The following is a 221,885-nucleotide window of genomic DNA, read 5'->3' as shown; positions in this document are numbered from 1 at the left end:
CAACCGACGGCGGGAGCCCGAACGGGCCCATCGTCGCCGTCCACGACCCGCACGTCGACGACGCCTCGATCGAACTGACAGATACCGGGGCCGCTTCGATCGAGTTGGTGGACCTCGAAACGGCGACGACAGACGCAGACGCCGTCGTAATCACGACTGATCACGACGAGTTCGCCGAACTCGATCCGCGCACGCTCCGCGATCGGATGTCGACACCGAACGTGGTCGATACGAAAGGAATACTACAGCTCCAGCGGTGGCGCGACGCCGGATTCTCCACCCGGCGAATCTAATTGCCGATCTCGTTCCCGGTCGCGAGCTTTTCGAGGGCGGTCTTCGTACGGGTCGATCCCCGGTCGCGAGTCAGTTCGGTGTACTCGCCCGTACGGTCTGATCACCGGTCACGGTGACGAAGCACTCGGCGATCCGGAAGGATACCGAGAGATCCATCGAGTCGGTACGGTGTGCCTGATCGACGAGGTGTGCCAGTGACTCCACGTCAATTACGTCGTAGAGCCGCTCGTCGATCCGTTCCGGCTCGGTACCTCGTTCGTCCGCGACAGCCTCGATGATGTCCCAGCAGAGGTTGTCAGCCGTATCCAGTGTCATGTGCCCAATTATACCCAACGGTCGTTAGGGCATCCCGCTTGTGTCGACGTGTATGGCATGTCAACTGAGGCGGCACTACGTATGTAGTGTCATGACAAGAAGTATCATGAACTCGCCGCGAACCAACGGTCAGTTATTCGACGCCGTCGACGTCAGGTAGGGAGAGCATACCCGCCGGATCCCCTCCTCGAAGTCTATTTCGGGCTCCCACCCCGTCGCCTCGCGTATCTTCGAGCAGTCCGCGCAGGTGTGCTCGACGTACACTTCCTCGGGAATCGGGTTCTCGACGTACTCGGGCTCCACGTCCGTCCCCAACACGTCGTTGATCTGGCTCACGACCGTGTTGAACGAGTACGCGTCTCCGGTTCCCAGATTGTACACGCCATCGAGCTCGTGTGTCGCGGCGTCGACCAGCCCGCGGACGATGTCGTCGACGTGGGTGAAATCGCGCGTCTGCGTTCCGTCGCCGTACAGCTCCGGCGCTCGGTCGTGTGCGACGTCGTCCGCGAATTGGGCGATCACGTTCGCGTACTCCCCTTTGTGCCCCTCGGCACCGCCGTATCCCTGGTACACGGAAAAGAACCGCATTCCGGCCATCGACATGTCGTAGTGGTTGGAGAAGTATTCGGCGTACCGCTCCCGTGAGAGCTTCGAGGCCTCGTACCCGGTGTTCACGGAGACCGGCATATCCTCCGGACTCGGTTCCGTCTGGCTGCCGTAGATCGACGACGTCGACGCGTAGACAACGGTGTCACAGCCGTCCTGACGCGCCTGTTCGACGACGTTCACGAAGCCGTCGACGTTGACCGCTGCACCGCCCACCGGATCGTCTTCGTGCATCGCGTACGAGGACAGCGCGGCGAGGTGAAACACGACGTCGACGTCGGTCGGGAGGTCGTCGTCGAGGACGTCGCAGTTCTCGTAGCGGACCTCGTCGGCGAGGTTCGCTTCCGTTCCGAGATAGCCGTTGTCGACGGCGATCACCTCGTTGTCCGTCGCCAGCGTGTTCGCGAGGTTCGACCCGATGAATCCAGCACCACCCGTGACAAGCACGCGCTCGTTTCGCATATGAACCTCCAACCGACTGCGGTCACAATGCTATACGGTCCATAATCACGCGAGACGATCGGGAGTGAGATCCGCTCTCGACAAGAGGAGGGATTCGACCCGTCGATCGCTCTGCAGGCAGCGAGTTCACGAGCGTCAAGGAGGCTCACGGTTCGCCTCGCTATCGGCGATGCGGTCTCGAATCGCGCCGGTTACCGCCGCGGCGAGGCGGGCGTCGCGGTGCCGCTCACCGAACGCCTCGCGAGCGCTTGCGGCCGCCTCCGTGTCGACGCCGAACGACACCCCGTCGTACTCGACGTCCCACAACACCAGCGGTGCGGACGGTGCCGGACCGACGCCGAATTGGCCCGAGATCGGCTCCGGGGCGAGGAGCCGCTCGATCCGTTCGACGTCGGTCGTGCCGCGGCCGACGGCTCGGGCCGCAGCGACGAGTCGTCGAACGAGCGCGCGCGGAAAGCCGTCGGCCGCGATCTCGACGACGAGGAGGTCACCCTCGCGGGTCGCCGTCGCGGTCAGATCGCGGACGGTTCCCGTCTCGTCGCTCGTCAGGTTGTGGAAGTCGTGTTCACCGGAGAACCGAGTGAGCGCGGCCCGAACGCGATCGTCGTCGACGGCGTAGCCCCGGTCCGCCACGCCGTCCGCGGCACCGCCCCCCGGTGCGTACAGGTGGTACCGGTACGTGCGACGAGTCGCGTCGTGTGTCGCGTGAAAGCCGTCCCGGACGTCCGCAGCGGCCCACACGCGGATCGATCCGGGGAGCTGTCCGTTAAACGCTCGGGGGGTGAGCCACTCCGGCGCCTCGAACGCGACCGTCTGTGCGACCGCGGAGACGCCGGCATCGGTTCGTCCGGCGGCGGCGTAGCCGGGGGGCGTCGCGTGGGTCGGTCCGTCACCGCGGTCGAGCAGTCCGTGGGCCGCGAGGGCCCGGAGGAGCGTCCCTTCGACGGTCTCGGCGTGCGGCTGACGCTGAAAGCCCGCGTACTCGCGGCCGTCGTACGCGACCCGATACGCGCGGGTTCGCGCCTGTCCGGTTGCTGTCGCGTCGGAAACGGGGGTCACGCCTCGCTGTCGCTTCGGTCGTCGTCGCGGTCATCACTCCGATCACCGGTCCGATCATCGGCCGTCTCACGGTCGGCCATCGGCACGGTGACCACCGGCACCGGCGAGACGCGAACGATCTTCTCCGTGACGCTCCCGAGGAGCACCCGCCGAAGCCCGGTCCGGGTGTGGCTCGGCATCACGACGATGTCGGCGCCGACGTCCTCGATCGCGTTCCGGATCACGTCGAGCGGCTCGCCCCGAACGACGTTGCCCACGACCTCGATTCCAGCGGCCTCGAGTTCGGTGGTCACGTCTTCGACGCGCCTCTCTGCCGCCGATTCGACTCGCTCGGCGAACGCCCCCGCTTGCGGGCCACGGAGCATCTGTGACATGGTGTCGATCGCGGACACGACGTACACCGTGGCGCCGTACCGCTCGGCGAGGCTCTTCGCGTGCGGGATCGCGTCGTTCGCGCTGCTGCCCGGCGCGACGGGGAGGAGAATGGCGTCGTACATGCGTGAGAGTGCTCTCCCCGGGTGGAAAACGGTACCGGCCGTGACGGCTGTGATACGGGCGCGACAGGCAGGACTGATCGGTTGCGGTGCTACAGACCGAGCGGATCGAGCGGGTCGACCCCGAGATCCGCGTGTCCGACCGCTTTAGATCCGAGACAGATGCCGAGGACCGCCATCACACCGGGCAGCTCCGGCGGCGCGGGGATCGGCACGCGGAGGAACGCGAACAGCGGCCCCACCGTGACGCCGACGACGGTCGCGGCGACGGTGAGGGTCACGTGGAACTCATACCGACCGGTCGGCGTCCGCGGCTGACACGGCCGACGTTCCCGGATGGGTAGGGTTTTCCGACGGGGGCTCCTTCTTCTCGGTATGTCACGAGACGTTTCCAATCCCGACAACCCGCAGGTGACGCTCCACACGAACCACGGCGATGTCGTCGTCGAACTGTTCGCCGACCGCGCACCGAAGACGGTCGAGAACTTCCTCGGACTGGCCCGACACGACCCCGCGGCGGACGCCGACCCCGCGCGCGACACGACCACGTGGGCGGACCCCGAAACGGACGAGGTGCGCGGCGACTCCCTGTACGAGGGTAACGTCTTCCACCGCGTCATCGAGGGCTTCATGATCCAGGGCGGCGACCCGCAGCAGAACGGTCGCGGCGGCCCCGGCTATCAGTTTGACGACGAGTTCCACGACGACCTCACCCACGACGGCCCGGGAATCCTCTCGATGGCGAACTCCGGTCCGAACACGAACGGCTCGCAGTTCTTCGTCACGCTCGACGCGACCCCGCACCTCGACGGCAAACACGCCGTCTTCGGGCAGGTAATCGACGGGATGGACGTCGTCGAGGAGATCGGCTCCGTGCCGACCGACCGCCGTGACGAGCCGCGCGACACCGTCGAGATCGAGCGCGTCACGGTCGACGAGTAACGACGCGAAAACGCAGCTGCGTCTTTCTGCCGTCGGAGGTATTCGCTAGCGGCTTTGGTGTAACCCTCAGAGGAGGACACGCTTCGGCCCGGTTTCGGTCAGTACGGCCCTAGCATCGATCACGGGAGTTGGTGGCGCAGTGCAGCGGCAGCGAAACCGTATATAACGGCGACACGGTGGGGCGCCTCGGACGGGGAACTCGTCGAGACGTGTCTGGTGGATGCCGAGAGAGAGCACCGTCTGAGATAGCTCGTCACCGGATAATGTACCCTGTCTGTCACCGATCTCTGAATTCCACCGTGTAGCCGTTGTTGCGAAGTGCTTCGACAAGCGCATCATCGGGCTCGATTTTGAATTCGTGGAACGAGTTGGTTGGGCTATCTGCCGAATACAGCTCTGAGTCGATATTCTCTGGAATCTCGTTCTGATGGGTGTCCTCTTGAACAACAACCGGTTGACTTGGAACTCGTTTGGAACTGGTATTCTCTGTCATTTGGATATCTATTCTGTTATAACTATTCGGCTATTTGTATTCCGATTCTCGTTTCCGTTAGGGTGGCTGTTCGGTGATATCGCGTCCGCCGACACGATACCGTGTTGTCACGGGTCTATTTTCAGAGCAACTGTGGAGAGTGCGGCCCCTCTCAAGTACAGGCTTGCACCTCTATCTGGTCGGCTCTGCTGGAATCCTTTCTGGTTGACGCTTTCCAGTATGAAAGAGCCAGCCGCTGAAAAGCGCGCATCGCTCACGGACTTTGAAATCTACTACGCGGAACTTCTTTCTCGCCGTAAAACGACGACCAATATATGGTCTCCCGGGAAACGTCGGTGAATAGTTGATGAGTTTGCTAACCGCGTACAGCGGACTGCTCATCCGTATGGGTCTCTACTTGCTCGTCTTCTGGCCCATCGTCGGATACTATGTATACGCTGATTCGAAGACGCGAGAATTACCGAATCCACGGCTTCGTGGTATTGTCTTGGGGTTCCTGGGAATAGTAGGGTTACTCATCCACTTCGGCCTCGTACAGCGCCGAGAGTGATTTCTTCCAAGTCTCAGATGGTCCACGCCACTGGTAATTCGCTACCTGCTTCCACTGTATTGAGCGCAGTTAGGTCAAAACATATCGCCTGTTAAGCATTCTAACAGATCTGCTGAACCCTATTGAATGATTGGTCCAGTAGTAAGAATCGTGAATGGGTTGGGGCGGATTCGAACCGCCGACCTGCTCCGTGTGAAGGAGCCGTCATAACCTGGCTAGACCACCAACCCGCTCGTATCGAGGTACCTGACCTCGGGACTTAAGAGTTACTTTGTGGGGAGGATTGATGCACTGACCGAACCAACAGACTCCCCATGACCCACGCGCTCGGGTTCCTCGAACGCCTTCGCCAACACGCTGCAAGCGTACTCCATCTCCCGTTGTCAGCGCTCGGACTCTACGCGGAGCGCGAGACACCTGACGATCAGTACGCGTTCACGCTCCAGGAGCCGTATCCGCACGTCGAGGCGCGACTCCACCGGCTCGGGTTCGTTCGCAACCTCGTCTCCTCGTTGAAATTTCGCGCGTGCGACTCACTTTCGGAAGCCACCGCCGCGAGCTGGGTCCGCTACCCCGACGGCGCGCTCGCGAGCGACGACCAGCTCCACCTCGGACTGTTCGTTGGCGCAGATCGTACGACGACCGACGTGTACGCCCACTGGGAGCCGTCGTGGATCCGTCACCCGATTCGGCACTACCGGGCGAATGAAGTTAACGCCGAGATGGGTGTCGAACGCGCCCGTGCGCTGTTCGAACGCGAGGGGATCGAATACGTCGTGGTTCCTGCCGCCGAGCGACTGTCCGCGGGAACGGAGTTCGCCTCGACGAACGGAGACGAGTCGCCACCGACCGAGTGAGACCGTCTCTTACTGTTCGGCGGCGTCGTGGCCGCGGTACGCTTTCACGCGCTCACGGGCCGAGGCGACCGCTTCGCGAGCCTCACCCTCGGCGCGCTCTTCCAGGGCTTTCAGATCGGCCTGGAGCTTGTCCAACCGCGAGGGCTCCGGCTCCTCGTCCTCGTCGGCACCGACGAGCGCTTTGACGCGAGCCTCCAGCGGCTCCAGCTCCTCTTTAACGCCCGCCTTCGCGTGTTCTGCCGCGCGACCGAGGTAGTACCGCGCATCTTCGAAGTGTTTACTCATATCTGTCCTTTAGTGAAGGACGAATATATTCTTTGTGGCTGTATTCACGCGACAGAATCGAGCGCTCGGCGCAGCGGTCGGACGAGAACACCGGAAACGTGGCACGGGCGACTCAGTACGTCGGCGACTCCTCCGGCTCGCCGTCCCGGGCGTTCGCTACCCGACCCAGGGTGAACAACAGATCCGAGAGCCGATTGAGGTAGGTGACGACGGCCTTGTTGATCGGCTCTGACCGGGTGAGTTCCACGACCCGCCGCTCGGCGCGCCGGGTCACCGTCCGGGCGTGGTGGAGGCGCGCCCCGGACTCGCCGCCGCCGGGGAGAATAAACGACTGCAGCGGCTCCAGTTCGCCGTCGAACTCGTCGATTCGGTCTTCGAGAACCTCGACGTGGCTCGGGTCGACGCTCGGGTCGTCCGGGTCCGGATCGGGGTTCGCGAGGTCCGCCTGCACCACGTGCAGGTGATTCTGTACCGTCTCCAACAGCTCGTCGAGGTCGTCGTGGCCCGTCGGGCGAACCGTTCCGATTAGCGCGTTCGCCTCGTCGACGGTCCCGTACGCCTCGATCCGCGGGCTCGACTTCGACACGCGACTCATGTCGCGGAGATCGGTGTTCCCCTCGTCGCCGCGTCCGGTGTAGATCGTCACGCGAGACTCCGTTCGACGTACTCCAGAATGTTCGCGCTCTCGGCCATCGTCACGCCGCGGTCCTCGTCGACGAGCACCGGGACGCCGCGCTGGCCGCTGACTCGTTTCACTTCGTTGCGGTCGGAGTGGAGCGCGTCGACCCACTCGGTCTCGTACGCCACGCCGACCTCGTCGAGCGCGTCGGACACGTTCTCACACCACGGACACCCGTCGAGGGCGTACAGTCGAATAGACATACCCGACTGATCGGCCCGCGGCGGCAAGAATGTAGGTGTCTCGGGTTACAGTTGGGGGGTGTCGTCGATAACTACAGCTCGTGGAACTCCGTTATCGCCGTTCGGAACGCCTCCGGGACGGGACGGGGCTCGCCGGAGTCGGGGTCGATGGTCACCAGCGTCGCCGTCGCCTCCGCGACGGTCGTTTCGTCGCCCGCGGTCTCGCCGGATTCGTCGGCATCGGTCCCGCCCGCTCCCACTCGGATCTCGTGGGACATCGAGACGCTGGAACGGCCGACTGCGTCGACGTCGACAGTCGCGGTGACGGTTCCGTCGGTCAATTCGACCGGGCGACGGAAGTCGAGTGACAGCGACGCCAACACCGTCGACACGCGCGCGAGGTCCGCGTCGAGGACGTCGCGATAGTACTCCGATCGGGCCTGCTCGACGTAGGTGGCGTACACGGCGTTGTTGACGTGACCCATCGCGTCGATGTCGCGGAACCGCACGTCGATCTCCGTTGTGTACGTGCTCATGACGGTCACTCACCGTGGCGGGATATGTAGGCGTCGGGACAGCGGCGACGCGGCGGGACGGCCGCACGGCGACACAGCCGCGACGCAGAAGGCCACCCGTATCGAGCGATTGCCCGCCTGCGTCCCGTCAGTACAGCAGTTCGTCGTCGTTCTCGATCATATACAGCGACCGCGCCGCGATGTTGACCGCGTGGTCGCCGACGCGCTCGAGGTCGCGAATCGTCAACAGCAACCGTGAGACGTTCTGCATCGTCGATTCGATGTCGGCGTCCTCGCGGAGCTCGTCGCGCTCGATGAGGTCACGCACGACGAGGTCGCTGGCCGCTTCGCAGGCCGCGTCAACCTCGTCGTCCGCTTCGGCGACCGCGAAGCACTTGTCCGGGTCGGACTCCGCGTACGCGTCCATCGCCTGATCGAGCATCGCGAGCGTGTCGTCGCCGATTCGCTGGACATCGACGTCGGGGAACACCTCCTGCGTCGCTTGCTTCGCGTATTCGCCGAGATTCGTCGCGAGGTCCGCGATGCGTTCGAGATCGGTGATGATCTTAAACGAGGCCGCGATGAATCGCAGGTCGCCCGCGACCGGCTGCTGAAGCGCGATGAGGTCCGTACACCGTCCTTCGAGTTCGAGGTAGAGATCGTTGATCTCGGCGTCGCCGGTGATGACCGCATCGCCCAACTCGCTGTCCTGTCGCTCCAAGGCATCGAGGCCCATGCGGAGGCGCTCCGCGACGAGTTCGCTCATGTAGAGCACGTCGTCGCGGAGATCCTCCAGTTTCGTCTGGTACTGTTCGCGTGGCATCGTGTTGGCGTACCTGCCTCACCGGACGTATAAAAACACGTCGCCGACCGATCGTCCACTCGTAGGTCGGTTACGGCGGACAGACCGAACCGAACGGAACACTGTTGTGTTGAGTAGCCGACGCCTCGCGCTGCTCGACGCGGATGCCGGCCTCTAACGGATCAGAACGAAAGTAGAAGTGGGTTGGGGCAGATTTGAACTGCCGGCCTCCTCCATGTCAAGGAGGTGTCATAACCGGACTAGACTACCAACCCGAGTGGGCTTTCTGACGCATTTTGTCGTATTCCGGGGATACAATTGAACCTTTCGAAACGAGAATCGTGTCGCGGTCCCGTCGCCCAAATCCTCGCGCCTGTCGACACGATGAAACGGACCCCGGAACGGGTCGGATCCCAGAACGGGTCGGACCCCGGAACGGCTCCGAAACAAGCCGAGTGCGACGCGTCTTTCGACCCCTTTTAGTCCCGGAGCGGCCACCGGTCGACATGGTCGACCTCTCCGCCCGCACCGCTCGCTTGGACGAGTATCTCGACGACTGCGGGCTCGAAGCCGTCTGGTTCGCCAAGCCGAACGGGTTCGCGTGGCTCACCGGCGGCGACAACGTCGTCGACGCTGACGCGGAGCTGGGAGTTGCCGCGGTCGGCTACGACGGCGATGTCCGGGTGATCACGGACAATATCGAAGCCGACCGTCTCGCCGACGAAGCGCTTCCGGACCGGGTCGACGTCGAGTCCTTCCCGTGGTACACCGACTCGCTCGCCGACGCGGTCGCGGAGCGCTCACCCGCGCCCGCCGCCGCCGACTTCGATGTTCCCGGCTTCGAGCGCGTCGACGGGAGCCAACTGCGCCAACCGCTCACCGCAGACGATGTCGAACGATACCGCGAACTCGGGCGTGAGGCCGCCGCCGCGGTCGAGACGGTCTGCCGCAACCTCGAACCCGACGACCCCGAGTACGAGGTCGCCGCGGGGATCGACATCTCGCTCGCCTCCCGCGGCGTCGACACCCCGGTAGTGCTCGTCGGCGGCGCCGAGCGGGCGCAGAAGTACCGCCACTACGTCCCGAGCGACGCGCGACTCGGCGACTACGCCCTCGTCTCCGTCACCGCCGAGCGCGCCGGACTCTATGCCTCTCTCACTCGAACGGTAGCCTTCGACGCCCCCGACTGGCTGGAAGAGCGACACCGCGCGGCCGCCCGCGTCGAGGCCACCGCGCTCGCCGCGACGGAGGCGGCGGCTGCGGGTGAGCTAACGGGCGCCGCTGGCCCGGACACCGCTGGCGACGTGTTCGACGCGATTCGCGAGGCGTACGCGACTGCGGGGTTCACGGACGAGTGGCGGCATCACCATCAGGGCGGTGCCGCCGGGTTCGCCGGTCGCGAGTGGATCGCCGCGCCGGAGAGCGACGAGCCGGTCCGGTGGCCGATGGGCTACGCGTGGAACCCCACCGTGCGAGGCACGAAAAGCGAGGACACGCACCTCGTCGCTCCGGACCGTACCGAGACGCTCACGAAGACCGGCCAGTGGCCGACTCACGAGGTCGAGCCGGTCGACGTGGGCGACGTCTCGACTGAGGCTCGCGAACTGACGGCGCCGGTCATCCGGTAAGTCGCTCGGAAGCGATAGGGCGGGAAAACCGACGGCTCAGTAGACGTACTCGCTCTCGTCGATGCCGACGTATCCCTTCTTGACGCGTCGCTTGTTCCACTTGTAGCCGAGCAGGAGCTTCGCGGACTCCCAGCCGGAGCGGTACGGCTGCGAGAGCAGTCCGTCGCTCGTCTCCGCCGCGAGCATCGCGTCGGCCGCGCCGATGATCCGGTTCCAGTCGTCCGGGTCGTAGTCCCCGACCATGTCCGCCATCGTCACGTTGCGGACGATCTCGTCGCCGATCGCTTCCTTCCAGCGACGGTTGTACGGCGCCAGATCGCCTGTGGCGGCGAGCTCCCCGGCGATCGCGCCCGTGCGGACCGCGACGTGATCGCCGCCCTCGTGAAACGCCGATGTCGTTCCCATCGCGCCGCCGACGACCGCGATACCGGCGTCGGTGGGGGAGTCGATTGGACGTGTAGAGGAGATCGGATACGTCTCCGTCCCGTTTCGCTTGCCCGCGTCCTCCACGATGGGGAAATCCGTCTCGATGTCGTACTCGTCGCCGTACTGCCACTCCAACAGCCGACGGACGTACTCGCCGCCCCGCGGGATCGACTCGTCGTCCGCGTCGAGGAGGGCGTACGCGTCCCGGTCGAACTCGTCGATGTCGAGCCCGATCGGCATCGTCAGCCCGATGCGACAGACGCGGTCGTTGTTCGGGAAGATCCACGGGTAAGCGGTCTCGCCGGGCATCACGCCCCACCAGAAGACGAGCGCGTCGTTCACCTCCTCGTACACCGCCTCGGGGACGCGCCGATACTCTTGATAGGCGATGTGATTGGCCGTCCGCGAGGCGAGCCGCTCGGAGGCGGAGGCGTCAGCGGGCAGGTACTCGTCGAGCACGCGGTTCGTGACGGTGCGCTGCGGACCGTCAGCGAGGACGACGAAGTCGGCTCCGATGGTCTCTCCGGAGGCGAGATTAAGCACGTGTCGGGGACCGTCCGCGTCGGAATCGTCCGCGTCGGGGTCGGTCGCGCCAGAGTCGACCGAGAGATCCGTGTCGATGCCGCGGACGGATTCGCCCACGCGGTACTCGGCACCGGCGTCCTCGGCGCGATCGCGAAGCCAGTCGTCGAAGCGAGCGCGGTGGAAGGTGTACCCGAATTTGTCGTACGAGGACTCGATTCCGGTCGACGTGAGCGTTGCAGCCGCCTCGGGGCCACGGAACTCCGCGCGATTCAGCTCCCGCTGAACGACCCCGTCGTCGAACTCGTCGGGGTGGATCCCCATGATGTCGACCCAGTAGTCGAGGATGCCCGCGGCGTCCGTCGAGTCGGGCCCGAGTCGGTCGCGGTCCGCGCGCGGGACGCCCTTTTCGAGGACCACAGCGTCGGCGCCGTCCGTCGCGGCCGCGTGCGCTGCCGACGACCCGGCGGGGCCGCCGCCGACGATCGCGACGTCTACGCGTTCCATATCCCGTGAGGTGACCCTCCGGCTATTAAATTCACGGTCCCGGACCGACGCGTCGCTGTGTGAACAAACGATCAGGAACATTTATTATCAGTTTCGGAGGCGGAGAGACACGTTTATAGCCGATGCCGGAATTCCTCCGATACCAATGGCACGCGAGACATGGGCGACCCGGGTAGGGTTCATCCTCGCTGCGGTCGGCAGCGCGGTTGGGCTCGGGAACATCTGGCGGTTCCCGTTCATCACCGGACAGGAAGGCGGCGCCGCGTTCCTGTTCGTCTACCTGCTGTTCGTCGCGCTGATCGGCTTCCCGGCGATTCTCGTCGAGTTCGTGATCGGACGATACACCAACCTGAACCCGGTCGGTGCGATACGGGAGCTCGGAAGCGGGGTGTGGAACTACCTCGGCTGGCTGTTCGTCGTCACCGGCTTCGTCATCCTCTCGTACTACAGCGTCGTCGCCGGGTGGTTCCTCCGGTACACGCTCCGTGGAGTCACGGAGGGGTACGCGCTCGCCGGACCCGAGGAGGCCGGAGCGCTGTTCGGTGCCGTCTCGACTGGACTGGACTCCCTCCTCTTCCACGCCGTCTTCATGGCGCTGGTCATCGTCATCATCGCCGCGGGCGTCCGGAGCGGCATCGAGGTCGGCGTGAAGCTGATGGTGCCGGCCATCATCGCCCTGCTTCTGGGGCTCGCCGCCTACGGGCTCACCCTCGACGCGTCGGGCGCGGCGTACAGCTACTACCTCTCGCCGGACTTCGGCGTTATCGCCGAGAACTGGAGGAGCATCCTCCCGGCCGCGGCCGGGCAGGCCTTCTTCACGCTCTCGCTCGGCATGGGCGTGATGATCACCTACGCCTCCTACCTCGGTGAAGACCGCAACCTCGCTGCCGACGCGGGTGCGATCGTCACGCTCGACACGCTCATCGCCGTCATCGTCGGCTTCGTCGTCTTCCCGTTCCTCTTCGCGGCCGGAATCGAGCCCGGCTCCGGGGGCGCCGGCGAGATATTCGTGAGTCTCACCACCGCGTTCTCGACGATTCCCGGCGGCCGAATACTCGGGATCGTCTTCTTCGGGATGGTCGGTATCGCCGCGCTCTCGTCGGCGATCAGCATCCTCGAAGTGCTCGTCTCGTACCTGATAGACGAGTTCGGCGTCGCCCGCGTGCCGGCGTCGGCGGCGCTCGGCGTCGCCGTCTTCCTGCTCGGCGTTCCGGTCACCGTCGACCTGATATTCTTGGACCTGTTCGACAAGTTGGCGGACGGGGTCCTGCTGGTGTTGGGGTCGCTCCTCCTCGCGCTGTTCGTGGGGTGGGTAGTTCCCGATATCGCCCGCGAAGAGCTCTCGAAAGGGATCGGTCGCCTCGGCACGCTCGGCGACGCGTGGGTCTGGATCGTTCGCGTCCCCATCGTGATCGTCGTGCTCGTCTCGCTGTACCTCGGCGTCGTCGATTACGTCGACTTCCTCACCGGCGACTTCGCCGAGTGGCTGGCGGCGCGGTAGGGTCTCGTACCGGGACTCTGCGTTTCGTTATCGCCGCAGAACCGTCGAGTAGTCGGCGATGACGCCGTCGACGCCGGCGGCTTCCAACCGAGCCGCCTGATGCCACGTCGCGACGGTCCAGACGTTCACGTCGCGTCCGGCGTCGTGGGCCGCAGCGAGCAGGTCGTCGTCGCCGAACCGCTCGGCGTCGAAGAACGGGGAACCTCGAATCATCGCTACCGGCGGGTGGACCGCCGCCGCCTCGTGTTGGCGGGCGACTGCGAGGACGTCGTCGACCGACTCCCACCCGATCGGCGCGACCGGCCGATCCGAGGTCTCGCTGACCGCCGCGAGCGCCCCCTCGCAGAACGACGAGAAGAGGAACGCGTGGTCGTGCTCCCCGGTGACAGACAGAACGCGCTCGACGAACGGCCGCCACGCCGCGGTGCGCTCCGCGAGTGCCGCCTCGGTGAGCTTCTCGCCGGGACGAAGGTCGCCTCGTCCCGGGTTCTTGAGTTCGACGTTGACGCCGACATCGGACGGAACCGCGTCCAGCACGTCGCACAAGCGCGGCACCGTCTCGCCGCTGTCGAGCACTTCGGCGTCCGTGACCGCGGCGGTGTCCGTCTCCCAGACGACTCCCGTCGCGTCGGTGAGCCCGGCGTCCGGGTCCACGAATCCGCCCGTAGTGGTCGCACCGCCCAGCCGATCGTCGTGGAAGACGACCACGTCGCCGTCGGCGGTCGGCTGCACGTCTATCTCGACGGCGTCGGCGCGGCGGGATCTCGTCCCCGATCGGGAGGAGTCAGTGCGTGCGGCCGCCTCCATGGCTGCAACCGTGTTCTCCGGATTCTCACCGGCGAATCCGCGGTGGGCGATCAGAGTCGGACCGTCGTCGGGGGCGAAGCCGAAATCAGGTGCGGGCACGATCAGTACACCACCAGCGAGAGGTATAACTGGCCGACTCCGGCGAGGATCATCACCGCGCCAGCGACCCGTTTCAGCGTTCCGGCGTGCGCCATTACCCGATTCGCGTTGCTGACCAGTCCGACGCCCGTCGCGACGGTCGTCGCGGTCATCAACGCGGCGACGACGCCGGCGTAGGTGACCAGAACGACCGCCGCGGCGTCCGTCGGAAGCGCCAGTGCGCGGGCGACGACCGCGAGGAAGATGGGCGCGACACAGCCCGCGCCCGCGAGCGCGTATCCCGCGCCGAACAGCCCGAATCCGAACACGCTCGACCGACGCTTCGGGAGCGACAGCGACAGCGACGGGGCCCAGTCGAGGACGACGAGCAGCCCGAAGACGACGAGTAGCCCGCCGACGAGCGTCTCGAAGACGGTGATGTTCGACAGCGTCGAGTGGCCGATCCGCACCGTCGCCCCCGCGAGGACCGCGAACGTCGCGAGCACGCCCAGTCCGGCGGCGATTCCTCGGATCCCGGCCCCGGACACAGAGGCGCGCTCCGCGTCGACCGAGTTCACGTAGAAGCCGACGTAGCCGGGCAACAGGGGATACGCGCACGGCGAGAAGAACGTCGCCACGCCCGCGGCGAGCGCGAACGGGACGTTCGTCGCGAGCGCAGTACCAGTCATCGTTCGTTAGTCACCGCCAAGCGCCCGCTCGATGCCGTCGACGAACTCGTCGGCGGTGTGGGTCCCGGACGTCGCCCAACGGACCCGCCCGGAGGCGTCCATGGCACGTGCGCTCGGGTAGCCGCCTATCGGAAATCGCGCGGCGAGTTCGGCCGAGACGTCGGCCGCGACGAGCCAGTCGCCGTCGTTGTCGGCCCACCAGTCCCGTACCTCTTGCTCCGTGACCGAGCCACCGACATCCTCGGTCGTTACCGAAACGAACGTCACTCGATCACCGATCCGTTCGTTGGCCTCGGCGAGCGCGGGCATCTGTTCGACGCAGGGGTCACACCAAGTGGCGAAGAAGTCGACGAAGGTCGGCTCACCCGGGGCCGGGAGAGTCACCTCGCCGTCCCTGCTTCCGGGTGCGTCGATGGTGCGGATCGTCAGCGGCTCAACCGACTCAGACCCGTCGCCGCCGTCAAGCACGGCAGGGAGGTTCCCCGTCGCGACCGCGGCCGCCCCACCGAGCGCGCCCGCGCTGGCGACTCCGGCGAGGAGGTCGCGGCGCCTCATGCGGTGACCACCCGTTCGAGGTCGGAGACTATCCGTTCGATATCCGTCATCGGGCCGCGGGGATACGCTCGCTCGACGATCCCGTCTTTGTTCGCGAGCAGGATCAGCCCGAAGTGCGGGAACTGGTACTCGAGGTTCTCGAAGTCGTCGGCGTCTCGCTTCTCGATCACGAGCCCGAAGTGCTCGTCCATCAGCTCCTGGCCCTCCTCGTACGTCTCCGGGCGGAGGAAGTGCCAGTTTCCGGCGTCGAGGTCGACACCCTGTTGCCCGGCGTACTCGCGGAGCACGTCCGCCGTGTCCACCTCCGGGTCGAAGGTGAGCGGAAGGAACGCGACCTCGTCCGCGTACCCCTCCTCGGCGGCGACCGCCTGCGCACGGCGAAGGCGGAGGATGAGCGCCGGACACACGCCGTCGGGGCAGTTCGTATAAAAGGAAGTCCACAGCACGGCCCGCTCGCCCTCGAAGCCGCCGATCGAGATCTCTTCCCCGGCGATCGGGTCGGGCACGGTGAAATTCGGCATCTCGTCGCCGTACGTGGGGTGTGAGGACTCGCTCAGGTCCTGCTCCGGCGGCCCGAGAACCGTTCCCTCAGCGCCGGAGCCCCCGATCCCGTCGAGACAGCCGGCTGTCGCCGTGAGGGCGGCGACGCCGGTCGCGGCGCCGAGCGAGCGGAGGTAGGTGCGGCGGTCCATATGTATGCCTCGTACTACGCGTTCGCAGATAAATGAACTTCGCGACCGGGCGCGAGGAGCCCAGCGGCCGGTTCGGTCACTGGCTGGTCAGACGCCAGTCCGGTCGCCGGAACCGGTCGCGGCGCGCCACCGGGAACCGTCGTGGTACCACGACCCTCGCAAGGGTTATCCCCAAACGGGCGGTACGTTTGGTTGCAATGGCAAACGGTAAGGTTGATTTCTTCAACGACACTGGCGGCTACGGTTTCATCTCGACTGACGACGGCGACCTCGACGACGACGAAGACGTGTTCTTCCACATGGAAGACGTCGGCGGCCCGGACCTCGAGGAGGGTCAAGAAGTGGAATTCGACATCGAGTCGTCCCCCAAGGGACCCCGAGCGACGAACCTGACGCGTAACTAACGATTCTACCGCGGACACTGCGTCCGCACGCAATACCGGATCTCGGGCGTCGATCGACGTGACCGACGCCCATCTCCGTTCTTTCACACTTATCACGCTCCGACTAGCGACAGCTGGTCTGTGACGAGCGGCGCGGACCGACCCGCCTCCGACACAAGCGACCGTTTAAATACGAACGCGAGCGAAGCCTCTCCAGTGAGCGATTCCATCCCGACCGGCTGCGGACCGGTCGACGACCTGCTCGGCGGCGGGTTCGAGCGCGGCGTCGTGACGCAGGTGTACGGACCGCCGGCCGCTGGCAAGACGAACCTCGCGCTCGCCGCGGCGGTCGAGGTCGCGGCGGCGGGCGACCGCGCGCTGTACATCGACACCGAGGGACTCTCGATCGACCGGTTCGAGCAGATGGCGGCGGGACGGGTCGACCGAGGTGACACCGACGACACCGTCGAGGAGATCGCCTCGCGGCTAGTGATCTCGGAGGCGTACGACTTCGACGACCAGCGCGAGGCGGTCCGCGACGCCGAGGAGCTCGCGGGCGAGGTCGAGCTGATCGTGGTGGACTCCGCGACCGGCTTCTACCGGCTGGAGCGGGCCGGGGACACAGAGGGCGGACAGTCGCTGCGGAAGGTCGCCAAGCAGGTGACGCATCTCCTCTCGCTGGCGCGCAGACACGATCTCGCCGTCGTGATCACGAACCAGGTGTTCACCGACCCCGACAGCGACCGCGACCGAGCGCTCGGCGGCAACACCCTCAACCACTGGACCGGTGCCATCCTCCGCGTCGACCGGTTCCGCGGCGGCAACCGTCGAGCGACCTTGGAGAAACACCGGTCGAAGCCCGCCGGTGACACCGCAACGTTCCGGATCGTGGCCGACGGACTCGACGAGGGCGCGGACGCGTAGCGAAGCACGCGACAGACACTTTCCCGTGGATAGCATTGGAGATCTCGTCCCAGTGGGGGGATCCTGTTGGGGATCTGCCTGAGCCCAGTGAAGACGAACGCAGAACGACGGAGACGAACAGACCCATCGACTCCGATCGAAACGGAGAGACGCAGAAGCGACCGAGACGGCGGCTTCTCTCGGCCTACAGCTGGCCGAGCTTACGGAGCAGCTGGCCGCGGTACTCCTCGTCGGCGTTGACGCCCTTGATTTCGAGGACGTTCCGCTCCAGCTTGTCGAGCGCGACGTGGAAGGCGTGTTCGGCGCCGTACCCCTCACCCGACCCGCCGACCTGTCCTTCGTTGGTTCGGAGGCGGATCTGACACTGGATCAGGGGCGTACCGCGGAGCTTCTCCTTGTGCGCGTGGAGGCGAACGTGCGCGTGGATGACGTGCATGTCCGCGTACTTCTCCGCGACCTGCTCGATGGATTCGACGATGTGGGCGCGGGAGGTCGTGTCGAGGAGGTCGACGTTGGTGATCTGGACGTCCATCGACTCCTGCTCGGTGAACGTGAGCGCGCGGAGCACGTCGGTCTTCGTCACCATCCCGGCGACGCTCTCGACGCCCCCGGGAGTGACGACGAGCCCGGAGACGTCGTTGTCGAACATCCGCTGGACGACTTCTTGGGCGGTCTCGTCGGCGGTCGCGGTGACGACCGGACTCGACATGATGTCGTAGACGGGGATGTCGAGCATCCGGTCGATGTCGCCCGCGCGGTCGCCGCTCCCCTGTCGTTCCTGGTCGCGGACGACGAACTCGACGATGTCGTTGGTGGTGACGACGCCGACGAGCCGACCGTCCTCGTTGAGGACCGGTAGCCGCGAGATGCCGTTCTCGCGGAGACGGTTGATGGCGCGACCGACGCTCTCTTTCTCGTTGATGCCGATCACGTCTTCCGTCGCGACCTGTCCGACCGTGATCGCGTCGAGGCTGTCGAGAACCGCCTCGAGGATCTGGTCGACGGTGACGATGCCGTACAGTTTCTCTCCCTCGTAGACGGGTGCGATCTTCACGTCGCCCTCGACGAGGAGCCGAGCCGTCTCGCGAACGTCCTCGTGACGGTCGACCGACGGCGCCGGCTTCATGACCACGGACACCTTGGTGTCGTCTTCCATTCGCGACCGCATAAGCTGTTTCTCACCGACTACGCCGGCGTACTCGCCGTCTTCCATGACGATGATCCCCTTCGGGTTCTCCCGCTCGAAGATGGACCGGACCTTCGCGAGTCGCTCGTCGGCGTCTACTTCGACGTATTCCGGCACCGCAATATCAACAATGTTCATGGTCCAGTCTCTAGGTTGGTCACGCCGGGTATTGAAAGTGCGGGAGTTATGGCAGACTGTGGAAGGGTGTTCCGGCGGCCACGATGTACGCGTTTACGAGGCAGGCTACGCCCGTTTACGGGGCAGGCTACGCTCGTTTACGGGGCAGGCTACGCTCGTTTCGGGGTCTCGCTGGGGCCACCCGCGATCCACTACTGCCCAGTGAAAGCTTTTTGCCGGTTACCAACCGATTAACAGCCATGTACGACGCCGTCGTCTTCGACAACGACGGGGTGCTCGTCGGACGGACCTCGTTTGACACCCTCAGGGAGGCCGCTTGGGACGCCTTCGTGAGCCTCGGCGTCGACGACCCGGATCTGGCCCACGTCGACGACGTCGCCGTCGGCGTCGATCCGGCGACCCTCGCCGACATCTGCGAGCGCTACGGGATAGATCCGACCGAGTTCTGGCGAGTCCGCGACGAGACCGCGACGGCCGCGCAGGTCGCCGCCGCGCGGAAGGGCCAGAAGACGCCGTACGACGACGTCGACGCGCTCCGCCACCTCGACGCGTCGCTCGGCGTCGTCTCCTCGAACCAGCAGGCCACCGTCGACGCGGTGCTCGATCACTTCGGCCTCGCCGGACAGTTCGCAGTTGCGTACGGCCGCGAGCCCTCGATCGCGAGCCTCTCGCGCAAGAAGCCCTCTCCCTATTACATCGAGCGCGCACTGGAGGACTTAGGGGCGGAGACGGCCGTGTTCGTCGGTGACAACGAGTCCGACGTCCACGCCGCCGACAACGCCGGCATCGACTCGGCGTTCGTCCGGCGTCCGCATCGCCGGTCCGCCGAGCTGTCCTGTCAACCGACTTATGAGATAGACGATCTCCACGACCTCGTGAGTATCTGTCGACGAGCGCCGGCCGACGCGGAAGGTTCGATCTGACGGTCTCGCTGTTTCGCCGCTCCGGGACGAGAACGTCTCTCGTCGCTGTGGGCCGAGAGCTACCGAACGAGTTCGGTTTCCGGCGCGTCGACCACCGTGCGGGAGACCGCCTCGTCGTCCGCAGCGCCGCGGAGTTCGACCCCCCGAAGCCGGAGCGCGAGCGCGGCGTCGGCCCGCGCCGTCCCGTCGCGCGGGCGCAGCGTCAGCGACTTCGTGTCGCCGTCCGACTCGTCTCGATACGTGACGACGACCGTGCCGTCCTCGAAGGTCGCGTGCTCGACGTCTCGCAGCGGAATCCCGTCTATCCGGCGGCGAACCGCGGAGACGACGCCGGTTCCGAGGACCGTGACGAGACCGAAGAGGCCGAGGAACAGCCCGACTGTCGCCCCGTCGTTCCACGACCACTCCATCGCGACGGTGATCAGCGCCATGAGCGCCGCGGTGGCGGGCCAGCCCGCGCGGCGAACGACCGGCGGAAACCGCCCAGCCGCGAGCGCCGCGGCGCTCCCGGTGAACGTCCCAACGACACCGTAGTGAACGCGGAGCTCGCTCGGCGCGACGCGGACCGAACCGGAGGCCGTCCGGAACGCCCACGTGTGCTCGTCGGTCATCGGCGGTCCGTCGGGGGAGAGTGCCTCCGTCGGAACGACGAGACGCTCGGAGGGCGGGCCGGTGCGAGTCGGTCGCTGGCGGGTGCCGAAGCGGACATGGAGGGTCATCTGAGCGTTCGCGGGACACGTATAAAAATACCGTCACGATGTAAGAACCCGAAGAGTCACTCGGAACACCGCACGGTTTTACCCCCGTCGGATCGAGGGCAGAACATGGATCTTCCGTCCGTCGGTCTCGGGACGATGGGAATCGACGACCCCGAGCCGATCGCGACCGCGCTCGGCGTCGGCTACCGCCACCTCGACACCGCGCGGATCTACGACAACGAGGGGGTCGTCGGCGACGGACTCGCCGCCGGTCTGGACGAGTACGACGTGTCGCGTGAGGACGTGACCGTCGCCACGAAGCTCTGGATCGACGACCTCGGCGCCGACGACGTGCGGCCGACGGCCCGCGAGAGCGCCGACCTGCTCGGCGTCGAGACGCTCGATCTCCTCTACGTCCACCGGCCGCGCGGCGCGTACGACCCGGAGACGACGCTGCCGGCGCTGGATCGGCTCGTCGTCGACGGCCTCGTGGACCGAGTCGGCGTCTCGAACTTCGCGATCGACGACCTCGACCGGGCGCTCGACGTCCTCGACGCGCCGCTCGCGGCCCACCAGACCGAGTTGCATCCGCTGTTTTATAAACCGGAGCTCCTCGATCACGCTCGCGAACACGGGTACACGGTGGTCGCGTACTCGCCGCTCGCCGGCGGACGCGTGGGAGAGATCGACGCCGTGGTAGACGCGGCCGAAGCCCACGACACGACGCCCGAGGCGGTCGCGATCGCGTGGGCGACCGCGAAAGAGTCGGTCGTGACGATCCCGAAGGCGTCGAGCGAGCGCCACCTCCGCGCGAACCTCGCGGCCGCCGATCTAGAGCTTTCTCCCGCGGAGACCGCCGCGATCGACGCGGTCGAACGCGAGGAGGAGCTGTTCCCGGAGTAGTTGACGACGGCGTGGCTCGCGTGGCTGGCGTGGCCAGCGTGGTTCGCGTGGCCGACGCTGCCAGCGCAGCCGACGAGGCCCAGCCGAATAACTGATCCAGTATCATGTACAGATAACCGCGTTTTTACTCTGAGATAACCACGATCCCGCGTCATTTTTATGTCGGCTCCGTCTCGGATGAGACATGACGGAGACCACTGAGGGAACGGAGATCATCGACGGCGACGCCGTCGCGGCCGACGTGCGAGAATCGGTCTCGGCGCACGTCGACACGCTGGAAAACGCCGGCGTGACGCCCGGACTCGCCACCGTGCTGATGAGCGACGACCCCGCGAGCGAGACGTACGTCTCGATGAAACAGCGCGACTGCGAGGAGGTCGGTATCGAGGGCATTCACGTCGAAATCGACGCCGACGCCCCCGCCGCGGAGCTGTACGACGCCATCGACGAGCTGAACGCCCGCGAGGACGTCCACGGGATCTTAGTGCAGCTGCCGGTTCCGGACCACGTCGACAAGCGAAGCGTGCTTCGGCAGATCGCGCCGGAGAAGGACGTCGACGGGTTCCACCCGGAGAACGTCGGGCGATTGGTCGCCGGCGACGCCCGGTTTAAACCCTGCACGCCCCACGGCGTCCAGAAGTTACTGGCGGCGTACGACGTGGAGACCGAGGGCGCGGACGCGGTCGTCGTCGGCCGCTCGGACATCGTCGGGAAGCCGATGGCGAACCTGCTCATTCAAAAGGGGCCGCTCGGCAACGCGACGACGACGGTCTGTCACTCGCGGACCACAGACCTCGCGGGGAAGCTCGCCGACGCCGACATCGTCATCGCCGCGGTCGGGATCCCGGAGTTCATCGACGGCTCGGCCCTAAAGCCGGGCGCGACCGTGATCGACGTGGGGATCAACCGCGTCGAGGCGGACACCGAAAAGGGGTACGAGCTGGTCGGCGACGTCGAGTACGAGTCGGCGAAAGGCGTCGCGGGCGCGATCACCCCCGTCCCCGGCGGCGTCGGCCCGATGACGCGCGCGATGCTCCTTTATAACACGGTGAAGGCGGCCGGACTCCTGCACGACGTCGACCTCGATCTCGACTGACCGGGATCGGCCGTGAGCCGAATCGGCGATTCGATATGACAGATCGGCGAGCGGTCGCCGAGCAAGGCCCGAGTACGAGCCGCTCAGTCGTCGCCGAGGATGACGCGGTGGGTCATCGCTTCGGGGTCGAGCACCTCGTCGGCCTCCTCCTCGGTGAGGTACCCCTCTTCGACGGCGACTTCCCGGACGCTCTTGTTTTCTTTCAGCGCCTGCTTCGCGACCTTCGACGCCTTGTCGTAGCCGATCGCGGGGTTCAGCGCGGTCGCGAGCGCCATCGACTGCTCGACGCGGGTCTCGCAGTACTCCTCGTTGGCCTCGAGCTTCGCGACGAAGCGCTCGCCGAAGGCCGTGGAGACGTTCGCGAGCAGCTCGGCGGATTCGAGGAAGTTGTGCGCGAGAACCGGCTTATATAGGTTCAGGTCGAGCTCGCCGCGGGCGCCGCCCGCCGCGACCGCGGCGTCGTTGCCGACGACCTGCTTGTGGACCTGGTTGACGGACTCGGCGACGACCGGGTTGATCTTGCCGGGCATGATCGAGGAGCCGGGCTGGTTCTCCGGCTGTTCGATCTCCCCCAGCCCGTTTCGGGGGCCGGACGCGAGCAGACGCAGGTCGTTCGCCATCTTGTTGAGACTGCCCGCGACGGTGCGGAGCGCCCCGTGCGCCTCCGCCATCGCGTCGTGGGCGGCCTGCGCCTCGAAGTGGTTGTCGGCCTCGCGGAACTCCGTCCCGGTCTCGTCGGAGATGTACTCCGCGGCGAGCTCCGGGAACTCGGGGTGGGTGTTGAGCCCGGTCCCGACCGCGGTGCCGCCCAGCGCGAGCTCGCGGAGGTTCGACTGCACGGCCGTGACGCGTTCGATCCCCTTCGCGGCCTGCGTTCGGTAGCCGCTGAACTCCTGACCGAGTCGGATCGGCGTCGCGTCTTGGAGGTGCGTGCGACCGGTCTTGACGACGCCGTCGAACTCGGTCTCCTTCGCTTCCAACTCGTCGCGGAGGGTTTCGAGCGCCGGGACGAGGTCCTTCTCGACCGCTTCGAGCGCGGCGACGTGCATCGCCGTCGGGATCACGTCGTTCGACGACTGCCCGTAGTTGACGTGGTCGTTCGGGTGGACGACCCGATCGCCGATCTCCGCGCCCGCGATCTCCGCGGCGCGGTTCGCGATCACCTCGTTGGCGTTCATGTTCGAGGAGGTGCCGGAGCCGGTCTGGAACACGTCGACCGGGAACTGGTCGTCGTGCTCGCCGGCGATCACCTCGTCCGCGGCAGCGACGATCGCCTCCGCGGTGTCGTCCTCGATCAGCCCGAGTTCTCGGTTCGCCTGCGCGGCTCCCTTCTTCACCACGCCGAGCGCGCGGATGAACCGACGGCTCATCGGGATCCCCGAGATCGGGAAGTTCTCGACGGCGCGCTGGGTCTGTGCGCCCCAGTACGCGTCCGCCGGCACCTGCATCTCGCCGAGGCTGTCCTCTTCAGTGCGGTAGTCGTCACCCATGATCGACGCTTCCCCGCGAGGGCGAATAAAAGGTATCGAATGCGTACCGCTTCGCCGGAACAGGCGCGAGCGGGTGAGCGACCGCTCACTCCCGGTTCGCGACCCATCCCGCGAGTCCGACGAACGCGAGCGTCATCCCGAGGAACACGACTAATACCCACCCGAAGCCCGAGGCGAACGCCTCTCCACGGAGGAACTGTACGCCGAGAAACACGGCGGCGACGAGTGCGACGACCGGCCACGACGCGTCCTTCAGTTTCGCCAGTAGGGCGGGAGAGAGACGCATCGTCCGCTGTTTGCGGAGGAGCGGGATTAAATTTCGCTTCCGATCAGTACGCGATCAGTGCGACTGCGGCGACAGCGGCAACGATCCCGGCCACGTCGCTGACGGCCAGCGAATCGCCGAGGAGGACGACGCCGAGGACGGCGGCGACGACGAAGTACATCGCCGTGATCGTCGTCGCGATCCCGGCGGCACCCGCCTGCAGCGCGGCGTAGTACGCGACGGCACCGATCCCGGAGGCGACGCCCGCGAGCGCGGCGATACCGATCGCCGTCGGATCGCTCCCCAACATCGGAGTTCCCTGATAGAGGATGTATAGTCCGGCGACGCCGATCGCGACCGTGTAGGACACGACCATCGCGGCCTCCGGTGCCATCGACCGCGTCGCGACGTCCGCGAACAGCGCCCAGAACCCCCACGCGATCGCGCCGATCAGCGCGAGCGTGACGACGTGGTTCACGGTGTCAGTCCCCCAGTCACGCTCCCGGCCTCTCGTGGTTCATGGTATCCGCCTCACTCCCCGTCGACCGGGAACAGCCCCGCCTCGCGGAGCTCGTCGTCGAGGGTCCCGTCGCCGTGCTCGACGTACTCTTGTGGCGTGTACGTCTTGATTTCGAGCGCGTGGACGGACCGAGTCATGTGGTCGCCGACCGCGTCGTACACGCGCTGGTGCTGGTTCACGAGCGACTCACCCTCGAAGGCGGGGGAGACGACCCACGCCGCGAAGTGCGCGTCTTCGTCCTCGTCGTCGTGGATCCGCGGCGCCGTCACGCGGGCGACGGCGTCGGGGATCTCCGTCTCAATGAGTTCCGCGATATCCGTCGGGTCGATGGTCATACGCCGAGTGAGGGGCGGGTCGGCAAAAAGCGCCCGCATGTGTTCGGAAGCGCGTCACGACCGGTCTTGGCGTCGCTCCGATCGCGACCGATCGAACGCGGCGTCGCTCAGGCTACGACCGACCGGCCTCGAAGACGAGCCCGTAGTGGAACGGCGGGAGGTCGACCTCGCGCGCGAGCCGCAGGTCGCTCGCGTCCTCGACCGCCTTCCGGGTCTCCCCGGCAGAGAGCCGGAGATCGGTGGGTGGCCCCCGCGGCTCGCCGCCAATCGTCGTCTCCTCGCGCGGGCGGGCGCGCCAGTTCACGACGACGAACCGGCCGTCGGCGGAGAGCGCGTCGGCGACCCCCGAGACGAATCTCTCCCGGTCGTCGATCCCGTGGAACGCGTTCGCGAGAAGCGCGAAATCGACGGGCTCGGGCAGGTGGGCAGCGAGCTCGCGGGCGTCGCCGCGGACGGTGACGACGTTGCCGATCGCCTGTGCGGCGGCGAGCGTGTCGAGCTCTGCGAGGAGCGATTCGTCGAGATCGATCGCGTAGACCGTCGCCGGGTCGACGATCCGCGCGGCGGGTAGCGCGAAGTACCCGTTGCCGCATCCGATCTCTGCGACCCGATCGCCGGACGAGAGCCCGAGGCGGCGGAGCGTCGCTCCCGGTGTGGGCCAGATGCGGCCCCACCAGTCCCAGTCCGGTTGGCCCGTGTTCTGGAAGCGGTCGTCGTCCATACGACGAGGTAGCGATCGGCCGAACCTACGCGTTGCGATCGACCGCCGAGTGCGAACACGTTTGTCGTCGGAGACGATAGAGCCGTCTGAGATGGAGCGTCGAGACGACCTGCGGCGTGCGGCCGACGCCCTCACGGGTTCCGTCGTCGTCTGCGGGCTCGGCGCGTACGCCGAGGCGCTCGACGCGAACGACCTCCCGAACGCCCGGCTCGTCATGGCGCCCGACCTGACTGAGGAGGCGGCGAGCGGCGGGCTAACGAGAAACGCGTCGCGTGAGACCGTCGCACCCGCAGCCGTCGTAGTCGCCGTCGACCCCGCGGTAGGCCTGACCCTCGACAGCGACACCTGTCGAACGCTCGCCGACCTCGCCGGTCTGGACGCGTTCACCGTCGCGGTCGTTCCGGGGTGCGCAGCGACGCAGGCCGACCTGTCCGCGGTCGCCGATCGCGTCGACGCCGTGCTGCTCGCGGGCGGAGACGAGAGTGACGAGCCGACCGCGACGGACCCGGTTATCACCGCCGTCGTCGATTTCCTCGCTATCGTACAGGCGCCCGGATTCGTCAATCTCGATTTGACCGACGCGCAGACAGTCCTCTCGACCGGAGTCTCCGCGCTGGGGACCGGAACCGCCTCCCGCGACGATCCGGCGGGGGCGGTCGACGCGGCGTTCGCGGGGCTGCCCGAGAGCGTCGACCCGACCGCGGCGAGCGCGGTGCTCGTCGACGTCGTCGTCGATCCGGTCACCAGCATCGCCGCCGCGACAGATGCCGTCGGCGCCGTCCGCGGGCGGATCGGTGAGGCGGCGAACGTGATCTGGGGCGGCGCGGTCGACGAATCCGCCGCCAACGAGCTCCGCATTCGACTCGTCGTCGCCGACGTGCGGCACAGCCCGTCGCTCGCCGCCGGCGACGCGTGCCCGCGCTGCGAGGCGCGGCTCTCGGCGTACACGTTTGGGGCGCGAGAGACGCTCTCGTGTGACGCCTGCGGCTACTCCGACATCGCCGTTCGGCGGGAGTGACCGGGGCGCGGGTGAGAGCAGGGGGCGTAGCTACAGCGCGATCTCCGTCCCCTCGTCGCGCGCGACGGCGGCTTCGTACACTGCCGCACCGGCCGCCGCGTCCAGGACCGCAGAGCCGACGCTGACGACGCTGACGATCGCGTCGGGAGACCGGCGCTCGTAGCCCCCGCTCGCGAGATCGCCGAGCGGCACGAGGTCGTTCGCGCCGAGGTCGACATCCGAAAAGTCCCCGGTCTCGACGACCTCCGACGGCACGTCCGCGAACACGGTCTCGGACCGGGCGAGCACGGCGGGAGCGAGCTCCCGCATCTCCGGCGTGAACGCCCCGACCGCGACGACGACCGCCCCGTCGGCGAGCGCGTCCGGCGGGAACACCGGCTGCGTGGCGGTCGTCGCGGTGACGACCACGTCGGCTTCGGAGACCGCGTCGGTCGGCGTGTCGACGGCTCGCGCGGGGATTCCCTCGTCGGAGAGGTCGGCCGCGCACGCCGCCTTCGAGTCGCTCGGCGAGTAGATCCGCACGTCCGCGAGCGCGGCGACCGTCGCGACGGCGCGCGTCTGCCAGCGGGCCTGCGCGCCGGCGCCGATGACCCCGAGCGTGAGCCGATCGGGAGCCAGTTCGCGGGCCGCGAGCGCGCCGATACACCCCGTCCGGGCGTTCGTGACGGCGGTACCGGCCATGAACGCGTCGGGGACGCCGGTTCGGGCGTCGGTGAGAACGATCTGCGCGTTGACGGTCGGGAGCCCGCGGGCCGCGTTCCCCTCGTGGACGCCGACGAGTTTCGTCGCGTACCGCTCGGCGCCGTGGACGTACGCGGGCATCGCGATCCCGGTCCCGAGCGGCGAGTCGCCGTCGAGACCGGCCCCCACCGGAAAGTGCGGTCGGTCCGGTCGCTCGACCGCGCCCGCCGCCTGCCTGACGAGCGCGTCGCCGACGACGTCGACGAGCGACGCCAGATCGAGGCTGCGCTCGACGGCCGCCTCGTCGAGTACGAGTACCATATCCGACCGGACAGTCGCGTCCGGGACTTATTAGCTGTCGGGGCGATGGGGCCGCATGGACGTGATCGTCGTCGGGGGCGGAATCGTCGGCCTGTCGGCGGCTCACGCGGCCGCCGAGCGCGGCGCAGATGTGACCCTCCTCGAAAAGGGGTCGCTCGGCGGCGGGAGCACGGCACGGGCGGCAGGCGGGATCCGCTCGCAGTTCTCGACCCGCGTGAACGTCGAACTGTCGCTCGCCAGCAAGGTCGTCTGGGACGACTTCGCGGATACGTTCGGGGTCGATATCGGGCTGCGCAAGAACGGCTATCTCCTGCTCGCCCGGACCGAGGCCACCGCCGACCGGTTCCGCGAGAGCGTTCGGGTCCAGCGCAATTGCGGCGCGGAGACCGAGTACCTCACGCCCGCCGAGGCCGCCGACCGGTGTCCGGGAATCGACCCCGACCCGTTCGTCGCGGCGACGTACAACGCCGACGACGGCGTCGCGGACCCGAACCTCGCCGTGCAGGGATACGCCGCGGCCGCCCGCGACCTGGGTGTCGACCTCAGGACGGGCGTCGCCGTCACCGACGTCCACCGCGAGGGAGACCGAGTCGTCGGCGTGGAGGCGCGGACGGACGCGGGCGCCGAGCGGCGCGAGACGGAGGCGGGCACCGAGCGGCACGAAGCGGACGCCGTGGTCAACGCGGCCGGCGCGTGGGCCCCGCGGGTCGGTGCGCTCGCGGGCGTCGATCTCCCGATCGTACCCCGACGGCGCCAGATCGCGGTCGTCGAGCCGTCGTCGCCGATCCCCGAGTCGTCGCCGCTCACGATCGACCTCGACACGGGGTCGTACTTCCGGCCGGAGCGAGACGAGATCGCTCTCGTCGGGGGTCACTTCGCGGAGGGCCGTGACACCGAGGAACCGGCCGATCCCGACGCGTTCGACGAGGGGATGGACATCGACTGGGCGGCCGCGGCCGTCGAGCGCGCGGCCGACTACGCCGCGTACTTCGGACCGGACACGCGGATCAGGCGCGGCTGGGCGGGGCTGTACGCGGTCACGCCCGACCACCACCCGATTATCGAGACGTCGCGACCCGGGCTCGTGACGGCCGCCGGGTTCTCCGGGCACGGATTCCAACACGCGCCTGCGACCGGACAGGTCGTCGCCGACCTCCTGTTCGACGGGCGGTCCTCGCCCGTCGATATCTCGGGGCTCGACCGCGGGCGGTTCGAGCGAGGCGAGTCGCTCGCGGAGCGGAACGTCGCCTGAGCGGTCCGGCTGTTCCGACGTCGCGGCCGGTTGAGTCCTACTCGCGAATACCCCCGTCGCTTTTGAGGGCTCGCGTCTACCCTCCACGTGATACCCGTGTCATCCGAGTGCCCGCGCTGCGGCTCGGCGCTGTCCACCTTCGCGCTCGCCGGAGCGACGGCGGTCGCCTGCGACGACTGCGGCTACGCCGGCGTCGAGGCCGACCACTCCGGCGAGCCGCGACTCGTCGAGAGCTGGGAAGACGCGTTCGCGCGGTTCCAAGAGGCCCGCGACTGACGGCCCGCGACTGACGGACCACAACTGACCCATGCCCACGCTCGACATCACTGACGGCCACCGAGACCGGATCGAATCGCTTCGCGAGGCGCTGGCGGCGGCCCACGCTGGCCCCTACGCCTCCGTCGATACGGAGGACGCGCTCGCGTACCTCTTGGACCTCGCCGACGCCGTCGACGACCCCGAACTGGCCGCCGATCCCGCGGTTCTCGCGCCCGACCCGGTCGAGCCCGCAGACGCCGAGGCTGACGGTGCGGCCGCCGCCGCGGGCGCGGACGCAGTCCCGGCATTCGACCGAGACGCCGCCCGCGAGCGGCTCGGCGCGCGAAACCGTCGGCACGGCGACCCCGACGACGCCGACGAGATGGACCTGTACGCGATCGCCGCCGCGTTCGACGTCTCCGGCCGGAGCGACATGACGAAAGCGGAGCTGATCGACGCTATCCTCGACGCGGCCGAAGCGCTGGCGGACGACCCGTTTTCGCTGGTCGATGTCGATCTCGCGGCCGCGAGCGAAATCGACGCCGACGGCGACGACACTGAAAAGGGCGACAGCGACGACACTGAAAAGGGAGAGAGCGACGACACTGAAAAGGGCGACAGCGACGACACTGAAAAGGGAGAGAGCGACGACACAGAAGAGAGCGACGACGCCGGTTCCAGCCAACTCGACGCCATGATGAGCCTGCTCGACACTCACGACGACAAGTGGCGCGAGGGGGAGGGCGACGCGCGGTACGAGGTGGTGCTACCTGACGGCGACGTCGAAACGGCCCGCACGAAGGACGACGTGCGGGCGCTGCTGTTCAAGAACTACTGACCGAGATGGGCCTTCTCACCAGACTCAGCGCGTGGCTTGCGGACCTGTTCGGCGGCGGGAACGGCGAGGAGTCGCCCGACGCGTCTGCGAAAGGTGACGCAGATCGCGGCGAAGGCGACCGCACCGGAGCCGCCGAGGGGCCGTCGTCGGGGCTGGACCCGAACGCGACGACGGAGGTCCGAACCGATACGACCGACGACGCCGTCGACGCGCTCCGCGACCTCCGTCAGGCACGGAACACGGCGTCGGGGTCTAACGACGGATCGACGGCGACCGCCGACCACAGTTCCGCCGCCGACGGCGACCACACTCCCGACGACGACGCCGACCCCGACCGGTCCTGATCTGCCGTCTCACGAAGCGTTAGGTGCCCCGAGTCGAACACCGATCCATGAGTGACGACTCGGACGACCCCGAGACGACAGACGATATCGACGGCGACGAGCCGATCGACGAGACCGGATCCGAGACCGACGACTCCGATGCTTCCCACACCGATCACGAGTACGTCGACCGAGCGATCGAGCTGGCGGCGGAGTCGGTCGAGGCGGGGAACACGCCGTTCGGCGCGGTCATCGTCGTCGACGGCGAGATCGTCGGCGAGGGGCACAACGAGACGCGAACGAACGACGACATCGCCGCGCACCCGGAGATGACGCTCGCGCGGTGGGCGGCCCGAGAATTGTCCCCCGAGGAGCGCGCCGACTGCACGATGTACGCCAGCACGGAGCCGTGTCCGATGTGCGCCACCGCGATCCACTACGCCGGGCTCGACCGGGTCGTCTTCGGGGTCGACGGCGCGACCCTCGACCGACTCACCGGCGACGTGGTCACGATCCCCTGCGAAGAGGTCGTTCGGCGCGCCGGCGGCGAGACGACCGTCGAGGGACCGATCGCGACGGACGCCGCGATGGCGCTTCACCGGTCGTTTTATGAGGGATAGCGCGGCGATGTCCCCGTCTACGCACCGTCGATGACGGCCGCATCTCCCACCATCGTCGTCGTCGGTGCCGCGGCGATAGACGAGTGGTACGCCGTCACCAACATCCCCGAACCGGACGGCGGCGCGTACGCCAGCGAAGTGACGACCGCCGCCGGCGGCGTGGGGGCGAACGTCGCCGTCGCGCTCGACGGGCTCGGCCGAGACGTCGGGCTCGTCAGTCGCGTCGGCGACGACGCGTACGGCCGACGCGCCCGCGAGAGCCTCGATTCCACCGGTGTCGACACCGCGCGCGTCCGCGTCGGTGACGACCCCACGACGCGCTCGGTCATCCTGCGCGACCCGGACGGGGAACGCGCCATCGTCACCGCCGGGGAGAGCTTCCGAAAGCTCCGGCTCGACGCGGCGGATCGCGAGGCTATCGCGGCCGCGGACGTCGTCTTTCTCACGGCCTACACGCCCGACGAGGTCTCGCGAGCGGTGCTCCGGACGGTCGAGTCGGCCGCGGCTGACGATGAGGCGAGTGACACGACGAGCGGTCCGCCTCGCCTCGTCTTCGACCTCTCGGGATCGATCGAGGAGCTGATCGGTCGCGGCACCGAGCCGGAGACGATCCACCGACTGCTCCATCGCGCGGATCTCTTCGTCGCGGGCGACGTGGCGGCCGCCGCCTACTTCGGCGGCCGGGAAGCGGCGGTTCGGCGGATCGCCGCGGCGCAGGCGACCCGAGAGGGTTCGCCGGACGCCCGCACGAGCAACGGCCGGTCGGGCGACGGCTGGCCGCGCGCCGTCCTCACCCACGGCGCCGACGGAGTAACCGTGGTCACCGACGGAGAACGGCGCTCGTTCGACGCGTTCGAGGTCGACGCCGTCGACGCGACGGGCGCGGGGGACGCCTTCGTCGCGGGGCTGATCGATCAGTGGATCGCGGCGGCGGAACCGGTCGCACCGGGCGTTCGATTCGCGGCCGCGGTCGCGGCGATCAACTGTCAGTCCCGGTTCACACAGCCCGGGCTCCCGACGCGCGCGGAGGTCGAGGCGTTCCTCGGTGAACGCGGAGATCGCGGTGACTCTGGCTTCGATTCAGACCGACGCGACGGCCGGTAGCCCGGCTATCGGACCTCGTCCGCCCGCGCCACCAACTCGGCGACGCGCTCCGGGTCGACCGGGGCGGTCGTCTCGCCGCCCTCCTTCAGCGCCGTGCCGACGATGACGCCGTCGGCGGTCGTCAGCACGTCCGCGACCGTGTCGGCGCGAACGCCGCTCCCGACGAGCACCGGCGTGTCGAGCCCGTGAGTCTCTCGCTCGGCGACGACCGCCTCCAGCGCCTCGTTGTCCATCGCCTCGCCCGTCCCTCGCCCCGAAGCGATCACCGCGTCGGCGAGCCCTCGTTCGGCCGTGTCGGCGAACGACTCCGCGGTGTAGCCCGCCGCCGTCAGCGGCGCGGAGTGTTTCACATCCGTGTCGGCGAAGACGCCCGCGTCGACGCCGAGTCGCTTCCGGAGTCTGAGCGTCTCGTGGGCCGCGCCCTCGACTATCCCCTGGTCCGTGACGCGCGCGCCGGTGTAGACGTTCACGCGGACGTAGTCGGCCCCGACCGCGGCGGCGACGGACAGCGCCGCCTCGGCGTCGTTCCGCAGGACGTTGATCCCGATCGGGAGGTCGGTCTCCGCGGCGACCGCGGTCGCGGCGCGGGTGACGCCCGCGACGACCGACTTCGGTACGTCGTCGGGATAGAAGGGCGCGTCGCCGAAGTTCTCGATCACGATCCCGTCGACGCCGCCGCGGTCGAGCGCGCGGGCGTCGCTCGCCGCTCGATCGACCGCCGCCTCCATCGCGCGCTCCCCGTCCGCGGGGGCTTTCGGTGCGCCCGGCAGCGGCGGGAGGTGTACCATGCCGATCACCGGCGCGTCAGTGCCGAACGTGGCCTCGAAATCCATGTACGGAGTCGGAGGTGGGCTCACGGTATAAGAGTCCCCGAAGCGTCCCCACAGGGTTTTGTCGGTCGCCGCCGAATCTACCGGCGACAGTCCATGAGCCTCAACGTCGACGCCGACCGAGCCGGCGAACGGTCCGGCGAGGTGACGCTCGTCTTCTCGCTGGGCGCGGCGCGGACGCTCGCCGACCCCGCGGGCGTCTTCGCCGACGCCCGCGAGTGGAGTCGGTACGTCGGGGTCGTCGCCAACGAGGCCGACGACGTCGCCTCGTTCCTCCGGAGACACGGGCTGGAAAACGACTACGCGCTCCGCAAGTGGGACAAGTGGGGCACGCTCGGAGACATCCACGCGGAGGCCGGTACGCCCAGACACGTCTTCGTCGGAACGACCGGATCGGACCGACGGCTCGCGACCGCCATCGGCTTCGAGTTCCTGACGATCCGCGAGGCGGCCGAGAAGGCTGGCTGGGAGCTCTCCGATCCGAGGGGCGTCAACGCGGACGACGATCGCGGGCTCCTCGACCGACTTCGACGGGCGGTGACAGACCGCCTCTGACCGAAATCCCTTCCCACCCCTTATGAGTGGTAGCGCCGCCAGAAACCCCCGTGATCCCCTTTAGCGATGTCGCGCGGGCCGCGTACTGTCCGAGACAGCTCTACTACGATCGCCGCGAGGACGATCGCTCGATCCCGGACGCGGCGCAGGCCCGGATCGATCTCGCCTTCCGGTACCCCGCGCTCGCCGACGCGCCCGATCGAACCCTCAGACGCCTTCCGATCCGCCGCTCGCCAGCGGCCTACCGCCGGAATCTCGCGCGGCTCCGCGAGCGCGACGACTACGACGGACTCGTCGACCCCGAGCGCGAGCGAGCGTTCCTGTCGGGGAAGGACTGTCACGGAATTGTTTATAAAATCCTCGCGGGTGAGGAGACGGAGCCGCCGGTTCCAACGGTCGTCTCCCCGGGTGAGCCGCCGGACTGCGGGGTGTGGGAGTCGCAGTCGGTCAGGGCGGTCGCCGTCGCCAAGGCGCTCGCGTGGGAACGCGAACGCGAGGTGCCGCGGGCCGTGGTCGAGTACCCGAGTGTCGGCGCGGTCCGTACAATCCGGCTCACCACCCGGCGGAAGGCGGCGTACCGCCGGGCGCTGCGCGCCACCCGCGCGATCGACGGCCCGCCGTCCCGCGTCGACGACGACCGGTGTGGCTCCTGTGAGTACCGCGATCGATGCGGAACGGCACGCCGGTCGATCCGGTCGCTTCTGGGGTGAGAACGGCGATTCGACTGTCGAGACGACCCAAAGTATATGCTCTCGAAAAGCGGACCTGTACGCTGTGACTGTTCCCGGTACAGAGTCGTTACAGCTGTACGTGGTTCGAAACGAAGTCGATCCGGAGCACGAGTACCACTGTGACGCGGTGGCGGCGCGGTTTCCGACCGCAACGGAGATAGACTTCGTCGCGGGCGAGCGCGTCCCCCTCGACGACGCGGACGGGGTCATCCTGACCGGTAGCACGGCTGGCGTCTACGAGTCCGAAAGCCGCCCGTGGATCGCCGAGCAAGAGGAGCTCGTCCGCGAGCTCGTCGCTCGGGAAATCCCGACTCTCGGCGTCTGTTTCGGACATCAAGTGGCCAATACGGCGCTCGGCGGGAGCGTCGAGGAAATCGGAACGACCGCGACGCTCGTCGAGGCGACCTTCGCGGACGACCCGCTGTTCGACGGCGTCGACCCGGTCGTGGTCTCGCTCCACGGCGACGCCGTGACCGAACCGGGAGCCGACATGGAGGTCATCGCGTCAGCCGATCACACTCACGTGTTCGGGACCGCTCACGGGACCGCACCGCTGTGGACCGTGCAGTTCCACCCGGAGATTACGGCCGCACACCGCGACAGACTCGTCGCCGACTTCGATTGGGAGACGGACCGCCTCTCGTTCGAGGACGTCACCGCGGGACGGGTCTTCGAGAACTTTGTCGAACTCGCCGGTGGAATTTCGGAATAGCGGACGCCGGGGGAGCCGAACGAGACGGACCTACGGCGAAAACGAGGTATCACACTCGCCACAGGTGAAGCGGAACCGTCCCCCGTCGGTGAGCTCGGTCGCGTGCGGGTGCTCCTCGCCGCAGTCGCGACACTCGATCAGCGTCTCGATCTGCTCCCAGTCGTGGCGCGCGCCGGGCGCGCCGAACGCCCACGCGACGACCTCGCTATCCGCGTCCTCGCGTACGAATCCGGACTGGAACTCGCCCGGCGCGAAGCGGATCAGCTCGCCCGCGCTCACGTCGACGCGCTCGCGTTCGCGGCCGACCTCGAATGTGGCGGTCCCCGAGAGCACGTAGAATATCTCCTCTTGGTCGCCGTGGGCGTGGAGCCCGCCCGCGAACGCGTCGCCGGGCGCGAGCTCGAAGTAGTTCATCGCGACGTGCTCGGTGCCGAGCGCCCGCGAGACCGGTTTTCGGAGGTCGTGGACGCCCATCGGGTTCGTGACGACGTCGACGTCGTCGATCGCGACCTTCTGCATGGTCACCGCTCTCTCGCCCCGGTCAAAGCTGTCACGATCACTCCACTTATCTGTGTGTGACACGTCGACACGGGCACGAATGACACGAGACGATCGTGATCGTTCGGAGGATAGAGGAAGTCGCCTCACGGCGGCTGGCCGCGAAATTCTCCGGCGATAGCGACTCCGGGGCACGACCGCCCCGTGGCGGCACCGGCCCAGAACACACCGACGAGCCGACGGACTCCCTTTTGACTCACACACCACTCACCACACTCGACGAGGTACAGCTGTTAGACACGACCTTACGCGACGGCGAGCAGATGCCCGGCGTCTCGCTCACCCCCGCGGAGAAGGTCGGCATCGCCCGCGAGCTCGACGCCGCCGGGATGCACTTCGTCGAGGCCGGTTCGGCCTGCACCTCCGAGGGCGAGCGCGAGGCCATCCGCCGCGTCGCGAGCGAGGGCCTCGACGCGACCGTGACGAGCTTCGCTCGCGGCGTCAAAAGAGACATCGACCACGCGCTCGACTGCGGCGTCGACGGGATCAACCTCGTCGTCCCGGCCTCTGACAAACACGTCGAGACGAAGGTCGGATCGACTCGTGACGAGGTCGTAGAGAAGACCACAGAGCTCGTCGAGTACGCGACCGACCACGGGCTGTGGGTCGAGGTGCTCGGCGAGGATGGCTCGCGAGCCGACCTCGACTACCTCGAACGGCTGCTCGGTGCGGGTCTCGACGCCGGCGCGGACCGGATCTGCTACTGCGATACGGTCGGGGCCGCGAGCCCCGAGCGCACCGCCGACGTCGTCTCCCGACTCGCCGACCTCGGACCGACGAGCCTTCACACCCACGACGACCTCGGGTTCGGCGTCGCGAACGTCCACGCCGGGCTGCGAGCGGGCGCTGACACGGTTCACGGAACGGTGATGGGCGTCGGCGAGCGCGCCGGCAACGTCGCCTTAGAGGAGGTCGCCATCGCGCTCGCGCGGTCGTACGACGTCGACACCGTCGAACTGGAGCGGCTCTACCGGCTCTGCCGGACCGTTTCGGAGGCGACGGGCGTCGCGCTTCCCCCGAACAAGGCGGTCTGCGGCGCGAACGCCTTCGCGCACGAGTCCGGGATCCACACCGACGGCACGCTGAAGGACGGGACGATGTACGAGCCGTACCCGCCGGAGACGGTGGGGCGGGAACGGCGGCTCGTCCTCGGGAAACACGCCGGGCGCGCGGGCGTCCAGGCGGCGCTCGCGGAACACGACGTCGCCGTCGACGACGACGAGCTGCGCGAGGTCGTGAGCCGCGTCAAGGACCTCGGCGACCGCGGGAAGCGCGTCACCGACGCCGACCTACTCGCGATCACGGAGGACGTACAGGGGCGCGAGCGCGACCGCCACGTCGATCTCGTGGACCTCTCGGCCACCTCCGGCGGGAACCTCCCGACCGCCTCGGTCAGGCTCCGCGTCGGCGACGAGGAGCGCGTCGCGGCCGGAACGGGAGCCGGACCCGTCGACGCCGGGCTCGAAGCGGTCCGGGCCGCGCTGGCGGGCAACGACACCGGGACCGGCGGCGCGGGGGCAGACGACGACGCGTCCGGCGGCGTCTCCTTCGAGCTCGACTCCTACCACGTCGACGCGATCACGGGCGGCACTGACGCCGTCGTCACCGTTGAGGTCGATCTGTCGCGGGGAGACCGGTCCGTCTCGGTCTCGTCGACGGACGCCGACATCACCCGCGCCAGCGTCGTCGCGATGGTCGACGGCCTCGATCGGCTCCTCTCGGCCGCCGCCGAGGATGGGTCCGTCGCGGACGTAGCCTCGGCGGCGGCCGAGAGGTGGCTGCCGGAACGACGAGCGAGGACTGGGCGCGAGTGATCCGGTTCCGCAAAGCGCGAACGCGGCCCTACCGCTTCTCGCCGCGCAGCCACACGTAGTCACAGGCGTCGAGTCGGAACGCCACGCCGCCCTCGGCGACGTGATAGTCGCCGTCGCCGACGATTCGCTCGACAGTGTCGGGGTCGGCGTCGAAGCCGACCACCTCTTCGCGGTAATCGTCGGCGAGGTTGTGCGCGCAGAGGAGGACGGTCTCCGCCTCGTCGCTTCCGGTCTCCTCGCTGTCCGCGCCGCCGTCGTAGTCGAACCGATGGACGCGCGTCTCCTTGTGATCGGCACCGAGTGCGCGGTAGTCACCGCGAGCGATCTCGGGACACGCCGCTCGCGCAGCCACGAGTTCTTCGACCCGCGAGAGCAGCGAGTCGGGGTCGTCGCGTTGGGCGGCGACGTTGACGCGGTTGTACGCGTACTCTCCCTCGTCGATGACGGGATTGTAACACTCCTCGGGGGCGGCGGTCGAGAAGCCGGCGTTCAGCGAGTCGTCCCACTGCATCGGCGTGCGGACGGCCTCGCGCTCGCGGAGGTCGAGGTCCGCGCCCATCCCGATCTCGTCGCCGGACTGGAGGGCGACGGACCCCGGCAGGGCGAACAGCAGGCTGTGTGCGAGCGCGATGCGGTCGGCGTCGCCGTCGTACAGGTCTGCGAGCCGCAGACGGTGCCCCCGCTCGAAGATCCACGAGTCGCCGTCGGCGTCGCCGAAGTACTCGCGGGCGTGCTCGAACGCCTCCTCGGGGAGCTTCAGGAGGTTCCACTCGTCGTGGTTGCGCAGGAAGTTCACCCACGTCCCGATTCCGTCGATATCTGGGAGAATCTCCTCAGCGCGCTGGAGCGGCCACGTGTCTTTCACGCCCACCGCGTAGGTGAGGTGAGCGTTCATCACGAAGTTGAACTGGAGGTGGAACGCCTCGCCGTCGCCGAAGTAGTAGTCGAGGTGTTGGGGCTCGTCGTCCGCCTCGGCGATGAGGACGGCGTCCGCTTTCTCGGCCTCGACGACTCGGCGCATCTCTTTGAACAACTCGATGGAGTCGCCCAGATCGGTCTCGTCGAGCGTCGTCGCGTGGTGCCCTTTGGGCATGAGCATCGGATGGGCGGCGTCGATCCGGAAGCCGTCGACGCCGTGGTCGAGCCAGAAGCGAAGCACGTCGTACAGCTCCTCGCGGACCACGGGGTTCGCGACGTTGAGGTCGGGCTGATGGCCGTAGAACTGGTGGAAGTAGTGTTTCCCCGCGACCTCGTCGTACGACCAGACGCCGTCCTCGTACTCGGGGAAGATGTTGCCGCGCTGGTGGGCGTCCTCGAGGTGGCTCGTCCACAGGTAGTAGTCGTGGTACTCGGACTCTGGGTCCTCACGAGCGCGCTGGAACCACTCGTGTTCGTCCGAGGTGTGGTTGAACACGAGATCGGTGAGCACGCGGATCCCGCGGTCGTGAGCACCCTCGGCGAATTCGCGGAAGTCGTCGAGGGTGCCGAGCCGCTCGTCGACGCCGTAGTAATCGGCCACGTCGTAGCCGTTGTCGCGCAGGGGGCTCGGATAGAAGGGGCGGACCCACAGCGCATCGACGCCGAGCTCGTCGAGGTACTCGAGCTTGGCGGCCGCACCGCGGAAATCCCCCCAACCGTCACCGTCGCTGTCGTTGAACGTCTTGACGTCGAGCGAGTAGATCGTCGCGTCCTCGTGCCAGTCCGAGTGGCTCATGGGTCGGCGTACGGAGCCGGGGGTCTGGTTTCTTGTGGTTCGGTTCGGTGCCACGCGCAGCTGACGGCGGCGCGACCGCCCGCGTCTGACGGGGTTTTTATTCGATGACGTTCCATTGTCGCCCGTGAGCGTCGTCGTCGCGGTCAAACCCTCGGCCCGGAAACGCAACGCGAAGGTGGGTCGGCTCGTCTTCGAGGACGGCCCTCGTCACGCGTTCGAGAGCCGGGTGGCCGCCGAGCGCTGGGCGGACGACCTCTCGACCGGCGACGGCCACGTCTGGGTCGCGAGCGCACACCCCCGCGACGGTGACGATGCGGACCTATACCTCGTCTCGCGCGCGACGAACGCGAAGCTGGAGGCGGCCTACGACAAGCGTCGTCGCCGAATGCGGGGCGGTGACAGCCCGACTCAGGAGTTACTCGGGAGCCAGCCGTAGCGGTTCCTCGGTCGACTGAGGCGGTGTGTGTCGCCGGAACAGAACACGCCGCTACTCGGCCGGAACCTCGACGATCGCGTCTTCGTATCCCGCGACCGCCTCCATCACGGCCGATCGGTCGTCACCGTCGACATCGAACGCGGCCAGCGCGTCGTCGAGGTGCGTCGCGATCGCACCGAACTCCGAGCCGGTGATTCCCATTCCGTCGTGAGCGGTATCCATATCGTCGCCGTCGTACTCGACGGGCCCCCCGGCGACGGCGCTCAGGAACCGCGTCTGGTGAGCCCGCTGTGCCGCCATGTCGACGTCCTCGAAGTGGTGTGCGACCCTGCCGTCTTCGAGGACCCGGTCGTAGAACTCGTCGACGACCGCGCCGATCGCCTCGCGTCCGCCCAGCCGCTCGTAGAGCGTGTGCTCGTTCACGGTCGGATCTGCCGACGACTGATAAAGACCCTTGCTCCCGCTCCCACTAACTCGGGTTTCGAACCGAACACGTTCGCGTGTGTTGTCGTGAGTCGTGATGGTCTCGATATCGAGGTCAACGGCGGACGGCGCTGCGGCGAGTCGTCGTGCCGTGACGCGGCACCGCTAGCGGGGCGGAAACGAGAGAGAAGCGCCGAGGCGGAGATTTGAACTCCGGTGTCCGAATGGACAGTAGATTTCGAATCTACCGCCTTGGCCAGGCTAGGCTACCTCGGCTCGTCTCCTCGTTGGCCGGTTCCGCTGTTATGCGTTTCGATCGTCGCCGGTGCTACTCCGCGTCTCGCTCCGCGAGCAGCTCGGTCGCCGTGAGCAGCGACTCCAGCTCGATGTCGTGTTCGGCGAGCAGCTCCGCGGCGCCCTCCTCGCGGTCGACGACGACGAGCACGCGGTTCACCGTTGCGCCCGCCTCTCGAAGCGCCTCCACGGCGTCGACGGCGGACTGGCCGGTCGTCGCGATGTCCTCCAACACGACGACCTCCTCCCCGTCGTCGAGCCGTCCCTCGATGCGGTTGCCGGTGCCGTACTCCTTCGCCTGCTTGCGGGCGATGACGTACGGGCGGCCGAGCTCAGTAGCGGTCACGGCCACGAGCGGAACCGCGCCGAGCGCGACGCCCGCGAGCTTCACGTCAGTCGCAGCGAGCCGGTCGGCGAACGCCTCGGCGACCAGCGCCAGCGCGTCCGGGTCGGTCTCGAACAGGTACTTGTCCACGTAGTAGTCGCTCGTGCCACCGTGTGAGAGCTCGAACTCGCCGAATCTGACGGCGTCGGCCGCTCGAAGCGCGGAGATAAGCTCGCGTCGTCGCTCGTCGTCGGTCATACCGTTTCAGGGTGTCCCGGCGATTATAAACGGGTCGGAACACCGTCGAGGAGGATCGCTTCACCGCCGGGGATCAGTCCGCCGAGGATGATCGGACCGAACGCGACGCGGTCGCCCGCGGAAGGTACAAACGGCTGGTCCCCCAAGAGTGTCGTATGTCATCACCGCTCGCGGACGAGCCGGTCGAGCCGGCTGAGGAAGGCGACGAACCGCTCACCGACGACGAGTACGCCACCTACCTCGAGAAACTGGGAGACGCGTGGGAGGTCGTCGACGACCACCACCTCGAAGCGACCTACGAGTTCGATGATTTCGCGGACGCGCTGGCGTTCACGAACGATATCGGAGAGCTCGCGGAAGCGGAGTGGCACCATCCCGACATCTACCTCTCGTGGGGAGAAGTGGGCGTCGAGATGTGGAGCCACGACATCGGCGGGCTCCACGAATCCGACTTCGTGATGGCCGCGCGGATGGACCGCATCTACGGCGAGTACGACGACTGAGAGATCAACCAATAGGGCGATCGACCGACAAAAGCGATCGACCGACAAAAGCGATCGGCGGTTCACGCCCGTCTATCGGGAGGTTCGCTGGCACGGCAACGAACGCATTTAAAACCCTCCCGACGAAAGTGAGGGCAATGAGCGAGAACGTCTTCCTGGTCCCTATCGACCCGGAGAATTTCGACCGAACGGTCCGGTCTGCGGTCGACCTCACCGAGTACGACGACTGCCCAGAGCCGCTCGCCGACCTCGATGAGGCCCGTCTGTGGGCCGTCGACGATGACAGCGGCAACGGCTCGATCTTCGAGCGGATGTCCGAGGGCGATCTCCTGCTGTTTTACCACGACGACGAGTACCTCGCGACCGGTCGCGTTGGAACGAGCTTCGAGGACGCGGACCGGTGGGTCTCCAGCACGTTCTGGACCGCGTTCCCGACGACCCGCGTGTACACGATCACCGACTTCGCTGCCGTCTCGGCCCCGAAGCGCGCGGTCAACACCATCTTCGACTACTCGGCGTCGTACACCCCCGGCTTCATGCGCGTCGCCGACTCCCGAGTCAACGCCGACCTCTCCTCCATCGAGTCCGCACTGGACCATTACACGAAGCGGAACGCCCCTGACGCGTAGTCGAGATACCGCTCCGCAACTCGGCGTCCCCCGACCCGCCGTCGGCCAACTTTCGATTCCCGATTTCTCCCGTTACAGCGCCGCGACCAGCGCCTCGTACGCGGCGTTGTACCGATCCGCCACGCGGGTCGGATCGGTCCGCTCGTCGCTGGCGAGCGCTGGCAACGCGACCGTCGAAAGCGGCTCGATCATCTCGGTCACGGTGCCCGTGTGCTCCTCTAACGCCCCCTCTCGCGGGCTCCCCGAGGCGACCGCACGGGCCTTCGCGTAGCGATCGCCCGCATATATCTGGGCGCGGCCCGGATCGACGACCGCGACCGCGTCCGGTTCGACCGGCCCCTCCCGCGGTAGCGGGTCGGCGATGTCCGCGTACGACTCCACGACGACTGGAGTCCGTGTGGCCGCGATATGCTCCGCGAGCCGGTCGAACGCCGAGAGGTGATCGACGGCCATCGCTTCGTTCAATCCCTCAACACCGTCGACGCGGACGGCGTCCCGGAGCGGGAGGCGGTCCGCGAGACCGTCGGATATCAGTCCCTCCGCCTCGGCTGCGCCATTCACGACGAATCGATCGCCGTCCGGCGTGGTGACGCGGTCACAGAGAAACGTCCGGTCGGTGTCGCCCAGGAGTCCAGTCCGTCCGGGTGTCGGCCGCCAGAGGCGGTGGACGGGGTTGACCGACTCCGGAGTGACTACCTCCGCCCGATTGCGACAGTCGTCGACCCGGTCGCTTCCCCGTTCGTCCGCTCTGCGATCGCTCTCGTGACTGTCTTCTCCGGGGGCCGACTCGGAGAGCGAGCGCGTACTCGCAGCCGCGAGCCGCCGAGCGTCCTTCCCGTACAGTCGGCCCGAGTCGGTCGCGATCCGGTAGTCGTCGTGGTCGAACCAGTAGTCGTTTCCGGCGAGGGGCTTGACGCCGATCGCGTCTCCCCTGTTCGCTGCGAGGGAGGCGACGAGGCCCGTCGAGAACGTCGTTTTTCCCGCGTCCACGCGGTCGCCGCCTGCGACGAGCAGAACCGGCGGGTCGTCGGAGCGCGTCTCTGTCACGCCTGACCGGAGGCGTCCCCGCTCGCTTCGTCGCCGTCGGCATCGTCGCCGTCGAGCGCGTGCTCTGCGACGCCGTAGTAGCCGGGGCCGTCCTCCGTCAGCGGTTCCGCGATCACCATGTCCTCGGCGTGGACCATCACCCACGGGATCGCCCAGTCGATCAGGACGGCTTCGGTGTCGGGATCGACCTCGGCGTCCGGCTCTATCCCCTGCAGTAACCGAGCAATCTCCGGAATAGTGTACAGCTGATCCGGCTCGAACAGCTCCGCGGGCTCGTAGAAATCACACGGGAATATCTCGTCGAACGCTGACTTCGGTTCGGGCATGGGCGACGCTACGGGGTCGGCTCCGTAAACGCTGCCGATGCGACGCGGATTCCGCGGTGCGTACAGACCGCTCTGGAGGGACGCGAGTCGACGGTCGCGCGGCTCGACGACGGTGGCGGCGTTCAAAAGAAATCGGGATTCGACGCGCGGTCCTCTCGGACGGCTGACGGGCTTACTCGAAGAGCTCGACGGCCTGCTCGTAGCGGGTCGCGGGCTCGTTCCAGTCGACGACCTCGAAGAAGTTGTCGACGAACTCGCCGCGGGCCGGACCGTAGTCGTGGTAGTACGAGTGCTCCCACACGTCCAGCGCCAGAATCGGGTGACCGCCCCAGATCGCGCCCTGGTCGTGCTTGTCGACCACGACGTTCCGCAGCTGATTCGAGAACGTGTCGTACACTAAGAGCGCCCAGCCGCTCGCCGCGGACGCCGCCGCCTCGAACTCGCCCTTCCACGCCTCGTAGGACCCGAAGTCCTCCGCGATCCGGTCCGCGAGCGCGCCTTCGGGCTCGTCGCCGCCCGCCGCGCTCATGTTCTGCCAGAACAGGTCGTGGAGGATGTGGCCCGACGAGTTGTGGGTCACGCTGCGAAGCGCGCCGCCCGACGAAGCGAAGTCGTGGGACTCACGGTTCTCCTCGAGCGTCTCCTCGGCCGCGTTCCACCCGTTCACGTAGCTCTGATGATGCGTGTCGTGGTGCCATTCGAGCACCTGCTCGGAGATGTGCGGTTCCAGCGCGTCGTAATCGTACGGCAGCGGATCGAGTTCGTGGCTCATCGTTGTATCACCTGTCAGGAACATGTACCGGAAACCTGTTAAAGATAATGCGCGTCATGATACCACACATCATTGGATGCAAGTGGTCTCGGAAGATCCGAGCGTGAGCGGTGGGATTGTAGTTCATCGAAGAATGATCGCAAACGACGAATGACGAGAGTCGCTACGGCTGCCGAATAGACGTAATTGAAATTGGTTTCTCCGGATCGCGTCGCGACTCAGTCACCGCGCTCTCTGATTCTAACCCTCGCACGAGACGCACGCGGCGCGAAGTGCGCCGCGTGCTCACGGTGGGACTGGGATTTGAACCCAGGAAGCCGTGAGGCTACCGGTTTTCAAGACCGGCGCAATGGGCCGCTCTGCCATCCCACCACGCGTAGTGCATCGAAGTCGTCCGACTAAGGGGTGTCGGTGTCGGCCGGTGCGCCGCGCACCGGTCCGCCTCTCGTGAGCTCACTCGAAGACGGCCACGAGGTCGCCCTCGTCGACCGGATCGGGAACCGCCGACTCGATGTCGTCCGAGTCCGGATTCACGGGCTCATCGAGCGCGACCCGCGCCGCTCCCGTCTCGTCGAGCGCGTACGCGACCGCGCTGTATCCGACATCGGCCTCCCACATCCCGCCGTCGCCGGCACCGGCGGTCGCGCCGCCGCTGTACCGCAGGAAGACGACCCACCCGTCTCCGGCCCGTTCGAGGAGCTCGATCCGATCGGTAGTGTAGCCGATCCGGAGGATGTGACCCGACCCGCCTCGGTCACAGAGGATTCGGTGCGTCAGATACGCCTCCTCGAACGCCGCGACCCACTCGATGACGTCGTTCTCGCGGAACCCGCTCGGAGCGTCCGGGTACGGGATCGTCGCGGCCGTCTCGTACTCCCGGGTCTCGTCGCCGACGGTGACCTCGACCGTCTCGGACTCGACCGTGCACTGCGGGCGGTCGACCTCGCCGTCGAACCGCTCGGCGACCGCGACGTCCGCCTGTTCGGCGGGGAGGGTTCGCGAACACCCGGCGAGGCCGGTCGTCGCGAGCGCCGTGAGCGCGGTAATGAGTGAGCGTCGCTGCATCGAGGATCTGTCTGTCCGTCGGCGATAAATACCTGATCGAGGAACAAACCGTCGTTTTAGTTCCGGACCACGCGCTCCTCGCCGTCCTCGACGACCACGTCCAGCCCGTGCTCGTGGACGAACGCAGCGGTGTAGTCGGGGACGACGCGCTGCGCGGCGAACCGCGCGCGGAGGAGCGGGATCGCGTCGAACAGGTCGTCACCGTCGATCATCGACGGCGACGGCTCGACGAACTCGACGTCGAGGCCGGCGTCTCGGCCGCGCGCGGCGAGCGTCGGCAGGCTCGGGGCCTCGAACGCGCCGTCGAAGTCGATCGGCTCGGTGAATCCGGCGTAGTACGTCCGCCCGCGGGTGGAGGGACCGAGGACGACCCCGTTCGTCCGCAGCTTCATCGCGGCCGAGTCGATGATGGTGCGCGAGAGCAGCGGCGCCTGCGGCGTGACGACCGCGACCGAGTCGGCATTCTCTTCGCGGAGCAGGTGCGTGACGGTGTTGCCCGCGCGCGCGCCGAACGACGACCCGACCTGTTGTTCGAACCGGACGTCGCCGGTGCCGCCGAGGGTGTCGGCGACGAGCGTACGCAGTTCGGCCTCGGGGCTGGTCTCGGTGCGGTGTTCAGCGGGAAGGTCGTCGTCGACCGGGTAGTTGACGAGGAGCTCTCCGCCGGAGCGGTCCACTGCGAGCACGGCATCGCGGAACAGCGCCTCGTACAGGTCGGTGGCTTCGGCGGTCGACAGCGGCGTCGACGCCGCGAGCCCGGTCGCGACGAGCCCCTCGCGGGGCGGCTTCGCCAGCAGAGCGACGACGGTCATACGCGAACGAGTCGCGGGAGCGCCTTCAACTACGCGGTAGCGCGGAGCCCGCGTCTGCAATCGCCGCTTCGACGACGGATCGCCGCTTCGACGACGGATCGCCGCTTCGACGACGGATCGCCGCTTCGACGACGGATCGCCGCTTCGACGACGGATCGCCGCTTCGACGACGGATCGCCGCTTCGACGACGGATCGTTCAGGAGAAGTCGCGTCGCATCGCGATTTCGAACCACGGGCACAGTCGGAGCTGGCGGTACAGCGCCGGGTGTTCGTGGAGGTGCTCGTAATCGGCCCACAGCATGCCGCCGATCTCCGCTTCGTCAGGGTCGAGCGAGGTGTCGTCAAGGGTGACCTTCAGCACCGAACAGACCTCCCATTCGACGCCCTCGTTCGGGTAGTACCGCTTGTACTCGAACTTGTCCGTCACGCGGAGGTCGTCGTACTGATCGGGCGTGATCCCCAACTCCTCTTCGAGACGCTGCTCGGTGGCGTCTTCCTGCGACTGCCCCTCGACCGGATGTGAGGCGACCGTCCCGTCCCAGTGGCCGTCCCACAGCCGCTTCGTGGGCGCGCGCTGCGCCAGCAGGATCCGACCCTCCGTGTCGAAGACGAGGCAGGTGAACGCGCGGTGGCGGACGCCGTCGCCGGTATGCGCGTCGAGTCGGTTCACCGTTCCCTCCTCGTTGTCCTCCGGATCGACTGCAATCACGTCCTGCAGGGCGTTTTCGTGGTCCGTGTCGGTTTCGGTCCCCCCAGTGGAATCGGAGACGGCCGCGTCCTCGGAGCTCATGCGAGATAGGTCGTTCACCAGGGCTAATAAGCGTTCGATACGCCGCTTCGATCGCCGCCCGCCGACGAGACGAGCGCCCCGCACCGGCGAGAGGCCTGTCCGCTGGCGGACGCGGTTCGACGCGCTTAACCGCGTGCCGCGGCTACTTCGCGCGGATGAGTGACCCGGCGCTCGACGTAGTCGAGTTCGTGTTGACGACGCACCTCTACACCGAGAACCGCGACCTCGACGAGAATGACCTTCCGCCGCGCTTCCGGCAGGTGTTCTGGTCGGCCGACGCCACGGAGGAGGCTCCGGGCGGCGTCGAGCGACCGCTCAAGGCGACCAGCGAGACGACCCGTACCGCGACGGGCGTCGAGCACCCGTGGGACGCCGTTTCGGACCTGCTGTTCACCCAGCGTACCGAGTTCTCCGGCGAGATCACCCTGACGCAGCCCGCGATGGCGCTGGAGTGGTACCGCGACCACGCGGACGACGAACGGATCGGCACCAACCCGACGATCGTCGCCGCGCTGGAGGCCGCGGACGACCTCGACTCCCCCGTCACCCACGAGGCGGCGCGAGACGACGTCCGGCCGATCCAGGCGGACCGCGTCTGGATCGACGCGCTCCTCGAACAGTACTTCGACGAGGAGGAGGACGCCGAGATGCTCGACCTCGTCAACGTCCGCGCGCCGGAAGAGATCGAGACGACGCTCGCCGACCTCGTGCTGACCGGCGACCAAGAGGGAGAGATCCAGAAGATCGTGAAGGCGATCGAACACCGCGAGTACCTCGCCAGCATCGGTCTCCGCGAGATCGGCAAGCTCCTGTTCGTCGGTCCGCCGGGGACCGGGAAGACCACCGTCTCCCGAGCGCTGGCGCATCAGCTCGGCATTCCGCTCGTCGAGGTGAAGATGTCGATGATCACGAGCCAGTACCTCGGCGAGACGGCCAAAAACGTCGAGAAGACGTTCGAGGTCGCCAAGCGGCTCTCCCCGTGTATCCTCTTCATCGACGAGTTCGACTCGGTCGCGAAGACCCGGCGGTCGGACGAGCACGCCGCGCTCAAGCGAGCGGTCAACACCCTGCTCAAATCGATCGACGAGGTGTCGCTGGTGCGCGACGAGGTGCTGCTCATCGGCGCGACGAACCACCCGGACCAGCTCGACGCGGCCGCGTGGCGGCGCTTCGACGAGATCGTCAACTTCCCCAAGCCCGACCGCGACATGCGCGCGGACATCCTCCGGGTCGTCACCCGGCAGATGCAGATCGCCGACTTCGACCCCGAGGAGGTCGCCGACCGGACGACGGGGCTCACGGGCTCCGACCTCCGGATGGTCCTCCGCGAGGCGGTCCTCGGCGCGCTCACGGAAGACCGGATGACGATCACGCAGGAGGACGTGATGGCGGCCGTCGAGGACTTCGAGGAGCGCGACAACCTGAAGAACATGGACATGATCGACGGCGAGGGCGCGGAGGTGCTCGGCGAGACGGACCCGGACGGACAGGACCATACCCACGACGAGGAGTCGGGCGACGAGGGTGCCGCCCACGACCACGGCGCACACAGCCACTCGCACGACTGAGTCGCTATCTCTCGGCCTTTTGCGGACTTGAGAGATGATTCAGTCGATCCCGGTCGCCGTCAATACAGAGACAGCGGCGATTGATACCGGGAGTGAGCGTTGCAAAATCGGTTAAGCGGCTGTTTATCAGTCGGGCCGGGTGTCGCTGTCGGCTGTTCGTGCGTCGTTGACGACGGAACGACGGTGAAGTCCTCCAAAGCCCCAACCGCGACTGCCCCCTTGAGTCCCACCCGACCGTACCGTACAGCACCTCACGCCGCCCCAGCCTCATCGGTCGCCCTACGCGTCGCTACGGGCGACCGATTCCCTCGCGGACTGTCTCGCGGCCGCCGCCGGCGGCCGCTCGCAGGCGCGCCACCGCACCGATCGCTATAAGCAGTTGTGGCCGTCCCTGACGGCTATTTGAGTGCCGCCGTGCCACCAACAGACCGCCAACGCACTCCGGCCATCGATCAAGAAGCGGTCCCGTTGACCGGAAGGTTCGGCCTACAGTGTCTGGAAAACACTCCAACAGAGCCACCGCCCCCTAGTCGTGGAACACGCCGTGCGCGATATCGAATTCGCTGGCGGCAGTCTCCCCCGAAACGGGTCCCCTCTCGTTCGACGTCGGTCGGACTCCTTCCTACTCTTTCTGGCGCTGTTGCCGTCGATTGAGGGCGTTCATGATCGGGCTTGCACTCGTCCCGTGCAGGATGATCGACAGCAGGACGACGAATCCGACGAATGCCCAGAGCTGTTCTGCCGCGACGAGGAGTTCTATCTCCTGAAACGACGACTCCGCCAAGGCGTGGGAGAGATAATAGAACGATCCGATACCTCGAATACCGAAGAACCCGATCACGGCCCGCTCCGGCCACGAGGCAGCCGTCCCGATAAAGCTGAGAATCCCGGCTACCGGCCGAACTACCAGCAGGAGGAGCATCCCAACCAGTGCGTCCATCCACGTCACGTGTCCTAATAACCCCCCGGCGATAGCCCCTCCGAACAGTACGAGAACCGTCGCCATTAGCAGCCGTTCGACGACGACGGCGAAATCGTGAAGCTCCACGTAGTAGTCGTGTTCCCACTCGAAGTGTCTGAGCGTCAGTGCTCCCACGAAGACGGCAATGAAGCCGTACCCCCCCAGTAGTTCGGTCACGCTGTACGCGATTAGCGTCGTGGCCAGCGCTTCGATCCCTGCCATTACCTCTTGACCGTCCCCCATGATCTCGGCGACGGTCTCAGTCGTGGGTAACCGAAACAGAAACCGGCCCATGAGACGTCCGAATACATAGCCGAGAACGGCTCCCGCCGCGATCTTATAGAGGACGTCAACGAGAACCCAGTCGACCAGCCACGACCAGGACGCTCCCTCTACGAGCGCCGCCCCGGCTGCCGCGATAGCCAGGTTCGTAAGCGGAAAGGCTAAGCCGTCGTTGAAACCGGCCTCCGAGGTGAGTGAAAACCGAACCGTCCCCCACCGCTGTTCCGGGTCCTGCCCTTCTTCGAGGTCCGTCAGCGGCTCGCTCGCCCCGACGTCTGACGCGAGCACCGGATCGGTCGGCGCGATCACGGCCCCGAGTAAGATGGCTGTGGCTGGCAACAGACCGAGGATCCCCCACGCAAGGAGTGCCATTACCCCGGCAGTGAGCGGGAGCGCAATGAGGATCAGCCGCCACGCCGCGGACCACGTCTTCGGGGAAAACGGGCGGTCGATCTTCAACCCGGCTCCCATGAGTGAAATTATCACGACCAGTTCTGTGAGCCGTTCAGTCACGTGAGAGCTCTCGATCGGGTCAAGCGATGGAGTACCGGGAATAATCGCGAACAAGAGGAACCCGAATGCGACGTATATGATCGGAAACGACAGTGGGCGGTGTTTGAGCAGCCGCGGCAGAATGGCTGCCCCCAAGATCGCGACGCCGACGATCAGTAGTCCGATTTCGTAGGCGGCCATCCGCCCGGTATTGGTATACCGACTACGAAAGTATCGGTTGCTTACCCCGGCTCCCACACATTGACGACTCCGTCCGGTCCGGACCCGCCGACTCCGACCGGCCGCAAACACACGCGTTGCGTTTCGTTCGACGATAGATTGGTGGCGACCATCTGTTGGCACTGATCGCAGCGCTCGTGTCGCACGCTTCGCTCCCACCGCCGACCAAGCCGACTTAGGCGAACGTGTCGACGACCGTTCCGGTGTCCTCACCGGTGGTGTAGTAGTAGCCGTCGTCCTCCGAGAGGCTCCCCCAGTCCGCCCAGCTCCCCTCGTAGTTGCGTACATCGTCCCAGCCGAGCTGATCGAGGACGAACCAGCCGACCGACGCCCGGATGGCGGTCTGGCAGTAGGCGACCGCCGTCTCGTCGGACGAGAGCCCGGCGTCGTCGATCCACAGCGTCTCCAGCTCTTCGGGGGAGCGGAGCCGCCCGGCCTCGTCGTCGATGCTCTGGACGAAGTTGAGGTTGGTCGCGCCGGTGACGTGGCCGAACCGGTCGAGGTCGCCGCGCTCGTCGGCGCCCCAGTACTCCTCGGGCGAGCGCATGTCGAGGATCGGGATCGCGGCGCCGTCCTCGTCGACGTTGTCGGCGACGAACTCTCGGGTTGCCACCACACCGGTGTCGAGTTCGGGCTCGTACGTGGCCTCCCGCGTCTCGGGCGCCTCCGAGACGGTCTCGCCGCCAGCGGCGTCCCAGACGGCGTACCCGCCGTCGAGCAGGCTGACCTGCCCCTCGTGTCCAAGCGCGTTGAGGGTGTAGATCGCGTACGTCTCCCAGAGATTCGACTCGGCGCCGTACACGACGACGTCGTCGCCGCGCTCGATGCCCGCCTCCGAGAGCGTCCACGCGATTACCTCGGGGGAGACCTCGAATCCGTCCGGGGTCTCCTCGGCGTAGCTGTCCAGCATCTCCGAGTCGGGGAAGTGATACGAACCGGGGATCCGTCCCTCGCCGAACGCCTCGTCGTCGCGGACGTCGAGGAGGTGTACGTCGTCGAGGTTCGACTCGAGCCACTGGCCGTCGACGACGCCGTCGAACGCCGCCGCCGCGGGGGTCGTGTACGCCGCCGGGGGCTCGTCGTCCGTCGCGCCGAGGCAGCCGGCCGTCGCTGCGAGCGCCGCGCCGGTCGAAGCCAACACCGATCGTCTGGAGGTCCGTATCTGTCGGTCCGTCATCCGAGTCTGCGTTGACTCGCGGCCCGCATAACCGTGTTACTGAGGGCCGATTTTACCCTCGACTCCGACGACAGGCGGTCTCGCGTCGCCAGCACCGGAGACATTTGCGAGATCGGTGGCCGAGAGGACCGTCCCGCCCCGTTCCTCACCTTCGGACGCCGACCACCGTGTAGCCGAAGCCCCGTTCGACGACTCGCGGATCGAAGCCGGCGTCCGCGAGCGACGCGGCGAGGGCTCTCGGAGAATGGAACCGCGACGCCATGCCGAACGCGTGTTCGCCGGCGACGAGGAGGCGTCCGAGCGGATGTTCGGGATCGAACTCCCGGACGACGAGTACGCCGCCGGGCGCGAGCACCCGTGCGGCCTCCCGAAGCGCGGCGGCGTGATCGGGAAGGTGATGGAACGCGTCCACGATCGTGATCGCGTCGACGCTCGCGTCCCGGAACGGGAGCCGCCCGGCGTCCCCGGCGACCCCGGAGAGACCTCGTACCCCGCGCGCCCGGGAGAGCATTCCGACGGACGCGTCGACGACGGTGATGTCGGGACCGGTCAGCGCCGCCGCCGCTCGGCCGGACCCTCCGCCGACGTCGAGCAGTCGGTCGATAGAGCGGGTCGCGTGGTCGAGCCCGGCGGCCAGTTTCTCGCCGCTCGCCGGCGGCATGACGCGGTCGTACAGCGGGGCCACCCGATCGAAGAACCGAACGTCGCCGACGCCGTGCATGGCCGCACTCGGTGGCGAGGACACTTAAATAGCGTCGCGGAACCGCCCACCGCATTTATATCCCGGCCACGTACCGTACCCCATGGAGTTCGCGCTCGTCGGCGAACCGGGGGCCGGGGCAACGCTCCGACTCGATTACCGGGCGTTCGCCTACGCCGGGAAATTCGTCGTGGGAGACACCGGTAAGGCGGTCCTCCGGGCCGACGACGGCCCGACGGCAGTGCCGGGGTGGGAACCGGACGAGCCGCTCCCATCGACCGTCGACGCGGACGCGTTCGCCGACGACGTGCTCGCCGCCGTCTCCTTCTCACCGGACCGAACGGACCCCGACTGCTGCCGGCTCCGGTACGTTACGGTCCACACGGCGCGGCGCGGCGAGGGGCTCGGTCCGCGGCTCGTCGAGCAGACCGTCTCGCGTCTCGCAGAGAGCGGGTACGACCGGGTCCGGATCGCGGTCAACAACCCGTTCGCGTACGTCGCTCTTTATAAATGCGGCTTCGCGTACACCGGCGACAGGACCGGGATAGCCGAGTTGGAGCTGGAGCGACCGGCGGCCGAACCAGCCGCTTCGGCGGATCGAGCCGCCGCCTACCGGACGGGTCTGCGGGTGTTTCTCGACGAGGCGCGTGCCGGCGAGCGCGACCTTGACCCCGCGGAGCGGCGGTTCATCGCGGCACGGCTCGGCACCGGCTCGCCGCCGACCGGCTGAGGGGTCAGTTCAGCGCCCAGATCCCGTAGTTGAGCGCGGTCGCAAAGCATATCCACAGGAGGTAGGGGACCACGAGCAGCGCGGCTCGTCGGTCGACGCGGTCGAACGCGACTATCGTCGCGACGACGAGGGGGAGAAGCAGTCCCAAGACGACGAGACCCAGGTCCGCGCGTTCGAGCCCCCAAAAGACGGGTGACCACGCGATGTTAACGACGAGCTGAACGCCGAACAGCGCGAGCGCGACACGGACCGCTCCGCGCGAGGCCTCCCCGTTCCTGCCAGCGAGGTACACGAGCGCCGCGGCCGCGCCGATCAGGGCGTACAGGACCGGCCAGACGACGCCGAAGGCCCAGTTCGGCGGGTAGTACGACGGCAGTTCGAGCCCGGCGAACCACGCGCTCTCGGTCGCGGTGAAGGGGACGCCGAGCGCGCCGAGGAGGTTGACGGCGACTGCGGCGGCGAGGACGAGGAGGGCGTCTCGTCGATCGAACCGGCGAGTGTGTGACGGGGTCTCCATACCCCGTGTTCGTCAGCTGTACCCTTAAGTACCTCTCAGATCACGTCGTAGTCCTCGCGGAACGTCTCCAGCGTCGCCGCGAGCACGCCGATGACGATAGGGCCGACGAAGAGGCCGGTGAACCCGATCGAGTAGACGCCGCCGAACACGCCGAGAAGGATGATCGCCGGGTTCAGATGCGCCGAGTGATCGATGACGATGGGCCGGGCGTAGTTGTCCACCATCGAGACGATCACGACCCCGTAGACGGCGAGGAGAATCCCGGCAGTCATCTCGTCGATAACGACGAGATAGGCGGCGGCCGGTCCCCAGACCAGGAACGCCCCGATGAGCGGCAGCAGCGCGAGGACGGCCATCACGAACGTCCAGAAGACGACGTTCGGAATCCCGGCGACCCAGAGTCCGACCCCCGCGATGAGCGCCTGCAGCACCGCGACCGAGATGTGGCCGATCACGACCCCGCGAGTGGTCGCGTCGACCTTCGCGAGGAGGTCGTCGGTGACATCCGGCGGGAGCGGGGTCGTCGTTCGGAGCCACCGCAGGAACGCCGGCCCGTCGAGCAGCGTGTAGTACACGAGAAACAGCGCCAGCGCCAGCCCGAGAGACACGCGGAGCGTGCTCGTGAGGATCCCGCTGATCCCGCCGAACAGCGTGTCGAGCAACAGCTCCCCGGCCGTCGCGAGCAGGGTGTCGATCTGGAACTCCTCACCGGTCAGTTCGGCGATGCGAGCCTCGATCGCACCGACGTCGAGGTCGCTCTCTCCGGCCGCGAGCGCGGTGAGGTCCCTGATAAAAACCAGAAAGATGTACGCCAACGGAAGGATCACCGCGACGAGCGACGCGACGATCAGCGCGAGCGCCGAGACCATATTTCCGAGCCGTCTAGAGACGTGATCGCGAAGGCCGCGGGAGAGCTGGCGGTGAAAGGGGTAGAGGACGTACGCGAGAATCGCCGACGCGATCACGTACTCGATGAACGGGAGAATGATGAAGAGCGTCAACAGCGAGACGGCGCCGATGAGCAGGAGGAGGAACGATTGCCCGCGATTCATGCCCGATATTTTCAGCCGCAGTATATAAACGTGGGCCGCGGGCGAGGTAGAACTGCGGGCCGACGCGGACGCCTCAGACTCGCGCTTCGTCCTCGTCGAGGCCGGGAGCGGCCGTCGGATCGACTTCCTCCGGCTCGTTCGTGTCGCCCCCGACGACCGTCTCCCCGTCGTCCGTCTCGACGTACACGTCGTCGGCGAAGCCAGCGAGCGCGTTCTCGTACTCCGGCGTCTCCAGCTTCTCGGGCGTCGCGGGCGCGTCGACCACGCCCTCGGCGGGCCGGAAGTCGCCCAGCGGGTCGTCGATCGTAATCGCGTGTGCGGTGAAAAAGGCCTCGTACCGCCGGTAGTGCTCTTCCAGCTCGCCGCCCGGAATCTCCATCATTTCCGTCCAACCGTGGTTGAAGAAGTCGAAGTTGGCCTGGACGTGCGTGATCTCGCGGGCCTCCGCCTCCGCGAATCCGGCTTCGAGGGCCGCGACGTACGTGTCCATCGTCGCGTCGAAGAAGCTATCGAGGTGGTCGCGGCGTTCCTCACGTCGGTCCTCATCGGCCTTGTTGAGGAAGATGCTCGTATGTAGGTCGACGAGCTTGTCGTTCGCGACGTCGCCGATGACCGGCGTCGTCAACGCCTTTTTCGCGGCCCAGTGACGGATGTTTTGCCGTATCTTCATGCGATCCGTTGGGCTGCGAGACCCTTGAATGTGTGGCGTTTCGCTGCTGTACGGCCGACGTGCGAGACGTACGGTCGGAGCCGGCACCGTTCGACCGCTCTCGTCAATGTCGGACTGCACCCGCTCTCGTTGATATGGCCCAAATCACTAGAAAATCCGGTGTAGAGTGCTACTCGACGGTGTTTCTCGGGTGTCAGCGCGGATGACAACCCACATTAACCCCGAATCCGAACGGCCGATCATGAGCGATTCGTACGTGATCATCGGTGACGGTATCGCGGGCGCGTCAGCGGCGGAGACGCTCCGCGAAGAGGAACCCGACGCCGAGATCACGGTTCTCACCGACGAGGGGGAGTCCCTCTACAACCGGATCCTGATAAAGGAGTACGCGAAGGGGAAGCTCCCTGAAGCACCGATCTCGATACACCAAGAGGAGTGGTACGACGAGCACGACGTCGACCTGCGGCTCAACACCGTTGTCGTCGATATCGACGTCGAGAGCGACACCATCGAAACACACGAGGGAGAGACGTTCGAATACGACTCCCTGCTCCTCGCCATCGGCGGGACGCCCCAGCAGCTCCCCGTCGGCAACGCTGACGCGGACGGGATCCACCACTTCTGGACGTTCCAAGACGCCCGCAAGATCAAAGCGAGCGTCGAGGACGCCGATCAGGCCGTCATCGTCGGTGCCGGACTCTTGGGTATCGACTTCGCCGCCATCTGCGGCGCGCAGGACGTCGACGCCAAGTACCTGATGCGCGGGGACTGCTGGTGGCGCTACGCCCTCTCCAAGGAGGGCGCCGAGATCATGCACGACGCGATGCGCGAGCGCGGGGTCGAGCCCGTCTTCGACTCCGGCGTCGATCACTTCGAAGTCGACGACGACGGCCACGTCGAGGCGGCAGTCGACCCGAACGGGGAGCGCTACGAATGTGACTTCGCCGGCGTCGCCATCGGGTTGAACTTCAACACCGAACTCGTCGAAGACACGTCGCTAGAAACGAACGACGGCATCGTCGTCGACGAGTTCATGCGGACGAACGTGGACAACGTGTACGCCGCTGGCGACATCACCACGTTCAACGATCTCGTGCTCGGCGAGCAGGCGAAGAACGGCTCGTGGGGATCGGCCAAAGAGCAGGGGACAATTGCCGCGCGAAACATGATCGATTACGGTAGCGAGGCGTTCGAGTGGGTCTCCTCGTACTCGATCACGCACTTCGACTTCCCGTTCCTCTCCTTCGGCCACCCGACGCTCGGTGACGATTCCGTCGAGGCGACCACCGGCGACAACGAGTGGCGGCGCGTCGCGCTGAAAGACGGGAAAGTCGTGGGTGGCGTGCTGATCGGCGACCTCTCCCCGCAGTCTGCGTTCAAACAGCTGATGCGCGAAGGCCGGGACGTGAGTGATCAGACCGACCTCCTCATGGAGCCCGGCTTCTCGGTCGACGACCTCGCCGCACGGACCGAGCAGTAGCACAGCCGCGGAACGGATGACCCTCGGGAGGGGTGTTTGTTCGGCGGAACTTCACCCGGATCTGCTCGACACGGTCACAGTTTGCCGCACGCTGCAGTCAGCACCTTTTCACGCTCTGACGGTGAATTGAGACACAGATGTCTCGCAGCCCCGTTGATGGCAATCCGACACGCTCGGCGAGCGGATTCTACGCGTCGCTGGTTGAGGGGTATGCGGACCCGGTCATCTCCGTCGATGCGGACGGTGCCGTGCTGTACGCGAACCCGGCGGCCGAAGCCATGCTCGGGTACGACACGGAGGCGCTCTCCGGTCGGTCGCTGGCGACGTTGCTTCCGGACGAGCGGGCGAACGGGCGGTTGCACCCTCTCCGTGATCGGTTGTCCACGCCGGATCGACTGACGGACGCCGGTAACGTCACCGTCCCGTTCGAGGCGGTAGACGGGGAGACGAAGCTCTTCGCTGCCCGATTTCACGACCACGAGGTCGATGGGACCCGCGTGTACACCGGGACCTTTCGCGGATTGCGGCGGAACGACCGTCGCCGAACTGCTGAGGAAGGCGACCGATCCGAAAGCGCAGGCGACCGATCCGACGAGGAGGACGCTCACGACCTGCGCACGTTCCGAAACCTAGTCGAACACGCCGGTCACGCCATCTACGTCACCGATACCGACGGAACGATCGAGTACGTCAACCCGGCGTTCACGGAGCACACCGGCTACACGGCCGAGGACGCAATCGGGGACACACCCGCGATTCTCAAGTCTGGTGAGATGCCGGAGGAGTACTACGACCTCCTGTGGGAGACGGTCACGGCCGGTGAGGTGTGGGAAGAGGAGATCGTGGACCGCCGCAAGGACGGTAGTCTGTATCACGCCCACCAGACAATCGCGCCGGTGCTCGATACCTCTGGAACGGTCTCGCAGTTCGTCGCTATCCAGACGGACGTGACGGAGCGGAAGCAGACAGAAGGCCGACTGAAACAGTACCGTGACATCGTCGAACGACTCGATGATCCGATCCTGCTGCAGGATCGGGATGGGACCTTCGAACTGCTCAACGACGCCGTGAGCGAGTTCGCTGGCCTTCCGCGTGAACGACTGTACGGGGGCGACGAATCGATCTTCATGGATGAAGAGACGACGGCCGAGATCGACGAACGCCGCCGTGAGGTCCTCGAACGCGAGGAAGTCAGCGAGTATACGGTCTCTCCGGAGTTCCCCCAGAGCGACAAGGAGGCGACGTTCAGCACCCGCCGATATCCGTACTACGACGCGGAAGGTGAGCTACGGGGGACCTTCGCGATCTGCCGCGATATCACCGCGCTAAAAGCACGGGAAGCGACGCTCGAACAGTATGAACGGGCAATAAACGGCGCCACAGACCTGATCGCGGCAGTCAACCGCGACGGACAGTTTCTGTTCGCGAATCCGCAGTACCGGGCGTATCACGATATCGACGATGAGGACCTTCAGGGGCTCACGCTCGCGGACGTTATCGACGGGGGACAGTATCCGGACACGAGGCGATACATGCAGCGGGCACTTCGGGGTCAGACAGTGGAGTACCGGACGACTCGTACGCACCCTTCCCGTGGAACGCGTACGTTCGACGTGCGGTACTACCCGCTAGAGAATCCAGACGAGGGGGGTACTCACGGCGTCGTCGGGGTGCTCCGTGACGTGACGGACCGCGAGAACCGCGCTCGGCAGCTCAGCGTCGTCGACCGTGTACTCCAGCACAACCTCCGGAACGCGCTCACGGTGATCCGCGGGCGGGCCGAACAGCTCGTCGAGCACGACCCGTACCGTTCCGGGGGAATCGATATCGCGGACGCGGCCTCGTACATCGTCGATCGCGCCGACGACCTGTTGACGACGAGCGAGAAGGCCCACCACATCACCGAGATGCTCGGCGATTCGCCCGAGACCGAGCCCATCGACCTCGCCCGAGTCGTAGCGAGACACGCCGCAGCGATGGACGAAGAGTATCCACGAGCGACGCTCGTCGTCTCGACTCCAGACGGTACCTCCGTAACCGGCTCGGCGACGGAGTGGATCGACCGCGCGTTCGACGAACTGCTTCGCAACGCGATCGAACACCACGACCGAGACCGGCCTACTGTCGAGGTCACGGTCCGGTCGACTGCGGACGAGGTGCACGTCACCGTCGCCGACGACGGTCCGGGTATGACCGAGATGAACCGTGACGTGTTGGAGACCGGTCGCGCGGTCGACGCGCTGTATCACGGTAGCGGGCTCGGTCTCTGGTTAGTGTACTGGGTGATCCAGCAGTCCGGTGGGTCGGCGAGTGTGGCCGAGCGGGAGCCACGCGGCACAGCAGTGACGATTACGCTCCCGAAAGCGACTGAGAACAGGTGACTACAGCACCACAGAAACCGCCGCAATATTTATCATAGATAATAATGTATGTTACCATATGCCACTCAGAGAAACGGGTAGACAAATGCGGCTCCGACGCACCGGACGGATCCCGGCCGACGCGCGGGTCCGTCACTACGACGAACTCAAGGAGGACACGCAGGTCGCCGTGAGGGAGCTCGCCGGGCGACCGCGAACCTCCCCGGAGACGGGCGACCTCGACGACGGCGACGTGGTGAAGTTCACCGACTACTACGAAGTTCGTGCTCGCTGATCGGCGCGATCGGTGCGCTTTTTGATCGATCCCCGCACCTTTTGACCAAATCCACCGAACGGCCTCGAGTCGGCGGGTCTCGAAGCGAAGTTGTTTTCGCTCGGCGGGCGAAACGTGAGCCATGGACAGTGGCGGATCTAGCGACATGACGTTGGCGTTCGAGTTGGAGGCGCTGAAGACGCTCGCAGACCCCAACGACGTGTTCAACAACGCTCGACAGTGGACGGAGTACGTCGGCGTCGTCAGCGAGAAGCCGACCTACGTCGTCACGAACTTCACCCGGAAGCACCGCGTGCGCCAGGACTTCTTCTCTGGGCCTCGCGGGGTCGAGGAGAGCCTAGAGAACATCGCCAAGCAGTTCGACACCGAGCGACACGTGTTCGTCGGCGTCGACGAGGACGACGAGGCCGTCGCCGAGACGACCGGTTGGGAGTTCCTCCACGTCGAGGACGCGGCCGAGGCTGCGGGGTGGACTCTCGCGAGCGCCGACTCGGACGCGGAGCCCGCCGAGGAGCCCGCTCGCGACGACTGGCCGTAACCAACTCGGTCACGCGATTTTGTCAGGCTCCGACGGCTGGTGTTTTGAGCCCCCCGTCCGAACGTCGCGTCATGAGCGACGCCGCCGAGCATGACCACGAGGAGACCGACCACACCGACCGCGACCACACCGACTACGACCGCGACCACACCGATCACGACCACCATCACCACGACCCCGACTCGGTCGCGATTGCGGTCGTAACGGTGTCCTCGTCGCGGTCGCTCGACGACGGTGACACGTCCGGTGAGTACATCGTATCGGCGTTCGAGGTGGCTGGCCACGAGGTCGTCGTCCGCGAACTCGTCCCGGACGAGTACGACAGCGTTCAGGGGACCGTCGACCGGCTCGCTCGCCGGAAGGACACCGACGCGGTCGTCACCACCGGCGGCACGGGAGTGACCCCGGACGACGTGACACCGGAAGCGGTGCGGGGACTGTTCGCCAAGCGTCTCCCCGGGTTCGGTGAGCTGTTTCGTCAGCTTTCCTACCAGGAGATCGGCACCCGCACGATCGGTTCCCGAGCGACCGCCGGGATCGTCTCCGAGACGCCGGTGTTCTGCCTTCCCGGCTCCGAGAACGCCGTCCGACTTGGCGTCGACGAGGTGATCCTCCCAGAGATCGGCCATCTCGTCGGATTGGCGAGCCGCGGAGCGGATGACGACGACGCGAACGAGAGCTAAAGAGAGACGGACGCACCCCGCGGTGACGACGCAGCCGCCGGGATACACGCACTCAGGCGTGAGGCGTTGGTACCGACACGAGGAAGTTCCGGATAAGGTCGTGGCCGGCGGCAGTCAACACGCTCTCCGGGTGGAACTGCACCGCCTCGATCGGGTGCTCGCGGTGGCGGATACCCATCACGATCGGCTCGCCGTCGTGGTCCGTCGTCGCGGTCACCTCGAAGACGTCGGGAACGTCCGTGGCCGCGAGCGAGTGGTAGCGTCCCGCTCGGAACCCCTGGTCCAGTCCGGCGAACACGCCCTCGCCGTCGTGGTCGACGGGGAACGCCTTCCCGTGGATCGGCTCCGGCGCGTGTCCCACCGTCCCGCCGTACTCGTACACCGCCGCTTCGAGGCCGAGACAGACGCCGAGCGTCGGAACGGTCGGCGAGAGCTCCCGCAACACGTCCATCGTCACTCCCACGTCGCGGTCGTTCTTCGGGTGGCCCGGGCCGGGGCTGACGAGTATCGCGTCGGGGTCGGCGTCCGCCACATCGGCGAGTGCTGCGGTGTTTTTCAACACCGTGACCTCGATCGGCTCGTCGCCGACCCGCTGGTCCGAGACGTACTCGACGAGGTTGTACGTGAACGAGTCGAAGTTGTCGATCACGACGACGTTCATTCGTCGACCTCCGTGCCTGCGGCGAGCGGGTCGCCGCCGGCTTCTCCGTTCTGCGCTCCCTCCCGGACTCGGTCGATCGCTGTCAACACCCCGTCCATCTTCTGTTCGGTCTCCTCGTACTCGGCGGCCGGATCGGAATCCGCGACGAGACCGGCGCCAGCGCGAACGGTCACGGCGGTGTCGCCGTCGGGGAGGTCCGCGAGCGTCGCGGTCCGGATCACGATCGCGAAGTCGGCGTCGCCGGTCCACGAGTAGTAGCCGACGCCGCCCCCGTACGCCTCTCGGGGAGTCGGTTCGAGGTCCTCGATGATCTCCATCGCGCGCACCTTCGGCGCGCCGGTGAGGGTTCCCGCGGGGAACGTCGCTCGGGTCGCATCGAACGAGTCGGCGTCGGCGGCGAGCGTCCCCGTCACGGTCGACTCGATGTGCTGGACGTGGCTGTACTTCAGCACGTTCATGAACTCCTCGACGCGGATCGACCCCGGCTCGCTCACGCGTCGCACGTCGTTGCGCGCGAGGTCGACCAGCATCGTGTGCTCGGCGCGCTCCTTGTCGTCCGCGAGCATCTCACCGGCGAGTCGCCGGTCTTCGACCGGGCTCGTCCCGCGGGGGCAGGTACCGGCGATCGGGTTCGAGACGATCCGATCGCCTTGCACCGAGACGAGCGTCTCCGGGCTCGCCCCGACGATGCTCCGGTCATCGTGGCGGAGGACGTACATGTACGGCGAGGGGTTCACCTCGCGGAGCGCCGCGTACAGCCCCAGCGAGTCCACTTCGCCGCGAAGCTCGCGACTCCGCGAGATCACTCCCTGGTAGATGTCGCCGTCGAGAACGTGTCGCTTCGCGGTTCGAACCGCCTCCTCGTACGCCTCCCGCGGCTCGGCGGATTCTTCATCGACCCGGATCCCACCGGGGTCTGGCGGAGACGCGTCCGCGAGTGCAGCGCCGACCCGTTCGGTCTCGGCGACGAGGTCGTCGTACACGTCACCGGGATCGTCGTCGACGCCGATCACGGGGGTGAAGACGAGTTCGGCGGTTCCCTCCTTCTCGTCGAAGACGACCGTCCGGGTCGTCAGGGCGAACTCGGCGTCGGGGAACGCCGTCTCCGGCCGGTCGACGCCCACTTCCTCCAACCAGAGGTCGTAGACGGCCTCGTACGCGAGGAAGCCGACGAACCCGCCGGAGAGAATCTGCCGATCGGTGTCGGGGAACCCGCGCAGGCTTACCTCGGGGAACGCCGCACGAATCCGGTCGATGACGTCGCCGGCGCCGGGACCGAACGCCTCGTCGCCGTCGGGAGAGTCTCCCTCGCCCACGAACTCGGCGGCCGGGCCGAGTCGAGTCACGTCGGTCCGGTCGGGGTGAACGGAGACGATCGCTTCCGGATCGTAGCCGACGAACGAGTAGCGCGCGTGCTTGTCGGCCTTTCCGCCCGCGGTGAACGCCCCGTCGGGATCGCTGGAAGCGACCTTCTCGCCGGATTCCAGCAGGAACCCGTACGGCCCCTCGCCGACCAGCGTCGCGTACGCGGTGAGGGGGGCGACGTCGGCGTCGAGCGACGCCGACGCGCGGACGACGACCGGCTTCTCGGCGTCGGCGGCGAGATCGATGAACTCGGCCTTCGAGCGGTTCAACGCCGCATGGTCCTCGGTCATGCCAGCTCCATCTCCCGGCCCGCGTTCGCGACGAACCGGGCCACCGCGTTGTGGTCCTTTCGCCCGTCGGTCAGCTCGACGCCGGACGCGACATCGACAGCGAACGGGTCCGCGACGCGGACCGCCTCGGCGACCGTGTCGGCCGTGAGCCCGCCTGCGAGGACGACCGGCGACGTCAGTTTCGCGGCCAACTCTCCCGTCTTCGCCCAGTCGTGTGTCTCACCGGTGCCGCCCGCGCCCGACTCGTCGGTCGAGTCGATCACCAGCGCGTCGGCGACGGCGTCGAACTCCTCGGCACGAGCCGGGTCGGACGCGTCGACCGCGAGCAACACCTTCCGTTCGGTCTCCGCCCGGATGTACCGGATCTCGTCCGGCGTCCACTCCCCGTGCAGTTGGAGCGCGTCAGGACCGATCGTGCGGACGAGTTCGACGGCGCGCTCGGCGGAGTCGGGCATCGTGACGAGCGTCGCCGTGACGAAGGGGGGCACGTCCACGAGCAACTCGGCCGCGGTCGCGGCGTCGACCTCCCGCGGTGAGTCGATCGGGACCTCGGCGACGACGCCGACCGCGTCTGCCCCGGCGTCGACCGCGGCCCGGACGTCGGCCTTGCGCGTGAGTCCGCAGATCTTCACCCGCGCCATCAGTCGTCGTCCTCCGTACCGGAGGCGGTCGTCTCCGCAGCCCCGCGCTCCCCCGCCTCGCCTCCCGTTCGCTTCAATTCGTCTCCGTCGCCACAGAGCGCCGCGAATTTGGCCGCGGCCGCGCCCGAATCGATGGCCTCGGCCGCGCGTTCGACCCCTGCGGCGAGCGACTCCGCCTCGCCGGCGACGTATATCGCCGCGCCGGCGTTCGCCAAGATCAGATCGCGCTTCGGACCGGTCACCGAGCCGTCGACGATCCCGCGGAGGTCGGCCGCGTTCTCCTCGGGCGTCCCGCCCGCCACCGCCTCGATCGGCGCGCCGTCCAGCCCGAGGTCGGCAGGGGTGAGCGTGAACTCGGTCACCGTGTCGCCGTCGACCTCGGCGACGACGGTTTCGTCGTGGATCCCGATCTCGTCCATCCCCGCGCCGTGGACGACGAGCGCCCGCTCGACGGACATGTGCGCGAGCGACCGCGCGACGACGGGAACGAGGTCGGGGTCGTACACGCCGAGCACCTGCGCGTCGGCGCCGGCGGGGTTGGTGAGCGGGCCGAGCACGTTGAAGATCGTTCGCATGCCGAGCTCTTTGCGAGGACCGATGACCGCCTTCATCGCGGGGTGGAACACGGGCGCGAGCATGAACCCGATTCCGTCCGCTTCGATGGCCGCCTCGACGGCCGGGGGCTCGGCCTCGATATCGGCGCCAGCGACTTCCAAGACGTCAGCGCTGCCCGACGAGGAGGAGACGGAGTAGTTGCCGTGCTTAGCGATCGGGACGCCGGCGCCGGCCGCGACGATCGCCGCGGTCGTCGACACGTTGATCGTGTCGTAGTCGTCGCCGCCGGTGCCACAGGTGTCGACGAGCGGCTCCCGGTCGGGCTCGATCGTCCGCGCGGCGTCGCGCATCCCCTGCGCGAATCCGGCGATCTCCGCCTCCGTCTCGCCTTTCGCCCGGAGCGCCGCGAGGAGTGCGCCGATCTGCGCCTCCGTCGCCTCTTCGAAGACGAGGCGCGCGGCCTCTCGTGCCTCCTCGACCGTCAGATCCGTCCCGTCCGTCACGCGTTCGACCGTGTCGTTGATATCCATAGTATCCACCAATGTATTACTTCGTGTTGTGATGTACAAGTGTGTACACTAAGTTAACGCTGTCGCCGACGCGATGCCGCGTCACACGATATCGACGAGACTCGCGGTTCCCCGATTACTCCGTACGGAGCTCGGTCGATCCGTCCGCCTCGACGACAACAACCGGGACTTCGGCGTCGTCGACGACGGTGTCGGTCGTCGAGCCGAACACGAAGCGGCCGACGGTCCCCGTGGTCGGCGCGCCGACGACGACGAGGTCGTAGTACGGCGACTGCTCGACTATCGCCCCGGCGGCAGTCCGGTCCTCCACGAGCCAGCTGTCCACGCGGTCGAAGTCGCCGAGCCGGTCACGGGCCGAACTGAGCAGCGATTCGCCGGCGACCGTGTACTCGTCGGACGACACCTCGCCCAAGGCGGACGGGCTCGTTCGCCCGGCCGTATCCGCACTGTCGCCCGGGTCGCTCGATCCGGACGGCGCCTCGGCGTTTTCGGAGTCCGGCCGGTCGTCGGCGATGGCGGCGTCCGACGGGACGACGTGAAACAGTTCGAGCCACGCGTCGGTCGCGTCAGCCACGCGCCTCGCGAGGTCGACTGTCGCACCGGAGTGCGGTCCGGGACCGACGGCGACGAGGATCGACGACACCCGGTCCGGACGGGTGGCCCGCTCGCCGCCTTCCAGCGTCGCGTGAGCCACGGTCGGCGTCGTCGCGGCCGCGTCGGAGACCGCGGACTCGATAACGGCGTCACCGACCGCGGCGGCGTCCGGAGCGCGTCCGAGCGATCCGTTACGCTCGGACTCCGTGGACCCGCCAGCGTCGTTCGCGTCGTCGGCATCGGTCCGGTTCATACGGGTCCGTCAGACGCACGTCTGATAAATCCTGCCGATTCCTCGGTGAGAGGAGGTGAGTCACCGGAAGCGGTGAGTCGTCAGAAGAAGCGCGTCCTCGCGGTAGCAGCATCGTCTGCTCACCGTAGAACCACGGTCTGGCTGCGGCTCTCGGCGACGGTCTCTGGTTCCCGTATCGACTGTGAAAGAACAGCGTATCGGCCGCGTCGGCCGAGCAGCGCTTAGATGACGCGGTTCTGCAGGTAGTCGAGGTGTTTCGCGTTGTAGACGATCTTGACCTCGTCGGTCGCCGGGCTCCCGATACAGGTGAGACGAACGTTCTTCTCTTCGACTTCCTCGTCGGAGAGAATCTGCTGCATGTCCATCTCGATGTCGCCTTCCTTCACGATGGCCGCGCAGTTCGCACACGCGCCAGCGCGGCAGGAGAAGGGCCAGTCGTAGCCCTGCGCCTCGGCGGATTCGAGGATGTATTCGCCTTGGTTGACTTCGAGACTGCCGTAGTCCTCGGCGTCGAGATCGGCGTCCGCGGCCGCCTCGAAGAGGTCGTCGTCGTCCATCGACCAACTGTGGTCGTCGAGCACTTCGTAGTTAAGGTATTCTACTGTGGGCATCACGTGGCGGTTTGATGCCCACCTCATTAGGCTTTGCTGTTCAGCATAATTCGAGTTGGAGCCTCCGACATCAAGTCGTCCGGGACCGAAGGTCCCGCTGATCATCCGAACGGGCCTGTGGCCCGTGAGGAGAGAGCGAGTGTAGCGAGCGAGTAGGTCGGAGAGGAAACCGACAACGGACGACGCAACCGCACGACGGTAGGTACCCGACTCCCGAGCTTATAACAACCGTCAAGTAGTAATCTGAAATATGGAGGTGCGTCGAACTGCGCCGGTCAAACTCGTCGTTCCCGATGAGCGGCGCGACGACCTCCATGAATCTGCGCGACAGTTCCTCTACTGTGCGAATCGTGCTGCCGAGTTCTGTTGGGACGACGACTCCTACACGAACTGTATCACCGCGAACTCAACTGCGCGAGGCGCACTCTACGCGGAGCTACGGGAGGAAACTGACCTCACTGCCAACCTCGTTCAAGAGGCCATCCGACGCGCCGTCCAAGCGACGAAAGGGTGCGTCGAACGGTGGAAACAGGGCAAGCGTGTGAGCCAACCGGAGTTCACCTCGTGGAGCATGGTCTACGATAAGCGGAGCGCCACATTCTACCGGAACAACGTCTCACTCTCAACCGTTAACGGGCGTGTTGAGTGCGATTTTGAACTCTCGTCGGACAGCCCAACGCCCTATGAACAGTACGTTCTTTCGGAAGACTACGAGTTGCGGGCGAGTACACTACAATACGACGAGGTGGCAGATGAGTTCTACTTCCACATTACGACCCGGAAGTATGATGACGACGAGTCCGAGGTTTCGGCAGATACCGGGCACCAAACAGTCCTCGGTATCGACCTCGGCGTCAACAGCCTCGCAGTAGCTTCGACCGGCACGTTCTGGCAGGGAGACGACTACGACCACTGGTGCCGCGAGTTCGAGAAGCGGCGTGGTGAGATGCAACAGCGCGGCACGCAAGCCGCACACAACGCCCTACTTCGCCTCGGAAAGCGCGAAGAAGCGCGGCGCAAGCAGTACATCCACACGGTTGCCAATGAGATCGTTTCGGAAGCCGTCGAACACGACTGCGACGTGATCGCGTTCGAGGAGTTAACCGACATCCGCGAGCGGCTTCCGCACGCGAAATGGCACCACGTTTGGGCGTTCCGACGCCTGTACGAGTACGTTTCCTACAAAGCACCAGAACGTGGTGTCTCCGTGGAGCAAGTCGAGCCGAATCATACGTCCCGGCGCTGTTCTCGGACGGATTGTGGGTTCACGCACGACGGCAACCGCCACGGAGAACACTTCGAGTGCCAGAAATGCGGCTATGGGGTGAACGCGGATTACAACGCGGCGAAGAACATCGGGCTACGGTATGCCCGAAAGCGGGCACACAGACTCCGTTCCTCGCCCAAGTCGGGGAGCGGAGACGCGCCAGTAGACGTGCGTGTGAATGGTGGGATGTTGAACGGTGAGAGTCACCAGCCTATTGCTGGCGACTGATTACCGGGAGTCCACATCAAAGCCCCATCACCAGAAATCTCTGATTGCTGGTTAGCAGTCAGAAGCTCCGCTTCTGACGACACCCTCAAGGACCGAGGCGCAGAGCGCCGAGGGAGTAGGGTAGGGTAGGGTAGGGTAGGGTAGGGTAGTTTACTGCCCTTTGGTGTCCGAATGGGTAGTTCATCGACGCCCGAACACGTTCGTTCACCCGCTGCCCGTGCCGTGACAACTCGTTATTAGGTGTGATACCCTATGGGTAACAATCAATACCGAACGCCACCGAGTACGCTTCGATGAAGGAGTCCGTCGTCGCCGACTTCGTCGGTCGCGTTCACGCCGATGCGGTCGAGAGCACTGACCCCGTGACGGGCCGGATCCTGCTAAGTCAGCGCCGTCTCGTGCTCGCGACGGACGGCGCGAAAGTCACCGTTCCGCTCTCCGCGGTGTTCGATATCGTCGTCGGCACCGTTCCCGGAGATCTTCAATCGTTTTTCAGCGACAGCGTCACGATCGCCTACGACCAGGACGGCTCCAGACGCGTGGCGCTCGTCGAAGGCGAGCCCGACGACATGGAGAAGTTCACACGGATCCTGTTCAAATCGCTGCTCCGAAACGTCACCGTCACCGTGCGCCACCCCGCAAAGGTCGGGGGACGCGTCACCGACGCGACCGACCACAAGGCGACCGTGTCCCTCTCACCGGGTTCGATCGGGTTTACCAACTGCCCGGAGCCGTTTCGGGTGACGCTCTCGACCGTTATCGACTACGAGCGGACAGACCGTACCCTCGGCGGGACGAAACGCCCCTCCCTCGTCTTTCGCCACGTCCCCGACACCCAGACGGTCACGTCGATTGCAACCGTCCCGAACAGGCGGACGCTGAACGTGTTGGGCCGGTACATCAAGCTCGAATATGGCGAGGCGATGGCGGACGTGGAGGCGTTCGACCCGACCGAGGAGCAGCTCGAAGTCCTCGTGTCGATCTATTCGGCGGGCGGTGAGGCCGACGTCGCCGACGTCGTCACCGGCGATGTCACTCAGACCTCCATGGTGCTCGATCAGCTCAGGGAAGCGGATCTCGTCGTCGACGGGGAATCGGGGGCGGTACTCACTCGGAAGGGCCAGATGGTCGTCACCTCGTACCTCGAATCGGTCAACTCGTGACCGTGATGGGCGTGTCGTCGCGATCGGTCGCTCTTCGCTCGTCCGCTACCACCCTCCGAGCGAGACCGCCGGTGGGGGGAAGTTTCATGCCGATGGACGTGTAGGTGTTTCACATGCCAGACGACCGCCACGGGCGCTCGACACCGCTCGACGCCGTGGTTCGCAAACGGGGAATCGACGCGCCGGGGAGCCCGGATCCCGGCCTCGCGACGTCAGCTACCGAGGCTGGCCCGCGGGTCGCGCGCGTTCCGGAGCCGCACGTCCACGACACGTTCTCCGTGGACGGGATCGACACGAAACGACGCGAAACGTTGCTGGAGGCCGTGCTCTGCGATCACGACGGCATCAGCGCCGCCTCGGCGACGCAGCGAAACGGGACGGTAGGCGTCCACCACGACCCCTCCGTGAGCCGGGACGACCTCCGGGAGACGCTATCGACGTGCGGGCTCGTCGTCGCGCCCGGCGACGACGCGTTCGTCACGCGCCGCGCGTCGCAGTTCGCGTCGGCCCGCGTCGCGGTCGCGGTCCTGTTCGGGCTGATGGTCGCGACGCCGTACATCGGCGTGCTCTACCCGACTCGCGTCGAGGGACTGTTCTACGACCCGGTGACCGTCGCGTACCTCCAGTCGATCCTCGATTCGGCGGTCGCGACGCACTTCTACGTCAACCTCGCGGCGCTCTCGGGGATCGCCTTCCTCGTCGCCTGCGGTCCGATCATCCGCCGCGCGGTCGACGCGGCGATCGACGGGCGACTCACGAACGAGGTGGCCTTCGTCGGCGGCGTCACCGCCGTCTTCGGCTACAGTACGCTCGCCGCCTTCACCGGATTCGGCGGAAGCGTCCACTACGACCTCGTCGCCTACGCGGTCGTCGGTGCGACGCTGTGGACCCGTTTCGGTGCCGACGATCCCGCCACCGTTCCGACCGGCGACGCGGCCCCCGAAACGCTGGAGGCGACGGACGCGACCACACCCTCGGCTCGCGACGACGACGAGCCGATCGCGATGACGGACGGCGGGCGCTGAACGAGGAGGTACCTCACCTCTTCGCATCGGTTTTCATTGTTCCCGTCTCTCCTCGTCGCTTCGTTCGTCGCGGTCTCTCATTCTCGAACCGCGCGACGCGCTCACGATTCAGCCGCGCCGTCACCGCACGACCGACAGCCACTCCTCCGCGACGCGGGGGAACGCGAGGACGCTCCCGGCCGCCACGGTTCCCGCCCAACCGAGCCCGACGACGAGGCCCGCGAACTCGCCACCGAGCGCAGTCGTCGCCTCGTGAACGGCGAGCCCGCCGAATATCGCCAGCGCGAGCGAGGCGTTGAAATACGGCACACGGAGCGCGACGAGCCACGGCGAGAGGGTCACCCACCCAGGAGTCGCGGTCCCGACGGGGTGAACGGCGCCGATTCGAATGAGCGTCGCGACGACGACCGCGGTAGTCCACGCGACCAGCGCCGTCGCCTTCGCGTCGAACCACCCTGTCGTCGGATACTCCATCACCGCGAGAAGCACGGGCAGCGAGACGATCGAGAGCTCGGAGAACACGCGCGTCACGTCGTGGAGAAACAGGCCGACACCACGCTTTTCGACTCGGGTCAGCTGTCCCCACCCGTACCAAGTTCGTCGGTCTCCGGACTCGGCGGCGGCCGTCTCACGTCCCGGCGGGCCGCGTCGGCTCACGGGTCGACTCCCCCGGATCCGTCGGCTCGAGGGTCTTTACGCGCGTTCCGCTCGGTGATTTCGGTCCCGGTCTCGTCGACGGAGACGACGCCGTCGATGGCGACCGGGTCGCCGACGGCGATCGTCGACTCCCACGACCGCTCGGGGACGACGGTGTTGACCATCAGCCGGAAGTCGTGATCGAACCGATCGCTTCCGGTCCACTCGGGGAGCGTCTCGCGCCGCCGCTGGATAAACGTCTCGCGGAACGCGGGCAGCTCCGCGCCCGTCTCGGGATCCCGTGAGGGAACCACGCAGCGTTGACACGGGTTGACACCGATCAGTTCGACGCCCGGCTCGGAACCGATCGCGAACCGAACGCCCTCGCCGTGGTTGCCGAAGAGCCGATCCTCCCAGAACGCCGGACAGTCGTCGAGGACCACGTTCGGCCGGAGACGCCGGCGCATCTCCGTCGCGTCCGCGACGCCCTCGAACCACGAGGCGACGGTCTCCAGCGTCCCGGCGGAGACGACGGTGGGGCCGGGCGCGGCCCGGTCGTCGGGGAAGCCGCCGTCCGGCTCTCGGACGAGGTCGACGTCGTAGCCGAGGAACTCCCCGACCCACGCCGCGAGGGCGTCGCCCGCCGCCGGAAGCTCGAACCGCCGCTCGTCGGCTCTGACGTCCGGGTCGGACCGGGCGGGTCGCTTGAGCGTCACCGCGGTCGGGGTCGCGTCCGCCGCTTCGGAGCGCTCGTAGCGTGCGCGGAGTCGGTGGACCGCCGGTTCGCTCTTTCCGTTGACGTAGCCGCCACCGCCGCCGACCGACGCCGCGTGGGGGTCGACCCCGGCCTCGACGAGGGCGTACGAGCGATCGCCGCGGAGCGCGCCGCGCGGACCGACTGCCGCTCGGCCGACCGCGACACCGTCGAGAGATTTTATCGGATACGCGACGAGCTGGGCGAGACGTGGCATACACGCATTTCGGCGGGAGGTCGCAAAAATACTGGGCTGACGCGAGGCGAATCGGGCCGTCGCTACTCGTCGTCGGTAGTGTCGGAGTCGCCGGAAGCCGTATCCGCATCTCCGTCGGCGTCAGCGTCCTCGTCGGCGTCAGCGTCCTCGTCGGCCTGAGCCGTGTCGGCAGTCTCGTCGTCGTCCGCGCCTTCGTCTGGGTCGTCTTCGGACGCCGTCACGAGTCCCGCTGCCGCGAACGCCTCGTCGACCTCCTCGGTCGGAACGGTCCGGTAGCCGTCGGCTTCGGTGATCGTAGCGACCGCGACGTCTCCGGGTTCGAACTCGTCGTCGTGTTCGGCGAGCGCCGCGAGCCCGAGTTCGATCCCGCCGGTGAGCGAGAGGTCGTCCGACCATTCCGCTTCGAGGTGCTCCTGAATGTCCTTCCGACCGCCGCCGATGACGGTCGCCTTCCACTCGTTCGGCGTGCCGGAGGGGTCGGCCGCGAACAGTCGCGGCTCGCCGTTCTCGACGCCGCCGATGAGGAGCGCGGCGCCGTAGGGGCGCGTCCCGCCGCGCTGGGTGTTCTCTTGGATGTGGTCGGTGATGAACTTCGTCAGCGTCTCGACGCCGACGGGCTCGCCGTACCGGAGGCGGTTCCCCTGCGACTGGCGCCGCGCGAGGTCGATCAGCTGCCGGGCGTCGGCGACGTGGCCCGCGCTCGCGGTGCCGACGTGGTCGTCGAGCTTGTGCAGCTTCTCGATGCTCTCGGCTTCCATCAGCGTCGACGACGGGCGCGACATCGCGACGAAGACGACGCCGTCGGCCGTTCGGACGCCGACGCTCGGCGCGCCGCGCGAGACCGCCTCGCGGGCGTATTCGACCTGATAGATCCGACCGTCCGGCGAGAACAGCGACGTGCCGCGGTCGTACGCCTGCTGGTCGTTCCCGCCCATCATCGTCGATCACCCGCTCGCGCGGTGTCCCGTTCGCTCATTACCGATAATTACGGCGGACGGTTGAAAAACCCTCCTTAACCGGTACGTGCTCCCACAACCCGAAACGGGGCTCTCGTGTTCACCGCCTACCGATCACCGACGACGACGCATATATGTCGATCGGTCCCCTAACTGGGATGACATTGTGACCTCCACTCGAACGACAGCCGTACTGGTGGCCCTGCTTGCGCTCTTCGGGGCTGTCGGTGCGGCCACGGCGGTGCCCGACGCCCGGATCACGGTCGACGAGGTCGACCTGAGTGCGACCGAACCGGCGGTCGGTGAGCGGACGGCGGTGAATCTGACCGTCTCGAACTCCGCGGGCGCCCCGGCCGCCGCGGACATCACCGCGGTTCGCCTCCTCGACGCCGACGGCGAGACACTGGATGAGGCGACGGCGCTCGGCGCGCTATCGGCGGGCGACTCGCTCGACGCCGAGCTGTGGACCCGGTTCGACGAGCCGGGCGAGAAGCGGCTCACCGTCGAGGTCGTCGCCGAGGAGTCAACGACCGAGGAGACCGTGACCGTCGCGCGCGACCTCGTCGTCGACGCGCAGCCTGCCGAGGTCGCGCTCGACCTGCGCACCCGCGCGCTCTCACCCGCAGACCTCCGGAGCGACGACGAGAGCGAGGGGACCGGCGTGAGCCTCGGCGGCATCGAAGGGATCTTCGGCGGCGGTGGCGGCGGGCTCGACACCGGCGACGACGCCGATGAGGCGGCCCGAGTCGCCGATTCCCCGGTCGCAGTGACAGTCGTCAACACAGGGACCGCTACCGCCGACCGCGTGAGCCTCACCGTCGTCGGCACGGGGGTCGGCGAAGACGCTGACGACGGCCCCACCACTGAGGGCGTTGACGCCGGGCCGTTCGTCGTCGAAGACGTCGCGCCCGGTGAAGAGCGACAGGTCATCGTCGACCTCGGACCGCTCGACCGGCAGGAGTCCGTGACGGTCACGGCGGCGTTCCGTTCTGGAACAGATGCGCAGGACGGCGTCGGCGCGGAGCGGATCGCCTCGTCGACGCTCGACTACCCGCCGCGCGAGGCGGCCCCGGTCGTGACCGACGCGGCGGTACAGTCCGGCGCTGACGGCGAGTTTGTCGTCGACGCCAACCTCGGTAACGTCGGAACCGGTGAGATGCGGGGCGTCGTCGTCTCGATCGGGGACGCGCCCGGCGTCTCGCCGACGCCGGCGGGCGAGTCGTACTTCGTCGGCAGCCTCGGGCCGAGCGACTTCGTCGGCTTCGACCTGCGAACGACGGCGAACGCGTCCGTCGCGGACGAGGTCCCGATCCGAATCGAGTACACGGAGCGCGGGGTCCGCGACACCGAGACGGCGACCGTGGCGCTGCCGGGCGCGGACGGGACCGCTGGCGAGTCCGACTCCGCGGGGACGTTCGGGAGCGTCGGGAGCGTCGGGAGCGCCGGAACGCTCGCCGTCGTCGGGCTCGTCGGTGTCGCCGGGCTCGCGGTCGTTGGCGGGGTGGTCCGCCGCCGTGACGTATAGCGTCGAACTCCGCGACGTGGTGAAGCGGTACCCCGGCGGCGGCGCCGAGCCGGTCGTCGCGCTCGACCACGTCGACTTCGCGGTCGAGCCGGGGGAGTTCGTCGCGGTCGTCGGACCCAGCGGCTCCGGGAAGTCGACCCTGCTCAACGTGCTCGGACTGCTCGACGACCCGACGTCTGGCGAGCGGCTGCTCGCCGGGACCGACGTGACGAGCCTCTCCGTGGCCGAGCGCACCGCGGCCCGAAAGGAGTCCATCGGCTTCGTCTTCCAGGACTTTCACCTGCTTCCGACGCTGACGGCGGTGGAGAACGTCGCGCTGCCGACCGCGTTCGACCCGGGCGACGCGTCCGACCGGGCGGCCGACCTGCTGGCCCGATTCGGCCTCGGAGACCGGCTCGATCACCTGCCCACGGAGCTTTCCGGCGGCCAGAAACAGCGGGTCGCCATCGCGCGATCACTGATAAATGAGCCCGAGATACTGCTCGCGGACGAGCCGACCGGGAACCTCGACACCGAGACGGGGGAGTCGATCCTCGCCGAGTTCGAGCGCGTCAAGGCGGAGGGCGTCGCGGTGATCGCGGTCACCCACGACGAGCTCGTGGAGACGTACGCGAACCGCGTCGTTGATCTCACGGACGGCGTCCTCACGGGCGGTGTTCCGGCGGGTTGCGTCCCGAACAGTGGCGCCCGAGACCACGCCACCCCGGACGATGACGTCCCGGACCACGGCACCCTAGACGACGGTGGCGAGAACATCTCTGCCGCGAGGAACCGATGAGCGACGACCGCGACCTCGTCGGTTGGCTCCGCGGGTGGCGACCCGCCGTGGCGATGGCGTCGCGGAACCTCCGCCGCAATCGGGTACGAACGGCCCTCGCCGTGCTCGGCGTGTGTATCGGCGTCCTCGCGGTCGCGGCGCTGGGGATCTTCGGTAACGTGCTGGCGCTCGGCGCGGACGACGCCATCGGCGACATCGGCACGCAGGTCGTGGTGACGCCGAACGCCGACGCCGGCGTCGAGTCGCTCTCCGACGCGGACGTGGCGGCGATTCGACGAGCCGTGGGCGAGCCCGCGGTCGTTCCCCTGTACACGGACAACGCGCTCGTCGGGAGCGCGGGATCACAGACGTTCGCGACCGTGTACGGCGTCGAGGAACCGGGGCTGGCGTTCGAGGCCGCGGAGGGACGGCTCCCGGACCGGCACAGACAGGGGGCGATCGTCGGCGCGGGGCTCGCGGAGACGCTCGGCGTCGGCGCGGGCGACACCGTCGAGATCGCGGGCTCGCAGGTCAGGGTCGTCGCCGTGCTCGTCGAGAGTCAGACGTTCAGCCCGGTCGCCCCGGACGACGCCGTCTTCCTCCCCGAATCGGCGTTCTCGGCCGACGGGTACACCCAGGTGCTCGTCGTCGCCGACTCCGGGCAGGCCGCGCGGGTCGCCGCCGACGACATCCGCGTGGAGGTGAACGCCCGCGAGGAGCGCGTCGACCTCTTCGAGCTGGCCGCGATCGTCGACGAGATCAACGACTTCTTCGAGCTCCTCGGTACCTTCCTGCTCGGGCTCGGCGCCATCTCGCTCGTGGTCGCCGGCGTCTCGATCCTCAACGTCATGCTGATGAGCACGGTCGAGCGGAGACAGGAGATCGGCGTGATGCGCGCCGTCGGCGTGACGCGGCGGGACGTGTTGCGCGTGCTCCTCGCGGAGGCCGGGCTCATCGGCGCGGCGGGCGCGGCGGCAGGAACGCTCCTGACAGTACTGCTCGTCGCCGGGCTCGTCCTCTCGACGCCCGCCGTCGACGCGGCGCTCGTGCTCGACCCGACGAACGGCTACTACCTCCTGCTCGCGCTGGGATTCGGCGTCGGCGTCGGCCTGGTGAGCGGAGCCTACCCCGCGTGGAAAGCGGCGAACGAACGACCGGTCGACGCGCTGCGGAGCTAGCTGCTCCGGGCGACCTCGGTCAGACCCGCGCCACTCGTTACTCCCGAACCCGCTCGTAGGTGACGAACGCGAGAGCGCTGCCGCCCTCGTCGTCGGCCTCTGCGGGCCGCCTCCGAGCGACCTCGGCCCACTCGCTCTCGTCGAACGCCGGAAAACGCGTGTCGCCGTCGGGCCGCTCCGGAACCACCGTCACCACCATCCGGTCGGCGCGGTCGAGGAACTGCTCGTAGACTGTCGCGCCGCCGATCACGAATATCGCGTCGACGCCGCGTTCGGCGGCGTCCGCCCTCGCCCTCGAAACCGCCTCCGCGATGTCGTTCGCGACGACCGCGTCCTCTGGGAGGTCGAGGTCGCGAGTCGTCAACACCACGCTCGTCCGATCCGGGAGCGGGCCGCCGAGGCGATCGGCGATGCTCTCGTAGGTCGCGCGGCCGACGATCACGGGGTGGCCCGTCGTCAGTCGCTTGAAGTGCGCGAGGTCGGCCGGATAGTGCCACGGCATTCCGCCGTCGGCACCGATAACACGGTTCTCGGCGACCGCTGCGACGAGGACGACGTCGGGACCAGAGTCCGACGATCCGTCGTCAGTCATCACTCGGCGACCGCGAACGAGAGCCCGTCCGCGGAGTCGTAGTCGACGACCTCGATATCGTCGTACGTTAGCTCGTCCAGGGGTTTATCGGCAATTTCGATCCGCGGGCGGTCACGCGGCTCCCGCGAGAGCTGTTCGAGGAGGCCCGGCACGTGGTCGTACCCCTCCTCCCCGTCGGCCTCGTCGGGGGCCGTCCGCTCGACCCAGCTCTTCACGTCGAGGTAGTCGGCCTTGCTCTCGACGGCCGCGAGCCGGTCCTGGACGTACGGGAGGTTCTTCGCGTACCACGTGCCGCGCTCGCCGCGGCCGCAGTAGACGTGCGCGTCGACGACGGTGTGCCCGAACTCGCCGACCTCGAAGCCGGTCCGCTGCGCGAGCGCGTTCGCGAGCAGGGCGTACGCGGCGATGTTGAACGGGACGCCGAGCGCGATGTCGCCCGAGCGCTGCGTGAGGTGGAGGTTGAGTCGGCCGTCTTGGACGTTCACGACGAACGTGTAGTGACACGGCGGGAGCGTCGACGTCGTCGCGTTCGCGGGGTGCCACGCGTTCACGACCATGCGGCGCGAGCGCGGGTTCTCTTCGAGCGTGTCGAGCACGTACCGGATCTGATCGAAGGTGCGGCGCTCCGTCCCGTCCGGACCCTCTTCGACGGTCACCCAGCGGTGCGCGTCGTCGGGCCACGTCTCGCCCGGGAGCGCGGCGTCGTCGTTCGGAATCGGGTAGCGGCGCCAGAACCGGCCGTACGCGGTGTCGAGTAACCCCTTTTCGTCGGCCCACGCGTCCCAGATCTTGGTCTCCTCGCGCAGGTCTCGGATGTGCTCCTCGCCGGAGAGGTACCAGAGCACCTCGTGGATGAGCGAGTTCCAGCGGTAGCCGTCCATCTTCTTCGTCGTCAAGAGGGGGAAACCCTCGGCGAGGTCGACCGTGTACTGTCCGCTGAACGACGCGATCGTGTCGACGCCGGTCCGGTTCGGCTTGTACGTGCCCGTCGACAGCGTGTCGTCGACGAGATCGAGGTACTGTTGCATGGTGGTCTGTGTCGTCTCCGGCGCGGCCGTCGGAGCGACGGGTCTACCTGGGTAAACGAACGCGGTCATGTAAACTGTAGCTGTTCGCCGCGACGCGCGGAGCGACGAGGCCACCGCCCCCCTCCCCTTCGGAGACGCACCGGCGAACGCGAACATGTTCGCGCCGGCGCTTACCCTCGACGGGGGGTTGTATTCGGCTATGACCGCCACAGGCGAGCGCGTCGAGCCCGCGCAGGCGACCGCTGAGGAGACCGTTAGCGAAACGACCGTCACGGTGCGCTGTACCGGCCACGTTCGGACCGAACTCGGGGTGTACGAGTTCGAGTACACCTTCGAGGGCGACACCCTCCGCGAGTTCCTCGACGAGCTGTTCGCGGAGTACCCGGAGCTTCAGGACATGCTGATCGCGGAGACGGAGGCGGACGCGACCCACAGCGGCTGGGCACCCACACCGGAGGAACTGCCCGGGACGTGGACGAAAAACCCCGTCGGCGAGCAGACGATCGCGTACGCCCGGATCCTCGTCAACGGCCAGTTCAACGAAAACGAGCGGGGGTTCGACACGGAGCTGGAGGACGGCGACCGCGTCGCGCTCGTCTACCCCTTCATGTTCTGTTGTTGAGACCGAGAGAGGCACTTCAGCCGTCGGGCCGCGCGCGGCGTTCACGAACCTCTCGCGAGCCGTCCACGAGCCGCGGCGCTCACGATGTGTGAGCGCCGCGACATGCGGGGGAAGGGATTCGAACCTCACTCACTCCGCTCGCCGCGCTCGCTTCGTTCCCTGCTTCGAATCCCTTCAGAGCCGATTCCTGCTGCTCGCGGGCTGCTCGCAGCAGGAATGCGGGGGAAGGGATTCGAACCCTCGAACCTCTACAGGAGCGGATCTTAAGTCCGCCGCTTTTGGCCAGGCTCAGCCACCCCCGCGCGGATTTGGGTACCGGCGGTGGGGTCAAACCCCTTTCGGATGCGCCCGTCGGCCGCCCGGATACTGACGCTCCTACCAGTCGACCGAGAGCGTCCCGTCCCCGTGCGGGTCAGGGGCGATCTCCTCGTCCGTGCGCCGGTCGACGACGTGGATGACGCCCGCGCCTTTCTTCGCGGGACACACCTCCGCCGCCCGGACGTTCTCGTCCAGTTCCTCCTCGCCGATGTAGTACGAGCGCGGCTTCGCCATCCCGCTCTGAATGTCCATCACCCAGTTGTCGCCGACCTCGGCGCACTTGCCCGCCCCGAAGCACTTGTTGGCCTCGAAGACGATCTTGTACGGCTTCTCCTCGATCGGCGGCCCCTCGCCGCCGATGTCGCTCGCCCGCACGACCTCCTCGCGGTCGATCTCCGCGTCCTCGCTCATACCCGTACTCGACCCCGACGGGACTTTCGTCTGTCGGTCGTTCCCGTCTATTGCAGGCGGCGTCACAGCCCGCTGTCGGTCACTCCTCGACGTGGTCGGCCATGAGCCGCTCCGCGTGCTCCGGGGAGTCGGCGATCTCCCATCGAACCTTCGCCGCGTCCCCGTAGGCTAGCGCCTCCTTCAGTTCGTCGCGGAGGACGCCCGTGCCGAATCCGACGGTGCCCCCGTCGGCGTCGCCCAGCTCGTACAGCGCGTACCGGTTCGGCGCGCTCCCGACCGTCGACCGATCGAGGTCGCGCCACGGCTTCGCGAGACTCATCGATCTCCCCCCGGTGGCGTCGACGCGTCCGGCGTCATCGGTGTGCGTCGAGCCCACCCTCGGGGCCGTCGACGATCTCGAAGCTCCGCTCGGTCCAGCCGTCCTCGACGAAGACGAACACGCGACCGCCGGCGATCTCGGGATCGGCGATCACCTCGTTGCGACCCTCGGTGCGGCCGACGATCACGCCGGGGAACACCTCGTCGCGCTCGTCCTCCTCGACGATGACGCGGCCGACTCCGGAGTCCTCCAATATCTCGTCGTCCGTGTCGTAATCGTTAACGTACGTCATCACGCCCTCCGTCTCCGTCGGGTCGGTGACGAGCACGTGCGTCTCCTTGCCCGGACCCGCCCTGACCGACCCCTCGACGGCGTCCGGGACGCCGCGGTAGAGCGTCGTCCGTCCGTCGAGGTACTCGACGACGACGCCCTCCTCGCGGAGATCGATCCCGATCGACGTCGGCGGAACGTCGCTGCGTGACGGTGCTGACATACGCGTCGATCGGTGCGCCCGCCTCAAAAGGGGCGCGCTCGGCGGTCGCCGGGGACGGTCGACCGAGCGCGCGGCGGGGCGTCCTCACTCCCGAGAATCGGGGATGGCACATTTAAGGCCCCCGCGCCGGGAGTCCGTATCATGCAACGGACGCGACGGGACCTGTTGAGCGTCGGGGTCGCCGCGGGTCTCGCGGGGTGTCTCGGGGTCGAAGGCGTCCAGTACCCCGACGCGGAGCCCACTCCTCCGGGCGCGGACGACGGGGACGACGAGGACGACGGCGATCCCGAGGAGCCCTCCGACGACGAACGCGTCGACGAGCCCTCCCCCGTCGCGAACGAGGCGCTCGCGACGGCGACGCGCCGCGTCGTCGACGACGCGGCCTGGTTCGCGACGGAATACCCCGACGCGGTCGCGACGTACCGCGCGGCGATGCGCCGCGTCGTCGCCGAGATCGACGCGGTGCGAGCCGAGGTCGACGAGGCCGACGCGGTGACCGTCGAGCTGGCCGAGCGATTGGCCGACGAAGGCGAGACCGCTGCCGAGCGCGCTGGAAACGCCTTGGAGCCGCACTTTCGACCCCGCTCGCGAATCCGCTCGCGGACCGAGCGACACGTCGAGCCCCTCCGCACGTTCGCGCCCCGGGACGATATCGACCGCTTCCTCGAGGAGCTGTCGCGCATGCGCCGGGGGTTCGCCGGGATGGCCACGGCCACGTACGTCGAGGAGGCGTTCTCGCGCGACCCGATCCACAACCGACTGCTCGACCGGCTGCTGTTTCCCCTCTCCGAGGACGACGACGCTCGTCGGGCGGTCCGCGACACGGCACTCGTCGAACTCGCGGTCCCGAGCCGCGGGTTCGCGACGCTCGCGCACCCCCCGTACGACACGGACCGATACGACCGCTCTCGAGTCCCGCGAATCTATGGCGAAGCCGTCGACGCGGCCCGGCGCGAGGAGCTCCGCGCTCGGTTCGGTCCGGTCCCGCAGCCCGAGGACCGCGTCGAGGAGCTGTTCGTCGCGTTCGCGACGCGGCCCCCTGCCGGCAATGCGCCCGGAAACACGTTCGACGGGTGGGCACACGAACTCGACGGGACGCCCGTGTACGTCCAACGCTACCCGAACGCCGATACGGCGACCGAGCGATTGGACGGGGTTCTCGACGCCGCGTCCACCGAGGGAGCGGCGCCGATCGGTCCCGATGCGACCGCCGCCGGGTCGAACATCGGTGTCGCTACCGGGGGCGACGACGGGAACGGCGGCGCTGCGAGCGACGATAACGGAAGCGACGACGACGCGGATACAGTCACCAGCGGACCCACCCGCTGGCACCGCCTCTACCACCGCGACGCGACCGGAGAGCGCTACGGGTTCGACGAGCACGCCGGGGTCCAGTACGGATACGTCGTGCAGGCGGGCGAGTTCGTTCTCGCGACCGGGTTCTCCGGTGACGCGTGGGAGGAGCGCACCGGGTGGCAAGGCCGCTTGGCGGACGGGTGGGTGGTCGTCTGATGAACGCGAACGGGGCGGGGCTGATCGCGGCCGTCTTCGCCGTCGTCGGCGTCGGGGTCGGGCTCTCGGGGGCCGTCGCGACCGGGTGGGCGGAGACCGCGCTGGCGACGGCCGCGACGGGCGAGACGGCTCGGTTCGGGCCGGTGTTCGTCGCGCAGTCGTACCTCACGGTCACGGCCGCTGCGCTCGTCGGCGCGCCCATACTCGCGGGCGTGCTCGGCGTCTTAGTCGGCTCGCGCTCGTACGACGCGAGCGAGGCCGCCGCGACCTCCGGAGTCGGAGCCGGAATCGGCGCGCTGATCTACGGGCTCGCCGTCGTCGTCCTGATCGTCGCCTCGCAGGGCGCGGCCGCGACGCAGGCCTATGGAATCACAGACGCGCTCGGATCGATCGCCACGATTACCCTCGTTGCCGCGGTCGTCGGGGCAGCGACCGGTGTCCTCGGATCGGTGACGGGGTAATCGATGACGGAAAAACCCGAGTCGGATACCGCGACTCTCCCGCTTCCGAGACGGCGGTTTTTGGCCGCCGTGGCAGTCCCCGGGGCACTCGCCGGTTGTCTCGTGGAATCCGAGGAGCCCGCGGTGGGGACGGGAGGCACCGATACCGAATCCGCGAGTGAGGAGTCGATGGATGACGGGTCGCGAACCGGTCAGACCGATGAGTCGGGCGAGGCCGACGGAACGACCGACTCTGGCGAATCCAGCGAATCCAGCGAATCCAGCGAACCCAGCGAATCCGATGACCCTGACGATCCCGACGATCCCGACGATCAACCGACAGAACTCGGCCCCGAGGGCTCCGGCCTCGTCGTCACCGACGCCGAGGTGCGGTCCGTGACCGACGGCGGCTACGAGACGACCGTTCGCGCTCGGTTAACTGTCGAGAACGCCGGGCGGTTCACCTACGGAACGGTCGAATTTCGCGTCGACGCGTACGCGAGCAGACCGGGCTCCGACGGGCGGACCGCCGTCGGCCGCGCGTACGTTCGCGAACGATTCGACTCCGGAGACCGGTTCGACGACGGTGTCCGACGGTTCGACGCGGAGATCTCGTTCCGTAGCGGGGAGTCCCGCGCTCGGGCCGACCCGACGTGGTACGAGGTCGACGCCGCGATCCGACGCGCGGAACCGGTCTGACTTCGTTCCGAGCGACTGTCCGATCCCGTTCCGAGAGACCTGCCGTGATCGCTACCTCTTTACTCGCGCGACGGGGCGGTGCGTACATGGAAGGACGGGCGGCCGCGCTCGGTGCCGGCACCGTGTTAAATGCGCTCGCGACCGGAACCGGCGCAGCCTTCGGCATCGACGTCGAGACGCGAGCGACGGTCACGGTCGACGAGACCGCCGACGGCGTCGACGGATCGATCGCCGAGGCCCCCGACGCCGACACCGATCTGATAGAGCGCTGCGTCGCCCTCGCGACCGATCGGTGGGGCAACGGAGAGGGCGGGTCCGTCCGCACCGACAGCGACGTGCCGCTGGCCGCCGGCCTCAAGAGCTCGAGTGCGGCCGCCAACGCGACCGTCCTCGCGACCTGCGACGCGCTCGGCCTGACCGTGGGCGACGACACCGACGATCCGTCGGTCGACGTCGCCCGCTTGGAGGCCTGTCGTCTCGGCGTTCGAGCCGCTCGCGAGGCCGGGGTGACCGTTACGGGCGCGTTCGACGACGCGACGGCCTCGATGTTCGGCGGCGTCACCGTCACCGACAACGGAAGCGACGAACTACGCTCGCGCGAGACCGTGGACTGGGACGTGCTCGTGTGGACGCCGGCGGAGCGCGCCTACAGCGCCGACGCCGACGTGGCCCGCTGTGAGGCCGTCGCATCGATGGCCGACCTCGTCGCCGACCTCGCGCTCGACGGTCGATACGCCGAGGCGATGACGGTGAACGGGCTCGCCTTCTCGGCCGCGCTCGGCTTCGACACCGACCCCGCGGTCGAGGCGATGCCGCACGCGACCGGCGTGTCGCTGTCGGGCACCGGGCCGAGCGTCGTCGCCGTCGCGGACCCGGACGACCCCGACACCGACCTCGACACGGTCGCCGACGCGTGGGGCGAGCGTCCCGGAGCCCTGCGTCGAACCGCCACCCGAAACGATGGTGCCAGCGTCCGATGACGACTACCGAGTGACCAGCTATGAGTGACACACCTAACACAGAGGACCGGAGCCTCGACGAACTGCGACACGAGATCGAAGACATCGACCGCGAAATCGTCGAGCTGATCGCCCGGCGAACGTACGTCGCCGACACCGTCGCAGCCGTCAAGGCCGAACGCGATCTCCCGACGACCGACGAAGGCCAAGAGGAGCGCGTGATGAACCGAGCAGGGGAGAACGCCGAGCGCTTCGACGTCGACGCTAACTTGGTGAAAGCGATCTTCCGACTGTTGATCGAGTTGAACAAAGTTGAACAAAGAGAGAGCCGGTAGCTCAGTCGAGGCCGAGACTCAGCTGTAACGCCTCGTCGACTTCAGCCATCGTAGGTCCGTCGAGTGAACCGACGACCGAGTGAATCCGTTCCGGAACCGAGACGGTTCGAATCTGGTCGAGCCGGATTGACGAATTCTTTTCGAGCGGTGACCCGTCCGCCTCGACGAACACCTCGAACGGATACTCGCGGTAGGTCCCCGTGACGGGCGCGACGATGGTCGTACTGGAGTTCCGGTTTCCGATATCGTTTTGAACGACCACGGCCGGGCGCGTCTTCTTCATCTCGTGTCCTTCAGCGGGGTCGAGTCGAACGATAACCACGTCGCCCCGTCGCACATCCGTGCCGTCACTCATCGAGGCTTTCCCACGCCTCGTCGGACGTTTCGCCCCATTCCTCGGCGAGTGCCTCCGCGCTCTCGGAGGCCTCCCGATAGGCGGCTGCCAGCTCGTCGTCATCCGGTCGGTCTGACTCCACCTCAACGACTGCGACGGTTACGCGCTTGTTCGCGTACTCGGTGCCGAGGTAGACTCGACCCCGGTCGTCGGTCTCGTTCGTTTTGAGGTCTGTCGCGTCGACTTTCATCGACGAACGGTACGGACCCACCGCTGATATGTGTTGCCCACTATTACCCACGAATTTCCCCGTAGCGGGTACAGGCGTATTATGCATTTCAGCTACCTGAACAAGGTTGAACAACGAGCGTCTCGAGCGCGCATTGAAACCCCTGACGACGGAAAGATGCCGTTCGTCTGACTGGGCTTTATCATCGTACAGATGGCATATGATAACTCGACACATGATTTCAGACCTCCCCGTGGAGAGCGTGAACGGCCAGTCGGAGTGGGCGTGGAACGAGCGGCACTCAACCGACAGTTCGCCGCGATCGCGATCGACCCAGCGCGCTCCCGCTCGACGGCCGGGTCGAACTGATAGCGACGGTTCACTAGAAGAGCAGACCGCCGCCCAGCAAGAGATACGGCGCCTCGAAGCCGAACTCGACCGAAAGGAACAGCACCTCCAGCACGTCATCGAGCAGTACGAACAGCTCCTCGAAGAGAAGAATCGCCGCATCGCCGACCGCGAGCGGTCCGAATCCGAGAGTGCGCGACTGTCGACGTTCCGGTCGGTTCTCCGTCGATACGTCGCCGGACGCGAGTAGGACGCGGATGCGTTCTCTCCACTACGACTCCCTGTCACCCTCCGCACTCAGCGCACCACGCGCTTCGCGCTCACTCACTCTCGGTCGATCTGCGCTCCGCGAGCCGACGCGCAGCCTCGCTCAGTCCCGAGCCGTTTCGTTCGCCGTCGCCCCCCGTTTTTGCGGCCTCGTTGTTCTCGTTCGGCTGATCCGTGCTGTCGGGTGAACCGCCCGATAACGCGCCATCCTCAACCCGATCGACCGTGGCCGGGCCGGTGTCTGCATCGGCGTCAGTTTGCCCAACTCTGTCCGCGACGGCACGGTCCGTCTCGTCCCCGCTTTCGACTTCTGTGGGATCGGCGTCGGGTGGGTAGCTCCGCTCAGCGGGCGGGACGAACGCGGTCTCGACCGCGCGGACGACCGCTTGTACGCTCTCCTCATCCAGTCGATCCGCGTAGGCCTCTCGGATCAGGTCCGGAACCGCGTAGGCGTAGTGGCCACGTCCGGCGTGTCGGATGAGCCCCGCCCGCCGAATCGGCCGGTGGCGACTGTACGCGTGTCCGGAATCCCCGTCGCCGCCGGCGTCGATGTGCGCCGCGACGGGGTCACTGACGCCCTCCCGTCGGTAGTGCCGGAGCATCTTCCGTGAGAGCTCCGGTAGCGACTCAATGCGCCCGCGGAGCTCCTCGATGACGGCCTCACGAGTGCCCAGTTCGATCGCGTCGTCGAAGCGGAGCGCGCTCTCGGCCACGTCGGCGCGCGTGACGGGTTCGACGTCGTCGGACGGGTGAGCGTGCTTTCCGTTTCCGGGCGCCTCGGTACTCGCTCCGTTCGCAGCGGCTGTTTCCTCGGGGGCGGTCTCCTCCGGATCCGTCTCGGCTGCGCTTCCCTCTTCCGAGATCCCCGCTTCTGAGTCCGTCGCTTCCGAGCCCGCATCGTCCCGAGGGCGCTTCGCGTCCGTCGACCCGCTCTCGCTGTCAGCTGCTCCGTGTTCGGTCGCCGCGACCGCCGCGTCGTAGCCGGCGAGCTCCGTCTGTTCCTGACGCTTCGCGGAGGCCACCGATCGCCCGTTGCCGCCGCGATAGGGGGCTTCCGCTTTGCCGAGGAGCGCCTGTGCGAACTGGTCCGCCATGTTGCTTAGGTCGCGCGCCTCCTCCAGTTCGCGTTCGAGCTGGTGGATCTGCTGGTCCTTCTTCTCGAGTTCCTGTGTGAGGTCGGCGACCTCGGACTCCCGACGGGCCTCCTCGTCGGAGATCGACTCCAACTCGCCGACGAGGTCGCTGGAGACCGATTTGAGCTCCGGCCGCTCGAAGTCGTCGAGACCGGGGGTCGCGCCCGCGTCGAACGTCTGCTTGCGGTGGAACTGGATCCGACGGATCGACTCGTCCCAGTCGGTCATCAGGAACGCCTCTCCGTCGCCCAGATCCTCGACCGCGCTCGCGTACTTCGACCCCAAGATTCGCCCGACGACTTTCGTGTCGTTGTCCCACGTGAGCCGGTGCCAGCAGAGCCAGTCGCACTGCGTGATGAAGTCCTTTTTAACGTCCGCCGGACGCTGGCTGATCCCGACGATGCCGAGCCCGTGTTTCCGCCCGCGCTTCCCGACCTTGATCAGCATCTTGCCCGTCTCGTCCATCCCGCCGCCCTCGGGGATGTACTCGTGGCACTCCTCGACGACGAGCAAGAAGGGCTTTTTGAGGCGCTTCTCCTTCGCGAACAGCTGTTTGACGACTTCGAGGAGGAGCTTATTGGCGGTGTCCTCCTCCAGATAGCCGGAGACGTCGAGGATGATCGGGACGTTCTGTTCCAAGGCGAGGTTCGCGAGCTTCTCGGCGTGTTCGGGAGAGACGACGATGTCGCACTCCTCGTCGGCGCCCGCGTGGAGGATCTCGTACTCCTCTTTTAAGCCGTAATACTCTCCGTCCGTGTCGACGATCATGACGGGGAATCCGTTGTCGAGGAGGTTCTCGATGACGACGGACGCGGTGTTGCTCTTGCCGGATCCGCTCTTTCCCGTGATAAAGGACCGACCGGTGAGCACGTCGACGACCGGGAGCTCCACCGGCGACCCCGGCTCCGTCGTCGCGTCGCCGCCGATCCCCTCGCTGACGTCCGCGACGTGGATCGTCTCCTGCTCGCTCATACACGTGACAGGTATCGCCCGCGTGATAAACTATCGGCTCGGACGGTCGCCGCCACCGAGGGGACGGTCCGCCGCGCACCCCCGTAAGAGGTATGTCGCTCCCGCGAGAGGACCGGGCCATGAACACGGACAACACCCTCCTCAACGCGGCGATCGGTGCGGTCGCGACGATCGGTCTCTCCTTCACCGGAATCTCGCCGATCCTCGGCGGCGCGCTCGCGGCGTACCTCGAAGGCGGCGAGACCGGTGACGGCCTCCGCGTCGGCGCGCTCTCGGGGCTGATCGCGTCGCTCCCGCTCGCCGCGGTCGTCGTGCTCGGGCTCGCCGTCTTCTCGTTCGGCGGGGATATCGGAGTCGCTATCGGCGGCGGCCTGCTCCTGCTCGCGATCGTGGCGGTCGCCGTCGGATACACAGTGGCGCTGAGCGCGCTCGGCGGCGTCATCGGGATCTACGTGAAAAACGAGCTGTAGCGTGTCGAGGGCGACGCCCGGCAGCCGCGGTCAGCGATCGCAGACGATGCTCGCCGCCCGTGCCGTAGCGACCCGCGTCAGTGTTCGCCGCCGGTGCCGCGTCGGCCCGAGTCGAGGTCGATATCGAGGCTCTCCAGCAGTTCCTCGGCCTCTTCGCGCTTCTCCTGGTGATCTTCGAGGAACTCGCGCATCAGCTCCGCGGCCTGCTCCTTGCAGCCGCCACAGAGGCGTTCGCCGTTGACGCACTCGGAGTACACCGTTTTCGTCAGCTCGTCGTCGTCGCCCGCGAGCAGATAGGCGTACAGCTCGTAGACGGGACACTCGTCGGCCTCGCCGCCCAGTTCGCGCTGTTCCTCGGCGGTGTCGCGGCCGCCCGTAGTCGCTGATCGAACCTTGTCGTAGCCGTCCTCGGGGTCGTCCAGAAGCGAGATGTGGCTCGCCGGAACCGACGACGACATCTTCCCGCCGGTGAGCCCGGTCATGAACCGGTGGTAGATCGAGGAGGGCTGACGGAAGCCGAACCCGTCGTGGTCGATCTCGACCTCCCGCGCGAGCGACTCGGCCTCGTCGCGGGTGAGTTCGAAGGTGTCGATATGGCCCTCGAAGACGCGTTTCTCGCCGTCGACGGCCTCGATCAGGGCCTCGAACGCCTCGTCAGTAGCGTTGCGGTCGAAAAAGCGGACGCGGGGCCGGAGCGGCTCCTTGCCGCCCGCGCGGAGCTTGTCGAGGGCGGTCGATTTGGCGGCGGCGAGGTCGGCGGCCTCCGAATCGGTCTCGGGCGGCTCGTACGCCGCGAGCCACTCGGCCGCGTCCGTACACCGCACGTCGGTCTCAGAATTGTCGGTCTCGGACTCGTCGGTCTCGGACTCGCCGACACCGGCCGCGAGCGCGTCGTAGGCGGCCCGGACGAGCTGCCGCTCGTCGTCGGTAAGCTCGAAGCTCGCGAACGCCTCGGTCACCTTGAAGTAGCGGACGCGGGTCGCGAGGTCGCGGGTCAGCCTGACGTGCGGGTCCTGATCGGGGCCGACCGGGATCACCGTGGGTTTCGGCTCGTCGACGAGCTGCGGGTAGAGGATGTCCGCCGTCTGGGTGATCACGCTCTGCATGTGCGAGATGTTCGTTTCGCCGTCGAAGCCGTAGATCGCCTCGAACTCGGAGAAGTTCGCCTTCGAGCCGAGTTCGAACCCCAGGTCCTGTACCTCTCGGTTGTCCGACTGGCGGTACAGCTCGCCCGCCTCGGCGTCGAACCCGAGCGCGAGCAGCGAGAGGAGGTAGTTGCGCGCGTGCTCGTCGATCTCGGCCCACGACATCCCCCGGGCGGAGTGCGCCTCCAGGTCGGCGATGAGCCCGAAGGCGTCGGCGCCCTGCCGTTGATGCCAGATGATCTCGTCGAAGACGAGCTTGTGGCCGATGTGCGGGTCGCCGGTGGGCATGAACCCCGAGAGCGCGGCGAACGGCTCGTCGTTCGCCATCGCCTCGGCGACCGCGTCGTACTCGCGGTGCCCGAAGATGACGCCGCGCCGCATCAGGTAGTGCGGGTCCGACACGTCGCCGACCACGTCGTCGAACGCCTCGATCCCGAACTCTTCGAAGAGGTCCGCGTAGTCGCCGACCGACGCCGACCCCCAGGGGTCCAGGGCGACGTCCTCGGTCGGTCCGTCCGCCGGCTCCGTCCCGCCGTCAGCGCGGGGCGCGCCTCGCCGTCGGTCTCCGGGAGGCGCCTCGTCGGGCGTGTCCTCGTCCATACCACCTCTCCCGTCGGTCGACGCAAAAACCGTTCGCTTGCGCGTGAGCCGTTCGCACGCACGAGATGACCCGAGGTCGGCTCTATCGGGTGGCCCGAGCCGGGGGCCGACCGGGGCGCTGATTTATCCCGCGTCCGTGCCGATCACGTCGTATGAGTCCCGAACCCGACCACGTGCTCGTCCCGCTCGACGGGTCGCCGCTCGCAGACGAGGCGCTGACGCACGCCCTCGCGGTCTTCGACTGCCGCGTGACCGTGCTGAACGTCGTCACCCCACTGGACGCCGGGATGGTCGAGGGCGGAATCCTCGAGCCGGACGACGAGCGGGTGGCCGAGGCGCGCGAGCGAGCCGAGCGGTTCGTCGAGCGAGCGAGGACGCGAGCCGCCGAAGAGGGGCGTACCGTCGAGACCCTCGTCGAGACCGGAGATCCGGCGGACGCGATCCTCGATACGGTCGAGACGAGCGACGTCGACCACGTCATCATGGGCGGACACGGCGGGAGCCAGAGCGGGATCGCGGAACGGCTCCTCGGCACCGTCGCCACAGCCGTCGTCGGCGGCGCGGACGTGACCGTGACGGTGGTCCGGTAGCACCGGCCTACTTAAGCGATCCCGAGAACGGTCGAGAACGCCCGATAGAGTCCGAATCCGATCGCGATAGAGGTGACGAGCGTAATCACCCAGAAGCCGACCGTCACGCCGATCTTCCGCCGGGAGACGCCAGCGGTCCCGGCCGCGAGCCCGCCCCCGATGACGCCGGAGATGATGATGTTATTGAACGAGATCGGGATCCCCAGCGTGATCGCCGCCTGCGCGATGACGAACCCGGGGACGAGCGCCGCGATGGATCGCCGGAGCCCGAGCTGCGCATACTCCCGCGACGTCGCCTGAAGGAGCCGCGGCGCGCCCATCCACGCGCCAGCGAGGATACCGGTCGCGCCGACGCCGAGCAGCGCGATCGCGGGCAGCCCCAGCTCGGTCCCGTAGAGGTTCTCCAGCGGTCCCGTCGCCAGCCCGACCTGACTCCCGCCGCTGGAGAAGGCGACGACGCTGCCGAGGAGCAACAGGAAGGTTCGGATCCCCGTCTCGACGGACGCCTGCGTCCGACGGCGAATGAATCGGAAGCCGACCGCCGCGAAGGCGAGCGTCACGAGGACGACGGCGGGGTCGACACCGGCGACTGCGGGGAGATCGACGACCCGATCTGCCATCCGTGCGGCCCACTCGGCGATCGATCCCTGCGCCCGGTCGGGATGCGGGATCACCCCGAGTCGGACGTTGGCGACGATCCCGGAGACGATCCCCGCGAGCAGCGGGACCCCCACGGTGTCGGGCACGTCGTCGCGCCGGAGCAGCGTCGCCGTGAGGTACGCGAGCCCGCCGGAGACGGGCGGCACCATGACCCAGAAAGTCCCGATACGGCGGTAGGTGTCGAAGGCCGGATCGCCGCCGAGCGAGAGACCGACACCTACCATCGCGCCCGTCGTCGCGAACGCGGCGGGCACCGGATACCCGCTGTACACGCCGAACGCCATGAACGATGCGGCCACGAGCAGCCCGGTCGTCGCCGCCAGCGGCGTGATCTGCACGCCGTCGATGAGGGCCGCGCCGACCGTCTCGGATATCGCCCCGCCTTGGGTCAACGCGCCGGCCGCGGCGAGGATCCCGATCAGGAAGGCGGCTCGCATCGTCGACACCGCGTTGGCGCCGATCGCCGGTGCGAACGGCGGCGAGTTGCTGTTGGCTCCGAGCGACCACGCCATGAACAGACAGGAGACGGTCGCGAAGACGACGAGCGTCCAGAACGCGACGGTCACGCGACCCACCGCCGTGGGTCGCACGCGTCGCTCCCGGCGGACCGTCGGACTCGGATCGGAGACGCGCGGTCGACGCGTCGGTAGGCTATCGAGCGCACGTCACCCTCCGGGAGGGCTACACGAATAACGATTCGCATGCTCGCGGGAACGCGGGGACCGAGAGTGGGGGCGAGCGATACCGCGGCGATCGTCCCGCGGGCGACGACACAAACGGCACCCGAACACGCGCAGTCTGCGAAAACGACTATCCGGCAGGCGTCCGTCCACCGGTTATGCCCACCGAGACGGAGCGGATGCTGGCCGGCGAACTGTACGATCCCACCGATCCCGCACTCGTCGCCGACCGCGACCGCGCGAGCGACCGCACCCGACGGATCAACGGAACGAGCGCCGCGGAGACCGACCGCCGCGAGGCGCTGCTTCGCGAGCTGTTCGGTGGCGCGGGCGAGGGCGTGACCGTCGAACCGCCCCTGCGGTGCGACTACGGGTACAACGTGACGGTCGGCGACGATTTCTTCGCGAACTACGGCTGCGTTCTCCTCGACACGAACCGCGTCGCGTTCGGCGACCGCTGTCTGCTCGGTCCGGGCGTCCACGTGTACACTCCGACGCATCCGATCGACCCCGGCGAACGCGGGGCCGGGCGCGAACGCGGGCTCCCCGTGACCGTCGGCGACGACGTGTGGATCGGCGGCCGCGCCGTGATCAATCCGGGAGTGACGATCGGCGACGGATCCGTCGTCGCTTCCGGGGCGGTCGTCACGGACGACGTGCCGGACCGCGTCGTGGTCGGCGGGAACCCGGTGCGAGTGCTCCGCGAGATTCCGGACGACGAGAGCGCTGAAGGCTCTGCCGACTAGTCGAGCGCGTCGGCGAGAACCGGGGCCACGCTGACGACGCTACAGCCGCGTTCGATCGTGTCGGTGCCGACGATGCGGTCGACGCCCGCGCCGCGGAGCTTCGTCACGGCGTTGGCGGCGAGCATCGGGTGGACGCAGGCCGCGAGCACTCGGGCCGCGCCGCGCTCGTTCAACACGGCGACCGACTCGCTCATCGTCGAGCCGGTGGCGACGATGTCGTCGACGACGACGACGTCGCGGTCCGCGACGGGCGCGTCCGACGGCGACACCTCGATCTCTCCGGTGTCGCGGTCGCGATGCTTCTCGAAGTAGTCCGTCTCGCCGTCGCCGTAGGCGTCCCGGACCGTTTGAGCGATGTCGACTGCGCCCTCGTCGGGCGCGAGAAAGAGCGGGTCGGCGAGGTCGTCGGGAAGCGGGTCGGCGAGGGCGCTCGCGGCGTCGACGACCTCGACGGGGACGTCGTAGAAGTCGGCGACCCCCGGCTCGTGCGGGTTGACGAGGACGACGCGGTCGGTCTCAGTCGAGACGGCGCGTGCCATCGCCCGCGCGGAGACGGGCTCGCCGTCGCCGAACGACTGGTCCTGTCGCGCGTACCCCATATAGGGGACGACGGTGGTCACGTCCGTCGCGCCCGCCTCGCGGACGGCGTCCTGGAGCTGGAGCAGTTCGACCCACGCCTCGTCGGAGTCGGTCGCGGCGACGACCGTCGCCTCGTCGCCCGAAAACTCGGGGACCGCCGCGAGGCCCTCGCCGTCCGGGAATCGGTCGTAGGTCGGGGTCGCGAGCGGCCGTCCAGTCTCCTCGGCGAGTGCGGCCGCGAGGAACTGTGAGCTGGATCCGGGTACGATCATGCGCGTTCGTTTCCGTGACTCCGGTAAACCAGTTTCTGTACTCCGGCGCGTCGGCGCGCGGGTCGGTCCGCGACCCGCGTCGACGAGCCGGGTGGTCCGCGGCCGCGAACGGACGACCTACGAGAGTACGCCCCGCGAGAGTACGCCCCACGCGAGCGCGTACCGCACTGGGGTCACAGGGGCGGATATTTACGCGAGCGGCGGATACGACGCCGTAATGACCGAAACCGGAGACCGAGTCGGTCTCGCCTGCCCGTCGTGTTCGCCGGGCGAGGAGACCGTCCACGAAGTGTTACGCCCCGGCGGGCAGGCGACCGTCCGCTGTACCGACTGCGATCACACGTATAAGACCGAGATTCCCGAGGAGGACACCGTCGAGCTGAAGATCATCGTCTCGCAGGACGGCGAGTCGTTCACTACCCGGATGGACGTGCCCGCGGACACCTACGTCACCGACGGCGAGGAGTTCGTCGTCGACTCGCCCGACGCCCTGATGCAGGTCCGCGTGACGGACATCGAGGTCGGCCCGGAACAGCGAGTCGACGAGGCCGACGTGGAGACCGTCGAGACGCTGTGGACCCGCGCTGTCGACAACGTCACCGTCCCGGTGACGCTGCACCCGAAGGACGGCAACGCGGACGAGACGCGCTCGCTGCAGGTGAACGTCCCCGGCGACTACGAGTTCACGGTGGGCGAGACGGTGGAGTTCGGCGACGAGGAGTTCACCGTCGAGGGCGTCCAGATCCGGCAGGACGCGCCCGAGTACCGCCACGAGAAGCTGGACCACGACGGCGACTTCGCGTACGCCAAGGACTGCAAACGGGTGTACGCCCGCGACGAGAGCCTGCAGGCGTGGTCGGCCTGGTAGCGCGGATCGAACGGCCGATTTTAAAAAGACTGGCGGCCCGTCAGTCCCTGAAGAACTCGTCTTTCTCGAACGGTTCGTCGTCGCCCTCGACCGCGACGACGTCGAGCGCCGTGACCGCTGCACCGACGCCGAGCAGTCCGGCGAGGCTCGGGTCGGTTCGCCCCTCGTCGCCGGAGATCAGCTCCTTGATGTAGAGCCCGCCGGCTCCGTGGATCTCGACGGTCGCGTGGCGCGCGTCGACGCGCTCGGCGCTCGCCTCGTACACGTCGCGCTCGCGGGTGATACTCGCGCGCCGGTGGTCCACGCGGTTCGGGGTGTACTGCTCGATCGTCGCCCCCTCCAGTTCGCCAACTGCGTCCGCGAGGGCGTCGGCGTCGACGTCGGCGTCGAACGCGACCTCGGCGCGGTAGCGTTTCGTCGCCTCTAGCTCCTTGACGCGGGCGACCATGTCGTAGCGGGCGAGCCGGAGCCCCTCGACCTCGACGGCCCCGTCGGCGAAGGCGTTGATGTCGGCCTGCAGTCGTTCGACGTCGACCCGGCGGCGGCGGGGTTCTTCGATCTCGATCACGAACGGACGACCCGTGCCGAGCATGAGCGCGTCGACGTCCTCGCGGCCCGCGCCGTGGAAGGTCGCCTCCGTGCCGTCCATCACGTCCTCGACGATGGGAGCGGTGTACTCCTCGACGCTGTCGTCGTAGAGGTAGCCCGAGCCGCCGCAGTGGTCACACGGGTCGGGCCCCTGTCGACCCGAGCCCTTGCACTCGCGGCAGGGCCACTCGGTCTGGGGGATATCGCGCTCCAACTTCCGGTATCTCCCGTACACGAACGTCGAGTTGACCTTCGTGTCCAGTTCGTCCGCGTCGAGGTCGATCGTGAACTGCACGTCCGGTCGGTCGAACGAGACCTCGGTGTCGGTGAGCCGTCCGAACCGCTTGCCGACCTCGCGGTTGAACTCCGATTTGAACGGCTCGCCGGCGTCGTCGTCGAGCCCGACGTCCTCGCGGAGCAGGGCCTCGTTCTCCTCGACGAGCGGCGGCGGGCGGGTGCCGACGTTGTACGTGGCGAACTCGACGTCCTCGACCGCCTCGGCGGCGCGCTCGGCCCAGTCGTCGAACGCGGCGCAGTACCCCTCACAGACCCAGCAGGCGTCGGTCTCGACCGGTTCGTAGTCCGCGTCGTCGCGCAGGGCGAGCGCGGTGCGGAGCGCGGAGCCGCGGTCGGCGTTCGACAGCCCGAAGCTCCGGTCGGCGACGAGCCGCCCGAGGCAGGCGTCACACACCGGTCCCGTCTCGGTCGCCCGCGCCGCGACCTCCAGTACGTCCATACGGTTCCCAGCGTTCCCCGTGGTAACTGTCTTACTACATCTCGGCGTGGCCCTGGACCTGTGGAAACCGTATCGCAAATGCGCTCATACCCGGTCGCGATCGGTTCTAATCGGCGGCTATCGACAGCGGGAGTAGGTGATGCGAATCGGTGGTTGCGATACGGCTTTTAAATGATCGTGAGCGACGGCGACGATCGTTTATAAACAGGTGTGCGGTGGCGCGCCCCGGTGAGCGGCCGACCGGCCGCTCACCGACGGCGCGAGGGAGTCGGCGGCGGCCGAGCGTAGCGAGGCCGGCGGCGACGAGGCTGGGGAGGTGTGAGGCTGCTGTGCGGGGCGCTGCGGGGTGGGACTCAAAGGGGCAGTCACCGGCGCCACGCGCCGGTTTCAAGCGAGAGCTCTGCTCTCGCCCTGCCGCGAGGACGATGCAGGCGTTCACGAGCGCAGAGCTCTCGTGAGCCAATCAGAACGCAGAGCGTTCTGATGACGACGTAAGGACCGCAGGGAGGGAGTGCAACGAGCGACTGAGGACCGCAGCGAGCGTGCGTCGTCCTCGCGACTGGGGCTTTGGAAGTGATCACCGCAGAATCATCGACCTCGTATAAATACTCGACAGCAACACCAGTCGATCACTTATAAACAACCACCCGATTAACCCGATATACCCACTCCCGTGGTCGATCAAGAAGCACCGTTCGACGATCGGCTAGCCCAGACGAGAACGGCAGTTCAACAGACGCGTTACGCGTATCACGCCCCGCCGTCGCCCGCCCGACTTAAGAGGACGCCCGTCGTTTCGGCGAGCGTGAACGAGTCGGCGACGCGGGCGGAGCGGATCGAACTCGGCGTCGAGCTCCTCGCACACCTCGAACACGAGGAGCTGTCGCTGTCCGAGGCGGTCGACCGGATCGAGACGGTGACGACGAGCCCGTCGCTCACGCGGGAGATCCTCGACACCGCCGAGAAGCGGGGAATCGTCGAGCGGGAGAACGCCCGGCTTCGGATCCGGCGCGGCGGCACCTACGTGAACTACGACCAACAGGTCGTTCAGCGCTCGGGCGAGTTCGACTGTCGCCGATGCGGTGCGTCGATATCGACCGGACACTTCGTGCAACTGGATGCGGGAGAGCTCGGCCCGTTCGGTTCCTCGTGTATCCGGAAGGTGACCGGCCGCGAGAGCGACGACTCCGACTAGCGGGTCGAACCTCTCGGGAGTGTCGAAAGTAGTCCCTATTGAAATATATGAAACGTGATGGGAACTGTTTGCTAAATAAAGAGGCTGTAATCAGCATGCACACCTGATTCTCATATGAGATGAACTCTGTTCTACATGAAGCGATGAAGTCGAGTCGTGCACAAACTATAGGTCATCTGGATTACAATACTCGCGCATCGTCTTGTGGAGAGATACCATGTTAGAGAACCCAATTCGACGTCGACAACTACTGAAAACCGTGGGAGGGACTAGTGTCGCGCTTGCTATCGGGACCGGAACAGCGAACGCCAGTCGCGATCCGGACGAATTCCGCATCGAGTTCAACAGACAGACGCGCCGCCTGAATGTCAAAGAGCCGAGCGTGCTCGTCGCCCGCGCGGACCTGCCCGAGCGCGGCTTCGTTATGGTGCACGACACACACGACATGGAAGGCATGTCGGAGTCGGGTTGTCCGGATAAGCACGAGGTCTACGGCGAAACCGAAGTCCTCGACTCCGGCCACTATGGAGGGGTGAAAGTACCTCTGACGAATGCTCCTGAGGAGCCGGGAACCGAGAAACTGGTTGTGATGATCCACAGGGTAGACGGGGATGACGAAAAGGAATGCCCACCGGAGGTCCGCGAGAGAGCCGACGTCAAGTTTATCTCTCCTGGCCAGTCCCGATAGCGCCAGCGATGCGTTTCCACCGGGTTCGTTCAGGTCCAACTCCAGGCCCAGTCCGAAGGGGTTCGATGGCAGCGCACACTCGGTTCCTCCGTTAAGCACGGTGGATACCAAAAGAATTGGCAACCGCCGGAAGAGTACCCGTCACGAAAATGCACGTCGTAGCGGAAAGTCTCCCTGCCCGAGGGGATCGAAGACATTCTGGAGAGTGATCTACAAGAGTCGCGCGCGGTATTCAGCACGGCTGCTGAAACCTCTCGCCAGCGCTGGGTTTCACCGAGACCCGTACTCCCTCTCAGTAGTGCCACGGGTAGTCGCGGAACGCGGGCTCGCGCTTCTCCAAGAAGGCGTCGCGTCCCTCCTGCGCCTCCTCCGTCATGTACGCCAATCGAGTCGCCTCCCCGGCGAACACCTGCTGGCCGACCATCCCGTCGTCGGTCATATTAAAGGCGTACTTCAACATCCGCATCGCGGTCGGCGACTTCTTCGTCATCTCGTCGGCCCACTCGATCGCCGCCGCCTCCAACTCCTCGTGCGGGACGGCTTCGTTCACCATTCCCATCTCCGCTGCCTCCTCGGCCGAGTACGTCTTCCCGCGGAAGAACACCTCACGGGCCTTTTTCTGCCCGACCTGTTTCGCGAGATACGCGGATCCGAACCCGCCGTCGAAGGAGGCGACGTCCGGGTCCGTCTGGAGGAACTTCGCGTGCTCGTCGCTGGCGAGCGTCAGGTCGCAGACGACGTGCAGCGAGTGACCGCCGCCGACCGCCCAGCCGGGGACGACCGCGACGACGGGCTTCGGCATGAACCGAATCAGTCGCTGGACCTCTAAGATGTGGAGTCGACCCGCCCGGGCCTCCTTAACGAGCGGGTCGTCCTCCTCGCCCGCTTCGTCGTCGTCGCGGTACTCGTAGCCGGAGCCGCCCCGGACCGACTGGTCGCCGCCCGAGCAGAACGCCCAGCCGCCGTCCTTCTCCGAGGGACCGTTGCCGGTGAGGAGCACGCAGCCGACGTCCGCCTGTTTCCGGGCGTGATCTAAGGCGGCGTACAGCTCGTCGACCGTGCCGGGCCGGAACGCGTTGCGCACCTCGGGACGGTCGAACGCGATCCGGACGACCGGTACGTCGACGCCGCGGTGGTACGTGATGTCGTCGAACTCGTCCGTCACTTCCTCCCACGCGCCGGGGTCGAAAATCTCCGAGACCATATCCGACTGTTTGCGGGCTTCCTCATAAACGACGGCGGGTCGACGGCGCGTGACGGTCGAGACATCGACCTCGCCCGACGGCCGTCAAGTGAGAGCGTCGACGCGATCGGGGTACCCAAACTCCCGCAAGTATTGCGCGTACCACGGACGGAGTTGAGTCTCGTAACGTGGCGTATATGAGCCGGTATGCCCCGATACCGTTGGCGAATACCGGTCTCTTCTCGTCACCGGAATGCGCGTCAGTTGCTGGTGGCGCGAGGGTGTTGCCCGCTGAACCCGTCGTTGTCGTATGTACAAACGGAGTTCGTCAGCATCGCGGCGGTCGTTTCTCGCGGCGGCGGGCGGCGCGGCGACGCTCGGCCTCGCCGGCTGTCTCGGCGGGGACGACGACGGTCTCGATGAACTGACGGTCGCGCACATGCCGATCTATCCCGACCTCCAGTGGTACGTCATGGAGGGCGAGGGGTACTTCGCAGACATCGACGCCGAGGTCATCGGACAGGAGTTCACCGACGGCCCGGCGATCGTGCAGGCGTTCGGCGGCGGCGACATCGACGTCGCCATGTTCGGTGTCGTCCCGGCGATGATCGTCATCGACCGGGAGATCCCCGCGCGGGTGACGGCCGCGAACATCCGCGAACCGATGGGGATCATGGCCGACGAGTCGATCCACGCCGACTTCGAGGAGCACGGCGCCGAGGCGTTCACGACGTGGGAGGACGACCACGGCGAACCGTTCCGCTTCGGCACCTTTCCGCAGGGGAGCGTCCCGGACGTGCTCCTCCGCTTCTGGTTGCAGGAGATCGGGGTCGTCCCGGGCGAAGACGTCGAGGTCATCGAGATCAACGGAGCGAGCGCGGTGTGGCAGGCGATCGCCAACGGCGAGATCGACGGCACCTCGATCATGGAGCCGGTGCCGACCATCGCCGCCGAGGAGGGCTCGTCGGTCACGATGCTCCGGACGGCCGCGGAGATCCTCCCCGGTCAGCCCGCGGCGGTCACCCTGATGAGCGACGAGGTCCGCGGCTCGCCGCTCGCCGCGCAGTTCCTCGAAGAGCACGTCCGTGCCACGGAGTTCATCGACGAGAACCCGGACGCGACCGCCCAACACGTGGAGTCCGGAATCGGTATGCCGGCCGACCGCGCCCGCAAGGCGCTCGACTCCCCGCTGTCGAACTTCATCACCGACCCCAACGAGATCACCGACGCGACCCAGGTGTTCTCCGAGTTCGCCGCAGACAACGACCAGATAAGCGAACAGCTCACTAACGACCAGATATTCGATCTCGACATCTACGACTCGCTCTGATGGCAACGGACACCGGTAGCACATTCGACGAGAACGAGCTGTGGACCGGCCTCGGCCTCGACGATCCGCGCCGCCTCCTGCGCGGCGTCGCCGGAATCGCCGGCTTCCTCGTCGTCTGGCACGCGGTCTCGCTCACGCAGCCGGTGTACGTGCTGCCGTCGCCGGTCGCGGTCGCGACGACGTTCCGCGCCGAGTTCGCTTCCGGCACGATGACCGCGGCGCTGGGCTCCAGCGTCCGGCACTGGATCCCCGGTACCGTCGTCGGTACCGCACTGGGCGTCGGTGCCGGCGTCGCGTTCTCGTGGAGCGGACTCCTCGACGACGTGACCGCGCCGCTCGTCCGGACGCTTCGGCCGGTCCCGCCGCTCGCGCTGATCGGGTTCGCGATCGCGTGGTTCGGGATCAACCACGCCGGCGCGGCGTTCATCATCGCCGTCGGCGCGTTCTGGATCAACTTTTACGCCGCGTACGGTGCGGTCGAGGGCGTCTCGAACGACCTGCTCGACGTCGGTCGGACGCTCGGCGTTCGGAGCGATCTCGACATGGTTCGGTCCATCGTGCTCCCGGCCTCGCTACCGGGTATCCTGACCGGGATCCGCACCGGGCTCGGTCGGTGTTGGATGCTCGTCGTCGCGTCCGAGATCTTCGGGGTTCCGGGCGTCGGTCGAGAGATCCTGCGCGCGAGCAACAACCTCCTCGTCGACAAGGTGATCGCGTACATCCTCGTGTTGAGCCTGATGTACCTCGTCGTCGACGTGGCGTTCCGCGCGGTCCAACGGAGGGTGTTAGTGTGGCGAGCGTGAACGGGGAGCCGATGCGAGAGGACGCAGAGCGGCCGAGCGACGACCGCCGCGGCGGTGACGCCGCCGCGGACGCTGACGGGGTCCTCGTCGACGGCGTCGGCAAGACGTACGCGGGCGACGGCGACGCCGTCCGCGCGCTCGACGACGTCTCGTTCGAGGTCGAGGCGGGGGAGTTCGTCTGTCTCGTCGGTCCGTCGGGATGCGGGAAGACCACGTTGTTCCGGATCATCGCCGGACTCATCGAGGCGACGGACGGACGGGTGCTGCTCGGCGACGCTCCCGTTACCGGCCCCACGACGGACATGGGCGTCGTCTTCCAGGAGTACCACCTCTTCCCGTGGCTCACGGTCGAGGAGAACGTCAGCTTCGGCCTCGAACGAGTCGGCATCGCCGAGTCGGAACGGGGGCGCCGGATCGACGAGATGCTCGATCTCGTCGGGCTCGCCGAGTTCCGCGACTCATATCCGAAGTCGCTCTCCGGCGGGATGAAACAGCGCGTCGCCATCGCGCGAGCGCTCGCGGTCGATCCCCGGCTCCTCCTCATGGACGAGCCGTTCGGCGCGGTCGACGCACAGACCCGGGAGATGCTTCAGCGCGAGCTGCTCGAGGTCTGGCAGTCGACGGGAAAGACCGTTCTGTTCGTCACCCACGACGTCGCCGAAGCCGTAACGCTCGCCGACCGGATCGTCGTGATGGCCGCCGAGCCGGGTCGCGTGGCGGAGGTCGTCGACGTCGGCGTCGACCGCCCGCGGGAGCGCGGCGACCCGGCGTTCGGCGAACACGTGGCCCGCGTCCGCGAGCTGATCGGCGCGCGGCCGTGATCGGCGCGCGGCCGTGGTTCGGTCAACGGCTCGACTCTCACGTCCGGATCCGCAGTCGCTCGCTATTCGTCTCCCTCCTCGGCGGCCGCCGCCAGTTCGTCGATATGCGTACGCACCAGCGACAGCGTCGCGTCGGCGTCCGCATACCCCTGATCGTAGTCGTCTAGTGCCGATTCGGTGCCGTCGAGGAACCGTTCGACGGCCGGTCTGAGTGCGTCGTCGCTCATGGCTCCGCGTTCGGTTCCCAGTCGGTTATATTTCGGTGTTCTCCCTGCTCTTCACCTGCGTGCCCACGCTCCCAGACGCACCGCACACGCCTTGCACACCGGTTTATCAGAGGCGAGGGACGACCGACGCCCCGATCCCGTTCGTACCGACCGATCGTTTTATGAAGTGCGCGGCAGTATTGTATAGTATGGAAAATATCGATGAGTACCGGAGGGCGATTCGATGGAGGACACGCCGATGACCGGGAAATCGGCGGTGATCGCGACTGACCTCTCGACGGCGAGCGAGTCGATGATCAAGTCGGAGACCGGGCTGGACTGCCTCGGCCGGATCGGCGTCGATCGGATCCACATCGTGACGGTCGTCCCGTCGAACGTCCACTCCGGGATGCCGGGGATGGGATTCGAAAAGCGTCGGAAGAAGGCGCTCCGTCGCTACCGATCGATCGTCGAAGACGCGGGGTTCGCTGTCGAGACCCACGTCGTCCGCGGGACGCCGCACCGCCGGATTAACGGAATCGCGGGCTCCGTCGGTGCCGACCTGGTGATGGTCGGTTCGCGCGGGAAGAGCCCGCTGGAGAACCGCGTGATCGGGTCGACCGCGCGCAACCTCGCGCGGACGACGGTCGTCCCGCTGCTCGTCGATCGCATCGAGCGCGGAGTCGACGATCCCGACACGATTCGCCGGCACCTGTTTAAACGGACGCTGTTCGCGACCGACTTCTCCGAGAACGCCGAGCGCGCGTTCCAGTCGTTCGAGTACCTTCGACACGCGACCGAGGAGGTCACGTTGGTCCACGTCGAATCGCCGAAAGACGACACGAGCGACGGCGACGATCCCGAAACGCGGCTCCACGGTCTCGTTGAACGCCTCGACGAGTGGGGCCTCGACGCCCGTATCGATGTACGACGCGGCGACCCCGCGGACGAGATCCTCGCCGCGGAGGACGAACACGATCCCAGCACGCTGCTGCTCGGCTCTCGCGGTCGCAGCCGGCTCCGGCGGCTCCTCCTCGGTAGCGTCTCCGAAGACATCGTCGCGCGGTCGACGGGGAACGTCTTTCTCGTCCCGCCGCCGCGGTCGGCGTGACGCGGGGAGCGCCCGGGCCGGCGTACTCCGGAAGCCGACGCGGCTGGGTCCCGTTCCCGCAGTGTTAGCAGCTTCGCACGTGATTGTGTTATCTACACACAAGTCTTTTATCAGTACGCGTCGTACGTGTTGACAACATCATGCCAGACTCGCTATCGGAACAGCTTCAGCGGGATATCGAATGTGAGGGGTTGTTAGAGTGTTTCCACGGGCTCAAACCGCTCGATCGAGAGTGTTTCTCCGTGCTCGTCGAGAGCGACGAGCCGATGACGATCGACGCCGTCGCCGAGGCGGTCGACCGCGAGCGGTCGACGGCGTACCGATCGGTCCAGCGGCTGCTCCAGACCGGGTTCATCACCAAAGAACAGATCAACTACGATCAGGGCGGCTACTATCACGTGTACTCGCCGACCGATCCCGAGAAGATCACTGACGAGATGCAGCGGATGCTCAACGACTGGTACGCGAAGATGGGCCAGCTCATTCAGGAGTTCGAAGAGAAGTACGAGCAGGCCGATTCGGTACAGGCGTCGAGCTGAGCCGAGCGCGCCGGCGACCCGCCGACGGCGACGTCGATTCTCTCTGGCTCTCCGAATTTCTACGAGTGAGGTATTCTACGAGTGAGGTATTCTACGAGTGATACATTTCGTCTCGATCGTGCGAGACGGGGGGATTCACGTGCCGATCAGCCCGTCGAATCACTCGATGGATGGCGAGAACGTCGCACGAGAGACACGGTAGGTTCAGCACAGATGGATATCTTCCTCCGCGTGAACGCGGAGGAATCTTCGCACTTTGACGTGGCGAAGTATCAAACTACCTGTAGGTGTTCCGCCCGGAGTTCGTCGTCCGTGTACTCCTTTCCGTGAACGTCATTCATGTGTTTCCTCGCCAGTTCGATCGCTTCGGTCTCGTCCTCCGACTGGATAATGAACCGGCAATCGGCTGCCGCCGATTCGCAGTCGAGTTTGTGTGCTTGCGCCATTGTCGTTCAGTTGCCTTTCGGCGGGGACCGATACGAGCTAATACGGTAGATAGCTAACTAGTGACAGACCGGTGGTTGCTGCCGCCTGTTCACGTTGTGACGGTCCGGCAGCGACTGACGCCCGTGCAGACGCTGACTGGAGTCACCGATTGGAGGAGACGTCGCCCGTCGAAGAGTTCGGTTTTCACCACCGGTGTTTCCCCGAGCACGGGGACCGCGACGCCGTCGGAACCGTGGCCGAGCCTCGTGATTCGGGAGTCGAAGGATCCGCTTCCACATGGTGTTGTCCCGGCGCCACACGCCCGCCGATAGGCTCAGCGACGACGCAGCGCGTAGGTCGCATAGCCGACGGCGACGAGAAGCGCTCCCGACAACAGGCTTCCGAGCACGGCCGGCGAGGTCACTACGTACTCGCCGAACGGGTCGGTCAGCGCGAGCACGCCGACGATCAGCGCGACGGAGATGAGGATACCGACCGCACCGAAGGCCTTGAATACAGCGTCGAGGTCTACGCGGGGAGATCGTGCTCCGTGGCTCATAGCTCTCAGTACGGTTGGGACCTACAAATGTACCGGACGGAATTCTCACGCAGAGGGAACGGGAGGCGGCGCCGTGGACTCTCGAACAACACGGGACAGCGCCGAGACGCCGCTCACTCGGGATACCCGTCGACGATGGCGACACCCGATGAGGCGCCGATCCGTGCCGCACCGGCCTCGATCATCGCCATCGCCTCCTCGTAGGACCCGACGCCACCCGAGGCCTTCACGGGGAGGTACTCGCTCATGAGTTCGACATCGGGGACGGTCGCACCGCCGTCGGCGAAGCCGGTCGAGGTCTTCACCATGTCGGCGTCGGCGTCGACGGCGGCCTCACAGGCGCGCCGCTTCTCCGCGTCTGTCAGGAGCGCGGTCTCGATGATCACCTTCACCGGGATCGGGACCGCCGCGACGACGTTAGCGATCTCGGCCGTGACAGCGTCTTCCTCGCCGGTCTTCAGTCGGCCGACGTTGATCACGAGGTCGATCTCGTCGGCGCCGTCCTCCCACGCGCCGACGGCCTCTTCCCGTTTCACGGCCGGCGCGTGCTGGCCGTGCGGGAATCCGACGACCGTCGCGATCGTCTCCGGCGCGTCCGCGTACGCGGACGCCTCGTCGACGTAGCAGGGCGGGATACAGGCGTTCATTCCGTACTCGGCGGCCTCGTCGAGGACGGTCGTCACGTCGTCCCACGTCGTCTCCGGGCCGAGTACGGTGTGATCGATGCTGGCGGCGAACTCGTCGCGTTCCATACGCCGACCGTGGGTCCGGTGTTTAAAAGACGTACTGGCTCGCACGCGACACACGCAAACGGGCGGATCGGAGTTCCGGAGTCGAACCCCGAGGGCGCTGTGGGGTTAGCTCACGATCTCGATCTCCGTGCCGCTCACCGCGGCGTCGACGACGGGGAGCCGAACGGTCAGGATACCGTTCCGGTAGTTCGCTTCGATACCGTCCTCGTCGACGGTCTTCGGGAAGCGGAACCGCCGGTGATACGTCCGACGCGTGCCGCGGCGCTCGTCCTCGTGTTCGCCGGCGATGTTGAGGACGCCGGCGTCCCACGAAGCCGTGATCTCCTCGGGGTCGAACCCGGGAAGCTCCACGGTGAGGACGAACTCGTCGTCCTCCTCGTACAGTTCGTAGTCGCTGCTACCGGATTCGAACAGTCGGCTCGGGAAGTCGAGACCTTGCGTCCATGAACTGGCTGGCGTCGGTAGGGGCATTGCTGACCACCTCGAACGCGTGAGAGAGTATGGTAGCGGTTCAAAATAAATCTTGTGAATCGTGCGATTTGTTCACAATACAATCGTCTCTCGGTGCAGTCCGTCCGCGCGGGCCGGATCGGTGAGTACGGCTCGCGCCGCCGAACGGTTGGATTCAAGTCCGCCGCAGGGGAAGCGGGTGGTATGCAACCGGGAGATCGCGTCCGCGTCGACCGCGGAGACGTCACGAACGAGGGCGTACTGCTCCCCTCGACGACTCACGACCACCTCGTCGTCAAGCTCGAGGGCGGGTACAACGTCGGTATCGACCGCGAGGAAGCCGACGTGGAAGTGCTCGAATCGGGCGCCCGCGACGTCGACGAGGGGTCCGACGCCGGCGGCGGCGAGGCCTCGGAGATCACCTTCGACGACGACCTGCCGACCATCTCGCTCATCTCGACCGGCGGAACGATCGCCTCCACCGTCGACTACCGCACCGGCGCGGTCACCGCGCAGTTCGACGCCGAGGACGTGTTGCGGGCCGTTCCCGATTTGGCGGGGCGGGCGAACTACCGAGGGCGCGTCGTCGCCAACATCCTCTCGGAGAACATGGAGCCGCCGATCTGGCGAGAGCTCGCCGAGGCCGTCGACGAGGAGATCGCCGCCGGAGCCGACGGCGTCGTTGTCATGCACGGCACCGACACGATGCAGTACTCCGCCTCCGCGCTCTCCTTCATGCTCGACGCGCCGGTCCCCGTCGTGTTCACCGGGAGCCAGCGCTCCGCGGACCGACCCTCCTCGGACAACGTGATGAACGCGGTCTGCGCCGTCGAGGCCGCGAAGGCCGACCACGCGGAGACGCTCGTCTGCATGCACGCCACCCAGTCCGACGACGCCTGCGCGCTTCACCGCGGCACCCGCGTCCGGAAGAACCACACCTCGCGGCGCGACGCCTTCGAGACGGTGGGCGCGCAGCCCCTCGGGGTCATCGACTACGAGGCCGCCGCGGAAGCCGGCGCCGACGGCGACGCCGCGGACGCGGCGATCGCGTGGAATCGCGAGCCGATCCCGCGTGGCGCAGACGACGCCGACTCGGAACTCGCGCCCGACCTCGCCGCCGACGTGGAGCTGGTGAAGTTCACGCCCGGCATGGATCCGGCGGCGTGGGACTACCTCGACGAGAAGTCGGGCGTCGTGATCGAGGGGACCGGCCTCGGTCACGTCCACACCGACCTCATCCCGCGGATCGAGGAGCTGGTGGACGACGGGACCGTCGTCGCGATGACGAGCCAGTGTCTCGCCGGCCGCGTCTGCGACCGCGTGTACGACACCGGCCGGGACCTGCTGGACGCGGGCGTCGTGGAGGCGGGCGACACCCTCCCCGGCACGGCGAAGGTGAAGCTGATGTGGGCGCTGGCGAACACGGGCGACGCCGCAGACGCCATGCGTCGCGACCTCGCCGGCGAGCTGACCGAGGAGTCGCAGCCCTGGCGATGACGGAGGACGCCGACGGAGCCGATTCGAACTCCCCCGATGCGTCCGCCGTCGTGGTCCGCGCAGCCCGCCCAGCCGACGCCGACGCGGTCGCCGCGTTCACGCGGGACACGTGGGGCGACCGACACGCCGACTACATCCCGCGCGTGTTCCCCGAGTGGGCCGCGTCAGACGACCCCGACCGCGGCACCTTCGTCGCCACGCTACCGCCCGAGGCGGTCGACGTCGACGGGCTGGACGAGCGAGAAGACGGCGACACGCTCGTCGGGGGCGACGGGGCGGGCGCGGCCGACCCGGGCGAGCCGGAGGCGGTCGTCGGCTGCGTGCAGGGCGCTCTCCTCTCCGAGTGGGAGGCGTGGGCACAGGGGATCCGCGTCGACCCCGCCGCCCGCGGGTTCGGCGTCGGCACCGCGCTCTCGACCGCCGCGCTGGACTGGGCTCGCGAACGGGGAGCGACCGTCTGCCGGAACATGGTGTTCTCGTGGAACGTCATGGGGCTCGGGCAGTCGCGCGCCGTGGGGTTCGAGCCGGCGACGGAGTTCCGGTTCGCGGAGCCGGAGCCAGACCCGACGGAGAGTGGGGCCGCCGCGGGGCCGATCCGCCCGCTCGCGGATCCCGACCCGAACGCGGCGTGGGCGTTTTGGAGCGACAGCGGCGCCCGCGATCACCTCCGCGGGCTCGCGCTCGACGACGGCGAGTCGTGGGCCTGCTCGACGCTCACTCGCGATCGACTCCGAACCGCCGGGGACGAGGACCGACTGCTCGCGGTGGCGGAAACGAGCGGGGATCGCGGGGACGGACACGGTCCCGTCGCCGGGTTCGCCGTCAGGACGCGCGTCTCCGAGCGACCGGGCGACGACGGCCCCGAGCGCGTCGCGGTGTACGGCGTCGCGGCGTGGCGCGACGTCGACGCGGCCGGTGCCCTTTATCAGTCGATCGCGGCGGACGCCGCCGCCGCCGACGCCGACGCCGCGCGCGTGCTGATCCCGGAAACGGTCGAACACGTGAGCGACACGGGCGCGAACCGCGTGTCGGTCGCCGCGGAGCCCGACTTCGTGATGAGCGCGGACCTCACCGGCGAGGGCGTTTAAAAACGAAGCGCTCAAACACCGTTCGACCGAACCCGTTGGTATGTCGCTGTCCGGCATCAGCCTGCCGTGGTCGCTCCCGCTCACCCTGGTTATCTACGGGATCGTCCTCGCCGTCGCGGTGTGGATCTACCGCGACGCGAGGGCGCGCGGGAGTCGGTACGCGATCGTCTGGGCCGTCGCGACGCTCCTGTTCGCCATCGTCCCCGTGTTGCTGTACATGTACCTCCACCGCGACGTGGGACCGGCGCGGTGATTCCCGCGTCTTCAGACGCGGAAGGAAGTCAATCCTTGTCGGCTCGATACGCTGGATGCGCGTCACCGACGAGTCGTTTGAACGCTCGGATCACGAGCGCGTGGACCCCCACGAGGACGATGACGCCGCCGACGATAACCGCCGTCTGTAGCGTCGTCGACAACAGGCCGAGCGAGACGATGAGGGTCGTCGCGCAGGCGGGCGCATGGACCGTGTCCGTCGCGATCATCGCCCACGTCGTCGCCATCACCGAGACGGTCGCGCTCGCCGCCAACCGGAATCCCTCCGGAGAGAACGCCGGCGGCGTCGCGGTCAACGAGACACCAGCCGCGACCAGCGACCAGGCCGCGAGCCCCGCCGCGACGCCGATGACGTGAGCGACGACGATCTTCGCAGCGCGCGAACGGTCGAGTCGCCGGTCGAACGCGAGCAGAAACGCGGTCGGACCGAGGCTCGGGAAGACGAACGGCTGGCCGGTGGCCCACGCGATCGCGCCGAGGACGACAAAGAGGAACCCGGCGTAGAGACTCGTTCCGACGCGGCGGCGCATCACGTCGGCGTCCGCGTCGGGGGCACAAAGCGTCGGCGCTTTCGCGGCCGCAACTCGGCTCGACGCCCCCGTCGAGTATCGATCGCGATAGCCGAACCCGAACGCCTAATTACGCGGGTGCCGCCGGTGGAGACATGTTCGCGACGCTGCCGGACCTCCTCCGTTTGCTCGTCGTCCCCGTGTTCGCGTGGGCGGCGCTGCGGGACGTTCGGACCCGACGCCTCCCGAACGGACTGTGGCCGCCCCTGTACGCGTTCGGGGCGCTGTTGCTGGTATGGGAGACGGTCCGGCTGTGGTCGACCGGAACCCTCGGCGGCTTCGAGGGCCGACTGTTCCTCGTGCAGGCGGCGATCAGCCTGCTGTTCGTCGCGCCGCTCGGTTACGCGTTCTGGTATCTCGGCGCGTTCGGCGGCGCGGACGCGAAGGCGCTGATCGCGCTCGCGATCCTGTTCCCGACGTTTCCAGCGTACGAGATCGCCGGCGCGACGCTCCCGCTCGTCGAGACCCAGATCGGCGTGTTCTCGCTGACGGTCCTCACGAACACGGTGCTTCTGGGGCTCGCCTATCCGGTGGGGCTCGCCGCGCTCAACCTCGCTCGGGGGGACCGTTCGACGGCGATGTTCCTCGCGCGCCCGGTCGCGACCGACTCGCTGCCGGACCGCCACGGGCGGCTGTTCGAGGACGACGAGGGGACCACGAGAAACGGACTCGACCTCGACGCGCTCCGGATGTACCTCCGCTGGCGCGGGCTCACGCTCGCGGACGTGCGCGGAGACGCCAAACGCTTCCGCGATCCCGACAGCGTCGACGAGACGTTCGCTCCCACGGACGGCGGGACGCACGTCGGTCCGCGGACGGACGGTGGACAGCGGACGGACGGCGGCTCTCAGACGGACGACCCGTGGGCCGCGGAGCGCTTCCTCACCGAAATCGACCACGGCGCGTACGGTACTGACGCCGAGACGCTCCGCGGCGGGCTCGACGTCGTCACCCGGGCGGATCGCGTGCTGGTCTCGCCGGGCATGCCGTTCGTCGTCCCGATGGCTATCGGACTGGTCGTCTCGCTCACCTACGGTGATGTCCTGTTCGCACTGCTCGGCGCGATCGGACTGGTGTAACTGTTTTCACGGTGAAAATCCGGAGAGTCGAGGGGTTCAGCTACCGGTGCGGAGATCGCCGACCGCGAGGACGCGGGTACCGACCGGTCGCTTGACGAACGTCCCTACGTCTCGACCGAGCAGCTCGCTCACCCCGCGCTGGGCCGCCACGTCGAGGAGGCGCTGATCGATCCGCCCGTCGACGACGACTGTGTGCGGGGCGATTTCGGCCCCTTCGACCGCGTCGAACGCGTCGGCCGCGGCGACTTCCGAGAGGACGCCGAAGTCGTCACCGAGGAGACGCGCGAGGTCGCTCTCGGCGTCGACGACCTCCTGGACGTGCTCCTCGATAGAGCGCGGCTCGTCGTCCGCCGGTACGTCTTCCGACTCTGACGCCCCTTCTCCCTCCGCCCGGCCTTCCGCCTCCGAAACGGCCTCCGCTTCCGACCCGTCCTCCGTCCCTGGGTCGGCAGCCGACTCCGATGCCGGCTCCGTCGCGTCGGTGGCCGCGTCCGCCTCGCCTGTGCTGCTCGTTTCGGCCTGACCGTCCATCGACCCGTGTTCGGTCTCGGCGTCTCCGTCGACCGCCCCCCTCCTCTCGACGGGGTCGGCGTCGGAAGCGGCATCTCCGTTCTCGACGGCCGCGACGAGGTCGCCCTCACTTGTACCGCTGGGCGCGTCGGCCGTGGCGGTCGATGCGTCGTTGGACGGGCCGTCCGAGACGTCGTTGGCCGAGCCGTCCGAGACGTCGTTGGCCGAGCCGTCCGAGACGTCGTTGGCCGAGGGACTCGCCGCATCGGACGCGTCCGCTCTGGGCGAAGCGGTCGCGGACCCGCCGTGAACTCCGTCGCGGCCGGACCGTTCGCCGGCTGCCTCGCGAAGGTTCGTCTCCTCGGCGAGGCTGCTGTACGGGACTTTCCCGCGAAGTGCCTCGAAGACCGCCTTTCGGTCGAGGTCTTCGACGGACTCGCCGGGCGGGGCGAACGCGACGTAGTCGACGTCGCCGACCTGCGCCAGTTCGCGGAGGATCAACTCGCCGCCGCGGTCTCCGTCGAGGAAGGCCGTCACGGTTCGCTCGGCGGTGAGCTCCGCGATCGCGTCGGGCACGTTGGTCCCCTCGACAGCGACCGCGTTCTTGATACCGCATTCCAGCAGCGTGAGCACGTCAGCCCGCCCCTCGACGACGATGACGGCGTCGGAGTCGCCGACGCGGGGGCCCGCCGGAAGCCCCTCGTACTCGACGATCCCTTCGATGCGGGCGGCCTCGCGAACCTCGTCGAGGATGTCGTCGCTCGCGAGGCGCGTCTCCTCGAATCCGCCCGCGATCAGTTCCTTGGCCCGCTCGACGACCTCGCGGCGCTTCGCCGCCCGCACGTCCTCGATGCTCGTCACCTCCACCGAGGCGTGGCAGGGACCGATGCGGTCGATCGTTTCGAGAGCGGCCGCGAGAATGGCCGTCTCGACCTTGTCGAGACTCGACGCGACGGTGACCTCGCCGAACGACTGGCCGTTCTCCGACTCGACGCCCACGTCGATCCGCCCGACCCGCGACGACTCCTGGAGGTCGCGTAAATCGAGCTCGTCGCCGAGGAGCCCCTCGGTCTGCCCGAACACCGCGCCGACGACGTCGCTCCGCTCGACGACGCCGTCGGCCGCGATGGTGGCGTGTATCAGGTATTTTTCCGTGTCTTTCATGATAGTGAGTGTGATGTGTCGGCGGCTGATGCCGCCCATGTATCGTTGTGTTCGTTCCCGAAAATAGTTATCGCACGCGCCTCCGTCGACGGTCTCTGAAGAGAATTTTTCTACAATAGGTAATATTGAATTTGATCAATAGAATTTATTTGCGTGAGTCCACTGTTATCGCACATGAGCCGATCACGGAGAGATCTCGTGTGGATACCGATATTCGCCGTCCTCGTCGCGTTCGCGGTCCCGTGGCCGCTGTGGGGTGTCGACCGCGTCGTCGCCGGACTCCCGGTGTGGATCTGGTGGCATATCGCGTGGCTCTGCCTGTGTACGGTCCTGTTCTCGCGGTTCGTTCGAAACGGCGCGTGGGAGCGCGGGATGGGGATTCGGCGAGACGCGGCGTCCGCGGGGTCGGACACGGCGTCGGCGAGAGGTGACCGGCCGTGACGCTCGCGCTCTCGCTCGGAATCGTCGTGGGGTACCTGTTCCTCGCGCTGGCCGTCGGGCTGATCGCGTATCGCGTCTCGGAGACCACCGCCGAGGACTACTATCTCGCGAGCCGGTCGATCGGGACGCTCGTCTTGCTGTTCACGACCTTCGCGACGTTGCTGTCGGCGTTCACGTTCTTCGGCGGACCGAACCTCGCGTACGCGGCCGGACCGGAGTGGCTCGTCGTGATGGGCACCCTCGACGGGGTGCTGTTCGCGGTGTTGTGGTACGTCATCGGCTACAAACAGTGGCTGATCGGGGACCGGCACGGCTACGTGACGCTGGGCGAGATGCTCGGCGACCGGTTCGGCTCGGTCGGCCTCCGCGCGCTCGTCGCGGGCGTGAGCCTCCTGTGGCTGTTCCCGTACGTAATGTTACAACAGATGGGCGCCGGTGAGGCGCTCGTGGGGCTCACGGACGGCGTGGTCCCGTACTGGGGCGGCGCGGCGTTGGTCACCGCCTTCATGATCCTCTACGTCGTGCTCGCCGGGATGCGCGGCGTGGCGTGGACCGACACGATACAGGGCCTGTTCATGCTCTCCATCGTGTGGGTCGCCGCGCTCTGGGTGCTGTCGGCGGTCGGCGGCCTCGGCGCGGCGACCGGCGCGATGCTCGACGCCCGGCCCGAGTTCGGTAGCTTCGGCGGCGGCCTCTACTCGCCCGGATTCATCATCTCGACGGCGATCACCATCGCGTTCGGCGTGACCATGTTCCCGCAGATCAACCAGCGCTTTTTCGTCGCCGAGTCGGGCGCCGTGTTGAAGCGGTCGTTCACGCTGTGGCCCGTGCTCGTCCTCCTGCTTTTCGTCCCCGCGTTCATGCTCGGCGCGTGGGCGGTCGGGATGCCGATCGACGTGCCCGAGGGCGCGAACGTCCTCCCCGTCGTGTTAAGCGAGTACACGCCCGCCTGGTTCGCCGCGCTCGTGATCGCCGGCGCGATGGCCGCGATGATGTCCTCGTCGGACTCGATGCTCCTCTCCGGCTCGTCGTACTTCACCCGAGACGTGTATCGACCCGTGATCAACGCGGACGCGTCCGAGCGACGCGAGGCGTGGATCGCGCGGATCGGCGTCGCCGCCTTCGCGCTCGCCGCGTTCGTCGCGAGCCTGTTCCGGCCCGGGACGCTGATCGAGGTGGGTGACACGGCGTTTTCGGGGTTCGCGCTGCTCGCGCTCCCCGTGATCTGCGCGCTCTACTGGGAGCGGACGACCCGAACCGGGATGATCGCCGGCGTGCTCGTCCCACAGGTCGCGTACCTCGCGGTGGTGTTGTCGGCGGTCGCGCCCGGACCGACGCTGCCTCGCACCGTCGGCGGCGGCTGGGACGTCGCGCTCGGCCTGATGGTTCTCTCCGCGGTCCTGACGATCGGCGTGTCGCTGCTGACCGCGCCGACCGCCGAAAGCGACGCCTCGCGGTTCGTGGTCGCGAGCGACTGACTCGTCGTCGGACAGATCCGGCGAGATGGGTAAGATGAAACCAGATTTTGTATACGGTGTTGGTGGTAATCGTGGATAATCTATTTAATGGCGTTTCCCGTGGGTGGATCCATGACCGCAGGACCACCGATCGAGGAACTCCACTTCGACGACGCCCCGGACGTCGGTTCGGTGCCGGGCCCGCGAAGCCGTGAGCTCTTGGAGACGCAGGAACGGATCGACAGCAGCGCGGTCGCGTACCCGAAGGACATCCCCGTCGCGTTCGAGGAGGGGAAGGGGGCGACGATCCGCGACGCCGACGGCAACACCTACATCGACATGTTCGCCGGGATCGGCGTGTTGAACGTCGGTCACTCGAACCCGTACGTGCTCGAAGCGGTCCGCGAGCAGACCGAGAAGCTCGTCCACACGATCGACTTCCCGACCGAGGCGCGGATCGAACTCATCGAGACGCTCGACGAGATCGCTCCGCCGGGGCTTCGCGGCGAGAACCGCGTCGTGTTCGGCGGCCCGACCGGTAGTGATGCGATCGAGGCGGCGATCAAGCTCGCGAAGTACAACACCGGCGGCGACGGACTCGTCGCCTTCCGCGGCAGCTACCACGGCGCGACCTCCGGCGCGATGGCACTCACCTCGAACAAGGGGTTCAAAGACGACTACACTCCCCTCATCCCCGACGTCGTCCACGCGAAGTACCCGTCGCCGTTCATCGACCGGGCGGAGTCCGGCGACGCGGCCTCCGTGTGCCCCCGCTCCGCGGCCGACTGCTGCGGCGCGCCGTCGTGTGCCCGCGCACTCAAGGAGGTCCAAGAGATCATCGAGGACCCGTACGGCGGACTGGCGAACCCGGCCGGTATCTTCGTCGAGCCGATTCAGGGCGAAGGCGGCGTCATCGTCCCGCCGGAGGGCTTTTTGAAAGGGCTCCGCGAGATCGCCACCGAGAACGACATCCCGTTGATATTCGACGAGATCCAGAGCGGGTTGGGCCGCTCCGGGCAGTGGTGGGCCGGCGAGTGGGACGGCGTCACGCCGGACATCATGACGACGGCGAAGGCGCTCGGGGGCGTCGGCTTCCCGCTGTCGGCGACGATTTACCACGAGGACCTCGACACGTGGGACGCCGGCGGGCACGCCGGCACCTACCGCGGTCACGTCGTCGCGATGCGCGCGGGAACACGAGCGATCGAGTACATCCAGGCACACGACCTGCTCGCACACGCCCGCGACCTCGGCGAGCACATCCGTGACCGCCTCCGGACGATCGCCGCGGACAACGACCGGCTCGGAGACGTGCGCGGTCGGGGCCTCTTCATCGGCGTGGAGTTCGTCGACGCCGACGGCGACCCGGACGGCGACGCGGTCGAGGCGATCCAACGGTACTGCTTCGAGCACGGGGTCCTCGTCTGGACGGCCGGTCGCCACGGAAACGTCCTCCGGTTGCTTCCGCCGCTGGTGGTGACCCGCGACCTCGCCGACACCGCGCTGGACGTTATCGCCGACGCGGTGGATCACATCGCGGTCGAAACGACGGCGACGCAGTAGCCGGACGCGTCCGGCTCGGCAGGCGGCCAGAGTTGAGCGGGATGCGGCGGTCGATACGGAGCGGTCTGAGGCTGCCTGCGCCGAGCGGCGTTGCCGAGTAGACATGTTAAATACCCTGACCGCATACCGGGTCAGAGACGATGCCACACGACGTGCGGAACCGACTCCCCGCCCTCCGCCGTGCGTTCCACCGGCACCCGGAGCCGGCGTGGTGCGAGTTCCGTACGACCGCACGGATAGCCGCAGAGCTGGATCAGATAGGCGTCGATGAGATCGCGGTCGGCCAAGAGGCGCTCTCTACGGACCACCGAATGGCCGTGCCGTCGACCGAGACGATAACCGAGTGGCGCGACCGCGCGGTCATCGCGGGCGTGCCTCAGCACGTGATCGAACTGACTGCCGACGGTCACACCGGTGCGGTCGCCGCGGTCGAGACCGGCGACGGGCCGACGGTGGGTCTCCGCGTCGAGATCGATGGCGTCTCGATCGAGGAGTCGTCGGCGGTGGGCCACCGCCCGGCCGCCGAGGGGTTCCGTTCCGAGTGCGAGGGGTACATGCACGCCTGCGGCCACGACGCGCATATCGCGATCGCGCTTGGCGTGCTCGAAGCCGTGAAGGCGAGCGATTTCAGCGGGACGTTCAAGCTCTTCTTCCAACCGGCCGAGGAGGTCGCCGGGGGCGGCAAGCCGCTTACCGAGGGGGGATACGTCGACGACGTCGACTACCTGTTCGCGTTACAGCTCGGACTCGGTCACCCGACCGGAACGGTCGTGGCGAACGCGACCCGTCCGCTCGCGATGGCACACATCAACGCCACGTTCGAGGGAGCCAGCGCACACGCCGGAACGGAGCCGAGCGGCGGCACGAACGCGATGCAGGCGATGACGACGGCGGTACAGAACGCCTACGGCATTCCGCGTCACAGCGAGGGGATGACGCGCGTGAACTTCGGGCGCGTGGAGGGCGGGAGCGCGAGCAACGTGATCGCCGAAGAGGTCACGATCGACGGCGAGGTCCGCGGCGAGACGACGTCGTTGATGGAGTACGTGCGAACCGAACTGGAGCGGGTGGTGTACGCGGCTGCGGAGCTTCACGACTGCGGGGTCGTGATCCGTCGGATCAGCGAATCGATTCGCGTCGACGGCGACCCAGCGCTCGCGACGGTCGTCGGCGACGTCGCCCGTCGGATTCCGTCGGTCGAAACGGTGTGTCCGGAGGCGTCGCTCGGCGTGAGCGAGGACGTGACGTTCCTGATGGACCGCGTTCACGACCGCGGCGGACGGGCCGTCTGTCTCGTCGTCGGGACGGATCACCCGACCGCTCACTACACGCCGACGTTCGACATCGACGAGCGGTCGCTCGACACGGCCGTCGAGCTGTTGACCGCGGTCGTCACCAGCGTCGCGTCACAGCGGCGTGACCCCAAGCGTTAATTCGGTAACTCACCGTGTTTAAACCATGACACAGGACGAGCTGCCACCGGCGCTCGAAATGGCGGCAGACGCCGAGCGTCCGCGCGGTATCCTCACCCCTTCGGACCGCGACTTCCTCCTCGGCCGGAAGACCGACTACACCGATCACTCGAAAAAGCAGAAGCGGAACCGAATTCGACGCCGCGTCAGGAACGCGATCCTCGATTTCAGCATCCTCTTCGAGTGCCTCGAAGAGCGCGACCGGGAGACGGTGTTCGACCCGGACGACGAGGACCGCGAGGCGTACACGCAGGGAATTACCGACATGCTCGCGTTCCTCCACCTCGGCACGATGGGGTATCACACCCCGTTCAAGGACATGCTCTCGGAGGGCGTCGGCAAGGCGGAACAGCAGCTCGCCGGCTCGAATTACCGTATGGTCAACGTGGATTTCAACGTCGAACCGGTCGGCCAGATCGACGTCGACGAGGTCGTCGGGAAGCTCGAAAACGACGACTTCGCGGAGCTCACCGACGAGGAGCTCCGCGCGTTCGTCCGCCTGCTGACGATGTCGGACTCGTTCTCGCCGGAAGACGCCGGCGAGGAGATCAAAGACCGCGTCGACGAGTTCGGCGAGAAGTTGACGGAGAGCGCCACCTCTCACGAGCGCACGCTCGAAGAGCTGACGAACTAACTGACACCCGACGGGCTGCGACCGTCGCCCCCGGTATCGAATACCCGCGAGACGCCGCTCGCGACCGACCCCCTCTTCGGAAGGGATTGCTGGCCCGGCGCCGTCCGGAACGATGGGGCGATCTAACCGGATTTCCGGGTCAAGTGGGCTGTTTTTTCCTGACTGTCCAGTGTATTGCGGCTGTCCGCCTCGATATCGTTCGATCGTCTCTCGGATACAGATTTCGTTGATCATCTATACAATATACATAATATGTATAGAGTAGTGCAAGTTGAGAAACACTTATTGTGTATAATTTCGATGCACTGTGCATGCCAATTCGTGGCATGGTACCCGACGGGCGGAGGCACCGTGGACCGAGTAGTCGTCGCCGGTACGGGGGTGTCTCCCGATGAGCGGCTCCGGATCGGGCATGATAGAGGAGTTCCGCGAGGAGATCGATCCCATCGTCTTCGCGTTCGGCGCCCTGCTGACCGTGGGCGTGATCGCCGCGTTCTTCGTCAGTCCGTCGACCGTCGAGAACGGGATCTCGTCGCTGAATGACCAGCTGCTCGGCGCGTTCAACTGGGCGTTGCTGTTGATCGTCTTCCTGATCGTGCTGTTCCTCCTCTTCCTGATCGTGGGGCCGTGGGGGAGAATCAAACTCGGCGACGAACCCCCGGAGTACAGCTTCCTCTCCTTTTTCGCGATGCTGTACTCCGCGGGATTCGCGGCGGGCGTCGTGTTCTGGGGCCCGACCGAGGCGCTGTTCTACTACAACAACCCCTCACCGCTGTTCAGCGGCGTCGAAGGGGGCACGGCCGGGGCGATGACGGTCGCCGTCCAGCAGACGCTGTTCCATTGGGCGCTGCCGCAGCTCGCGGTGTTCACGATCATGGGTATCGCTATCGGTTACTTCGCGTACAACTACGAGAACGTCCCGCTACGCGTCTCCTCGGCGCTCACGCCGATCATCGGCGCCGACAACCTCGACGGCCCGCTCGCGAAGGTCGTCGACATTCTCGCCGTCTTCGCGACGATCGGTGGCGTCGCCACGTCGCTCGGCTTCATCGGGAGTCAGTTCGTCACCGGCCTCGACTACCAGTGGGGGATCAGCATGGGTAATCTCGGCATCTTGCTCGTCGTCACCATGATGACTCTGCTGTTCACGACGTCGATGGTGCTCGGGGTCAACAAGGGGATCCGTCGGCTCTCGAACTTCAACATGATTCTGTTCGTCGCGCTCATGCTCGTGACGTTCGTCGTGGGACCGACGCTGTTCCTCGTGCTGCTCGGCACGCAGGCGTTCGGCGGGATGGTCGCCGACTTCGTCTCGATGAGCCTCTTCACCGGCGCCGGGCCGATGGGAGGGGGCGACGCGAGCGCGACCGGCTGGATAAACGCGTGGACGGTGTTCTACTGGGCGTGGGCGCTCTCGTGGTCGCCGTTCGCGGGGCTGTTCATCGCTCGGATCTCCAAGGGACGGACCGTCCGCGAGGTCGCGTTCACGGGGATCGTCGCGACCTCCGGAGCCACCATTCCGTGGTTCACGTTCGTCGGCGGCACCGCGGTCTGGGCGCAACACAACGGCATCGCCGACTTCGGCGCGGTGATTTCCGGCGAGGCCGGGGCGGAGGTGTCCGGATTCATTCTCTTCGAGGCGCTGAACGTTTCGTTGAACCTCGCGGGAGCGTCGATGACGCTCCCGATCGGTTCCGTGCTGATCTACGCGTTCCTGATCCTCGTGACGACGTTCTTCGTCACGTCGGCGGACTCCTCGACGCTGGCCGTCTCGATGATGACCACGGGCGGGAAGGCCAAGCCGTCGAACATCAACCGGATCTTCTGGGGCGTCGTCCTCGGGCTGACCGCGGCGATTCTGATGATCCTCGGCGGCAGCGGCAGCGCGAACACGCTCCAGCAGGCGGCGATCATCACCGGTACGCCGTTCGCTTTCGTCTGCTTCCTCGCGATGCTGTCGCTGATCAAGGACTTCGGCATGAACTACGATCAGGTACTCTTCCAGCAGGAGACCGTGCTGTACGGGCGGTCCCGTGACACCGACTCCCGGGCCGGGCCGATCGACTCAGCCGGATCGGACGACGACGACTAGCGGCCCGCGCGTTCCGCTCTGGTAGCAGTTTCACCAAGTTTAATGTATAACGTACACATAAACTGTGTATGAATCGGGACACGGCGGAACCCCACGGGGACGCGCTCCCCGGTCCGAACGCGCAGCGCTGGATCGAGTTCCACCAGTCGCACTCCGCACCCAGCGAGTACTCACACGAGTTCGTCTGGGACGTGACCCGCGAGGCCGACGGACCCTTCGTCACCGACGTCGACGGCAACGTGCTGCTGGATTTCACCTGTCACATCGGCGCGGCCCCGCTCGGGTACAACAACGAGAAGGTGCTCTCGAAGGTACGGGAGTTCGACCTCGTCGAGCCGATGAAGATCGCCGGCCAAGACATGTACTTCGGATCGGGACCGAACCCGGCGGAGGCGGAGTTCCCGGGGTCGAGTCATCTCATGGACCGACTGACCGACGTCAGCAGTCACTACGGGATGGACACGGTGTTCCTCTCGAACTCCGGCGCCGAGGCGATGGAGAACGCGATGAAGATCACGCACGACCACCGGGCGCCCGCGAAGTACGGCGTCGCCTTCGCCGGCAGCTTCCACGGCCGCACCCTCGGAACCCTCTCGCTGACGAAGTCCAAGGACGTGTACACGCGCCGGTATCCCGAGATCAGCGGCATCGAGACGGTCCCGTTCTGTGCGGATCGCGGCTGTGACGCCGCGAGCTGCGACTGCGGTTTCTTCGCGGGCGGCGGCTCGCAGCTCCGGGACATGCTCGCGCCCGAGGGCGGCCACGTCGACCCCTCAGAAATCGCGTTCCTGACGCTCGAACCGATCCAGGGCGTCGGCGGCTACCGCTTCCCGAGCGAAGCGTTCATGGACGAAGTGGCGGCCGTTACCGACGCGTACGACATCCCGCTCGTCGTCGACGAGATCCAGTCGGGGATCGGCCGGACGGGCGAGATGTGGGCGGCGGACCACTACGCCATCGAGCCGGACGTGATCGCGAGCGCGAAGGCGCTGCGCGTCGGCGCGACGGTCTCCCGGTCGGACCTCTTCCCGTCGGAGAAGAACCGTCTCGGCTCGACGTTCGGCGGCGGCGACCTCCTCGGTTCGATGATGGGAGCGTTCACGCTGGAGGCGATCGACGAGCACGACCTGCTGGAAAACGCCACCGAGCGCGGCCGACAGGCCAAAGAACTGCTCGTCGACGACGCGGGCGATCACGTGGTCGACGTGCGCGGGAAGGGGCTCATGCTCGCCGTCGAGTTCGACACCCCCGACCGTCGCAGCGACGTGGTCGTCGAGGCGTTGGAGCGCGGCCTGCTCACGCTCGGCTGCGGGAAGAAGACGATCCGACTCCTTCCCCCGCTCGACTCGACGGAACGCGAGATCGACCTCGGGGTCTCGATCTTCCTCGACGCGGTCGCGGCCGCGGGACCGACGCCGACGACTGCCTGAGGACGGCCGGTTCCTTCCCGTCGGCTCGGTTCTCTCCCGTCGGCTCGGTTCTCTCCCGTCGGCTCGGTTCCCTCGCTCACTTCGACAGCGAGTGTGCCTGTACTACGGCCTCGGTGAGCGTATCGACGCCGGTCCGCAGGCTGCGCTCGTCGACGTCGAACGTCGGCGTGTGGTGATCGGTGGGATGGTCCGTCCCGACGATCAGGTACGCCGCGAGCCCGCCGTCTTCCTGTGCGCGTTTCATCAGGAACGTCGCGTCCTCGCTCGCCCCGAAATCGGCCGTCGGGACCACCTCGTCGACCCCGTCGACCCCCTCGGCGACCCTGGCGACGTGGTCGACGAGCGCGGGGTCGCTGTCCGCGCGCGGCGATTCGCTGACTACCTCGAACTCCAGTTCGCACCCGTGCGAGACGGCCGCGCCGCGGAACGCCCGCTCCAGCCGCGATTTGGCGTACTCTTTTATCGCCGTCGTCTCACCGCGTGCTTCGGCCTCGACCCGCGCGTGTTCGGCGATCACGTTGCTCGCGCTCCCGGCCTCCGCGTACCCGACGTTCACGCGCGTCATGCCCTCGCTGTGGCGCGGAATGCCGTAGGCGTTCGAGATGGCGGTGCCGAGCGCCTGCATCGCGTTCTCGCCCTGTTCGGGAGCCTTACCCGCGTGGGCGGACACCCCCTCGAACGACGCGTCGATGTGCGCCATCGCCAGCGGGCGCTCGATCCCCGCGACGACTCGGCCGGTCGGATGGCCGAGGCCGACGTGTGCCGCGAACAGGTAATCGAGCCCGTCGGCGAACCGGCTCTCCGCCATCGGGTAGCCGCCGCCGCCGATCTCCTCGGCCGGTTGGAAGAAGACGACGAACCGGCCCTCGAAGTCGCTCTCCGCGACGGCTTCGAGGACCGCGAGCCCCCACGTCATGTGCGCGTCGTGGCCGCAGGCGTGCATCGTCCCGTCGACCTCCGCTCGGAACCCCTCTCGGGCGGGAAGATGGTCTGCGGCGTCGGACTCCTCGATGAACAGCCCGTCGATATCGACCCGGAGGCCGACCGTCGGCCCCTCGCCGCGGTCGACGACCGCGACGCAGCCGGTGACCCCGCCTGCGGTTCGTTCGAGCACGTCCTCGCGAGCCCCTCGCTCGCGGGCGCGCTCGACCCACGGCTCGTAGGCGTCGTCGTCGAGCACGGCCATGCGGTCGTCCGGGTCGTACGCCTCTCGGCCCACCGCGAGCTCGTCGACACCGATCGCCTCGATCTCCTCGACGAGACGACTGGTCGTGTAGAACTCGCGCCAGCCGGGCTCGGGGTGCCGGTGAAACTCTCGCCGTAACTCGGTTAGCCGCTCTGCAACAGGTCGTGTCATGAGTGTGCATGTCTCCCGAACGGACTTAAGCGTACGTAGGTATACACGATGATCGTGTACAAAGAATACGAAAACGTAAGTGAGTCACCGGTGAACGCTTGACCGACACCACCACGGGGTGACCACACCACTCACCCACGAGGTGGACACACAACCCATGACAGCAGAGCCTGACGTCGTCGTTCTCCGCGAGGGGACTGAAGGACTGTCGATGGAATCGTACGCCGAGACGCTGCGCGAGCACCTGCCGGACCAGGACGTGGCTCTCGCGCGCACGCCAGCCGCGGAACGCGAACTGGTCCCGCGCGCTCGGGTGGTCACCGGCATCACCGTCTCGGAGGAACTGATCGCTGACGCCGACCGACTCGAACTGTTCGCGTGTACGTTCGCCGGCACGGATCACGTTCCGGTCGAGGCGCTAGCAGACGAGGGAGTCGTCGTCACCAACGCCGGGGGGATCCACGCTCCGGGAATCGCAGAGCAGACGATCGCCAACGTGCTCGTCTTCGCTCGACGGCTCCACGAGGGGTGGCGTCGCAAGTCGAACGCCGAGTGGCGGCACTTCCAGTCGTTCGAGTTCGCCGGGAGCACGGTCACCGTGATCGGACTCGGGTCCATCGGCCAGCACGTCGTCGACCGGCTCGACGGCTTCGGCGTCGAGACGATCGGCGTTAGATACACCCCCTCCAAAGGCGGTCCGACCGACGAGGTCGTCGGCTTCGAGCCGGACGCGATCCACGACGCGCTCGCCCGAAGCGACTACGTCGTCGTCGCGTGCCCGCTCAACGAGCTCACTCGCGGGCTTATCGGCGAGGAAGAACTGGCGACGCTGCCGCCGCACGCCGTCGTCGTCAACGCGGCCCGCGGCGGGATCGTCGACACGGACGCGCTGGTGTCGGCGCTTCAATCGAGCGGGATACGCGGTGCGGCCCTCGACGTGACCGACCCGGAGCCGCTCCCGGCGGACCATCCCTTATGGGACCTCGAAAACTGTCTGATAACGCCTCATACCGGGGGACACACGCCGAAACACTGGGACCGCCTCGCGGCGATCGTGGCCGATAACGTCGCCGCGCTCGACGCGGGCGAGGATCCGGCGTCTCTCCGTAACCTCGTGCGCGCTCCGTAACCTCGTGCGCGCTCCGACTTACGGCGAGTGAGTTCGCCGAGGTGTTACGCCCTGAAGAGCCGCCGCGGGAAGTCCGCGAGCGTCTCCGCGCCCGTCGACGTGACCGTGAACGTCTCGCTCAGTTCGACGCCGAACTCGTCCTCCCACAGCCCCGGTATCATGTGGAACGTCATCCCCGCTTCGAGAACCGTCTCGTCGCCGGGGCGGATGCTGGCGGTGTGTTCCCCCCAGTCCGGCGGGTAGCCGAGCCCCATCGAATACCCGATCCGGTCCTCCTTCTCGACGCCGTACCGCGCTATCGTCTCGCGCCACGCCGCCTCGACGCGCTCGCAGGTGACCCCCGGCTCGACCGCGTCCAGCGCGGCGTCGATCCCCTCTGAAACGATCTCGGCGGTCCGCTCGACCGCCTCCGGCGGATCGCCGACGAACGCCGTCCGCGCCAGCGGCGAGTGATAGCGGTGCCGGCATCCCGAGAGTTCGATGAGCACCGGATCGCCGTCCGCGAACTCCCGATCGGTCCACGTGAGGTGCGGGGTCCCCGTGTGGTCGCCCGACGGCATCAGCGGAACGATCGCCGGATAGTCGCCGCCGTACTCGTCCGTGCCTCTGATCAGTCTGTCGTAGATTTCGGCCGCGACCTCGTACTCGGGGACTCCCGGCTCGATGGCGTCGAGACCGGCGAGCATCGCCGACTCCGAGATCCGCGCCGCCTCTCGCATGTACTCGATCTCCCGGTCGGACTTCCGTACCCGAATCCAGTTGACGAGCAGATCCGCGTCGACGAGCTCGGCGTCCGGGAGCTCCGACTGCAGCCGCGTGTACGACTTCGCCGTGAAGTACGCGGCGTCCATCTCGACCCCGACCCGACCGTCTTCGACTTCCAAATCACGCAGGACGTCTGCGAGGAAGTCCATCGGGTGCAGGTCGTACGGCGAGTGGACGTGGTCGTCGCTGTACGCCCGCATGTTCGGCTCCGAGAGCCACGTCGTCGCCCGGGCACCGTTCTTGTCCATGTCGCGGCCGACCCACACCGGCTCGGGGTGATCGCGCGCGACGACGACCGCCTGGTGGACGTAAAACGACCACCCGTCGTACCCCGCGAGGTAGTTCATGTTCGCGGGGTCCGAGACGACGACCGCGTCGAGGTCGCGTTCGTGGAGCCGCTCTTTCGTTCGTTCGACCCGCGTCTCGTACTCCGATTGCGGAAAGACGTCTCCTGGCATACGGGAGTTCTATTGAGACACACTCACACGCACCTGAAAAGTATTTTGTGTATATCCAATACGGAATCCGTTTACAAACCCGCGTGTCCTGCGCCCGTCTCAACCCGATCACATCGCCCTCAGCGAAAGCCACAAGCCCGACTGCCGCGCATATCCCGTATGAACGAGCCCGGAACCGAGGGTGTGCTGCTGGATCAGGAGGCGCTCCACGATCGGCTCGGCGACGCGCCCGACTGGCTGCAGGCGCACTACCGCACCTTCCGCGAGTCGATGCTCGGGGAGCGTGACGGCTCTCCGTTCCCGTGTTACTTCGGCATCGAGGTCGAGCGGGAGGGCGAGCTGCTGTACGCCGCGTGCGAGTCGACGACCGATCCCGTCGCGCTGCTCCGGTTCCGCGACGTCCTCCTCGAATACCTCGACACGTATGCGGACCACGCCGACCGCGCCCCGCTGGCCGTCTTTTTCAGGCCGCCCGACGACGAGCCCGGCGAGGCGCACTATCACGAGCGGCTGTGGCACGTCTTGGAGTTCCTCCACGTCCACGATCCGGAGCCGTGGCCGGAGTCGATCCCGACGGACCCGGACGACCCGCACTGGGAGTTCTGCTTCGGCGGGGAGCCCCTGTTCCCGACCTCGCGTGCGCCCTTTTACGACGAGCGGAAGAGCCGGTACTCGCCGATCGGCTTAGAGATCACGTTCCAGCCGCGTGCCGTCTTCGAGGGACTTACCGCCGACACCGAGGCGGGGCAGCACGCTCGCGAGGTCATCCAGTCGCGAATGGCGGAGTACGACGGGGTCTGTCCGCACGCCGACCTCGGGAACTGGGGGGCCGAGGGCGACCGCGAGTGGACGCAGTACCTCTTCCGCGAGGACGACGACGCGAGCCCGGACGCGTGTCCGCTGCGACCGACCCGCGAACATCCGAAGGCGCCCGAGGCGCTGTTGGAGCGGGGGGCGTGGCGGCGGCTCGCCGACCGGCGCGCTCTCGGAACTGAATCGCCTGGGGTCACGACGGGACTCGGCGATGACTGAGGACACGTCGATTTCGGACGACGCCGTCCTCCTCCTCGTCGACTTCCAGACCGGCTTCGACGAATCGGACTGGGGCGACCGCAACAACCCCGAGGCCGAGGCGAGCGCGGCCGCGCTCCTCGCCCGGTGGCGCGAGACCGACCGCCCGGTCGCGCACGTGCGTCACGCCTCGACGGAGCGCGACTCCCCGCTCCGGCCGGACGCGCCGGGGTTCGCGTGGAAGCCGGAGACGGCTCCCGACGACGGGGAGGCGACGTTCGAGAAGCGCGTCAACGGGGCCTTCCTCGACACCGGACTCGACGCGTGGCTCGAAGAGCGCGGGTACGGAACGCTCGTGATCTGCGGGCTGACCACCGACCACTGCGTCTCGACGACGGCACGGACGGCCGAGAATCGCGGGTACGACGTGGTCGTCGTCGCCGACGCGACCGCGGCTCACGCCCGGAAGGGGTACGACGGCGAGCGGATCGACCCGGAAACGTCCCACCGCGTCGCGCTCGCGCACCTGCACGGCGAGTTCGCGACCGTGATCGAGAGCGGCGATATCCTCGACGACTGACCGAAAACCCATATCCCTCCCGAAAGAAGTGCCATCCGTGTTCCACGGGACGCCGAACTGTCCGGAGTGCGGGAGCCGCTTTCTCGTGACCGCGATCCGGATGAACGGCGGTCACGTCCCGCCGCCGGACCTGACCGTGTACCGATGCTACCGGTGTTTCGCGAAATTCGCCGACGAGGACGTGCAGGGATCGGACGGCGACGCCGGAAGCGACGGGGACGGCCACCAATCTGGGCCCGGAGCGGCCGACGACGTTAGTTCGGAGACGGCGCGCCCGATCCGCGTCACCGACGTCGATATCGCGGTCTCGCCGTCCGGCGAGAAACGCGCTGTCGATCGCTTCGCCGTCACCCTCCGCAACGACGGCGCCGAACCGATCCGGGTGGCGCGGGCCACGCTCGCGTTTCCCGACGACGAGGAGTCGGTCGCGCCGATCGACCCCGTCGTCCTCGCCCCCGACGAGACGGCGACGGTCGCCGTTCCCCGCGACTGGCTTCACCCCGGGCAAGAGGCGGTGACGGTTCGGCTGATCAGCGACGGCGACGCCGTCGGGTCGGCCCGCGTCACCGACCTCGGCTGAGCCCGCCGACCGCGACCGGGCCCGTCGGCCGCGTCAATCGGTGACGTCAGCCGGTGGCGTCAGTCGGCGGCGTCCGTACTCCCGCCGTCGCCGCCGCTTGCACGCTCCGCGGCGTTCGCGAACATCCCCTGTCGAGTCGTGTACCAGAAGTACGCACCGAGCCCGAGGAACCCGACGACGTTCGAGACGGCGACCGCCCAGAACACGGCCTCGACTCCCCATCCGAGCCCCGGCGCGACGGCGGTACCGGCGGCGCCGAACGTCGCCGTCGCGGGCACCGCCGCGACCGCGATCGGGAAGCGGATCCCCCAGTACTTGATCAGGTCCGCGACGAACGACGTCCGGGTGCGCGAGGCGCCGTTGAACCCGGCCAAGATAGTGTAGGTCCCGCCGAGCGCCCAGTAGGAGGCGGCGAGGATCTGCAGGTACAACACCGAGAGCTCCCGACCCGTCGCGGTGAGGTCGGGCGCGAGCAGGTCGACGATCTGGCCCGCGAACAGGAACTGGACGACGCCGAGCGCGAGGAACCCGACGACGACCATCTCGGTCCCGACGGTCGTCGTCCGCCGGGCGCGACGCGGGGCGTCCGCGCCGAGGTTCTGTCCGATCATCGACTGGGCGGCCTGCTGCATCCCGAGCGCGGGGACGATGGCGAGGGTGGCCACGCGCGCGCCGACGGTGTAGGCCGCCACGCCCGCCGCGCCGCCGGCGATCGCGACGAGCCCGACGACGAGCACGCGGACGAGTTCGCTCACCCCGCGCTGCCCGCCCAGCGGGAGCCCGACGGCGACGACCTCGCGGATCGCCCCGAGGTCGACCGCGAACGCCTCTCGGGTGAGTCGGAACGTGTCGCGGCGGATCCCGGCGGCGTACGCGAGCACGTGGACGAGTCCGACGATCCCTGCGAGCACCGTACCGAGCGCTGCGCCCGCGACGCCCAGCGCCGGAACCGGGCCGACGCCGAAGATGAGCACGGGGGCGGCGACGAGGTTGACGAGCACGCTGAGGACGCTGACGTGAAGCACCGCGCGCGTGTCGCCGTAGGCGGTAAAGCAGTTCTCGACGGTGTCGCCGACCGCGCCCACGGGGAGGACGGCGACGATGATCGCGAGGTAGGTGGCGGTGACGCCTGCGAGCGCGGGGTCCGCACCGAGGAACCGCACCAGGTCTTCGGCGTAGACGACCACGGGAACCGCGACCGCGACCGTGATCGCGAGCGCGACGAGCCCGCCGTTGACCGCGACGCGCCGAGCGCCCGCGTCGTCGTCGCCGCCGGCGCGCTGCGCGACGAGGATCTGCGTGCCGATCGCGGCCACTACGACGGTCGCACCGAGGAACGACTGGATCGGGAGGCTGAGACCGACCGCGGCGACGGCGTCCTCGCTCACGCGACCGAGCCAGAACGTGTCGACGAGCGCGTTCGCGACGTACACGAGGTTCTGCGCGACGAGCGGCGCCGCGAGCACGAGAAGCACCCGCCCCACCGGCCCGTCGGTGATCGCCTCACGGTCGATGTCGAACATCCGATAGTTCCGGATTGGATAGCTATAATAAAAGTATATTGATGTTGAATAGGAGACGTGTTCGGACCGGACCCGTCGCGAGTCGGAGTCGTCTCAGTGCTCCCGATCCTCACGTTTTTGCACCCGGCCGCCGTGGGTCGGGTATGCAACGCGGCCGTCGGAAACCGGACTGGCTGAAGTCGCGTCCCCCGTCCGGCACGCGCTTCACCGAGATCACGGAGACGCTCCGCGATCGCGACCTCCACACCGTGTGTGAAGCGGCCAACTGCCCCAACATGGGCGAGTGCTGGTCCGGTCGGGACGGGCCGGGCACGGCGACGTTCATGCTCATGGGCGACCGCTGCTCGCGCGGGTGCAACTTCTGTGACGTCGAGACCGGGGGCATGGACGCACTCGATCCCGACGAACCGGCGAACGTCGCCGACGCCGTCGCGGAGATCGGCCTCGACTACGTCGTGCTCACGTCGGTCGACCGCGACGACCTCGCCGACGGCGGCTCCGCGCACTTCGCCGAGACGATCCGCGAGATCAAGCGGCGCGACCCGGGGATCCTCGTGGAGACGCTCATCCCCGACTTCCAGGGCGATCCCGAGGCGATACGTCGGATCATCGACGCCGGTCCGGACGTGATCGCGCACAACGTCGAGACCGTAGAACGGCTCCAGTGGCCCGTTCGAGACCGCCGCGCGGACTACGAGCAGTCGCTTTCGGTGCTCGATCAGGTCGACCGCGAGTCCGAGGTTCACACCAAGACGAGTCTCATGCTCGGCGTCGGCGAGTACGACCACGAGGTGTACCGCACCCTCGGCGACCTCCGCGAGGTCGGCGTCGACGTGGTCACCTTCGGGCAGTACCTCCAGCCGTCGCGCTCGCACCTCGACGTGTTCGACTACGTCCACCCAGACGTCTTCGAGACGTGGCGCGCGGTCGCGGAGGAGGAGTTCGACTTCCTCTACTGCGCGTCGGGACCGATGGTCCGCTCCTCGTACAAGGCGGGCGAACTGTTCGTCGAGGCGTTGCTTCGGGAGGGGCGCTCGGCCGAGGACGCGCGCCGACACGCACGGGCCGCGGGCGGCGACTGAGAGGTACTTCGCCCCGACGAGACCGACGCGTCGCTAGTCGTCGCAGTTCTATCCGCGATAATATGAGACTAAAATTGGCTTTTGGCGCGATATCTGCCGTCACCGATACCGGCCTAACAGCGAGTTATTTATCCCTCCATGTCTGACCCTGCGTCAGTGAGACGCACACATGGGAACAACTGAATCGTCGGTGGTTGACACGGTGCGGGCCCGGCCGGGGCTTCTCTTCCTCGCGCTCTTCGGCGGCCTCCTCCTCGTCGACCTCGCCGCAAAGCTCGCGGGAGTCTCTGTCGGTCCGCTCGGCGGGTCGCTTTCGGTAGGCCGACTCGGCTCCAACCTCTGGAACGGGGTCGTGATCGGCCTCGTGATCGGCCTCGCGGGTATCGGTCTCTCGATGACGTACAGCATCCTCTCGTTCGCGAACTTCTCGCACGGTGACCTCGTCAGCACGGGCGCGTTCACCGGGTGGGGCGTCGCCTTCGTTATCGCGGCGTTCGGCGACGCGCCGCTCCGCGCGCTCGCGACCGTTCGCGGCGCCGGAAGCGTCACCCCCGGTGAGATCGGCGCACACATCCTCACGACTCCGGTCGCAGTGTTACTGGGGCTCGTGACGGCGTTCGTCGTCACCGCGCTGGTGGCGCTCGCGCTCGACAGGCTATTTTATAAGCCGATGCGCGACCGCAGCGGCATTTCGCTGCTCATCGCCTCGATCGGCGTCGCCCTGGTCGTCAGATACCTCCTGCAGTTCGTTTACGGCTCCAGCCGCCGCGGCGTGACCGCGACGCTCGACGCGTCGAACATCGTGTTCGGCCCGCTCGGCCTGTCGATCAACGCCCACCAGCTGACGCTCGTCGTCGCCTCGATCGGGCTGATGCTCGCGATGCACTTCATGCTACAGCGCACGAAGCTCGGCACTGCGATGCGGGCGATGGCCGACAACAAGGACCTGGCCCTTATCACCGGAATCCCGGCCGAGCGCGTCGTCACCGCGACGTGGCTCATCGGCGGCGGGCTCGCCGGTGCCTCGGGCTACCTCTACGTCCTCCTCCGGGGCACGATCCAGTTCGACTTCGGCTGGCTGCTCCTCCTGTTGATGTTCGCCGCGGTGATCCTCGGCGGTATCGGCTCCGTCTACGGCGCGATCGCCGGGGGGATCGTCATCGGCGTGGTGTTCACGACGTCGACGGTGTGGATCCCGTCGGACTTCAACGAAGCGGCCGTCTTCGCCGTGATGATCGCCGTGCTCCTCGTGCGTCCCGAGGGGATCTTCGAGGGGGTGTCGACCGCATGAGCGACGAGACGACCGCCCGATCGGATGACGCTGATCGCGGCGACCCCGACGACGCGAACGGGGGAGGCGGCCCCGACAGCGCGACCGGAGCGGTGCTCGACGCGCTTCGGCAGAGCGACCTCGGGCTCGTCATCGTGACCCTGCTACTGGTGTACGCGGGCGCGACCGTGTTGACGTTCACGGACGGACTCAACAGCGTCGTGGGTCTGATGCGGACGCTGACGTTCCTCGGACTGGTGTACGCGCTCTCCGCGCTCGCGTTGAACCTCCACTGGGGGTACACCGGGCTGTTCAACATCGGCGTTGCCGGCTTCATGGCCGTCGGCGTCTACACGATGGGAATGGTCGTCCGATCGCCGGACCCGGCGTTCGGCCCCCCGGGATTCGGGCTCCCGCTCCCGGTCGGCATCGTGGCTGGCATGGCGATGGCGTCCGTTATCGGGCTGCTCGCGGCGCTCCCTGCCCTACGGCTCAAGGCCGACTACCTCGCAATCGTCACGCTCGGGCTCTCGGAGATCATCCGGTTGACGCTCCAGTCGAGCGCGTTCGACACGTTCCTCAGAGAGACGATCGGGGCCGGGACCGGTGGCGGCCGCGGGATGGGGATGCCGGACAACCCGGTCCGGGGACTGTTCCTCGTTGACGGGCGCGCCGGAAACCCGACCGCGTTCGGCGAACTGGTCTTCGGGGTGCTGGGCGACGGCGGCGTCGGCATCGCGCACAACATCCTCATCGGCTGGGGATACGTGGCCGTGCTCGCCGCGTTCCTCGTCGGCTTCTACGTCCTGTTGGAGCGGCTCGGCCACTCGCCGTTCGGACGGAACCTCAAGGCGATTCGCGAGGACGAACTCGTCGCCGACTCGCTCGGTAAGAACGTCAACCTGATCAAGGTCAAGGTGTTCATGATCGGCTGTGCGCTCATGGGGCTCGCGGGGATCCTCTGGTTCGGCAGCCAGGGGAACGTCTCGCCGACGCCGCAGTTCATGCCGCTCTTAACCTTCTACATCTTCGTCGCCGTGATCATCGGCGGCTCCGGTTCGAACACCGGGTCGGTCCTCGGCGGTATCGTCTTCGCGGCGGTGCTGTTCGAAGGACCGCGCCGCGCGGGGTCGGCGATCCGGGGAATCATCGACGCCCCGACGCCGCCGTCGTTCGCGGACGCCGTCGTATCGCTCGACCCGACGGCGTTCCTCGCGTTCGCCACGGACAACGTCGCGCCGCTGCAGTTCGTGTTCCTCGGGCTGATACTGATATTCCTCATGCACCGCCGACCCGACGGCATCCTCGGCGATCGGATCGAGACGGCGGCCGCCGTCGACCTCTCCGAGCGGCCGCAGGGAGGTGAGCGCGATGAGTAGCGACGTTCCGGACGCGTCCGATCCCGCCGCGGACGACGCGGCGGGCGGCACCCCGAGCGCCGAACCGGAGGCTAACGACAGTCCCGTCGAAGAGGCGGCGAAGCGCGTGCCTGCCGGCGTGCCGCTCCGAGTCGAGGGACTCGTCAAGCGGTTCGGCGGCGTTACCGCCGTCGACGGGGCCTCCTTCGAGGTCGAACAGGGCTCGCTGACCGGGCTCATCGGTCCGAACGGGGCCGGGAAGTCGACGACGTTCAACTGCATCACCGGGGTCCACGAGCCGACCGCGGGGAAGGTGTACTTCAAAAACCAGGACATCACCGGGCTCGAACCGTATCAGATCGCACGGAAGGGGCTCGTGCGGACGTTCCAGATCGCCCGCGAACTGGAGGAGATGACCGTCCTCGAGAACCTGATGCTCGCGCCGAAGGGCCAGATCGGCGAGTCGGCGATCCGTGCCGTCACGCCCGGGCTCCGGAGCGGCGTCATCGAACAGGAGGAGGAGATCCGCGAGCGCGCCTGGGAGACGCTCGACTTCTTCGAGATCGACCACCTCGCGACCGAACACGCCGGTAACCTCTCGGGCGGTCAACGAAAGCTCCTCGAGATGGCTCGCGCGCTGATGACCGATCCGGAGCTGGTGCTGTTGGACGAGCCGCTCGCGGGGGTCAACCCGACCCTCGAAGAGAAGCTCTTGGAACGCATTCATCGGCTCCGCGAGGACGGCTACACGTTCCTGCTCGTCGAGCACGACATGGACATCATCATGAACAACTGCGAACGCGTCATCGTCATGCATCAGGGGAAAGTTCTCGCCGAGGGCACCGGCGACGAGATACGGAACAACGAGGAGGTCATCGAGGCGTACCTGGGGGAGGACATATGAGCGACGACCCCGCGGTCGACGTTCGGGAGAACGAGCCGTCTGCGACGGGCGCCTCGGCCGGGACGGCACACACCGTCGACGGCGATGCGATCCTCCGAATTCGCGACCTCGATGCCGGGTACGGCGACCTCCAGATCCTTTCAGATGTCGACCTCGACGTCGCCGCCGAGGAGTACGTCACCATCGTCGGCCCCAACGGAGCCGGAAAGTCGACGGTGATGAAGACCGTGTTCGGCCTCACGACGTACATGGACGGCACGGTCGACTTCGAGGGGAACGACATCCACGGGCTCGCGCCCGAACAGATCATCCGAAAGGGGATCGGCTTCGTCCCGCAGACCGACAACGTCTTCCCCGGACTGAGCGTCCGCGAGAACCTCGAAATGGGCGCGTACATCCTCGACAGCGTGCCGGAAGACCGGATCGAGGAGATATTCGACCGCTTCCCGATCCTGCGCGAGCGACAGGCGCAGAAGGCGGGCACGCTCTCCGGCGGCCAGCGACAGATGGTCGCGATGGGTCGGGCGCTGATGCTCGATCCCGACCTGCTGTTGTTGGACGAGCCCTCGGCCGGGCTCGCGCCCGACCTCGTCGCCGACATGTTCGACCGGATCGATCGGATCAACGAGAGCGGAACGGCGGTGCTGATGGTGGAACAGAACGCGAAGGAGGCGCTTCGCCGCTGTGACCGCGGCTACGTGCTGGTCAACGGGGAGAACCGCTACACGGACCGCGGCGAGGTGCTGCTCGGCGACGAGGACGTTCGGAAGGACTTCCTCGGCGGGTGATCGGCGGCCGGTGTGGGTTGTCGTCCGAAACAGCTGGGTCGCCAAAAAACAGCTTGTGATTGATGGCAGGAGTGGATGACGCAGTACGGTCGCTCGGCTAGTTATAAGCTGAATGCGGGTGTTGCTGTCGGCTGTTTGACTCTGTTGAAATCAGTAGTAGCTGCTTTGATATCCTCCCCGCGCTGAAGCGCGAGGCTTTCTCCTCGATTCTCCGTAATCTAACCCGCTCTGTGTCAGTACAGCGTATCTAGCGATTGATCGCTGCTGTGTTTGATCGGAATCCATCGCACCGACAGCAACGGCTACAACGCGGGCGATGACCGACGGAAAAATACGCAGTCTGAGTGAGTGCTGTGCGGCTTACAGCTGCAGGACGTCGCCCCACTGGCTCGAGTAGGACGCCTGTTCGGGCTCGAAGGAGACGCGCTCGCGGACATCGCCGCCAGCGTCCCCGAAGCTGTTGACGTACTCCTCTTCGAGCGCCTGCCCGTAGTCGTCGTTGAGGTACAGCGTGCCGGAGCTTTCGGCACCCACGCGGTCGCTGACCGCGAGTTCCGCCAGCGCCGGTCCCTGCAGCACGTCGGACGCGGCCGTCCGGAAGATGTAGCCGTCGTCGTCGAGGTCCGTGATTCCCGGAGCGGTCGAAGACGGCGAGATGCCGACGACGCCGTTCGGGATGAGAACCTGGTCTGTGACCTGGAAGTTGACGTTCGAGGAGGCGGGACCGACGACGGACGAGTAACCGGCGTCGACGAGCGCGTTCGCACCGGAGATTCCCGCCTGTGGGTCGGTCTGGGTGTCCTCCACGCGTACGTCCACGCTGACGCCGACGTCGGCGTCGTTGATCTGGTCGGCCGCGAGCAGCGCGCCGTCGCGGATCGGCACGCCGAGCGGACCGAGGTCACCGGTCTCCGGGAGCAACACGCCGACTCGGGCCTCGAAGTCGTCGACGCCGACGGGGTCCGCCGCTGGCGCGGCCTCGTCTTCTTCGGTGAGTTCCGAACCGAACTCGACCGTGTCGACCGTGTTCAACTCGCCGTCTTGGAAGTCGACGATGTCGTACGCCGCGGTGACGATGTCACCGTTAACGTCGAAGTCGACGCTCGACGACGCGCCGACGTAGCGGATTCGATCTCCGGCGGCGACCGCCTCGACCGCGTCGACGAGGGTCTCCGGACCGAACTCCTCGCCACCGGGATTGGTAACGCTCCGAACGCGATCGCGGACCTCTGAGCCGGTGTTCTCTCCGGCCGCGACCGTCGCGAGGACGTTGACCGCCATCGCGTCGTACGCCTGTGCGGTGAACACGCCGGGGCCCTCGCCGTAGGCGTCTTCGTACGCGTCGGCGTAGAAGTCGGCGCCGGGACCGGCGGCGGAGGGGTTCGTACCGATCACGTTGTTCATGTCGTTGTCGACCTCGCCCGGCAGGTCGGGGTCGATGAGCCCGTCGGGCACGATGATATCGAGATCCGGTGACTGGTCCGCAAACTCCGAATAGTAGTCGCGGAACAGCTGGATGCCGGACTGCGGGAACCCGACGACCATCACGGCGTCGGGGACATCGGAGTCGTCGTCGCCGTTCGCTCCGTCGTCGCCGTTCATTCCGTCGTCGCCGTTCGCTCCGTCGTCGCCGTTCGCTCCGTCGTCAGGGTCCTCGGTCGAGCAGCCGGCGATGGCTGCGATACCGGCCGCCCCGGCACCTCTGATCACGTCGCGTCGCTGGATTCTTCGCGTCATGCTGTTACGACATACCATACGGGACATTATAAGTGTATCCACGCGCACAAATACCACCCGGGCCAGACGGCAGTGACTCAGACGGCTGTAAACAGGACCTTATTGGGGTGTACGGCCGGGGCGTGATATCCATGCACGACCGACAAACGGGCAGTCGTTATAGATCCTCGTCATATCCGATCGCGGCCGTGTCGCAGTCGCCGACTAGTACCCCTGTGCGTTCCCGTCCTTTCGCGGCTCCGTCGCGGCCGAGAGCACGCCGTCGCGGCTCCGGGCGATCTGCGCGCCGCCGAACTGGACGGGCGAGAGCGTTCGCACGTCGTGCCCTTTCCGTACCAGCTTCGCCGCGACGTCGTCGTCGAAGTGCGGCTCGACCGCTAACTCTCCGGCTTCCCGATAGCGCCAGCGCGGCTCGTCGAGGGCCCGCTGAAGGGGCATCCCGTAGTCGACGACGTTCGAGATCACCTGAACGTGGCCCTGCGGCTGCATGTATCCGCCCATCACACCGAAGGCCGCCCAGTCGTCTTCCTCGAAGCGCACGACTCCCGGAATGAGGGTGTGGAAGGGGCGTTTCCCCGGTTCGAGCGCGTTCGGGTGCTCCGGATCGAGCGAGAAGGAGGCGCCGCGGTTCTGGAGGGCGATCCCCGTCTCTCCGGCGACGAGCCCGGAACCGAACCCGGCGAACCGCGAGTTGATGTACGAGACGACGTTGCCCTCCTCGTCGGCGACGGTGAGAAGCACGGTGTCGGCGTCCTCGGCGTTGGCGTCGGGCACGCCGAAGGAGACGTCGTGCGAGGCGCTTTCGCCGATGTCGGCGGCACGAGAAGCGGCCCACTCCCTCGACGCGAGCGGCGGGATCTCTTCGTACTCCGGATCGGTGATGTACCGGTGGCCGTCGTGGAAGGCCCGCTTCATCGCTTCGCCGAAGTAGTGGACCCGTTCTGGGGAGTCGTAGTCGTACTCGCCCGCGCCGAGCTCGGCGGCGACGTTGAGCGCTTCCAGCGCGATGAGCCCCTGGTTGTTCGGTGGCAGTTCGTACACCTCCGCGCCGTTGTACGTCGTCGACACGGGCTCGGGCCACTCGACCTCGAACCCCGCGAGGTCGTCGACGGTCATGAATCCGCCCTGCGACTGAACCTCTTCGGCGATCGCCTCCGCGATTTCGCCCTCGTAGACGACGTCGGCCCCCTCCTCGGCGATTCGTTTCATCGACTCGCCGAGTCGCGGGAGCGTCACCGTCGCGCCGACTTCCGGCGCGTCGCCGTCGAACAGGAAAGCCTCGCGGGCGTGCTCGTCGGTGAACAGGTCCTCGGCGCCCGTCCAGTAGGACGCGATGACTTCCGACACCGGGTACCCCTCGGTGGCGTATCGGATCGCCGGGGAGAGGACGTCGGCGAGCGTGAGTCGGCCGAGTTCCTCGACGGTCGCCTCCCAGCCGCGCGCCGTGCCGGGAACGGTGACGGCGTGTGGTCCGTAAAAGGGCATCCCGGCCTCTTCGACGTCGTCGACCGCGTAGCCGCCGTCGTCGGGGTAGTACGCCGACGCGTCGTCGTCCGCGTCCAACGCGCTCCGGACGTTCTCGATCGTCGCGTCGGCCGGTGCGCCGCCGCAGGCACGCATCGCCCCGACATCGCCGTCCGCGGTCCGATACAGCGCGAACACGTCGCCGCCGAGGCCGGTGGAGGTCGGCTCGACGACGTTTAGTGCGGCCGCCGTCGCCACCGCCGCGTCGAACGCGTTGCCGCCCTCGCGCAGCGCCTCGATGCCCGCCTCGCTCGCGAGCGGTTGACTCGTCGCGACGACACCGCGCTGTCCGTACACCGTCGACCGACGAGATGTAAATCGATCCAGATCTGGCTCCATACCCATGCGTTTACGGGCTCCCGGTTAAACGTCGCCCCGGACAGTTTCGGTCGCCCGCGGCCCTTCATGTGTTCTCTTCCACCGTCCCCGGATCTGATCTCTTCCACCGTCCCCGGATTCGTCGGACGCTTCCGTGAGATCGACCGCACGAAGAACGGTGACAACCTCTGAGCGGCGAACGCCGTAGGTCTTCGGAACGCAGTCGAGCCTGTTAATAAACCTGTGTCAGCTATACGGAATAGCCTCGTCATCCTCACCACTGCCGCCACTCCAGCGGAGCGTCGGCTCCCGGGCGGCGCGTCCGACAGCAGCTCGTCGAACAGCGCGACGAGTCGACGCTCAGTTTCGTCGCGGATCTCGCGGACCGTCGCTATCGGTCGCCCGTGGGGTCATCGAGCCCCCAAGTCTCGGTTCTCACCGCTCCACGCAGCCGGACAGACGTCGGAGGCCGAACGGCCCACGGTCACGACCAGACCCACCGCCTGTGGCTCGTCGGGCGTCACCTCCCGCGGCGTTCGGTCACCGAGGTCACTCGATCGCCAGCGCTCGTCGGTCGCGCTCGCGCTCGACGAACGCCATCGCTATCGGACTTCTCCCCGCGCCCCGGATGCAGACGAACGCGACGCGAAGCCGGAACAGTGGGGCCCCTGCGAATGCGGCGAACAGCGTGACCATCAGAAACGAAAGGATGAGCGCGTCGGCAACCGTCGAAACGCCGTCAAGTTGACTGACTCCGAGCCCGCCGAGAACCGCGACGGGACGAGTGTGCTCCGGTACTTCTCGACGGTGTCTATCCGAGTGACCCTGTCTTTTGGTCGGTCCTGGATCGGTGGTTCGATCGATACCGAGAGACGGTGGGAAGCGCGTGACTACGGCGGAATTGGTCACCGGCTGGGAACCAAGTGGACGACTATCGTCACACGGTTACGTCCTTGCGCTGCAGGCGAGGCTTTCGCCTCGGATTTCTGTAACGACGACTACTATTTCGAGACCACTGTCGGGGAGCCACTTACTCATATATTATCGGGATTTTGAGACTTCATAACTAATAGCGTATCTCTCCTGTTACTCGTTATGGCTACTACCACAATCGCAGCGTCAGCGGAGTATCAGTTGTTGTCTGGGTTCGGAAACCTTGCTCCACTGCAGTTCTCGGGCGATTTCCTTCAGTGGGCGGTGATATTTTTCATTATCGCGATCGTCGCAGCCGTCCTGGGGGCACGTGGAGTCGCCGGGATCAGCATGACCGTTGCGAAGTGGTTCGTCATCATCTTCTTGGTGCTAGCTGTGATCTCGCTCCTCCTGTAAACTACCCCGCCCTACTCCCTTGGGGCTACGCGCCTCGGTCCTTGAGGGACGGGGCTTTGATGTGGACTCTCGGTAATCGGTCGTCAGCAAGAGGCTGGTAACTCTCACCGTTCGCCGTCACCTGATATTCTTCGCTGCATTATACTCCGCGTTCACTTCGTACCCACACTTCTGACAACAGAAGTGCTCACCATGGCGATTGTCCGGGTGTGTAAATCCGCAGTCTGTCCGAGAACGACGTTGAGTTCACTCTCTTCCCGTAGTTCGTCATAGAGTGCGTCGCGTGCTGTCGTATTGGCCGTGACGCAGTCCATATCGGAGCGAATCCCAACAGAGTCCGACGGCACGATTGGCACAATGAAGGAACTGACGGGTAATTTGTGGAGTCGTCGCGTCGCTCATCGGGAACAACGGGCTCGACGGGTGCGGTACGCCGAACCTCCATACCTCCGGCGGAGGAGTGACGATTCTTAAATAGCGGGAGTCAGGTAGCTAGCGTAGAGTGGTTATCACTGGGCATGTTGGTTTCCTCTCCGGACTACTCGCTCACTGCGTTCGCTCCCTGAGGCCGGAAGCTCCACCTTGTAGTATGTTGAATACCCCTAGGTAGTGTCCAGATACGCAGATCCGACACGAAAGACACGAACCCGAGCGACTCGAATGCAGCTCCCGCTCCTCCGTTACTAAGTAGTTTGAGAATAGACACATCTGTACGTTGCTCAAAAATAATACATTTAATGCCGCTCTGATCTTGAGCTTACCCGTATTTAAAAAAAAACAGTGCTTGCGGTAGGATCACTCACGCAATATTGATAATGATGAGAACTATCAGGTCGTACACGCCGTGTTTTTGTAATTTAATAAAACTAATTCATAATTAAATTTGACTGTATCGACTCAAGCTATGCGCGTGTCTCAAAGTATGTGATTCGAGATAGACAGGAGATAGCCAGTAGTATCGATCGTCCGCTAACTCACCGTTTTATCAGCTATTGACGTGAATGGGATCCGCCCGGCTCCGGCTGTGGGTCGGTCTAGTGAACTCAGGAATGAGCGGTAGATCGACCCCGATCGACATGAAACAACAACAATCTGAGTAGTATATAAAAGTGGTATGTTTGGTGGATTGCGTTGTTCTTTTCTTTGAGGCGGAAGGCTACTGTTACGATACGAATCTCCACGGTCGAGATGAGTGTCGTTCGTACCGCCGCTGACGTATCTGTTGACCCGCAACGCACGCGCAACTAGTGGTTTGGCCATACTAAACGGATTCGTCTGAAATCTACTGGTACGCTGTCGGCCGTACAACCACCGGTGTTCTCACTCCACAAGTTTTGTTGCTTATGTGTCTACAAATCATCATTGGTGTCACATCCACAGCCACCGTTCCGAAGAAGCTCTCCGGCAGCGGTGTCGGAACCGCACGCGGGGCAAACGGTGCGCACGCCGACGAGCACGTCGTAGTCGCTGCGGTCGAGTTTGCCCGCCGAATCGAGGGTACCGAGCGCCGACTCAGTCACCGCAGTGAGGCGACCTTGGAGCTTCTCAATCGTCTCGATCTTTCGGTCGACGAGATCCGTCTCATTCTCGGGAAGCGTGGCTTCACGCACCTTTGTGAGGTACGTATGTATCGCTTGATGTGTCACGAAATCACCCTCCAACTCCTCCGTATCGATCCCCTCACGCTCTAAGCGCCGCCGTGCACGGGTCGCTTCCGGCTCCGATCCGTCCGAAAGCATCTCGTATGTTCCCGCCACCTCGAAGTTGAGCGGCGACCCGCCAGCGCCTTTGAGCGCGGCTCGAAGTACCTCCTCGTTGAACTCCGCTGCGAGGTCACGGAGGCTGGTCCGCTCTCCCCGTTCCGCAGTCCAAGCCTCTTCAAGCTGCACTCCAAGGCCATCGAGATCATACTTATCGAGCACCTTTGCAACCTTCGTCGAGCGCGTCTCACTCATACGCTCACTACGCCGTGAGGCATTACAAATCTAACGATGTAATATTAGTCGAAAAGAGGAACGATCTGCCCTGGACGTACCGTCGAATTAGTCGATAGTTTCCACGTACGTGTACTCCTCAGTGAGCGAGGCGGCGTCCTCAGGCAGCAGTGCGGCAATCAAATACTCAGAGTGTTCCCGAAAGTACTCGACGACACGGGCGATACGATTCGAGTCGATCGCCTCCAGCGAGTCGAGCACGATGAACGGGACGGTCTCTGCGACATCGTGGACGAGGTAGCCAGCGAGTGCGAAGACCAGCCCGGTTACCTCTCGCTCGCTCTCCGACAGGTGGTCGACGGTATCCTCGTACGCCGTCCCGTCTGCAGTCGAGCGAACGATATGTAGGTCAAACCGGGTGCGGTTCACTTTGCGGCGTCCCTCTCGGACCTCGACGTCGCGTCGCTCGATCCAGATGCGATCGAGATTGTCGTACTCAAGAATGTTCAGGACGGTTTCCATATGCTCGTTGAACGCGTCGACGGCCTCCTCCTCGATCCGGTCGACCCTCGTACGGAGATCGGTGAGTCGCTCGGAGAGTGACTCACGCTCCTCCTGTAGCGAGTCTCGCTCGTCGATCGACGCTTCGCGATCGACGATTTCTGTTTCGATGTCGTCGATGTCGGACTCCAGCCGCTCGATACGCAGTTCGATTCCGTTGACCTCGCGGTGGAGTTCGAGTGTCTCGTCGTGGCCCTCGATGTCGACCTCCGCTGTCTCTGCTTCGAGCTCGGCGACCGTCTCCTCCTGTTCGTCGATCCGGTCTTCGAGGTCAGCGATCCGGTCCGTTGTATCCTCGATCTGGGACGTAACCTCCTCAAGTCGTCGTTCGGTGCGTCGCCGTTGCTGTTCTCGTTTTTTGAGCGCAGATTGCTCGTCGGTCAACTCCGTGATTTGCGTCTGAATTTCGCTCCGCTCATCTAACGTTTCAGAGCGCAAATTCCTGAGCCTGTCCAGTGTCTGTTCGATTTGTGTCGTCTCGATTTCAGAGCCACACGTCCAGCAAACCGTCTCATCGGACGCGGTGAGTGCGTCCGTCGGATCGGCCCGTTCCTCGAGGTCGAGTCCCTCTCCGTTCAGCATCTCCTCGTTGAAGTTGACCACGCTACCGAGTTCGTTGATCGTTTCGTCGAGCGATCGCTTATGTCGGCGAAGTTCGTCGATACGGCCGGCGAGTCGGTCGGGGTTCCGGTCGACTGCTTCGGCATCTTCAAGCGTCTCCGCTAGCTCCTCACGTTCCGACCGGAGTTCCGCGAGGGTCGTTCGTTCAGTCTCGAGATCAAACTCCAAGTCGTCTAGCGCCGATCGAGCCTCTCGAACCCGTTCAAAGGCATTTTCGAGGTCTTGTTTCCGTGACCGACTCTCCTCGACGCCGGTGTCGAGACGTTCGAGTTCCGCTTGCGTTTCCTTGAGCTCGGTCTGTGCGTCCGCTAGCTCCTCGCGCTTCTCGCGGCGTTCGGCCTCGAGTTCGGGTAGCTCCCGTTCGAGCTCGTTGATCGCTTCGATGCGGTCCTCGAGGTCGGCGCGCTTTCGCTTGCACGACTCGATCTCGGCTTCGATCTGGTCGGTGTCGATCGGTCGCATGATGATCTCCCGAAGGTTATCACCGCGTGCGACCGCACGACGGGCCTCGTTGTTCTCGAGGAGAAACGCGAACAGGTCCGCGAGAGTCGGATCGTCAAGATACGGGTCACCGCCGAAGACGACCGAGCCGTTCTGTCGCGTCAGCGTACGTGTATACGTCTCTTCGCCGATGTTGAGTGTGACAGATCCCTCGTCGGCGTCACCTTTCAGCGAACTCTGCTGGCTCCCTAGCCCGGCCATCAGCGCCTGTAGAAATGAGGTTCTGTTTGTCGCATTGCGGCCGGTAAGAATTGAAACATCGGGGGGAAGGGTAACAGACGCTTCATCGATACCACCGATATTATGGACATCAACGCTCACAGTCGGGAGTGAGACTTGTTTTGAGGACATAACTACTATTGGTGTGGTCATCATGTTAAACCTATCTTTTATCCAAACGTCATCCTACAAACTCTAGCCCGACAGAGAGTGGATAGAGAGATCGACAGAGATGCTGAGTAAACAGGCAGCGGTCCCGTTCGCTGCTGGTGCATGCGATATAGACTGTCTCAGAGCACAACGTACAAAACAAATCAACGGTGGACAACAGCAAACATCATACGCCGTGTCGAGGCACGCTAAGTGGTTTGTCCACCTCCATTACCGCACTTTCGAACCCAATAGCCCGGCATGCATAGAGTTCATCTTCCATTCGCCACATATATATGGTAACCAACCCACCCAGGCGTATGATACATGTTGACAAAGCAGCCCCTGATTTTACCGTTCCAAAGGCCGGTGGCGAGGCGTACGACGACGTCGAGCCGTTTACGCTGTCGTCGGTGCTGGGTGACGGGCCGGTGGTCCTCGCGTTCGTTCCGGCCGCGTTCACGGGTGGGTGTACGGAAGAGATGTGCTCGTTCCGTAACTCGATGGCCGATTTCGAGGCGGTAGACGCCCGCGTATACGGCATAAGTGTCGATCTCCCGTACGCACAGAACGTCTGGATGCGCGAGGAAGGCCTGAACTTTCCCATGCTCTCCGATACGAACCGCGACGTGATTCACGCGTACGACGTGGTTCTCGATGCGCACGACGGACTCTTCGAGACCGCAGAGCGGGCAATCGTCGTCATCGATGCCGCCGGTCAGGTGTCAGCCACGTGGATCCGCGAGGACGGGAACCCCGACTTCGAAGCGTTGGTCTCGTGGACTCGCGATGCCGTTAGAGAGGCGGTCGCGCGATAGCCCACCGATCGGGGCGAAGGGTCGCGGGAGGAGGGACGAGGCGTCCGATTGATGGCTCATCCACTCGGATTCTCATATATTGAATCGCGACCGCGTGCAGAGTCAAGCCGTGATATCGCCGCGTTCGTAACGTACTGTCCGCTACGGAAGGTAATCGAACGTATCCGGACGCGATCCGGAGCGTTTCGACAAATAGTGGCTGTGTGAGTGCCGATCGGTCGGGAGCTTCTGTTGACAACGTATTCGAGCGGCTTCCCGCGATGCGGGATCGGTGTCCACACAGGATCCGTGTCGATTCCCTTTTCCGGCCCCGATCAGGAGTATTTGAGGTTCAGTTCGACCTCGTTTGCCGCGCCCATCAGTAAATCGGGGAGTTCTTCGTGAAAGTACGAGTCACGGAATCGATGGGCCGGTCCCGAGACGCTAAACGCGCCGAGGACCGACCCGTTTCCATCGTGGACGGGGACACCGACCGCGCGAAGCCCTTCGGTCGACTCCTCGTCGTTGTACGCGTATCCGCGTTCGCGAACCGCTTCGAGTTCCTGTCGGAGTTCGTCCGGATCGGCGATCGCGTTCTCGGTTTGTCCGCCGAGCGGTCTCCCGTCAAGGATCGACTCGATCCGCTCACGCGGGAGATTCGCGAGGATCGCCTTTCCCGCCGCACTCACGTGAAGCGGCCCGCGCTTCCCCAGCGTCGCATCCGTTTTCACGCCGCTCGGGCCGGAGTAGGTGAACACGTACACCCGCTGAGCGTTCTCTTCAACCATGAACTGGACGCGCTCTCCTGTCCGATCACTCAGCTGCTGAACCTTCCGATCGATTATGTCCGAATCGAACAGCCGATCGCGTGACCGACCGCCGTACGTGAGAAACAACAGACTGAGAGCGTATTCGCCCGACGTATCGACGACGAGGCCTCGCTCGCGAAGCGTCATCAAGTGCCTGTGAACGGTACTCGAGCTTCGGTCGACGGCTGCCACGATATCTTCCATCGTCGCCTCCCCTTGTTCGTGGAGATACTCGACGATATCGAGGGTCGTCTCGACCGACTTGACGGTGGATCGACCGTCCGTCGAGGAATCGGCGGTGTCGGTGGGGGCGTCCGCGTTTCCACGATCATCGATCATGTCCTTCGATCTATTCCGAGACTATATAAAATCCCGCATCGCGGGAGTTTAGAGCGATCGGTCGGATCCGAGGGCTTTCTCCGAGGGGAGTGATCCCGCCTCGACGAGACGCTCGCCGTCGACTTCTACCGTTGGCGAGCGCACGACGCCGTCGAGGTGGATCGAACTCGCCGTCGAACCGCCCAGCGACTCGTTGTCGCCGACGGCGAAGTGGACGGTCCCGGCCAGTTTCTTGTCCTCGGCAAGGTTGCCGATGAGCTTCGCCGCCGGGTTCGTTCCGACCGCGAACTCCGCGAGGTTCCGCGCGTTCTCGTCGGCGTCGGCGAAGATCTCCCGGAGCTGTGCGGCCTCCTCGCCCCCGGTGACCTCCTCGACGAACCCGTCGACGACCTCCAGCGTGATCGGGTCGTCGAGCCGACCGATCCCGTCCATCGACACGTCGACGACGATGGTGCCGTTCGCCGTTCCTTCCTTCGGATGAGTCGGAGATTCTCCCGGCGGCAGCGTCGCGAAGCCGTACTCCTCGTGGAAGTAGCCGTCCAGCGAGAACGCCTGACAGCCGTCGATGCTGAACGACACGTCCGTCCCGTTGGCGGCGGTGACGCGGACGGACCGCCCGGCGTCCAGCACGTCGCGCACGGCCTCGGTCCGCCGCCGAAGCGCCGGGAAGTCGACGGTCATGGCGCCGTCGACCATCATCTCCTCCGTAACGCCTCGGAGAACGCCGACGCGCGTTCCGGCCTCGGCCGCCCGGAGCCGAGCGTTGGTGTGGGTGATCGCGTGGGTCGTACAGGTGAACGCGACGTCGGCGACGACCATCGCCTCCTCGACCGTCGGCAGCGGCTCGTTCCCGTGACTGTCGAGAAGCGGCATCACCTGTGTCACCACGTCCGCGCCGACGGCGCTCGCGGCGGTCGCGACGGCGTCCGCCACGCCGACCGTTCGCGCGTCGGCGAGCACGAGCACCTCCTCGTCCGGCTCGACTGCGAGACACTCCGAGGCGATGTTCGCGGCGGCTACCGCCATCTCCTGGCGCATGAAATCGCTTGTCATTGACACACAATGTGTGGCCGCAAGCAAATAGGTTTCCGTGGCGTCGTCGCTCCTACGCCAGGAACTGGGCGACCTCCTCGGCGGCGATCCGTCCGAAAACGGCGCCGTTCGCCAGCCCGGTCCCGCCGGGATAGTTGTCGAAGAAGAGCCCACCCGTCGTGTTACCGGCGACGTACAGCCCCGGAATTGGACGGTCGATGGTGTCCAGCGCGCGGGCGCGCTCGTCGGTCGCCGTGCCGCCGAACCCGAACGTGATCCCGCCGGTGACGCGGTACCCGTGATACGGCGGCTCGTCGATAGGGAGCGCCCAGTTGCTCTTCTCGGGGGCGACGCCGTCCGTCGCGTTGCCGTCGAGCACGTCGGGGTCGAACTCGTCCGGATCGGTCCCCGCGTTGAACGCTGTAACGGTCTCTGCCCCGCGCTCGGGTCGGTCACAACCGAGTTCGGAAAGGACACCCGCGACCGTGTCGTCGGAGACCCAACCGCCGGGGCCAGTGGCCCGCATGTGTTCTTTAAGCGGATCGTCGATGACGATGTACGCCTCGTGGCTCGGCTGTTCGAAGATGATCCGCCCGAGCTTCGCGTACGTGTGGGCGCGAGCGTCCTCGCCTTCGTCGAAGAACCGTTCGCCCTCGTCGTTGATCAACACGCCGTACTGGTAGCCGTCGACGCGGTTCGCGCCGCCCTCGTGCGCTGGTGCCGCGCTGTCGATGAGGGCCATATGAGCGCCGCCCCACTGCCCGGTCGCACGTCCGCCGGCGTCGAGCACCATCTCGATTCCTTCGCCCGTGTTGTACCGGCTCCCACGGACGGTCATGGCGTCGTACTCGGGACCGTAGTACCGGGTTCGCTTCTCCTCGCTCGATTCGTATCCGCCGGCGGCGACGACGAGCGCGTCGGCACCGAATTCGGCCATTCCGTCGTCGGTCCGCGCTCGGAGCCCGGCGACCTCGCCGTCCTCGAACAGGACTTCGCGTGCCTCCGTCCGATAACGGAACGTCGCTCCCGCCTCCTCCGCTGCGTCGACGAGCGCACCAACGAGCTGGGGACCGTCGAAGAACGTCCGTGCAGCGGTGTATCCGACGTTGAGCGGCTCCATATCCCACTCGACGCCGAGCTCAGTGAGCCACTCGACGGTCGGGCCGACCTCCTCGACGATCGTCCGTGCGAGCGCGTCGTCGGCCCGGCCGTTCGTCTGGCTCATGATGTCGCGATAGAAGTCGTCCGGCGAGTAGTCGTCGATCGCGAACTCGTAGCCGAACCGTCGGAGGTCACACTCGGTCGAGGCGACGCGGAACGACTCGCTGTACCGCGTGTGCCCGCCCCGCTTGTCTTTCGGCGACTTCTCCAACACCGTCACGTCGAGGCCGAGTTCGGCCGCGCGGTTCGCCGCGGCCAGCCCGGCGATCCCGCAGCCGACGACGACCACGTCCTGGTCGGTAGCAAGCGTCATGCGTACACGATTCGCGGACGGGAACGGGTATAGCTGTTGCGGGTGAATCGGGTCGAAAGGTAACGGCGGCGGCGCTGCGTTCCACCGGCTCCTCTCGGTTTCCATCCCACAGCGGTTCCGGCCGACCCCGGCTACCGAAGCGCCTCCAGTCCGTTCACGTACCGGTAGTACGCCGACCCGATCATGATCGGTCTGACGGTACGGCCGATGGAGGCCCGTTCGACATCGATCCCTCCGTCCTCACCCGTGTCACGAAGCGTCGCCCCGACCGACATCGTCCCCTTCGGATGGCCGATGGTCGTCCACTCCTCGTCGGGATTCCGGACGAACTCGTTGACGACGGTCCCGGGGATGCGCGCGGCCGCACCGAGACAGAGCCCGCTCGTCATGGCGTACGCGTGATGGGGATCCTGCATGCTGATGACGCGGGCGGTGATGTCGATATCGGCGGCGTCGACGTGGCGGTCGACGGTACAGTCGTACGACTGCGGTTCGGAGACGATAGCGAGGTGCGGGAAGATGGGGTACTCCGTCTCCGCGTCCGCCGGGTCGTCGACGAGGCCGAGTTCGGCGCACGCCGCCCCGCGGATGCGTTCGAACCGATCGAGCAGCCCCTCCGTGTTCCGCATCTCTTCCGGGAGCTCCGTGCCGGCCATGCCGATGTCCTCGGCGCGGACGTACGCGATGAGATTCGTCACGTCCACGAGGGAGACGTCGAGCGACTCGCCGTCGACCTCGATCGTGTCGACGGCGTTGCCGGTCGGGAGGGCCGAATCGAGCACGCCGCCCGCCGGATCGAGGAAGTGAGAGTCGACGCGCGCGCCCGTCCCCGGCACGCCGTCGATGTGGTAGTCGCCATATATCTCAGGGACGCCGCGTTCCGTCACCGGAACCTCCTGTTCGATCCGTCCGTCGGCGTTCGTGTTGTAGAGGGTGACCGTCGTCGTCGGGTGCGTGACCTCGACGAGCCCTTCGTGGATCGCGAACGCCCCGACGGCAGCGGTGAGATTCCCACAGTTGCCGCCCCACTCGATGACGGGGTTTTTGACGCCGACACCGCCGAACGTGTACTCCACGTCGGCGTCGTCGCGGTCCGTCGGAGACACCATCATGATCTTGCTCGTGTGTGAGTGCGACCCGCCGATGCCGTCGACTTGAAGCGGGTCGGGCGACCCGTACAGTTCGAGGAGGAACGTCTCGAACAGCTCGTGGTCCGGCTGTATTGGAAGGTCTTCTTTCCGGACGAAGAGCCCCTTACTCGTCCCGCCTCGCATCAACAGGCCGTCAAGGTGGCCCTGTAACTCGCTGTCGCGCTTCGTGTTCATAACAATAGATAATTTTGATACTGAATATATAATTCTACCCCCCACAGCCGGATTTGCCGAACAGTTCGACGAGAGACGGCGGTGAGCCGACCCGTTCCTGGAGCGACGGTGGCAAGATCGACTGACATCCACAGGGATGCCGCGGCCCGTGAGTATATTGCCCCCCGTCGCAAATCCTGCGATGTATGTCATCAGATACCGTTGTCGGAGTTGTCGGTCTCGGACACATGGGCGGGGCTATGGCCCGGAACCTCGTCGATTCGGGGTACGAGACGGTAGGATTCGACGTGGATGCGGACACGCTGGCGGCCGTCGTCGAGGACGGCGTGACGCCGGCCGAATCGACGGCGGATGCCGCCGCGCGGGTCGACGTTCTCATCACGAGTCTACCGACGCCACCGATCGCGGAGGCGGTGTACCTCGGGGACGACGGCGTCGCCGAAGGGGCGACCGAGGACCTCGTCGCGCTGGAGATGAGCACCATCTCGCCGGACACGACTCGGTCGATCGTCGACGAATCGGGGCTCACGCTGCTCGACGCGCCCGTCAGCGGTGGCCCGGAGAAGGCTCGAAGCGGTGGGCTCACCGTGATGGTCGGCGGAGAGCGCGAGACGTACGAACGGGAACGCGTCCGAGCGGTGCTGGAGACGCTCGGCGAGGACGTGTACCATCTCGGAGAGCTCGGCGCCGGTCACACGACGAAGCTGCTGAACAACCAGATCGGGTCGGCCGTCCGTGCAGCCTCGCTGGAAGCGGCCGCCGTCGCGGCCGTGCAGGGGGTCGACTGGGAGCCGTTTATGCAGGTCGTCCGCCACTCCAGTGGCTCGTCCTACCAGTTCCGAAAGCGAATGCCCCGCGTACTCGGACGGGACTTCGAGCCGGGGTTCTCGACGAGCAACACCCGCAAAGACGTTCGCCTCGCGCTCGATATGGCCGACGCCGTCGACGCACCGACGCCGATTACGAGCACGGTCCACGAGCTGTACAAACGCGCGGAGGGGGAGGGGCTCGGTGCGGAGGACAGCATAGCGATCGTCAAGCTGTTCGAGGGAACGACCGGCGTCCCCGTCGAATCCGAAGAGCAGTTCGATGACGACTACCTCGACTGGAAGGATATCTAACGGGATATCTGACCGGGCACAATCCCGGCCGGATGCGATTTCGAGTAGGTTGTTCTGTTGAAATCCTCTTCCCAGTGGTAATCTCGTCTGAAACAGCGGTTCGCTGAAGCCCGCAAATGAACCGGCGGTGCTGGCCGAACAGGGGACCCGTGTTAGGCGGTGGTGGACCCGAAGACCGGCTCTGGATCGGTCGGTTGAGTCGCATCACAGACGCGGATGCGACCGTCGGAGCGGACGAACACGTTCCACGTATCCACCTGGAAGCTGAGGAGAGAACCACCGTCCGTGGCTCTGTCGGAAGGGTCGAACAGCGCGTTGAGGGCGTCCGGGTCGACGTAATCGAACAGCGGTGGGATATCAGTTGGATCAACACCCACGGCGTCTGCGAGTGCCCATATAATAGCCTCTATAGCGGAATTATCGCTTTCGAAATCGTATTCCGCATCAGCGACCGGCGTGCATCCGCGATATACGATTAGTTCTCCTCGGCTGTTCATGTGACACTGACTCTCCCACTCTATAAAATGTTGTCGTAAAAATGTGCGTGACAGTACGCCCTCATTCCGGTTTTGAGCAGTTGAGGTGCGGAAGAACATCGACTACAGCGGACTTCAACGGAGCCGACGAGGGACGATTTCGATCGGCGACGGTTCGACCGGGTGCGATTTCGACCGGCGACGGTTTCGACCGGATGCGATTCCGCCCGGGCAACGCTTATACGCCGACCGACCGTCTCGGTCGGTAATGGTCGAAACACCCGAACCCTTCGAGTTCGACTACTCGGCGACGGGGATCGTGTACGGGCGGGGCTGTGTCGCGAGGCTCGGCGACGTGCTTGATCGGCACGGCGTCGAACGAGCGATGGTCGTCACCGGGTCGAACGTCGGCGCGAACCGGGACGTGATGGAACCGATAACGGACGGGCTCGGCGACCGGCTCGTCGCCGTGTTCGACGAGACGACCCCGGAAAAGAGGCTCGAAACGGTGCTCGACGGCGTGGACTTGATGGCCGAACACGACGTCGACGTGCTCGTTGGCGTCGGCGGTGGGAGTTCGCTGAACGTCACGCGCGCCATGTGCGCTATCGCCCCGCTCGGCTGGAGCCGGGATCGCGTCGTCGAAGAGGTCGTCGCGACGCGAGACGTGCCGTCGCCGGACGACGAGGCCGCGCTCGTTCCAAACGTGGTCGTCCCGACGACGATGCCGGGTGCGGACGTCTCCGCGGGCGGAAGCGTGTTCGTCGCCGACGCGGATCTCGCGCCGGACGCCACCGGGTCCGGCCGGATCGATGCGACCGTCTCCGACCAGCGGCTGATCGCAGCGGCGAACGTGTACGACCCGAACCTGTATGCGACCACACCGACGGGCCCCCTCGTCTCCTCGGCGATGAACGGGTTCGACAAGGGAATCGAAACGCTGTACTCCAGCGAATCGACGCCGATCGCGAACGCTCACGCGATCAAGGCGCTCCAGCACTACCGCGTCGGCCTTCCGGACCTCGTCGCGGCGGACGCCGGGGACGTGGCGTACGATCACGCCGTGCTGGCCACGGTCCTCGTCCAGTACGGTCGGAAGACCAACATCGTCCACACGTTCGGCAACGGGATCTCGCTGCACTACGACATCCAACAGGGTGCGGTCCACAGCATCGTCGTCCCCCACGTGCTCCGGTACGTGTTCGACACCGCGTACGCTCACCGCCACCGGATCGCGGAGGGGCTCTCGATCGACGTGGAGGGGATGGACGACGGTGCCGTCGCCGAGGCCATCATCGAGGAGGTGCTCGTCGTTCGCGACGCGCTCGGACTCCCGCGTCGCCTCCGCGAGATAGACGGGATGGAGCGCGATCACTTCGAAGCGGTCGCCGAGGACGTCCTAGACAACCACAAGCACGCACGGAACCCGCCGGGGATCGACCCGACCGTCGAAGACGTCGTCGCCGTCCTCGAAGCCGCGTGGTAACGAGCGAGAGCGAAGTCAGGGCTGACGCTGGTGAGGCGCGGCGATGCCGTGATCCGGCGGTCCTGTGATCCGGCAGTGCTGTGGTGGAGCGACCCGCGCCCCCGATTAGCGCGGACGGTCGAGTTCCGGCCGTCGCCCGTCGGCCACTGCCTCGACCGCGGCGCGGTGTTCCGGGTCGGTGACGCACTCCCACTGCTGTTCGTGAGCCGCCGCACAGTACTCGGCGAACGAGCGCGTCGTGTCCACGAGCGCCTTCGTGTTCCGGACCGCTCGCGCCGGCTTGTCACGGATCTCGTTCGCGAGGTCGCGGGCGATCCGCATGAGAGTCTCACCGGGGACCACGTCGACGACGAGCCCCAGCTCTTCAGCGTCGCTGGCAGTGATGTCCCGCCCCGTGAGCAGGTACTCTTTCGCCTTGCTTTCCCCAATGAGACGCGGCAGCGTCCACGCACCGCCGTCTCCGGGGACCAGCCCGATGTTCACGAACTGCTCGCGGAGGAACGCTCCCTCCGCCATCACGCGGAGGTCACACGCCAGCGCGAAGTCACACCCCGCCCCGACCGCCGGACCGTTCACCGCCGCGATGGTCGGTTTCTCGCCGAAGAGGAGTTGGCGGTTGACGTACTGGACCGCCCAGAGGTGTGCGCCGTACGTCGCGGCGTTTTTACGGTCCTCCCGTCCGTCCATGTCCGAAACGTCTGCACCGCTGCAGAACCCCTTTCCGCGGCCCGTGAGGAGAATGACGTAGACCTCGTCGTCCGCCTGCGCGTCGAGCAGGCGCTCGTTGAGGGCCGCGAGCATGTCCCCGTCGAACGCGTTGTACGTCGCGGGCCGGTTCAGGGTGATCTCCGCACGCCCTTCGGTAACCGCGTATTCGATACCGTCGCCTGACACGCCGTTCTCGGACATACCCGCCGATCGACGGCAGAGCGCTTAAAAGGTCGGTCCGGGTACGCGGCGGCGGTGTAGCGGTCCGCGATTACGTCTCGGTCCGGAGTCGTTCCAGTTCTTCGGGACCGTAGCCGGCGATCTCAGCGAGCACTTCCTCGGTGTGCTCGCCGAGTAGCGGCGCCTGCTCGACGGTCGGCTCCGCGACGCCCGCGAACTTGATCGGCATCCCCGGAACCGGCACCTCAGAGCGACCCTCGCCCTGGTTCGGTAGGCGATGGATCATCCCTCGGTCTTCCAGGTGTTCGTCGTCGATCACGTCTTCGACCGTCTGGACCGGTGCGCAGGGCACGCCGTCGCCGAGGAGCTGATCGACGACCTCGTCGGTTCGCCGTCCGTCGAGCCACGCCGTCACAGCGTCGTCGACCGTCTCTCGTCGCTCCGCGCGCGCGGACTTCGAATCGTACCCCTCGACGCCGACGAGGTCCTCACGGCCGATCCGGGTCGCGAGCGCCTCCCAGTGCCGCTCGGAGATACAGATGATCGCGACGTAGCCCTCGTCGGTCGGATAGACGTTGTACGGCGCGATGGCGAGCCCGGAGTGTTGGTTCCCCGTACGCGGCGGCGCGTCAGACCGCGAGACGTGCGCTGAGACGGGAGAAGCGAGCGTCGGGTACATGCAGTCGTACATACCGACCTCGACGTACCGCCCCTCGCCGGTCCGTGAGCGCTCGAACAGGGCGCTCGTGATCCCGAGCGCGAGGTGAACCGCGCCGAGGAAGTCGCACACCGCCGGTCCCGCCTTGACTGGGTCGCCGTCGGGAAAGCCCGTGGTGTGGATCAGTCCGCTCATCGCCTGGACCGTGAGGTCCATCGCCGGGTAGTCCGCGTACGGGCCGGAGTCGCCGTACCCGGAGCCGTGCGCGTACACGAGCTCCGGGTTCGCTTCGCTGAGGGTGTCGTAGCCGACTCCCAGCTCGTCCATCTTTCCCGTGGCGAAGTTCTCGAGGAGAACGTCGGCCTCGGCGGCGAGGTCGACGAGCGCTTCTCGTCCGGCCGCCGACTTGAGATCGAGCGTGATCCCTCGCTTGTTCGCGTTTAAAAACTGCACCTGCGGCGGCTTTCCGTCTTCGCTCCGGGTGCGGACGTTCTCGCCCCACGGCGGTTCGACCTTGACGACATCGGCCCCGAGATACGACAACAGCAAGCCGCAGTACCCGCCCTGATAAATTTGTCCGAGGTCGAGGACCGAGATCCCGTCGAGTGGCCGTGACATACACCCGCACGTCCGTTGAGTGTCGATAAATAGCTGCCGGAGCGGGGAGTCACGTGTTCCGCTTTCCGAGCGAGCTACTCCAGTGTGAGCCCCTCGGGATGTCGCTCGTAGTGTTCGAGGAGACCGCCAGCGTCGTACACTGAACGCAGGGCTGGCGACATCGGCTCGGTCTCGACCGACGCACCCGTGGTCTGATTTCGAACGACACCGGCTTTCAGGTCGACGACGACCTCGTCGCCATCCGAGACGACGTCTGTGACGCCGGGCGCCGTCACGACGGGCAGACCGATCGCGACGCCGTTTCGATAAAAGAGCCGCGAGAACGACTCGGCGACGACGGCGCTGACGCCCTTCACTTTCAGGGCCTTCGGTGCCGTCTCACGGCTGGAGCCGGAGCCGAAGTTCTCGCCGGCGACCACCACGTCACCCGGCTCGAACGCGTCGTGAAAGTCGGGCGCGATCGGCTCGAACGCGTGCTCGGCGATCGTCTCTATCGACTCCGAGAAGTAGTCGGTGGGCGTGATGTAGTCCGTGTTGACGTCGTCGCCGAACAGGTGGGCGACTCCCTCGAACGCCATCGTCACACCTCCCTCGGGTCGGTGATCCGACCCGTGATCGCCGTCGCCGCGGCGGTCGCCGGACTGGAGAGGTAGATCTCCGAGTCGTCGTGGCCCATCCGCCCCTTGAAATTCCGATTCTGCGCGGCGAGACACACCTCGCCCTCGCCGAGGACGCCCATGCCGAGCCCCGGACAGGCGCCGCAGGTCGCGTTCGTGACGACCGCGCCCGCGTCGTTGAAGATCCGAACGAGTCCGTCTCGCTCGGCGCGCCCGTAGATCTCTCGCGAGGCGGGCGTGACGAGGAGCCGCGTCATCGGTGCGACCTCGTGCCCGTCGAGTATCTCGGCCGCGACCCGGAGGTCCTCGTACTTCCCGTTCGTACAGGAGCCGAGGAAGACCTGGTCGACTTCCACGGGATCGACCGCCGAAATCGGGTGGACGTTCGCCACGTCGTGCGGCACCGCGACCTGCGGTTCGAGGTCGGTCACGTCGATCTCGTACGTCTCGGCGTACTCCGCGTCGTCGTCGGCGTAAATCGGGTCGAACGGCTCGTCTGTACGGTCCGTGACGTAGTCGATGACCACGTCGTCGACGGGAGTGAAACCGAACTTCGCCCCGAGTTCGATCGACATGTTCGTCAGCGTGATACGGTCGTCGAGCGGCAGCGCTTCGACCCCGGGGCCGCGGAACTCGACCGCCCGATACCGCGCCACGTCGGTGCCGTACTCCCCGGCGATGTACAACAAGAGGTCCTTCGAAGAGACGTGTTCACCGAACGTCCCCTCGATGTCGAAGGCGATCGTCTCCGGAACCCGGAACCAGTTTTCCCCCGTCGCCAGCGCGTAGGCGATGTCGGTGTCTCCGAGGCCGGTACTCGCGGCACCGAACGCGCCGTGGGTCACGGTGTGGGAATCGGAGCCAACAACGAGCTCGCCAGGCCGGATGTGTCCCTTCTCGGAAAGCACCTCGTGGCTGATTCCCGTTCCGACATCGTAGAAGGTGACCCCCGGATGATCGCGGACGAACTCGCGGATGCCCGCCTTTTCCGTCGCGTTGGTAACCCCGTGCGAGGGCGCCTCGTGGTCCAGCACGACGACGACCTGCGAGGGGTCGTGCAGCTCGTCGACGCCCATCTCTTCGAGGGTGTACGCGATACCCGGCGTGTGGATGTCCTGCGTCATCACCACGTCGACTTCACAGACCACGTGATCCCCCGGCGATACCCGCTCGGTGTTCGAGGCTGAAGCCAGTACGGCCTCGGCCATCGTGTGACCCATACACATCCGTAGCGACCCGCGTAATTAACTGTGATGGATACTTGTGCGTGTGTCATCACGTCATCGCGCACCGGCCGCGTGGCCGGAGGGCGGACAGCCCGTCGAGCGGTCGAACGAGCCGGCCGCGACGTCGGTTAGACCGGAGACCGCCCGAAATACGGACCGAAAGCCGCCTGAGAGGTGGATTTAAGCGCGTGCGTCAGGATATCACGTGGTGATCATGTTCAACAGATCGGTGCGGCTGCCATGAACCTCGAACTGGACGGGAAACGCGCGTTGGTGCTCGCGTCGAGCGGCGGGATCGGGCTTGCATCGGCGACCGCACTCGTCGAAGAGGGAGCCAGCGTCGTCATCAGCTCCCGGAGCGAGTCGAACCTGTCGGCGGCGCGCGAGTCGATCCTCGACGAGACCGGTGCCGACCCCGATCGCGTCTCGACGCTGACCTGTGACCTCTCTGCGCCCGATGCGATCGCAGAGCGGGTCGAAACCGCCGTCGATCGGCTCGGCGGACTCGACGTCCTCGTGACGAACAGCGGCGGCCCGCCGAAGATCGGATTCGAAGAGGCGACGATCGAGCAGTTCGACGACACCTACGAACTCGTGTTAAAGAGCGTGATCGTCGCCATCGACGCGGCGATGCCCGCGCTGACAGACGGTGGCGGCGCGATCACGAACCTCATCGCCACCTCCGCACAACAGCCGGAGGCGAATCACGTTCTCGGGAACACGATCCGGATCGGGGTCTATGGCCTCTCCAAGTCGCTCGCGGCGGAATACGCCGATTCAGGCGTCCGGGTCAACTGCGTCTGTCCGAAAAAGGTCGGACCGCTCACGCAAACGGAGATCGACCGGCCCACTCACATCGACCGGTACGCCGAGGAGCACGGGCTCGATTACGAGACCGCCCGCGAGGAGTTCATCGCCGACATCATCCCGCTCGGTCGGCACGGCGAACTCGAAGAGTTCGGGCGAGCAGTGGCATACGTCTCCTCGCCCGCGGCGAGTTACGTGACGGGACACAGCCTGAACGTCGACGGCGGCTGGGCACACGCGCCGTTTTGAACTCCGGACTGTCGCCTCGGTGTCGACGTTCGGATCCGCTGCTGCCACACGGATCTGCTCCCGCCTCTCACTCTCGCGGGACGAGAAGCGTCATCAGCGTGGCCACGCCGGCGATCCCCGCGAGCACGAGAAACGCGAAGTTGAGCTGACCGAGGTCGCCGAGGAATCCGACGAATATCGGGCTCATCGCGCCGGTCAGGATCCACGAGGTCCGTAACAGCCCGAGGCCGGACCCTTTGATGCTGTCGTCGAGCGTGTTGGCGATGAACGTGTTCGTCACGACGCCGAGCCCGTTCCGGTGGCTGAGCAGGACGGTCAGCGCCACGATGTGCACCACGCTGACCGCGAGCTGCAGGGCGACGAGTCCCAGAAAGAACATGCCCGCGACGAGCATGAGGGTCCACTTCGAGCCGAACCAGTCCCGGAGCATTCCGGTCATCGGCTGGATCACCACTCCGAGCGCGAAATACGAGCCGTACAGCAGCGCGGCGGTCTGCGCGGAGAATCCCTTGACCTCGATGAGATACGTCGGATAAAACCCGAGGAAGCCGTTGCTGACGAACGCCGTCACGATGTGGATCCCGACGACGAGCGGGATGCCGCCGCCCACCACGGCGGTCCGGAGCTGCCGCAGCGTGTCCATCGAAAACGTATCGGTATCTCCCGTGCTCTGAGACGTTCGCTTCGGGACGAACAGGTAAATCGATACGGAAACGACGACGAAAAGCGGGATCAGCACCCCGAATCCGAGCCGCCAGCTCGCGTAGCCCGCGATTGCGACGGCGATCGCCGGCAGCACGGTGTTGCCGATGCTGCCGGCTGCCATCGTGATCCCGACGGCAGTGCCGGCGCGGTCGGTGTAGATGTCCGTGAAGATAGTGAACCGGTGGGGGCCGTACAACCCCGTCGCGAAGCCGAACGCGACGGTGGCCGCGAACAGCGTCCACAGCGAAAACGAGAACACGACGAGCAGGAGTGCGACCGTCGATATCACCGTGCTGGCGACGAGAATGTTCCCCTCACCGTAGCGGTCGCCCAACACGCCGCCCGGGAACTGTCCGAGCGCGTACGCCAGCCAGAGCGCGCTGAGGAGGAACCCGGCGACGGTGAGATCCATTGCGAACGCTTCCCGGAGAAACGGGAGGATAGAGGGGTATATGTAGCGTATTCCGATCGAGAGGAACCACCCGGCACCGACGGCAGCGAGCACCCAGCCGTTCCCGTCGCGAGCGAGATCGGCCGCCATCTCCCGGGCGTTCCGGACGAACTGCGTGTAGAGACTCACGATCGGTTCCGTACGATCGTTTCGCGCATCCAATATATGAGAGTTAGGGAACCGGGCTTTTTGTGCCAGTCCGTCGCGCCTCGACGCGACTCCCCTGCGAACCGGTTGCAGATCCCCGAGGCCGGTAGCTTTAGGAACTCCCGACGGTCATCTCCGGACATGACCTACGGAGCAGCGTTTCGGTCGCGTATCGAATCGAACGAGATTCTCGTGGCACCCGGCGTCCACGACCCGCTCTCGGCACGGATCGCGGAACAGGTCGGATTCGAATCGGTCGCGATGACCGGAAACGGGACTTCGCTGTCGAAAATCGGGAGACCGGACGTGGGCGTGATGACGCTCTCTGAGATGGTCGAGAACGCGACGTACATACAGGAGACCGTCGACGTCCCGGTCATCTCGGACGCCGACAACGGGTTCGGAAACGCGGTCAACGTCGAACGGACCGTCCGCGAGTTCGCTCGCGCGGGCGTTGCCGCAGTCCACATCGAGGACCAGACGTTCCCGAAACGTTGCGGATTCGTGGCGGGGAAGCGCGTGATCTCTCGGGAGGAAGCCGTCGGGAAGATCCGAGCGGCCGCCGCCGCGCGCGACGAACACGCCCCCGACATGGTGATCATCGCCCGGACGGACGCTCGCGGGGCGGCAGACGGCTCGCTCGAAGAGGCGATCGACCGCGTCAACGCGTACTGCGAGGCCGGGGCCGACGTCGCGTTCGTCCAAGGGGCCGCGGATGTCCCGGAGTTGGAGCGCGTCGTCGAGTCCGTTGATTTCCCCACGCTGTACAACTGCAGCGGCGGGTCACCGATCGTCTCGATCGAGCGCGCCGAGTCGCTCGGCTACGACGTCGTGATGTTCCCGCGGATGTCGACGCTGCCGACGATCGAGGTGTTATTCGAACGCTACGGCCGCCTCCACGACGCCGGGATGGACGGGTGGCGGGAGACGAAGGCTGCTTTCGAGGACGTTCCGGTCGAGAGCTACGACGCGTTCGCCGGTGTCCCCGCTGTACTGGAGTGGGAAGACGAGTATCTCCCGGATCCGTAAGCGCCGAGCGCTTTCATGAACGCCCGGGTCGACGACGAGCACGAGAGATCCGCCGGAGCCGTAACCCTTTAGATACCTTCCGCGAGTGCGTACGTCATGACGACGGCAACAGAGATGGCGGAGTTTTCGGTAGAGACATCGTTCGAGGACCTTTCGGCGGCGGTCGTCGACGGCACCAAAAAGCGGCTGCTCGACTCGATCGCGATCGCTGCCGGCGCGGTCGGTGCCGAGCCGGTCGAGATCCTGCGCGAGACGGTCGACGAGCTCGCACACGACGGTTCGACGAGCGTCTGGGGCTCCGACGAGCGAACCTCCCCGCCGCTCGCGACCGCACTCAACGGCGGGATGGTTCGGTATCTCGACTTTATGGACGCGTACCTCCTCTCGGGAGAGGTACCCCACCCGAGTAACAACGTTGCGCCCGCGGTCGTCGCGGCGGAGTACACGGACTCCTCCGGCGAGGAACTGCTGACGGCGATCGGAATCGCCTACGAGATCCATTACCAGCTGGGCAAGCACGCGCCGCTCATGGACCGCGGCTGGGACCACGGGACCTACGTCTGCTTCGCGTCGGCCGCGGGCGCGGGGACGCTGTTCGACCTCGACGAGTGGGAGCTCGCGAACGCGATCGGGATCGCGGGCGCCGGCCACAACGCGCTTCGCGTGACTCGCACGGGCGATATCACGATGTGGAAGGGACTCTCGGCGTCGAACGCCGGGCGAAACGCGGTCTACTCCGTGATGCTCGCGAACAACGGGATGGAGGGCCCCGTGGACGTGTTCGAAGGCCAGAAGGGATGGAAAGAGATCGTCGCCGGGGAGTTCGACGTCGAGTACACGGCGTGTGAGGCAGTGACCGAGACGATGACGAAGAAGTACATGGCGGGAACCGTCGCCCAGACGCAGCTCGACGGATTAGAAGAGCTGCTCGACCGCGAGGGAATCGCCGGTGACGAGATAGCGCGTATCGACGTGGACACCTACAAGCGCGCGAAGGTCATCATGGGCGGAACCGGAAAGGAGGGCGAGTCGGGGAATCGCCATAACGTGGCGAATCGCGAGCAGGCGGACCACAGCCTCCCGTACACGATGGCCGCGCTCGCGCTCGACGGCGAACTCGGCGACGATCAGTACGAGCTCGACCGCATCCGCGCGGACGACGTCCAAGACCTCCTCAAACGGATTCACATCCACGAGGACCCCGAACTCACCGAGCGGTACGAGGCGGGCGAGATGCCCGCCGTGATCCGGTTGGAGACGACCGACGGTGAGACCTACGAGATCGAACAGCCGTACTTCGAGGGACACCCCGAGACGCCGATGTCGTGGGAGCAGCTCACGGAGAAGTTCGCACTCCTCGCGGACGGGGTGTACGACGACGATCAGCAGGCCCGAATCGTCGAGACCGTCCGGAACATGGAGAACCACGACGCGCGCGAGCTGGTCGAGACGCTGGTCGTTACGTAACGCCCCCGGTCAAGGAGACGCTGGTCGACGTACACCCCCGGTCGAGGAATCTGTGGACGGCTCGGGACACGCGAACCCACACAGAGGGCGGAAATGAGGGGGAACGACTAAGACGAGGCGAGAACATTTCACACGATATGGTCGTTATTGCAGCCGTAGACCGATCCGAGCGCGCAAAAAAAGCGGTCTCCGAGGCCGTGAAGATCGCGGACGCGTTCGACGACACGGTCCACGTCGTCCACGTCCTGAGCAAGTCGGAGTTCCTGGAGTTAGAGCGCACTGAGGTGAACAAAAGCGGGCGAGCCATCGATATGGACCGCATCCGCACGCACGCTGCGGAACTCGCGGAGAAAGCGTCGAGCGAGGCCGCGAACGCCGACGAATTCCCCGTCGACGTCGAGTACGTCGGGCTGGTCGGCGACGCCGTTTCGCGGATCATCGAGTACGCCGACAGCCAAGACGCCCGATACATCGTCGTCGGCCCGCGGAAGAAGTCACCCACTGGAAAAGTCTTGTTCGGCAGTACGTCCCAGCAGGTGCTTTTGAGCGCCAGCTGTCCGGTCGTCGTGACGATGGCGGATTCGTAGCCTCGAACGTCGGCCGAATGGATGCGTGCGCGTCCGCCCGACAGCTTCCCGCCAGACAGCTGCCCGCTGCGATCTTCGGATGCTCGACCGATCTGCCAGCTTGGCAAGCTATATGTCGACACCCTCGATGAGTGTGGTATGGACTTTCAACCCACCGCGGAAGAGCGACTGATCCAGCGCGCGGCCGAGCAGCTCGCCGAGAACGAGTTCGCGGCGGACGCGTTCACGTGGGAGGACGAGTTTCCTCGCGAGAACGTCCAGACGCTCGCCGAGCAGGGGCTACTCGGTATCGCGCTCCCGACCGAGTACGGCGGCGGCGGCGGCTCGGTCGTCGAGGTGCTGCTCGCCCAAGAGGCGGTCGGTCGGATCTGTCCCGACACCGCACACGTCCTCTCGCGGTCGTCGATGGGCGCGCCGCGAGCCATCGGTGCGCTGGGAAGCGACTCGTTGAAAGAGCGGTTTCTCCCGCGGGTCTGTACGGGCGACCTCGTCATGTCGGTCGCCATCTCCGAGGCCGAGGCCGGGTCGGACGCGGGCGCGATGACCACTTCGGCGTCCGTCGACGGCGACACCGTGACGATCAACGGTCGGAAGCTGTGGGTGACGAAAGCGGACGTCGCCGGCGCGTTCCTCGTGTACGCCCGGTTCGACGACGGCAACGTCGGTGCGGTCGTGGTCGAGAAGGACGCACCGGGGTTCTCGCTCGGCACTGCCTCCGAGAACATGGCGGGTCACGACCAGTACGAGCTGGTGTTCGACGACTGCGAGGTGCCAGAAGAGAACGTGTTGGTGTACGGCGGCGGCGAGTCGTTCAAACAGCTGCTGATCGAGTTCAACGTCGAACGGTGTCACAACGCGATGATGTGCGTCGCTTGCGGGCTGAACGCGTTTGACAAGGCGCGTGAGCACGCGGCGACACGCGAGCAGTTCGGGCAGCCGATCGGCGAGTTTCAAGGGATCGGGTGGAAGTTCGCGGAGATGGCGACACGGCTGGAATCGGCTCGGCTCCTGATATACCGGGCCGCGTCGAACGCGGTCGACGGCTCCCCGTCGCGGCTGGAGACGTCGATGGCGAAGGTGGCCGCGAACGAGGCCGGGGAGTTCGCCGTCGACGAAGCGCTCCAGATCCACGGTGCGATGGGCTACAGCAAGGAGAGCCCGATCGAGTACCTGTACCGCTGGGTCCGCGGCTGGAGCATCGCGGGCGGCACCGTCGAGATCCAGCGCGACACCATCGCCGAGCAGCTCCGGAAACACGGGCTGGACTGACGGGCTATTCGTCGCCGACGTCGACGACGGTGTCGCCGCGACCGCCCAGCGCCGAGCCGAGCGCCGACACGTCCGGACACGCGTCCACGTCCCACAGCGCGTCGAGTACCGACTCGCGCTGTTCCGGTTCGAGCACCTCCTTGGAGAGGTCGCGGAACTTCTCTTCGACCGCTTCCGTCGACAGCGGCGATTCCGCGGCGCCGCGCGGGTGCGTCACCAGCCGTTCCAACCGCTCACCGGCGGTCGTCTCGACGATGACGGTCGCTGGCCGGGTCTCCGGATACAGATCGTTCATCGCGCTCGTCTCCGCGACGGTGACGCAGTCGAGCAGCCGCGAAACGTCGTCGTCGGCCGCGTTCTCGGGGTCGAACCTATCGAGCGACGCGTCGCCCGTCGCGAGTGCGACAGCGACGCCGAAGGGGAGGCTCATCTGCGCGTCGAGCAGGTTGTCGATCGACGCGTTGTCGTGGCGGGCGGCCAGCCCGTACGTCTCGACGCGGATCGATGCGACATCGTCCGGGGTCATCCCTTCCTCCCGCATCGCGAGCACAGCGTCGATGGGGCCGTGAATGTGTCGACAGCAGGGGTACGGCTTCAGGTACGACTCGGTGACCGCGAACGGGTCGCCGAGTCGCTCGAACGGCGTTCGGTCGTGAGCGTCAGCGAACGCGTCGAGGAAGCCGTCCTCGCCGCCGAGGATCGTATCCGGTCCGTCGAAGCCCGTCGCCGCCAGCTCGGCGGCCATCACGCCCGCCATCGCGGCGCGGCCGGGGTGGAAGCGTTTGGACATCGACCCCTTCGCGAGGAACTCGAAGAGCCCGCCGGCTTGCGTCCCTGCGAGTCCGAGCGCGTGCGCTGTCTCGGTCTCGTCGAGCTCGAGCACACGGCTCGCCGCGGCCGCGGCGCCGAAACAGCCCGCTGTCGCGGTGGCGTGAAACCCCCGCTCGCGGTGGGAGGGCTGCACCGCGACCGCGGTCGCGACCACCGCCTCGTACCCGGCGACAACTGCCGTCAGGAGTTGCCGACCGTCGGCGCCGTGCGGTTCCGCGAGCGCGAGCGCAGCAGGGATCACCGGGCTCCCGGGGTGCGCCGAGGCGCCACGATGGCCGTCGTCGACATCGAGCGCGTGCGCGGTCGTGCCGTTCGCGAGCGCCGCGATGTGAGGGATCGTTCGCTGGTCGCGCCCGATGACCGTCGACGCGTCGCCGTCGAAGGTGTCCGAGTACGCAAGCATCCGAGAGCCCGCATCAGTCGTCACTCCGGCGTAGCACGCACCGACGGTGTCCACGAGGGCCTTTCTGGTCGCGTCGAGAACCGGTTCATCGAGATCACCGCAGTCCACCGCCGAGACGAACCGAGCGAGCCGTGCAGTCGGTTCCGTGTCGTCTCCATTACTCATAGCCGCTCCGACGCGTCGGCCCGAGTTAAATCCACGCCGATCGCCGGGGTTCCGGCAGGTTACCATTTATGCACTCACGGTTAGACGGAGAAGCATGGATTCAACGAGTCAGCGCCTCGCGGCGTACGTTGCAGATATCTCGTTCGCGGAGCTCGACGACGACGTGGTCGACCGAACCGCGGAGGTCGTTCTCGACACGGTCGGCTGTGCAATCGGGGGATTCACCAGCCCGCCGGCGAAGGCGCTTCGCGAGGAGTACGCCGCTCACTCGGGCGGAGACCCCGCGCGGATCGCCGGGACGGATCGAACGGTCCCCGTCGAGTACGCGGCGCTGATCAACGCCACGATGGCACGATACCTCGACTACAACGACTGTTACATGGGTCCGGACGGCGCGTGTCATCCGAGTGACCACGTGCTCGCGCTGATGGCCGTCGCAGAGGCGGAGGGCGCGACCGGGGCGGAGCTTGTCGAGGCGGTCGTCACGGCCTACGAGGTACAGTGTCTCGGGATGGATCAGGCACCGGTCCGCGCACAGGGGTTCGACTACGTGGCGTGGGGCGCGTACTCCAGTGCGGCCGCGGTCGGGAAGCTGATGGGACTCGACGGGGACGACCTGGTGAATGCGATCGGGATCGCCGGGACTGCGAACGCGCCGCTATACGTCGGTCGGCGGGACAGCGTCTCGATGTGGAAGGGGGTCGCACACCCGTACGTCACGCACAACGCGATCCAGGCGTGCCAGATGGCACGCGCCGGGATGACGGGCCCCGCAGAGGTGTTCGATGGAACGTTCGGCTTCCGCGAGGTGGTGTCACCGAACGAGCTGACGTTCGGCGATCCTCCCGCTGGCGACGGATACCGAATCATGGAGACGGGAATCAAGTACTACGCGTGCGGCTATTACATCCACTCGGCGGTCACGGCCGTCTTGGAACTGCGCGCGGAGTACGCGTTCGATCCCACAGACGTCGAGTCGATCCACGTCGACACGTTCGATCACGCGGCGACCGTCCTCGCCACTCCTGACAAGTGGAGCACGACCCAGAACCGCGAGACGGCCGACCACAGCATTCCGTACACCGTCGCCGCCGCGCTCGTCGACGGCGAGGTGACGCCGCGGCAGTACGCGACCGATCGACTCCGTGATCCGGCGATTCACCGGGCGATGGAGACGGTGACCGTCGACGCCGATCCGGCGCTCACCGCCCATCGCGAATCGAATCCGAAGCACATCCCGGCCCGCGTCACGATCGGCGTCGACGGGGCCGAGTACACCGCCCGTGTCGACGCTCCCCTCGGGCACGCCGAGCGCCCGATGAGCGACGCGCAGTTCGACGAGAAGTTCCGGTCCCTCTGTGACGGACTGCTCGGAGACGAAGCCGTCGACGACGCTATCGAGCGCTCTCGGAACGTCCATCGCCTCGAAACGGTCGACACCCTGCTCGACGCGCTCGTAATATGAGCCGCCGGCACCGTCCCAACACGCGGTTATCTGCCCCATCACCACAGCGCGCGCCGCTCACGCACGGCGCGCGGAATCCGCGTGTGCTGAACGCGTTCGAGCCACTTGCGGTAGCGGTACGCTTATTAGTCGTTCCCTGATACCACTACCCATGCTCGATATGCTCGAAAAAGAACGACCCGACTTCCTGTTTCTCGGTGGGGTGATCGTCCTTACGGCGTACTTCGTGTACGCGACTGCGTCGCTCACTCGTCCGGACTCCGCGGCGGTTCCGTGGGTGATCCTCACGATCATGATCGCGTCACTCGCGTCTATTCTCGCCTTGAAGCTGTTCGGCGACCGCATTCGGAGCACGCTCGGCTTGGCGGAGCGAGAGAAGTGGTTGGATATCGGTGACGAAGCGGAAGACGAGGAGGCGATGTTCGATATCGATCTCGTTGGCGTCGGCAAAGAGCTCGTTATCATCTCCGTGTACGTCCTTGGGATGCTCTACGTCGGCTTCTTCACGTCGACAGTCGTCTTCATCACCGCCTACATTCTCGTCAAGGAGACGTCGCCGCTGAAGCGCCGGCTCGCGTACGTCGCGATCTGGAACGTCGGCGTACTGGGTATCCTGTACGTGCTGTTCGTTGAACTGCTCAACGTCTCCGCCATCTTCCGGCTCGGCTTCCTCCCCTGACCGGACGCGCGCGACTCGGCTTCCGTCATCGAACGAACCCGCGCCGGATATCAACCGTTCTCGCGCCCGCCGTCCGTCTCACTCCGCTACACGTGGCGCTTCTGTGCGCTCCGTTCGCTCCGCCACGGCCCTTCATTCGGTTCCCTCCGCTCTTTCTGTTCGCGCGTCGCGCTCCGGGCACGAGCCCGCGCACGCCTGCGACACCGCCACACCGTCAACACCACCGCAACACCGCACCGCTGTATCGCCACACCGTCACACCACCGCAACACCGCACCGCTGTATCGCCACACCGCCGCAACACCACACCGTCGTCCACGCTCCGAGACGATTCATCGGCAGACAGGGATCGCGGACCGTGTCGGACGGTGAGGCCGTTGGAGAGGTCTGAGCCGACGGTCGATTCTCCGCTGTTCGTCGTTGGTACAGAGGTGTGACGGAGAGCGGTGCGGGGCGGGGTGGTCACAGGAGGCGGTGACAGCGGTCGCCGTCCGGAGAACAACGAGTAGAGGGTCGAGGCCAGCAGACGGAAGCCCCCCGGTCGTGATAGGTAGAAAGGAGAAGCGGAGAGAAGAGCGGGCTCGGAATCAGGCCGAAACGGAACGGATCAATGGGGTAACGGCGGAGGTCGTCGGACGGCGATCGGCCGCTTCGACTACATGAAGCGGTCGAGAATCTTTCCACCCGGGAGGAAGAACATCAGCATCGACACGGCGAAGAACGCGATCAACACGAGGTTCGTCGTTCCGCTGAAGAACGCCAACGTAGCCGAGCCGCTGTTGAACCGCATCGCGAGGTGGTAGTTGTGCTCGAGGATGCTCGCGAGGATGAACGCGATGAGGAACGGCACTCGGCTGATCTTCAGGTAGATGAGGATCACGCCGATCACGGCGAACAGGATCGCAATCAGGACGTCGAGCGCCGAGCCTCGCACGATGAACACCGCGGTCAGCGCCAGCACCGTGATTGCGGTGAGCAGCAGCGGGATCGGGACTTTGAGAACGGCGGTGAGCTGCTCAGCGGCCAGCAGTCCGATGATCGACGTGAGGATGTTCGACATAACCAGCGCGATAGCGATGACGAGCACGAGGTGCGTCTCCTGGGTCAGGACGCTCGGTCCGGGGAACACGCCGTGCATCAGCATCGCGCCGAGGAAGATGGCCATCGTACCGCTGCCGGGGACACCGAGCCCGAGCGTCGGGAACAGCTGTCCGCCGTCCTTCGCGTCGTTGGCGGACTCGGGGGCGATGATCCCTTCGTAGGACCCCTTCCCGAACTCCTCGGGGTGCTTCGAGGACTGTGCGGCCTGCGCGTAGGAGATGAACGCCGCGGCAGAGCCGCCGGCACCGGGAATCGCGCCGACAACGAGTCCGATGATGGAGCTCTTAAACCAGAGCCACTTGTGTTCAAGCATCACTTGGACGCCCTTCGCGATGCTGCCGTCCATCTCGATCCGTTCGAAGTCGACGATGGTGTTGCGGTCGAGCGAGGAGATCCGGACGATCTCGGCGAGCGCGAACAGCCCGATGAGCATCGCAACGAGTTCGACGCCGTCGTACAGGATGAGCTGCCCGAGCGTGTATCGCGGCTCCGCAGTCTGTGGTGCGAGCCCGACGAACGCGACCATCGCACCGATAGCGGCCGTCAGCACCCCGTACAGGGGACGGTCGGCGACGATGAACGGGATGATTATCAACGCCCAGAGGATGATCCACGCGATCTGCCCGGGACCGAACAGGAGGACGAGATTGATCATCAGCGGGAGCGCGAGGATGAAGATCACCGACGCGAGGATGGCACCGGTCGCCGAGGAGATTGAGGAGACGGTGATCGCGGTCACCGACTCGCCCTTCTGTGTGAGCGGGTAGCCGTCGATGAGGGTCGCCGCGTTGCTGGCGGACCCCGGCGTGTTTATCAGTATTGCCGTGATCGACCCGGAGAACGTGGTCGCGCCGATACCCGCGCTCAACAGCGTGAACGCCTGAAATTGGTCGAGTCCGAGCGTGAACGGGAGTAGAATGGTGAGAACGACCACACCACCCATTCCGGGTATCGTTCCGATGATCATCCCAGCAACCACGCCGATGAGAATAAACATCCAATTTCGCGCGACTATCGCGAGTGCTTGGCTCAGATTGTCCCAGAGCCACGAGAAGTGCCCCGACAATCCATCGATAAGTAGGATGGTTGCCACATCATGCCCTATGAGTACGTCCCCCATAGAGTGTAGGAGCGACCGGTGTCATTTATAATTATCCCTACCGCTCACGGCTGATACCTACGAAACCGAGTCCGACAGATCGAGGTCGCTCAAGTGGAATCACCGTAGTGGCTTACTCACCTGGAATCATCGTAGTGGCTGACTCACCTGGAATCATCGTAGTGGCTGACTCACCGGCCACCAGCCTGATAAGCCACGCTACCGGTAGCTTCAATAGTGTATCGTTAACAGATACCAATCAAGAAATCCATGGAATACGTATCGCTTGGACAAACCGGGCTGAAGGTATCGCAACTGTGTTTCGGGACGTGGCGATTCGGAAGAGAAAGCAGTGGTGTCATCGAAACCGGTCGCGAAGAGGCACACGAGCTGCTGGACGCCGCCCACGGGGAAGGGATCAATTTCATCGACACGGCTGACCTCTACGGGGACGTGAACGGGACCGCGGAACGGTACCTCGGGGAGTGGATAGCTGAGCGAGACCGCGACGACTTCGTGATCGCCTCGAAGGTCTGTTATCCCTTCAACGGGCGCGGCGAACCCGGTCCGAACGACCGTGGACTGGGCCGTAAACACATCCGCAGGCAGATTGAAGGGACGCTCGACCGCCTCGGTACCGACTATCTCGACCTCTACTACATTCACCGCTGGGACGAGACGACGCCCATCACCGAGACGCTTCGGACCCTGGATACCCTCGTTCGTGAGGGGCGCGTCCACCACCTCGGAGCATCCACGATGGCGGCCTGGCAGCTGATGAAAGCACTCGGAGAAAGCGCACGCTACGGGCTCGAACGATTCGAGGTGGCACAGCCGCCGTTCGACGCGACGTACAACAATATGAAACGCTACGAGGGGTTTGACCTCGATCCGTACCTCGACGTCTGTGCCGATCAAGCCCTCGCAGTCTGTCCGTACTCGCCACTCGCCGGCGGGTTCTTGACCGGGAAGTACGACCGAGAGGGGAACTGGCCAGCGGGCTCTCGCGGCGTCATCGCGTCGGACGATTTCAGTCGGAAGTACGTCTCGGACGTCGCGTGGGAGGTCCACGACGCGGTGGTAGCCGTGGCCGACGAACTGGACGTCCCGCCCGCGCAAGTTGCGCTTCGCTGGCTGATCCAACAGGAGCGGTTCGAGACGGTGGTCCCGATCATCGGAGCGCGGACACCCGCACAGCTCGCTGAGAACGCCGGTGTCTCCGATGTTCGGCTCGATAGCGACCAATTGGCTCGGATCGCGGCACCGCGGGAAGCGACGTCGGAATAGCCCGTCCGCCCCGGTCGCCGGAGGCGATACCTATTTGTCCTCGCTGGCGACACCATCCACGTGGGTATGAGTACCAATAACGAACCACCGGTGTATCCCGATCTCGAAGGAAAAACGGCGCTCGTGACAGGATCGAGCAGGAACATGGGGCGAGCAATCGCGGTCGCGCTCGGCGAGTGCGGCGCCAACGTCGGCGTCACCGCTCGGAGCGACAGCGAGGGATGTGAGGAGACCGCCGCGGCTGTCGAGGCCGCGGGAGGCGGTGCGACGGTCGCGCTCGGCGACCTCGGCAAACCCGAAGAGATCCGCGACGTGTTCGAGCACGTGCGCGAGACGTTCGGGCCGATCGATGTCCTCGTCAACAACGCGGCGATACGGAACTCGAAGCCGTTCGAAGCGATCACGCTGGAGGAGTACCAACACGTGCAGGACGTGAACCTCCGGTCAGTGTTCGTCGCCTCGCAAGAGGCGGCGGCGGACATGCGAGAGCAGGGCGGCGGCTCGATCGTCAACATCCTCGGATTGATGGCGCTACAGGGCCGTCGCGGCAAGGCGCACGCGTCCGTAACGAAAACGGGGATCATCGGGCTGACGAAGACGCTCGCCTCAGAGCTGGGCCCCGACGGAATCCGCGTGAACAGCGTCGTTCCGGGGCGGAAGATCGCGGACACGCAGAACGTGGCGGAGAAGACCGACGCCGAGCTCGCCGACTTCCGGAAGATTGAGCAGGCGACCCCGCTCCGACGCCGCGGTCAGTCCGAGGAGATCGCGAACGTGGTTCGGTTCGTCGCCTCCGAGCAGGCGTCGTTCGTCACCGCCGAGGTGTGGAAGGTCGACGGCGGGCTCAACACCTGTATCGACCTCGAAAACATCGATACCGGCGGCGTCTAACGCGTCGCGTCGGGAGTACGACTTTTCAAAAGTAAAAACGGACCGTCGAGTGCGAGCCCGTTAGAACACTTCGCGCTCGATGAGTTCTCGGATCTCCTCGTTGTCGAGGAAGGCCTGAATCTTCTGGTCCACGATCTCGCGAACGGGATCGCCCACGATGGGGTTGTGGTCCTCCGGGGCGAACGCTTCGGCAATGGCGGACGCCAGTTCGTCGGATTCGGCCGCCGCACCCCACGCTTCCTCGTGAATATCGATGACTCCCGGGTGGGTGTCGGGCGGGAGGAACAGCATCAGCGTGTCTTCGACCAGCGTTATTGCGGTGCGGGCCGCCTCCTCCGGGTAGTTCTCCGCGTTGAGGATGATCCCCTGCGGGTTGTTCCGTAGCGTCTTCTCTACGGGGTCGTCGACGGTCGGCGCGATCTCGGGGAGCGTGTCTGCGATCCCCTCGTAGAACGCGCTCTCCGGGTTCGCGAACACGAATTGCGTGAAGTACGCGTCGTTCCGCGCGGAGTAGTTCGACACGTACGAGCCGAAGTAGCCGTCGAGGTCGCCGCGCTCCATGGCGGCGCGGGCCTCGCTCCCACCGTCGACCTCCACGAACTGCCAGTTGTCCTCGTTGAGGACCGGGTCGTTCTCACGGGTGTACTGTGCGAACACCAACTGGGCCGCGTTTGCGTACGGGAACACCAGCGTCTGTTCTTCCGCAAGCTCCTGGAAGTCCGTCCAGGTCATCTCGAAGTGATCCTCAACCGGGGTGGTGCGCGGGTTGAACTGCAGCGCGCGAGTGTCGGTCGAGAAGCCGACGAGCGGCTCCATATCCCGGATCTCGAAGTTGGCCTGTTCGGCGCCGATCTGATTCGTAACGATGGAGTTGACGCGTCCGCCACCCATGACCCCGCCGTCTGTGGCGGCGTCCATCAGCTCGTTGAACAGGATGATCCCGTTCGCCTGCGGTCGGTTGGTGACCGTCGAACCTACGTCACCCGGCCACTCCGGCTCGACGTACTGGAGCCACGTTCGCGCCTGCACGTCGATCAGTCCTCCGGGGTCGGTGTCGACCATCACATCGACCAGTTCGCGGTTCGGCGGCCACGGAACATCGTCGTCGCCGTTGTCACCGTTGCCGCCGTTGCCGCCCCCGTCTCCGTCACCGTTTCCGTCACCGTTCTCGTCTCCGTCCCCCGCACACCCGGCCAGTCCGAGCAGCCCTGCTGCTGCTAGACCCTGGACAAACCGCCTTCTGTCATGTGTCATGTTACAACATGCTATAACTGGAAAGATGATTATATAAGGGTTGTGGTGAACCCCCGCTCACGCAACAGAACACCCGCAAAGAGGCATATATTTATTCAGAAATAGTCGGATTTTTCGTGTTCGTGGATCTCAACCAGGTTCGGGACGACTCCCTGCCGAAACGCGGTAACGCGTCAGACCTGCAGTGCCTCCACGAGCGAGCCGACGTCGGAGCGCTCCGGTAAGTCGTCACAGAAGGCGATCACCTCGTCCATCGCGGCTTCCGTCAGCAACGGGTCGGCCATGCTCCGGAACTTGGCGACCAGTTCCTCGCGCGGGAGCGGGTTCTCCGCGTGACCCGGTGCGTAGTCGACTCGGCGGTCGCGGGTCGCGTCCGGCGTCCGTATCCGAACGATCGACGGGGTCGAGTTCGGTTCCGCGCGTGCGGCCGCGTTCATCTCTTCGCTCTCCGTGACGCTCACGAGCTGCATCAGCCGGTGGAGTTCGGGGTCCGTGCGGTACGCCCGACCGTAGTGTTCGGGCGTCACGTCGCCGTGGACGACGGCGAGCGCGGCGGTGTACGGGATGCTGTGGTCCGCGCTCTCGCGCGTGAGATCCGTCGACCACTTCTCTTCGCCGCCGAGGATCGTCGCCGCCTGCTCGAACGTCTCGATTTCGATCGCCTCGATCGCGTCCGGGCCGATATCGTGTTCGGCGACGAGATCGCGGACCCCGGTGATCATCGGCTGCATGTAATATCCGCACGGGAACGGCTTCACGTGTGCACGCGTGATGCGGTACGCCGCCCCGTCGCGGCCGCCGAGCTCGTCGACGGTCAGCTCGCGGTCGGCAGCGACCTCGAAGAACCCGCCGGGCCCCTCAAACACGCGCTCTGGACCCGTCATTCCTTCTCGGGCCAGCTGGCAGGCCTGGACCGCGTTGTGACTGACGTACGGGTGAGCAACGCCCTTCCACATGCTCACCGCACCCTTGCGGGCGACGCTGAGCGTGAGGTTCGACGCGCCGGCGATTCCGAGCGCGTTCACGAGTTCCGATCGATCGAGTCCCATCAGCCGCCCCGCGGCTGCAACCGTCGAGAACGCCCCCCACGTGACGTAATCGTACCCGTGCTCCCAGGTCGCGCCGGTGTCGAGGCCGGCGCCTTCGATCTCGTACGCGACGACGATCGCTTCGAGGAGTTCCTCTCCGGTCGCACCCTCCGCCTCCGCAACGGAAACGAGCGCGGGAATGTGGTCACTCGGATGACACGCACGTCCCTCGCTGACGAACGCGTCGTTGTAATCGAGGTACCGGACCATCGTTCCGTTAATGAGCGCCGCATACTCGGGCCGAGTGGTCGTTCCCGCACCGAACACCGTCGCAGCCGCTCTATCGCCTGAGCCCCCGTCCGTACTCCCCACCGACCCGTACAACGCCCGGAGGTGCTTGCTCGGCGGGCTCGTGTACGCTCCGAGACAGCACCCGAGCGAGTCGAGTGTAAGCCGCTTCGCCGCGTCGACCGCCTCCGCAGACAAGTCGTCTTCGGACAGCGCTAGCGCATAATCCGCGATCGTGTCGCTTGTGAACTCCATGTCTGTCACTGTCTCAGCGACTGCTTATAATTATGCGCGGTGCGTTCGCCGGTCCGAAACCGGCGCGTTCGACCGCGAACAACTTCCTGAACGAATGAGACTGTGAAAATCCTGAACGAATGAGACTGTGAAAACTGAACGACGTACCGTTGATACGACCGATATCTTTATTTTTGCAGGATAGGTCCTCTTTCGTATGGGTGCAACCGAAGCATTAGCTGCGTTTGTCGCTGAGACGGAACTCTCCGACGTACCGGAGCCGCCACAACAGAAAGCGAAGGAGGCGATCACGGATCTCGTCGGCGTCGCGCTGTACGGCTCACACCACGATGTCGGCGATCGGATCACGGCGTTCGTCGAGGCCGACTCGGCGGGCGACGCGGCGACGATGCTCGCTCGGGGACGCGCCAGCGCCACCGGTGCCGCGCTCGCTAACGCGACGTACGGGCACGCCGTTGACTACGACGACACGTTCGAATCGATCGTGATCCACCCGACGTCACCGGTGTTCAGCGCGACGCTCGCGGCCGCCGAATCAGTCGGTGCGACGGGCGAGGACGTCCTCCGAGGCTACCTCGTCGGCGTCGACGTGGCCTACCGGACGGGCCACAGCACGTACCCGTCGCACTACGATAACGGCTGGCACAGCACGGGAACGGTCGGCACGTTTGGCGCCGCCGCCGCCGCCGCCTCGGTGCTCGGGATGGACGTCGAAGGGGTTCGGAACACGTTCGGCATCGCGGCGTCGGCCTCGTCGGCGCTGAAAAAGAACTTCGGGACGATGACGAAGCCGCTTCACTCCGGGCACGCCGCCCAGATGGGGCTCCGGGCGGCGCTACTTGCGGACGAGGGGTTCACCGCAGATTCGGACGTGTTCGACGGGGAACTCGGATACGGCCACGTGATGACCCCGGACGGGTCCTACGACCCGGACGAACTGACCGACGACCTCGGCGAGACGTGGGCCGTAATGGATATCGGCTACAAGCCGTACCCGTCCGGCGTTATCACGCACGCGGCGATGGACGCGTTCCGCGAGCTGCTCGTCGAACACGACCTCGGTCCCGACGACGTCGAGCGCGTCGTCGTGTCGCTCGATGACGCCGCCTCGAAAATGCTACACCACGAGAATCCCTCGACCGGCTTAGAGGCGAAGTTCTCTATCGAGTTCTGTCTCGCCTCGGTACTCCGGGAGCGCGACCCCGGCGTCCACGAGTTCACTGACGAGTACGTCACCGCACCGGAGACGCGCGAGCAGACCGCAAAGATAGAGCGCGATTTCAAGCCGAACCTGTTCGGGGGCGACTACGCCAACTACGCCGCCCGCGTCACCGTTGAAACCGTCGACAGCGAGGAGTATTCCACCGAGATGACGCACGCGCCGGGTCACCCGTCGAACCCCCTCTCCGAAGAGCGGATCCGCGCGAAGTTCGACGAATGCACCCGCGACGTGATCACCGACGAGGAGGCGGACGTCGTGTACGATGCCATCCAGCATCTCGATGACGACGGCGAACTCGACCGCCTCATCGACGCTGTCAGCGCCTAAACGCCGATCACGGCCGGGCTCACGGACGGGTCTGACCGACGGAACAACTACTTCGTATCCGACCGCGACTCCCCGGCAGAGCTGATCACCGCAATAAGCTCTCGAGCGGAGCGATCTTCCACTGTCCGTACCGCATCGGCGACAGCGGCTCGCCCCGCCTCGTCGAACCGCGGGGTGAGGTCGGCGAACTTCTCAGACAGGTCGGCCCACGACATCGGGTGGTCGGGCTCGCCGGCGACCCAGTCGCGGAAACGCTCGACGGTCCCCGAGGCGGTCCGAACGGTGACCCGTCCCGGGTACAGTTCGGGGAGGTACGCCTCCAGTTCCTCGCTTCCGATCGTTCGAGTGGCGTCCATCAGCCGACCGAACTCTCCGGGGTACTCGTCGGCGATCGCGGCGTCGAACGCAGTGAGCCCGACCTCACCGGCGGTGAGCGCAAGGGCGACCGAAAACGGCATATCGAACTGCGCGTCAGCGGAGGTGGTCGGGTGCGACGCGTCCGCCTCGCGGGCGAACATGGCGGCGCCGGAGGTCGGTAGCTCCACGACGACCTCCTCGACGGTCGACGGATCGACTTCCCCCTCCGCGACGAGGTCGGTCAACAGCGCGATGGGGACGTGCGCGAACGTTCCAACCGGGTACGGTTTCACTTTCGTACGGGCCGCCTCGTACACCTCGCCGAGGTCGGTCGTCGCGCGCTCGGGCCGGGGACGGTCCGCGTACGCCTGCAGGAACCCGAGTTCGCCCTCGATCGGGTCCGGGGGACCTCGGAAGCCGTTCTCCGCGAAGGCGAGCGCGGCGAACGCCCGGCGGGCCGCGAGTCCCGGGTGGATCCGCTTGTTCCAGCCGCCCGTGCGACTGCACTGATAGCTGGCGCCCGCCTGGCTTCCGTTGACGCCGAACGCGGCGACGAACTGGTCGACACTGAGCCCGACGACGACGCCGGCGGCCGCGGTCGCCGCGAACGTTCCACAGGTCCCGGTGGGGTGAAATCCTCGCTCGTGTGAGCTCCGCGGGTTACACGCCATACCCAACCGCGCAGCGACGTCGTAGCCGGCGACGATCCCCTCGAGAAGCGTGCGTCCGTCGGCGTCGGCGGAGTCGGCGGCCGCGAGCGCCGCCGAGACGACGGACGATCCGATGTGGAGGCTGCCGGGCGAGTGTCGGTTGTCGTAGTCGAGACTGTGTGAGAGCGCGCCGTTCGCGAGCGCCGCGGCGCCGGCATCGAGCCGCTCTCCGGTCGCCAACACCGTCGCCGTCCCGTCTCCCCCGGCTCGTCCTGTGTCGTCCGTCGCGACTCCGGCGTCACCGTCGCCTCCGCCGAGGGCCCGGCCGGTCTCGACCATCACGGCCGCCGAGTCGCTCCACTCGTACCCGCCGACCGTGGTACCGAGGGTATCGAAGAGGAGTTTCTTGGTGTAGTCGACGTCGGCGGCGTCCATGTCCGACAGCGACAGCGACGCGCAGTACTCCGCGAACTGACGAGCGATTGTGGGCGGCATCGTACCTAAGCGTACACGCGCCCCTATGAGAAGCTTCCTCTCGATCGCACGGTCGTCCGATTCCGATCGTCGATATCGGCGTCACGACTCGCATTGGCCGCCGTGTAAAGGTATAAATCCGTGACCGGAGAACGTTCGAACGACGATGACCACTACTGACGACTTCGCGGAGTTCATCACGGGAACGACGTACGACGACCTCTCGGCGGAGGTCGTCGATGGAACGAAAAAGCGGATCCTCGACTCGCTCGGTATCGCGCTCGGCTCGGTCGGCGCGGAGCCGGTCGAGATCGTCCGCGAGACGGTCTCCGAGCTCGATCCAGAGGGCGGCGCCTGCAGTGTCTGGGGTGCCGACGGAGCCGAATCGGCGTCGCCGCCCGAGGCGACGATGCTCAACACGTCGTTGATCCGGTACCTCGACTACATGGACGCGATCCTCCTTCCCGGCGAGACGCCGCACCCGAGCGATAACGTCGGGGCGGCGGTCGCGACCGCGGAGTACGCCGACAGGTCGGGCGAGGACCTCATCACGGGCGTCGCGCTCGCCTACGAGGCGCACGGCGAGATGGCGGCGAAGGCTCCCGGACGAGACATCGGCTGGGACCACATCCAGGTGACGTTCGGCTCGGCTGCGGCCGCGAGCAAGCTTCTCGGACTCGACTACGAGCAGATCCGTAACGCGATCGGGATCGCCACGGCGGCGTCGAACCCGCTCCGCGTGACGCGTACGGGAGAGATTTCCATGTGGAAGGGGATAGCCTCGGCCAACCTCGCCCGTAATGCGGTGTACACCGCGATGTTGGCGAAGAACGGGATGGAGGGGCCGACCGACGCGTTCGAGGGGCAGAAGGGATGGAAAGAGATCGTGCAGGGGCGAGACTTCCAAGTGGAGTTCACGCCCGGCGAGCGCGTCACGCAGGTGATGATGAAAAAGTACATGGCGGGGACGCACGCGCAGACCGCCATCGAGGGGCTGCTCGAAGTGATCGAGCGCGACGACATCGACGTCGACGCGATCGAGCGCATCCACTTGGAGACCTACGAGAGCGCGAAACACGTGATGGGCGGCGGCGAGGGGGACCGCCACCTGCCGAAGAACCGCGAGCAGGCGGACCACAGCATCCCGTACACGCTGGCGGCGGCGGCTCTCGACGGCCAGTTGATGAAAGAGCAGTACGAACCTGACCGGATCGTGAGCGACGACGTGCAGGCGCTCATGCAGACGGTCACCATTGAAGAGGACCCGGAACTCAGCGAGCTGTTCGACACCGGTAAACAGCCGTACAACATCACCGTGACAACGGCAGACGACAGCGAACATCGCATCGAGAAGACGTCCTTCGAGGGCCACCCCCACACCCCCATGTCGTGGGAACGATTAGAGGAGAAGTTCCACGGCATCTCCAAGGACGTGTACGGCGAGGAGCGCCGCAACGAGATCATCGAGATCGTGAAGAACCTCGAAGACTACGACGCGAGCGACCTGACGGCGGCCCTCTGAGACGCTCGACGGCTTCTACCGGTCCCGTTTCCTCCTCGCGGTCCCGCTTCTGTCTCGGTGAGCAGTACCTCCGATCGTCGCTCCCGGCTACTCTCCGTCGACGACGTCGGCGAGCCGCGAGCCGGCGGCGAGTAACGTCGCCTCGTCGAACCGCGGTGCGAACAGCTGCAGGCCGACGGCCGGTCCGTCCTCGATGCGGTTCGGCACCGTCAGTGCGGGGACCCCGGTCACGTTGGCGATCTTCGTGTATCGACCGTACCCGAACGCGCTCTCTAGGCCGTCGTAATCGAAGTCGGGATCGGTAACGGCCTCGATGGTCGGCGCGAGCGCGGGAACCGTCGGGGTGACGAGCACGTCGACACCGTCAAGCGCGCCCGCGAGCGCGTCTCGAACGGTCGCTTGGGCGGCGCGAGCACGGACGTAGTGGCGCGCGCCGTGCGCGTCGGCGAGGTGCGCGCCCGCGAGCATCCTGCTCCGATAGAACGCGTTGAGCTCTCCGGACGCCGCGCGCGCTCGCCGCTGAAACCCCGCTCTATCACCCGGATCGACCGACCCACCGCGGCGGATCGGTGCGCCGCCGTCGCGCCAGAACGCGGCGAGTTCCGTGTAGCTGATCGCGTTCTTGAGGTGTTTGGTCTCGTCGAGGTAGGGTATCTCGATCTCCACGAGCGTCGCGCCCGCGTCCTCGATCGCGTCGACGGCGGCTCGGTGGCGATTCGCGACAGCCCCCTCGATATCGTCCGTCATCCCCTGCGTCGCGACCCCGACCCGGAGATCAGCGATCGGTGGCGGCGACGCGGCGGCGTCCACGTAGCCGCCGACCTGGTATCCCTCCTCACCGGCCGTGGCGGCGCTCGCGGGGTCTGCGGCGTCGGGACCAGCGAGCGCTTCAAGGACGCGGGCGGCGTCGTCGACGCTCCGCGCGATCGGGCCGACGTGATCGAGCGCGTACGTGTTCTCGATCACCCCCGAGAGGGGGACGAGTCCGTACGTGGGCTTGAGACCGACGACGCCGCAGAAGGCCGCCGGCTTCCGGGTCGAGCCGCCGGTATCGGTGCCGAGCGCGACGTCGACGAGTCCGCCCGCGACGGCGGCCCCGCTTCCGCCGGAGGAGCCGCCCGCGATCCGGTCTTCGTCGAGCGGGTTGCGAACGAGCCCGCGAGCGGTCCGGCCTCGACCGCCCCCCGCGAACTCGTCCATCGTCGTTTTCGCGGCGACGGTCGCGCCCGCCCGACGAAGCCGGTTCGTGACCGTCGCGTCCCTTGACGGCACGAACCCTTCCATGACGGCCGAACCGCAGCGCATCGGCACGCCCGCGACGGCGATAAGATCCTTGAGCCCGACGGTGACCCCGTCGAGGAGGTCACCGGAGTCGGTGGTCGGCGGTACGTGACAGTCGACGCGAATCGCGTTGTACCGGTCGGTCCCTTCGGACCACGATCGCTCTCCGGGGTCCGACGCGCCAGTCGAAACGGGCACATCGTACACCGCGTCGAGGTCGTCCGCGAGCCGATCGTTCACCCGGTCAGCCATCGCGTCGGCCTCTCCTGGGGAGACATCGATCCCCCACTTCTCACCGAGCTCCCGCACGTCTGTACCGGTGACCCGTTGAATGGCGTCTCGCATACGAGAGGGTCGGCTCCACGAGCGCTTAAAACTACGCGGCCGACGGGACGGCTCGGACATGCGGGAGATAGAGGCGTACCGGAGATGGGAGACGAACAGGAGACGGGGGGCGAACAGGAGACGATCAGGCGTACCGCAGATTGAGCTCGATCTCGTTGGCGTGACCGAGGAGCAGGTTCGGGAGCTCCTCGCGGAATCGGTCGTCCTTGAGCCGGTTGCTCGGTCCCGACACACTGAACGCGCCGAGGATCACGCCGTCCGGGCGAAAGACGGGGACGCCCACGGCTCGGAGCCCCTCGACCGATTCCTCGTCGTTGTACGAGACGCCGGCCTCGTGGATGCGGTCGAGTTCGGCGTCTAGCGATTCCCGGCCGACGATCGTCCTGTCCGTCTCCGCGGGCAGTCCGTGCTCCGCGATGACTTCGTCGACGCGAGCGGTCGGCAACTCCGCGAGGATCGCTTTCCCCGCCGCCGTCGAGTGGAGGTGCCGATGGACGCCGTCACGCCGGTCGATCATCACGGCGTTCTCGTCGGACGCCTCCGTGTGCAGGTAGATCCCGAGTCCGTGCTCTTCGATGACGAACTGGGCCCGTTCGCCCGTCGCCTCGGCGATCTCGGTGACCTTTCGAGCACAGAGTCGGTAGCCTTTCTTCCGGTACTTGGCGTACGTCCCGATGTCGAGAAACTCCATCCCGACGTGGTACTCGTCGCCCTCCTTGACGACGCAGCGTTCCGCCTCCAACGTGGCGAGGTACTTGTGCGTCGTGCTCGGTGCCAAATCGAGGTGATCGGCGAGCTCTGTGACCCGCGCGCCCTCAAGCTCCCTGAGGGCCTCGATGACGGCGAACGCCCGGTGGACCGTCGACAACGTGTCCGTTTTGCGTGGGCGGCTCATACTCGAAGCGGAGGCGACGACGGTATATAATATTCACTATAAATCCAGACACATACGCGACGGACCACCGCCTCTCCCAGTACAGATACCTCTCGCCGCCGTACGCTGCCGGAATCGAGTCCACTCGCGCGGATGCCGTCCGCCTCGCCGCCCGTCCGCTGATTCACCCACTGTTCTCGGACGCACGACCGGCAGGCGCAGTCCGAAACGCACTATATAATATTCCGTATATACGAATACGATTCGCATCGAGCGGTTTCGGAGGGGATATGCGCGTTCGATGAGGTGCGGATCCGTCTTTCTATTACGTCCGTATGAATGTAATGCCTCTGCGGACAGAGTGAATCACACCACCAGATCGCCGTCTTCGGATTCAGTTGGTATATAACATTCCGGATATACGAATATAAGTTGATCATCCGTGATAGTTAACGAGCGTGCAAACGGGATCAACTCTTATACCGTGACCGGCGTAGAGCGTGGTATGCTAACCACAAAAGGCGATCTCCTCACGGTGGACGTGAGCGAGCGAACGGCGACGCGAACGTCGATCGACGACCTGCTCTCGGCATACATCGGCGGTCGCGGCGTGGCGACTCGGCTCGCGTACGACCGCATCCCGTTCGACGCCGACCCCCTCGGACCGGAAAATCGGGTGTACCTCTCGACCGGCCCGTTCCAGACCTCGCAGATGAGCTTCACCGGTAGGATGAACGCGACGGGCCTCTCTCCGCTCACGAACGGGCTGCTCTCTGCGAACGCCGGCGGGTTTCTCTCTCGACATTTCTCGGCAACCGGAGCGCCCTGCGTGGAGATAGTTGGGGAAAGCGACGAGCTCCTCGCGATCCACGTTACCGACGACGGCGTCGAGTTCGAGGCGGTCCCGGAGCTCGCTGGCGCGACGGTGCCGGAAACGTCCGCCGTCATGGACGAGCGGCACGGACTCGGCGGTGAGCACCTCGTCACGGTCGGCCCCGCTGGCGAGAACCTCGTTCGGTACGCCTGTCTGATGACCTCGAACTCGCGCGCGTTCGGTCGCGGGGGGCTCGGTGCCGTGCTGGGTGCAAAGCGGGTAAAGACGATATCGTTCGACGGGGACGCCGAGCTCGCCGTCTCGGGGCTCAACGAAGAGACCGCCTCGGAGATCCACGGCGACGCCGCCACGAGTGACAGCATGATGAAACGGCAGGGGACGACGAGCGGCGTCGACGTCAAAAACGAGCTGTTCTCGCTGCCCACGAAGTACTTCGAGCGGATGGACTTCGACGAGGGCGTCGAGGGGATCAACGGCGCGGCCGTCGAATCGAAAAAGTACAAGCGCGGGACCTGCTCGATGTGCGCGTTCGCCTGCAAGCTCCCGACGCGAGACGAGTCGCGGGGCGTCGAGACGGAGGGCCCCGAGTACGAGACCGTGTTCTCGTTCGGGAGCAACCTGCTCGTCGACGACATCGTCGACGTGATGCAATCGAACGAGCTCTGTGACCGCTACGGCCTCGATACGATAAGCGCCGGTGTCACCGTGGGGGCGTACCTCGCCGCCGAGGACCGCTTCGGGGACGTCGAACTGATCCACGACCTCGTCGAACGCATCGCCCACCGCGAGGACGAGGTCGGCGACCTGCTCGCGGAGGGGGTAGATCGGATTCACGAGGAGCTGGGCGTGGAAAACTGGACGAGCAAGGGACTCGAGTTTCCGGGTCACGACGGTCGAGTGCTTCACGGCCGCGGATTAGGGTACGCGACGGCGAACCGCGGCGCCGACCACATGTACTCGAAGATCCACAACCTCGAGTACGACGGGGAAGTCGATCCCGAGGGACTCGACGGCAAGGCCCCTATCGTCGCGACGCTCGAAGATCTCAAGGCGGTGAACGACTCCGCGGTCATCTGTAAGTTCTCCCGCTCGTTCATGACCGAGGAGCGGTACGCGTCGCTGTTCGACGTCGACTACGACGAGCTGTTGGAGATCGGCGAGCGCGTCGTTACGCTCGAACGCGCCTTCAACAACCGACGAGGGTTCGACCGCGCGGACGACGCGCTGCCGTACGACTTGCCGGGGTTCGACGCTGCCCTTGACGAGTACTACGACGTCCGGGGATGGACGACCCGAGGCGTCGTTCCGGACGACGTGCTCGGCGCCGTACTCGACGCCTGAGCCGCGGTCGTGAACGGTGACCGCCGTCCCCGTCACGACCCCTGTCACGATACGGGATCGCGTTGTGGGCGGGCGGTACGACTATTGTGATAGCTGTCGTAGGTGTACGTACAATGCCAACAGAGATCACGGACGGTGTGTACGACATCACGTGCCTCGACGAGCCGGGAGGGAAACGATACCGGGCGTTCCTGTTCGTCGACGGGACTCCGACGCTGTTCGATACCGGGCTCGCGTCCACGACGGACGCGTTGTTCGCGGGGATCGAAGCGGTCGGCGTCGAGCCGGAGCGGCTCGTGATCACGCACGGCGACGGCGACCATCTCGGCGGGTTCGACGGCGTCGTCGAGCGGTATGACGTCGAATCGTGGGTACCCGATCAGCTCGAAGCGAACACCGAGCGCGAGCCGGACGAACGGTACGGAGACGGCGATCGAATTGGTCGGTTCGTCGCGGTGCACACGCCCGGGCACGAGCCGGAACACCACAGCCTGATCGACGAGGAGCGCGGCGTCGCCGTCCTCGGCGACGCTCTCTCGGGAGCCGATCAGCGCGGACTCGAAGCCGGACGGTTCCACCTCCCGCCTGCGGTCTACTCGACGGATCTCAACCAGGCCGAAGAGAGCCTCGAACGCCTCCTCGACTACGAGTTCGACGTCGGGTTAGTGTATCACGGCAGTTCGGTCACCACCGACGCGAGCGCGAAGATCGACCGGTACGTGAACTTCCCTGGAAAGTGAGGTGTGACTGTCGAGGCGACACGTTTCGGACTCGAAACATCTCTGGTCCCGAGTCGCAGGGGGTCACTCGCCGGACCACTCGGGCTCGCGACCCTCGAGGAACGCCGCGATCCCTTCGGCTTTGTCCGCCGTGTCGAACAGCCCGACGAACAGCTCGGCCTCGTAGTCGATGCCTTGGTCGAGCGGAAGCCGGGCGCTCGCGCGGACGGCCTCCTTCGTGCGGAAGAGCGCGGTCGGGCTCTTCGCCGCCATCGCTCCCGCGAGCTCCGCGATCCGGTCATCGAACGCGTCGTCAGGGAGGGCCTCCTCGACCAGCCCCTTCTCGGCGGCCGTCGCGGCGTCGATCAGCTCTCCGGTGAGCGCGAGCTTCATCGCCTCGCCCTCGCCGATGAGCCGGGGGAGGCGCTGAGTGGCGCCGCCGCCGGGCATGATACCGAGCCCGATCTCCGGCTGGCCGAGCCGCGCTCGCTCGTGAGCGATCCGGACGTCACACGCCAACGCGAGCTCACACCCGCCGCCGAGCGCGTGTCCGTTGACTCGCGCGATAACGGGTTGCCTGAGGGCCGCGACGGTCTCGTACACGCGCGGTCGCTCGCTGACGCGCCGCTGTTCGAGCGCGTCCCGGTCGCGGAGCTCCGTCACGTCCGCGCCCGCGACGAACGCCTTTCCGGCAGCGTCGCCGGTGAGGACGACCACTCGGACGCCCGCGTCGCGATCGGGGTCATCGAGCGCGGTGCAGACGGCCGTCAGCTCGCGGCGGAGCCGGGCGTCGAGCGCGTTGCGGGCGTCCGGTCTGCTGAGCGTCACCGTCGCCACGCCCTCGTCGGGCTCGTCGACGGCGACGGAGACGTGATCGCAGTCGGCCGCGACCGCAACGACGTCTCGTCGGTCGCCGGCGATGGGATCGAACGCGTCGGCTGCGGAGTCGTCGTCGGTCGTCGGGTCATCGTCGGTCACGGGGTTATCGTCGGTCGTCGGGTCATCGTCGGCCACAGGATCGTCGCCGCTCATCGTTCTATGCTCCCCGAACTATCGCTCTCGGCGTCCGCTGCATCGACTATTTCGCCGCCCTCCCAGCGGTAGAACCCCTCTCCGGCCTTCCGACCGAGCTTTCCGGCGCGGACCTTCCGGCGCAGGAGTTGAGGCGGTCGGAACCGCTCCCCGAGTTCCGTGCGCAGCGTCTCCAAGATATCGAGACGGACGTCTAGACCGACGATATCGGTGAGTTCCAGCGGCCCCACCGGGTGATTGTAGCCGAGCGTCATCGCGCGGTCGATCTCGGCGGGCGCTGCGACGCCCGACTCGACCATCCGGATCGCTTCGGCCCCGAGCGCGACACCGAGCCGCGAGGAGGCGAACCCCGGAGCGTCGCGGACGACGACGGCCTCTTTGCCGATCCCCTCGACGAAACTGACGGCGCGCTCGCGGGTCTGTTCTCCCGTCCGCTCGCCCACTACGACCTCGACGAGCGCCATACGGTGGACGGGATTGAAAAAGTGGAGGCCGCAGAAGCGCTCGGGAGCGTCGAGCGCGCTCGCGATCGCCGTCACGGGGATCGACGAGGTGTTGGAGGCGATCAGCGCGTCGTCGGTGAGAAATGCCTCGGCATCACCGAGTACCCGACGCTTGAGTTCGAGGTCTTCGGGGACCGCCTCAACGAGCACGTCAGCGCCGGCGGCGGCGCGTTCGAGATCGGTCGTGCCCGCGATCCGGTTGAGCGCGGCGTCGGCCGCCTCCCGAGTGAATACGTCCCGCTCGACACCCTCGTCGAGCGCGTCCGCAATCCCCGCAATTCCGTCGCTGACGAGGCCGTCCTCGACGTCTCTGAGCGAGACCTCGTGTCCGGCGAACGCGGCGACGTGAGCGATCCCGCGACCCATCGTCCCCGCACCGAGTACGGTTACGTGCATAGTTCACACACACCGCTCGACAGCAAAAGGCTTCGTACACCGGCGGGATTGAGCGTATGCGACTTTCGTTCGATCTACCGGTCGACGAATAGCGGTCTGAACCGAAGCGAGTGTCCGACACAGCGGCGGTGCGAGCCGAACCGTCGCGTCTCGCCCGGACCCATGGATATATCTCTCGGCGGCCGTATCACACACGTCATGGACGCGTATGTCGTCGGAGCGGGCCAGTCGGCGTTCGGCTCCTTCCCCGACGAGAGCTACCGATCGCTTTTCGAGACCGCGTACACGCAGGCGGCCGAGAGCGCTGGCCTCGTCCCGTCAACGCTCTCGGACCGCGTCGACGAGGCGGTCGTCGGAACGCTCGGCGTCGGCGGTCGACAGATCGGGCTGTCGGGACCGGCGGTCACGGAACACGTCGGGCTCGACGGAGTCCCCTGTACGCGCGTCGAGAACGCATGTGGCGCTGGCGGGTTCGCCGTCAGATCCGCGGTACAGGCCGTCAAGAGCGGAATGGCGGATCTCGTGCTCGCCGGTGGTGTCGAGGTCATGACCGACACGAGCGCCGACACGACGAAGTGGTGGCTCGGCGTCAGCGGTGAGACCGCGTGGGAGCGACTCTCAGGGACGACGTTCGCGGGCGTGTACGCCCAGATGGCGTCGGCGTACTTCGACGCGTACGACGCAGACCCCGAGGCGATGGCGCGCGTCGCCGTCAAGAACCACGCCAACGGTGCCCGTAACCCGAAGGCGCATCTCGGATTCGAGTGCACGCTCGCGGACGCTCGGGACGCTCCCACCGTCGCCGACCCGCTGAACCTCTACCACTGCTGCCCGACCTCCGACGGAGCCGCGGTCGTGCTCGTCGCCAGTGAAACGGCAGCGGCGGAGTTTGACGACGCTGTTCGGGTCGCAGGCGTCGGGGCCGCCTCCGATCGAGTCGGGCTGTTCGAACGCGACACGTACACCTCGATTCCGGCCTCGCGGACGGCCGCCGAGGCGGCGTACGAGGCGGCCGATATCGGGCCCGATCAGATCGACCTCGCGGAAGTCCACGACTGCTTCGCGATCGCCGAACTGCTCGCGTACGAGGACCTCGGATTCTGCGCCCCGGGAGCAGCACCCGACCTCATCGAGCGGGGCGTCACCGACCGCGACGGGGATCGTCCGGTGAACACCTCGGGCGGGCTCAAATCGAAGGGACACCCGATCGGGGCCACCGGCGTCGGACAGGTCGTCGAAGCGTTCGACCAGCTGACCGGTCGTGCCGGCGATCGGCAAGTCGCCGACGTCGGTCGAGCGCTCACGCACAACGTCGGCGGATCCGGCGGTGCCGCCGTCGTCCACGTCTTGGAGGCGGACCGATGACGGAGAGCGAGCCGTCCTCGGAGCGATCCGGAATCGCCGCGGTTGGCGGGTACGTCCCGCGCCTCGCTCTCCCCGCAGAGGCGTACCGCGAGGCGTGGGAGACCGGTGCCGCCCCGGGAGTCGACCGAACTGCGGTTCCCGACGCAGACGAGGACAGCCTCACGCTGGCGGCCGAGGCGGGACGGCGCGCACTCGACGCAGCGGCCGTCGATCCGAGCGAGATCGCCTCACTCGCCTTTGCGACGACGACGCCCCCGTCGGAGGAGGATGAGGCAGTCGTGCGACTCGCGAGCTTGCTCGGAACGCCTGCGAGCGCTCGGACGCGTGAGCACGGGCGAAGCACCCGGGCGGGGGTCGCCGCGCTGGCCGACGCGCTCGCGGGTGACGTTCCGACGCCGGCGCTCGTCGTGGCTGCCGATTGTCCGAACGGATCGCCCGAAAGCGACACGGAGGCCGCGGCCGGTGCGGGCGCCGGCGCGGCGCTCATCGTCGACGGCGGGCCGCTCCGAGCGATCGCGACGGGCGAACACGCCGACCCATATCCGGGTACCCGATTCCGCCGTCACGGCCGGACGCAGACGGAATCGCTCGGAGCCGCGGCGTACGAGCGCGACGCCTATCGGACCTGCGTCGCGAGCGCAATTGCCGACGGGCTACCGGGCGATAGCGAACCGACTGAAGCCGATCCGGACGCGGTCGCGCTCACGGCACCCGACGGGAAACTCCCATACCGCGTCGCCGGTGGGGCTCCCGGACTCGACGTCGAGCGGATCGCGGCCGGTACGGTTGTCGACCGGACCGGAGACACCGGGGTCGCAGGACCGCTTCTTGGCCTCGCTGACGCGCTTGCAGACGGTGCGAGACGCCCTCTCATCGTCGGATACGGCGGCGGGTCCGGAGCTACGGCAGTCCACCTCTCGAGAGACGGCACCGTCTCCGTCGATGCCGCCATCGATCCCGTGACCGACCTCACCTACGCCGCGTACGCGAGACGACGAGGCTTCGTAACGGGCGACGCACCCGCCGGCGGTGGTGCGAACGTGAGCGTCCCGTCGTGGCGTCGGACGCTCCCGCAGCGACACCGGCTCGTGGCCGGTCGCTGTTCCGATTGCAGTGCACTGAGATTCCCGCCAGAAGGCGCGTGCGTCAGTTGTGGGTCGCTGGCTGGCTACGACAGTGTCCAACTCCCCGGAACGGGAACCGTAGAAGCGGTTACGACCGTCGGTGCTGCCGGGGCTCCGCCGGAGTTCGCCGTCTTCGGTCAGCGAGCCGGGTCGTTCGGCGTTGCCGTCGTCGGGTTCGACGCTCCTGAGACGGGTTCGGTGTCACTCCCCGTGTCCGTGATTGCGGATGTCGACGTTCCCGCGGTCGGCGACCGGGTTCGGACGGTCCCGCGGCGGATCTACGAGCGTGAGGGCGTGGTCCGTTACGGGCTCAAGGTCGTCCCGACCGATGCGATTCGGGAGTCTCACAGCCGGTAGTATTACCACTGGTCACTCCAACCATCGTTCACTGATGAGCACGCAATCAACTGAGACGTACCACGACGAGCGACGGCGATGACCGAGCAGACGAAGATTCTGGAGGGGATCAAAGTCGTCGACCTCTCGACGTTCGTCACCGGCGGCTTCTGCTCGGCGATGCTCGCCAATCAGGGCGCCGAAGTCATCAAGGTCGAACAGCCCGGCTACGGCGACGCCGTCCGTCACTCCGGCCCCCCCTTTATCAAGGGCGAATCCCCCTACTACTGGACGCTCAACTACGGCAAGCGGAGCCTCGAACTCGACTTGAAAAACGACCGCGCTAAGGAGGCGCTGTACGAACTCGTCGAGGAGGCCGACGTGTTCGTCCAGAACTTCCGGCCGGGGACCGCCGAGCGGCTCGACGTCAACCACGAAACGCTCGCCGAGCACAACGACGACCTGATCTACCTCGCCATCTCCGCGTTCGGCCAGACCGGCCCGTGGCGCGAGCGCTCCGGGTACGACCTGCTCATCCAGGGCATGAGCGGGATCATGAGCGTTACCGGCGAGGAAGGTCGCCAACCCGTCAAAGTCGGGCTGCCGATGACGGACCTCATCACGGCGATGTGGGCCGCGTTCGGGACCATGACCGCGCTGTACCGCCGGGAGCAGACGGGCGAGGGCGAGTACATCGATTTGGGCATGTTGGAGGCGACGCTCCCGTGGCTCACCAAGCAGGCGGGGATGACGTTCGCTGGAGAAGAGACCAAACGAATGGGGACGAAGGACCCGGTGCTCGCGCCGTACCAGACGTTCGAGACGAAAGACGGGTTCATCAACGTCTGTATCCTCAACGAGAAGCTGTGGGGCGAGCTGTGCGAGGCGCTCGACCGGCCGGACCTGCCCGAAGACGACCGATTCGAGGTGAACGCCGACCGAGTCGACCACCTCGACGAGTTGGAAGCGGAGATCGAGGCGACGCTCGCCGAGCACACGACCGACGAGTGGATCGAGATCATCGCGGAAGAGGCGGGCGTCCCCGCTGGCCCGGTGTACGAGGTGGAGGAGGCGCTCTCGAACCCGCAGATCGAGGCTCGGGGGACGGTGACGGAGATCGAGCACCCGGAACTCGGGACGGTGCCGGTGATCGAACACCCGTTGCGGTACGAGAACGCGACGAGCGGGTTCGACCGAGCGCCGCCGCTGCTGGGCGAGCACAACCGCGAAGTGTTCGGGGAGCTCGGGTACTCCGACGCGGAGATAGACGCATTGGCGAGCGAGGGCGTGTTTGGCACGAATGATAATGAGTAACAGAGAGTAACAAAGAATAATATCGAAGATAACGTATGTATGCAGAAGCATATGTTTAATGTCATTATCTCTAACGACCCACAGACATATAGGAGACTCACTTGCATTCCAATTTCATAAAACAATCAAATTATTACTTGAAAAGTTTAATAACTAATTTTGTGAGATTATAAAGGAAGTATAATATTTCCTGCGTGATTTTTGCGAGCTGGCAGCGTCTTATTTCGTTATCATTAATATGATGTGTGATACTTTAAAACATCTATGAATAATAATGCTGTGAATTGGCATATACGTGTGAAACCAAAACGGCCCTCTCGGTAGCATACGATATACCCGTTCGTGAATTCTCTCTGTGAATCAAATAAGAAATAGTCAAATTGTGAGCTCAGTTATGACCGGTAGATCGGACCGATGAACGCCAAATAGTCAATACACAAAACAGTATGTAAAATCGATAATTGAGCGAATAGAGCGGGATGCTGAACTTCATCAAGCGTTCCGGTATTACTTCTCGTTCCACAAACGCTACGTTGATCTCGTCTAAACAGCCCCTGAGGCAGTCGTTTTCGGCATTAATTTCTTGAAAACGTACCACCCTTTTTTTAACCTATATTTGTCTCCTTTCTATTTATTCTGAATACCGCCAAACGCACATGCATAGACCTTTTGTGAGAACCCACGAAGTGGATTCAAGAATGGCGTATATCGTCCGCATGCCAAAACTGGGTGTAGAGATGCAGAGGGGGACGCTTCTCGAGTGGTTCCCGGAGGAGGGGGACGATGTCGAAGAAGGGGACGTCCTCGCGGAGATCGAATCGGAAAAGTCGGTCGCCGAGGTCGCGGCGCGGGAGACTGGAATATTTCGACACAAGCTACTCGAAGAGGGAGCCGAGGTCGAACCGGGCACGCCGATGGGAATCGTTTCGGCTGCCGACTCGGACGTCTCGGACTTGCTGGAGAAAGCGGCGGAGGAGTCGGAGACCGTGGTCACGTCTACGGAGGAAGCAGAGGCGAACCTGGAGACCGAGACGGAGCCGTCGACTGAATCGACTCCATCCGCTGAAGGCACGGCAGTAGAGGACGCCCGGATGACCCCGAAGGCGCGAGCGCGTGCGACGGCTGAAGCGATCGACGTGACCTCGATACGCGGAACGGGACAGAAAGGCGCGATAACCGTCGCGGATATCGAACGCGCAAAACGCGGCGAACGGCCTCCCTCCAACGGTCACTCCGCCGAAACTACACCATTCATCGGAACCGGCAAGGAGCCGGAACTCGTCACGCCGCGCGCCCGGAGACGCGCGTCCGAACTGAACGTGCCCCTGTCCGCTATCTTCGGTAGCGGTCCCCACGGATCGGTCCGGGAAGCGGATGTCGAGGCGGCGGGAGGGGCAGGCGCTCCCGCCAGTGCCGGCGCCGTAGCCGCGGAAGGAAGTGCCGGAAGTGACACCGCGGGGCGAACGATCAAGGCGAAACAGCCGCTCTCGGGGACCCGTGCGACCGTCGCCCGTCGCCTCAGCGCGAGTTGGGAGGCGCCACATGTTACCGTCGACCGCCGTGTAAACGCAGAGTCACTGTTCGAGGCCGCGGGCGCCGCGGACGACGTGGTCTCGATAACGGACGTCCTGTTCAAGGCACTGAGCGAGACGCTGACGGAGCACCCCGAGTTCAACGCGACGTTCGAGGATGACGTACACACGGTGTACGCGGACCACAACATCGGATTCGCGATCGACACCGACATGGGGCTCATCACACCCGTCTTGCGAAACGTCGAAGACAAAAGCGTCACAGAGATCGCGCATTCCCGAGGCATGCTGACCGACCGGACTCTGGGTGGCCGGCAAACCGCCGACGACCTGAACGGCGGGACGTTTACCGTCACGAATCTCGGCGTTCTCGGCATCGACTCGTTCACGCCGATCATCAACCCGCCGCAGGTCGCGATCCTCGGCGTCAACAGCGTGAAAGAAGAGCCCAAGCGCACTGAGCGCGGGATCGAATTCGGGAAAACGATCGGCTTCAGCCTCTCGTTCGACCACCGTGTCGTCGACGGCGCCGACGCGGCCCGGTTGCTCGACACACTCGCGGACCAGTTGGCGGATGCACCGGCGTTACTCGAGGCGTAAAGGCGTACCGCGGTCTCGATTCCAAGACGGATTTCTCTCTGCGCAGTCGGCTGATCTACACTGTGGGTGGTACTCCGGGGGCGGCATCGGTGTGCGAACGTGACTTATTCCGAATAGATATGTATGAGGAACCGTGTTACTTAGATAACCGATCATGGTACCTGTAGACACGTGTACAGTGGACGGGAGAAAAGAGGCGTTACGACGGATGCTCCTCGCCAGGGAGTTCGAAGACACGGTACAAGACCAGTTCGCCGACGGGGAGATTCCGGGCTTCGTCCACCTCTCCCAGGGCCAGGAGGCCGTCGCGGTCGGGGCGTGTGGCGCCCTCACTGACGACGATTACATCACGAGCACCCACCGCGCTCACGGACACAGCATCGCGAAGGGGCTCGATCCGGACCGGATGCTCGCCGAGCTGTACGGCAAGGAGGCCGGCTACTGCCGCGCGAAAGGCGGATCGATGCACGTCGCGGCACTCGACGAGGGAATGCTTGGCGCACAGCCCATTGTCGGCGCGAGCGCTTCGCTCGCGGTCGGTGCCGGGCTCACGTCCCAGTACAACGACGAGGGCTGGATCTCGCTGGCGTTCATCGGCGACGGAGCGGTCGCCGAGGGGCAGGTGCACGAATCGTTCAACCTCGCGGCGACGTGGGGGCTCCCGGTCGTCTTTCTGATCGAAAATAATCTGTACTCCGAGGGGATGCTGTTCGAAGAACAGCACAATATCGAAAACCTGTCTGACATGGCCGCATCGTACGGCATGGAGGGCTTCACAATCGACGGACAGAGCGTCGAAACCGTCTACGAGACCGTCTCGGAGGCGCGCGATCGAGCGGTCTCCGGCGACGGACCAACGCTCATCGAAGCGAAGACCTACCGCTACCGCGGTCACTTCGAGGGCGATCAGCAGCCGTACCGGACAGAAGAAGAGATCGAGGGGTGGCGCTCCGAGCGCGACCCGATAAACAACTTCACCGAGAAGCTCCTCGAGAACGACGAGATCGTACAGTCGGAGATCGATGGCCTCCGCGAGGAGGTCGAAGCGGAGATGGAGGCCGCAGTGGCGTTCGCGCGGAACGCCGAGCCGGCGGACCTCGACGCTGCCTACGAGGACGTCTTCGTCGAGTCGGTACCGGAGATCGAACACCGCCGCGAGCACCTTGCGCGCGAGGAGCCCAACTGGGGAGCGTACTGATGGAGAACGCAGAAAACGACACGACCGTGGCGACCGAGACGATGACCGTTCGCGAAGCGATCCGAGAAGGCCTTCGCGAGGAACTCCACGCCGACGAGTCCGTCATGCTCTACGGCCAAGACGAGGAGAGCGGCGAGTCTTTCGAGGTAACGGCCGGTTTATACGAGGATTTCGGCGGCCAGCGTATCCGCAATACCCCGATCAGCGAGGCCGCTCAAGTCGGCGCTGCGGTCGGCACAGCCGCAACCGGTACCCGACCAGTCGTCGAGTTGAGCTTCGCCGACTTCATCGGGGTCTGTTTCGACCAGATCATGAATCAGGCCGCCAAGACGCAGTACATGTTCGGCGGCGAAGTCGAAGTGCCACTCGTCCTACGCGCGACTGAAGGAGGCGGAGTCAGCGCCGCGGCTCAACACTCGGGGACGGTTCACACGCTGGTAGCGCACCTTCCGGGGATCAAGGTAGTCGCGCCTTCGACCCCGGCAGCTGCGAAGGGGCTGATCAAGGAGAGTATCCGTTCGCAAGATCCCGTGATGTTCTTCGAGAACAAGACGATCTACGAGCGGAGCGGCGAGGTACCGACCGATAGCTCGGTAACCGTTCCCATCGGCGAGGCCTCGATCGAGCGGCCCGGCGAGGATGTGACAGTCGTCGCGACCCAGCGGCTGCTCGGCGAAGCGATGTCGATTGCGGACCGACTCGACGGCGACATCAGCGTCGAAGTGATCGATCCGCGCAGCCTCTATCCGCTCGACACCGAGATGATCCTCGACAGCGTCTCCAAGACGGGTACGCTCGTTATCGCCGACGAGAGCCCCGTGTCGTACGGGTTCCACGCCGAGGTCGTCTCGCGCGTCGTTGAGGATGGGTTCTTCTCGCTCGACGCCCCGCCACAGCGCGTCGGCGTCCCGGACACGCCGATCCCGTTCGCACCGAACCTGGAACACGAAATTCTCCCTGACGGGGACGACATCGAACGAGCCGTGCGACGCGTCCGATAACGCCGGGGAATCCACCGCCACCACCGCCTCTTAAATATTCGACCCGCATGCGAGACGCCGATATCAGCGGACGTGTAGTATCGAGAACGTGACTGTGGGTGCGCTACTCCGCGACGTGAATCGCTTTCTCGACCGCAGCTGCACACGCTTCCATCACGGATTCGGATAGCGTCGGGTGTGCGTGAATGGTGTCCGCCACCTCGTCGGCGGTCGTGCGTGACTGGACCGCCAGCGCGAGCTCGCCGACGAGCTCGGAGGCGTGTTTCCCGACGACGCGTCCGCCGAGGAGCTCACCCGACGGCTGGTCGACGATGACCTGAACGTAGCCTTTCGTGTTGCCCGCAGCCAGCGCCCGTCCGCTCGCGCTGAACGGCATGCGCCCGACCGCGATTTCGTGGCCGGCGTCTTCGGCCTCCGTCTTCGACAGGCCGACCGTACCGACTTCGGGATCGGTAAAGACGACTGCGGGGACGACGCGGTCTGCCATCGACGCGTCCTGACCGGCGATGGTTTCGGCGGCGACAATTCCCTCTGCGCTCGCTTTGTGAGCTAACATCGGTTCGCCGGCAACGTCGCCGACAGCGAACACGTGGTCGTCCGCGCCGACCGCGCCGCACTGGTCGTCCGTTTCGATGAAGGGGCTGTCCTCGAACTCGAGGCCGAGCCGATCGAGACCCGCGGTGTCGGTGACAGGCTCCCGGCCGACCGCGACGACGACCCGATCGGCAGCGTGGGTCGTCTCCCGGTCCGCCGCGTCGGTTGTCGTGACTTCGACCGCGTCGGGAGTTACCGTACAGTCAGTTGCGAACTCCTCGAAAACGAACTCGACGCCCAGTGACGAGACGTGGTCGCGGACCGTGCTCCGGAGGTCGTCTTCCCATCCGGGAAGGACGTTATCTTCGCCCTCGAGAACGGTGACTGACGTTCCGAGCTTGGCGAACAGTGTGGCGAGTTCGAGACCGATGTATCCACCTCCCACTACGAGGAGTTCGTTCTGAATCTTCTCAAGCGAAAAGACGTCTCGCGAGACGAGCACGCGGTCCTCTTCGAACGGGAACGACGGAAGCCGGATCGGGCGGCTGCCGGTGGCGATGACGACCTTTTCGAACGAGATCCGCTGGTGGTCGCCGTCCGGGAGTTCGACGTCTGCCTCGGTGTCGTTGACGAACTGGGCCCGTCCCGTGACCAGCGTGACGCCCGCCGCGTCACAGAGGTGCTCGACGCCGCCGGTGAGCTGATCGACGACGCCGGATTCCCACTCGAGCAGTTCGTCCCAGTCCACGTACGGATCCGCGTAGATGCCCATCGACTCGTGATGGCCCGCCTCGTGGACGATACTGGCCGCCGAAAGAAGGGCCTTCGACGGGATACACCCGTAGTTGAGACAGGTGCCGCCCGGTTTATCCGCGTCGACGAGCGTCACGGACAACCCGAGTTGTGCCGCGCGGATCGCCGAGACGTAGCCGCCGGGACCGGCGCCGACGACGAGCACGTCAGTCTCCGCAGGTAGCTCGGACATACGAGGTCTGGATGCGGGTGCAACCATAAATCTGGGCATCTTCTCCAAACGCGCGGAAGAGCGATCACTTCTGTCGTTCACGGCAGCGGAGGTATTTTGACGGTTGCCCCGCAATGCCGCGGTATGTACACCGTCGTGTTACCAATCAACACACAGGACCACGCGCTCGAAGACGCCATCTACTTCGTCAAATCGCTCCCCGGTGAGATCTCTGTCGTCGTCACGCATTCGCGGAAGGATATCGATATCGTCGGCTCCGACGGGGGTCGCGTCTCGATCGACCACGAGGATTTCGAGATCCCTGACGCGTTCGAGGGGGCTGTCTCCGCTCTGACAGAGGCCGGCCTGGACGTGACAAAAGACGTGCGAGTCGGAGAGGCGACCGAACAGATAGTCGAGGCGATCCGCGATCACGATGCAGATCAACTCGTCCTTCCCGCACGTAAGCGCTCACCGGTCGGAAAGGCCATATTCGGAAGTAGAACGCTAGATTTGATCCACGATTCGCCCGTCCCAGTGACTATCGTTACCGAACAGTGGACCAACGAGCGATAACGGCAAAGCCGGTGCCCTCAGAGCGAGATAACCACGGACGGTTCTGACAATCAATTTCTTCCTGCTAAAGACCTCACTGAAAACGAAGCTTCCCGCAGTAACGCGGAGCGTATTGCAGAAAGGGAAACACATATACTATCATGGTTGTTTGTGCAATCCATGACAAACCGTGATAGTCGACCTGCAAAAACTCCGCGCCGAGCGTATCTAAAATCCGTCGCAGCGACGTCCGCACTGGGGACGGTAGGGATCGCGGGTTGTATGGGCGACGACGGCACCTTCCAGCTGGAGGCGAACGCCGCCGGCGCTGAAGGCACCGTTCACGGGGACGCCGCCGCGATGGTCGGCGAACGCGTCGAGGAGAAGACCGGCGGCGACATCACCATCGACGCGTACACCGACAACGAGCTCGGTGGTCTCATCGAGTCGATGGAGAACGTCCAGTCCGGGGCGCTCGACATCTACGTGAACATTTACGCGCTCGCTGCGAGCTTCTACGAGGAGGCCCAGATCTTCGACGCGCCGTATATGTACGACCCTGACCGGCCGTACGAGCACTTGATGGAGGCGACCGATCCCAACCAGTCGGAGACCGCACGCGACCTCATCGAAGACATCGCGGACGAGACCAGCCTCCGTTCGCTCGGGACGTTCCCACAGGGGACGCGCCGCGTCACCGTCACCGGCGACGAGCCGGTGACCAACCCCGAGGAGCTCAGCGAGAAGCTGCTCCGCGCGGTGCCGGTCCCCATCTTCGAAGAGACGGTCGTCGGCCTGGGCGCGCAGGTGACCGATCTCGACTGGGGAGAGGTCCCACAGGCCCTCGCGACTGGGCAGATAGACGGTCAGGAAAACCCCTACGAGATCATGGTTGGCGCGGGCATTCAAGAGCACACGGACTACGTCCTCGAGACGGATCACATGCACCCGGCACTGGCGTTCTGGATCAACGACGACACCTGGAGTGAGTTCACCGACGAGCAGCAGAACGCGTTCTACGAGGCGATCTCCGAGGCTCAGGCCGAGGCGATCGAACAGCTTCGGTCGAACATCGAGGAGAACAGACAGGTGTTCCGCGATGCGGGCGCGGAGATCCTGACCGCTGACGACATCGAGTTCGAGGAGTTTGCATCGGCGACGCGATCGCACATCCGCGAGACGTTCCCCGACTTCATCGACCGGATCGAGGACATCCACGGCGGAGACTACCAATAACTACCCCGATATCCGAATATATCTCGATGTCTCTGAAACGACTCGTGGGCACGATACCGGCGTATGTTGGTGCCGTCGGTGTGGTGAGCATCTCGGCTATCATCCTCGTGATCATCGTAACGAGAAACGCCGGTATATACGTCTCCGGGCTACTGTCGCTGGCCCAGATCACGTGCGTCTGGGTGATATTCCTGCTCATCGGAGGGCTGGCGCGTGAACGACGGCACATCCAGATCGACTACTTCGTGGAGCGGCTTCCCGAACCGTACGACGAGTACCACGAGTGGGCGCTCCGCGGGTTGAACCTCGTCGCTTGTTTCGTGTTCCTCTACAGCGCGCTGTTCGCGACGCTCAATGGACTCGACTCTGTCGTAGGCGGTCTCGGTGTTCCGACAGCGGTGTACTTCGCCGCACCGTTGCTTGGATTCATCATGCTTACCATTGTGTATGCGGGACAGTTCGCGGAGCTACTGGGGATCGAAAACGCATGGACAGAGGCGGCTCTCGATGATTAGCGGCGGCGTATTCGTCGTCCTCACCTTCTTGGTGCTCGCCCTGTTGCGGGTGCCGGTGTTTATCGCGCTGGGGCTGCCGGCGTCGATCTACCTGCTGGTCTTCTCGGGACAGCCTGCGCAGTTCCCGATCAACCGGATGGTGCGGACGGTCGACTCGTTCTCACTGCTCGCCGTACCGATCTTTATTTACGTCGGCTCGCTGATGAACCACGGTGATATCACCGAGAAGATCTTCGAGTTCGCCGACAACATCGTCGGCCACCTCACCGGCGGCCTGGCACAGGTGAACATCCTCACCAGCCTCATCTTCTCGGGTATCTCCGGGTCCGCGCTCGCCGATATCGGCGGGGTCGGAAAGGTACTGATAACGACGATGAACGAACACGGGTACGAAGGGCGATTCTCTGCGGCGCTAACGAGCGCCTCGGCGACGGTCGGTCCGCTGTTTCCGCCGAGTATTCCGCTCATCCTGTACGGGATCCTCGCAGAGGAGTCGGTCCTCAACCTGCTCGTCGCGGGGGCGCTGCCGGCGCTCGCTACCGTCGGACTACTGATGGTCGGGACCTACATCATCTGCCGGCGCGAGGGGTACTCCTCTAACGAGACCCGGCCCCCGATCCGGACGATCGTCCGTTCATTCGTCATCGCGTTCCCGGCAATCGCGACGCCGATCGTCCTGATAGCGGGGATGCTTTCAGGATTGTTCGGCGCGACCGAAGCGGCCGCGGTCACCGTCCTCTATATTTTGTTCATCAACGTCGTCGTGTATCGGATCACGAATATCAGATACATCTGGAGCGCTGCCGTCGACACGGCGAAAACGACGAGCACCGTTCTCATCATCCTGGCTGCGGCGGGGCTGTTCTCGTTCATTTTGTCGATCGAGCGTGTCGACGTCCAGTTTGCGAATCTGCTTTTCAGCGTCTCCGAGAGCCCGCCCGTAGTCTTGTTAATGGTTATTATCCTCGTTCTCACGCTCGGGTTGATCCTCGACCCACTGGCGGCGCTCGTGATGATCGTGCCGGTCGTCGTACCGCCTCTCATCGAGGTCGGACACGACCCGATCCACATGGGCGTCGTCATCGTCTACGGGCTGATGATCGGCCTTCTGACGCCGCCACTCGGGTTGTCGGTGTACTTATCGGCTGACATCGCTAGAGTGGATCCGGTCGAGGTCTTTCGGTCGACGGTCCCGTACTACGTCATACTGCTCACGGGGCTGTTCATCGTCGCGTACATCCCGGAGATTAGTCTCTATCTGATACAGTTCACGTAGACCGCCTCTGGAGTGCCTCCGAAAGTGATCGTTTCAAGAATCCGTAAACCGTGCATCTCCTTGCGATCATTCTTCACATCGCGTAGTCCGAACATCGGTGATGACATCTTGTCGACCACTGTGGTGACACCTCGAGAAGAGCAGTGATCGTGAATGTGCGGAATGATCCTGTGGTCACGTTTATCGCTCGGAGAGTAGTTGATCCCACCTGGTGGATCTACGACTTCGGTGAGGGCCAAATCAGCGGCGAATGCCAGTACTGGGCGATCGCCAGCAAGCACTGCCGATATCAATACGCGCTTGGTTCCGTCTCTATTTTTCATGCACATCTACAGATGAGGGTACTGTGATGCGCTGGCGATACCGGGAGACAGTCCTCGCGTTGTGTACCCTTGCGTTCTTCGCGACGATGGTGGCGCGGATGGCAATCAGTCCGGTGGTCCCGTCGATCACGGCTGAGTTCGAGGTTTCGAATACAGTCATCGGCTTCGCCCTCACCGGGTTGTGGGCCTCGTACTTTCTCACGCAGTATCCGAGCGGCGTGTTCGCCGACCGGTTCGGGGAACGCTCCGTCATTCTCGTCTCCATCGGCGGCACTGCGGTGGCGAGTCTGGCCATCGGGATATCGCCGAATATCGCGGTGTTCGTCGGCGCAATACTCCTCCTTGGCGTGACGACCGGTCTCCATTACAGCGTTGCCACCTCGCTTCTGACGCGGACCCATGATAACGTCGGGACCGCGATCGGCCTCCACAGCACCGGCGGCCCGGTCGCGGGGCTCGTCACCCCGGTCGTCGTTGCCTGGATCGCGGTGCGGTATGGCTGGCGGATCGGCGTCACGATCGGCGCGGTGGTCGCAGTCGTCGTTTTCGTCGGCTTCGCGTGGAAAGTGCGGCCGACCCCGCCTCGAACACCGGACCGGTCGATCGGCGAACTGTTCGAGTACGAAACTATCCGAAACGTGCTCGCACGTCCGCCGATCGCGTTCACCGTCTGTATCGCGGTCCTCAGCGAATTCGTCTGGCAGTCGACGGCCTCGTTTCTACCCACGTTCCTGATCGCACATCACGGGCTATCGACGACCGCCGCCGGCATCGGCTTTGGCGGATACTTTCTGGTTCACGGCGTCGTTCAGATCGCCGTCGGTCGGCTCTCCGATCACTACGGACGCGATCGGTTGATCGCTGGATGCATGATCGCCGGGATCGCGGGGTTCTCCACCCTCGTCGTCGGCAGCGGACTGGCCGCGATCGCGACCGGTATCACGCTCGTTGGGATCGGTATGAGCTGGATATCCGCGGTCTTGCCTCGGTTCATCGACAACCTCTCGACCGCGGAGCAGGGCGTCGGATTCGGTCTCGTCAGAACGGTGTACGGCCTGCTCGGAGCCTCCGGCTCCGTCAGCGTCGGGATCGTCGCCGACGCGTTCAGCTGGGGCGCCGCGTTCGGTCTATTAACGGTACCGCTGTCGTTGGTACTGTGCGCCTTCGCGGCGAACTACGCGACTGGGTTGCGGTACTGAGATCAGGGGTACTGAGATCAGGGGTATTGAGATCAGGGGTATTGAGATCAGGGACCCGAGCTGGCGGTCGCGGTGCTAGGGGCCCTCAGAGCGAGCGTTCGATCATCGTCTCAACAGCGTCTCGCGTGAGGTTGCGGGGGTTCCCTGCGGTCAGGCGTTCGAGCTGGAGCGTCCGTTCGGCGAACTGCTCGACGTCGTCTTCGGTGGCGCCGAACGCGGACAGGCCGTCGGGAAGGTCTAGGTCGGCGGCGAGGGCTGCTACCGCGTCCGCCGCCTGCGTGCCAGCCGGTGCGTCGCTCGTCCCGACGTCGACGCCGAGGAATTCCGCGACCCGTTCGTGGCGATCGGGCGCCGCGGCGCCGTTGTACCGGAGGGACGCGGGGAGGAGCGTCGCGACGGTCGCGCCGTGGGGACTGTGGAGTCGGCCGCCGATCGCCATCGCCATCGCGTGATTAACCGTTACGCCCGCGTTCGTGTACGCCACGCCGGCGCAGAAGCTCCCGAAGAGCATGTTTGCTCGCGCGTCGAGATCCTGGCCGTTCCCGACGACACGACGGATGTTCTCTGCGATGAGTTCGATTGCCTGTAGAGCGAACGAGTCCGTTAGCGACGTGCGGCCGCCGTAGTCGGGGCGGTCCGCGGGGCCGGCGGCGCGAGGCTTCTGGTCGAACCGGCGGACGGTGTACGCCTCGATAGCCTGTGAAAGCGCGTCCATACCTGAGGAGGCCGTCTGTCGAGGTGGGAGCGTAACCGTGAGCGTCGGGTCCAAGAGCGCGAGGTCGGGGTACTGGTGGCGGCTGGAGATACCGACCTTCGTGTCCTGAGCCGGGAGCGAGATGACCGTAACCGGCGACGTCTCAGCGCCGGTTCCCGCGGTCGTGGGCACGCAAATCGTCGGTCGACCCGACGCCGGCACGGCCTTGCCGTCGCCCGTCGGCGGTGCGACGTACGCGAGCGGTCCGTCGTCGGCCTCGAGGAGCGCTCCCGTGGTTTTCGCGGCGTCCATCGCACTTCCGCCGCCCACGCCGATGACGACGTCCGGCTGAACGTCACGGGCGTGTTCGAGGAGGGCCCGGAACACGTCGATGTCCGGCTCCGGTTCGACTTCGCCGTACACGTCGTAGTCGATGGCGTCGGGGAGTCGCGTGGTCAGATGCGAGACGACGCCAGCGTCGACGACTCCCGCGTCCGAGACGAACAGCACGCTCGATGCGTCGAACGCGTCGAGTTCGTCGCCCAGTTCCTCGGCCGCCCCGACACCGAACGAGACGCGATCGGCTACGTCGAACGTCCAGACTGTCTCTGGTTCGAACATGGTCTTCCTGCGACCGAGAGCACCATATCTCTTTCTCAGGTACAGCCGTGGGCGGTCGTCCCGCCAGCGCGCCGCGACGATCGGCTACCGATCGTCGACTTCGACGTTCGGGGGGAGCGGAAGTCCGCGCTTCTTCCGGGCTGCCATCACGCGCTCGTACTCCTCGGTCTGTCCGGGTCGCTCCGATATCTCGAGGTCGGAGAGGTCGAATTCGCCCTTGACACCGCCGCGAGCGCCCCACGCGCCGACCCAGAGCGTGTCCAATCCGACGTTCCCGATGGCGTGCGAATTCCCGGTGGGGAAAAAAGCGCAGTCGAAGCGACTCATCCGCTCGTCGCGGTACTCGGTCACGAGTCGCGCCTCGCCTTCCATCACCCAGTAGATCTCCTCGTGGGGCCCCTCGTTGTCGAAGTGCGTGTGCAGGCTCGTGTACTCGCCCGGCTCCAGCTTCATCACGGAGCTGTCTGAGATCCGATCGAGTTCGTCGAAGTTCGACATCCACGCCAGCCAGTCGGCGTTGCAGCCGACCGCCGGTGCTTCGTACCGCGTCTTGGGCTGGAGGTCAGTGAACGCTTCCACCGCCGGCTCGGGCCGGTCTGCGTTCGGAGATCCAACGTGATTACCGTCGTCGCCGTCGTCGCCGGGCGCGGTCGAGAGGCCGCGTTCGGCTCGCGTGGCCATAATTTGCTCGTACTCTGCGCGGCCCCTGGTCTCGCTCCCGGATTCGAGCGTCGACTCCGCCGACGCCTCGTTGTCGCCCGTGGAGTACCAGGTGCCGATCCAGAGGGGCTCGGTGCCCGTGTTCCCGAGTTGGTAGACTGCCCCGGCTGGGACGGCGACGTGGTCGAAGCGCCCGAGGGGCTCGTCCCGACGCTCGGTCCGGAGCACGCCGCGCCCGGAGAATACGCGAAGTACTTGCTCCAGGGGGACGTCCGCGTCCGCCCGGTGAGTGTGAAAGTCGGTGTAAGCGCCCGGATCGAGTCTGAATAGTTCGAGGCCGTCGAACCACCGGGACGCGGGGAACTCGTACCGCCAGACGAGGTGGTCGAAATTGCACCCGACATCGGACCGGTGACGGGTCGCCGGGATTGTCTCGTCGAACCGCGCGACGCTGGCCTTCGGTCGCTCCTCGACCGGTCGGGTCGGGTCGGAGTCGTACTGGATCCGCATCGGGATTAGGTCTCGTCCGGGACGAGTACCGCGTGCACGATCTCGGAGTCGAACTCGTCGCCGGGGAGCTGGCGCTTGATCGCCGTCTCCGCCTCGGAGACGGAGAACGTGTGCGAGTTGATGCGGGCGACGTCCTCGGCGTTCCGTTCGAGGACGTTCATCGCCTTCTCGACGTCGCCGGCCTGGCCGCGGCCGCCGAGAAGCGTTATTTCGTCGCCGACGATGTCGTCAATCGGAATGGTCGCGTCCTCCCCGAGGAGGCCGACCTGCACGAGTCGGCCGCGCGGACGGACGAGGTCGATGGCCATGTTGACGGCTGGCTCGGCGGGGGCGGTGACGATGACGACATCGAACCCCGAGCCATCCGTGAGGTCCTTCGCGCGCTCGACGGCGTCGGGGTCGTCGCTGTAGAGCGTGTGGGTCGCGCCGATCTCGGCGGCGACCTCGAGGTTCTCATCGTCCGACGGCAGCCCCATGACCGCGAGCGGGTCGGCGCCGGCCTCCTTCGCGACGATCGTCGACGCCAGCCCCTGCGCGCCCGGACCGACGATGGCGACGCTCTCGCCGGGGTCGACCTGGCCTTTCCGGCTGACCCAGCGGACGCCGTTCCCGATGACGCTACTCAGACACGCGGCCTTCGGAGAGACGTCGTCGCTGACGGCGTGGACTCGCGACTTCGGGTGGAGGTACATGTACTCGCCATAGCCGCCCCAGACGCCGGGCTCGACATCGGTCGAGAGCGTGATTCCGTAGAGGCGGTTCTCGGAGCACATATGGTAGTGTCCCTGGAGGCATTCCTCGCAGTCGTTACAGGGGAGGTACGGCTCGGGGGAGACGCGGTCGCCGACCTCGATGCCCCACTTGTCGAGGGTCTCTTCGGCACCGTCGACGACGACGCCGGCGACCTCGTGGCCGAGTATCATCGGGAGTTTCCCCATATCGTTCGTGTCCTTATAGAGGCTGAGATCGGTTCCGCAGACGGACGTCGCTTCTACCTCGATCACCGCACCCTCGGGCGCTTCTGGGACGGAGAACTCCTGGGGTTCGAGACGGCCAGGTTCGGACAGTACCATAGATGTTGTCTTCACGCTAACTCACGTCGTGCGATTCTCTACCACAGTTCTTAAAGGCACGGGTCGGGGCACTGTTCCCTCGCGAAGATGCCTCCGAGGGACGGCGTCAGCGGTCCGTATCGGCGTTGTCATTGGTCGCCGCCACCGCGGGCCGCCGCGCGGTCACTCGTCGCTGGCGACGCCGCCGTCGCGGACGGCGCCGAAGTAGTCTGCCTCCTCGTTCCGCGTCCCGATCTGGCCGCCCTTGAGCGCGAGTTCGAGGCCGTCGAACGTCGACTCGTCGGCGTGCACGCGGCATAGCGGCGCGCCCGGACCGACGGGCGCGATCGCTTCGAGCGCGCGGATGTCGAGTTGCGGAATCGCGTGACTGCTCGTGTCGCCGCCGGCGACGCACGCCCGCGTCAACCCGGTTCGCTCCAAGGCCTCGCGGAGTATCGCGCCCTGTTCGCGTCCGAGCCGCGTCTCCAGCGTGCCGTCGACGTCGAGCGAATCGTAGTACTCGCGGGTGTTCTTCAGGGCCGGGTCGTCCGGACCGCGAGCGGAGTAGAGAACGACGCTCTGTCCGTTTTCGATGGCATCGACCGCCGACTCCACCGCCGTCGAGCGCGCGGCGGCGGCCGCGTCCGGGTCGACCAGCGCCTCGGTGTCGAGACGGATATCGAGGAAGCCGTGCTCGCTCGCCCAATCGATCTGCGTGGCCGTCGTCGACGACGCGCTCCCGGCGACGACGAGCAGCGTGTCGACGGAGCCACGCTTCCGGTAGAGTCGGTCATCGCGGTCGATGAGACCGTCGGCCTCCCACGCGTGCACCAGTGAATGATGTTGGACGCCGGAGGACCCGACCATGAACAGCGGGCCGGACGCCTCGCGCGCGCGTTCCCAGAGCAGGCGCCCGATGACCCCGAGGTGGTCGGTGTCGAGCGCGTCGAAGACGACGATCTCGTGCGCCTCGCTCGCATCCGCGAGCGCCGCGTCCGCTGCAGCGACGGAATCGAGGTCCGTGACGTCGACACGGCCGATAGAGCGGTCGGTCTGCTCGGCGAGGTGATCACGGAGGTCGCTCTCCCGCATCGGAGTGATGGGATGGTCGCGCATCGTCGGGTGGCGGTCGATCCGGTACGTCTCGCCGTCCTGTACCGCGAAGAGGTTCGAGAACGCGACGTAGCGACCGTGAGGCACTTCCGTCCCCTGCGAGACCGGGACCACCGGGGCGTCGTACTCGGCCTGCCCGAGGTCGATGGCGCGACCGATGCTGCCGACGCCGGGTGCGGAGTCGAACGTCGAACAGACCTTGTAGTGGACGATCGGGACGTCGAGGTCGCCGAGCGCCGCGAACGTCGGCCGGAGTTCCTCGGTCATTTCTGAAGGGTTCATCGACCGACTCGCACCGGCGACGCCGAGCGCGTCCAGGTCGTCGAACCGCTCTAGGTCCGCGGGCGTCGGCGGATCGTCGACGAACAGCAGTGCGCGGACGCCGTTGTCAGCGAGACCTTCCAGTGCGTCCGTCGACCCGGTGAAGTCGTCCCCGTAGAACGCCATCAGGAGGTCGTCGTCGGTCGAACGGGTCGTCTCGTCTGTCATGGCTTCGAGTCGGTTACAGTCATGTTCTGTCGTAGTAGTCGAGTGCGGTGCGCAGTGCGTCGTGGTCAGTCGCGTACTCTTCGAGCGAAATTCCCTTTATCGCGGCCTCCCAGCCCTGTTTGAGGTGTGCGACGCCCGCGCCGGGGCCGTCCGGGTGGCCGAGGATGCCGCCGCCGGCGAGGTACATGAGGTCCGTGTTCCCGAGCGCCTCGTACGTGCCCGGTGCCTGCGCGGCCCACTGGCCCGAGGAGAACACCGGCATCGCGACGTCGTCGGGCGAGGCGATGGGGCGCTGGACGGCCTTGGCCGACCGGATCACGGACTCGTCGGACTCCGTGAACTTGTTCCGAAGGCCGCTCACGTGGAGGTGATCGACGCCGGCGAGTCGCCAGAACTGCTGGTACGCCTCGTAGCTGAACCCGAGCCGTGGGCATCGCGAGAGCGCGCCCCACCCGTTTCGGTGACCGTGGATGGGGAGGTCGGCTTCCTGGCGAAGTGTCTGTACCGCGGCGAGCCCGACGCTCTGGAGGCTGACCATCACGCAGTTCCCGCCGGCCTCCTTCACGGCGTCGTGGCGTTCGAGCATCTCGTCGACGGTGCCCGTGATGTTGCACGCGTACATGACGCGGTCGCCGGTCTCGCCCTCGTGGCGGTCGATGACGTCCATCACCGCCTCGACGCGCTCCTCGACGCGCGAGTACGGTGGGCTCGCGATGAGTTCGTCGTCCTTGATGAAGTCCAGGCCCGCGTCGACGACAGGCTCGAGGACCTCGGCGGTGTCCGCGGGCGAGAGACCGACGTTCGGCTTCACGATCGTCCCGATGATGGGGCGGTCGTGCACGTCGACGAGTTCGCGCGTCCCCTCGATTCCGAACTGCGGCCCGGGGTTCTCGGCCGCGAACACGTCGGGCAGGTCGAGGTCGACGAGTCGAAGCCCGGAGAGCGGCCGGAGCTCGTACAGGTTCCCGGCGACCGTCGTCATGAGGTTCGGGAGCGACGGCCCGGTGTTCTCGAGCGGGAACGAGAGGACGACCTCCGCACGCGTGTACGAGACATCGTCCGTGTCAGCTGCGGGTTTCGACCCGGGGAGCGACGGTTCTTGCACCGCCTCCAGCTCGGTCGTCGCCTCGACGCGGGCGGCGTGGCGCTCGCGGAGCGCGTCGGTCTCGCCGGGGACGTCGACGAACGTCCCGGATGACTGTTCGCCAGCCATCATCTCCGCGACCCGCTCGACGGGCTGGGGCGTCTCGATCAGGTACGTCGCCTCCGTCCGGGAGTCGTCACGCGTGGTTCTCTCGGTCATCGGTTTGATCGGTTCATCATCGGTCTGGTTGGTCTGGCACGGTCAGACCCCGCGGTCCTCGCGCACGGCCTTCGCGAAGTCCTTGGGCGTGTCGCCCGGTTCGACGCCGAGGCTCGCGGCGCGGTCGTTGACGTGACTGAGCACGCCGTCCTCCCACGCGGAGACGGCGTCGCCGATGTGCGCGCTGTCGACGTCGACCGCCGCGGCTGGGATTCCGCGGTCGTTCATCGTCGCCAGTCGGCCGATGCCGGCGTCGTCCTTGCCGACGCCGGCGTCGTAGAGCGTGATTCCAGCGACCTCGGTCGGGACGTACGTCTCGAACTCGCCGGCCAGGCGCTCGCCGTGACTACCGGCGATCGTGATCGCGCCCTCGTGGCGGTCCGATATCAGGCCGATAGAGTCGACCGCCCAGACGGGAACGTCGCCGCCCTCGAGCTCGACCTCGGTCAGGTCGGTGTCGGCGTCGCCGGAGACGGGGTCGACGTCGCCGTCGTGCATCGTGGCGGCGCAGTCGAGCGCGTTCTGGCCGGGCTCGCAACCGAGGTCGGCGGCGACATCGTTCACGCGACTGATCTCGCCGTTGCGCGCCATGTCGACGCCGTCCGCGATGCGTGCGGTCTCGTGGTCGACGACCGCGGCGGGACAGCCGAGATCGTCGAGGTACGGAAGCGACTCGATGCCGGCCTCGTCGCGCCCGATGCCCGCGTCGTTGAAGACGACGCCCGACACGCCGAGGCTGGCGGCGTACCGGCCGGAGGAGATCCCGCCGTGACTGCCCGTGATCACCGTGGTCCCAGTCGCGTCGTCGGGTTGAGTCATGCTGTCGACGATACGTATGTCTCTTGGCATCCTCTCGCATACTGCGCGCGCGGTAATAATAAAATGTTCCCCGGATGCAACGCTCCCCCGTCGACGCGACCGGTTCCGGACCTGTCGATACGGCCGAGTCCGAGCACGGTCGCGGCGTGGCCGACGTCAGTCGGTCTCCTCGACGAGCTGCATCGGGACGAGCGTGTCCTCGGGTTCGAGCGTGACGACCTTCCAGGCGAACCCCTGGGACGGCTCGTCATCCCAGATGCGGATGCCGCGGGATTCGAGTTCGGCCATCCCCTCGCGGATGTCGTCGACGCCGAACGCGATGTGGAACCAGCCGTCGCCCTGTTCTCGGAGGACGTCGTACGTCCAGCCCTCCTCGCTGAGCGGCTCGATGAGCTCGACGATGTTGTCCCCGGCTTGGTAGAGCGCGACGTCTATCTCCTGAGGGATCTTGTACTGGGCGGTCATCTCCCCGCGCGTGAGGAGCTCCATCCCGTAGTTCTCCTCGAAGCTGGTCATTGACGATTCGATGTCCTCGACGACGAACGCGATGTGGTGGATCTTGTTGAACATTGGTGGTGTGTCCGCTGGAGACGGTTCGCCGCTCGACGCCGCCTCGAAGCGATTTGGGCCACTCCCGGCGACGGGATCGTCCGTCGATCGACGCTCGATGGGTCGAGCGACGAACGCCCGCACGCGGGAGTCGTACCCTAAGGCTCACCGCCCTGGACCTTAGGGTTTGCTGACGTCGAGCGAATCGCGAGTACGAACCGACGAAGCCGTTCAGGGGGTGTGGTCGGCCTCGAACGCCGCGTACTCCTCGGCGCCGAGGAACGTGGAGAGCTCGTCGAGCGGGATCGTGTCCATCTCGTGGTCACCGGTCCGCATCATCGAGTCGAGGTAGCGCTGCATCGCGGTCACCGACACCTGGAGTAGCCCGGAGACGTCGCTCACGACAGCGACGCCCGCCTCGTCGTACGCGTCGATCGGATGGCGCGTCTCGAACGCGTCGTTGGTCGTCTCGATCGCGAGCGCGTAGAACGGGACGTCGACGCGGCCCGCGATCTCCGATAAGTCATCGAGCGGTGCGACTTCGCCGAGCAGGAAGACATCGGCACCGGCCTCGGCGTACGCGTTCCCGCGTCGCACGACCTCGTCGACGCCGTGGTCGGCGTACGCGTCGGTGCGAGCGATGACGACGAACTCGTCGTCCGTTCGCGCGTCGACCGCGGCCCGGACCTTCCCGACCATCTCCTCGACGGTGACGAGCGACTTCCCCGCGAGGAGCCCGCACTGCTTGGGCATCGCCTGATCCTCGATGAACGCGCCCGCCGCGCCGGTCTGCTCGATCTCGGTTATCGCGTGCGAGACGTTCGCGACGCCACCGTAGCCGGTGTCGGCGTCGGCGACGAGCGGCGTGTCGCCTGCCGCCCGCACCGCGTTCCGCACGACGTCGACGGTCTCCTTCAGCGACGTGAAGTTCAGGTCGGGGTACCCGAGGAGGCTGGCGGCGGTGCCATACCCCGAGTGCTGGAGGCCGTCCGCGTCGGCGTGTTCGGCAGCCAGCTTCGCACTGAGCGCGTCGTGGACGCCCGGAAGGTACGCTATCTCTTCGCGTCCGATGCAATCTCGGAGCCGTCGACGGACACTCGTCGATCTCATACGCCCGGATACGTCCGACTCGATGATATAGGTACGCCGCCGCAGCCCTCGTGATGAACGTAATAGTTAACAAGGAGCACACAAGTAGTCCAAGCGATACAATGACTGATTGGTTAGCGGACGACGTAGCGGTAGTCACCGGTGGTGCGAGCGGGAACGGTCGAGCGATCAGCACTACCCTCGCCGAGCACGGCGCGGACGTGGTCGTCGCGGACATCCAAGAGGAGCCCAGAGAGGGCGGCGAGCCGACGCACGAACTCGTCGAGTCCGAGCACGGCCAGCGCGGCGAGTTCGTCGAGTGCGACGTCACGAACATGGACCAGCTCGAGGAGGTGTTCGACGCGGCCGAGGCGCTCGGCGGCGTCAGCATCCTCGTCAACAACGCCGGCATCACGGAGGACACGCAGTTCCTCGACGAGACCGAGGCCGACTTCGATCGCATCATGGACATCAACGTGAAGGGGCCGTTCTTCGCGTCCCAGCTCGCCGCGGAGCGGATGGTCGACGCGGGCCGCGAGGGGAGCATCGTGAACATCGCGAGTATCTCCGGCATCGTCGGCCGCGGGAACGGCGTCGTCTACAGCTCGTCAAAGGGTGCGCTCCGCCTGATGACGTACGCGCTCGCGGCGTCGCTGGGATCGCACGGTATCCGCGTGAACGACGTCTCGCCGGGCGTCGTCGAGACGAGCATGACCCACGACGACCTCGGGATGTTCGAGACGGACGCGGCCGAGGGGTACGCCGCGCGGACGCCCCTCGGTCGCGTCGGCAGACCCCAGGACATCGGCAACGCCGTGCTCTACCTCGCCAGTCCGCTCGCGGACTTCGTCAACGGCGAGACGCTCGTCGTCGACGGGGGCGCGACGAACTCTCACGGCATCGAATCGTCCGAGGATAAATGACTCGCGTCGCGCTCTTCCACACGGTCGCGTCCCTCTCGGGGCGGTTCGAGGAGCTCGCCGCCGAGCACCTCGACGACGCCGAGTGGTACCACGCCGTGGACGAGAGCGTTCTCGACGACATGCTCGACGCGGGCGAGCTCACGCCGAACGTCACCGAGCGCATCTGCACGCAGCTCTCGCTCGCACAACGCGGGGGCGCCGACGTCATCCTCGACACGTGTTCAAGCACGTCTCCGGCAGTCGACATTGCGCGGGCGCTCATCGACGTTCCCATCGTGAAGATCGACGACCCGATGACCGAGCGCGCCATCGACCTCGGCGATCGGATCGCGGTCGTCGCGACCGCGGCCTCGACGCTCGGTCCGAGCCGAGCGCTTATCGAACGGAAGGGCGAGGCGGCCGGTCGCGACGTGACGGTCGAAACGGTCCTCGTGGACGACGCGTTCGAGGCTCGACGGGCGGGCGACCGCGAGACGCACGACGAACTCGTCTCCGCGGCCGTCGAGGATCTCGCCGACGACGTCGACGTCGTCGTGCTCGCGCAGGCGTCGATGAGTCACCTGGAGCCCTCGCTGTCCGAGCGCGTGAGCGTGCCGTTGCTCTCCAGTCCGGACCTTGCGATGAAGCGCGTCGCCGAACTCGCTAGCGCGAGCACCTGACCTCGAACGAACCGCTCGTTCGACTGGAGGGGGTGCCTCGTCACTTCTGAGAAGCAGAGTGCCGCGGGGCACAGCTATACGCCCCCTGGTCGTGTACTCGAACAGGAACATGTCGTTCAACCACGAGTACGCGCAGGCGAACGGGATCGAACTGCACTACGTCCGCGAGGGGTCGGGGTTCCCGCTGTTCCTGGTGCACGGGTGGCCGGAGTTCTGGCGTGCGTGGCGGAAGAACGTCCCGGCGCTCGCGGAGTCGTTCGACGTTATCGCCCCCGACCTCCGCGGGTTCGGCGACTCCGAGAACCCCGACGTTCCCGCCGAGGAGGGGTACGGCGTCGACGCGCACGTCGAGGACGTGCTGGCGCTCGCCGCCGAATTGAACATCGACGAGTTCGGCTTCGTGAGCCACGACCTCGGCGCGTACGTCGGTCAGGAGATCGCGCGCCAGCGCCCGGACGTACTCCGCGGGCTCTTCCTCTTCGACACGCCGTACCCGGGCATCGGCGAGCGTTGGCGGGACCCCGAGCACATCAACGAGATCTGGTACCAATCGTTCAACCAACAGCCGTGGGCCGCGGACCTCGTCGGATCTAGTCGTGAGGCCTGCGAAACGTACATCGGGCATTTCCTCGACCATTGGGCGGGCGACCCGTCGACGTTCGACGCCGAGGACCGCGAGGCCTGGGTGGACACCTACATGCAGGAGGGAAACCTTCAGGGTGGATTCAACTGGTACGTCGCCGCCGACGACGCGCGAAAGGACCTGATGCGCGACGGCGCACCTGAGATGGACCGCATCGAGGTCCCGACGCGGATCCTCTGGGGCGAACTCGACCCGATCGTGGACTCCGCGTGGGCCGACCGGCTCGGCGAATACTTCGCCGACTACGAGCTCGACACCGTCCCGGACGCCGGGCACTTCCTCCACCACGAGAAGCCCGCGCAGGCGAACGCCGAGATCGAGTCGTTCTTCGGGAGACTCGACTGAGCGACGGGGCCGCGCCGCCTGAGAACCGACCGCGCGAGCCGCCTCAGTCGAACGCCACCCACGCGGGCGTCGACAGTCCGCGTTTCTTTCGGGCAGCCATCACGCGCTCGTACTCCTCGGTCTGTCCGGGTCGCTCCGAGACCTCAAGATCGTCGAGCTCGAACTCGCCCTCTCGGCCGCCGCGAGCGCCCCACGCGCCGATCCAGAGCGTTTCCACCCCGAAGTTCCCGATCGAGTGCGGGGTGTTCGTCGGGAACAAGGCGCAGTCGAACTGGCGCATCCGTTCGTCCCGGTACTCCGTCACGAGGCGCGCCTCGCCCGAGAGCACCCAGTAGATCTCCTCGTGCGGGCCCTCGTTGTCGAAGTGCGTATGGAGACTCGTGTACGCGCCGGGCTCCATCCGCATGACGACGCTGTCGGAGAACCACTCCAGGTCCTCGGTCGTCGTGATCCAATCGGGGCGGTCGGCGTTGCAACCGACCTCGGGGGCCTCGTGGAACACCTTCGGCATCGACTCCTCGAACCGCGTGACCGTCGGCTCCGGGCGGCCCTCGTCCGGGTCGCCCTCGTAGTCGCCGGTGTATCCGGGTGCGGTCTGCAGCCCCTCGGCCGTCCGTGCGGTCATGATGCGCTCGTACTCCTCGCGAGCGCCCGTTCGTGCCGCTGGTTCGAGCGTCGACGCCTCGTCGAGGTCGTCGTCACCCACGGACAGCCACGACGCGAGCCACAGCTCCTCGGTGCCGGTGTTCCCGAACTGGGAGGCCGCGCCCGTCGGGACGGTGACGAGGTCGAACCGCTCGAGCGGTTCGTCTCGCCGTTCAGTGCGCAGCACGCCCCGTCCCGAGACGACGCGGACGACCCGCTCGACGGGTCCCTCGACGTCCGCCCGATGCGACTGGAAGTCGGTGTACTCTCCCGGATCGAGCCGGCGGAGACGGCCGCGGTCGAACCACCGCGACGCCGGGAGTTCGTACTCCCACACGAGGTGGTCGAAGTTACAGCCGACGGCCGACGCGTGCCGGGTGCTCGGTTCGGTGTCGTCGAATCGAACGACGCTCGCCTCCGGTCGTTCGCCGGTCGACCTGAAGGGATCGCCGTCGGAGTCGATTTCGACTGGCATTCGATACCATCGTCGATTCCAACCACATTAAGCGTTCGTGCGGGTTACCCGCAAACCGGCGTTCGAAGGAACAGGCCTGTAGCGTCGGTTCGTCAGTGCAAAGAATAATCCTCTTCCGTGTCACACGGTAGACTATGCCAAGCAAAGAGATGGGGACGGTCGCGTATCTCGTAGAACCGGGGCGCATCGAGTTCAGGGAGTACCCAGTTCCGGACCCGGAACCGGGTGAGGTCGTGACGACGGTCGAGCGCGCGAACGTCTGCGGGTCGGAGCTACACATCTGGCGAGGGAACCACCCTGAAGTCAAGGAGGGGTCGCTCGGCCACGAGGCGCTCTGTCGGATCGACGCCCTCGGCGATGGCGTCGAGACCGACTACGCCGGCGAGCCCGTCGAAGAGGGCGACCTCATCGCGCCCGTCTACTACCTCACGTGCCGGAAGTGTTCGGCGTGTCTGAACGGGCAGTTCCACCTCTGCGAGAACGTCTACGAGTACTGGTCGCGGTCACCGGAGGAACCGCCGCACTTCCACGGGACGTTCGGGACGCACTACGTGATCCACCAGGACCAGTACTTCTTCAAGATACCCGACGGGCTCGACCCCGGCATCGCGGCCGGCGCGAACTGCGCGCTCTCGCAGGTGATGTTCGGCCTCGACGAGACCGGCGTCGAGTACGGCGACAGCGTCGTCGTCCAGGGCGGCGGCGGCCTCGGTCTGAACGCGATCGCGTACGCGAACGAGCAGGGTGCGGAGACGATCCTCATCGAGGGCGTCGACGGCCGCATCGAGCGCGGCCGCGAGTTCGGCGTCGACCACGTCGTCGACTTCCGCGAGTACGACACGGTCGACGCCCGCGCGGAACGCGTCCACGACCTCACGGACGGCGTCGGCGCCGACGTCGGCGTCGAGGTCGCGGGCGTCCCGGAGGCGTTCGCGGAGGGGATAAGTCTCCTGCGTGACGGCGGCCGCTACTTGGAGATGGGGAACGTCACGCCCGGCGCGATGGCAGACTTCGACCCCGGACTCCTCACCCGCAAGTCCGTCGACATCACGGCCGTGGTGCGATACGATCCGTGGTACCTCCACCGCGCGCTCGTGTTCCTCGACGAGCAGACCGACGCGTATCCCTACGAGGACCTCATCGACGCGGAGTTCGATCTCATGGACGTGAACGACGCGCTCCAGCAATCGGACTCTCGGGAGATCACGCGAGCGACGCTGCTCCCCCGCTGACGCCGTAACGTTTCCTGCTCCTGCGGTGACCCACAGTCTCTCGACGTGGCCGAAAGCGTCGGTCAGTTCGTCCGAACGAGCGCGTCCACGACGGAGACGTCGTCCTCGTGGACGACGACCGGGTTCAGGTCGAGTTCGGCGACGCCGTCGACCGTCGCGGCAAGTCGGCCGACCCGCACGACGAGATCGGCGAGTGCGCCGGCGTCCCGGGACGGGTCACCGCGGTAGCCGCCGAGTTGCTCGTCGAGCGTCGTCGATTCGATAGCGTCGTGTGCGTCTTCGTTCGAGAGCGGCGCGACGCGAACGGCCACGTCGTCGTGGAGTTCGACGGCCACGCCGCCGGAGCCGACGGTGACGACGGGGCCGAACGCATCGTCGCGGGTGGCGCCGACGAGCGTCTCCACGCCGCCCTCGTCGTGGGGCTGGACGAGCACGCCTTCGATACGCGCGTCTGGCGCGTGCGCTCGCGCGTTCGCGACGACGGTTTCGTACGCCTCGCGGACCGCAGCGGCGTCCTCGAGACCGACTTGGACCGCGTCGGCGTCGGTGCGATGCGGGACGTCCGGGGAGTCGATCTTCAGCACGACCGGGAACCCGAAGTCGGCGGCCGCGTTCGCGGCTTCGGTCGCGTCGGTCGCGAGCGCGGTCGGGTGCACGTCGATGCCGAATGCGTCGAGCAGCGCGGCCGCTTGCGTCCACGAGAGCACGTCGTTCGACGGGAGGTCGATGCCGGACAGGGCCTCCGATGCGTCGACGTCGCCATCGCCGTTGATCGTGTCGACATCGCGTTCGAGCGTTGCGCGCGACGGGCGCTCCGCGAGTCGATCCGCGTTCTCGCCGGCGCGGACGAGGGAGGCGACGGCGTCCATGCAGCGACCCGGGTCGTAGTACAGCGGCGTTCGCTGGCGGACGCGCTCGTAGGGCTGGACGCCGCCAGCCTCGATCGGCTCCTTCCGGCCGGTCCAGAGGAACAGGACGGGGTCGGACGCGGCGTCGGCGACCGCGAGCAGCGAGTCCGCGATGGCGTCGGCGTCCTCGCCGACGGCGGGGAGCCCGATCGCGAATACGTAGGCGTCGAAGGCGTCGTCGGCGAACAAGATATCGGCGACCTCCGGCAGGACGTTGACGCCCTGACCGCGGATGTCGGCGGGGTTGTGAAGGCCACCGAACGTCAGGAGGTCCTCCATGTCGAGCAGCGCGCGCTCGGTGTCGCCCTCGACGGCGGGAAGGTCGAGGCCGTGCTCGGCGGCCATATCGGCGAGCAGGCTCCCCATCCCGCCGCTGGTGGACGCGATGCAGACGCGGTCGGACCCCGGCGGGTCGAACGCGGCGTGGGCCTTCGCGCGACCGAGCAGGTCCGGAATGTCGGGGACGCGCTCGATGCCGACCTGTGCGAACGCGCCCGCCCAGACGTCGTCGCTCCCCGTGACCGAACCGGTGTGCGAGAGGATCGCGGCTTCGGCGACCGCGGACTGCCCGACCTTCACGGCGAGGACCGGTGTTCCACTCCGGAGGGCTTCGTCGGCCGCGCGGACGAACCGGCGCGGGTCGTCGAGCCCCTCGACGTACGCGCAGACCACGTCGACGGCGTCCTGCGCGCCGAGGTACTCGACGATATCCGTCACCGAAAGCGCGGCCTCGTTCCCCGTCGAGACGATGTGCGAGAACCCGACGTCCTCGTCGGCCGCACGCTCGAAGAACGTCGTGAACGCGAGCGCGCCCGATTGACTCGCGAGGCCGATGGAGCCGAGTTCCGGTTCGCGCGAGCACGTGCTCGTGAGCACCGTCCCCTCGACCACGTTCGCCAGCCCGATGCAGTTCGGCCCCGCGACCCGCACGTCGTACTCGTCGGCGACGTCGACGAGCTCGGTCTGGAGGCGTTCGCCCTCCGCGTCGGCCTCGGCGAACCCGGCGGTGATGACGAGCGCGGCTGGCACGCCGCGTTCGCCCGCCTCTCGGAGGACGTCGACGGTGACCGCGCGCGGGACGCTCAGGACCACGAGGTCGACGGTCTCGGGGAGCGCGGCGACGTCGTCGTAGCAGGGCATTCCCCAGGCCTCGTCGCGTCCGGGGTTGACGAGGTAGACCCGACCGTCGTACCCGTACTCGAGGAGGTTGTCCACGAGCTGTCCGGAGTACCAGTTGTCGGGGCTCGCGCCGATGACCGCGACTGAATCGGGTGCAAGTAGCGGGTCGAGGTCCGACCGGTGGGATCCGCCGCTCCCCCCGGTCTCGGTGATTCCGTCGCTCTCGTCGCCGGTCATCGCCACCACCACCGACGGCCCGCTTCGTGACGGTCGGACGGCCCGCCGGCGTGGACGCGAGTGCGGTCGGCGTCCGCGTCGGTGAGCGGAGTCGTGTTGGCGTCCTCATCGGTCGGCAGGACGGCGTCATCGATCCCGAACGCGTCCGTGTCGTGAATACTGCTCGACATACACTATGGAATCGCCCTCGCGGAAATAAAAACCCATGCGTCCCAGCGGGCCCCCGGCGGGCGTGTGACCCGCTCCGTGGCGTCGTATCGCCACTACAGCAAGAGTTAATAGCCGGGATCGTGTCCACTACACTGCTCGTTGCGACGTAGTCACACGACTGCGTATGGAAGGCGGACACGACCGCGTGTTCGCGATAGCACAGCGAGCGCTTGATACATGAGCATGGATATCAGTACTCACGAACTCGGGCGAGTTGACCGATGACTGTCGGATTCGTCGGCCTCGGCCGGATGGGACTCCCGATGGCACGGAACCTCGTCGAGGACGGGTTCGACGTCGTCGGCGCCGATCTGGACGACGAACGGAAACGCGCGCTGGCGGACGCCGGCGGCGGGACTGCGGACTCGATCGCAGATGCCGTCGCCGACGCCGACGTCGCGATCACGGTGCTGCGCACGCCCGAGCAGGTCCTCGGCGTCGCCGAAGCGCTGCTGCCAGCGATGGACGAGGGCGGGCTGTGGGTCGACATGAGCTCGATCGACCCGCTCACCAGCGAATCCGTTGCCGAACTCGCCGCCGAGAAGGGGATTCGGACGGTCGACGCGCCCGTCAGCGGTGGCGTGTCCGGCGCCGAAGCGGGGACGCTCTCGGTCATCGTCGGCGGCGACGAGGGCGACGTCGACGAGGCGAGAGCGCTGTTCGAGCCGATGGCGGAGACGGTGTTCCACGTCGGATCGATCGGCGCCGGTCAGACCGTCAAGCTCGCGAACCAACTCCTCGTCGGTGCACAGACCGCCCTCGTCGCGGAAGCGTTCCGGTTCGGCGACGCGAACGGCATCGACCGCGGGACGCTTCGGGACGTCCTCGTCGAGAGCGCTGGCTCCTCGTGGGTGCTCGAGACGTGGGGCGACCGCTATATCGAGGAGGATTACGAGCCGGGGTTCGAGATCAACCTCCAGCACAAGGACCTCCGCCTTATGATCGAGGCCGCCATCGAGCTCGACGTTCCGGTCCCGATAGGCGCCGCCGCGATGCAGAAGTACGTCGAGGCGAAGCGCGACGGACTCGCCGACAGAGACGTTACCGCCGTCTTTCAGCTCTGACATCCACGACGCCAACCGACACCGAATCGCCAATCAACGCTGAATCGCCGACCGACCCCAACGCCGCACGGAATCACAGATCGACCAACGAGACACCACAACACCACACTATGTTCACCAAGATCCACCACATCGCGTTCGTCGTCGAAGACATCGAAGACGCAATGGACCGATTCGAAGCCAACTACGACATGACGCTCGTCAACCGCGACGAGGTCACGGGCGCGTTCTCGATGGACGTCGCCCTCTACAACGCCGGCGACAACATCGTCGAACTCATCGAACCGCTCGGCGACGAGGGATGGACGTACGACGTCCTCCAGGAACAGGGCGAGGGCTGGTTCCACATCGCGTTCGAGGTCGATGACATCCGCGAGAGCATGGCGGAACTCGAATCCCGCGGCATCCGCGTGAAGGACGACGAACCACAGGAGGGCTACGACTGGGAGGTCGTCACGCTCGACGAGCGAGACACGCTCGTCCCGACGCAGATCGTCGAAGAGTACTGAGCGATGCCGGACCAACCGACGATCGCCGTCATCGGCGCCGGCATTATGGGGAACGGGTTGACGACGCACTTCACGCTCGCGGGGTGCGACGTCACGCTCATCGACCACCGACAGTCGAACCTCGACGAGGCGGGTGCCCGGATACTCGACGCCGTCGAGTTCCTCCGTGACGCCGCCGGTGTCGACGCGGACCCCGACGACGTGCTCTCTTCGATCGACCTGACGCTCGACCAGGACGAGGGCGTCGCGGACGCCGACATCGTCATCGAGAGCGTCTCCGAGAACCTCGAAATCAAACACGAGATCTTCGCGGACGTCGCCGCGGCAGCGCCCGACGACGCGGTGCTCGCATCGAACACGTCGAGCATCCAGATCTCGAACATCGCCGAGGCGGTGCCGGAGGCCGCTGACCGCGTCGTCGGCTGTCACTGGTGGAATCCGCCGTACCTGATGCCGCTCGTCGAAGTCGTTCGCGGCGCGGACACCAGCGACGAGACCGTCAAGCGCGTCGTCTCGTTCGTCGAGTCCGTCGACCGGAACCCGATCGTCGTCAAACGCGACGTCCCGGGGTTCGTCTGGAACCGCATTCAGTTCGCGGTGCTGCGCGAAGCCATGCACATCGTCGACGAGGGCATCGCGTCCATCGAGGACGTCGACGCGGCCGTCCGCGACGGCTACGCGCTTCGGACGGCCGTCGTCGGCCCGTTCGAGACCGTCGATCTCAGCGGCCTGGACCTGTTTCAGGCCATCTCGAACGACCTCTACCCCCACCTCAGCACCGACGACGAGGCGAGCGACCTCTTTGACGAGTACATCGATGCCGGCCGGAACGGCGTCCAAGACGGCGCCGGCTTCTACGAGTACGACCAGTCGCCCGACGCCGTGCTGGAGGAACGCGATCGTACCATCCTGGCGCTGCGCGAGGCTCGAGGCGAGTTCGTTGGCGCAGACGACGGCTGATAAACGGTATCAACCGTCGAAAAAACGGTATCTCACTCCTGCCGGCGCTCGCTGGCGGGGCATTTTTCCGCTCTCGTGTGCGACTAGAGAAGAGCTCGATTCGGGTCGTCAGTCCTCGACGCGCTCCTCGACGAGCTCGATCGGCATCCCGGGGACCTCGCTCGGTTCGACGAACGCGCGAACGTAGGGACCGAGCCCGTCTACGGGTTCCTCGTCGTGCATGGGGTAGCCGGCGTCCTCGAACGTCGCCATCGCTGCGGCGATGTCGTCGACGACGAACGCGACGTGGGACTCGGGCTTCGCGACGAGTTCGTCCAGGAGATCGTCGAGGTACGTGCCGCGTTCGTGGCGGCAGATCAGTTCGGTCCGGTACTCGGGGAGCTCCACGAACGCGACGTCGACCTTCCCGTCGACGCTTCCGGAGCTCGTGACGGTGCCGTCGAGCACGTCCTCGTAGAACGCCTTCGTCTCCTCGATGTCGTCCACGATCTGTCCGACGTGGTGTACGCCCTCGAACATACCCGTGATTCCACGCCAGCCCACTTGAGAGTTCCCACGGGGGACCTGGTTTTATGTCCACTTGTCGCCACAGTAATGTATGGCAGACGAACCCAGCAAGCAGTCGGGAGCGACGCTCGCGGAGTACGATCTCTTCATCGACGGCGCCTTCCAGGAGTCCACGGGTGACGAGCGCATTACTGTTGGGTCGCCGTACGACGACGAGGCGTGGGCGACCGTCCCGAACGGGACCGAGGCGGACGTCGGCGTCGCGGTCCAGGCCGCCCGCGACGCGTTCGAACGCGAGTGGCGCGACACCCTCCCGAGCGACCGAGCGGTAGTCCTCCACGAGATCGCCGACGTCTTGGACAAGCACGACGCGGAGCTCGGCGAACTGGAGACGCGACAGAACGGGAAGCTGCTCCGGGAGATGAAACCACAGATGAACGCGGCGGCGGAGTGGTACCGCTACTACGCGAGCCAGTGCCGGACGCTCGAAGGGCGGACGATCCCGGTCGAGAACAAAGGTGGCGACGTCCTGAACTACACGACGCGTGAGCCCCTCGGGGTCGTCGGCGCGATCACACCCTGGAACTCGCCGCTGTTGCTGCTCACGTGGAAGCTCGCGCCCGCGCTCGCCGCCGGGAACACGTTCGTCCACAAGCCCAGCGAGGAGACGCCCGTCAGCGCGCTCCGGTTCGCCGAACTGCTCGCGGCGGAGACGTCCCTCCCCGACGGCACGTTCAACGTCGTCCCGGGATACGGCGAAGGCGCGGGGACGGCGCTGACGGACCACGAGGACGTCGACAAGCTGTCGTTCACCGGAAGCACGGCTGTCGGTCGTCAGATCGCGAGCACCGCGGGCGAGCGCCTCACACCCGTTTCACTGGAGCTCGGCGGGAAGAATCCGAACGTCGTGTTCGCTGACGCCGACCTCGACAACGTCCTGAACGGGATCGTAAAGGGCATCTTCGCGGCGACGGGCCAGACGTGCGTCGCCGGCTCCCGCGCGCTCGTCCACGAGGATGTCTACGACGAGGTCGTCGACAGGCTCGTGGACCGGGCGGCGGCGATCGAGCTCGGCGACCCCCTTGAGGAGTCGACGCAGATGGGGCCGCTCGCGTTCCGGAACCAGTACAAACGCGTGAAAGGCTACGTGGACCTGGCTGTCGAGGAGGGTGCGACGGTCGCGTACGGCGGCGAGCAGCCGTCGAGCCAGCCGGGGACGTGTTTCATCGAGCCGACCGTCCTGATCGACGTCGAGAACGACATGCAGGTCGTCCAGGAGGAGATATTCGGGCCGGTTTTGGCGGTTATCCCGTTCGCCACCGAAGCGGAAGCGATCGCGCTCGCGAACGACACGGATTACGGGCTCGCGGCTGGCGTCTGGACGAATTCGGTCGCAAAAGCTCACCGCGTCGCAGACGGGCTCGAGGCGGGTACCATCTGGGTGAACGAGTACCGAATGGTGTCGTACGCGTCGCCCTTTGGCGGGTACAAGGACAGCGGTATCGGTCGCGAGCAGGGCGAGGAGGGCCTGGAGGAGTACATGCAGACCAAGAGCGTCTGGATCGACCTCTCTGAGGAGGTGTCAGACCCGTTCAGACTCGGGTGAGTGGTCGATCACCAACGGCGAACGGTCCGGTTACTCTTGTGGCTTGACGACCTGTTTCCCAAACGCCGACCGGTCGCCGATCGCGGCGAAGGCGTCGGTAATATCCCCGAGTGCATACGTTTCGCCGACCGCGGGCTCAAATTGACCGGCCGCGAGCAGGTCAACGAGGCGAGCGAGGTCGACTTGGGTCCCCATCGTGCTCCCGATGACGCGCTTGTGGTCCCAGTAGAGGTCGCGAATGTCGATCTCCGAGCGGCGGGAAACCGTCCGCCCGCAGATCACCATCTTGCCGCCGCGGTCGAGCACCTCGAGACCGAGCGCCGTGTACTCGCCGCCCAGGTGGTTGAGGGTGACGTCGACCGGGCCAACGGCCTCGACGCCCTCGCGGAGTTCCTCGACATCGGCGGACTGGATCGTGTAATCCGCGCCGAGCGCGGTCAGGTGGTCGACCTTCTCCGCGCTGGTCGACGTCGCGATCGAGCGTGCGCCGCCGGCGTCAAGCAACTGGACGGCGGCGACGCCGACGCCGCCGGTCGCGCCCGGGACGAACGCGAGGTCTCCGGGTTCGACGCCGGCCCGCCGGATCATGTGGTACGCGGTCATGTACGCGATCGGGAGGGCGGCGGCGTCCACGAGGTCGACGGCGTCCGGAACGTGGACGAGACGCGTGGCGTCGACGCGCGCGAGATCGGCGAACCCGCCGTCGTAGATACCGAAGTTCTCGCAGCGGTTCTCGGCGCCGTCCCGGCAGAACCGACACGTCCCGCACGACTCGACCGGGTTGAGGACGACGCGGTCGCCGGGCGCGACAGCGTCGACGTCGTCGCCGACTGCGTCGACGACGCCAGCGACGTCGGACCCGCCGACGTACGGCAGGTCGTCTTCGGCGACGCCCTGGGCGCCCTCTAGGTTCCAGAGGTCACGGTGGTTGACGCTGCAGGCCTCGACGCGCACGACGGCCTCCGCCGGCTCCGGTTCGAGGGCAGATAGGTCTATCACTTCGATCGTACCCGACTCTCCGAGCGACGTGTATGCTGCAGCTTGCATGGCATCCCGTACACGCGACCGGTCGATAAAGCTAGGGTGTCGCGACAACGCGAATCGGCTCCAGGCCAGCGTCGCCGTGCCGCAGACGACGACGGATCACTCGATGCGGTGCGTCGGTTCAGTCCTCGAGCCAGTTCGGTGAGTGCCGCGGCGGAGCGAAGACGTCGATGGCGAGCATCTCCTCGTCTCCTTGGTTCTCCGCGGCGTGGACCTCGTGACTCTTCAGCCAGTACGACTCCTCGGGGCCGGCGGTGACCTCCTCGCCGTCCTCGAGGATGAACGTCTGCTCGCCCTGGTAGACGAACCCGAGCTGTTCGTGGTGGTGCTCGTGCTCCGGCACGTGTCCGCCAGACGCCATGCGGACGTGTTGGATACTCATCTCTTCGCCGCCGGCGAGCTGCGCCAAGTACACACCGGGCTTCACCTCGACCTCGTCGGACAAGTCGTTGGTAACCAAGTCCATACACGCGCATTGCGAGCCAGCAACATATCGCTACCGCCCGTGACAGACCGGTGCGCCCCAGTTGCAAGTCGACGCGAACGTAACCCGCGGATCAGAGGATGGTAAACCCGCCGTCGACCGGTAGCGCCACGCCGGTCACGAACGCGGAGAGGTCCGACGCCAGGAACACCGTCGCCTTCCCGACGTCCTCCGGGGTGCCCCACCGCCCGAGCGGGAACTCCTCGCGAGCGGATTCCGCGCGCTCCTCCGGGTCGGTCATCTCCGCGATGCGCTCGGTCTCGGTCGCGCCCGGACAGACGGCGTTCGCTCTGATCCCGACCGCACCGCCCTCGTATGCGACGTGCTTCGTCAATCCGATAACGCCCCACTTCGAGGACGTCTAGTGTGCGCCAGCGAGGAGGCTCACGCGGAGGCCAGCCGTAGACGCGATGTTAACGATTCGGCCGCCGCCCTTGAGCTCGTCGTAGGCCGCCGCCATGCACTTCTGGACGCCGCCGAGATTCACGTTGAGCACCTGGTTCCAAGACACCGAGTCGATTTCCTCGTACGAATCGGGAGTGATGATTGCAGCGTTGTTCACGAACACATCGATCCCACCGAATGCGTCGACAGTGTCCTTGATTATGAGCGCAGCGTCCTCCACGTCCGTAACGTCACCAGGGACTGCGAGCGTACGGGTGTCAAAGGCGTCCGCGAGGTCAT

Annotated in this window: 222 protein-coding genes, 5 tRNA genes and 4 pseudogenes (2 of these 231 cut by a window edge); 111 read left to right on the top strand and 120 right to left on the bottom strand. The window is 66.3% G+C overall.

The window, feature by feature from the left end; translation table 11 throughout:
- Window positions 1-293: the 3' end of a nucleotide sugar dehydrogenase gene (locus tag ACNSN4_RS14990; RefSeq protein ID WP_418286647.1), read on the top strand. 1,027 nt of this gene lie to the left of the window's left edge; only the last 293 of its 1,320 coding nucleotides appear in the window; the start codon falls outside the window, past its left edge; the stop codon is at window positions 291-293.
- Window positions 294-363: 70 nt separating this feature from the next.
- Here the strand turns inward: ACNSN4_RS14990 and ACNSN4_RS14985 are convergent, their stop codons facing one another.
- The 5 genes from ACNSN4_RS14985 to ACNSN4_RS14965 form a co-directional block, all read right to left on the bottom strand.
- Window positions 364-609, bottom strand: coding sequence for a HalOD1 output domain-containing protein (locus tag ACNSN4_RS14985; RefSeq protein ID WP_418286646.1), 246 nt, complete (start codon window positions 607-609; stop codon window positions 364-366).
- 129 nt (window positions 610-738) lie between these two features.
- Complete coding sequence (locus ACNSN4_RS14980; protein WP_418286645.1) at window positions 739-1,677, bottom strand: NAD-dependent epimerase/dehydratase family protein; 939 nt, start codon at window positions 1,675-1,677, stop codon at window positions 739-741.
- A gap of 135 nt (window positions 1,678-1,812) precedes the next feature.
- Complete coding sequence (truA, locus tag ACNSN4_RS14975) at window positions 1,813-2,736, bottom strand: tRNA pseudouridine(38-40) synthase TruA (RefSeq protein WP_418286644.1); 924 nt, start codon at window positions 2,734-2,736, stop codon at window positions 1,813-1,815.
- Window positions 2,733-3,233, bottom strand: a complete 501-nt coding sequence (locus ACNSN4_RS14970) for a universal stress protein (protein ID WP_418286643.1) — start codon at window positions 3,231-3,233, stop codon at window positions 2,733-2,735. Before ACNSN4_RS14970 ends, truA begins: the two co-directional genes overlap by 4 nt.
- Window positions 3,234-3,322: 89 nt before the next feature.
- Window positions 3,323-3,511: a XapX domain-containing protein gene (locus ACNSN4_RS14965; RefSeq protein ID WP_418286642.1), complete on the bottom strand. Its 189-nt coding sequence runs from the start codon at window positions 3,509-3,511 to the stop codon at window positions 3,323-3,325.
- A 94-nt stretch (window positions 3,512-3,605) separates the two neighbouring features.
- On the opposite strand from ACNSN4_RS14965, the gene ACNSN4_RS14960 reads away from it, so the two are divergent.
- The gene (locus ACNSN4_RS14960; RefSeq protein WP_418286641.1) at window positions 3,606-4,172 is read left to right on the top strand and encodes a peptidylprolyl isomerase; all 567 of its coding nucleotides are present in this window, start codon (window positions 3,606-3,608) and stop codon (window positions 4,170-4,172) included.
- 277 nt (window positions 4,173-4,449) lie between these two features.
- Here the strand turns inward: ACNSN4_RS14960 and ACNSN4_RS14955 are convergent, their stop codons facing one another.
- On the bottom strand, window positions 4,450-4,665 hold the full coding sequence (locus ACNSN4_RS14955) for a hypothetical protein (protein ID WP_418286640.1): 216 nt from the start codon (window positions 4,663-4,665) through the stop codon (window positions 4,450-4,452).
- Between the two features lie 705 nt (window positions 4,666-5,370).
- Window positions 5,371-5,445: transfer RNA gene (locus ACNSN4_RS14950), tRNA-Val, on the bottom strand.
- 84 nt (window positions 5,446-5,529) lie between these two features.
- Between ACNSN4_RS14950 and ACNSN4_RS14945 the strand changes: the two genes are divergently transcribed.
- Entirely contained in the window at window positions 5,530-6,072 is a 543-nt protein-coding gene (locus tag ACNSN4_RS14945; RefSeq protein WP_418286639.1) for a hypothetical protein, read from the top strand.
- A 9-nt stretch (window positions 6,073-6,081) separates the two neighbouring features.
- Here the strand turns inward: ACNSN4_RS14945 and ACNSN4_RS14940 are convergent, their stop codons facing one another.
- The 6 genes from ACNSN4_RS14940 to ACNSN4_RS14915 all read right to left on the bottom strand — a co-directional run bounded on the left by ACNSN4_RS14940 (window position 6,082) and on the right by ACNSN4_RS14915 (window position 8,810).
- On the bottom strand, window positions 6,082-6,357 hold the full coding sequence (locus ACNSN4_RS14940; protein WP_418286638.1) for a DUF7553 family protein: 276 nt from the start codon (window positions 6,355-6,357) through the stop codon (window positions 6,082-6,084).
- 112 nt (window positions 6,358-6,469) lie between these two features.
- Window positions 6,470-7,003 (bottom strand): cob(I)yrinic acid a,c-diamide adenosyltransferase, encoded by a 534-nt coding sequence (locus ACNSN4_RS14935; protein ID WP_418286637.1) that lies wholly within the window; start codon window positions 7,001-7,003, stop codon window positions 6,470-6,472.
- Window positions 7,000-7,239 carry a glutaredoxin family protein gene (locus ACNSN4_RS14930; protein WP_418286636.1) on the bottom strand — a complete coding sequence of 80 codons (240 nt, stop codon included), beginning with the start codon at window positions 7,237-7,239 and terminating at the stop codon, window positions 7,000-7,002. Before ACNSN4_RS14930 ends, ACNSN4_RS14935 begins: the two co-directional genes overlap by 4 nt.
- 71 nt (window positions 7,240-7,310) lie before the next feature.
- Window positions 7,311-7,754, bottom strand: coding sequence for an acyl-CoA thioesterase (locus ACNSN4_RS14925; RefSeq protein ID WP_418286635.1), 444 nt, complete (start codon window positions 7,752-7,754; stop codon window positions 7,311-7,313).
- A 127-nt stretch (window positions 7,755-7,881) separates the two neighbouring features.
- On the bottom strand, window positions 7,882-8,556 hold the full coding sequence (gene phoU, locus ACNSN4_RS14920; protein WP_418286634.1) for a phosphate signaling complex protein PhoU: 675 nt from the start codon (window positions 8,554-8,556) through the stop codon (window positions 7,882-7,884).
- A 179-nt stretch (window positions 8,557-8,735) separates the two neighbouring features.
- A tRNA-Val gene (locus ACNSN4_RS14915) sits at window positions 8,736-8,810 on the bottom strand.
- A 231-nt stretch (window positions 8,811-9,041) separates the two neighbouring features.
- Here ACNSN4_RS14915 and ACNSN4_RS14910 point away from each other — a divergent pair.
- The gene (locus ACNSN4_RS14910) at window positions 9,042-10,163 is read left to right on the top strand and encodes a M24 family metallopeptidase (RefSeq protein ID WP_418286633.1); all 1,122 of its coding nucleotides are present in this window, start codon (window positions 9,042-9,044) and stop codon (window positions 10,161-10,163) included.
- Window positions 10,164-10,199: 36 nt separating this feature from the next.
- Here ACNSN4_RS14910 and ACNSN4_RS14905 read toward each other — a convergent pair whose 3' ends face one another.
- On the bottom strand, window positions 10,200-11,618 hold the full coding sequence (locus ACNSN4_RS14905; protein ID WP_418286632.1) for an NAD(P)/FAD-dependent oxidoreductase: 1,419 nt from the start codon (window positions 11,616-11,618) through the stop codon (window positions 10,200-10,202).
- Between the two features lie 145 nt (window positions 11,619-11,763).
- On the opposite strand from ACNSN4_RS14905, the gene ACNSN4_RS14900 reads away from it, so the two are divergent.
- Window positions 11,764-13,119, top strand: a complete 1,356-nt coding sequence (locus ACNSN4_RS14900) for a sodium-dependent transporter (RefSeq protein WP_418286631.1) — start codon at window positions 11,764-11,766, stop codon at window positions 13,117-13,119.
- Between the two features lie 27 nt (window positions 13,120-13,146).
- Here the strand turns inward: ACNSN4_RS14900 and ACNSN4_RS14895 are convergent, their stop codons facing one another.
- Genes ACNSN4_RS14895 through ACNSN4_RS14880 form a run of 4 tightly spaced genes read right to left on the bottom strand, consistent with a single transcriptional unit; the run spans window position 13,147 to window position 15,940 of the window.
- Window positions 13,147-14,025 carry a glycerophosphodiester phosphodiesterase gene (locus ACNSN4_RS14895; protein ID WP_418286630.1) on the bottom strand — a complete coding sequence of 293 codons (879 nt, stop codon included), beginning with the start codon at window positions 14,023-14,025 and terminating at the stop codon, window positions 13,147-13,149.
- A gap of 2 nt (window positions 14,026-14,027) precedes the next feature.
- Window positions 14,028-14,693 carry a cytochrome c biogenesis protein CcdA gene (locus ACNSN4_RS14890; protein WP_418286629.1) on the bottom strand — a complete coding sequence of 222 codons (666 nt, stop codon included), beginning with the start codon at window positions 14,691-14,693 and terminating at the stop codon, window positions 14,028-14,030.
- Between the two features lie 6 nt (window positions 14,694-14,699).
- The gene (locus ACNSN4_RS14885) at window positions 14,700-15,248 is read right to left on the bottom strand and encodes a TlpA family protein disulfide reductase (protein ID WP_418286628.1); all 549 of its coding nucleotides are present in this window, start codon (window positions 15,246-15,248) and stop codon (window positions 14,700-14,702) included.
- On the bottom strand, window positions 15,245-15,940 hold the full coding sequence (locus tag ACNSN4_RS14880) for an SCO family protein (protein WP_418286627.1): 696 nt from the start codon (window positions 15,938-15,940) through the stop codon (window positions 15,245-15,247). Before ACNSN4_RS14880 ends, ACNSN4_RS14885 begins: the two co-directional genes overlap by 4 nt.
- Window positions 15,941-16,137: 197 nt before the next feature.
- Here ACNSN4_RS14880 and ACNSN4_RS14875 point away from each other — a divergent pair, with 197 nt between their 5' ends.
- Together ACNSN4_RS14875 and radB are read left to right on the top strand one after the other, a co-directional pair.
- Window positions 16,138-16,344: a cold-shock protein gene (locus ACNSN4_RS14875; protein ID WP_004046191.1), complete on the top strand. Its 207-nt coding sequence runs from the start codon at window positions 16,138-16,140 to the stop codon at window positions 16,342-16,344.
- A 195-nt stretch (window positions 16,345-16,539) separates the two neighbouring features.
- Window positions 16,540-17,247 (top strand): DNA repair and recombination protein RadB, encoded by a 708-nt coding sequence (gene radB, locus ACNSN4_RS14870; RefSeq protein ID WP_418286626.1) that lies wholly within the window; start codon window positions 16,540-16,542, stop codon window positions 17,245-17,247.
- 184 nt (window positions 17,248-17,431) lie between these two features.
- Here radB and ACNSN4_RS14865 read toward each other — a convergent pair whose 3' ends face one another.
- Window positions 17,432-18,571, bottom strand: coding sequence for a CBS domain-containing protein (locus ACNSN4_RS14865; protein WP_418286625.1), 1,140 nt, complete (start codon window positions 18,569-18,571; stop codon window positions 17,432-17,434).
- A 239-nt stretch (window positions 18,572-18,810) separates the two neighbouring features.
- Between ACNSN4_RS14865 and ACNSN4_RS14860 the strand changes: the two genes are divergently transcribed.
- Window positions 18,811-19,494 (top strand): HAD family hydrolase, encoded by a 684-nt coding sequence (locus ACNSN4_RS14860; protein WP_418286624.1) that lies wholly within the window; start codon window positions 18,811-18,813, stop codon window positions 19,492-19,494.
- A 59-nt stretch (window positions 19,495-19,553) separates the two neighbouring features.
- Here ACNSN4_RS14860 and ACNSN4_RS14855 read toward each other — a convergent pair whose 3' ends face one another.
- Window positions 19,554-20,213, bottom strand: a complete 660-nt coding sequence (locus tag ACNSN4_RS14855; protein WP_418286623.1) for a hypothetical protein — start codon at window positions 20,211-20,213, stop codon at window positions 19,554-19,556.
- Between the two features lie 105 nt (window positions 20,214-20,318).
- Between ACNSN4_RS14855 and ACNSN4_RS14850 the strand changes: the two genes are divergently transcribed.
- Both ACNSN4_RS14850 and ACNSN4_RS14845 read left to right on the top strand, forming a co-directional pair.
- Window positions 20,319-21,095 carry an aldo/keto reductase gene (locus ACNSN4_RS14850; protein ID WP_418286622.1) on the top strand — a complete coding sequence of 259 codons (777 nt, stop codon included), beginning with the start codon at window positions 20,319-20,321 and terminating at the stop codon, window positions 21,093-21,095.
- A 184-nt stretch (window positions 21,096-21,279) separates the two neighbouring features.
- Entirely contained in the window at window positions 21,280-22,191 is a 912-nt protein-coding gene (locus tag ACNSN4_RS14845) for a bifunctional methylenetetrahydrofolate dehydrogenase/methenyltetrahydrofolate cyclohydrolase (protein ID WP_418286621.1), read from the top strand.
- 83 nt (window positions 22,192-22,274) lie between these two features.
- Here ACNSN4_RS14845 and ACNSN4_RS14840 read toward each other — a convergent pair whose 3' ends face one another.
- The 5 genes from ACNSN4_RS14840 to ACNSN4_RS14820 form a co-directional block, all read right to left on the bottom strand.
- Window positions 22,275-23,681, bottom strand: a complete 1,407-nt coding sequence (locus ACNSN4_RS14840) for a class II fumarate hydratase (RefSeq protein ID WP_418286620.1) — start codon at window positions 23,679-23,681, stop codon at window positions 22,275-22,277.
- Window positions 23,682-23,766: 85 nt separating this feature from the next.
- A complete protein-coding gene (locus ACNSN4_RS14835; RefSeq protein WP_418286619.1) occupies window positions 23,767-23,967 on the bottom strand; it encodes a hypothetical protein in 201 nt (66 codons plus the stop codon).
- Window positions 23,968-24,010: 43 nt separating this feature from the next.
- The gene (locus ACNSN4_RS14830) at window positions 24,011-24,424 is read right to left on the bottom strand and encodes an EamA family transporter (RefSeq protein WP_418286618.1); all 414 of its coding nucleotides are present in this window, start codon (window positions 24,422-24,424) and stop codon (window positions 24,011-24,013) included.
- Between the two features lie 53 nt (window positions 24,425-24,477).
- Window positions 24,478-24,801, bottom strand: coding sequence for a BolA family protein (locus ACNSN4_RS14825; protein WP_418286617.1), 324 nt, complete (start codon window positions 24,799-24,801; stop codon window positions 24,478-24,480).
- Window positions 24,802-24,913: 112 nt separating this feature from the next.
- A complete protein-coding gene (locus ACNSN4_RS14820) occupies window positions 24,914-25,522 on the bottom strand; it encodes a class I SAM-dependent methyltransferase (RefSeq protein WP_418286616.1) in 609 nt (202 codons plus the stop codon).
- Window positions 25,523-25,613: 91 nt separating this feature from the next.
- Here ACNSN4_RS14820 and ACNSN4_RS14815 point away from each other — a divergent pair, with 91 nt between their 5' ends.
- On the top strand, window positions 25,614-26,540 hold the full coding sequence (locus ACNSN4_RS14815) for a hypothetical protein (protein WP_418286615.1): 927 nt from the start codon (window positions 25,614-25,616) through the stop codon (window positions 26,538-26,540).
- Window positions 26,541-26,570: 30 nt separating this feature from the next.
- Here the strand turns inward: ACNSN4_RS14815 and ACNSN4_RS14810 are convergent, their stop codons facing one another.
- A complete protein-coding gene (locus ACNSN4_RS14810) occupies window positions 26,571-27,542 on the bottom strand; it encodes an ornithine cyclodeaminase family protein (RefSeq protein WP_418286614.1) in 972 nt (323 codons plus the stop codon).
- A gap of 55 nt (window positions 27,543-27,597) precedes the next feature.
- On the opposite strand from ACNSN4_RS14810, the gene ACNSN4_RS14805 reads away from it, so the two are divergent.
- The 6 genes from ACNSN4_RS14805 (at window position 27,598) to ACNSN4_RS14780 (ending at window position 31,937) form a co-directional block, all read left to right on the top strand.
- Window positions 27,598-28,794 (top strand): NAD(P)/FAD-dependent oxidoreductase, encoded by a 1,197-nt coding sequence (locus ACNSN4_RS14805; RefSeq protein ID WP_418286613.1) that lies wholly within the window; start codon window positions 27,598-27,600, stop codon window positions 28,792-28,794.
- Window positions 28,795-28,890: 96 nt separating this feature from the next.
- Complete coding sequence (locus ACNSN4_RS14800; protein ID WP_418286612.1) at window positions 28,891-29,070, top strand: zf-TFIIB domain-containing protein; 180 nt, start codon at window positions 28,891-28,893, stop codon at window positions 29,068-29,070.
- A gap of 31 nt (window positions 29,071-29,101) precedes the next feature.
- Window positions 29,102-29,890, top strand: a complete 789-nt coding sequence (locus tag ACNSN4_RS14795) for a Rho termination factor N-terminal domain-containing protein (protein WP_418286611.1) — start codon at window positions 29,102-29,104, stop codon at window positions 29,888-29,890.
- A gap of 5 nt (window positions 29,891-29,895) precedes the next feature.
- Window positions 29,896-30,234, top strand: a complete 339-nt coding sequence (locus tag ACNSN4_RS14790; RefSeq protein WP_418286610.1) for a hypothetical protein — start codon at window positions 29,896-29,898, stop codon at window positions 30,232-30,234.
- Window positions 30,235-30,281: 47 nt separating this feature from the next.
- Window positions 30,282-30,833, top strand: coding sequence for a nucleoside deaminase (locus tag ACNSN4_RS14785; protein ID WP_418286609.1), 552 nt, complete (start codon window positions 30,282-30,284; stop codon window positions 30,831-30,833).
- Window positions 30,834-30,863: 30 nt separating this feature from the next.
- On the top strand, window positions 30,864-31,937 hold the full coding sequence (locus ACNSN4_RS14780) for a carbohydrate kinase family protein (protein WP_418286608.1): 1,074 nt from the start codon (window positions 30,864-30,866) through the stop codon (window positions 31,935-31,937).
- Window positions 31,938-31,942: 5 nt separating this feature from the next.
- Here the strand turns inward: ACNSN4_RS14780 and ACNSN4_RS14775 are convergent, their stop codons facing one another.
- Complete coding sequence (locus ACNSN4_RS14775) at window positions 31,943-32,770, bottom strand: BtpA/SgcQ family protein (protein WP_418286607.1); 828 nt, start codon at window positions 32,768-32,770, stop codon at window positions 31,943-31,945.
- Window positions 32,771-32,863: 93 nt separating this feature from the next.
- On the opposite strand from ACNSN4_RS14775, the gene ACNSN4_RS14770 reads away from it, so the two are divergent.
- The 3 genes from ACNSN4_RS14770 (at window position 32,864) to ACNSN4_RS14760 (ending at window position 34,765) form a co-directional block, all read left to right on the top strand.
- Window positions 32,864-33,322: a DUF7124 domain-containing protein gene (locus tag ACNSN4_RS14770; protein ID WP_418286606.1), complete on the top strand. Its 459-nt coding sequence runs from the start codon at window positions 32,864-32,866 to the stop codon at window positions 33,320-33,322.
- A 50-nt stretch (window positions 33,323-33,372) separates the two neighbouring features.
- Window positions 33,373-34,032 carry a CRISPR-associated protein Cas4 gene (locus ACNSN4_RS14765; RefSeq protein WP_418286605.1) on the top strand — a complete coding sequence of 220 codons (660 nt, stop codon included), beginning with the start codon at window positions 33,373-33,375 and terminating at the stop codon, window positions 34,030-34,032.
- 64 nt (window positions 34,033-34,096) lie between these two features.
- A complete protein-coding gene (locus ACNSN4_RS14760) occupies window positions 34,097-34,765 on the top strand; it encodes a type 1 glutamine amidotransferase (RefSeq protein WP_418286604.1) in 669 nt (222 codons plus the stop codon).
- 30 nt (window positions 34,766-34,795) lie between these two features.
- Here ACNSN4_RS14760 and ACNSN4_RS14755 read toward each other — a convergent pair whose 3' ends face one another.
- Entirely contained in the window at window positions 34,796-35,284 is a 489-nt protein-coding gene (locus ACNSN4_RS14755) for a cupin domain-containing protein (RefSeq protein WP_418286603.1), read from the bottom strand.
- A gap of 230 nt (window positions 35,285-35,514) precedes the next feature.
- Here ACNSN4_RS14755 and ACNSN4_RS14750 point away from each other — a divergent pair, with 230 nt between their 5' ends.
- Entirely contained in the window at window positions 35,515-37,137 is a 1,623-nt protein-coding gene (locus tag ACNSN4_RS14750) for a (R)-citramalate synthase (RefSeq protein WP_418286602.1), read from the top strand.
- 28 nt (window positions 37,138-37,165) lie between these two features.
- Here ACNSN4_RS14750 and ACNSN4_RS14745 read toward each other — a convergent pair whose 3' ends face one another.
- Window positions 37,166-38,851, bottom strand: coding sequence for an alpha-amylase family protein (locus ACNSN4_RS14745; protein ID WP_418286601.1), 1,686 nt, complete (start codon window positions 38,849-38,851; stop codon window positions 37,166-37,168).
- A 124-nt stretch (window positions 38,852-38,975) separates the two neighbouring features.
- On the opposite strand from ACNSN4_RS14745, the gene ACNSN4_RS14740 reads away from it, so the two are divergent.
- Window positions 38,976-39,287, top strand: coding sequence for a DUF8081 domain-containing protein (locus ACNSN4_RS14740; RefSeq protein WP_418286600.1), 312 nt, complete (start codon window positions 38,976-38,978; stop codon window positions 39,285-39,287).
- A 51-nt stretch (window positions 39,288-39,338) separates the two neighbouring features.
- On the opposite strand, the gene ACNSN4_RS14735 is transcribed toward ACNSN4_RS14740, so the two are convergent.
- From ACNSN4_RS14735 to pyrE, 3 genes are all read right to left on the bottom strand, one after another.
- A complete protein-coding gene (locus tag ACNSN4_RS14735) occupies window positions 39,339-39,710 on the bottom strand; it encodes a group I truncated hemoglobin (protein ID WP_418286599.1) in 372 nt (123 codons plus the stop codon).
- Window positions 39,711-39,901: 191 nt separating this feature from the next.
- Window positions 39,902-39,986: transfer RNA gene (locus ACNSN4_RS14730), tRNA-Ser, on the bottom strand.
- Between the two features lie 52 nt (window positions 39,987-40,038).
- Window positions 40,039-40,587: an orotate phosphoribosyltransferase gene (gene pyrE / locus ACNSN4_RS14725; protein ID WP_418286598.1), complete on the bottom strand. Its 549-nt coding sequence runs from the start codon at window positions 40,585-40,587 to the stop codon at window positions 40,039-40,041.
- 155 nt (window positions 40,588-40,742) lie between these two features.
- Between pyrE and ACNSN4_RS14720 the strand changes: the two genes are divergently transcribed.
- Both ACNSN4_RS14720 and ACNSN4_RS14715 read left to right on the top strand, forming a co-directional pair.
- A complete protein-coding gene (locus tag ACNSN4_RS14720) occupies window positions 40,743-41,090 on the top strand; it encodes a 4a-hydroxytetrahydrobiopterin dehydratase (protein WP_418286597.1) in 348 nt (115 codons plus the stop codon).
- Window positions 41,091-41,227: 137 nt separating this feature from the next.
- Window positions 41,228-41,719: a hypothetical protein gene (locus tag ACNSN4_RS14715; protein WP_418286596.1), complete on the top strand. Its 492-nt coding sequence runs from the start codon at window positions 41,228-41,230 to the stop codon at window positions 41,717-41,719.
- Window positions 41,720-41,791: 72 nt separating this feature from the next.
- On the opposite strand, the gene ACNSN4_RS14710 is transcribed toward ACNSN4_RS14715, so the two are convergent.
- The 7 genes from ACNSN4_RS14710 to idi form a co-directional block, all read right to left on the bottom strand.
- A complete protein-coding gene (locus ACNSN4_RS14710; RefSeq protein ID WP_418286595.1) occupies window positions 41,792-42,766 on the bottom strand; it encodes an ATPase in 975 nt (324 codons plus the stop codon).
- On the bottom strand, window positions 42,763-43,092 hold the full coding sequence (locus ACNSN4_RS14705) for a DUF5827 family protein (protein WP_418286594.1): 330 nt from the start codon (window positions 43,090-43,092) through the stop codon (window positions 42,763-42,765). The genes ACNSN4_RS14710 and ACNSN4_RS14705 overlap by 4 nt, the downstream gene beginning before the upstream one ends.
- A gap of 172 nt (window positions 43,093-43,264) precedes the next feature.
- The gene (gene sod, locus ACNSN4_RS14700) at window positions 43,265-43,864 is read right to left on the bottom strand and encodes a superoxide dismutase [Mn] (protein WP_418286357.1); all 600 of its coding nucleotides are present in this window, start codon (window positions 43,862-43,864) and stop codon (window positions 43,265-43,267) included.
- Window positions 43,865-44,152: 288 nt separating this feature from the next.
- Window positions 44,153-44,236, bottom strand: a tRNA-Ser gene (locus ACNSN4_RS14695).
- A gap of 81 nt (window positions 44,237-44,317) precedes the next feature.
- A complete protein-coding gene (locus ACNSN4_RS14690) occupies window positions 44,318-44,929 on the bottom strand; it encodes a hypothetical protein (RefSeq protein WP_418286593.1) in 612 nt (203 codons plus the stop codon).
- A gap of 56 nt (window positions 44,930-44,985) precedes the next feature.
- Window positions 44,986-45,741: a DUF2064 domain-containing protein gene (locus ACNSN4_RS14685; RefSeq protein WP_418286592.1), complete on the bottom strand. Its 756-nt coding sequence runs from the start codon at window positions 45,739-45,741 to the stop codon at window positions 44,986-44,988.
- 197 nt (window positions 45,742-45,938) lie between these two features.
- A complete protein-coding gene (gene idi / locus ACNSN4_RS14680; RefSeq protein ID WP_418286591.1) occupies window positions 45,939-46,532 on the bottom strand; it encodes an isopentenyl-diphosphate Delta-isomerase in 594 nt (197 codons plus the stop codon).
- 155 nt (window positions 46,533-46,687) lie between these two features.
- Here idi and ACNSN4_RS14675 point away from each other — a divergent pair, with 155 nt between their 5' ends.
- Complete coding sequence (locus tag ACNSN4_RS14675) at window positions 46,688-48,100, top strand: ATP-binding protein (RefSeq protein WP_418286590.1); 1,413 nt, start codon at window positions 46,688-46,690, stop codon at window positions 48,098-48,100.
- Window positions 48,101-48,722: 622 nt separating this feature from the next.
- Here the strand turns inward: ACNSN4_RS14675 and ACNSN4_RS14670 are convergent.
- From ACNSN4_RS14670 to ACNSN4_RS14660, 3 genes are all read right to left on the bottom strand, one after another.
- Complete coding sequence (locus ACNSN4_RS14670) at window positions 48,723-50,036, bottom strand: cation:proton antiporter (RefSeq protein ID WP_418286589.1); 1,314 nt, start codon at window positions 50,034-50,036, stop codon at window positions 48,723-48,725.
- Between the two features lie 214 nt (window positions 50,037-50,250).
- A complete protein-coding gene (locus ACNSN4_RS14665) occupies window positions 50,251-51,252 on the bottom strand; it encodes a sulfurtransferase (RefSeq protein ID WP_418286588.1) in 1,002 nt (333 codons plus the stop codon).
- 145 nt (window positions 51,253-51,397) lie between these two features.
- Window positions 51,398-51,973, bottom strand: a complete 576-nt coding sequence (locus ACNSN4_RS14660; protein ID WP_418286587.1) for a class I SAM-dependent methyltransferase — start codon at window positions 51,971-51,973, stop codon at window positions 51,398-51,400.
- Window positions 51,974-52,055: 82 nt separating this feature from the next.
- Between ACNSN4_RS14660 and ACNSN4_RS14655 the strand changes: the two genes are divergently transcribed.
- A complete protein-coding gene (locus tag ACNSN4_RS14655) occupies window positions 52,056-52,682 on the top strand; it encodes a GNAT family N-acetyltransferase (RefSeq protein WP_418286586.1) in 627 nt (208 codons plus the stop codon).
- A 4-nt stretch (window positions 52,683-52,686) separates the two neighbouring features.
- Here ACNSN4_RS14655 and ACNSN4_RS14650 read toward each other — a convergent pair whose 3' ends face one another.
- The 3 genes from ACNSN4_RS14650 to ACNSN4_RS14640 all read right to left on the bottom strand — a co-directional run bounded on the left by ACNSN4_RS14650 (window position 52,687) and on the right by ACNSN4_RS14640 (window position 54,921).
- Window positions 52,687-53,199 carry a TspO/MBR family protein gene (locus ACNSN4_RS14650; protein WP_418286585.1) on the bottom strand — a complete coding sequence of 171 codons (513 nt, stop codon included), beginning with the start codon at window positions 53,197-53,199 and terminating at the stop codon, window positions 52,687-52,689.
- Between the two features lie 35 nt (window positions 53,200-53,234).
- A complete protein-coding gene (locus ACNSN4_RS14645) occupies window positions 53,235-54,251 on the bottom strand; it encodes an AI-2E family transporter (RefSeq protein ID WP_418286584.1) in 1,017 nt (338 codons plus the stop codon).
- Between the two features lie 73 nt (window positions 54,252-54,324).
- Window positions 54,325-54,921: a DUF6149 family protein gene (locus tag ACNSN4_RS14640; RefSeq protein WP_418286583.1), complete on the bottom strand. Its 597-nt coding sequence runs from the start codon at window positions 54,919-54,921 to the stop codon at window positions 54,325-54,327.
- A gap of 241 nt (window positions 54,922-55,162) precedes the next feature.
- Between ACNSN4_RS14640 and ACNSN4_RS14635 the strand changes: the two genes are divergently transcribed.
- The 5 genes from ACNSN4_RS14635 to ACNSN4_RS14615 all read left to right on the top strand — a co-directional run bounded on the left by ACNSN4_RS14635 (window position 55,163) and on the right by ACNSN4_RS14615 (window position 60,277).
- Window positions 55,163-56,401, top strand: a complete 1,239-nt coding sequence (locus tag ACNSN4_RS14635; RefSeq protein ID WP_418286582.1) for an NAD(P)/FAD-dependent oxidoreductase — start codon at window positions 55,163-55,165, stop codon at window positions 56,399-56,401.
- 137 nt (window positions 56,402-56,538) lie between these two features.
- Complete coding sequence (locus ACNSN4_RS14630) at window positions 56,539-58,782, top strand: PAS domain S-box protein (RefSeq protein ID WP_418286581.1); 2,244 nt, start codon at window positions 56,539-56,541, stop codon at window positions 58,780-58,782.
- Between the two features lie 58 nt (window positions 58,783-58,840).
- Window positions 58,841-59,056: a DUF7979 domain-containing protein gene (locus ACNSN4_RS14625; protein WP_418286580.1), complete on the top strand. Its 216-nt coding sequence runs from the start codon at window positions 58,841-58,843 to the stop codon at window positions 59,054-59,056.
- 121 nt (window positions 59,057-59,177) lie between these two features.
- Window positions 59,178-59,594, top strand: a complete 417-nt coding sequence (locus ACNSN4_RS14620; RefSeq protein WP_418286579.1) for a DUF7124 domain-containing protein — start codon at window positions 59,178-59,180, stop codon at window positions 59,592-59,594.
- A gap of 71 nt (window positions 59,595-59,665) precedes the next feature.
- A complete protein-coding gene (locus ACNSN4_RS14615) occupies window positions 59,666-60,277 on the top strand; it encodes a MogA/MoaB family molybdenum cofactor biosynthesis protein (protein WP_418286578.1) in 612 nt (203 codons plus the stop codon).
- Between the two features lie 52 nt (window positions 60,278-60,329).
- Here ACNSN4_RS14615 and trpG read toward each other — a convergent pair whose 3' ends face one another.
- The 6 genes from trpG to fer form a co-directional block, all read right to left on the bottom strand.
- Entirely contained in the window at window positions 60,330-60,938 is a 609-nt protein-coding gene (gene trpG, locus ACNSN4_RS14610; RefSeq protein WP_418286577.1) for an anthranilate synthase component II, read from the bottom strand.
- Entirely contained in the window at window positions 60,935-62,593 is a 1,659-nt protein-coding gene (gene trpE, locus ACNSN4_RS14605) for an anthranilate synthase component I (RefSeq protein WP_418286576.1), read from the bottom strand. Before trpE ends, trpG begins: the two co-directional genes overlap by 4 nt.
- Entirely contained in the window at window positions 62,590-63,234 is a 645-nt protein-coding gene (locus tag ACNSN4_RS14600; protein ID WP_418286575.1) for a phosphoribosylanthranilate isomerase, read from the bottom strand. Before ACNSN4_RS14600 ends, trpE begins: the two co-directional genes overlap by 4 nt.
- Entirely contained in the window at window positions 63,234-64,319 is a 1,086-nt protein-coding gene (gene trpD / locus ACNSN4_RS14595) for an anthranilate phosphoribosyltransferase (protein WP_418286574.1), read from the bottom strand. Before trpD ends, ACNSN4_RS14600 begins: the two co-directional genes overlap by 1 nt.
- A 115-nt stretch (window positions 64,320-64,434) precedes the next feature.
- Window positions 64,435-65,166, bottom strand: coding sequence for a universal stress protein (locus ACNSN4_RS14590; RefSeq protein ID WP_418286573.1), 732 nt, complete (start codon window positions 65,164-65,166; stop codon window positions 64,435-64,437).
- Window positions 65,167-65,387: 221 nt separating this feature from the next.
- The gene (gene fer / locus ACNSN4_RS14585) at window positions 65,388-65,777 is read right to left on the bottom strand and encodes a ferredoxin Fer (protein WP_418286572.1); all 390 of its coding nucleotides are present in this window, start codon (window positions 65,775-65,777) and stop codon (window positions 65,388-65,390) included.
- Between the two features lie 250 nt (window positions 65,778-66,027).
- Between fer and ACNSN4_RS14580 the strand changes: the two genes are divergently transcribed.
- The 3 genes from ACNSN4_RS14580 (at window position 66,028) to ACNSN4_RS14570 (ending at window position 69,460) form a co-directional block, all read left to right on the top strand.
- Window positions 66,028-67,272 (top strand): RNA-guided endonuclease InsQ/TnpB family protein, encoded by a 1,245-nt coding sequence (locus tag ACNSN4_RS14580; RefSeq protein WP_418286571.1) that lies wholly within the window; start codon window positions 66,028-66,030, stop codon window positions 67,270-67,272.
- Window positions 67,273-67,565: 293 nt separating this feature from the next.
- On the top strand, window positions 67,566-68,435 hold the full coding sequence (locus ACNSN4_RS14575; RefSeq protein WP_418286570.1) for a CheF family chemotaxis protein: 870 nt from the start codon (window positions 67,566-67,568) through the stop codon (window positions 68,433-68,435).
- A gap of 113 nt (window positions 68,436-68,548) precedes the next feature.
- Window positions 68,549-69,460 carry a hypothetical protein gene (locus ACNSN4_RS14570; protein ID WP_418286569.1) on the top strand — a complete coding sequence of 304 codons (912 nt, stop codon included), beginning with the start codon at window positions 68,549-68,551 and terminating at the stop codon, window positions 69,458-69,460.
- A gap of 120 nt (window positions 69,461-69,580) precedes the next feature.
- Here ACNSN4_RS14570 and ACNSN4_RS14565 read toward each other — a convergent pair whose 3' ends face one another.
- The 3 genes from ACNSN4_RS14565 to psmA form a co-directional block, all read right to left on the bottom strand.
- Window positions 69,581-70,117 carry a DUF8215 family protein gene (locus ACNSN4_RS14565; RefSeq protein WP_418286568.1) on the bottom strand — a complete coding sequence of 179 codons (537 nt, stop codon included), beginning with the start codon at window positions 70,115-70,117 and terminating at the stop codon, window positions 69,581-69,583.
- Entirely contained in the window at window positions 70,114-71,067 is a 954-nt protein-coding gene (locus ACNSN4_RS14560; RefSeq protein ID WP_418286567.1) for an MOSC domain-containing protein, read from the bottom strand. Before ACNSN4_RS14560 ends, ACNSN4_RS14565 begins: the two co-directional genes overlap by 4 nt.
- 62 nt (window positions 71,068-71,129) lie before the next feature.
- A complete protein-coding gene (gene psmA / locus ACNSN4_RS14555) occupies window positions 71,130-72,005 on the bottom strand; it encodes an archaeal proteasome endopeptidase complex subunit alpha (protein WP_418286566.1) in 876 nt (291 codons plus the stop codon).
- Between the two features lie 184 nt (window positions 72,006-72,189).
- On the opposite strand from psmA, the gene ACNSN4_RS14550 reads away from it, so the two are divergent.
- The 3 genes from ACNSN4_RS14550 to ACNSN4_RS14540 are packed head-to-tail and all read left to right on the top strand — an operon-like array spanning window position 72,190 to window position 75,483.
- Window positions 72,190-73,548, top strand: a complete 1,359-nt coding sequence (locus ACNSN4_RS14550; protein WP_418286565.1) for a COG1361 family protein — start codon at window positions 72,190-72,192, stop codon at window positions 73,546-73,548.
- Window positions 73,538-74,326, top strand: coding sequence for an ABC transporter ATP-binding protein (locus ACNSN4_RS14545; protein ID WP_418286564.1), 789 nt, complete (start codon window positions 73,538-73,540; stop codon window positions 74,324-74,326). Before ACNSN4_RS14550 ends, ACNSN4_RS14545 begins: the two co-directional genes overlap by 11 nt.
- Window positions 74,323-75,483, top strand: a complete 1,161-nt coding sequence (locus ACNSN4_RS14540; protein WP_418286563.1) for an ABC transporter permease — start codon at window positions 74,323-74,325, stop codon at window positions 75,481-75,483. The genes ACNSN4_RS14545 and ACNSN4_RS14540 overlap by 4 nt, the downstream gene beginning before the upstream one ends.
- Before the next feature lie 37 nt (window positions 75,484-75,520).
- Here ACNSN4_RS14540 and ACNSN4_RS14535 read toward each other — a convergent pair whose 3' ends face one another.
- A complete protein-coding gene (locus tag ACNSN4_RS14535) occupies window positions 75,521-76,075 on the bottom strand; it encodes a dihydrofolate reductase (RefSeq protein WP_418286562.1) in 555 nt (184 codons plus the stop codon).
- Window positions 76,075-77,103, bottom strand: coding sequence for a thymidylate synthase (gene thyA, locus ACNSN4_RS14530; RefSeq protein ID WP_418286561.1), 1,029 nt, complete (start codon window positions 77,101-77,103; stop codon window positions 76,075-76,077). The genes ACNSN4_RS14535 and thyA overlap by 1 nt, the downstream gene beginning before the upstream one ends.
- A 199-nt stretch (window positions 77,104-77,302) precedes the next feature.
- Here thyA and ACNSN4_RS14525 point away from each other — a divergent pair, with 199 nt between their 5' ends.
- Complete coding sequence (locus ACNSN4_RS14525; protein ID WP_418286560.1) at window positions 77,303-77,725, top strand: MoaD/ThiS family protein; 423 nt, start codon at window positions 77,303-77,305, stop codon at window positions 77,723-77,725.
- A gap of 217 nt (window positions 77,726-77,942) precedes the next feature.
- On the opposite strand, the gene ACNSN4_RS14520 is transcribed toward ACNSN4_RS14525, so the two are convergent.
- From ACNSN4_RS14520 to ACNSN4_RS14505, 4 genes are all read right to left on the bottom strand, one after another.
- Window positions 77,943-78,027 (bottom strand) — tRNA-Leu (locus ACNSN4_RS14520).
- A 73-nt stretch (window positions 78,028-78,100) separates the two neighbouring features.
- Window positions 78,101-78,454: a ferredoxin gene (locus tag ACNSN4_RS14515; RefSeq protein WP_418286559.1), complete on the bottom strand. Its 354-nt coding sequence runs from the start codon at window positions 78,452-78,454 to the stop codon at window positions 78,101-78,103.
- Between the two features lie 79 nt (window positions 78,455-78,533).
- A complete protein-coding gene (locus ACNSN4_RS14510) occupies window positions 78,534-78,773 on the bottom strand; it encodes a DUF7508 domain-containing protein (RefSeq protein WP_418286558.1) in 240 nt (79 codons plus the stop codon).
- Between the two features lie 34 nt (window positions 78,774-78,807).
- Window positions 78,808-79,266 (bottom strand): DUF5796 family protein, encoded by a 459-nt coding sequence (locus ACNSN4_RS14505; protein WP_418286557.1) that lies wholly within the window; start codon window positions 79,264-79,266, stop codon window positions 78,808-78,810.
- Window positions 79,267-79,407: 141 nt separating this feature from the next.
- On the opposite strand from ACNSN4_RS14505, the gene ACNSN4_RS14500 reads away from it, so the two are divergent.
- The 5 genes from ACNSN4_RS14500 to ACNSN4_RS14480 all read left to right on the top strand — a co-directional run bounded on the left by ACNSN4_RS14500 (window position 79,408) and on the right by ACNSN4_RS14480 (window position 83,211).
- Window positions 79,408-80,778 carry a hypothetical protein gene (locus ACNSN4_RS14500; protein WP_418286556.1) on the top strand — a complete coding sequence of 457 codons (1,371 nt, stop codon included), beginning with the start codon at window positions 79,408-79,410 and terminating at the stop codon, window positions 80,776-80,778.
- Window positions 80,778-81,239, top strand: a complete 462-nt coding sequence (locus ACNSN4_RS14495; protein ID WP_418286555.1) for a hypothetical protein — start codon at window positions 80,778-80,780, stop codon at window positions 81,237-81,239. The genes ACNSN4_RS14500 and ACNSN4_RS14495 overlap by 1 nt, the downstream gene beginning before the upstream one ends.
- 3 nt (window positions 81,240-81,242) lie before the next feature.
- On the top strand, window positions 81,243-81,917 hold the full coding sequence (locus tag ACNSN4_RS14490; RefSeq protein WP_418286554.1) for a hypothetical protein: 675 nt from the start codon (window positions 81,243-81,245) through the stop codon (window positions 81,915-81,917).
- An 86-nt stretch (window positions 81,918-82,003) separates the two neighbouring features.
- Entirely contained in the window at window positions 82,004-82,897 is an 894-nt protein-coding gene (locus ACNSN4_RS14485) for a shikimate kinase (RefSeq protein ID WP_418286553.1), read from the top strand.
- 20 nt (window positions 82,898-82,917) lie between these two features.
- Window positions 82,918-83,211: a chorismate mutase gene (locus tag ACNSN4_RS14480; RefSeq protein ID WP_418286552.1), complete on the top strand. Its 294-nt coding sequence runs from the start codon at window positions 82,918-82,920 to the stop codon at window positions 83,209-83,211.
- 1 nt (window position 83,212) lies between these two features.
- Here the strand turns inward: ACNSN4_RS14480 and ACNSN4_RS14475 are convergent, their stop codons facing one another.
- Complete coding sequence (locus ACNSN4_RS14475) at window positions 83,213-83,566, bottom strand: type II toxin-antitoxin system PemK/MazF family toxin (protein WP_418286551.1); 354 nt, start codon at window positions 83,564-83,566, stop codon at window positions 83,213-83,215.
- On the bottom strand, window positions 83,559-83,795 hold the full coding sequence (locus ACNSN4_RS14470; RefSeq protein WP_181691905.1) for a hypothetical protein: 237 nt from the start codon (window positions 83,793-83,795) through the stop codon (window positions 83,559-83,561). Before ACNSN4_RS14470 ends, ACNSN4_RS14475 begins: the two co-directional genes overlap by 8 nt.
- A gap of 214 nt (window positions 83,796-84,009) precedes the next feature.
- Here ACNSN4_RS14470 and ACNSN4_RS14465 point away from each other — a divergent pair, with 214 nt between their 5' ends.
- Window positions 84,010-84,372 carry a DUF3450 domain-containing protein gene (locus ACNSN4_RS14465; RefSeq protein WP_418286550.1) on the top strand — a complete coding sequence of 121 codons (363 nt, stop codon included), beginning with the start codon at window positions 84,010-84,012 and terminating at the stop codon, window positions 84,370-84,372.
- Between the two features lie 70 nt (window positions 84,373-84,442).
- Here ACNSN4_RS14465 and ACNSN4_RS14460 read toward each other — a convergent pair whose 3' ends face one another.
- Window positions 84,443-86,494, bottom strand: a complete 2,052-nt coding sequence (locus ACNSN4_RS14460) for an ATP-binding protein (RefSeq protein ID WP_418286549.1) — start codon at window positions 86,492-86,494, stop codon at window positions 84,443-84,445.
- Between the two features lie 119 nt (window positions 86,495-86,613).
- Between ACNSN4_RS14460 and ACNSN4_RS14455 the strand changes: the two genes are divergently transcribed.
- Window positions 86,614-86,964: a DUF5518 domain-containing protein gene (locus tag ACNSN4_RS14455; protein ID WP_418286548.1), complete on the top strand. Its 351-nt coding sequence runs from the start codon at window positions 86,614-86,616 to the stop codon at window positions 86,962-86,964.
- Window positions 86,965-87,041: 77 nt separating this feature from the next.
- On the opposite strand, the gene ACNSN4_RS14450 is transcribed toward ACNSN4_RS14455, so the two are convergent.
- A complete protein-coding gene (locus ACNSN4_RS14450) occupies window positions 87,042-88,709 on the bottom strand; it encodes a tryptophan--tRNA ligase (protein ID WP_418286547.1) in 1,668 nt (555 codons plus the stop codon).
- Window positions 88,710-88,861: 152 nt separating this feature from the next.
- Between ACNSN4_RS14450 and ACNSN4_RS14445 the strand changes: the two genes are divergently transcribed.
- Complete coding sequence (locus ACNSN4_RS14445) at window positions 88,862-89,299, top strand: universal stress protein (RefSeq protein WP_418286546.1); 438 nt, start codon at window positions 88,862-88,864, stop codon at window positions 89,297-89,299.
- 11 nt (window positions 89,300-89,310) lie between these two features.
- Here the strand turns inward: ACNSN4_RS14445 and ACNSN4_RS14440 are convergent, their stop codons facing one another.
- On the bottom strand, window positions 89,311-90,471 hold the full coding sequence (locus ACNSN4_RS14440; RefSeq protein ID WP_418286837.1) for an inorganic phosphate transporter: 1,161 nt from the start codon (window positions 90,469-90,471) through the stop codon (window positions 89,311-89,313).
- Window positions 90,472-90,797: 326 nt separating this feature from the next.
- Between ACNSN4_RS14440 and ACNSN4_RS14435 the strand changes: the two genes are divergently transcribed.
- Window positions 90,798-91,385: a sugar O-acetyltransferase gene (locus ACNSN4_RS14435; protein WP_418286545.1), complete on the top strand. Its 588-nt coding sequence runs from the start codon at window positions 90,798-90,800 to the stop codon at window positions 91,383-91,385.
- On the opposite strand, the gene prs is transcribed toward ACNSN4_RS14435, so the two are convergent.
- Window positions 91,382-92,236 carry a ribose-phosphate diphosphokinase gene (prs, locus tag ACNSN4_RS14430; RefSeq protein ID WP_418286544.1) on the bottom strand — a complete coding sequence of 285 codons (855 nt, stop codon included), beginning with the start codon at window positions 92,234-92,236 and terminating at the stop codon, window positions 91,382-91,384. The two genes, ACNSN4_RS14435 and prs, sit on opposite strands and share 4 nt — an antisense overlap.
- Window positions 92,237-92,453: 217 nt before the next feature.
- Between prs and ACNSN4_RS14425 the strand changes: the two genes are divergently transcribed.
- A complete protein-coding gene (locus ACNSN4_RS14425) occupies window positions 92,454-93,104 on the top strand; it encodes an HVO_0476 family zinc finger protein (RefSeq protein WP_418286543.1) in 651 nt (216 codons plus the stop codon).
- A 40-nt stretch (window positions 93,105-93,144) separates the two neighbouring features.
- On the opposite strand, the gene ACNSN4_RS14420 is transcribed toward ACNSN4_RS14425, so the two are convergent.
- Entirely contained in the window at window positions 93,145-94,428 is a 1,284-nt protein-coding gene (locus ACNSN4_RS14420; protein WP_418286542.1) for a tRNA pseudouridine(54/55) synthase Pus10, read from the bottom strand.
- A gap of 805 nt (window positions 94,429-95,233) precedes the next feature.
- Here ACNSN4_RS14420 and ACNSN4_RS14415 point away from each other — a divergent pair.
- Window positions 95,234-95,623, top strand: coding sequence for a DUF5830 family protein (locus tag ACNSN4_RS14415; RefSeq protein ID WP_418286541.1), 390 nt, complete (start codon window positions 95,234-95,236; stop codon window positions 95,621-95,623).
- Between the two features lie 217 nt (window positions 95,624-95,840).
- Window positions 95,841-96,311, top strand: coding sequence for a DUF7282 domain-containing protein (locus ACNSN4_RS14410; protein ID WP_418286540.1), 471 nt, complete (start codon window positions 95,841-95,843; stop codon window positions 96,309-96,311).
- Between the two features lie 292 nt (window positions 96,312-96,603).
- On the opposite strand, the gene ACNSN4_RS14405 is transcribed toward ACNSN4_RS14410, so the two are convergent.
- Window positions 96,604-97,515 carry a 1,4-dihydroxy-2-naphthoyl-CoA synthase gene (locus ACNSN4_RS14405; RefSeq protein ID WP_418286539.1) on the bottom strand — a complete coding sequence of 304 codons (912 nt, stop codon included), beginning with the start codon at window positions 97,513-97,515 and terminating at the stop codon, window positions 96,604-96,606.
- A 289-nt stretch (window positions 97,516-97,804) separates the two neighbouring features.
- Here ACNSN4_RS14405 and ACNSN4_RS14400 point away from each other — a divergent pair, with 289 nt between their 5' ends.
- The 3 genes from ACNSN4_RS14400 to ACNSN4_RS14390 are packed head-to-tail and all read left to right on the top strand — an operon-like array spanning window position 97,805 to window position 100,448.
- Complete coding sequence (locus ACNSN4_RS14400) at window positions 97,805-98,824, top strand: ABC transporter substrate-binding protein (protein WP_418286538.1); 1,020 nt, start codon at window positions 97,805-97,807, stop codon at window positions 98,822-98,824.
- Window positions 98,824-99,627, top strand: a complete 804-nt coding sequence (locus tag ACNSN4_RS14395) for an ABC transporter permease (protein WP_418286537.1) — start codon at window positions 98,824-98,826, stop codon at window positions 99,625-99,627. Before ACNSN4_RS14400 ends, ACNSN4_RS14395 begins: the two co-directional genes overlap by 1 nt.
- Complete coding sequence (locus tag ACNSN4_RS14390; RefSeq protein WP_418286536.1) at window positions 99,615-100,448, top strand: ABC transporter ATP-binding protein; 834 nt, start codon at window positions 99,615-99,617, stop codon at window positions 100,446-100,448. Before ACNSN4_RS14395 ends, ACNSN4_RS14390 begins: the two co-directional genes overlap by 13 nt.
- 62 nt (window positions 100,449-100,510) lie before the next feature.
- Here ACNSN4_RS14390 and ACNSN4_RS14385 read toward each other — a convergent pair whose 3' ends face one another.
- Window positions 100,511-100,675, bottom strand: a complete 165-nt coding sequence (locus ACNSN4_RS14385; RefSeq protein WP_418286535.1) for a hypothetical protein — start codon at window positions 100,673-100,675, stop codon at window positions 100,511-100,513.
- A gap of 223 nt (window positions 100,676-100,898) precedes the next feature.
- On the opposite strand from ACNSN4_RS14385, the gene ACNSN4_RS14380 reads away from it, so the two are divergent.
- Both ACNSN4_RS14380 and ACNSN4_RS14375 read left to right on the top strand, forming a co-directional pair.
- Window positions 100,899-101,765, top strand: coding sequence for a universal stress protein (locus ACNSN4_RS14380; protein WP_418286534.1), 867 nt, complete (start codon window positions 100,899-100,901; stop codon window positions 101,763-101,765).
- A gap of 140 nt (window positions 101,766-101,905) precedes the next feature.
- Entirely contained in the window at window positions 101,906-102,304 is a 399-nt protein-coding gene (locus tag ACNSN4_RS14375) for a helix-turn-helix domain-containing protein (RefSeq protein ID WP_418286533.1), read from the top strand.
- A gap of 272 nt (window positions 102,305-102,576) precedes the next feature.
- Here the strand turns inward: ACNSN4_RS14375 and ACNSN4_RS14370 are convergent, their stop codons facing one another.
- From ACNSN4_RS14370 to ACNSN4_RS14355, 4 genes are all read right to left on the bottom strand, one after another.
- A complete protein-coding gene (locus ACNSN4_RS14370) occupies window positions 102,577-102,750 on the bottom strand; it encodes a DUF1059 domain-containing protein (RefSeq protein WP_418286532.1) in 174 nt (57 codons plus the stop codon).
- A gap of 314 nt (window positions 102,751-103,064) precedes the next feature.
- On the bottom strand, window positions 103,065-103,289 hold the full coding sequence (locus ACNSN4_RS14365) for a hypothetical protein (protein WP_418286531.1): 225 nt from the start codon (window positions 103,287-103,289) through the stop codon (window positions 103,065-103,067).
- Between the two features lie 113 nt (window positions 103,290-103,402).
- Window positions 103,403-104,041: a deoxyribose-phosphate aldolase gene (deoC, locus tag ACNSN4_RS14360; RefSeq protein ID WP_418286530.1), complete on the bottom strand. Its 639-nt coding sequence runs from the start codon at window positions 104,039-104,041 to the stop codon at window positions 103,403-103,405.
- 105 nt (window positions 104,042-104,146) lie between these two features.
- Entirely contained in the window at window positions 104,147-104,512 is a 366-nt protein-coding gene (locus ACNSN4_RS14355; protein WP_418286529.1) for an Hsp20/alpha crystallin family protein, read from the bottom strand.
- A gap of 183 nt (window positions 104,513-104,695) precedes the next feature.
- Between ACNSN4_RS14355 and gatD the strand changes: the two genes are divergently transcribed.
- The 3 genes from gatD to ACNSN4_RS14340 are packed head-to-tail and all read left to right on the top strand — an operon-like array spanning window position 104,696 to window position 107,329.
- Window positions 104,696-105,988, top strand: a complete 1,293-nt coding sequence (gene gatD, locus ACNSN4_RS14350) for a Glu-tRNA(Gln) amidotransferase subunit GatD (protein WP_418286528.1) — start codon at window positions 104,696-104,698, stop codon at window positions 105,986-105,988.
- Window positions 105,985-107,076, top strand: a complete 1,092-nt coding sequence (locus ACNSN4_RS14345) for a GNAT family N-acetyltransferase (protein WP_418286527.1) — start codon at window positions 105,985-105,987, stop codon at window positions 107,074-107,076. Before gatD ends, ACNSN4_RS14345 begins: the two co-directional genes overlap by 4 nt.
- A 40-nt stretch (window positions 107,077-107,116) precedes the next feature.
- Window positions 107,117-107,329: a hypothetical protein gene (locus ACNSN4_RS14340; RefSeq protein WP_418286526.1), complete on the top strand. Its 213-nt coding sequence runs from the start codon at window positions 107,117-107,119 to the stop codon at window positions 107,327-107,329.
- Between the two features lie 28 nt (window positions 107,330-107,357).
- Here the strand turns inward: ACNSN4_RS14340 and ACNSN4_RS14335 are convergent, their stop codons facing one another.
- Window positions 107,358-107,879 carry an HPP family protein gene (locus tag ACNSN4_RS14335; RefSeq protein ID WP_418286525.1) on the bottom strand — a complete coding sequence of 174 codons (522 nt, stop codon included), beginning with the start codon at window positions 107,877-107,879 and terminating at the stop codon, window positions 107,358-107,360.
- Between the two features lie 134 nt (window positions 107,880-108,013).
- On the opposite strand from ACNSN4_RS14335, the gene ACNSN4_RS14330 reads away from it, so the two are divergent.
- The gene (locus ACNSN4_RS14330) at window positions 108,014-108,997 is read left to right on the top strand and encodes an A24 family peptidase (RefSeq protein WP_418286524.1); all 984 of its coding nucleotides are present in this window, start codon (window positions 108,014-108,016) and stop codon (window positions 108,995-108,997) included.
- Between the two features lie 36 nt (window positions 108,998-109,033).
- Here the strand turns inward: ACNSN4_RS14330 and dnaG are convergent, their stop codons facing one another.
- Window positions 109,034-110,671, bottom strand: coding sequence for a DNA primase DnaG (dnaG, locus tag ACNSN4_RS14325; RefSeq protein ID WP_418286836.1), 1,638 nt, complete (start codon window positions 110,669-110,671; stop codon window positions 109,034-109,036).
- A gap of 174 nt (window positions 110,672-110,845) precedes the next feature.
- Here dnaG and ACNSN4_RS14320 point away from each other — a divergent pair, with 174 nt between their 5' ends.
- The 7 genes from ACNSN4_RS14320 (at window position 110,846) to ACNSN4_RS14290 (ending at window position 119,760) form a co-directional block, all read left to right on the top strand.
- Complete coding sequence (locus ACNSN4_RS14320) at window positions 110,846-111,112, top strand: DUF3311 domain-containing protein (RefSeq protein WP_418286523.1); 267 nt, start codon at window positions 110,846-110,848, stop codon at window positions 111,110-111,112.
- Window positions 111,109-112,590 (top strand): sodium:solute symporter family protein, encoded by a 1,482-nt coding sequence (locus ACNSN4_RS14315; RefSeq protein ID WP_418286522.1) that lies wholly within the window; start codon window positions 111,109-111,111, stop codon window positions 112,588-112,590. The genes ACNSN4_RS14320 and ACNSN4_RS14315 overlap by 4 nt, the downstream gene beginning before the upstream one ends.
- A gap of 111 nt (window positions 112,591-112,701) precedes the next feature.
- Window positions 112,702-114,132 carry an aspartate aminotransferase family protein gene (locus ACNSN4_RS14310; RefSeq protein WP_418286521.1) on the top strand — a complete coding sequence of 477 codons (1,431 nt, stop codon included), beginning with the start codon at window positions 112,702-112,704 and terminating at the stop codon, window positions 114,130-114,132.
- Window positions 114,133-114,272: 140 nt separating this feature from the next.
- Window positions 114,273-115,565: an amidohydrolase gene (locus ACNSN4_RS14305; protein WP_418286520.1), complete on the top strand. Its 1,293-nt coding sequence runs from the start codon at window positions 114,273-114,275 to the stop codon at window positions 115,563-115,565.
- A 25-nt stretch (window positions 115,566-115,590) separates the two neighbouring features.
- On the top strand, window positions 115,591-116,238 hold the full coding sequence (locus ACNSN4_RS14300) for a DUF8102 family protein (RefSeq protein WP_418286519.1): 648 nt from the start codon (window positions 115,591-115,593) through the stop codon (window positions 116,236-116,238).
- 391 nt (window positions 116,239-116,629) lie between these two features.
- On the top strand, window positions 116,630-118,330 hold the full coding sequence (locus tag ACNSN4_RS14295) for a BCCT family transporter (protein ID WP_418286518.1): 1,701 nt from the start codon (window positions 116,630-116,632) through the stop codon (window positions 118,328-118,330).
- A gap of 68 nt (window positions 118,331-118,398) precedes the next feature.
- Window positions 118,399-119,760, top strand: coding sequence for an aminotransferase class III-fold pyridoxal phosphate-dependent enzyme (locus ACNSN4_RS14290; RefSeq protein WP_418286517.1), 1,362 nt, complete (start codon window positions 118,399-118,401; stop codon window positions 119,758-119,760).
- A gap of 76 nt (window positions 119,761-119,836) precedes the next feature.
- Here the strand turns inward: ACNSN4_RS14290 and ACNSN4_RS14285 are convergent, their stop codons facing one another.
- Entirely contained in the window at window positions 119,837-121,117 is a 1,281-nt protein-coding gene (locus tag ACNSN4_RS14285) for an amidohydrolase (RefSeq protein WP_418286516.1), read from the bottom strand.
- 157 nt (window positions 121,118-121,274) lie between these two features.
- Here ACNSN4_RS14285 and ACNSN4_RS14280 point away from each other — a divergent pair, with 157 nt between their 5' ends.
- Window positions 121,275-122,246, top strand: a complete 972-nt coding sequence (locus tag ACNSN4_RS14280; protein ID WP_418286515.1) for a D-2-hydroxyacid dehydrogenase — start codon at window positions 121,275-121,277, stop codon at window positions 122,244-122,246.
- 44 nt (window positions 122,247-122,290) lie between these two features.
- Here the strand turns inward: ACNSN4_RS14280 and ACNSN4_RS14275 are convergent, their stop codons facing one another.
- Window positions 122,291-123,469 (bottom strand): M24 family metallopeptidase, encoded by a 1,179-nt coding sequence (locus ACNSN4_RS14275; protein WP_418286514.1) that lies wholly within the window; start codon window positions 123,467-123,469, stop codon window positions 122,291-122,293.
- Between the two features lie 159 nt (window positions 123,470-123,628).
- Here ACNSN4_RS14275 and ACNSN4_RS14270 point away from each other — a divergent pair, with 159 nt between their 5' ends.
- From ACNSN4_RS14270 to ACNSN4_RS14260, 3 genes are read left to right on the top strand one after another with little or no spacing between them, the layout of a single operon-like run.
- Window positions 123,629-124,501, top strand: coding sequence for a YqcI/YcgG family protein (locus ACNSN4_RS14270; RefSeq protein ID WP_418286513.1), 873 nt, complete (start codon window positions 123,629-123,631; stop codon window positions 124,499-124,501).
- On the top strand, window positions 124,494-125,060 hold the full coding sequence (locus ACNSN4_RS14265) for an isochorismatase family protein (protein WP_418286512.1): 567 nt from the start codon (window positions 124,494-124,496) through the stop codon (window positions 125,058-125,060). Before ACNSN4_RS14270 ends, ACNSN4_RS14265 begins: the two co-directional genes overlap by 8 nt.
- Window positions 125,061-125,097: 37 nt before the next feature.
- On the top strand, window positions 125,098-125,640 hold the full coding sequence (locus tag ACNSN4_RS14260) for a hypothetical protein (protein ID WP_418286511.1): 543 nt from the start codon (window positions 125,098-125,100) through the stop codon (window positions 125,638-125,640).
- Window positions 125,641-125,699: 59 nt separating this feature from the next.
- Here ACNSN4_RS14260 and ACNSN4_RS14255 read toward each other — a convergent pair whose 3' ends face one another.
- Window positions 125,700-127,163 (bottom strand): MATE family efflux transporter, encoded by a 1,464-nt coding sequence (locus tag ACNSN4_RS14255; RefSeq protein WP_418286510.1) that lies wholly within the window; start codon window positions 127,161-127,163, stop codon window positions 125,700-125,702.
- 143 nt (window positions 127,164-127,306) lie between these two features.
- Here ACNSN4_RS14255 and lipA point away from each other — a divergent pair, with 143 nt between their 5' ends.
- From lipA to ACNSN4_RS14230, 5 genes are all read left to right on the top strand, one after another.
- Window positions 127,307-128,245, top strand: coding sequence for a lipoyl synthase (gene lipA / locus ACNSN4_RS14250; protein ID WP_418286509.1), 939 nt, complete (start codon window positions 127,307-127,309; stop codon window positions 128,243-128,245).
- A 169-nt stretch (window positions 128,246-128,414) separates the two neighbouring features.
- The gene (locus tag ACNSN4_RS14245) at window positions 128,415-129,536 is read left to right on the top strand and encodes a branched-chain amino acid ABC transporter permease (protein WP_418286508.1); all 1,122 of its coding nucleotides are present in this window, start codon (window positions 128,415-128,417) and stop codon (window positions 129,534-129,536) included.
- A complete protein-coding gene (locus ACNSN4_RS14240; protein ID WP_418286507.1) occupies window positions 129,533-130,894 on the top strand; it encodes a branched-chain amino acid ABC transporter permease in 1,362 nt (453 codons plus the stop codon). Before ACNSN4_RS14245 ends, ACNSN4_RS14240 begins: the two co-directional genes overlap by 4 nt.
- Window positions 130,887-131,777, top strand: coding sequence for an ABC transporter ATP-binding protein (locus tag ACNSN4_RS14235; RefSeq protein WP_418286506.1), 891 nt, complete (start codon window positions 130,887-130,889; stop codon window positions 131,775-131,777). Before ACNSN4_RS14240 ends, ACNSN4_RS14235 begins: the two co-directional genes overlap by 8 nt.
- Window positions 131,774-132,565 carry an ABC transporter ATP-binding protein gene (locus tag ACNSN4_RS14230; protein ID WP_418286505.1) on the top strand — a complete coding sequence of 264 codons (792 nt, stop codon included), beginning with the start codon at window positions 131,774-131,776 and terminating at the stop codon, window positions 132,563-132,565. Before ACNSN4_RS14235 ends, ACNSN4_RS14230 begins: the two co-directional genes overlap by 4 nt.
- A 360-nt stretch (window positions 132,566-132,925) precedes the next feature.
- On the opposite strand, the gene ACNSN4_RS14225 is transcribed toward ACNSN4_RS14230, so the two are convergent.
- The 3 genes and pseudogenes from ACNSN4_RS14225 to ACNSN4_RS14215 all read right to left on the bottom strand — a co-directional run.
- A complete protein-coding gene (locus tag ACNSN4_RS14225; RefSeq protein WP_418286504.1) occupies window positions 132,926-134,302 on the bottom strand; it encodes an ABC transporter substrate-binding protein in 1,377 nt (458 codons plus the stop codon).
- A 204-nt stretch (window positions 134,303-134,506) separates the two neighbouring features.
- A complete protein-coding gene (gene ggt / locus ACNSN4_RS14220) occupies window positions 134,507-136,165 on the bottom strand; it encodes a gamma-glutamyltransferase (RefSeq protein WP_418286503.1) in 1,659 nt (552 codons plus the stop codon).
- 293 nt (window positions 136,166-136,458) lie between these two features.
- Window positions 136,459-136,840 (bottom strand): annotated as a pseudogene (locus ACNSN4_RS14215) (hypothetical protein); the annotation flags it as partial.
- A 399-nt stretch (window positions 136,841-137,239) separates the two neighbouring features.
- Between ACNSN4_RS14215 and ACNSN4_RS14210 the strand changes: the two are divergent.
- Complete coding sequence (locus ACNSN4_RS14210) at window positions 137,240-137,473, top strand: DUF1328 domain-containing protein (protein ID WP_418286502.1); 234 nt, start codon at window positions 137,240-137,242, stop codon at window positions 137,471-137,473.
- 123 nt (window positions 137,474-137,596) lie between these two features.
- Here ACNSN4_RS14210 and ACNSN4_RS14205 read toward each other — a convergent pair.
- The 4 genes and pseudogenes from ACNSN4_RS14205 to ACNSN4_RS14190 all read right to left on the bottom strand — a co-directional run.
- Window positions 137,597-137,719 (bottom strand): annotated as a pseudogene (locus tag ACNSN4_RS14205) (zinc ribbon domain-containing protein); the annotation flags it as partial.
- Window positions 137,692-137,918: pseudogene (locus ACNSN4_RS14200) on the bottom strand (RNA-guided endonuclease TnpB family protein); the annotation flags it as partial. The pseudogenes ACNSN4_RS14205 and ACNSN4_RS14200, both read right to left, overlap by 28 nt.
- Window positions 137,919-138,822: 904 nt before the next feature.
- Window positions 138,823-139,428: a rod-determining factor RdfA gene (gene rdfA / locus ACNSN4_RS14195; RefSeq protein ID WP_418286501.1), complete on the bottom strand. Its 606-nt coding sequence runs from the start codon at window positions 139,426-139,428 to the stop codon at window positions 138,823-138,825.
- A gap of 87 nt (window positions 139,429-139,515) precedes the next feature.
- Window positions 139,516-141,441, bottom strand: a complete 1,926-nt coding sequence (locus ACNSN4_RS14190) for an archaea-specific SMC-related protein (RefSeq protein ID WP_418286500.1) — start codon at window positions 141,439-141,441, stop codon at window positions 139,516-139,518.
- A 338-nt stretch (window positions 141,442-141,779) separates the two neighbouring features.
- On the opposite strand from ACNSN4_RS14190, the gene ACNSN4_RS14185 reads away from it, so the two are divergent.
- Entirely contained in the window at window positions 141,780-142,277 is a 498-nt protein-coding gene (locus ACNSN4_RS14185) for a redoxin domain-containing protein (protein WP_418286499.1), read from the top strand.
- A 314-nt stretch (window positions 142,278-142,591) separates the two neighbouring features.
- On the opposite strand, the gene ACNSN4_RS14180 is transcribed toward ACNSN4_RS14185, so the two are convergent.
- The 4 genes from ACNSN4_RS14180 to ACNSN4_RS14165 form a co-directional block, all read right to left on the bottom strand.
- On the bottom strand, window positions 142,592-143,404 hold the full coding sequence (locus tag ACNSN4_RS14180) for an IclR family transcriptional regulator (protein ID WP_418286498.1): 813 nt from the start codon (window positions 143,402-143,404) through the stop codon (window positions 142,592-142,594).
- 48 nt (window positions 143,405-143,452) lie between these two features.
- Window positions 143,453-144,457, bottom strand: a complete 1,005-nt coding sequence (locus ACNSN4_RS14175) for an aminopeptidase (RefSeq protein ID WP_418286497.1) — start codon at window positions 144,455-144,457, stop codon at window positions 143,453-143,455.
- 52 nt (window positions 144,458-144,509) lie between these two features.
- Window positions 144,510-145,910, bottom strand: coding sequence for an FAD-dependent tricarballylate dehydrogenase TcuA (gene tcuA, locus ACNSN4_RS14170; protein WP_418286496.1), 1,401 nt, complete (start codon window positions 145,908-145,910; stop codon window positions 144,510-144,512).
- Window positions 145,911-146,041: 131 nt separating this feature from the next.
- On the bottom strand, window positions 146,042-147,235 hold the full coding sequence (locus tag ACNSN4_RS14165; RefSeq protein ID WP_418286495.1) for a 2-methylaconitate cis-trans isomerase PrpF family protein: 1,194 nt from the start codon (window positions 147,233-147,235) through the stop codon (window positions 146,042-146,044).
- A 185-nt stretch (window positions 147,236-147,420) separates the two neighbouring features.
- Here ACNSN4_RS14165 and ACNSN4_RS14160 point away from each other — a divergent pair, with 185 nt between their 5' ends.
- A complete protein-coding gene (locus tag ACNSN4_RS14160) occupies window positions 147,421-148,356 on the top strand; it encodes an NAD(P)-dependent oxidoreductase (protein ID WP_418286494.1) in 936 nt (311 codons plus the stop codon).
- A 152-nt stretch (window positions 148,357-148,508) separates the two neighbouring features.
- On the opposite strand, the gene ACNSN4_RS14155 is transcribed toward ACNSN4_RS14160, so the two are convergent.
- Window positions 148,509-148,853 carry a HalOD1 output domain-containing protein gene (locus tag ACNSN4_RS14155; protein ID WP_418286493.1) on the bottom strand — a complete coding sequence of 115 codons (345 nt, stop codon included), beginning with the start codon at window positions 148,851-148,853 and terminating at the stop codon, window positions 148,509-148,511.
- 247 nt (window positions 148,854-149,100) lie between these two features.
- On the opposite strand from ACNSN4_RS14155, the gene ACNSN4_RS14150 reads away from it, so the two are divergent.
- The gene (locus ACNSN4_RS14150; protein WP_418286492.1) at window positions 149,101-150,318 is read left to right on the top strand and encodes an iron-containing alcohol dehydrogenase family protein; all 1,218 of its coding nucleotides are present in this window, start codon (window positions 149,101-149,103) and stop codon (window positions 150,316-150,318) included.
- Between the two features lie 105 nt (window positions 150,319-150,423).
- Here the strand turns inward: ACNSN4_RS14150 and ACNSN4_RS14145 are convergent, their stop codons facing one another.
- From ACNSN4_RS14145 to ACNSN4_RS14130, 4 genes are all read right to left on the bottom strand, one after another.
- A complete protein-coding gene (locus ACNSN4_RS14145; RefSeq protein WP_418286491.1) occupies window positions 150,424-151,227 on the bottom strand; it encodes an enoyl-CoA hydratase/isomerase family protein in 804 nt (267 codons plus the stop codon).
- 70 nt (window positions 151,228-151,297) lie between these two features.
- The gene (locus ACNSN4_RS14140; RefSeq protein ID WP_418286490.1) at window positions 151,298-152,482 is read right to left on the bottom strand and encodes a CaiB/BaiF CoA transferase family protein; all 1,185 of its coding nucleotides are present in this window, start codon (window positions 152,480-152,482) and stop codon (window positions 151,298-151,300) included.
- A 74-nt stretch (window positions 152,483-152,556) separates the two neighbouring features.
- Entirely contained in the window at window positions 152,557-153,060 is a 504-nt protein-coding gene (locus tag ACNSN4_RS14135; RefSeq protein ID WP_418286489.1) for a LeuD/DmdB family oxidoreductase small subunit, read from the bottom strand.
- Between the two features lie 2 nt (window positions 153,061-153,062).
- The gene (locus tag ACNSN4_RS14130) at window positions 153,063-154,319 is read right to left on the bottom strand and encodes a 3-isopropylmalate dehydratase large subunit (RefSeq protein ID WP_418286488.1); all 1,257 of its coding nucleotides are present in this window, start codon (window positions 154,317-154,319) and stop codon (window positions 153,063-153,065) included.
- 246 nt (window positions 154,320-154,565) lie between these two features.
- Here ACNSN4_RS14130 and ACNSN4_RS14125 point away from each other — a divergent pair, with 246 nt between their 5' ends.
- Window positions 154,566-155,381: an SDR family oxidoreductase gene (locus ACNSN4_RS14125; protein WP_418286487.1), complete on the top strand. Its 816-nt coding sequence runs from the start codon at window positions 154,566-154,568 to the stop codon at window positions 155,379-155,381.
- A gap of 67 nt (window positions 155,382-155,448) precedes the next feature.
- Here ACNSN4_RS14125 and ACNSN4_RS14120 read toward each other — a convergent pair whose 3' ends face one another.
- Window positions 155,449-156,666 carry an MFS transporter gene (locus tag ACNSN4_RS14120; RefSeq protein ID WP_418286486.1) on the bottom strand — a complete coding sequence of 406 codons (1,218 nt, stop codon included), beginning with the start codon at window positions 156,664-156,666 and terminating at the stop codon, window positions 155,449-155,451.
- A gap of 159 nt (window positions 156,667-156,825) precedes the next feature.
- Here ACNSN4_RS14120 and ACNSN4_RS14115 point away from each other — a divergent pair, with 159 nt between their 5' ends.
- The 4 genes from ACNSN4_RS14115 to ACNSN4_RS14100 all read left to right on the top strand — a co-directional run bounded on the left by ACNSN4_RS14115 (window position 156,826) and on the right by ACNSN4_RS14100 (window position 161,036).
- Entirely contained in the window at window positions 156,826-157,713 is an 888-nt protein-coding gene (locus ACNSN4_RS14115; protein WP_418286485.1) for an isocitrate lyase/PEP mutase family protein, read from the top strand.
- A gap of 96 nt (window positions 157,714-157,809) precedes the next feature.
- The gene (locus ACNSN4_RS14110) at window positions 157,810-159,180 is read left to right on the top strand and encodes an MmgE/PrpD family protein (RefSeq protein ID WP_418286484.1); all 1,371 of its coding nucleotides are present in this window, start codon (window positions 157,810-157,812) and stop codon (window positions 159,178-159,180) included.
- Window positions 159,181-159,317: 137 nt separating this feature from the next.
- Window positions 159,318-159,767, top strand: coding sequence for a universal stress protein (locus tag ACNSN4_RS14105; RefSeq protein WP_418286483.1), 450 nt, complete (start codon window positions 159,318-159,320; stop codon window positions 159,765-159,767).
- Between the two features lie 138 nt (window positions 159,768-159,905).
- Window positions 159,906-161,036, top strand: coding sequence for an acyl-CoA dehydrogenase family protein (locus tag ACNSN4_RS14100; protein WP_418286482.1), 1,131 nt, complete (start codon window positions 159,906-159,908; stop codon window positions 161,034-161,036).
- Between the two features lie 4 nt (window positions 161,037-161,040).
- Here the strand turns inward: ACNSN4_RS14100 and ACNSN4_RS14095 are convergent, their stop codons facing one another.
- A complete protein-coding gene (locus ACNSN4_RS14095; RefSeq protein WP_418286481.1) occupies window positions 161,041-162,435 on the bottom strand; it encodes an MmgE/PrpD family protein in 1,395 nt (464 codons plus the stop codon).
- Window positions 162,436-162,529: 94 nt separating this feature from the next.
- Between ACNSN4_RS14095 and ACNSN4_RS14090 the strand changes: the two genes are divergently transcribed.
- Both ACNSN4_RS14090 and ACNSN4_RS14085 read left to right on the top strand, forming a co-directional pair.
- On the top strand, window positions 162,530-163,900 hold the full coding sequence (locus ACNSN4_RS14090; RefSeq protein WP_418286480.1) for an MmgE/PrpD family protein: 1,371 nt from the start codon (window positions 162,530-162,532) through the stop codon (window positions 163,898-163,900).
- A 151-nt stretch (window positions 163,901-164,051) separates the two neighbouring features.
- Window positions 164,052-164,579 carry a tripartite tricarboxylate transporter TctB family protein gene (locus ACNSN4_RS14085; RefSeq protein ID WP_418286479.1) on the top strand — a complete coding sequence of 176 codons (528 nt, stop codon included), beginning with the start codon at window positions 164,052-164,054 and terminating at the stop codon, window positions 164,577-164,579.
- Window positions 164,580-165,234: 655 nt separating this feature from the next.
- Here the strand turns inward: ACNSN4_RS14085 and ACNSN4_RS14080 are convergent.
- The gene (locus ACNSN4_RS14080; RefSeq protein ID WP_418286478.1) at window positions 165,235-166,800 is read right to left on the bottom strand and encodes a tripartite tricarboxylate transporter permease; all 1,566 of its coding nucleotides are present in this window, start codon (window positions 166,798-166,800) and stop codon (window positions 165,235-165,237) included.
- 249 nt (window positions 166,801-167,049) lie between these two features.
- Between ACNSN4_RS14080 and ACNSN4_RS14075 the strand changes: the two genes are divergently transcribed.
- Window positions 167,050-168,066 (top strand): aldo/keto reductase, encoded by a 1,017-nt coding sequence (locus ACNSN4_RS14075; RefSeq protein WP_418286477.1) that lies wholly within the window; start codon window positions 167,050-167,052, stop codon window positions 168,064-168,066.
- Window positions 168,067-168,132: 66 nt separating this feature from the next.
- On the top strand, window positions 168,133-168,957 hold the full coding sequence (locus ACNSN4_RS14070) for an SDR family NAD(P)-dependent oxidoreductase (protein WP_418286476.1): 825 nt from the start codon (window positions 168,133-168,135) through the stop codon (window positions 168,955-168,957).
- A 60-nt stretch (window positions 168,958-169,017) separates the two neighbouring features.
- Here the strand turns inward: ACNSN4_RS14070 and ACNSN4_RS14065 are convergent, their stop codons facing one another.
- Both ACNSN4_RS14065 and ACNSN4_RS14060 read right to left on the bottom strand, forming a co-directional pair.
- Window positions 169,018-170,211, bottom strand: a complete 1,194-nt coding sequence (locus ACNSN4_RS14065) for a type 2 periplasmic-binding domain-containing protein (RefSeq protein WP_418286475.1) — start codon at window positions 170,209-170,211, stop codon at window positions 169,018-169,020.
- Window positions 170,212-170,384: 173 nt separating this feature from the next.
- Window positions 170,385-171,782: an MmgE/PrpD family protein gene (locus tag ACNSN4_RS14060; RefSeq protein WP_418286474.1), complete on the bottom strand. Its 1,398-nt coding sequence runs from the start codon at window positions 171,780-171,782 to the stop codon at window positions 170,385-170,387.
- 196 nt (window positions 171,783-171,978) lie between these two features.
- On the opposite strand from ACNSN4_RS14060, the gene ACNSN4_RS14055 reads away from it, so the two are divergent.
- Complete coding sequence (locus ACNSN4_RS14055) at window positions 171,979-173,331, top strand: MmgE/PrpD family protein (RefSeq protein WP_418286473.1); 1,353 nt, start codon at window positions 171,979-171,981, stop codon at window positions 173,329-173,331.
- A gap of 47 nt (window positions 173,332-173,378) precedes the next feature.
- Here ACNSN4_RS14055 and ACNSN4_RS14050 read toward each other — a convergent pair whose 3' ends face one another.
- Window positions 173,379-174,833, bottom strand: a complete 1,455-nt coding sequence (locus tag ACNSN4_RS14050) for an MmgE/PrpD family protein (protein ID WP_418286472.1) — start codon at window positions 174,831-174,833, stop codon at window positions 173,379-173,381.
- A gap of 145 nt (window positions 174,834-174,978) precedes the next feature.
- Here ACNSN4_RS14050 and ACNSN4_RS14045 point away from each other — a divergent pair, with 145 nt between their 5' ends.
- Window positions 174,979-176,334, top strand: coding sequence for an MmgE/PrpD family protein (locus ACNSN4_RS14045; RefSeq protein ID WP_418286471.1), 1,356 nt, complete (start codon window positions 174,979-174,981; stop codon window positions 176,332-176,334).
- An 87-nt stretch (window positions 176,335-176,421) separates the two neighbouring features.
- On the opposite strand, the gene ACNSN4_RS14040 is transcribed toward ACNSN4_RS14045, so the two are convergent.
- Both ACNSN4_RS14040 and ACNSN4_RS14035 read right to left on the bottom strand, forming a co-directional pair.
- Window positions 176,422-177,960: an amidase gene (locus tag ACNSN4_RS14040; protein WP_418286470.1), complete on the bottom strand. Its 1,539-nt coding sequence runs from the start codon at window positions 177,958-177,960 to the stop codon at window positions 176,422-176,424.
- Between the two features lie 124 nt (window positions 177,961-178,084).
- Window positions 178,085-178,855 carry an IclR family transcriptional regulator gene (locus ACNSN4_RS14035; RefSeq protein WP_418286469.1) on the bottom strand — a complete coding sequence of 257 codons (771 nt, stop codon included), beginning with the start codon at window positions 178,853-178,855 and terminating at the stop codon, window positions 178,085-178,087.
- A 484-nt stretch (window positions 178,856-179,339) separates the two neighbouring features.
- On the opposite strand from ACNSN4_RS14035, the gene ACNSN4_RS14030 reads away from it, so the two are divergent.
- Together ACNSN4_RS14030 and ACNSN4_RS14025 are read left to right on the top strand one after the other, a co-directional pair.
- On the top strand, window positions 179,340-181,010 hold the full coding sequence (locus ACNSN4_RS14030; RefSeq protein WP_418286468.1) for an aldehyde ferredoxin oxidoreductase family protein: 1,671 nt from the start codon (window positions 179,340-179,342) through the stop codon (window positions 181,008-181,010).
- Window positions 181,011-181,123: 113 nt separating this feature from the next.
- Entirely contained in the window at window positions 181,124-181,750 is a 627-nt protein-coding gene (locus ACNSN4_RS14025; protein ID WP_418286467.1) for an MBL fold metallo-hydrolase, read from the top strand.
- Between the two features lie 63 nt (window positions 181,751-181,813).
- Here the strand turns inward: ACNSN4_RS14025 and ACNSN4_RS14020 are convergent, their stop codons facing one another.
- Entirely contained in the window at window positions 181,814-182,761 is a 948-nt protein-coding gene (locus tag ACNSN4_RS14020) for an enoyl-CoA hydratase/isomerase family protein (RefSeq protein ID WP_418286466.1), read from the bottom strand.
- Window positions 182,758-183,660, bottom strand: a complete 903-nt coding sequence (locus ACNSN4_RS14015; protein ID WP_418286465.1) for a 3-hydroxyacyl-CoA dehydrogenase family protein — start codon at window positions 183,658-183,660, stop codon at window positions 182,758-182,760. Before ACNSN4_RS14015 ends, ACNSN4_RS14020 begins: the two co-directional genes overlap by 4 nt.
- Window positions 183,661-183,858: 198 nt before the next feature.
- On the opposite strand from ACNSN4_RS14015, the gene ACNSN4_RS14010 reads away from it, so the two are divergent.
- From ACNSN4_RS14010 to ACNSN4_RS13985, 6 genes are all read left to right on the top strand, one after another.
- A complete protein-coding gene (locus ACNSN4_RS14010; protein WP_418286464.1) occupies window positions 183,859-185,025 on the top strand; it encodes a thiolase C-terminal domain-containing protein in 1,167 nt (388 codons plus the stop codon).
- Window positions 185,022-186,506: a zinc ribbon domain-containing protein gene (locus tag ACNSN4_RS14005; protein WP_418286463.1), complete on the top strand. Its 1,485-nt coding sequence runs from the start codon at window positions 185,022-185,024 to the stop codon at window positions 186,504-186,506. The genes ACNSN4_RS14010 and ACNSN4_RS14005 overlap by 4 nt, the downstream gene beginning before the upstream one ends.
- A 78-nt stretch (window positions 186,507-186,584) precedes the next feature.
- Window positions 186,585-187,799, top strand: coding sequence for a CaiB/BaiF CoA transferase family protein (locus ACNSN4_RS14000; RefSeq protein WP_418286462.1), 1,215 nt, complete (start codon window positions 186,585-186,587; stop codon window positions 187,797-187,799).
- Window positions 187,800-188,497: 698 nt separating this feature from the next.
- Window positions 188,498-189,931: a dihydrolipoamide acetyltransferase family protein gene (locus tag ACNSN4_RS13995; protein ID WP_418286461.1), complete on the top strand. Its 1,434-nt coding sequence runs from the start codon at window positions 188,498-188,500 to the stop codon at window positions 189,929-189,931.
- 154 nt (window positions 189,932-190,085) lie between these two features.
- Window positions 190,086-191,129 (top strand): thiamine pyrophosphate-dependent dehydrogenase E1 component subunit alpha, encoded by a 1,044-nt coding sequence (locus ACNSN4_RS13990; RefSeq protein ID WP_418286460.1) that lies wholly within the window; start codon window positions 190,086-190,088, stop codon window positions 191,127-191,129.
- Window positions 191,129-192,130, top strand: coding sequence for an alpha-ketoacid dehydrogenase subunit beta (locus ACNSN4_RS13985; RefSeq protein ID WP_418286459.1), 1,002 nt, complete (start codon window positions 191,129-191,131; stop codon window positions 192,128-192,130). The genes ACNSN4_RS13990 and ACNSN4_RS13985 overlap by 1 nt, the downstream gene beginning before the upstream one ends.
- Window positions 192,131-192,233: 103 nt before the next feature.
- On the opposite strand, the gene lpdA is transcribed toward ACNSN4_RS13985, so the two are convergent.
- Window positions 192,234-193,649: a dihydrolipoyl dehydrogenase gene (lpdA, locus tag ACNSN4_RS13980; RefSeq protein WP_418286458.1), complete on the bottom strand. Its 1,416-nt coding sequence runs from the start codon at window positions 193,647-193,649 to the stop codon at window positions 192,234-192,236.
- Between the two features lie 123 nt (window positions 193,650-193,772).
- Here lpdA and ACNSN4_RS13975 point away from each other — a divergent pair, with 123 nt between their 5' ends.
- From ACNSN4_RS13975 to ACNSN4_RS13955, 5 genes are all read left to right on the top strand, one after another.
- Window positions 193,773-194,204: a universal stress protein gene (locus ACNSN4_RS13975; RefSeq protein ID WP_418286457.1), complete on the top strand. Its 432-nt coding sequence runs from the start codon at window positions 193,773-193,775 to the stop codon at window positions 194,202-194,204.
- 261 nt (window positions 194,205-194,465) lie between these two features.
- A complete protein-coding gene (locus ACNSN4_RS13970; RefSeq protein WP_418286456.1) occupies window positions 194,466-195,419 on the top strand; it encodes a TRAP transporter substrate-binding protein in 954 nt (317 codons plus the stop codon).
- A gap of 44 nt (window positions 195,420-195,463) precedes the next feature.
- Complete coding sequence (locus ACNSN4_RS13965) at window positions 195,464-195,934, top strand: TRAP transporter small permease (protein ID WP_418286455.1); 471 nt, start codon at window positions 195,464-195,466, stop codon at window positions 195,932-195,934.
- Window positions 195,927-197,210, top strand: a complete 1,284-nt coding sequence (locus tag ACNSN4_RS13960) for a TRAP transporter large permease (RefSeq protein ID WP_418286454.1) — start codon at window positions 195,927-195,929, stop codon at window positions 197,208-197,210. Before ACNSN4_RS13965 ends, ACNSN4_RS13960 begins: the two co-directional genes overlap by 8 nt.
- Before the next feature lie 349 nt (window positions 197,211-197,559).
- The gene (locus tag ACNSN4_RS13955) at window positions 197,560-198,732 is read left to right on the top strand and encodes an MFS transporter (RefSeq protein ID WP_418286453.1); all 1,173 of its coding nucleotides are present in this window, start codon (window positions 197,560-197,562) and stop codon (window positions 198,730-198,732) included.
- Window positions 198,733-198,817: 85 nt separating this feature from the next.
- On the opposite strand, the gene ACNSN4_RS13950 is transcribed toward ACNSN4_RS13955, so the two are convergent.
- From ACNSN4_RS13950 to ACNSN4_RS13915, 8 genes are all read right to left on the bottom strand, one after another.
- Window positions 198,818-200,047, bottom strand: a complete 1,230-nt coding sequence (locus tag ACNSN4_RS13950; RefSeq protein ID WP_418286452.1) for a hydroxyacid-oxoacid transhydrogenase — start codon at window positions 200,045-200,047, stop codon at window positions 198,818-198,820.
- Window positions 200,048-200,131: 84 nt separating this feature from the next.
- Window positions 200,132-201,217 (bottom strand): cupin domain-containing protein, encoded by a 1,086-nt coding sequence (locus ACNSN4_RS13945; protein ID WP_418286451.1) that lies wholly within the window; start codon window positions 201,215-201,217, stop codon window positions 200,132-200,134.
- A 5-nt stretch (window positions 201,218-201,222) separates the two neighbouring features.
- Complete coding sequence (locus tag ACNSN4_RS13940; RefSeq protein WP_418286450.1) at window positions 201,223-202,290, bottom strand: zinc-dependent alcohol dehydrogenase; 1,068 nt, start codon at window positions 202,288-202,290, stop codon at window positions 201,223-201,225.
- 162 nt (window positions 202,291-202,452) lie between these two features.
- Window positions 202,453-203,871, bottom strand: coding sequence for a four-carbon acid sugar kinase family protein (locus tag ACNSN4_RS13935; protein WP_418286449.1), 1,419 nt, complete (start codon window positions 203,869-203,871; stop codon window positions 202,453-202,455).
- A gap of 19 nt (window positions 203,872-203,890) precedes the next feature.
- The gene (locus ACNSN4_RS13930) at window positions 203,891-205,174 is read right to left on the bottom strand and encodes a ribulose-bisphosphate carboxylase large subunit family protein (protein WP_418286448.1); all 1,284 of its coding nucleotides are present in this window, start codon (window positions 205,172-205,174) and stop codon (window positions 203,891-203,893) included.
- Between the two features lie 42 nt (window positions 205,175-205,216).
- On the bottom strand, window positions 205,217-206,023 hold the full coding sequence (locus ACNSN4_RS13925; protein WP_418286447.1) for a hypothetical protein: 807 nt from the start codon (window positions 206,021-206,023) through the stop codon (window positions 205,217-205,219).
- 126 nt (window positions 206,024-206,149) lie between these two features.
- A complete protein-coding gene (locus ACNSN4_RS13920) occupies window positions 206,150-206,563 on the bottom strand; it encodes a VOC family protein (RefSeq protein ID WP_418286446.1) in 414 nt (137 codons plus the stop codon).
- A gap of 210 nt (window positions 206,564-206,773) precedes the next feature.
- Entirely contained in the window at window positions 206,774-207,652 is an 879-nt protein-coding gene (locus ACNSN4_RS13915; RefSeq protein WP_418286445.1) for an isocitrate lyase/PEP mutase family protein, read from the bottom strand.
- Window positions 207,653-207,753: 101 nt separating this feature from the next.
- Between ACNSN4_RS13915 and ACNSN4_RS13910 the strand changes: the two genes are divergently transcribed.
- The 3 genes from ACNSN4_RS13910 (at window position 207,754) to ACNSN4_RS13900 (ending at window position 210,201) form a co-directional block, all read left to right on the top strand.
- Window positions 207,754-208,554, top strand: coding sequence for an SDR family oxidoreductase (locus ACNSN4_RS13910; RefSeq protein WP_418286444.1), 801 nt, complete (start codon window positions 207,754-207,756; stop codon window positions 208,552-208,554).
- Entirely contained in the window at window positions 208,551-209,213 is a 663-nt protein-coding gene (locus tag ACNSN4_RS13905) for an aspartate/glutamate racemase family protein (protein ID WP_418286443.1), read from the top strand. Before ACNSN4_RS13910 ends, ACNSN4_RS13905 begins: the two co-directional genes overlap by 4 nt.
- Window positions 209,214-209,322: 109 nt before the next feature.
- Window positions 209,323-210,201, top strand: coding sequence for an alpha/beta fold hydrolase (locus ACNSN4_RS13900; RefSeq protein WP_418286442.1), 879 nt, complete (start codon window positions 209,323-209,325; stop codon window positions 210,199-210,201).
- 43 nt (window positions 210,202-210,244) lie between these two features.
- On the opposite strand, the gene ACNSN4_RS13895 is transcribed toward ACNSN4_RS13900, so the two are convergent.
- Complete coding sequence (locus ACNSN4_RS13895) at window positions 210,245-211,321, bottom strand: cupin domain-containing protein (protein WP_418286441.1); 1,077 nt, start codon at window positions 211,319-211,321, stop codon at window positions 210,245-210,247.
- Window positions 211,322-211,455: 134 nt separating this feature from the next.
- Here ACNSN4_RS13895 and ACNSN4_RS13890 point away from each other — a divergent pair, with 134 nt between their 5' ends.
- Window positions 211,456-212,553 carry a zinc-binding dehydrogenase gene (locus ACNSN4_RS13890; RefSeq protein WP_418286440.1) on the top strand — a complete coding sequence of 366 codons (1,098 nt, stop codon included), beginning with the start codon at window positions 211,456-211,458 and terminating at the stop codon, window positions 212,551-212,553.
- Window positions 212,554-212,615: 62 nt separating this feature from the next.
- On the opposite strand, the gene ACNSN4_RS13885 is transcribed toward ACNSN4_RS13890, so the two are convergent.
- Entirely contained in the window at window positions 212,616-214,817 is a 2,202-nt protein-coding gene (locus ACNSN4_RS13885) for an acetate--CoA ligase family protein (protein ID WP_418286439.1), read from the bottom strand.
- The gene (locus ACNSN4_RS13880) at window positions 214,814-214,987 is read right to left on the bottom strand and encodes a hypothetical protein (RefSeq protein ID WP_418286438.1); all 174 of its coding nucleotides are present in this window, start codon (window positions 214,985-214,987) and stop codon (window positions 214,814-214,816) included. The genes ACNSN4_RS13885 and ACNSN4_RS13880 overlap by 4 nt, the downstream gene beginning before the upstream one ends.
- Before the next feature lie 261 nt (window positions 214,988-215,248).
- Between ACNSN4_RS13880 and ACNSN4_RS13875 the strand changes: the two genes are divergently transcribed.
- From ACNSN4_RS13875 to ACNSN4_RS13865, 3 genes are all read left to right on the top strand, one after another.
- Complete coding sequence (locus tag ACNSN4_RS13875; protein WP_418286437.1) at window positions 215,249-216,091, top strand: NAD(P)-dependent oxidoreductase; 843 nt, start codon at window positions 215,249-215,251, stop codon at window positions 216,089-216,091.
- 110 nt (window positions 216,092-216,201) lie between these two features.
- Complete coding sequence (locus ACNSN4_RS13870; protein ID WP_418286435.1) at window positions 216,202-216,600, top strand: VOC family protein; 399 nt, start codon at window positions 216,202-216,204, stop codon at window positions 216,598-216,600.
- 3 nt (window positions 216,601-216,603) lie between these two features.
- Window positions 216,604-217,560: a 3-hydroxyacyl-CoA dehydrogenase family protein gene (locus ACNSN4_RS13865; RefSeq protein WP_418286434.1), complete on the top strand. Its 957-nt coding sequence runs from the start codon at window positions 216,604-216,606 to the stop codon at window positions 217,558-217,560.
- Window positions 217,561-217,668: 108 nt separating this feature from the next.
- On the opposite strand, the gene ACNSN4_RS13860 is transcribed toward ACNSN4_RS13865, so the two are convergent.
- Complete coding sequence (locus ACNSN4_RS13860) at window positions 217,669-218,079, bottom strand: VOC family protein (protein WP_418286433.1); 411 nt, start codon at window positions 218,077-218,079, stop codon at window positions 217,669-217,671.
- A 79-nt stretch (window positions 218,080-218,158) separates the two neighbouring features.
- Here ACNSN4_RS13860 and ACNSN4_RS13855 point away from each other — a divergent pair, with 79 nt between their 5' ends.
- Complete coding sequence (locus ACNSN4_RS13855) at window positions 218,159-219,673, top strand: aldehyde dehydrogenase (RefSeq protein ID WP_418286432.1); 1,515 nt, start codon at window positions 218,159-218,161, stop codon at window positions 219,671-219,673.
- Window positions 219,674-219,703: 30 nt separating this feature from the next.
- On the opposite strand, the gene ACNSN4_RS13850 is transcribed toward ACNSN4_RS13855, so the two are convergent.
- The 3 genes and pseudogenes from ACNSN4_RS13850 to ACNSN4_RS13840 form a co-directional block, all read right to left on the bottom strand.
- Entirely contained in the window at window positions 219,704-220,720 is a 1,017-nt protein-coding gene (locus tag ACNSN4_RS13850) for an alcohol dehydrogenase catalytic domain-containing protein (RefSeq protein WP_418286431.1), read from the bottom strand.
- A gap of 118 nt (window positions 220,721-220,838) precedes the next feature.
- Window positions 220,839-221,183, bottom strand: coding sequence for a cupin domain-containing protein (locus tag ACNSN4_RS13845; protein WP_418286430.1), 345 nt, complete (start codon window positions 221,181-221,183; stop codon window positions 220,839-220,841).
- Between the two features lie 91 nt (window positions 221,184-221,274).
- Window positions 221,275-221,885 (bottom strand): annotated as a pseudogene (locus tag ACNSN4_RS13840) (SDR family NAD(P)-dependent oxidoreductase) (it continues 136 nt past the right edge of the window).

The sequence above is a fragment of the Halorubrum marinum genome (assembly GCF_048381195.1).
In the GTDB taxonomy this organism is placed as follows: Archaea; Halobacteriota; Halobacteria; order Halobacteriales; family Haloferacaceae; genus Halorubrum.
The sequence above is the reverse complement of the archived record's forward strand: the minus strand, read 5'-3'. Positions and strand labels throughout refer to the sequence as shown.

Coding starts and splice junctions, on each gene's coding strand:
- ACNSN4_RS14265 (WP_418286512.1), top strand. CDS start 124,494: ATGACTGAGGACACGTCGATTTCGGACGACGCCGTCCTCCTCCTCGTC.
- ACNSN4_RS14535 (WP_418286562.1), bottom strand. CDS start 76,075: ATGACTGACGACGGATCGTCGGACTCTGGTCCCGACGTCGTCCTCGTC.
- ACNSN4_RS13855 (WP_418286432.1), top strand. CDS start 218,159: ATGGCAGACGAACCCAGCAAGCAGTCGGGAGCGACGCTCGCGGAGTAC.
- ACNSN4_RS14475 (WP_418286551.1), bottom strand. CDS start 83,566: ATGAGTGACGGCACGGATGTGCGACGGGGCGACGTGGTTATCGTTCGA.
- ACNSN4_RS13985 (WP_418286459.1), top strand. CDS start 191,129: ATGGAGAACGCAGAAAACGACACGACCGTGGCGACCGAGACGATGACC.
- ACNSN4_RS14985 (WP_418286646.1), bottom strand. CDS start 609: ATGACACTGGATACGGCTGACAACCTCTGCTGGGACATCATCGAGGCT.
- ACNSN4_RS14295 (WP_418286518.1), top strand. CDS start 116,630: ATGAGCGGCTCCGGATCGGGCATGATAGAGGAGTTCCGCGAGGAGATC.
- ACNSN4_RS13925 (WP_418286447.1), bottom strand. CDS start 206,023: ATGCCAAGAGACATACGTATCGTCGACAGCATGACTCAACCCGACGAC.
- ACNSN4_RS14405 (WP_418286539.1), bottom strand. CDS start 97,515: ATGGTCTCGGAGATTTTCGACCCCGGCGCGTGGGAGGAAGTGACGGAC.
- ACNSN4_RS14615 (WP_418286578.1), top strand. CDS start 59,666: ATGAGCGACGCCGCCGAGCATGACCACGAGGAGACCGACCACACCGAC.
- ACNSN4_RS14060 (WP_418286474.1), bottom strand. CDS start 171,782: ATGGAGTTCACAAGCGACACGATCGCGGATTATGCGCTAGCGCTGTCC.
- ACNSN4_RS13920 (WP_418286446.1), bottom strand. CDS start 206,563: ATGTTCAACAAGATCCACCACATCGCGTTCGTCGTCGAGGACATCGAA.
- ACNSN4_RS13890 (WP_418286440.1), top strand. CDS start 211,456: ATGCCAAGCAAAGAGATGGGGACGGTCGCGTATCTCGTAGAACCGGGG.
- ACNSN4_RS14815 (WP_418286615.1), top strand. CDS start 25,614: ATGGAGCGTCGAGACGACCTGCGGCGTGCGGCCGACGCCCTCACGGGT.
- ACNSN4_RS13910 (WP_418286444.1), top strand. CDS start 207,754: ATGACTGATTGGTTAGCGGACGACGTAGCGGTAGTCACCGGTGGTGCG.
- ACNSN4_RS14035 (WP_418286469.1), bottom strand. CDS start 178,855: ATGAGCCGCCCACGCAAAACGGACACGTTGTCGACGGTCCACCGGGCG.
- ACNSN4_RS14560 (WP_418286567.1), bottom strand. CDS start 71,067: ATGCCACGTCTCGCCCAGCTCGTCGCGTATCCGATAAAATCTCTCGAC.
- psmA (WP_418286566.1), bottom strand. CDS start 72,005: ATGATGGGCGGGAACGACCAGCAGGCGTACGACCGCGGCACGTCGCTG.
- ACNSN4_RS13870 (WP_418286435.1), top strand. CDS start 216,202: ATGTTCACCAAGATCCACCACATCGCGTTCGTCGTCGAAGACATCGAA.
- ACNSN4_RS13900 (WP_418286442.1), top strand. CDS start 209,323: ATGTCGTTCAACCACGAGTACGCGCAGGCGAACGGGATCGAACTGCAC.
- ACNSN4_RS13850 (WP_418286431.1), bottom strand. CDS start 220,720: ATGCAAGCTGCAGCATACACGTCGCTCGGAGAGTCGGGTACGATCGAA.
- ACNSN4_RS14650 (WP_418286585.1), bottom strand. CDS start 53,199: ATGGAGACCCCGTCACACACTCGCCGGTTCGATCGACGAGACGCCCTC.
- dnaG (WP_418286836.1), bottom strand. CDS start 110,671: ATGAAAGACACGGAAAAATACCTGATACACGCCACCATCGCGGCCGAC.
- ACNSN4_RS14090 (WP_418286480.1), top strand. CDS start 162,530: ATGGATTCAACGAGTCAGCGCCTCGCGGCGTACGTTGCAGATATCTCG.
- ACNSN4_RS14345 (WP_418286527.1), top strand. CDS start 105,985: ATGACGGAGGACGCCGACGGAGCCGATTCGAACTCCCCCGATGCGTCC.
- ACNSN4_RS14370 (WP_418286532.1), bottom strand. CDS start 102,750: ATGGCGCAAGCACACAAACTCGACTGCGAATCGGCGGCAGCCGATTGC.
- ACNSN4_RS14945 (WP_418286639.1), top strand. CDS start 5,530: ATGACCCACGCGCTCGGGTTCCTCGAACGCCTTCGCCAACACGCTGCA.
- prs (WP_418286544.1), bottom strand. CDS start 92,236: ATGATCGTACCCGGATCCAGCTCACAGTTCCTCGCGGCCGCACTCGCC.
- ACNSN4_RS14275 (WP_418286514.1), bottom strand. CDS start 123,469: ATGCCAGGAGACGTCTTTCCGCAATCGGAGTACGAGACGCGGGTCGAA.
- ACNSN4_RS14280 (WP_418286515.1), top strand. CDS start 121,275: ATGACAGCAGAGCCTGACGTCGTCGTTCTCCGCGAGGGGACTGAAGGA.
- ACNSN4_RS14290 (WP_418286517.1), top strand. CDS start 118,399: ATGAATCGGGACACGGCGGAACCCCACGGGGACGCGCTCCCCGGTCCG.
- ACNSN4_RS14655 (WP_418286586.1), top strand. CDS start 52,056: ATGGAGTTCGCGCTCGTCGGCGAACCGGGGGCCGGGGCAACGCTCCGA.
- ACNSN4_RS14480 (WP_418286552.1), top strand. CDS start 82,918: ATGAGTGACACACCTAACACAGAGGACCGGAGCCTCGACGAACTGCGA.
- ACNSN4_RS14300 (WP_418286519.1), top strand. CDS start 115,591: ATGACACAGGACGAGCTGCCACCGGCGCTCGAAATGGCGGCAGACGCC.
- ACNSN4_RS14285 (WP_418286516.1), bottom strand. CDS start 121,117: ATGACACGACCTGTTGCAGAGCGGCTAACCGAGTTACGGCGAGAGTTT.
- ACNSN4_RS14180 (WP_418286498.1), bottom strand. CDS start 143,404: ATGATCGATGATCGTGGAAACGCGGACGCCCCCACCGACACCGCCGAT.
- ACNSN4_RS14150 (WP_418286492.1), top strand. CDS start 149,101: ATGGTCGAAACACCCGAACCCTTCGAGTTCGACTACTCGGCGACGGGG.
- ACNSN4_RS14160 (WP_418286494.1), top strand. CDS start 147,421: ATGTCATCAGATACCGTTGTCGGAGTTGTCGGTCTCGGACACATGGGC.
- ACNSN4_RS14460 (WP_418286549.1), bottom strand. CDS start 86,494: ATGAGCGAGCAGGAGACGATCCACGTCGCGGACGTCAGCGAGGGGATC.
- ACNSN4_RS14130 (WP_418286488.1), bottom strand. CDS start 154,319: ATGGGTCACACGATGGCCGAGGCCGTACTGGCTTCAGCCTCGAACACC.
- ACNSN4_RS14715 (WP_418286596.1), top strand. CDS start 41,228: ATGAGCGAGAACGTCTTCCTGGTCCCTATCGACCCGGAGAATTTCGAC.
- ACNSN4_RS14510 (WP_418286558.1), bottom strand. CDS start 78,773: ATGAGTCTCGCGAAGCCGTGGCGCGACCTCGATCGGTCGACGGTCGGG.
- ACNSN4_RS14095 (WP_418286481.1), bottom strand. CDS start 162,435: ATGAGTAATGGAGACGACACGGAACCGACTGCACGGCTCGCTCGGTTC.
- ACNSN4_RS14620 (WP_418286579.1), top strand. CDS start 59,178: ATGGACAGTGGCGGATCTAGCGACATGACGTTGGCGTTCGAGTTGGAG.
- ACNSN4_RS14855 (WP_418286623.1), bottom strand. CDS start 20,213: ATGACCCTCCATGTCCGCTTCGGCACCCGCCAGCGACCGACTCGCACC.
- lipA (WP_418286509.1), top strand. CDS start 127,307: ATGCAACGCGGCCGTCGGAAACCGGACTGGCTGAAGTCGCGTCCCCCG.
- ACNSN4_RS14270 (WP_418286513.1), top strand. CDS start 123,629: ATGAACGAGCCCGGAACCGAGGGTGTGCTGCTGGATCAGGAGGCGCTC.
- ACNSN4_RS14015 (WP_418286465.1), bottom strand. CDS start 183,660: ATGCACGTAACCGTACTCGGTGCGGGGACGATGGGTCGCGGGATCGCT.
- ACNSN4_RS14465 (WP_418286550.1), top strand. CDS start 84,010: ATGATTTCAGACCTCCCCGTGGAGAGCGTGAACGGCCAGTCGGAGTGG.
- ACNSN4_RS14625 (WP_418286580.1), top strand. CDS start 58,841: ATGCCACTCAGAGAAACGGGTAGACAAATGCGGCTCCGACGCACCGGA.
- ACNSN4_RS14790 (WP_418286610.1), top strand. CDS start 29,896: ATGGGCCTTCTCACCAGACTCAGCGCGTGGCTTGCGGACCTGTTCGGC.
- ACNSN4_RS14305 (WP_418286520.1), top strand. CDS start 114,273: ATGCCACACGACGTGCGGAACCGACTCCCCGCCCTCCGCCGTGCGTTC.
- ACNSN4_RS14355 (WP_418286529.1), bottom strand. CDS start 104,512: ATGCCCCTACCGACGCCAGCCAGTTCATGGACGCAAGGTCTCGACTTC.
- ACNSN4_RS14040 (WP_418286470.1), bottom strand. CDS start 177,960: ATGCGAGACGCCATTCAACGGGTCACCGGTACAGACGTGCGGGAGCTC.
- ACNSN4_RS14165 (WP_418286495.1), bottom strand. CDS start 147,235: ATGAACACGAAGCGCGACAGCGAGTTACAGGGCCACCTTGACGGCCTG.
- ACNSN4_RS13875 (WP_418286437.1), top strand. CDS start 215,249: ATGACTGTCGGATTCGTCGGCCTCGGCCGGATGGGACTCCCGATGGCA.
- ACNSN4_RS14125 (WP_418286487.1), top strand. CDS start 154,566: ATGAACCTCGAACTGGACGGGAAACGCGCGTTGGTGCTCGCGTCGAGC.
- ACNSN4_RS14745 (WP_418286601.1), bottom strand. CDS start 38,851: ATGAGCCACTCGGACTGGCACGAGGACGCGACGATCTACTCGCTCGAC.
- ACNSN4_RS14230 (WP_418286505.1), top strand. CDS start 131,774: ATGAGCGACGACCCCGCGGTCGACGTTCGGGAGAACGAGCCGTCTGCG.
- ACNSN4_RS14330 (WP_418286524.1), top strand. CDS start 108,014: ATGTTCGCGACGCTGCCGGACCTCCTCCGTTTGCTCGTCGTCCCCGTG.
- fer (WP_418286572.1), bottom strand. CDS start 65,777: ATGCCCACAGTAGAATACCTTAACTACGAAGTGCTCGACGACCACAGT.
- ACNSN4_RS14085 (WP_418286479.1), top strand. CDS start 164,052: ATGCTCGATATGCTCGAAAAAGAACGACCCGACTTCCTGTTTCTCGGT.
- ACNSN4_RS13945 (WP_418286451.1), bottom strand. CDS start 201,217: ATGCGGATCCAGTACGACTCCGACCCGACCCGACCGGTCGAGGAGCGA.
- ACNSN4_RS14840 (WP_418286620.1), bottom strand. CDS start 23,681: ATGGGTGACGACTACCGCACTGAAGAGGACAGCCTCGGCGAGATGCAG.
- ACNSN4_RS14860 (WP_418286624.1), top strand. CDS start 18,811: ATGTACGACGCCGTCGTCTTCGACAACGACGGGGTGCTCGTCGGACGG.
- ACNSN4_RS14505 (WP_418286557.1), bottom strand. CDS start 79,266: ATGTCAGCACCGTCACGCAGCGACGTTCCGCCGACGTCGATCGGGATC.
- ACNSN4_RS14500 (WP_418286556.1), top strand. CDS start 79,408: ATGCAACGGACGCGACGGGACCTGTTGAGCGTCGGGGTCGCCGCGGGT.
- ACNSN4_RS14105 (WP_418286483.1), top strand. CDS start 159,318: ATGGTCGTTATTGCAGCCGTAGACCGATCCGAGCGCGCAAAAAAAGCG.
- ACNSN4_RS14055 (WP_418286473.1), top strand. CDS start 171,979: ATGGGTGCAACCGAAGCATTAGCTGCGTTTGTCGCTGAGACGGAACTC.
- rdfA (WP_418286501.1), bottom strand. CDS start 139,428: ATGAGTGAGACGCGCTCGACGAAGGTTGCAAAGGTGCTCGATAAGTAT.
- ACNSN4_RS14720 (WP_418286597.1), top strand. CDS start 40,743: ATGTCATCACCGCTCGCGGACGAGCCGGTCGAGCCGGCTGAGGAAGGC.
- ACNSN4_RS14660 (WP_418286587.1), bottom strand. CDS start 51,973: ATGCACGGCGTCGGCGACGTTCGGTTCTTCGATCGGGTGGCCCCGCTG.
- ACNSN4_RS14580 (WP_418286571.1), top strand. CDS start 66,028: ATGGAGGTGCGTCGAACTGCGCCGGTCAAACTCGTCGTTCCCGATGAG.
- ACNSN4_RS14110 (WP_418286484.1), top strand. CDS start 157,810: ATGACGACGGCAACAGAGATGGCGGAGTTTTCGGTAGAGACATCGTTC.
- ACNSN4_RS14685 (WP_418286592.1), bottom strand. CDS start 45,741: ATGACCGTCGTCGCTCTGCTGGCGAAGCCGCCCCGCGAGGGGCTCGTC.
- ACNSN4_RS14470 (WP_181691905.1), bottom strand. CDS start 83,795: ATGAAAGTCGACGCGACAGACCTCAAAACGAACGAGACCGACGACCGG.
- ACNSN4_RS13970 (WP_418286456.1), top strand. CDS start 194,466: ATGGGCGACGACGGCACCTTCCAGCTGGAGGCGAACGCCGCCGGCGCT.
- pyrE (WP_418286598.1), bottom strand. CDS start 40,587: ATGACCGACGACGAGCGACGACGCGAGCTTATCTCCGCGCTTCGAGCG.
- ACNSN4_RS14045 (WP_418286471.1), top strand. CDS start 174,979: ATGACCACTACTGACGACTTCGCGGAGTTCATCACGGGAACGACGTAC.
- ACNSN4_RS14380 (WP_418286534.1), top strand. CDS start 100,899: ATGGAGGACACGCCGATGACCGGGAAATCGGCGGTGATCGCGACTGAC.
- ACNSN4_RS14065 (WP_418286475.1), bottom strand. CDS start 170,211: ATGACACATGACAGAAGGCGGTTTGTCCAGGGTCTAGCAGCAGCAGGG.
- ACNSN4_RS14445 (WP_418286546.1), top strand. CDS start 88,862: ATGAGTCCCGAACCCGACCACGTGCTCGTCCCGCTCGACGGGTCGCCG.
- ACNSN4_RS14450 (WP_418286547.1), bottom strand. CDS start 88,709: ATGGACGAGGACACGCCCGACGAGGCGCCTCCCGGAGACCGACGGCGA.
- ACNSN4_RS14780 (WP_418286608.1), top strand. CDS start 30,864: ATGACGGCCGCATCTCCCACCATCGTCGTCGTCGGTGCCGCGGCGATA.
- ACNSN4_RS13905 (WP_418286443.1), top strand. CDS start 208,551: ATGACTCGCGTCGCGCTCTTCCACACGGTCGCGTCCCTCTCGGGGCGG.
- ACNSN4_RS14030 (WP_418286468.1), top strand. CDS start 179,340: ATGCTAACCACAAAAGGCGATCTCCTCACGGTGGACGTGAGCGAGCGA.
- ACNSN4_RS13960 (WP_418286454.1), top strand. CDS start 195,927: ATGATTAGCGGCGGCGTATTCGTCGTCCTCACCTTCTTGGTGCTCGCC.
- ACNSN4_RS14155 (WP_418286493.1), bottom strand. CDS start 148,853: ATGAACAGCCGAGGAGAACTAATCGTATATCGCGGATGCACGCCGGTC.
- ACNSN4_RS14435 (WP_418286545.1), top strand. CDS start 90,798: ATGCCCACCGAGACGGAGCGGATGCTGGCCGGCGAACTGTACGATCCC.
- ACNSN4_RS14865 (WP_418286625.1), bottom strand. CDS start 18,571: ATGAACATTGTTGATATTGCGGTGCCGGAATACGTCGAAGTAGACGCC.
- ACNSN4_RS14235 (WP_418286506.1), top strand. CDS start 130,887: ATGAGTAGCGACGTTCCGGACGCGTCCGATCCCGCCGCGGACGACGCG.
- ACNSN4_RS14140 (WP_418286490.1), bottom strand. CDS start 152,482: ATGTCACGGCCACTCGACGGGATCTCGGTCCTCGACCTCGGACAAATT.
- ACNSN4_RS14135 (WP_418286489.1), bottom strand. CDS start 153,060: ATGGCGTTCGAGGGAGTCGCCCACCTGTTCGGCGACGACGTCAACACG.
- ACNSN4_RS13865 (WP_418286434.1), top strand. CDS start 216,604: ATGCCGGACCAACCGACGATCGCCGTCATCGGCGCCGGCATTATGGGG.
- gatD (WP_418286528.1), top strand. CDS start 104,696: ATGCAACCGGGAGATCGCGTCCGCGTCGACCGCGGAGACGTCACGAAC.
- ACNSN4_RS14665 (WP_418286588.1), bottom strand. CDS start 51,252: ATGACGGACCGACAGATACGGACCTCCAGACGATCGGTGTTGGCTTCG.
- ACNSN4_RS14900 (WP_418286631.1), top strand. CDS start 11,764: ATGGCACGCGAGACATGGGCGACCCGGGTAGGGTTCATCCTCGCTGCG.
- ACNSN4_RS14930 (WP_418286636.1), bottom strand. CDS start 7,239: ATGTCTATTCGACTGTACGCCCTCGACGGGTGTCCGTGGTGTGAGAAC.
- ACNSN4_RS13880 (WP_418286438.1), bottom strand. CDS start 214,987: ATGTCGAGCAGTATTCACGACACGGACGCGTTCGGGATCGATGACGCC.
- ACNSN4_RS14175 (WP_418286497.1), bottom strand. CDS start 144,457: ATGACAAGCGATTTCATGCGCCAGGAGATGGCGGTAGCCGCCGCGAAC.
- ACNSN4_RS14185 (WP_418286499.1), top strand. CDS start 141,780: ATGATACATGTTGACAAAGCAGCCCCTGATTTTACCGTTCCAAAGGCC.
- ACNSN4_RS14590 (WP_418286573.1), bottom strand. CDS start 65,166: ATGAACCGGACCGATGCCGACGACGCGAACGACGCTGGCGGGTCCACG.
- trpE (WP_418286576.1), bottom strand. CDS start 62,593: ATGACCGAGGACCATGCGGCGTTGAACCGCTCGAAGGCCGAGTTCATC.
- ACNSN4_RS14630 (WP_418286581.1), top strand. CDS start 56,539: ATGTCTCGCAGCCCCGTTGATGGCAATCCGACACGCTCGGCGAGCGGA.
- ACNSN4_RS14410 (WP_418286540.1), top strand. CDS start 95,841: ATGTTAGAGAACCCAATTCGACGTCGACAACTACTGAAAACCGTGGGA.
- ACNSN4_RS14080 (WP_418286478.1), bottom strand. CDS start 166,800: ATGGGGGACGTACTCATAGGGCATGATGTGGCAACCATCCTACTTATC.
- ggt (WP_418286503.1), bottom strand. CDS start 136,165: ATGGAGCCAGATCTGGATCGATTTACATCTCGTCGGTCGACGGTGTAC.
- ACNSN4_RS14850 (WP_418286622.1), top strand. CDS start 20,319: ATGGATCTTCCGTCCGTCGGTCTCGGGACGATGGGAATCGACGACCCC.
- ACNSN4_RS14940 (WP_418286638.1), bottom strand. CDS start 6,357: ATGAGTAAACACTTCGAAGATGCGCGGTACTACCTCGGTCGCGCGGCA.
- thyA (WP_418286561.1), bottom strand. CDS start 77,103: ATGCAACAGTACCTCGATCTCGTCGACGACACGCTGTCGACGGGCACG.
- ACNSN4_RS14425 (WP_418286543.1), top strand. CDS start 92,454: ATGACCGAAACCGGAGACCGAGTCGGTCTCGCCTGCCCGTCGTGTTCG.
- tcuA (WP_418286496.1), bottom strand. CDS start 145,910: ATGACGCTTGCTACCGACCAGGACGTGGTCGTCGTCGGCTGCGGGATC.
- ACNSN4_RS14645 (WP_418286584.1), bottom strand. CDS start 54,251: ATGAATCGCGGGCAATCGTTCCTCCTCCTGCTCATCGGCGCCGTCTCG.
- ACNSN4_RS14960 (WP_418286641.1), top strand. CDS start 3,606: ATGTCACGAGACGTTTCCAATCCCGACAACCCGCAGGTGACGCTCCAC.
- ACNSN4_RS14225 (WP_418286504.1), bottom strand. CDS start 134,302: ATGACGCGAAGAATCCAGCGACGCGACGTGATCAGAGGTGCCGGGGCG.
- ACNSN4_RS14365 (WP_418286531.1), bottom strand. CDS start 103,289: ATGAGCCACGGAGCACGATCTCCCCGCGTAGACCTCGACGCTGTATTC.
- ACNSN4_RS14835 (WP_418286619.1), bottom strand. CDS start 23,967: ATGCGTCTCTCTCCCGCCCTACTGGCGAAACTGAAGGACGCGTCGTGG.
- ACNSN4_RS14440 (WP_418286837.1), bottom strand. CDS start 90,471: ATGGCGTGGTCGCTCGGAGCCAACAGCAACTCGCCGCCGTTCGCACCG.
- ACNSN4_RS14635 (WP_418286582.1), top strand. CDS start 55,163: ATGAGCGATTCGTACGTGATCATCGGTGACGGTATCGCGGGCGCGTCA.
- ACNSN4_RS13995 (WP_418286461.1), top strand. CDS start 188,498: ATGGCGTATATCGTCCGCATGCCAAAACTGGGTGTAGAGATGCAGAGG.
- ACNSN4_RS14340 (WP_418286526.1), top strand. CDS start 107,117: ATGTCGCTGTCCGGCATCAGCCTGCCGTGGTCGCTCCCGCTCACCCTG.
- ACNSN4_RS13955 (WP_418286453.1), top strand. CDS start 197,560: ATGCGCTGGCGATACCGGGAGACAGTCCTCGCGTTGTGTACCCTTGCG.
- ACNSN4_RS14075 (WP_418286477.1), top strand. CDS start 167,050: ATGGAATACGTATCGCTTGGACAAACCGGGCTGAAGGTATCGCAACTG.
- ACNSN4_RS14485 (WP_418286553.1), top strand. CDS start 82,004: ATGGAAGGACGGGCGGCCGCGCTCGGTGCCGGCACCGTGTTAAATGCG.
- ACNSN4_RS14495 (WP_418286555.1), top strand. CDS start 80,778: ATGAACGCGAACGGGGCGGGGCTGATCGCGGCCGTCTTCGCCGTCGTC.
- sod (WP_418286357.1), bottom strand. CDS start 43,864: ATGAGCCACGAACTCGATCCGCTGCCGTACGATTACGACGCGCTGGAA.
- ACNSN4_RS13845 (WP_418286430.1), bottom strand. CDS start 221,183: ATGGACTTGGTTACCAACGACTTGTCCGACGAGGTCGAGGTGAAGCCC.
- ACNSN4_RS13975 (WP_418286457.1), top strand. CDS start 193,773: ATGTACACCGTCGTGTTACCAATCAACACACAGGACCACGCGCTCGAA.
- deoC (WP_418286530.1), bottom strand. CDS start 104,041: ATGGAACGCGACGAGTTCGCCGCCAGCATCGATCACACCGTACTCGGC.
- ACNSN4_RS14980 (WP_418286645.1), bottom strand. CDS start 1,677: ATGCGAAACGAGCGCGTGCTTGTCACGGGTGGTGCTGGATTCATCGGG.
- ACNSN4_RS14245 (WP_418286508.1), top strand. CDS start 128,415: ATGGGAACAACTGAATCGTCGGTGGTTGACACGGTGCGGGCCCGGCCG.
- ACNSN4_RS14515 (WP_418286559.1), bottom strand. CDS start 78,454: ATGAGCGAGGACGCGGAGATCGACCGCGAGGAGGTCGTGCGGGCGAGC.
- ACNSN4_RS14335 (WP_418286525.1), bottom strand. CDS start 107,879: ATGCGCCGCCGCGTCGGAACGAGTCTCTACGCCGGGTTCCTCTTTGTC.
- lpdA (WP_418286458.1), bottom strand. CDS start 193,649: ATGTCCGAGCTACCTGCGGAGACTGACGTGCTCGTCGTCGGCGCCGGT.
- ACNSN4_RS14420 (WP_418286542.1), bottom strand. CDS start 94,428: ATGGACGTACTGGAGGTCGCGGCGCGGGCGACCGAGACGGGACCGGTG.
- ACNSN4_RS14675 (WP_418286590.1), top strand. CDS start 46,688: ATGAGTGACCCGGCGCTCGACGTAGTCGAGTTCGTGTTGACGACGCAC.
- ACNSN4_RS13860 (WP_418286433.1), bottom strand. CDS start 218,079: ATGTTCGAGGGCGTACACCACGTCGGACAGATCGTGGACGACATCGAG.
- ACNSN4_RS14890 (WP_418286629.1), bottom strand. CDS start 14,693: ATGACTGGTACTGCGCTCGCGACGAACGTCCCGTTCGCGCTCGCCGCG.
- ACNSN4_RS14690 (WP_418286593.1), bottom strand. CDS start 44,929: ATGCAGCGACGCTCACTCATTACCGCGCTCACGGCGCTCGCGACGACC.
- ACNSN4_RS14770 (WP_418286606.1), top strand. CDS start 32,864: ATGAGCCTCAACGTCGACGCCGACCGAGCCGGCGAACGGTCCGGCGAG.
- ACNSN4_RS14525 (WP_418286560.1), top strand. CDS start 77,303: ATGACCGCCACAGGCGAGCGCGTCGAGCCCGCGCAGGCGACCGCTGAG.
- ACNSN4_RS14810 (WP_418286614.1), bottom strand. CDS start 27,542: ATGGTACTCGTACTCGACGAGGCGGCCGTCGAGCGCAGCCTCGATCTG.
- ACNSN4_RS14785 (WP_418286609.1), top strand. CDS start 30,282: ATGAGTGACGACTCGGACGACCCCGAGACGACAGACGATATCGACGGC.
- ACNSN4_RS13935 (WP_418286449.1), bottom strand. CDS start 203,871: ATGACAGACGAGACGACCCGTTCGACCGACGACGACCTCCTGATGGCG.
- ACNSN4_RS14115 (WP_418286485.1), top strand. CDS start 156,826: ATGACCTACGGAGCAGCGTTTCGGTCGCGTATCGAATCGAACGAGATT.
- ACNSN4_RS14825 (WP_418286617.1), bottom strand. CDS start 24,801: ATGACCATCGACCCGACGGATATCGCGGAACTCATTGAGACGGAGATC.
- ACNSN4_RS14540 (WP_418286563.1), top strand. CDS start 74,323: ATGAGCGACGACCGCGACCTCGTCGGTTGGCTCCGCGGGTGGCGACCC.
- idi (WP_418286591.1), bottom strand. CDS start 46,532: ATGAGCTCCGAGGACGCGGCCGTCTCCGATTCCACTGGGGGGACCGAA.
- ACNSN4_RS13895 (WP_418286441.1), bottom strand. CDS start 211,321: ATGCCAGTCGAAATCGACTCCGACGGCGATCCCTTCAGGTCGACCGGC.
- ACNSN4_RS14145 (WP_418286491.1), bottom strand. CDS start 151,227: ATGTCCGAGAACGGCGTGTCAGGCGACGGTATCGAATACGCGGTTACC.
- ACNSN4_RS14395 (WP_418286537.1), top strand. CDS start 98,824: ATGGCAACGGACACCGGTAGCACATTCGACGAGAACGAGCTGTGGACC.
- ACNSN4_RS14910 (WP_418286633.1), top strand. CDS start 9,042: ATGGTCGACCTCTCCGCCCGCACCGCTCGCTTGGACGAGTATCTCGAC.
- ACNSN4_RS14795 (WP_418286611.1), top strand. CDS start 29,102: ATGCCCACGCTCGACATCACTGACGGCCACCGAGACCGGATCGAATCG.
- ACNSN4_RS14385 (WP_418286535.1), bottom strand. CDS start 100,675: ATGAGCGACGACGCACTCAGACCGGCCGTCGAACGGTTCCTCGACGGC.
- ACNSN4_RS14025 (WP_418286467.1), top strand. CDS start 181,124: ATGCCAACAGAGATCACGGACGGTGTGTACGACATCACGTGCCTCGAC.
- ACNSN4_RS14020 (WP_418286466.1), bottom strand. CDS start 182,761: ATGAGCGGCGACGATCCTGTGGCCGACGATGACCCGACGACCGACGAT.
- ACNSN4_RS14640 (WP_418286583.1), bottom strand. CDS start 54,921: ATGAAGATACGGCAAAACATCCGTCACTGGGCCGCGAAAAAGGCGTTG.
- ACNSN4_RS14570 (WP_418286569.1), top strand. CDS start 68,549: ATGCCAGACGACCGCCACGGGCGCTCGACACCGCTCGACGCCGTGGTT.
- ACNSN4_RS14600 (WP_418286575.1), bottom strand. CDS start 63,234: ATGGCGCGGGTGAAGATCTGCGGACTCACGCGCAAGGCCGACGTCCGG.
- ACNSN4_RS14255 (WP_418286510.1), bottom strand. CDS start 127,163: ATGTTCGACATCGACCGTGAGGCGATCACCGACGGGCCGGTGGGGCGG.
- trpD (WP_418286574.1), bottom strand. CDS start 64,319: ATGGATATCAACGACACGGTCGAACGCGTGACGGACGGGACGGATCTG.
- ACNSN4_RS14310 (WP_418286521.1), top strand. CDS start 112,702: ATGACCGCAGGACCACCGATCGAGGAACTCCACTTCGACGACGCCCCG.
- ACNSN4_RS13915 (WP_418286445.1), bottom strand. CDS start 207,652: ATGAGATCGACGAGTGTCCGTCGACGGCTCCGAGATTGCATCGGACGC.
- ACNSN4_RS13930 (WP_418286448.1), bottom strand. CDS start 205,174: ATGACCGAGAGAACCACGCGTGACGACTCCCGGACGGAGGCGACGTAC.
- ACNSN4_RS14455 (WP_418286548.1), top strand. CDS start 86,614: ATGAACACGGACAACACCCTCCTCAACGCGGCGATCGGTGCGGTCGCG.
- ACNSN4_RS14970 (WP_418286643.1), bottom strand. CDS start 3,233: ATGTACGACGCCATTCTCCTCCCCGTCGCGCCGGGCAGCAGCGCGAAC.
- ACNSN4_RS14400 (WP_418286538.1), top strand. CDS start 97,805: ATGTACAAACGGAGTTCGTCAGCATCGCGGCGGTCGTTTCTCGCGGCG.
- ACNSN4_RS14755 (WP_418286603.1), bottom strand. CDS start 35,284: ATGCAGAAGGTCGCGATCGACGACGTCGACGTCGTCACGAACCCGATG.
- ACNSN4_RS14925 (WP_418286635.1), bottom strand. CDS start 7,754: ATGAGCACGTACACAACGGAGATCGACGTGCGGTTCCGCGACATCGAC.
- ACNSN4_RS14100 (WP_418286482.1), top strand. CDS start 159,906: ATGGACTTTCAACCCACCGCGGAAGAGCGACTGATCCAGCGCGCGGCC.
- ACNSN4_RS14805 (WP_418286613.1), top strand. CDS start 27,598: ATGGACGTGATCGTCGTCGGGGGCGGAATCGTCGGCCTGTCGGCGGCT.
- ACNSN4_RS14210 (WP_418286502.1), top strand. CDS start 137,240: ATGGCTACTACCACAATCGCAGCGTCAGCGGAGTATCAGTTGTTGTCT.
- ACNSN4_RS14705 (WP_418286594.1), bottom strand. CDS start 43,092: ATGCCCGAACCGAAGTCAGCGTTCGACGAGATATTCCCGTGTGATTTC.
- trpG (WP_418286577.1), bottom strand. CDS start 60,938: ATGAACGTCGTCGTGATCGACAACTTCGACTCGTTCACGTACAACCTC.
- ACNSN4_RS14670 (WP_418286589.1), bottom strand. CDS start 50,036: ATGGCCGCCTACGAAATCGGACTACTGATCGTCGGCGTCGCGATCTTG.
- ACNSN4_RS14000 (WP_418286462.1), top strand. CDS start 186,585: ATGACCGAGCAGACGAAGATTCTGGAGGGGATCAAAGTCGTCGACCTC.
- ACNSN4_RS14575 (WP_418286570.1), top strand. CDS start 67,566: ATGAAGGAGTCCGTCGTCGCCGACTTCGTCGGTCGCGTTCACGCCGAT.
- phoU (WP_418286634.1), bottom strand. CDS start 8,556: ATGCCACGCGAACAGTACCAGACGAAACTGGAGGATCTCCGCGACGAC.
- ACNSN4_RS14845 (WP_418286621.1), top strand. CDS start 21,280: ATGACGGAGACCACTGAGGGAACGGAGATCATCGACGGCGACGCCGTC.
- ACNSN4_RS13990 (WP_418286460.1), top strand. CDS start 190,086: ATGGTACCTGTAGACACGTGTACAGTGGACGGGAGAAAAGAGGCGTTA.
- ACNSN4_RS14875 (WP_004046191.1), top strand. CDS start 16,138: ATGGCAAACGGTAAGGTTGATTTCTTCAACGACACTGGCGGCTACGGT.
- ACNSN4_RS13885 (WP_418286439.1), bottom strand. CDS start 214,817: ATGACCGGCGACGAGAGCGACGGAATCACCGAGACCGGGGGGAGCGGC.
- ACNSN4_RS14320 (WP_418286523.1), top strand. CDS start 110,846: ATGAGCCGATCACGGAGAGATCTCGTGTGGATACCGATATTCGCCGTC.
- ACNSN4_RS14190 (WP_418286500.1), bottom strand. CDS start 141,441: ATGTCCTCAAAACAAGTCTCACTCCCGACTGTGAGCGTTGATGTCCAT.
- ACNSN4_RS14375 (WP_418286533.1), top strand. CDS start 101,906: ATGCCAGACTCGCTATCGGAACAGCTTCAGCGGGATATCGAATGTGAG.
- ACNSN4_RS14050 (WP_418286472.1), bottom strand. CDS start 174,833: ATGCCGCCCACAATCGCTCGTCAGTTCGCGGAGTACTGCGCGTCGCTG.
- ACNSN4_RS14880 (WP_418286627.1), bottom strand. CDS start 15,940: ATGGACCGCCGCACCTACCTCCGCTCGCTCGGCGCCGCGACCGGCGTC.
- ACNSN4_RS14905 (WP_418286632.1), bottom strand. CDS start 11,618: ATGGAACGCGTAGACGTCGCGATCGTCGGCGGCGGCCCCGCCGGGTCG.
- ACNSN4_RS13950 (WP_418286452.1), bottom strand. CDS start 200,047: ATGTTCGAACCAGAGACAGTCTGGACGTTCGACGTAGCCGATCGCGTC.
- ACNSN4_RS14885 (WP_418286628.1), bottom strand. CDS start 15,248: ATGAGGCGCCGCGACCTCCTCGCCGGAGTCGCCAGCGCGGGCGCGCTC.
- ACNSN4_RS14775 (WP_418286607.1), bottom strand. CDS start 32,770: ATGGATTTCGAGGCCACGTTCGGCACTGACGCGCCGGTGATCGGCATG.
- ACNSN4_RS14820 (WP_418286616.1), bottom strand. CDS start 25,522: ATGGACGACGACCGCTTCCAGAACACGGGCCAACCGGACTGGGACTGG.
- ACNSN4_RS14070 (WP_418286476.1), top strand. CDS start 168,133: ATGAGTACCAATAACGAACCACCGGTGTATCCCGATCTCGAAGGAAAA.
- ACNSN4_RS14005 (WP_418286463.1), top strand. CDS start 185,022: ATGACGGAGAGCGAGCCGTCCTCGGAGCGATCCGGAATCGCCGCGGTT.
- ACNSN4_RS14010 (WP_418286464.1), top strand. CDS start 183,859: ATGGACGCGTATGTCGTCGGAGCGGGCCAGTCGGCGTTCGGCTCCTTC.
- ACNSN4_RS14490 (WP_418286554.1), top strand. CDS start 81,243: ATGACGGAAAAACCCGAGTCGGATACCGCGACTCTCCCGCTTCCGAGA.
- ACNSN4_RS14955 (WP_418286640.1), bottom strand. CDS start 4,665: ATGACAGAGAATACCAGTTCCAAACGAGTTCCAAGTCAACCGGTTGTT.
- ACNSN4_RS13940 (WP_418286450.1), bottom strand. CDS start 202,290: ATGGTACTGTCCGAACCTGGCCGTCTCGAACCCCAGGAGTTCTCCGTC.
- ACNSN4_RS14240 (WP_418286507.1), top strand. CDS start 129,533: ATGAGCGACGAGACGACCGCCCGATCGGATGACGCTGATCGCGGCGAC.